The sequence below is a fragment of the Rhodopirellula bahusiensis genome, assembly GCF_002727185.1.
Taxonomy (GTDB): domain Bacteria; phylum Planctomycetota; class Planctomycetia; order Pirellulales; family Pirellulaceae; genus Rhodopirellula; species Rhodopirellula bahusiensis.
This window is the reverse complement of the sequence record NZ_NIZW01000014.1, coordinates 57,672-224,840: the sequence shown is the minus strand read 5'-3', so window position 1 is coordinate 224,840 and position 167,169 is coordinate 57,672. Positions and strand designations below refer to the sequence as shown.

140 protein-coding genes (1 of these 140 cut by a window edge) are annotated in these 167,169 nt (G+C 55.3%); 83 read left to right on the top strand and 57 right to left on the bottom strand.

The window, feature by feature from the left end:
- Window positions 1-125 precede the first annotated feature (125 nt).
- Window positions 126-1,292 carry a zinc-ribbon domain-containing protein gene (locus tag CEE69_RS33695; RefSeq protein ID WP_099262158.1) on the bottom strand — a complete coding sequence of 389 codons (1,167 nt, stop codon included), beginning with the start codon at window positions 1,290-1,292 and terminating at the stop codon, window positions 126-128.
- A gap of 653 nt (window positions 1,293-1,945) precedes the next feature.
- Between CEE69_RS33695 and CEE69_RS18895 the strand changes: the two genes are divergently transcribed.
- Entirely contained in the window at window positions 1,946-2,773 is an 828-nt protein-coding gene (locus CEE69_RS18895; RefSeq protein ID WP_233215386.1) for a Swt1 family HEPN domain-containing protein, read from the top strand.
- Between the two features lie 125 nt (window positions 2,774-2,898).
- Window positions 2,899-3,795, top strand: a complete 897-nt coding sequence (locus CEE69_RS18885) for an IS1096 element passenger TnpR family protein (RefSeq protein ID WP_099262155.1) — start codon at window positions 2,899-2,901, stop codon at window positions 3,793-3,795.
- A 6-nt stretch (window positions 3,796-3,801) separates the two neighbouring features.
- On the opposite strand, the gene CEE69_RS18880 is transcribed toward CEE69_RS18885, so the two are convergent.
- The 5 genes from CEE69_RS18880 to CEE69_RS18850 all read right to left on the bottom strand — a co-directional run bounded on the left by CEE69_RS18880 (window position 3,802) and on the right by CEE69_RS18850 (window position 10,274).
- Complete coding sequence (locus CEE69_RS18880) at window positions 3,802-4,968, bottom strand: hypothetical protein (protein ID WP_099262154.1); 1,167 nt, start codon at window positions 4,966-4,968, stop codon at window positions 3,802-3,804.
- A 99-nt stretch (window positions 4,969-5,067) separates the two neighbouring features.
- Entirely contained in the window at window positions 5,068-5,391 is a 324-nt protein-coding gene (locus CEE69_RS18875; RefSeq protein WP_233215385.1) for a hypothetical protein, read from the bottom strand.
- A 92-nt stretch (window positions 5,392-5,483) separates the two neighbouring features.
- Window positions 5,484-7,973, bottom strand: coding sequence for a hypothetical protein (locus CEE69_RS18870; RefSeq protein ID WP_099262191.1), 2,490 nt, complete (start codon window positions 7,971-7,973; stop codon window positions 5,484-5,486).
- Window positions 7,974-8,552: 579 nt separating this feature from the next.
- Window positions 8,553-8,957: a cupin domain-containing protein gene (locus CEE69_RS18860; protein WP_099262152.1), complete on the bottom strand. Its 405-nt coding sequence runs from the start codon at window positions 8,955-8,957 to the stop codon at window positions 8,553-8,555.
- Window positions 8,958-9,329: 372 nt separating this feature from the next.
- Window positions 9,330-10,274, bottom strand: a complete 945-nt coding sequence (locus CEE69_RS18850) for an alpha/beta fold hydrolase (protein WP_099262150.1) — start codon at window positions 10,272-10,274, stop codon at window positions 9,330-9,332.
- Between the two features lie 137 nt (window positions 10,275-10,411).
- On the opposite strand from CEE69_RS18850, the gene CEE69_RS18845 reads away from it, so the two are divergent.
- Window positions 10,412-11,131 carry a helix-turn-helix transcriptional regulator gene (locus tag CEE69_RS18845; protein ID WP_099262149.1) on the top strand — a complete coding sequence of 240 codons (720 nt, stop codon included), beginning with the start codon at window positions 10,412-10,414 and terminating at the stop codon, window positions 11,129-11,131.
- A gap of 162 nt (window positions 11,132-11,293) precedes the next feature.
- Here the strand turns inward: CEE69_RS18845 and CEE69_RS33525 are convergent, their stop codons facing one another.
- A complete protein-coding gene (locus tag CEE69_RS33525; protein WP_261341356.1) occupies window positions 11,294-11,425 on the bottom strand; it encodes a hypothetical protein in 132 nt (43 codons plus the stop codon).
- Between the two features lie 37 nt (window positions 11,426-11,462).
- Between CEE69_RS33525 and cls the strand changes: the two genes are divergently transcribed.
- Both cls and CEE69_RS18835 read left to right on the top strand, forming a co-directional pair.
- Window positions 11,463-12,824, top strand: coding sequence for a cardiolipin synthase (gene cls / locus CEE69_RS18840; RefSeq protein ID WP_233215384.1), 1,362 nt, complete (start codon window positions 11,463-11,465; stop codon window positions 12,822-12,824).
- Between the two features lie 3 nt (window positions 12,825-12,827).
- Window positions 12,828-13,268: a PGPGW domain-containing protein gene (locus CEE69_RS18835; RefSeq protein WP_099262147.1), complete on the top strand. Its 441-nt coding sequence runs from the start codon at window positions 12,828-12,830 to the stop codon at window positions 13,266-13,268.
- A gap of 113 nt (window positions 13,269-13,381) precedes the next feature.
- Here CEE69_RS18835 and CEE69_RS18830 read toward each other — a convergent pair whose 3' ends face one another.
- The 3 genes from CEE69_RS18830 to arsD form a co-directional block, all read right to left on the bottom strand.
- The gene (locus CEE69_RS18830; RefSeq protein ID WP_158231047.1) at window positions 13,382-13,678 is read right to left on the bottom strand and encodes a TMEM14 family protein; all 297 of its coding nucleotides are present in this window, start codon (window positions 13,676-13,678) and stop codon (window positions 13,382-13,384) included.
- A gap of 228 nt (window positions 13,679-13,906) precedes the next feature.
- Window positions 13,907-15,688, bottom strand: coding sequence for an arsenical pump-driving ATPase (arsA, locus tag CEE69_RS18825; RefSeq protein WP_099262145.1), 1,782 nt, complete (start codon window positions 15,686-15,688; stop codon window positions 13,907-13,909).
- Window positions 15,689-15,721: 33 nt separating this feature from the next.
- A complete protein-coding gene (gene arsD / locus CEE69_RS18820; RefSeq protein WP_099262189.1) occupies window positions 15,722-16,093 on the bottom strand; it encodes an arsenite efflux transporter metallochaperone ArsD in 372 nt (123 codons plus the stop codon).
- 464 nt (window positions 16,094-16,557) lie between these two features.
- On the opposite strand from arsD, the gene CEE69_RS18810 reads away from it, so the two are divergent.
- The 12 genes from CEE69_RS18810 to cydB all read left to right on the top strand — a co-directional run bounded on the left by CEE69_RS18810 (window position 16,558) and on the right by cydB (window position 26,766).
- Entirely contained in the window at window positions 16,558-16,905 is a 348-nt protein-coding gene (locus CEE69_RS18810) for an ArsR/SmtB family transcription factor (protein WP_099262143.1), read from the top strand.
- 104 nt (window positions 16,906-17,009) lie between these two features.
- Entirely contained in the window at window positions 17,010-17,555 is a 546-nt protein-coding gene (locus CEE69_RS18805) for a rhodanese-like domain-containing protein (protein ID WP_099262142.1), read from the top strand.
- Window positions 17,543-18,367 carry a sulfite exporter TauE/SafE family protein gene (locus tag CEE69_RS18800; RefSeq protein WP_099262141.1) on the top strand — a complete coding sequence of 275 codons (825 nt, stop codon included), beginning with the start codon at window positions 17,543-17,545 and terminating at the stop codon, window positions 18,365-18,367. The genes CEE69_RS18805 and CEE69_RS18800 overlap by 13 nt, the downstream gene beginning before the upstream one ends.
- 31 nt (window positions 18,368-18,398) lie before the next feature.
- The gene (locus CEE69_RS18795; protein ID WP_099262140.1) at window positions 18,399-19,829 is read left to right on the top strand and encodes an MBL fold metallo-hydrolase; all 1,431 of its coding nucleotides are present in this window, start codon (window positions 18,399-18,401) and stop codon (window positions 19,827-19,829) included.
- A gap of 212 nt (window positions 19,830-20,041) precedes the next feature.
- Window positions 20,042-20,200 carry a DUF1641 domain-containing protein gene (locus CEE69_RS33690; protein ID WP_099262188.1) on the top strand — a complete coding sequence of 53 codons (159 nt, stop codon included), beginning with the start codon at window positions 20,042-20,044 and terminating at the stop codon, window positions 20,198-20,200.
- Window positions 20,201-20,211: 11 nt separating this feature from the next.
- The gene (locus CEE69_RS18785) at window positions 20,212-20,829 is read left to right on the top strand and encodes an NAD(P)/FAD-dependent oxidoreductase (protein ID WP_233215383.1); all 618 of its coding nucleotides are present in this window, start codon (window positions 20,212-20,214) and stop codon (window positions 20,827-20,829) included.
- Window positions 20,830-20,925: 96 nt separating this feature from the next.
- Window positions 20,926-21,468 (top strand): rhodanese-like domain-containing protein, encoded by a 543-nt coding sequence (locus CEE69_RS18780; protein ID WP_099262139.1) that lies wholly within the window; start codon window positions 20,926-20,928, stop codon window positions 21,466-21,468.
- Window positions 21,468-22,643, top strand: coding sequence for an FAD-dependent oxidoreductase (locus CEE69_RS18775; protein ID WP_099262138.1), 1,176 nt, complete (start codon window positions 21,468-21,470; stop codon window positions 22,641-22,643). The genes CEE69_RS18780 and CEE69_RS18775 overlap by 1 nt, the downstream gene beginning before the upstream one ends.
- On the top strand, window positions 22,640-23,380 hold the full coding sequence (locus CEE69_RS18770) for a class I SAM-dependent methyltransferase (protein ID WP_233215382.1): 741 nt from the start codon (window positions 22,640-22,642) through the stop codon (window positions 23,378-23,380). The genes CEE69_RS18775 and CEE69_RS18770 overlap by 4 nt, the downstream gene beginning before the upstream one ends.
- A gap of 67 nt (window positions 23,381-23,447) precedes the next feature.
- On the top strand, window positions 23,448-24,269 hold the full coding sequence (locus CEE69_RS18765) for a c-type cytochrome (RefSeq protein WP_099262137.1): 822 nt from the start codon (window positions 23,448-23,450) through the stop codon (window positions 24,267-24,269).
- Entirely contained in the window at window positions 24,266-25,741 is a 1,476-nt protein-coding gene (locus tag CEE69_RS18760) for a cytochrome ubiquinol oxidase subunit I (RefSeq protein ID WP_099262136.1), read from the top strand. The genes CEE69_RS18765 and CEE69_RS18760 overlap by 4 nt, the downstream gene beginning before the upstream one ends.
- Window positions 25,738-26,766 carry a cytochrome d ubiquinol oxidase subunit II gene (gene cydB / locus CEE69_RS18755; protein ID WP_099262135.1) on the top strand — a complete coding sequence of 343 codons (1,029 nt, stop codon included), beginning with the start codon at window positions 25,738-25,740 and terminating at the stop codon, window positions 26,764-26,766. The genes CEE69_RS18760 and cydB overlap by 4 nt, the downstream gene beginning before the upstream one ends.
- 61 nt (window positions 26,767-26,827) lie before the next feature.
- On the opposite strand, the gene CEE69_RS18750 is transcribed toward cydB, so the two are convergent.
- Window positions 26,828-28,366, bottom strand: a complete 1,539-nt coding sequence (locus tag CEE69_RS18750; protein WP_099262134.1) for a cytochrome P450 — start codon at window positions 28,364-28,366, stop codon at window positions 26,828-26,830.
- A 193-nt stretch (window positions 28,367-28,559) separates the two neighbouring features.
- Between CEE69_RS18750 and CEE69_RS18745 the strand changes: the two genes are divergently transcribed.
- From CEE69_RS18745 to CEE69_RS18725, 5 genes are all read left to right on the top strand, one after another.
- Entirely contained in the window at window positions 28,560-29,834 is a 1,275-nt protein-coding gene (locus tag CEE69_RS18745; RefSeq protein WP_099262131.1) for an SGNH/GDSL hydrolase family protein, read from the top strand.
- A gap of 32 nt (window positions 29,835-29,866) precedes the next feature.
- Window positions 29,867-30,400 carry a sugar O-acetyltransferase gene (locus CEE69_RS18740; protein ID WP_315852532.1) on the top strand — a complete coding sequence of 178 codons (534 nt, stop codon included), beginning with the start codon at window positions 29,867-29,869 and terminating at the stop codon, window positions 30,398-30,400.
- Window positions 30,401-30,715: 315 nt separating this feature from the next.
- A complete protein-coding gene (locus tag CEE69_RS18735) occupies window positions 30,716-31,192 on the top strand; it encodes a hypothetical protein (RefSeq protein ID WP_099262129.1) in 477 nt (158 codons plus the stop codon).
- 130 nt (window positions 31,193-31,322) lie between these two features.
- Window positions 31,323-32,285: a methyltransferase family protein gene (locus tag CEE69_RS18730; RefSeq protein WP_099262128.1), complete on the top strand. Its 963-nt coding sequence runs from the start codon at window positions 31,323-31,325 to the stop codon at window positions 32,283-32,285.
- Window positions 32,282-33,445, top strand: a complete 1,164-nt coding sequence (locus CEE69_RS18725; protein ID WP_099262127.1) for an AAA family ATPase — start codon at window positions 32,282-32,284, stop codon at window positions 33,443-33,445. Before CEE69_RS18730 ends, CEE69_RS18725 begins: the two co-directional genes overlap by 4 nt.
- Window positions 33,446-33,616: 171 nt before the next feature.
- Here CEE69_RS18725 and CEE69_RS18720 read toward each other — a convergent pair whose 3' ends face one another.
- The 5 genes from CEE69_RS18720 to CEE69_RS18700 form a co-directional block, all read right to left on the bottom strand.
- The gene (locus CEE69_RS18720; RefSeq protein WP_099262126.1) at window positions 33,617-36,214 is read right to left on the bottom strand and encodes a serine/threonine-protein kinase; all 2,598 of its coding nucleotides are present in this window, start codon (window positions 36,212-36,214) and stop codon (window positions 33,617-33,619) included.
- Window positions 36,211-36,816: an RNA polymerase sigma factor gene (locus tag CEE69_RS18715; RefSeq protein WP_099262125.1), complete on the bottom strand. Its 606-nt coding sequence runs from the start codon at window positions 36,814-36,816 to the stop codon at window positions 36,211-36,213. Before CEE69_RS18715 ends, CEE69_RS18720 begins: the two co-directional genes overlap by 4 nt.
- A 72-nt stretch (window positions 36,817-36,888) precedes the next feature.
- A complete protein-coding gene (locus CEE69_RS18710; RefSeq protein ID WP_099262124.1) occupies window positions 36,889-40,047 on the bottom strand; it encodes an efflux RND transporter permease subunit in 3,159 nt (1,052 codons plus the stop codon).
- On the bottom strand, window positions 40,044-41,501 hold the full coding sequence (locus CEE69_RS18705) for an efflux RND transporter periplasmic adaptor subunit (protein ID WP_233215380.1): 1,458 nt from the start codon (window positions 41,499-41,501) through the stop codon (window positions 40,044-40,046). The genes CEE69_RS18710 and CEE69_RS18705 overlap by 4 nt, the downstream gene beginning before the upstream one ends.
- 98 nt (window positions 41,502-41,599) lie before the next feature.
- Window positions 41,600-42,007 carry a hypothetical protein gene (locus CEE69_RS18700; protein WP_233215379.1) on the bottom strand — a complete coding sequence of 136 codons (408 nt, stop codon included), beginning with the start codon at window positions 42,005-42,007 and terminating at the stop codon, window positions 41,600-41,602.
- Window positions 42,008-42,260: 253 nt separating this feature from the next.
- Between CEE69_RS18700 and CEE69_RS18695 the strand changes: the two genes are divergently transcribed.
- The gene (locus tag CEE69_RS18695; RefSeq protein ID WP_099262121.1) at window positions 42,261-43,139 is read left to right on the top strand and encodes a membrane or secreted protein; all 879 of its coding nucleotides are present in this window, start codon (window positions 42,261-42,263) and stop codon (window positions 43,137-43,139) included.
- A gap of 38 nt (window positions 43,140-43,177) precedes the next feature.
- Here CEE69_RS18695 and CEE69_RS18690 read toward each other — a convergent pair whose 3' ends face one another.
- The gene (locus tag CEE69_RS18690) at window positions 43,178-44,350 is read right to left on the bottom strand and encodes a DsrE family protein (RefSeq protein ID WP_099262120.1); all 1,173 of its coding nucleotides are present in this window, start codon (window positions 44,348-44,350) and stop codon (window positions 43,178-43,180) included.
- Window positions 44,351-44,412: 62 nt separating this feature from the next.
- Window positions 44,413-44,892: a bacterioferritin gene (locus CEE69_RS18685; protein ID WP_099262119.1), complete on the bottom strand. Its 480-nt coding sequence runs from the start codon at window positions 44,890-44,892 to the stop codon at window positions 44,413-44,415.
- Window positions 44,893-45,180: 288 nt separating this feature from the next.
- On the opposite strand from CEE69_RS18685, the gene CEE69_RS18680 reads away from it, so the two are divergent.
- From CEE69_RS18680 to CEE69_RS18645, 7 genes are all read left to right on the top strand, one after another.
- Window positions 45,181-45,552 (top strand): ADP-ribosylglycohydrolase, encoded by a 372-nt coding sequence (locus tag CEE69_RS18680; protein WP_099262118.1) that lies wholly within the window; start codon window positions 45,181-45,183, stop codon window positions 45,550-45,552.
- 16 nt (window positions 45,553-45,568) lie between these two features.
- Window positions 45,569-46,039 carry a hypothetical protein gene (locus CEE69_RS33255; protein WP_233215378.1) on the top strand — a complete coding sequence of 157 codons (471 nt, stop codon included), beginning with the start codon at window positions 45,569-45,571 and terminating at the stop codon, window positions 46,037-46,039.
- Between the two features lie 9 nt (window positions 46,040-46,048).
- Window positions 46,049-47,665 (top strand): VTT domain-containing protein, encoded by a 1,617-nt coding sequence (locus tag CEE69_RS18665; protein WP_099262117.1) that lies wholly within the window; start codon window positions 46,049-46,051, stop codon window positions 47,663-47,665.
- Window positions 47,666-47,727: 62 nt separating this feature from the next.
- The gene (locus CEE69_RS18660) at window positions 47,728-49,251 is read left to right on the top strand and encodes a mercuric reductase (RefSeq protein ID WP_099262116.1); all 1,524 of its coding nucleotides are present in this window, start codon (window positions 47,728-47,730) and stop codon (window positions 49,249-49,251) included.
- A gap of 490 nt (window positions 49,252-49,741) precedes the next feature.
- Window positions 49,742-51,421, top strand: a complete 1,680-nt coding sequence (locus CEE69_RS18655; RefSeq protein ID WP_099262115.1) for a sensor histidine kinase — start codon at window positions 49,742-49,744, stop codon at window positions 51,419-51,421.
- Window positions 51,375-51,815 carry a response regulator gene (locus tag CEE69_RS18650; RefSeq protein WP_099262114.1) on the top strand — a complete coding sequence of 147 codons (441 nt, stop codon included), beginning with the start codon at window positions 51,375-51,377 and terminating at the stop codon, window positions 51,813-51,815. Before CEE69_RS18655 ends, CEE69_RS18650 begins: the two co-directional genes overlap by 47 nt.
- 179 nt (window positions 51,816-51,994) lie before the next feature.
- Complete coding sequence (locus CEE69_RS18645; protein ID WP_143549285.1) at window positions 51,995-52,132, top strand: chemotaxis protein CheB; 138 nt, start codon at window positions 51,995-51,997, stop codon at window positions 52,130-52,132.
- Between the two features lie 228 nt (window positions 52,133-52,360).
- Here the strand turns inward: CEE69_RS18645 and CEE69_RS18640 are convergent, their stop codons facing one another.
- The gene (locus tag CEE69_RS18640; RefSeq protein WP_233215377.1) at window positions 52,361-53,506 is read right to left on the bottom strand and encodes a hypothetical protein; all 1,146 of its coding nucleotides are present in this window, start codon (window positions 53,504-53,506) and stop codon (window positions 52,361-52,363) included.
- Window positions 53,507-53,841: 335 nt separating this feature from the next.
- Here CEE69_RS18640 and CEE69_RS18635 point away from each other — a divergent pair, with 335 nt between their 5' ends.
- On the top strand, window positions 53,842-54,180 hold the full coding sequence (locus tag CEE69_RS18635) for a zinc ribbon domain-containing protein YjdM (protein WP_099262112.1): 339 nt from the start codon (window positions 53,842-53,844) through the stop codon (window positions 54,178-54,180).
- A 70-nt stretch (window positions 54,181-54,250) separates the two neighbouring features.
- Here the strand turns inward: CEE69_RS18635 and CEE69_RS18630 are convergent, their stop codons facing one another.
- Window positions 54,251-55,723: an ATP-binding protein gene (locus CEE69_RS18630; RefSeq protein WP_099262111.1), complete on the bottom strand. Its 1,473-nt coding sequence runs from the start codon at window positions 55,721-55,723 to the stop codon at window positions 54,251-54,253.
- A gap of 484 nt (window positions 55,724-56,207) precedes the next feature.
- Between CEE69_RS18630 and CEE69_RS18620 the strand changes: the two genes are divergently transcribed.
- From CEE69_RS18620 to CEE69_RS18605, 4 genes are all read left to right on the top strand, one after another.
- Window positions 56,208-57,665 carry a sigma-54-dependent transcriptional regulator gene (locus CEE69_RS18620; RefSeq protein ID WP_099262109.1) on the top strand — a complete coding sequence of 486 codons (1,458 nt, stop codon included), beginning with the start codon at window positions 56,208-56,210 and terminating at the stop codon, window positions 57,663-57,665.
- Window positions 57,662-58,615 carry a universal stress protein gene (locus tag CEE69_RS18615; protein WP_099262108.1) on the top strand — a complete coding sequence of 318 codons (954 nt, stop codon included), beginning with the start codon at window positions 57,662-57,664 and terminating at the stop codon, window positions 58,613-58,615. Before CEE69_RS18620 ends, CEE69_RS18615 begins: the two co-directional genes overlap by 4 nt.
- 175 nt (window positions 58,616-58,790) lie before the next feature.
- Window positions 58,791-59,738: a universal stress protein gene (locus tag CEE69_RS18610; protein WP_099262107.1), complete on the top strand. Its 948-nt coding sequence runs from the start codon at window positions 58,791-58,793 to the stop codon at window positions 59,736-59,738.
- Entirely contained in the window at window positions 59,735-60,529 is a 795-nt protein-coding gene (locus CEE69_RS18605; RefSeq protein WP_099262106.1) for a VIT1/CCC1 transporter family protein, read from the top strand. The genes CEE69_RS18610 and CEE69_RS18605 overlap by 4 nt, the downstream gene beginning before the upstream one ends.
- Before the next feature lie 33 nt (window positions 60,530-60,562).
- Here the strand turns inward: CEE69_RS18605 and CEE69_RS18600 are convergent, their stop codons facing one another.
- On the bottom strand, window positions 60,563-61,468 hold the full coding sequence (locus CEE69_RS18600) for a universal stress protein (protein ID WP_099262105.1): 906 nt from the start codon (window positions 61,466-61,468) through the stop codon (window positions 60,563-60,565).
- A 256-nt stretch (window positions 61,469-61,724) separates the two neighbouring features.
- On the opposite strand from CEE69_RS18600, the gene CEE69_RS18590 reads away from it, so the two are divergent.
- On the top strand, window positions 61,725-62,186 hold the full coding sequence (locus tag CEE69_RS18590) for a beta-lactamase hydrolase domain-containing protein (RefSeq protein WP_099262103.1): 462 nt from the start codon (window positions 61,725-61,727) through the stop codon (window positions 62,184-62,186).
- 126 nt (window positions 62,187-62,312) lie between these two features.
- Window positions 62,313-63,707 (top strand): MBL fold metallo-hydrolase, encoded by a 1,395-nt coding sequence (locus CEE69_RS18580; protein WP_099262101.1) that lies wholly within the window; start codon window positions 62,313-62,315, stop codon window positions 63,705-63,707.
- Between the two features lie 49 nt (window positions 63,708-63,756).
- Here the strand turns inward: CEE69_RS18580 and CEE69_RS18575 are convergent, their stop codons facing one another.
- The gene (locus CEE69_RS18575) at window positions 63,757-64,149 is read right to left on the bottom strand and encodes a CoA-binding protein (protein ID WP_099262100.1); all 393 of its coding nucleotides are present in this window, start codon (window positions 64,147-64,149) and stop codon (window positions 63,757-63,759) included.
- Between the two features lie 52 nt (window positions 64,150-64,201).
- A complete protein-coding gene (locus CEE69_RS18570) occupies window positions 64,202-65,020 on the bottom strand; it encodes a MerR family transcriptional regulator (protein ID WP_233215376.1) in 819 nt (272 codons plus the stop codon).
- Between the two features lie 147 nt (window positions 65,021-65,167).
- Between CEE69_RS18570 and CEE69_RS18565 the strand changes: the two genes are divergently transcribed.
- The 9 genes from CEE69_RS18565 to CEE69_RS18520 all read left to right on the top strand — a co-directional run bounded on the left by CEE69_RS18565 (window position 65,168) and on the right by CEE69_RS18520 (window position 76,489).
- A complete protein-coding gene (locus tag CEE69_RS18565; protein ID WP_099262099.1) occupies window positions 65,168-65,617 on the top strand; it encodes a rhodanese-like domain-containing protein in 450 nt (149 codons plus the stop codon).
- 208 nt (window positions 65,618-65,825) lie between these two features.
- Complete coding sequence (gene nrfH / locus CEE69_RS18560; RefSeq protein ID WP_037249878.1) at window positions 65,826-66,362, top strand: cytochrome c nitrite reductase small subunit; 537 nt, start codon at window positions 65,826-65,828, stop codon at window positions 66,360-66,362.
- Between the two features lie 82 nt (window positions 66,363-66,444).
- Window positions 66,445-68,010, top strand: coding sequence for an ammonia-forming cytochrome c nitrite reductase subunit c552 (locus CEE69_RS18555; protein WP_099262098.1), 1,566 nt, complete (start codon window positions 66,445-66,447; stop codon window positions 68,008-68,010).
- Between the two features lie 358 nt (window positions 68,011-68,368).
- A complete protein-coding gene (locus tag CEE69_RS18545) occupies window positions 68,369-69,100 on the top strand; it encodes an NAD(P)-dependent oxidoreductase (RefSeq protein WP_199169904.1) in 732 nt (243 codons plus the stop codon).
- 85 nt (window positions 69,101-69,185) lie between these two features.
- Complete coding sequence (gene arsC, locus CEE69_RS18540) at window positions 69,186-69,536, top strand: arsenate reductase (glutaredoxin) (RefSeq protein WP_099262096.1); 351 nt, start codon at window positions 69,186-69,188, stop codon at window positions 69,534-69,536.
- A gap of 70 nt (window positions 69,537-69,606) precedes the next feature.
- Window positions 69,607-70,641, top strand: coding sequence for a prenyltransferase/squalene oxidase repeat-containing protein (locus CEE69_RS18535; RefSeq protein ID WP_099262095.1), 1,035 nt, complete (start codon window positions 69,607-69,609; stop codon window positions 70,639-70,641).
- A 76-nt stretch (window positions 70,642-70,717) separates the two neighbouring features.
- Window positions 70,718-72,145: a TolC family protein gene (locus CEE69_RS18530; RefSeq protein WP_099262183.1), complete on the top strand. Its 1,428-nt coding sequence runs from the start codon at window positions 70,718-70,720 to the stop codon at window positions 72,143-72,145.
- Complete coding sequence (locus CEE69_RS18525; protein WP_099262094.1) at window positions 72,138-73,394, top strand: efflux RND transporter periplasmic adaptor subunit; 1,257 nt, start codon at window positions 72,138-72,140, stop codon at window positions 73,392-73,394. The genes CEE69_RS18530 and CEE69_RS18525 overlap by 8 nt, the downstream gene beginning before the upstream one ends.
- Window positions 73,391-76,489 carry an efflux RND transporter permease subunit gene (locus CEE69_RS18520; protein ID WP_099262093.1) on the top strand — a complete coding sequence of 1,033 codons (3,099 nt, stop codon included), beginning with the start codon at window positions 73,391-73,393 and terminating at the stop codon, window positions 76,487-76,489. The genes CEE69_RS18525 and CEE69_RS18520 overlap by 4 nt, the downstream gene beginning before the upstream one ends.
- A gap of 30 nt (window positions 76,490-76,519) precedes the next feature.
- Here CEE69_RS18520 and ahr read toward each other — a convergent pair whose 3' ends face one another.
- From ahr to CEE69_RS18470, 10 genes are all read right to left on the bottom strand, one after another.
- The gene (gene ahr / locus CEE69_RS18515; RefSeq protein WP_099262092.1) at window positions 76,520-77,530 is read right to left on the bottom strand and encodes an NADPH-dependent aldehyde reductase Ahr; all 1,011 of its coding nucleotides are present in this window, start codon (window positions 77,528-77,530) and stop codon (window positions 76,520-76,522) included.
- A gap of 116 nt (window positions 77,531-77,646) precedes the next feature.
- Complete coding sequence (locus CEE69_RS18510; protein ID WP_099262091.1) at window positions 77,647-78,789, bottom strand: alkene reductase; 1,143 nt, start codon at window positions 78,787-78,789, stop codon at window positions 77,647-77,649.
- Between the two features lie 312 nt (window positions 78,790-79,101).
- Complete coding sequence (locus CEE69_RS18505; RefSeq protein WP_099262182.1) at window positions 79,102-79,746, bottom strand: arsenate-mycothiol transferase ArsC; 645 nt, start codon at window positions 79,744-79,746, stop codon at window positions 79,102-79,104.
- 155 nt (window positions 79,747-79,901) lie between these two features.
- On the bottom strand, window positions 79,902-80,750 hold the full coding sequence (locus tag CEE69_RS18500; protein ID WP_099262090.1) for a dienelactone hydrolase family protein: 849 nt from the start codon (window positions 80,748-80,750) through the stop codon (window positions 79,902-79,904).
- A gap of 49 nt (window positions 80,751-80,799) precedes the next feature.
- Window positions 80,800-82,236 (bottom strand): outer membrane protein assembly factor BamB family protein, encoded by a 1,437-nt coding sequence (locus tag CEE69_RS18495; RefSeq protein ID WP_099262089.1) that lies wholly within the window; start codon window positions 82,234-82,236, stop codon window positions 80,800-80,802.
- A gap of 165 nt (window positions 82,237-82,401) precedes the next feature.
- Entirely contained in the window at window positions 82,402-83,874 is a 1,473-nt protein-coding gene (locus tag CEE69_RS18490; RefSeq protein ID WP_099262088.1) for a hypothetical protein, read from the bottom strand.
- 3 nt (window positions 83,875-83,877) lie between these two features.
- Window positions 83,878-86,538, bottom strand: a complete 2,661-nt coding sequence (locus CEE69_RS18485; RefSeq protein ID WP_099262087.1) for a serine/threonine-protein kinase — start codon at window positions 86,536-86,538, stop codon at window positions 83,878-83,880.
- Window positions 86,538-87,215, bottom strand: coding sequence for a sigma-70 family RNA polymerase sigma factor (locus CEE69_RS18480; RefSeq protein ID WP_099262181.1), 678 nt, complete (start codon window positions 87,213-87,215; stop codon window positions 86,538-86,540). Before CEE69_RS18480 ends, CEE69_RS18485 begins: the two co-directional genes overlap by 1 nt.
- Before the next feature lie 113 nt (window positions 87,216-87,328).
- Window positions 87,329-89,053, bottom strand: a complete 1,725-nt coding sequence (locus CEE69_RS18475) for a matrixin family metalloprotease (RefSeq protein ID WP_099262086.1) — start codon at window positions 89,051-89,053, stop codon at window positions 87,329-87,331.
- Between the two features lie 288 nt (window positions 89,054-89,341).
- Window positions 89,342-91,483 carry a peroxidase family protein gene (locus CEE69_RS18470; RefSeq protein ID WP_099262180.1) on the bottom strand — a complete coding sequence of 714 codons (2,142 nt, stop codon included), beginning with the start codon at window positions 91,481-91,483 and terminating at the stop codon, window positions 89,342-89,344.
- Window positions 91,484-92,030: 547 nt separating this feature from the next.
- Between CEE69_RS18470 and CEE69_RS18465 the strand changes: the two genes are divergently transcribed.
- Together CEE69_RS18465 and CEE69_RS18460 are read left to right on the top strand one after the other, a co-directional pair.
- A complete protein-coding gene (locus tag CEE69_RS18465) occupies window positions 92,031-93,542 on the top strand; it encodes a sulfatase (RefSeq protein ID WP_099262085.1) in 1,512 nt (503 codons plus the stop codon).
- Between the two features lie 156 nt (window positions 93,543-93,698).
- Window positions 93,699-95,174 carry an arylsulfatase gene (locus CEE69_RS18460; RefSeq protein ID WP_099262179.1) on the top strand — a complete coding sequence of 492 codons (1,476 nt, stop codon included), beginning with the start codon at window positions 93,699-93,701 and terminating at the stop codon, window positions 95,172-95,174.
- 161 nt (window positions 95,175-95,335) lie between these two features.
- Here CEE69_RS18460 and CEE69_RS18455 read toward each other — a convergent pair whose 3' ends face one another.
- On the bottom strand, window positions 95,336-95,797 hold the full coding sequence (locus CEE69_RS18455) for a DUF1569 domain-containing protein (protein WP_099262084.1): 462 nt from the start codon (window positions 95,795-95,797) through the stop codon (window positions 95,336-95,338).
- Between the two features lie 370 nt (window positions 95,798-96,167).
- Here CEE69_RS18455 and CEE69_RS18450 point away from each other — a divergent pair, with 370 nt between their 5' ends.
- Together CEE69_RS18450 and CEE69_RS18445 are read left to right on the top strand one after the other, a co-directional pair.
- A complete protein-coding gene (locus tag CEE69_RS18450) occupies window positions 96,168-97,283 on the top strand; it encodes a C40 family peptidase (protein WP_233215373.1) in 1,116 nt (371 codons plus the stop codon).
- A complete protein-coding gene (locus tag CEE69_RS18445; RefSeq protein WP_099262083.1) occupies window positions 97,280-98,437 on the top strand; it encodes a dipeptide epimerase in 1,158 nt (385 codons plus the stop codon). Before CEE69_RS18450 ends, CEE69_RS18445 begins: the two co-directional genes overlap by 4 nt.
- A 97-nt stretch (window positions 98,438-98,534) precedes the next feature.
- On the opposite strand, the gene CEE69_RS18440 is transcribed toward CEE69_RS18445, so the two are convergent.
- Window positions 98,535-100,109, bottom strand: coding sequence for an arylsulfatase (locus tag CEE69_RS18440; RefSeq protein ID WP_233215372.1), 1,575 nt, complete (start codon window positions 100,107-100,109; stop codon window positions 98,535-98,537).
- Window positions 100,110-100,420: 311 nt separating this feature from the next.
- On the opposite strand from CEE69_RS18440, the gene CEE69_RS18435 reads away from it, so the two are divergent.
- A complete protein-coding gene (locus CEE69_RS18435) occupies window positions 100,421-100,759 on the top strand; it encodes a tRNA-binding protein (protein ID WP_099262177.1) in 339 nt (112 codons plus the stop codon).
- A 118-nt stretch (window positions 100,760-100,877) separates the two neighbouring features.
- On the opposite strand, the gene CEE69_RS18430 is transcribed toward CEE69_RS18435, so the two are convergent.
- The gene (locus tag CEE69_RS18430) at window positions 100,878-101,555 is read right to left on the bottom strand and encodes a DUF4142 domain-containing protein (protein ID WP_099262176.1); all 678 of its coding nucleotides are present in this window, start codon (window positions 101,553-101,555) and stop codon (window positions 100,878-100,880) included.
- A gap of 382 nt (window positions 101,556-101,937) precedes the next feature.
- Here CEE69_RS18430 and CEE69_RS18420 point away from each other — a divergent pair, with 382 nt between their 5' ends.
- Entirely contained in the window at window positions 101,938-102,798 is an 861-nt protein-coding gene (locus CEE69_RS18420) for an endonuclease/exonuclease/phosphatase family protein (protein WP_099262080.1), read from the top strand.
- A 27-nt stretch (window positions 102,799-102,825) separates the two neighbouring features.
- Here the strand turns inward: CEE69_RS18420 and CEE69_RS18415 are convergent, their stop codons facing one another.
- Window positions 102,826-103,176, bottom strand: coding sequence for a hypothetical protein (locus CEE69_RS18415; RefSeq protein ID WP_099262079.1), 351 nt, complete (start codon window positions 103,174-103,176; stop codon window positions 102,826-102,828).
- Window positions 103,176-104,282, bottom strand: coding sequence for a DUF1559 family PulG-like putative transporter (locus CEE69_RS18410; protein ID WP_390179984.1), 1,107 nt, complete (start codon window positions 104,280-104,282; stop codon window positions 103,176-103,178). Before CEE69_RS18410 ends, CEE69_RS18415 begins: the two co-directional genes overlap by 1 nt.
- A gap of 287 nt (window positions 104,283-104,569) precedes the next feature.
- On the opposite strand from CEE69_RS18410, the gene mntR reads away from it, so the two are divergent.
- The gene (gene mntR, locus CEE69_RS18405) at window positions 104,570-104,983 is read left to right on the top strand and encodes a manganese-binding transcriptional regulator MntR (protein WP_099262174.1); all 414 of its coding nucleotides are present in this window, start codon (window positions 104,570-104,572) and stop codon (window positions 104,981-104,983) included.
- A gap of 22 nt (window positions 104,984-105,005) precedes the next feature.
- Here mntR and CEE69_RS18400 read toward each other — a convergent pair whose 3' ends face one another.
- A complete protein-coding gene (locus CEE69_RS18400; protein ID WP_099262175.1) occupies window positions 105,006-106,190 on the bottom strand; it encodes a threonine/serine exporter family protein in 1,185 nt (394 codons plus the stop codon).
- A 353-nt stretch (window positions 106,191-106,543) separates the two neighbouring features.
- On the opposite strand from CEE69_RS18400, the gene CEE69_RS18395 reads away from it, so the two are divergent.
- The 3 genes from CEE69_RS18395 to CEE69_RS18385 are packed head-to-tail and all read left to right on the top strand — an operon-like array spanning window position 106,544 to window position 110,715.
- The gene (locus CEE69_RS18395; RefSeq protein ID WP_099262077.1) at window positions 106,544-107,200 is read left to right on the top strand and encodes a thioredoxin domain-containing protein; all 657 of its coding nucleotides are present in this window, start codon (window positions 106,544-106,546) and stop codon (window positions 107,198-107,200) included.
- Window positions 107,201-107,218: 18 nt separating this feature from the next.
- Window positions 107,219-109,531 carry an ATP-binding protein gene (locus CEE69_RS18390; protein WP_099262076.1) on the top strand — a complete coding sequence of 771 codons (2,313 nt, stop codon included), beginning with the start codon at window positions 107,219-107,221 and terminating at the stop codon, window positions 109,529-109,531.
- A gap of 47 nt (window positions 109,532-109,578) precedes the next feature.
- A complete protein-coding gene (locus tag CEE69_RS18385) occupies window positions 109,579-110,715 on the top strand; it encodes a response regulator (protein ID WP_099262075.1) in 1,137 nt (378 codons plus the stop codon).
- A gap of 52 nt (window positions 110,716-110,767) precedes the next feature.
- Here CEE69_RS18385 and CEE69_RS18380 read toward each other — a convergent pair whose 3' ends face one another.
- The 3 genes from CEE69_RS18380 to CEE69_RS18370 form a co-directional block, all read right to left on the bottom strand.
- Window positions 110,768-112,615 carry a CRTAC1 family protein gene (locus CEE69_RS18380; RefSeq protein ID WP_099262074.1) on the bottom strand — a complete coding sequence of 616 codons (1,848 nt, stop codon included), beginning with the start codon at window positions 112,613-112,615 and terminating at the stop codon, window positions 110,768-110,770.
- Window positions 112,605-115,499 (bottom strand): multiheme c-type cytochrome, encoded by a 2,895-nt coding sequence (locus CEE69_RS18375; protein ID WP_099262173.1) that lies wholly within the window; start codon window positions 115,497-115,499, stop codon window positions 112,605-112,607. The genes CEE69_RS18380 and CEE69_RS18375 overlap by 11 nt, the downstream gene beginning before the upstream one ends.
- A gap of 291 nt (window positions 115,500-115,790) precedes the next feature.
- On the bottom strand, window positions 115,791-116,255 hold the full coding sequence (locus CEE69_RS18370; RefSeq protein WP_099262073.1) for a hypothetical protein: 465 nt from the start codon (window positions 116,253-116,255) through the stop codon (window positions 115,791-115,793).
- Window positions 116,256-116,553: 298 nt separating this feature from the next.
- On the opposite strand from CEE69_RS18370, the gene CEE69_RS18365 reads away from it, so the two are divergent.
- The 11 genes from CEE69_RS18365 to ppk2 all read left to right on the top strand — a co-directional run bounded on the left by CEE69_RS18365 (window position 116,554) and on the right by ppk2 (window position 131,586).
- Window positions 116,554-116,979 carry an RrF2 family transcriptional regulator gene (locus CEE69_RS18365; RefSeq protein WP_099262072.1) on the top strand — a complete coding sequence of 142 codons (426 nt, stop codon included), beginning with the start codon at window positions 116,554-116,556 and terminating at the stop codon, window positions 116,977-116,979.
- Between the two features lie 202 nt (window positions 116,980-117,181).
- Entirely contained in the window at window positions 117,182-117,655 is a 474-nt protein-coding gene (locus CEE69_RS18360; protein WP_099262071.1) for a MarR family winged helix-turn-helix transcriptional regulator, read from the top strand.
- A gap of 114 nt (window positions 117,656-117,769) precedes the next feature.
- The gene (locus tag CEE69_RS18355) at window positions 117,770-119,170 is read left to right on the top strand and encodes an efflux RND transporter periplasmic adaptor subunit (RefSeq protein ID WP_099262070.1); all 1,401 of its coding nucleotides are present in this window, start codon (window positions 117,770-117,772) and stop codon (window positions 119,168-119,170) included.
- Window positions 119,167-122,319 (top strand): efflux RND transporter permease subunit, encoded by a 3,153-nt coding sequence (locus CEE69_RS18350; RefSeq protein ID WP_099262069.1) that lies wholly within the window; start codon window positions 119,167-119,169, stop codon window positions 122,317-122,319. Before CEE69_RS18355 ends, CEE69_RS18350 begins: the two co-directional genes overlap by 4 nt.
- A gap of 67 nt (window positions 122,320-122,386) precedes the next feature.
- A complete protein-coding gene (locus CEE69_RS18345) occupies window positions 122,387-124,156 on the top strand; it encodes a potassium/proton antiporter (protein WP_099262068.1) in 1,770 nt (589 codons plus the stop codon).
- A 635-nt stretch (window positions 124,157-124,791) separates the two neighbouring features.
- On the top strand, window positions 124,792-127,098 hold the full coding sequence (locus tag CEE69_RS18335; protein ID WP_099262067.1) for a SulP family inorganic anion transporter: 2,307 nt from the start codon (window positions 124,792-124,794) through the stop codon (window positions 127,096-127,098).
- 96 nt (window positions 127,099-127,194) lie between these two features.
- Complete coding sequence (locus tag CEE69_RS18330; RefSeq protein WP_099262066.1) at window positions 127,195-127,839, top strand: DUF3124 domain-containing protein; 645 nt, start codon at window positions 127,195-127,197, stop codon at window positions 127,837-127,839.
- A 46-nt stretch (window positions 127,840-127,885) separates the two neighbouring features.
- Window positions 127,886-128,923 (top strand): nucleoside hydrolase, encoded by a 1,038-nt coding sequence (locus CEE69_RS18325; protein ID WP_233215369.1) that lies wholly within the window; start codon window positions 127,886-127,888, stop codon window positions 128,921-128,923.
- A gap of 326 nt (window positions 128,924-129,249) precedes the next feature.
- Window positions 129,250-130,434: a Na/Pi symporter gene (locus CEE69_RS18320; protein WP_199169903.1), complete on the top strand. Its 1,185-nt coding sequence runs from the start codon at window positions 129,250-129,252 to the stop codon at window positions 130,432-130,434.
- An 11-nt stretch (window positions 130,435-130,445) separates the two neighbouring features.
- A complete protein-coding gene (locus tag CEE69_RS18315; RefSeq protein WP_099262065.1) occupies window positions 130,446-130,670 on the top strand; it encodes a hypothetical protein in 225 nt (74 codons plus the stop codon).
- A 4-nt stretch (window positions 130,671-130,674) separates the two neighbouring features.
- Complete coding sequence (gene ppk2 / locus CEE69_RS18310) at window positions 130,675-131,586, top strand: polyphosphate kinase 2 (protein ID WP_099262064.1); 912 nt, start codon at window positions 130,675-130,677, stop codon at window positions 131,584-131,586.
- A 185-nt stretch (window positions 131,587-131,771) separates the two neighbouring features.
- Here ppk2 and CEE69_RS18305 read toward each other — a convergent pair whose 3' ends face one another.
- Both CEE69_RS18305 and CEE69_RS18300 read right to left on the bottom strand, forming a co-directional pair.
- Window positions 131,772-132,671 (bottom strand): EF-hand domain-containing protein, encoded by a 900-nt coding sequence (locus CEE69_RS18305; RefSeq protein ID WP_099262063.1) that lies wholly within the window; start codon window positions 132,669-132,671, stop codon window positions 131,772-131,774.
- 236 nt (window positions 132,672-132,907) lie between these two features.
- Window positions 132,908-133,927: a DUF1559 domain-containing protein gene (locus CEE69_RS18300; RefSeq protein WP_099262062.1), complete on the bottom strand. Its 1,020-nt coding sequence runs from the start codon at window positions 133,925-133,927 to the stop codon at window positions 132,908-132,910.
- A gap of 224 nt (window positions 133,928-134,151) precedes the next feature.
- On the opposite strand from CEE69_RS18300, the gene CEE69_RS18295 reads away from it, so the two are divergent.
- Both CEE69_RS18295 and CEE69_RS18290 read left to right on the top strand, forming a co-directional pair.
- Window positions 134,152-135,573 carry a sensor histidine kinase gene (locus tag CEE69_RS18295; RefSeq protein ID WP_233215368.1) on the top strand — a complete coding sequence of 474 codons (1,422 nt, stop codon included), beginning with the start codon at window positions 134,152-134,154 and terminating at the stop codon, window positions 135,571-135,573.
- Window positions 135,574-135,581: 8 nt separating this feature from the next.
- Window positions 135,582-136,994 carry a sigma-54-dependent transcriptional regulator gene (locus CEE69_RS18290; RefSeq protein ID WP_099262061.1) on the top strand — a complete coding sequence of 471 codons (1,413 nt, stop codon included), beginning with the start codon at window positions 135,582-135,584 and terminating at the stop codon, window positions 136,992-136,994.
- 40 nt (window positions 136,995-137,034) lie between these two features.
- Here the strand turns inward: CEE69_RS18290 and CEE69_RS18285 are convergent, their stop codons facing one another.
- Window positions 137,035-139,947, bottom strand: coding sequence for an ABC transporter permease (locus CEE69_RS18285; RefSeq protein ID WP_099262060.1), 2,913 nt, complete (start codon window positions 139,945-139,947; stop codon window positions 137,035-137,037).
- 77 nt (window positions 139,948-140,024) lie between these two features.
- Here CEE69_RS18285 and CEE69_RS32545 point away from each other — a divergent pair, with 77 nt between their 5' ends.
- The 3 genes from CEE69_RS32545 (at window position 140,025) to CEE69_RS18275 (ending at window position 143,787) form a co-directional block, all read left to right on the top strand.
- Window positions 140,025-140,168 (top strand): hypothetical protein, encoded by a 144-nt coding sequence (locus CEE69_RS32545; RefSeq protein WP_158231045.1) that lies wholly within the window; start codon window positions 140,025-140,027, stop codon window positions 140,166-140,168.
- Between the two features lie 68 nt (window positions 140,169-140,236).
- Window positions 140,237-140,995 (top strand): ABC transporter ATP-binding protein, encoded by a 759-nt coding sequence (locus CEE69_RS18280; protein WP_099262169.1) that lies wholly within the window; start codon window positions 140,237-140,239, stop codon window positions 140,993-140,995.
- On the top strand, window positions 140,992-143,787 hold the full coding sequence (locus tag CEE69_RS18275) for an ABC transporter permease (protein WP_099262059.1): 2,796 nt from the start codon (window positions 140,992-140,994) through the stop codon (window positions 143,785-143,787). Before CEE69_RS18280 ends, CEE69_RS18275 begins: the two co-directional genes overlap by 4 nt.
- A gap of 13 nt (window positions 143,788-143,800) precedes the next feature.
- Here CEE69_RS18275 and CEE69_RS18270 read toward each other — a convergent pair whose 3' ends face one another.
- Window positions 143,801-145,381: an enterochelin esterase domain-containing protein gene (locus tag CEE69_RS18270; protein WP_233215387.1), complete on the bottom strand. Its 1,581-nt coding sequence runs from the start codon at window positions 145,379-145,381 to the stop codon at window positions 143,801-143,803.
- On the bottom strand, window positions 145,362-145,679 hold the full coding sequence (locus tag CEE69_RS32540) for a hypothetical protein (protein WP_158231044.1): 318 nt from the start codon (window positions 145,677-145,679) through the stop codon (window positions 145,362-145,364). Before CEE69_RS32540 ends, CEE69_RS18270 begins: the two co-directional genes overlap by 20 nt.
- A 56-nt stretch (window positions 145,680-145,735) precedes the next feature.
- On the opposite strand from CEE69_RS32540, the gene CEE69_RS18260 reads away from it, so the two are divergent.
- The 7 genes from CEE69_RS18260 to CEE69_RS18230 all read left to right on the top strand — a co-directional run bounded on the left by CEE69_RS18260 (window position 145,736) and on the right by CEE69_RS18230 (window position 152,006).
- Entirely contained in the window at window positions 145,736-146,557 is an 822-nt protein-coding gene (locus tag CEE69_RS18260; protein WP_099262058.1) for an ABC transporter ATP-binding protein, read from the top strand.
- Window positions 146,558-146,845: 288 nt separating this feature from the next.
- Window positions 146,846-147,955, top strand: coding sequence for a DUF1559 family PulG-like putative transporter (locus CEE69_RS18255; RefSeq protein WP_099262057.1), 1,110 nt, complete (start codon window positions 146,846-146,848; stop codon window positions 147,953-147,955).
- A 175-nt stretch (window positions 147,956-148,130) separates the two neighbouring features.
- The gene (locus tag CEE69_RS18250; protein ID WP_099262056.1) at window positions 148,131-149,219 is read left to right on the top strand and encodes a DUF1559 domain-containing protein; all 1,089 of its coding nucleotides are present in this window, start codon (window positions 148,131-148,133) and stop codon (window positions 149,217-149,219) included.
- A 20-nt stretch (window positions 149,220-149,239) separates the two neighbouring features.
- Complete coding sequence (locus tag CEE69_RS18245) at window positions 149,240-149,896, top strand: PepSY-associated TM helix domain-containing protein (protein WP_099262055.1); 657 nt, start codon at window positions 149,240-149,242, stop codon at window positions 149,894-149,896.
- A 36-nt stretch (window positions 149,897-149,932) separates the two neighbouring features.
- The gene (locus CEE69_RS18240; RefSeq protein WP_099262054.1) at window positions 149,933-150,460 is read left to right on the top strand and encodes a DUF2271 domain-containing protein; all 528 of its coding nucleotides are present in this window, start codon (window positions 149,933-149,935) and stop codon (window positions 150,458-150,460) included.
- Window positions 150,461-150,486: 26 nt separating this feature from the next.
- Entirely contained in the window at window positions 150,487-151,293 is an 807-nt protein-coding gene (locus tag CEE69_RS18235) for a DUF4198 domain-containing protein (protein WP_099262053.1), read from the top strand.
- Window positions 151,290-152,006 (top strand): flavodoxin domain-containing protein, encoded by a 717-nt coding sequence (locus CEE69_RS18230; protein ID WP_099262052.1) that lies wholly within the window; start codon window positions 151,290-151,292, stop codon window positions 152,004-152,006. The genes CEE69_RS18235 and CEE69_RS18230 overlap by 4 nt, the downstream gene beginning before the upstream one ends.
- Window position 152,007: 1 nt before the next feature.
- On the opposite strand, the gene CEE69_RS18225 is transcribed toward CEE69_RS18230, so the two are convergent.
- Both CEE69_RS18225 and CEE69_RS18220 read right to left on the bottom strand, forming a co-directional pair.
- A complete protein-coding gene (locus tag CEE69_RS18225; RefSeq protein ID WP_233215367.1) occupies window positions 152,008-152,715 on the bottom strand; it encodes a hypothetical protein in 708 nt (235 codons plus the stop codon).
- 42 nt (window positions 152,716-152,757) lie between these two features.
- Window positions 152,758-153,942 carry a prenyltransferase/squalene oxidase repeat-containing protein gene (locus tag CEE69_RS18220; RefSeq protein WP_099262051.1) on the bottom strand — a complete coding sequence of 395 codons (1,185 nt, stop codon included), beginning with the start codon at window positions 153,940-153,942 and terminating at the stop codon, window positions 152,758-152,760.
- 190 nt (window positions 153,943-154,132) lie between these two features.
- On the opposite strand from CEE69_RS18220, the gene CEE69_RS18215 reads away from it, so the two are divergent.
- From CEE69_RS18215 to CEE69_RS18205, 3 genes are all read left to right on the top strand, one after another.
- Entirely contained in the window at window positions 154,133-155,992 is a 1,860-nt protein-coding gene (locus tag CEE69_RS18215) for a CotH kinase family protein (protein WP_099262050.1), read from the top strand.
- Window positions 155,993-156,088: 96 nt separating this feature from the next.
- Entirely contained in the window at window positions 156,089-156,883 is a 795-nt protein-coding gene (locus CEE69_RS18210) for a polyphosphate polymerase domain-containing protein (protein ID WP_099262049.1), read from the top strand.
- Complete coding sequence (locus CEE69_RS18205) at window positions 156,876-157,550, top strand: DUF4956 domain-containing protein (protein WP_099262048.1); 675 nt, start codon at window positions 156,876-156,878, stop codon at window positions 157,548-157,550. Before CEE69_RS18210 ends, CEE69_RS18205 begins: the two co-directional genes overlap by 8 nt.
- A 17-nt stretch (window positions 157,551-157,567) precedes the next feature.
- Here CEE69_RS18205 and CEE69_RS18200 read toward each other — a convergent pair whose 3' ends face one another.
- The 7 genes from CEE69_RS18200 to CEE69_RS18165 form a co-directional block, all read right to left on the bottom strand.
- Complete coding sequence (locus CEE69_RS18200) at window positions 157,568-159,541, bottom strand: LamG-like jellyroll fold domain-containing protein (protein WP_233215366.1); 1,974 nt, start codon at window positions 159,539-159,541, stop codon at window positions 157,568-157,570.
- 112 nt (window positions 159,542-159,653) lie between these two features.
- On the bottom strand, window positions 159,654-160,928 hold the full coding sequence (locus tag CEE69_RS18195) for a glycosyltransferase (protein WP_099262047.1): 1,275 nt from the start codon (window positions 160,926-160,928) through the stop codon (window positions 159,654-159,656).
- A gap of 69 nt (window positions 160,929-160,997) precedes the next feature.
- A complete protein-coding gene (locus CEE69_RS18190; RefSeq protein ID WP_099262165.1) occupies window positions 160,998-163,310 on the bottom strand; it encodes a serine/threonine protein kinase in 2,313 nt (770 codons plus the stop codon).
- A gap of 47 nt (window positions 163,311-163,357) precedes the next feature.
- Entirely contained in the window at window positions 163,358-163,981 is a 624-nt protein-coding gene (locus CEE69_RS18185; RefSeq protein WP_233215365.1) for a sigma-70 family RNA polymerase sigma factor, read from the bottom strand.
- Between the two features lie 170 nt (window positions 163,982-164,151).
- A complete protein-coding gene (locus tag CEE69_RS18180) occupies window positions 164,152-164,610 on the bottom strand; it encodes a MarR family winged helix-turn-helix transcriptional regulator (RefSeq protein ID WP_099262163.1) in 459 nt (152 codons plus the stop codon).
- Between the two features lie 256 nt (window positions 164,611-164,866).
- Window positions 164,867-165,349 carry a GNAT family N-acetyltransferase gene (locus CEE69_RS18170; protein WP_099262046.1) on the bottom strand — a complete coding sequence of 161 codons (483 nt, stop codon included), beginning with the start codon at window positions 165,347-165,349 and terminating at the stop codon, window positions 164,867-164,869.
- Window positions 165,346-166,197 (bottom strand): PhzF family phenazine biosynthesis protein, encoded by an 852-nt coding sequence (locus tag CEE69_RS18165; RefSeq protein ID WP_099262045.1) that lies wholly within the window; start codon window positions 166,195-166,197, stop codon window positions 165,346-165,348. Before CEE69_RS18165 ends, CEE69_RS18170 begins: the two co-directional genes overlap by 4 nt.
- 112 nt (window positions 166,198-166,309) lie before the next feature.
- Here CEE69_RS18165 and CEE69_RS18160 point away from each other — a divergent pair, with 112 nt between their 5' ends.
- Window positions 166,310-166,933: an HD domain-containing protein gene (locus CEE69_RS18160; protein ID WP_099262044.1), complete on the top strand. Its 624-nt coding sequence runs from the start codon at window positions 166,310-166,312 to the stop codon at window positions 166,931-166,933.
- A gap of 12 nt (window positions 166,934-166,945) precedes the next feature.
- On the opposite strand, the gene CEE69_RS18155 is transcribed toward CEE69_RS18160, so the two are convergent.
- A protein-coding gene (locus CEE69_RS18155) for an efflux RND transporter permease subunit (protein WP_099262043.1) crosses the window boundary here: on the bottom strand, window positions 166,946-167,169 show its end. Its footprint extends 3,124 nt past the window's final position; 224 of the gene's 3,348 nt are visible here — the last part of the coding sequence; the start codon falls outside the window, past its right edge; its stop codon occupies window positions 166,946-166,948.

Here is a 167,169-nt window from a genome sequence, read left to right as displayed (position 1 = left end):
ACGGTCCTTCTCGTTGAAAGACTCGTAGAGTTGCTGCATCTGATTTTCGATGTCCGGTCCGTAAACGTTGTTCATAATTGGCCTCCGTGGAGTCATGACCCTGCGATTTTACACGATTGCCGAAGTTATTTCCGAACGCTTCCTAAGCAAGTTTTTGAGTCAGCTCGTAACCCGCTGCAAAAAGGACAGCCCGCACCTTTCGTTCGACGAAAAACGTGAGCCTTCCAGACATGCTCGGGATCGTTTGAACATTGCCACATCACTTTTCTAGAGCTACCCGGCGACACGGTCATCGGATCAACGCCAGGATTGAGAGTTGGATGCCACTCGGCAAGAAGGGCAGGATAGGCGTGACCGATCGATTCCTCTGCCCGAACGACACCTTGCTTGATCGGGCTAACACACATCAGGCATTTGCGTTGCCGACCGTGAACCTTTTTGATCGGATCTTGCCACTCGTGAGTAGGATCTTTGGGACACTGCCACCAGACCTTCGCCTTGGAGCCATGTGAAACGGTTTCCGGTGTCGTTGCCCCGTTCTTCGTTGGATGCCAGTAGTCCAATAGCTCTGGGGCAGTTTCGTTCAATCCGCGCCGTGTAGCGACTTTTCCTGATGAAGCATTCGACCGATTCTTTGTTCCCGAGCGACACATCGGGCAGCTACCTTTACCGCGTTTTCGGGTTTCGATGGCAGCCCTCCATTCATGCTCTGGGTTTTCACTACATTGCCACCAAACTCTCTGAGGATTGGTGCTCGAAAACATCTCAGGCGTAAGCGAGCCATTTTTGGTTGGGTGCCATTCAGCTGCTAATTGTGGCGACTTGCGAGCTAACGAATTGTTGAGCTTCCGACACTGGGGACATTGGCTGCCTTCCGTCCGACTACGAACTTCAGACTCCCACTCATGAAATGAATCAATCCGGCATCGCCACCAAAGGCGTCTGTTCGACTTCGGCGCAAACTGCTCTGGCCGCGCGGCATCGTTCTTGGTCGGATGGAATTCAGCAGCAACTTCGGGAAACAACGCAACGATTGAATCCTCCGGAAGCACCTGCCGGCCCGAGCAGTAGGGACAACCTTGTTTCTCGATCGCTCGGGTTGCAACGCTAGCTTGCCACGCATGCCGGTGATCCTTCCTGCACCTCCACCAAGCCCGGTAGCTGCTATTGTACGGAACCTCATCCCGCTTGAATTTGACGTTCTTCGTTGGATGCCATTCTTCGGCGAGTTCGAGTGAGTACGCCACCAACAGTGGTACGCGGATACCGGTATGCTGCAGCGTTCTGCCCATATCTACTCCCTTGCTTTTTTAACAGTCACTTAACGCAGCGATAGGTTCGCTTTCTTTTTGCCAACAGTCTCTTCCTACTTATTAGGTCATTTCGGTTGCAGCAAAGCAAACTTTATCGTCCCCTCAATTTATCAAGAACCTGCTTAACCCAAGAGACCGAAAAAGGAACCGGAGTTCATTGTTGGGCTCGCGGAGGATACTCAGCCCTGCTTCGCTGTGGAATTGAACCGGAAACGGTTCAGACCAGGGCCGTTGGAGGCCGAGACAGATTGCCAAGACAGGCCTGTCGATTGTTGGTGTGGTTCCGGTTTCCCGAACTACTTCCTGCGGTGGGTTGAACGGTCGCTGGAACATCATGCACGCGTTTGCTTCGACGATGGAACGTTGGCAGAGTCTTTTCAGGACGACTGAGATTGAACTCCGCCGTACACACTGGAGAAGATATGGTTGCTTGCTAGGCTGGTCACTCTTTCTTCGGCAATTCGGGCCGCTCACGGTGACGAAACGGAAGACTCCACCTCTTCGCAGGAAACAGGAAAACTCATCTCGCACGGGTTCGAAGGGCTCGCCCAATAGTGCGAGTGCGGATGGCGAATGAATGGGGAATTGCCTATGGATGTTCCAACGCAATTGCCCGTGATACCTTGATTCGCATGACTGACACATCTTCGACCGTCCGTAGTTTACGTCGCGTGTTTCGAGAGAGCATTGTGGCTCGCGATCTCGCCGAGCCGCTTGCTTCTTTTGATGACACCGCCGCACTCGACACACTGCGTGAGTTCATGCTGGACCGGCCGTTGTCGGTACTGGGCATTCGTCACAAGGGCGTTGTCGCTGGTCTCTTGCATCAAGACCAAATTGATGACCGACCGATCAACGAGCAAATGTTACCGCTTGCCGAAGTGGCGGTGGTGGAAACGACGACACCGGTGCAACAAGTCGTTGGTCTTTTGGACGAGACGTCGTTTGTTTTGGTTTCGACGCTGGGCCAGCCAGTTGGTGTGATCATGCGAGGTGACTTAGAGAAGCCACCCATGCGCATGTGGTTGTTCGGCACGATCACTCTGTTTGAGATGAGCATCACACGCGTGCTCCAGCAAGCGTTGCCCAGCGATGCTTGGCGCGAACTTTTGTCGCCGACCAGGATCGAGAAAGCGGAACAACTGCAGGCCGAAAGAGTACGACGAAACCAGCAGGTGCAATTGGTCGACTGCTTGCAATTGTCAGACAAAGGTCAGTTGTTTGCGAAGTCAGACGAGCTAAGAAAACTGTTTTGGAATCGCTCACGAAATGAGATCCGCCGCATCGTCAAAGAGCTTGAAAGCCTTCGCAATAACCTGGCGCATTCCCAGCCCTACACCCAGGAGAACTGGAATGCGATCTTGCGACTCGCTGGATCATTGGATGGATTTCTCTCCAACCAGACTGAATACGTCGCGACCGATAGCTTGCAACCCTACGAGAGTGACGAGATTCGATAGCATCCTGTGATTGCGTGGAACACAGGCTGGAAGCCTATGCCACCATTTCGATCCGACACCTCTCCTTCGCCCGTTGCTAAACTGAGCCGGCAATGTTGTCGTCATTCTCTTGAAAAGACCATTCCATGGCCGATTTCACCCCAACCCAGGGCCGGTATCTTTCTTACATCCATGCCTACACCGCTGGTTTCGGTTTGCCGCCCGCGGAATCTGAAATTGCGGAGGCCATCGGTGTCTCACCACCGTCGGTCAACCAGATGATGAAGATGCTGCAAAAGAAAGGACTCATTCATCGCGAGCCTGGGGTTCCACGATCGATTCAGATTCTCATTGACGAATCGCTGATCCCCAAATGGTCTGGCGGCAAGATCACTCGGGTCGTCCGTGAGTGGGTGATGACGAATCCCGATACAAAGAAGCAAGCCCGGCCAACTCTCGCGAACAAGAAACACAAGCCACCCGCTGAAATCTACGTCATCAAGATCACGCTGTCGGGTTCCAAACCGCCGATTTGGCGACGCATCGAAACTGGTGACGTTTCCCTCGCCAAACTGCATGAGTTGATTCAGGCCGCAATGGGCTGGACGAACTCTCACCTGCATCAGTTTGTAATCGGGGAAGCCTGCTATGTGGATCCGCGTGGTCTCGAGCATGGGATGATGGAGTGGGCCCAATCCTACTCAGGAATCACGATTGCTAAGCTGGTTGCAATGCAAGGTGCCAAACTGAAGATGCAATACGACTATGATTTCGGCGATGGCTGGGAACACAAAATCGTGCTGGAGAAAATCGTTGTTCCCAAACCCGACGTCACCTATCCACGTTGCACCGCCGGTAAAAACGCGTGTCCGCCGGAGGACGTTGGCGGCATCTGGGGCTACTACGAATACCTCGAAGCGCTCAGCAATCCCAAGCATCCTGAGCATGAGGAGCACATGCAATGGAGCGGCCCATTCGACGCGACTGAATTTGACAATTTAGAAGCAACGCATCTCATGCAGACGGGAATGCCGTCCTGGTAGAGAGACTCAGTTCAATAGCCCACGTTTCCGCAACGACGACTTGAGCATGCTGAGCGTGGGGTGGGCTTTGGCCATCTTCTCGGCACAATTGTGAGCAAGCTTCTTTCCCTTCTCTCCTCCGATGGCTTCGCGAAGATCGGCGAGGATTTCGGCGGCGGCTTTGTAGTTTTCCGTGCCGCGAGCAGCCACGGTCTTCTCAGCTTTGGCGAGCCAGGTCTTGGGCGACGCTTTCATCTTTTCCATTCGCGTTTGGCGTTCTTTCTCTGCCTTCGCAGCTTCTCGCTTGGCCCTTGCGAGTTCTTTTTTCCTTTTCGCTGCGTTCGCCTTCTCTCGCAATTCATTCGCCGAAAGAAGCAGCTCATCAAGCGAGTGGCCTCGCACCGTCGTGGGCCAATCAGCGGCCGATCCAGAATCGCGAATCTCGGCAAGCAATTCGGCTTTGAGTGACGCAGGATCCTCTTTCAACAACCGGCGCAATAGAGCACGCGAACGCGCCTCGCTGATCGAACGGGACCATTCCTGAATCGGATCTTCTTCGTCGGTCTGCGGGACAAGCTTCGGCACGCCATCCGCTGCGGCTTTCAACGTCAACGGATCCAATCCAAAGAGCGGCAGCAAATCGCTGCTGCCTGATGGCATCGTGTCCAGACCGTGCGGCACAGGAGGTTCAATGGTCTGCTCCGGGTCTTCGTTGTCATCGTACGCAGCACACAACCACAACAGGTACAACGCTCGCAAATCCCCGCCGATCAGTTGCTCACGGACTTTCGCCAGCGAATCCAAGTAATCATCAAAATCCCAGACGTCCTCGATCTCACCAGGTTCAAGAAAAGGGCAAACTTTCAGTATCCCGGCTTTGCCTTTGGGATCTTTCTTCCAAGCAATCCCGTCGCAGTTGAGAAACGGTTTGAGCGTCGACTTTGAAAAGGGGAGGCCGCTGGGCAAGCGCAGTTTGATCTCACGACAACCGTAGTTCGCGTAGGCTAGATGCACATCAAAGCCACACCGCAGCAGGCCATCAACGTCACCACCAAACGAACTGTAGTGATACTCAACCGACATCTCCCACCGAGAAAGCTCTGAACGCGACGATTGCTGTGCAGCAAACTCAAGTTGTTTATCATCTAGTGCACGATCAACGGCACGAAAGGCCACGTATTGGTATTCGCTCATAGGATCTTGTTGTTGTGGACGTCCAAAAGGCGACGGGGCATTATTGCGTCGCGGATGGTCTTCGTCCCTGCTTCGTCTTGAAACGGAAGAGGAAACGGTTCAGCTCGGGTCCGCAGGTGGATGATACGGATTGTCAGAGGTGGGCAGATCCGTTGCAACATTGATTTCGTCTTCGGGCGTGGCTTCGAGTGGCGGAGCGACTGGTCGCTGGAACATCATGGCACGGATCACGAACAGAGCCACGGCGACAACGCAGAAAAGCGAAAAGGCCTGGAAGCCGTAGATCAGTGGACCAAAGGCTCGGTTGGCGCCATCAACAATCAATCCCATGTGGCCTTCTTGGGTCATCTCAGCCGGATAGCCCCAGGAAAAACCATTTGTCCGCGACGATTCCCAGATCTGCTCAAACGGGTCCATTGACATTGAATCCTTCACAAGACATATCGCAAACTGCGACGCATGCTCGCGACTGATCTCGACAAGCTTGCATAAACAAACCAATCGGCTCGACAGAATCAATCACGCCCAAGTAGCTTGGCAAGATCTCGAATCAACCCTACGGAGATCATGTAGATGGCAAACGCAACGCATGCGATCACGGCCCATAAAAACACCACGCCGCGCATCATTTCCAAGTAGGTAGCCCGCCCGGATGAATTCCATGCATGAACATAACACAACACGAAAAGCGAAACACAAAGAGCAGCCCCAACCATTGCAACGTTTGCGCGTATGATCCCCCCATGGTGTTGCAGTGACTCAGCGAGGGTGCGAAGAAAAAGCAGCATTGAAACGCAGGCCGAAACGAACAGGATCATGCTCGTCCATGCAAGCAAACGCATAAGGACGGACAACGCACTCGACTCAGTGGCCTGAAGACCAACGCTAAGAAATACCCCAATTACAAAACCGCCCAGCACAAGGACTGAGGCGATTCCCAAAACAAGCGTGCCGGTTGCATACAACCTGGAACCAAGAGATTCAGGACCAGTGATGCACAGCCCCGTTCCGGCAAGAATGCCCGCAACACAACAGCACGCAAAGATCACGAGCGGCCCCATCGGAATTCCGATCTCAGAGATCACCCCGACCGCTTCACACGCCGCTTCCATTAGCGGCAGCAACCCGACTACCAGTAGAGCAATCATGCTCCAGTGGATAGTGAGTAACCCTGCACGTAGCCCCTGGGAATCCGAAACAACAACACCAGAATCCGCCGATGCCATTTCTTGCAACAAAGCACGCCTCCATTGCCACAACTTCAAGACTAAAAAGGAAAAAGCGAGCATAGCAAGACTACCGTAAAAAGAACGAACGATGAAATTGAATCGGTCCTCTCGCCATTTCTCCAATGCTTTTTCGTTCGCTATCTCTTGCCTCCGCTTCTGATTCGCTGCTGCCTTGGCGAGGTTGGCTTTTTGCTCCGCCTGCTGCAATTTTGCCGTGATTTGATTTCGAACCGAATCTTTGTTTTGCTGAAGGCTCAGAAAGGTCGCCTCCGGGATTTCAACGATCATTGAATATCTGAGCGAATCGGCAACCTCTCTTCCCTCACTGGTAGCGACTGCTGTCACGTTCACCGGCTGCAGAAAACATCGCCCGGTCGGCGGTTTGCCAAATGCCTGTTTGAAGTACGTCACCGCCTTTTGTTCATGAGAATCCAGTCTCTCGGGAGAAAGCATGGCAATTTTATTCTGAATTGCTTCTTCCAACTGTTTCGCTGAAACCCGCGCCGTACCACTCGATGCATCTACGACAGCACGATCTTTCCCATAGATGCATGGCACCGAAACGGCAAATCTTACTTCGGGCAATGGTGCCCACAACTCATGTTTGAGAACGATCTCTTCGTCAACAAGCGAGATCGCCAAAAATGTCTGTTGCTTCTTCAAACGCGGTATTTTCTCAACCTGCTCTCGAATCGAATCGCCAAAGTCAATCACATGGAGAAAACCCTCTGACGCAATGACCACACGATGATGGGCGTTCGCCATTGCAAGCGGGATGTTGTTGTCGTCACCCAAATAGAACTGTGTCCTCAATGGCTTGTATCGTCCGAATAGTGCATATCCGAAAGCCTTCCCAGATGACGTTTCACGCCGTTTCCAAACGACCCTCTCCCCTTGCATCCTGAAGTACTTGCCATCAACTTTTCCGATGTCGTATTCTGCGAGAGGGGATGTCTGATGTTTGCAAAACACTTTCGCCACGAGATCCATCCCTACCTCTTCACTCGCGTAACCCTTCGGCGATACGACCACGGTCAATGGAAGATCACGACACGCCATGCTGGCAATCGGTCTCACGTCCTGTATTCCCATTCGCCAAAAACCAAACAGCTGCTCCCTTGCCATGCGTCCGTCCACGATCAACAAAGGGTTCATCGCTTCGCCAAACATCATACCGTCCAAATGCCAAGCTCCCTCAACTGCAAAAACCTCAGCATGCCGCCGCAATGGAGCATTTTTCGAAAGCGTTGCAGGATCAAGGCCGGCCCAACGCTTGGAATCGGTCAAGTCCTTTAAGTTGAGTCGCAGATGTCCTTCTGATGAGCAAACGAGTCGATTTGCCACGACCTCCAACTGCCCAAAGCAATCTTCGTGGCTTTGAGTGTCAAGAAGTTCATGAGTGCGTGCATCCAACGCACTGATTTCACCGGTATCCAAAGTTGCAATGTACAAGCGTTCTTGTCCGATTCCAAATCCGTATGCCTTGGCTGGCAAATCAGTTTGTTCAAGCAGCCTACGGGAATCAAGATCGACGGTTACTAACCGGACCACCGCTGTGCCGAGTTGTTTCTCTCCATCATCGAAACCGGCAGGAAGCAACTGAGCACATAGTGCCAGGTCACCCTCGGTGTTGACATGAACGATCGGCGTTGGCATCGAAAGCTTCAGCGAGAACGTTTCATTCGTTGTAGAAGTGTCCGATTCCTGGGCTCTCGCCAGAGACATCACTGGAACGATCGCCCATAACAGAAAGAAGATTCGGATCCAACGCAGCATCGTAGACACTCGAAAAAGATGAAGGGGGAACGGTTCAGTTCGGATCAACAGGGACAACATGGATTGTCGGAGGCAGGGGAATCCGATGCAACAATAGTTTCAATTTTCTGCATGGATGCGTCAGTTCGTGCAGCAAATTGTTTGTGGACTGCGAGTCGGTGTACGCTGACTCTTGTTATGGGCGGGGAAACCGGAACCTTGTGTAGACCACTGACTAAGATCGCGACATCGATCGTCGAAGTAATTCGGCGCGGTCAAGCCTACAAGTTCATTTCGCAACTTGGACCGAGATCGGACCTGGGTTTCCGATTCGATCCTCGTCATACATGTTTCGCAAGCACACCAGAAAACGCTGACTTGCCGGCGGACAAAATGGATGTGACGAGGGTGCGGTTGCCGCTAGGCGGATCGCCGTTTCCGATTCTCCCTCCATGTCGACCGCGAATTGTTTGACTTGGCCGCCTCCCTGGATTCGCGACGGGCACCGGCCTCGTCCCCTTACTTTGCAAGCTGAACGCGAAACCCTGGAGTGCTACCGGAAGAAGGTGACAACGTTTCATCGCTGCCTGGGACGATGCGTCAGTCAGCCATCAGCTCAGGGTCATCGAGATCGGTTTGGATCCAGCGGTCGGAGACGTGAATGTCGGTTGTCTCGAGCGTCCCAGGTCCGAGGTTGTGATATTTGTGGGGCACATTGGCTGGGCCGAGCAAGATGTCGCCCGCTTTGGCTTCGACCTTCTTCTCACCAATCGTGAAGAGAGCGTGACCGCTGCGAACGATGAACATTTCGTCGTAGGGATGAACGTGCCAGAGAGGCCCAACTCCAATCTCGTCGGTGCGATAGAACAACACCGTCACTCCCGTCCCGATATCCCCTCCCTGAACGACGCCCTTCCAATGTTGATCGTGCGACGCCCAGTCGGAACGGTGAAGAACAACCGGCTCACGATTTGGTGAGTCAGCAATTTGAGTGCCGTCGCCCATGACTAACCTCCAAGGAATTTGTGGTGGGTAGTGATCGAATGACAATCCCCTGATACGCGTGAGCACCGATAACGGCTAGCAACTAACCGCCGATGAAGCATTTGAAACAGGCCGTCGCTCTTTTCAGCAGATCGCTGCCGCGTACCATTTTCCAATGAGCATCCTTGCCAAAGATCCGCCGGCACGCCTCTGTTTGCCTATCGTGGTTTTGCGACGTTACTAGCTGAGACGACGAGAAACCGCGGCGGTGCAAAACAACCGATCAATTGCCACAAGTAATCGAGAATGGCAGGAAGCTCGTGATGTCGATCGCTGCTAGCGGTCGATTTCGCCAGTCCGAAGTGAACTGGGGTGCTTGGAGTTACCCAGCGTTCAGTTGCCATCTTGTTGACCCAACCATTGCAAAATGGCTTGATTGGTTTGCTCCGGTTTTTCTTGCTGGATCCAATGGCCGCAGTCCAGACTGACCACATCCGCGCTGGGAACGAACTCGGTCAATCTTTCAAACTTCGGGATCATGTCTTGTTCGCCATAGATCATCAGTGTGGGCTGCTGAATGATCGGGTTGACGTCCGCCAGCAACCGCCAGTTTCGGTCGAGGTTTCGATACCAGTTGATACTGCCAGTGAACCCCGTCGATTCAAAGGCGGAGACAAAGACAGCCAGATCGTTGTCACTCATCAGCGGTTCGCCCCGCGGCGTTTCAGCCTGGGCAAGATTGATCATCATCATGCCTGGCTCAGGAGGAGCGGGCGGCACGTTCTTGCGAAACAAGTTGCGAAGAAACTGGGAGGTGTTCTCCTCCATCACCGCATTCGCGACTCCAGGCTGGCGATTGAAGTGAACGAAGTAGTTGTCGCCGCCGAAAATCTCTTCCAAAAACTCAATCCAGGGCTTTTCGCCTCGTTCTTGGTAAGGCAAAGCAAGGTTGATCACTCGATTGACTCGTTCGGGATGAAGTAGCGTCAGCCCCCAAACCACCATCGCACCCCAGTCATGACCAACAAAGGTGGCGTCGTCGTATCCGAAGTGATCGAGAAGAGCGACGAGGTCGCTCGCCAAATGTTCGATGTCATAGTCCGTCACTTCGGTGGGACAGGATGAGTTTCCGTAGCCACGTTGGTTGGGGACGATAACATGGTATCCCGCCGCGGCAAGAACCGGCATCTGATGACGCCACGAAAATGCGTGTTCCGGCCAACCGTGACAAAGCACGATCGGATTCCCTGCGTTTTCTTGACCTGCCTCAAAGACTTCGAGTTCCACGCCGTTGACCGAAACGAGGGTGGGTTTGGGAAAGTCGGTTGTGTTGGACACTGCGATACCTTGTTGTTTCTTCGGGGCGAATCAGTTGGACTTGTGTTGCAATATCGAGTGCTGCTTGCAAACACGGACACGCATAGCGTAGAACCTAACGGTGCCAAAACCTGTCACCATTCACCGTGGTTTCTAAATTGAATGCTCGCCCCCGACAAGACGCGATCGTGCGTCTTCTCCGCCGCAAAGGAACTTCGACGGTCGCTGAGTTAGCGACTCAGGTTGGTGCGTCCCGACGAACGGTCTTGCGTGACATCGGCACTCTTCGCGCCCAAGGCTTTGTCATTCATTCGGAACCCGGGCGTGGGGGCGGCCTGCAACTCGATCCGCAATCGGTTTTGACCACCGCGAGGCTGTCGGTCTCGGAAGTCTTTGCACTGATCATCAGCGTTTCGGCAATGCGTGCCACGGGGAGCTTTCCCTTTTTCGGTCTCGCCGACGCTGGGCTCGCGAAGCTCGAGAAAGCTCTGCCGACGGACAAGATTCGCGACTTGCGCCGACTTCTGAATTGTCTGTACGTTGGGAAACTTTCACCACGGGTGAACATTTCGGACATGGGAACGATGACCCCGCAGCTTCTGCCCGCATTCGAGACCGCTTTCCTACGGCGGTTGCATCTACGGTTCCAATACCGAGATGCAAAAGGGGCAGAAACGCACCGGAACATTGAACCGCAAGCAGTCCTGATCTTGCCGCCTCTGTGGTACTTGGTGGCCTGGGATCCTGCCCGCGAAGATTTTCGCCACTTCCGAATGGATCGAATTAGCAAACCGGAATACGTCGACGGCGAAACGTTCCGGCGACGCCATGTCCCGTTTGAAGATCACGTTCGCCCAATCCGCAAGCAACCTCACTGACATCGAAACAGGCTTGATCTTGGATGAGTCCCGTTCGGCCCGGGAAATCAACCCGAGTCGCCTACGCATCATTCATCGAGATCTTGTTCGATACAATTTCTGATTCACGACCGAACCGCCTCCGGATTCCAGCGACGTTTGCCATCGCCACTCGAGCGGACGTCAACCCAAACACTTTGCCATCGCCATGTTCCGACGCAGCAAACCGACCTCCGATTCTGCGGACGCTTCTGCCGAGACCTCCGAGCCGAGGTCTAAGAAGAAGCGGATGCTCGCGGCGTTTGTGATGTTCATGCACGTGCTCGGAGCGTTGACGTCCATTCAAGCTGTGATGTCGACTCGCACATCGCAGGGAGCGGTGGCCTGGGCGGTCAGTCTCAACACGCTGCCATACGTTGCCGTTCCCGCTTACTGGGGACTCGGGCAATCCAAGTTCGATGGATACGACTTGCTGCGACGTAGCGAACAGCTTGCAAGCAGTGACTTTGCCAATCGAACTCGAATGGAACTTGAGGAAGACAACCTGTTGCTCGTGCCTCAAACGCCCTACGAGGAAAGCCAGTCGCGTCTCCTGAACAGCCTTTCGCGACTACCGATCACGACAGGCAACTCCGCCAAATTGTTGATCGATGGAAAAGAAACATTCGACGCGATTCTGGACGGCATCGATGAAGCGGAAGACTACGTGCTCTTTCAGTTCTACATTTTGCGGGACGACAACCTCGGACAAAAATGCAAAGCCGCGTTTCTCAAGAAAGCCGCCGAAGGCGTTCGAGTGTATGTGCTCTATGACGAACTCGGCAGCAAAGACCTTTCGCCGGAATACATCGATGAGCTACGCAGCGGCGGCGTCGAGATCTTTCCCTTCAATACAACCCAAGGGAAAGGCAATCGGTTCCGACTGAATTTCCGGAACCACCGAAAAATCGTGGTGGTGGATGGAAAGGTTGCATTTGTTGGTGGGCACAACGTCGGGGATGAGTACCTTGGCGATCACCCCGTGCTGACACCATGGCGTGACACTCACGTTGAACTTCGCGGCCCAGTGGTTCTCTGTATTCAAACGCCGTTCGTGGAAGATTGGAACTGGGCGACAGGGTCTCTGCCCGAACTGCAGTGGGATCCCAAACGAGAAGAAGGCGGCGAGGTTGTCGCTGCTTGCTTGCCCACCGGACCAGCCGACACGCTGGAAACAGGAACGCTGTTTTTCTTGCAAGCAATCAATTCCGCCAAAGATCGATTGTGGATCGTCAGTCCCTACTTCATTCCTGACGAGCAATTGATGTCGGCGTTGCAACTGGCAGCGCTCCGCGGAGTGGATGTCCGAATTCTGATCCCACAAAACCCGGATCATTTGCATGTGTATTGGTCCGGGATTTCCTACCTCGAAGAAGCCAAGGAGGCAGGCATTCAAATCTATCGCTACCAGCCAGGTTTCTTGCATCAAAAGGTTTGGTTGATCGACGACTCAATCTCATTGATCGGGACTGCGAATCTCGACAACCGTTCGATGAGGTTGAACTTCGAAATCACGATGCTGATGATCAACCAAGAATTCGCGAAGAAGGTCGAAACGATGCTGGAAGCGGATTTTGCCAAGAGCGAACTTGCATCGGCCGCGGAGTACACCGAAAGCTCGCTTCCGTATCGATTCTTGGTCCGAGTCTGCCGCCTTCTCGCCCCGATTCAATAAAACATGACCGACCTTTCCGCGTGGTTGACGCAGCACAAAGAAGGCATGCAGTGGGCGGCGGCCATTTCGGTGGTGGTCTTCTTCGGCAGCCTTCTTATCGTCCCCTGTTTGGTGATCCGTATTCCGGCTGACTATTTCGCGAAACCTCATCGACCACGAACGATGTTTGCGGATCGACATCCGTTGCTGCGTTGGTCCGGGCTGATCATCAAGAACTTACTGGGTGCATCCTTGGTGCTTGCCGGAATCGCCATGCTGGTTCTTCCTGGCCAGGGGCTGCTGACCGTGGTAATCGGGATTTTGCTATTGGACTTTCCCGGCAAGCATCGATTGGAAGCAAGAGTCATACGGATTCGCCCCGTACGGAAATCGATCAATTGGCTGCGTGAGAAAGCGAATGCACCACCGCTGGTGATCGAACGCATCGACGAAGATCGCCATTGATCAAGGACAATGGGATCTGACGCTGAAACGCGGACGCTACGAACCGATGAAGACGAGGCTTCTGCATGGTTGCATCAGACCAACCACGCTTCCTCCGCTTTGATTCTCAAAACCTAATTGAAGAAGCCGACGACGAGCGTGGCGACCGTGACGAGGCCGAGGATGACCACCAGCAGATTTGGCATGACTTTCATTTTCTTCTTCAGCGACGGGCCGAACTGACCGATCAGCAAGAGCGAAACGACGATTCCAAGAATCGCCCCGGCTGTCATGCCTCTCGCGATCAGAAACGCTGAGAGCAGCAGGAGCCCGCCAGTGATGCTGCCGGCAATCAAAGAAGCCTTGCTTTGAGCTTTGACGTAGCCCATCACTCCCCCAAAGACGACGAAAGCTCCGAAGATTGCCGTCACGATTACCGAAAAGTCCACGCAAGTCTCTTTTGTTTCAAATGCCAACTCATGGCAGAATCGTGTCCGTGGAATCGAACACCGATCCATTCGTGCAAGCTGCCTTTCGCCGAATTGTAAAGCAATCTCCGATTGGCACCATCCATCACCACAGCGATGAATGATTGCAGACACTCGCTCGTGACGCCGAAGGGCATGGGTTCCCAACTCGATTTCGCAACGATGAGATTTTCAAGATGCGGAGGTGCTCAGATCGGAATGGGTCAGGCGACTGAGCCCTTGTAGACCGGTTGGTGGTTCAATCTGCCACGGAATCACGGCGACTCGGTTGGCATGAACCTCGCTGACTTCACGCAAGTACGGTTGCTCATGCGATTGCCGTTGTTTCATCAGCGGATCGGTCAATGGCAGCGGGGACAACACTTGATTGACGACCCAAGCGTAAGGTTCGATCTCGGCTCGACGCAAATCACGTTGAAGCGAGGCCGCTTCATGCACCGGCGTCGATTCAGGAAGAGTCACAATCAACACGCGCGTGAAGTCTGGATCGCGAAGCCTTGGCAGCAGGTTCTCAACCGCCTCGGGCATTTCACTGGTTTGCCGTGTGACTTCGCGGTGGTAGGCCAACGCGGAATCCAGCAGCAACACCGTGTGACCCGTGGGAGCCGTGTCGAGCACCACAAATTTATTGGTGCCACTGGCAACGGCATCGGCGAACGCGCGGAAGACGGCAATCTCTTCCGTGCAAGGTGAACGCAGGTCTTCTTCCAGCAGTGCCTTGCCTTGTGCGTCGAGGTCTTTGCCAGCCTTGCCCAAGACCTCTGCCGAATACTTGGCCGTTTCAGCTTCGGGATCAATGCGGCTGACGGACAGATTCGGCAAGCGTTCGTCATTCATGGCTGCCGCAAGATGAGCCGCCGGATCAGTCGTGGATAGATGGACGTCGTAGCCGCGTTCCGCAATGGCAACCGCGACGGCGGCGGCAACGGTGGTCTTGCCAACGCCACCTTTCCCCATCGCCAAGATCACACCGTGCCCCGGAGCGACCAAGTCATCGATCAACTCAGATAGCATTGGCAGATCGCCCACCTGTTCCGAGCCATTCTCGGCGGCGTCCGCAATCGATACGGAGTCGACTGTCCCGAGCAAGCGCAAGGACTCGATCCCAAGCATTCCATTGGGACTGAGCGGAACGATCGTTTGCGGCAGAGCGTTCAGGCCATCGGGAATTGCGTCCAGCGCCGTGGAACCTCGCTGTTGCAGGGCGACGGCATAGCTGTCACTCGAGTCGATGGCTTGGAACACTCCGTTGACGACGAGATGTTGATTGTTCACTCCCAGTTCCGCCAGCTCAGTGCTGGTTCGATCAGCTTCACGCAGAGCACTTGGTTCAGCTCGCGCGACCAACACAAGCGTGGTCGCGGCGGAATCACCGAGCGCTTTCACCGATTCTTGGTAGAGCTTCTGCTGAGCCTGCAATCCAGCGAGTGGCCCAAGGCAGCTCGTCCCCGTTGTGTTCTGCTCCATGAAACCATCCCACGCCGATGGCAACGTGAGCAATCGCAACGTGTGTCCCGTTGGCGCGGTGTCAAAAACGACGTGGTCAAATTCAGCGGTGGCGGACGGATCACCGAGCAAGCGAGAGAACTCATCGAAGGCAGCGATCTCAAGCGTGCAAGACCCCGAGAATTGTTCTTCCATGCTCTTCACGGCCGCGTCAGGCAGCAACCCACGATACGGTCCGACCATCCGCTCGCGATATTCTGCCGCCGACTTTTCAGGGTCCAAGTTCATCGCAAACAGCGTTGGTGTTTCCGGAACCGCGGTCGGATGGTTTCCCAAAGAGACACCCAACACCTCATCAAGATTGGAGGCTGGGTCGGTGGAAACCAACAAGACTCTCTTGCCAGCATCCGCGAGCTTCACCGCGGTAGCACATGCCACTGAGGTTTTTCCGACGCCACCTTTACCGGTGAAGAACAAATTGCGGGTGGGATGATCTAAGAATTTCATGGTTCAGTTCCTTTGGGGTTTCACTTCATCTGCTTAGCAACAGCCACTTGTTCCGCAGCAGTCGTCACCTGGTTTTGCAACCGGCAACAATTGCTTGGGTGCAGTTCCTTCCATCCATCCGGCGAAATCTTCGCGGGTTGGATAGGTGGCTTGGCTGACGATTTCTCCGTCGACAAGAACAACCGGCAAGCAGTCCGTTCCGGTGGTGCTCAACAGTTGATGAACCAACTTGTTCTCAATGAAGGCCTGAGGCTGCTGCGCGAGGTTGAAACGATCCACTTGATGGCCTTGCCCTTTGATCCAATCGAGATCCGCCGCGAACTTTGGTAGCACGGGATCGACATCGGGACCGCAGACGCCGGTCGAGCAGCACATTGGCTTGTCATAAACTTGAACGTTCTTCATCGTTTTCATCTCCGAAAGAGTTGATCTATCAAAAAGGAACTTGGCTGGAACGACGTGGCCTCGGCTCCGCTCAGCAGTGTGCTTACTCACGAACCATCGCAAATCGCCGAAACACGATCAGTCGCTACAAAATTTTTCGAGTGTCCACGGCTCTCCATGGCGAGACACACCGAATTGGCGGTGGAGCCTGTCTTGCCAACCAAACACCCTATCGTCGATCAACGATACGCCGCTGCACTTTTTCTGTCAATTCGATTCTTCACGATCAAGTTCAAATGGGCGGCGCAACCCGGGCTTTCCGTTTGACCTGCGATCACCAAGCAAAACACGCAGGGCGACGAACGGTGGCCATCGAAGCTCGCATGAATCGGTCGATCCGAAGCAATGCTGCAGATTTCCAAGAAAACCTCCATTGACATGTCGCGATGTTCCGATATCTTGACATAACGTTCAATGGAGAAAACATGTCAACAAAAACAACTTTGAAAAAGGCTTCGAAATCGCCTGGCAAACCGCCCGGTCGCGTGGAGGACTTTGCCGACGCGGCGGAGTGCTTGAGAACGATCGCGCATCCCGTCCGTCTGCGGATCGTGCAGCTTTTGTTGCACGGCAGGTACACGGTCGGTGAATTAGCAGCCGATTGTGAAATTCAAGACAACGTGGGTTCGGAACACTTGCGACTGCTTCAGCGATGTGGCTTTCTCACCAGCGAACGAGACGGTCGGCGGGTTTACTACAGCGTCGCGGAGCCCCACCTAGAGAATCTGATGGATTGCATCGAAGGACGGTTCTTGCCAAACGTACAAAAGTGACGCAGCGGCCGGGCCCTTTTTTTGGATCGACACATCGTCGCATCGCGATATTTAGAACACTCGATACTTACGAACCTACTAAGCAACAGAAAACGGACAATTCAATGCAAACGATTGATGTGAAACAACTCGCCCAGAAGCAAGCCGCCGGTGGCGTCGACTTGATTGACGTCCGTATGCCGACCGAGTACCGCGAGGTCCACGCTGTTGGAGCGGTCAACGTGCCGCTCGATTCGCTGGATCCGAAATCCGTCGCAGCATCCATGGGCGGGGACTCGGCAAAGCCGATCCATGTGATCTGCAAAAGCGGCGGTCGGTCGAGCAAAGCGACGCAAAAGTTTCTCGACGCGGGAGTCACCCATGTAGTCAACGTCGATGGCGGAACAAACGCTTGGATCAACGCCGGTTTGCCAGTCGTGCGTGGCAAGAAGGCTATCTCGCTTGAACGACAAGTTCGAATCCTGGCTGGGTTCTTGGCACTGCTGGGTTCGGTGTTGGGTTACTTCGTTCACCCATACTTCTTCGCGCTATCTGGTTTCATTGGTGCGGGCCTGATGTTCGCTGGGATCACGGACACGTGCGGCATGGGCATGATGCTATCCAAAATGCCTTGGAATCAATGCGGAGATTCAGGGTCATGTTCGGTCTAGCAATCCTGTTTGGCGGCATCGTCGGATTTGCACTCGGCTTGACCGGTGGCGGCGGCGGTGTATTCGCGGTCCCGTTGTTGGTCTACGGACTGGCGGTGGCGCCACGCGAAGCCGTCGGAATTTCACTGGCATCCGTGGGCGGTACCGCTCTGTTCGGCGCGGTACCGCGACTGATCCGAGGGGAAGTTGAACTGCGAACAGGTTTGTTGTTTGCCGTCGCTGGAATGCTCGGTGCCCCTTTGGGTTCTTACCTGTCAACATTGGTTCCCGAACATGTGCTGCTGATGATGTTCGCGATCTTGATGCTGGTTGTTGCACAACGAATGTGGGCGAAGACAAAAAACCCAAAACTCCCCAGCGGTGTTTGCAACACCGAATCACAGTCGAGCCGCGATCGGAGTGCTTGCCAGCGTGATGAAGACGGAACGCTTCGCCTGACCTCCAAATGCGCTCGGTTATTGGTCTTGGTCGGACTGATGACCGGTGTGCTCTCGGGAATGTTCGGCGTCGGCGGCGGATTCGTCATTGTGCCCGCATTGGTTTTGTTCAGCGGCATGGCAATCCATCAAGCCGTCGCGACGTCGTTGTTCGTGATCGTGCTTGTCAGCATCAGCGGCGTGACGTCGCACTTGGTCAACGGCAACGAACTGTCGCTGGAGACAACGCTGCAATTCTTGCTGGGAGGTTTTGCAGGAATGTGGCTTGGTGGCATCGTTTCCAAGCGTCTGAAAGGCCCCACCCTTCAAAAGATATTTTCGGTCGCCGTCGTGATGGTGGCGGCTTTTGTAATCGTTCAATCGGTCGTTTCTTAGTCTCACCTTCGTTCCAAAGGGGAACCCAACCATGTTGCTCAAATACTTCTACGATCAAAAACTCGCCCACGCGTCATACCTGGTTGGATGCCAGCGTGCCAACGTCGCAGTGATTGTTGACCCGGGCCGAGACATCGACCAATACATCGAGATGGCTCAGCGTGAAGGAATGAAGATCACAGCAGTCGCGGAAACACATATTCACGCGGACTATGTTTCCGGAGCTCGCGAATTGGCTGACCGTGTGGGAGCCAAGCTTTATGTCTCTGACGAAGGGCCCGCGGAATGGAAATACCTGTATTTGGACGGATACGATCATCAGCTGGTCCATGACGGCGACCACTTCTTGATCGGCAACCTCAAATTCGATGTGCTCCATACCCCGGGACACACGCCTGAAAGCATTTCGTTTTTGCTGACGGACCAAGGTGGCGGAGCCGATGAGCCCATGGGGATTTTCACCGGCGACTTCGTCTTTGTCGGTTCCATCGGTCGCCCGGACTTGCTCGAAGAAGCCGCCGGTTTGCAAGGGACCGCGGAGCCGGGAGCTCGGGATTTGTTTCATTCCGCCGAACGATTCAAGTCGATGCCCGAGTACTTGCAGGTTTGGCCCGCCCACGGAGCAGGCAGTGCTTGTGGCAAAGGCCTGGGCGCGATTCCGTCCTCCACCGTCGGGTACGAAAAGCGGTTTAACCCAGCGTTGCAATTCAACGACGAAGAACAATTCGTCAAATACATCCTGGCTGATCAGCCGGAGGCTCCCAAGTACTTCGCGGTGATGAAACGCGTCAACAAAGAAGGCCCGAAGATTCTGGGGGCAGGCCACCATCATTCGATGCTGGATGTCGCGAAACTCTCAGCAGCGGTCGATTCGGGAACGGTCATCGACCTCACCCCGGCTCCTGAGTTCGCGAAAGGTCACGTTCCTGGATCCATCAACATTCCAATTGGCATGTTGGCGGCATGGGCGGGCTGGTTGGTCGACTATGACCGACCGACGCATTTGATTTGCAAGCCAGAACAACTGGAAGAAGCGGCTCGCGTTCTGCACAAGATCGGTGTCGAAGAAATCGTTGGCGCATTCGACACCGACGATGTGCGCAATTCTGGGTTGGCAAACGAAGTCTACCCGACCGGAACACCAGCGGACTTGTCGTACGCCATCGAATCAGAAGATGTCCAGCTGATCGATGTGCGATCGAGTGATGAATGGAACGAGGGCCACATCGAACAGGCAAAACACCTTTTTCTGGGTCGCCTGCCCAAAACCATCGAGCAACTGCCGAGTGACAAGAAAATCGTTGTTCAGTGCCGTAGCGGCGCCCGTTCGGCGATCGCGGCCAGTGTGTTGCAAGCGTGTGGGATCAAGGATGTCATCAACCTCACCGGTGGCTACACCGCTTGGAAGTCGGAAGGGCTGCCGAGTGTCAAACCAACGCCCGCGATGAGCGGCCACGCTTGAATGAGTTGATCTTTCTTTAGTTCCCTCTTGTTTGGCTGATCCATTCATGAACTCCACGGCAGAACGACCTCCACTCGCGGAACGTTTGAGTGACCCGCAAACGTCCGAGTCCCTTCACCGCTTGCTGGATAGGGCCGAGTCACTCGACCAGATATTGCAAACGGTCGGTGAGATCCCACATCTGATCGCGATCGCAACGGACTTTTTCGACGCTGCCCAAACGTGTCGGCCTGTTTGGTCTGCTCAGCGCAATCCGCGACCCGAATACACAGCGAGCTCTGTCATTCGGTCTTCAGTTCGCGAAGTGCTTTGGTGGCGAACTCGATCGCGAGCACGTGACTCCCTCCTCCAATCAAACTCCATCTTCCTGAGGTCAACCCAAATGACTCATCATCAAATTGTCATCGTTGGCGGCGGAACGGCAGGTATCACGGTCGCGGCCCGGTTGCGAAACGCCGATCCAAAGCTTGACATCGCCATCATCGAGCCGTCCGAGAAGCATTACTATCAACCACTTTGGACGTTGGTTGGCGGTGGCATGTTCTCCCCCGAAGATTCGGGCCGCGACGAAGCGGACTTGATTCCATATGGCGTCCAATGGATCAAAGATCGGGTCCAGACATTCGCCCCCACTGACAATCAGATCTCGACGCTGGGTGGAGAAACGATTGCGTATGACTACTTGATCGTTGCTCCGGGGATTCAGATCAATTGGGACCAAGTCAAAGGACTCAAGGAATCTGTTGGCACCGATGGAGTCTGCAGCAACTATTCGATCGACACCGTTGCCAGCACTTGGAAGTTCATTCGTGAACTCAAGCAGGGCGTCGCCTTGTTCACGCAACCCGCTGGTGCAGTGAAGTGTGGCGGCGCCCCCCCAAAAGATCTGCTACCTCGCCGAGGATCATTTTCGCCGCAGTGGCGTTCGCGACGACATCGAAGCCATCTTCATGGCATACTTCGCGGCCGCATTGAAGCGCAAGCACGAAACCTCCGCTGAAATCGATCATTGAGCTTTCGATCTACGACCAGACAACCACGGTTGCGATGATCTGCCACAGCTTTTTATTCACCAATCATCTTCTATAGTTTAAATATGCCTTCACCTAAAAAGTTCGGTCTCGTCGCCGTTGCTCTTTCGGTTGCAATGTTCTCTACATGCAACCACGCCTCCGCCCAGTTTGGCGGGCTGTTTTCTGGTGGCGCGGAAATCGAGACCATTGACACGAAAGCTCTCAATGAGCTGCTTACCAAGCAGAAGAAGCTGGTTGATCGAGCAGAACAAAACTCGTTGCCAGCCCCCAAGCCAAACTTCGTGTTGGTCGACGTGCGGTCAGAAAAGGAGGTCAACGTCTCGGTCATACCGGGGGCCATCACCAAATCAATGTACGAAAAAGACGACGCTCGCTATCAAGGAAAACTCGTGATCGCCTATTGCACCGTCGGCGGTCGCAGCGGTGCGTATGCAAAACAATTGACCAGGAAAGGTGTGAAGGTACAAAACTACAAGGGAAGTATCCTCAAGTGGGTCGATGCTGGCCTTCCGTTGGTCACGCTCGACGGACGACCGACCAACCGGGTTCATACCTACAGTGATCGATATCGGATCCCGGACAAGTACGAACAGGTGACCGAGTAGTGGCAAACAAGAGCATCGTTCTGTTGGGGATCGGCCACACGAATGCACACATCATTCACCAGTGGGAAAAACATCCCATTGAAGGTTGCGACTTGACATGCATCAGCAATTTCCCGACCGCAACCTATTCGGGGATGCTGCCAGGAACCCTCGGCGGACAATTTCACGATGACGAAATGCGAATCGAACTGTCGGCATTGTGTAACCGTGCTGGTGCAAAACTGATTCTGGCGGATACGAACGGGCTCGATCTAGAAACTGGAACGGTGAAGTTCCAAGACCATGACGACCTCGCGTTTGATGCTCTGTCGATCGGTGTCGGCTCCATGCCAGCGGGCTGGCAAACACATGCGAACTCTGGATCGCTCGTACCAATCAAACCGATGCAGACATTTCTCGCTCGGCTTGAGAAACGAATGGATCGCGTCATGGATTCAGCCAAACCGGCTGCTGCCCAAGGCTCGATTGATAAGCCTCCTGTCATCCGAGCCGTGATCGTCGGCGGAGGCGTTGCCAGTGTCGAGATTGCTTTGTGTCTGCAGCAACAACTTGCAAAGCAGGATCAACCTCGTGAGTTCTCCATCGAGATCATCACCAGCAGCGACAATGTGGCCGATGGCATGAAGTCGCAGAGCGTCCGTCGCATCGAACAGATACTTCGTTCACGGGGTATTCTTGTGACGACCGGGCAACGAGTGACGGTGGTCGGCAACCATTTTGTCGAAACAGAATCGGGCCAACGCCATGAAGCTGACATCGTGATTTGGGCGACGGGTGCATCGGCCCCTGAAGTGCTCAGCAAACTGGGGTTGCAGACGGACGACCGTGGTTTCATCGCCACTTCACCCACGCTGCAATCCCTCACGGACGCACGAATTTTCGCGGCTGGCGATTCGGGGACGGTCCTTGAGTCACCCGCCCCCAAAGCCGGTGTGTACGCCGTTCGACAAAGCCCCATCCTGTGGAACAACCTCAAGGCGTTTTTATCGGGCGGATTGATGGAGACGTTTCGACCACAATCCGATTTCCTCAAACTACTGAACACCGGAGATGGGAAGGCTTTCCTGGAGTACGGCCCTTTCTCATTTCATGCCAGATGGTGCTGGCGGCTGAAAACATGGATCGACAAACGATTCGTTTCTGAGTTCCAAACTGACTACGAGGCCATTCAATGACCAAACGGAAACCACTTCTCTTGCTTGCGATCGTGATCGCTGCTGCTATCTCGATGAACGAGAACGGCTGTGCCCAGGAACCGCAGCTGGCTGAACCGACAAAGCCTCAGGTGCCGGATGGCATCAATGACAAATTCAAAGATCCCAAGTTGAATGTCGATGAATGGCTGGAACGCTTCGAAGTGGAAAGCCGCGAGGTGTTTGGGGCTCGTGAAGAAGTCCTCAAAGCCTGCGCAATCCAACCTGGCGAACGCATCGCCGACGTGGGAGCCGGCACCGGTTTTTATAGCCGCCTGTTTGCGAAGAAGACCGGCTGGGACGGCTGGGTCTACAGCGTGGACATCGCTCCTAATTTCTTGCAACACATCGCAGCCAGAGCAACTGCGGACGGCATTGAAAATCTCACGACTGTTTTAGGAACAGATGTTTCCATTCGCTTGCCGCCTGAGTCGGTTGACATGGTTTTCATCTGTGACACCTATCACCACTTCGAAAGCCCACAACAGTCGCTCGCATCGATTTACCGTGCTCTCAAACCCGGTGGTCGACTGATCCTGATTGACTTTGAACGCATTCCCGGTGTGACTCGTGAATTCTTGCTCGGCCATGTTCGCGCGGGCAAAGACGTTTTCCAAAACGAGGTCATCGCATCGGGATTTCAGTTCACGGACGAAGTCGAGATTGAGTCCTTCGAGGAAAACTACTTGCTGCGGTTCAAGAAGCCCGGTGGCCATTGAGCAAGTAACGATCGATCAGTGGCAAACCTGATCTCGAAATGCCTGCTTCCTCACCAAAGTCAACTCAATGATCGACGCACTCAAAATCGATTTGGGCGACACAATGAACCGGACGGCCGCTGGTCGCTTTGCCATTCGCTGCATCGGTATTTTTCTGTTCACAACGCTTGCCGGACAACCGCTTGCCGTTGAAACCGCGTTTGCTCAACAAACCTATCCCCCTGGTGCACTCGGTGACGTCGTACGGTTGGGTGAGACATTGGTCAACGAGACGAACGAGCATCCATTGACGAAGCCGTTTGTTGGCAATTCATTGAAGTGCACGTCTTGCCACTTGGACGCTGGTCGTCATGAGAAGGCAGGATCGTTCATTGGCGTTGCTGCAGCTTACCCGGCTTACTCGCCGCGAGAACATAGCGTGATCACCCTGGAAGATCGCATTTTGAACTGCTTCATCCGCAGCCAAAATGGCACGCGTCCCACGAATGGTTCGAAAGTCCCTGTGGCCATCGCCGCCTACATCACTTGGTTGTCGCAGGGCACACCGCTGAGGATGAATCCCGCCAAGCCACTGGGTCCGAAGCACATGGCGATTCTGCAGTCGCCTCCCGCTGCACCGAGCGTCAAACGTGGTGAGCTGCTCTATCAAGAACGCTGTTCTTCGTGCCATGCCAACGATGGTATCGGAACCGATGACGGCCCACCGGTTTGGGGCGACCTGTCCTTCAACGATGGCGCGGGTCTGGCGGGTGTGCCCAAGATGGCGTCATGGTTGAAAGTCGCCATGCCGCTTGATGACACGGACCTTTCCGACCAGGAAGCGTTCGACATTGCTGCCTACGTCAATTCACATACCCGTCCCAAGTTTGTGGCAAAGCCAAACCCATGATGGATGTCGAGATACTGAGCCGGTTGCAGTTTGCTGGGACAATTATGTTCCACTACTTGTTCCCGCCGTTGTCGATCGGACTTGGTCTGCAGTTGTTCCTTTGCGAACTGTCCTACTATCGAACTCGCAACCCTGCTTGGGAAGCAGCCGCTAGGTTTTGGACCCGCGTCTTCGCGGTCAATTTTGCGATGGGGGTGGCGACCGGAATTGTGATGGAGTTCGAGTTCGGGACGAACTGGGCCGCCTACTCACGATTCGTAGGCGATGTGTTCGGATCGGCTTTGGCAGCGGAAGGCATCTTCGCATTCTTTCTGGAAAGCGGATTCTTGGCAGTGTTGGTGTTCGGCTGGGATCGAGTCGGCCCCAAAATGCACCTGTTCAGCACACTGATGGTGTTCCTAGGTTCGATGTTCAGTGCGGTATGGATCGTTGTTGCAAACAGTTGGCAACAAACTCCCGCTGGCTATCACATTGTCTGGCAGGACGTCCAAGGCGAAATGACGCCGCGAGCTGAAGTGACCAGTTTCTGGGGCATGGTTCTCAATCCCTCGTCGGTTGATCGATTGACGCATACGCTGATCGGTGCCCTTGTTCTGGGAGCCTTCTTTGTGGCCTCGGTTTGCTCCTACTATTTGTTGAAGAATCGACATCATGAGGTCGCACGTCGATGCTTGTCGATCGCGTTGCCTTCCGCTTTGCTCTTCACTGTCTTGGCTGCCGTAACGGGTCATGACTCAGCACAGAAACTGGTGGAAACCCAGCCCGCAAAGCTCGCCGCGATGGAAGCTCACTTTCACACCAGTGACGAACCCACTGGCCTGACCCTCTTTGGTTGGCCTGACACCGAAAACGAAACCATTCACTTCAGTATCAAGCTGCCTTACCTACTGAGTTTGATGGTCTACAACGACCCAACCGTGCCCGTTCCGGGGATGGATCAGATTCCGGAAGACGAGCGTCCACCCGTCTGGCTGCCGTTCCAAACATTTCATCTGATGGTTGGGCTTGGCACGATGATGATCGGAATCGCGGGGCTGGCGTGTTGGTCTTGGTATCGAAAAACCTATGAACAAAAACGCTGGTTGCTTTGGGCGGTCGTCTTCATGCCACTCGCGGCGATGACGGCCAATCAGGCCGGATGGATTACCGCGGAAGTTGGCAGGCAACCTTGGATCGTTTACCCATCAGTTCAAGATGGCGTGGAAATGATGGGGCTGAAGACGGCGGACGGCCTGAGTGAATCAGTGACCGCCCAGCAAGTGCTCAGCTCAATCATCTTGTTCGGCATCATCTATTCGCTGCTGTTCGCAGTTTGGGTGTTTGTCCTCAACAACAAGATCCAGCACGGCCCCGAAAGCGGTGAAGAACTCACCGAATACAAACGAAAACTCAAAGCCGACTCGATGTCTGAGAAATTTGGGCAGAGCGGTAAATCTCACGGCGGCGACATGTTGGAAGAAGGTGTGCGATGAACTACGAACTGCTCACCTTCATCTGGTTCGTATTGCTCGGCGTGCTGTTGACTGGGTATGCGATCCTGGACGGCTTTGATCTTGGCGTCGGTATTTTGCATCCTTTCATCGCGAAAGACGACCGTGAACGTCGCTTGGTGATGAACTCGATCGGTCCGTTGTGGGACGGCAACGAAGTTTGGTTGGTCACGTTCGGCGGTGCTTTGTTTGCGGCATTCCCGGTTGCCTACGCAACCGTGTTCAGCAGTTTCTACACCGCGTTCTTTCTTCTACTGACCTGTTTGATTGGCCGAGCCGTCAGTCTGGAATTCCGCTCCAAAGTTCACACCCCCGCCTGGCGAAAGTTTTGGGACATCGGGTTCTTTCTGTCATCGTTCACCGCAGCGTTCCTGCTTGGCGTGGCCGGAGGCAACGTGATGGCGGGAATGGAACTTGGACCCAAGTATCTGTACGAAGGCAACCTTCTCAGCCAAGTCTATTGGTACCCGCTGTTGGTTGGCTGTTTGACGGCGTCGCTGTTCGCGCTGCATGGAGCGATTTACCTGTATCTGAAAACAGAACATGAACTGCAGGCTCGAGCCCGCCGCTTCATCACAAAACTGTTCTATCTGTTTGCTGGCTTGTACGTCGTCGTCAGCTTCGCAACCTTCCTGCACGTTCCACACGCGACGGAGAACATCGCCAATTATCCAATTCTTTGGATTGTCCCCGTGCTGAACGCCCTGGCCGTGCTCAACATTCCACGGGCGATGCACCTCGGAAAACCTGGCTACGCGTTCTTCACGTCTTCCATGGTGATCGCAGCTTTCGCAACCCTCTTCAGCGTCGCGATCTTTCCCAACTTCATGCTGTCCACCCTCGATCCGGCTTACAGCGTCACTCTCGAAAACGCTCGCAGCAGCCGAGGAACGTTGCAAACGATGCTCATCATCGCTGTCATTGGCATGCCCTGCGTGCTCAGCTACACCGTGATCATCTACTGGATTTTCCGAGGCAAGACCAAACTCGATTCCAACAGCTACTGAGCCTCCCGTCCGACCTCACTGAAGATGCCAGAACAGGACATTGGAACTTCCCGAGACTGCATCAGCGGAGTGACATACTTACACGAGTCCCATCGGCGGGTTTGGTGGAGACGCCCGCACGAGCTGGATTTTCTTCTGCGTCGGCCCAGAAACGGAACGTTTTCACGAGCGCCCCGACAGTCAATCCCACCTCGAGTTCGCCGAGGTGTTTGCCAGGACAAACTCTCGGTCCGTGCCCGAACCCGAAGTGCAGCGTGTCCTTTGTTGCCCGACCCGACTCGGCAAGAATTCGCCAGCGATCGGGTTCAAACACGTTCGCCGGATAGCCGGACACCTCCACGCCCCAGTGGTCCTCATGACGATTGGCATGCCACACGTCCAGTAACAAATGGGTGCCCCAGGGAATGAACATTTTCCGACCGTCGGCCGACTTCACCCAGGTATCGGCGGTGGCTCGTCGCGGCAAAAAGTACAACGAAGGTGTCAACCGCAATGTCTCGTCCAGCACCGCTCGCAGGTATTTCGCCCCCGCCAAGATCTCCGGTGTGTAAACATCGATGTCCTTCACTTCTTCGAAGACTTTCTCTTGCGCGTCGGGATGACGCGCCAAATGAGAGATCGCCCAAGTCGCGTAGGACGTCGTCGCCTCCAAAGCACCCGCCAAGAAGACCTTGAGGTTGCTGATCAACTTCGCATCGGGTGCATCTGACTTGAATTGCTTCCACAAAGCTTTCTTCTCGCCGCGTGGAGCCAAAATTCTCTGCGTCAATTCCTCGAACGTGGCATCATCTGCTTTCGCTCGAACAATCCGATCGCTCAAGCTCGGAAACTTCCGCCATGGAACCCCGAGTCGGTTCTTCACCGTGTCTGAGACAATATGGTCGATCACACGCTCCAAAGCAGGAACATACTTTTCACGCAGCTCTTCATAGCTGATTTCGGCACCAAAAAAGTTGTTGGTCAGCATTTCCAGCATCACCACCTTGACCTCGGGTTCCAACGGAATGTCCACGGTCTCTTGACCACTGGCCGCTAGATGCTGTCGCAGCACATCGATCCGTCCGCGAACCGTTTCTCGAAAGGTGTCGGCGAACTCGCAAAACTGTTCCGGTTGAAACAAGGTCGTTTTGCCGAATGGACAGGCCGCGATTTTCCGCTGTTTTTTCCACTCCGCTCCGTTGGCGTATAGCAACGTATCGGTGCCGGTCGCTCGAGCAATGCCGACCGAGGGAAGCGTGTCTCGATCGAATTGCCCCTCTCGGTCTCCAGTCGCCGTCGCGATGGCTCGGATCATGCCCGGATCACGAGTCACCAAAACAGGTGCAAACCCGGGAACATCGAGGTACCGATTGTGGCGGCCCGGACCTTGTTCGTCGTCAGCTTTCCAAAAGTACGTTTCGAGAATTCGAACTGGATCTTCGAAATTCCAGCGGTGCGGAAACGGCTGGGTGGGCCGGCCCGATCTCGGATCAAACAAACGCACGCGTGACGGCATGCAATCCCCGTCAAACGGACTGATTGACAAGAACTGCTTTGGCAATCGCGAAAGACGTCGATAGCCAGGAAGGTGATCTTTCAAGTTGCTCGTTCCGTTCTGCATGAATTAGCTTCCTTCCTCAACCTATCGAAACCAAACTGCGGTCCGAACCGAAAACCCAAATCACCTCGCAATCGCAGTTACAATCGCGATTCCCACCGGCAAAGCTCGCTCACGCACCCCGCAGGATTGTAGCACCAGCGACGGCCATCAATCTCTCCCACCCCAAACGCCTCCCTCTCACCGATCTCCATTCATGCATCGACCCTCAAGCACGCTTTGCTGTCTGATCTTTTGTTTGTTCACCTCGCATCAAGCTCACGGCGAGTTTGAACTTCGAGATGCGGTGGAATGTCATCCTCGCGCCGGACTGCCTCGTTTCACCGCCAAGGTCGAATCAGGCGAAACCGTTCGCGTTGCCTATCTCGGCGGCAGCATCACTGCCGCACCGGGTTGGCGGATCCAGTCGCGCCAGTGGCTGCAACAGCAATACCCAGCGGCAACCATCGAAGAAATTCATGCGGCGATTGGTGGCACCGGGTCAGGCCTCGGTGTGTTTCGTCTTCAGCGTGATGCGTTGCAACACGATCCGGATTTGTTGTTTGTGGAATTCGCTGTCAACGATGGCGGAACCTCCCCCGAACGCATCCATCAATCCATGGAAGGGATCGTGCGTCAAACCTGGGCCGCGAATCCGAACACTGACATTTGCTTTGTCTACACACTGACGCAGCAGATGCTGTCTGATTTGCAATCCGGCAAGATGCCTCGTGCGGCCAGTGCCATGGAAATGTTGGCCGACCACTATTCGATTCCCTCCATCCACTTTGGCGTCGAAGTCGCACGCTTGGAAGCCGCTGGCAAACTTGTTTTCAAAGCACCCAAGCCTGCGGACATGAACGCGGAACCAATGGTCTTCTCAAGCGACGGGGTTCACCCACACGTCGAAACCGGACACCGCGTCTACACCGAAACGATTGCACGATCATGGCCGAAGATCATCGATGCAAACCAAACCACACAGCCGCATTCGCTTGGAAAGCCACTCCGAGATGACAACTGGGAACAAGCCAAGATGGTCGCCATTGAGCCCGAGATGTTAAGCGGGGACTGGACCAAACTCCCCTCGGATCATTCGTTGGCCAAGCGTTTTCAACGGAACATGCCCGAACTCTATCAAGCCAACGGCCCTGGTGCCAGCTTGGAGTTCACTTTCGAAGGAACCAACGCGGGAGTGTTCGACATCCTTGGCCCGGATGGTGGCGAAGTGCGTGTCCAAATCGACGGGAATGAATTCACTCGCAATCGAATTGATGGTTATTGCACCTACCACCGAATGGCAACACTGAAAGTTGGCGCGGAATTGGAACCGGGACAACACACCGTCAAAATTGAATTGACGCCCACACAACTGGACAAGCGAGAGATTCTCTTTGAACGAAACCAAGCGGATTTCGATGCGAAGCCCGAAAAGTACCAAGACCAAACATGGTACGCCTCATCACTAATGCTGATCGGCGACTTGAAGTGAGTGGTGCCCCGCTGAGATCCGAGAAGGAAAAGATGCTTGCCGGTGAGCTTTATGATGCGAGTGATCCGGAACTGGCGGAAGCACGCTTGGTCGCTCGCGAACGTTGTCACGAACTCAATCACAGTTCACCTCGTGATGAAGAACATCGACGACGTATTTTGAAAGGGCTGTTCGCCAGCGGCGGAGATACGGTTTGGTTGGAACCGCCATTTCGCTGCGACTATGGAACCAACATCCATCTCGGCGAGCACGTCTACTTCAACTTTGATTGCGTGGTCCTGGACGTTTGCGACGTGCGAATCGGAGACTCCGTCTTCATTGCCCCCGGCGTCCACATCTACACGGCAACGCATCCCTTGGAATCACATCTGCGCCGCACCCAGGAGTATGGAAAACCGGTCACCATCGGAAACGATACTTGGATCGGCGGCAAAGCGGTCATTTGCGCGGGCGTCACGATCGGTGACCGCAGCGTGATTGGTGCGGGCAGCGTGGTGACCAAGGATGTGCCTGCAGGATCTCTCGTCGTCGGAAATCCAGGCAAAGTGATCCGACAAATCGACTGACGACGGGTTTGTAGTGACAGCGACCTACGTTCGTGATTGCATTTGTTACAGACAAAAGCAGAGAAAAACATTTTCATTGTCGAAGCAACTCGATCCAGCGTCACACGTGACAAACACTCGTGAATGGTAGCTTTGCCGGCTCCGCCGGTGCGTGAGAAGACCACCTGACCGAGGAGTGTTGTCATCCCAAAAAAACACAAGAACTTCGACATCACGCGCGACTTCGTGGCGGATACAAATCCAGAATCCGCATCAGGTTGGATCACGGGACATGGAGCTGTGTCCCAATCGAACCTTTGTCGATGAGAAACCAAGATGAAATTTGGATGGAAGGACTCTGTAGTCGCGTTCGCCGCTGTATTGGTGGTTGCCATGAGCAGTGATGCCAGCGCACAAAGCGGTTCATGCGGAGCGGCTTGTGCGGCCGCTCAAGCGGTGTCGCCGCAGGTGACTTATTCCGCACCCCCGGTGCATTCCACGACCAGCCTGTACACGTCGACTCAAGCGGCACCGATTGCAGTTGGATCAGGTTGTGCATCCGGCAACTGCGGCGGAACCGTCGCCTCGCCCCAACCCATTGCCCAGCCAACGATCCGTTACTCGACACCCGTCTCGACTCCGACCAGCTCGAGCTACACCAGCTACGCTCCGAGTTATCAGTCCACCCAAGGTATGCCTGTCTCGTCCGCGCCCACCAGTTCATGGCAAGGCGCCCGATACCAGACGTACTCGGCTCCGACTTGCTCCGGTGGCACCTGCTCGGCAAATCGAGTTTATCGCCAGCGCCGCTAATCGCGATCTAGAAGAAACTGCCAAAGACACGTGCCTCGAAAAAGGACAACGTGTCTGCAGATCCGCTGGCAGACGACGACTGACCGATTCCGTCGTATCATGGAGTCTTTTCGCAGCAGTCGGATTCAGTGTGACCAACCGCCACGCGCAACAAACGCCAAGCAACGAGACCGCGACCAGCGACACTCCCGTTCGGATTGTCTCGGCCTATCTCGCGGTGCAAGCCTTTGGCACGCTGGCGTGGTGGGTGCTGCTGTTCGCTATTCCATCCAGCATCGATTGGTTTCAGCCGAAGGTTTGGCCCGACGGTGCACTGCTTTCGTTTTGGATGGCGGACTTCGTGTTGATCATCGCTGGCTCACTCTTGGCCGCGATTTGCGTGTGGCGTCGAGCGTCTTCGGCCGCCACGTTGGTCTGGGTCGTTGCCGCGGTCACTTGGTACCCGACCTTGGTGTGCATCGCGACCAGTCTTCAAACCGGAGAAGCTTGGATCGCATCGGCGATGATGGTTTGCATGGCGGGGTTGTCGCTGGCCATGGCAACGATCCATGGAAACACTTCACAATCTCCTGCCACGATTCGTGTTGCTTCGATGAGTCCTGCCGTTGCAACCGCGTTGACTCTGGGGCAAACCGTGATCTTCTGGGGGACGTTTCTGTGGGTGCTGCCGATGGGAATCGTTGAACTGCAACTTCGACTCGGATGGCAAGTGTTTCAACATCCACTGCAGTCACCATTGTCCGGTGGTTTGTTTCTTGTTGCATCGTCGCTTGGGCTATGGAGCGGTATCACGATGGCGATTCGTGGCGATGGCACGCCTCTGCCCACGGTCACCGCACCTCGTTTGGTGATCGCCGGGCCGTACCGCTACGTTCGCAACCCGATGGCACTCGCGGGCATCGTTCAGGGCATCGCAGTGGGATGGTTCCTCGGCAGCCTTTCTGTCATTGCTTACGCCCTGTGCGGGGCAGTGGTCTGGCACGTCTTTGTCCGCCCGGTCGAAGAACGCGATCTTCAGCTTCGGTTCGGGGCAGACTATCATCGTTACCAGAAACACGTCCGACTCTGGATCCCCACGGTGCCTTTCTCTTGATCCACCGCATTGCAATCGCCGGCTACCGTTCGATTCGCTCGCTGACCGTGCGACTGGGTGAGTTGACGGTGGTCACCGGTCCAAATGGCAGCGGTAAAACCAATCTGTATCGTTCGCTGCGTTTGATCGCCTCCGCAGCCAATGGCAACCTGAATCAATCGTTGGCGGAAGAAGGCGGATTTGAATCGGTCCTTTGGGCTGGCCCAGAGACGATCCCCAACGAAATGAAACGCGGTGAGGTTCCCGTGCAAGGAACCTTGCGTCGAAAACCAATCGCATTGAAGCTCGCCTTCTCCGCCGATCCGATGAGCTACTGCATCGACCTTGGTCGCCCCGTTCCATCCAACTCCATGTTCGATGGTGATCCGGAGATCAAACGCGAATGCATTTGGACCGGGCCGACGCCGGATGCGAGATCGCTGTGTGTTGATCGCAAAGGAGCGAACTTGCGATGCCGATCGGGGAAAGGCAAATGGCAAGACATCGACTTGCATTTGTCTCGCGGGACAAGCCTGATGACCGAGTACGCCGATCCTTTTGCGGCTCCCGAGATCATCGTGATGAAAGAGCAATTGCGGGGTTGGAGGTTCTACGACACGTTCCGATGTGACTCGCACGCACCCGCTCGATTGCCATCGCCTCAGACGTTCACTCCGGTGATGGCCAACGACGGATCCAACTTGGCCGCGGCACTGCAAACGATCCGTGAGATCGGCGACAGTCACATCGTCGAACAAGCGATTGAAGAAGCCTTCCCTGGTTCGCAACTCTACGTGCAATCCGGCGAGAGCGGCATGCAAGTCGTGCTGACTCAGCCCGGCATGCTGCGTGGTCTCACGGCGAGAGAATTGTCCGATGGGACGCTTCGGTATCTGCTGTTGCTGGCCGCATTGTTCTCACCGCGACCACCCGAGTTGTTGGTGTTGAACGAACCCGAAACCAGCTTGCACCCGGACCTGATCGGACCGCTGGCAAACATGATCTGCCGAGCCGCCGAGCGAAGCCAAGTCATTGTCGTCAGTCACAATCAACATCTCGTTGCCCAACTGGAACGGGACGACATCTGTGTGCCGGTGCGCCTGAACAAAGCGACGGGTGAAACCATCGTCGAAGGAACCGACTTGCTGAGCCAGCACGGATGGAAGTGGCCGGCGCGTTAGGGGTTGCTTACGTGGGTGGCTGGGGAAGAACGCTTTTTCGATTCGGTGAGTATCAAGTGGGATAGGCTTCCAGCCTGTCATCTTCTTCACGAAAGGCTGGAAGCCTATCCCACTGATTTCTCTACCTTGTTCTGGGCGACTCGCAGGTCCGACGCTCAACTGAACCCAACATCACATCGGTTCAAAACCTGCCCGAAAATCATCCTCTCCTGAAAAGACCTCCGACAATCGCTCGAAAACACTCTTCTTGCCAGGTCGAATGAGAACCAAACCAACCCCCAACTCAAAATCAAGATTCAGTGGGCTCTCAGACAGCCCCTCAGCGACTTGAATTTCCTGTTTCCTCCCCTGCATCGGTGGTCTTGTAGATTCAACATCCTGATCAACAACCGCGAGCGATAAGTCGTCCACCCAAAGGCGACCAGCCCCGGAGAGAATCGCACCAAACGTCAGCACCGAAGCATCCTTGGGAACGTCCAAAACGATTTGCACTTCCTGCCAGTCATTGGTTCCCTCGATTCGGCGAGACTGCATGTTGTCGAACGCGACTGTCCCACGCTCGGCAGAATCGACTCGCAACCACAAGCCGGCAGCCTCCGTCTTGTCTGTCTTGATGAAACCGCTGAAACGAATCCGCTTTCCGGTGTACTCGGTAGCTTGAATCGCTTGGACGATCGTCCCGAAACTTGGCTGCCACGATTGACTGGTGCTTTCCAACGACGCACTGAACTCACCAGAGTGTTTGACTGATCGATCAACCAGCACTTGGTACCCAGCAGGACCTCCTCCCCAGTGCATTGGGAACCGATTTTCGAGTGGGTCGGTTGACTCAACATCGCCGTCATTCTCCGGTTGATTGTGCTCGTTGTCCCGATACAGTTCGTTTCGATTTGCCTCGGTCATTTTCGCATCTTTGATTGTTCGGACCTCACCTGTCTTGAGATCCTTCAGGAGAAGATGCACTGTGTTTCCAGGAAAATGATTCATCCCCCAGAGCACCTCAACCAAGTCCTCACTCAATCGTTTTTTCCACTTGCGACCGTAGCGCGACCGGGTTTGCCGACCCAAATATTTGCACGGAAACCGATCCACTGCCAGCCACTCATAGTCCTTGGACTCATAACGCACCAGGACTTTTCCATCCTCAAAATCCATCCGAGTGAACGGCGAGATCTTGGGCGGTTCCTGGCCTTCCATTCGCCGTTCAATCACGCTGGGTCGATCAGACGCTTCTGATGCAAGCAACGCGACCCTTGCCACCTGTGTCTCACCACGTTGAATGACGACGGACTGGTCCAACACCTCGAACCCGTCCGCTTCTCCAGCGATCTCAATCACATACTCGCCCGCCTTCACTTCGACGGATGCACCGTCGCTGGTTACCGTCAATTCCTCGACGACCTCATCTCCTTTGCGAATCACAATCGGCACGTTTGCGTCTGCGGCGCTTTCAATCCGGAGTGTTCCCTGGTCGGTCTGCAGAATGATGACGGTCGTCGCCCAAGCGAAGAAACCAAACATCCCGGCGGCAAGAAACCAAGGCAGCTTGCCATTGAAACGCCCGCCGATGCCGGATCCACTTACCAGCGTCTTAGCTTGCGATGCGGACTCAGGTGCTTTGGCGTTGGCCGGATCCAGCAAATGAGCTTGCCAAGCTGTTAGCAACTCAGCGACCTCCGACGAACTTTGGTAACGAAGGTCGGGATCTTTGCTCAGCAATCTCGCCACAATCGCATCAAGCCACTCGGGAACATCCGGGTTGATCTGTCGAAGCGATCTTGGTTGGTCGTTGCCAATTCGGTTGAGAACTCCCATCGTCGTTTCCGCTCGAAACGGGCTGCGACCGGACAACATGAAGTGGATCACGCTGCCCAGCGAAAACAGATCGCTGCGATGATCGATCGAATCCCCATGGGCTTGTTCGGGAGACATGTACTGCGGCGTTCCGGCGATCACGCCACTGCGAGTCATGCTGGCGTCGTCCACCGCTCGAGCCAAACCAAAGTCCGTGATTTGAACTCGCTCGACGCCGTTTTCGAGCAGCACGTTGGCGGGTTTGATATCGCGATGCACCAAACCTTGCTCGTGTGCAGCCGCCAAACCATCGGCGATCTGGGATGCGATGCGTACCGTTTCGATCAAGGACAACGGCCCGTCGCGATCGACTCGTTGTTGCAGGCTCGGGCCATCCACAACCGGCATGACTAAATAAGGCAGTCCCTCGTGTTCGTCGACCGTTTGAATCGGAACCACATGCGGATGAACCACCGCCGCGGCACTTTTGGCTTCCCGCGAAAAACGTTTGCGGGCGGCGGCGGACGTGGCCAACTCAGGTGCGAGAACCTTTACCGCGCAGCGACGGCCGAGTGATGTATCCGTCGCTTCCATCACGATTCCCATCCCGCCGCGGCCAAGGATTTGATGAATCTCATAGCGTGCAAAACGGCCGATGGATCCGGGGGCTTCGGAAGGCTGAAGGAACTGGATCCAACTCGAGCGATCCTTGGCTTCGGATTCGAATTCAAAGTCGTCCGAGCGGTGTTCGCCGCCGTTCGCGATCGGCTCCCGAAGCAACTCGCCGACTTCCTCCCACGTCACGTGATCGGTGACCAAACGCTCCACGTGAGCTTGACATTGCTCGCAGACCTCGATGTGCTGCGTGACTTCGTGCGTGTCCGCGTCCAAGCGATCGTGCAGGTAGTCGTTGAGCGTTTCTCGATCGTAGTGAAGTCCACCGTCGTGCTTCTCATCTCGAATGCGTGCGATCATGCTTCCGTCTCCCACTGACCAGAAATTGCTTGAGCTTCTTGTTGCAAACGAGCCAACACGCGGCACTTTGCCATTCGCACGGATCCCTCGGACTTCCCGAGCGATTCCGCGACGCAGGAGATGGATTTGCCCTCGACGGCCGTCATCCAAAAGGATTGCCACGTCGCGGGTTCCACATGCGGTTGCACACGATCGGCGGCGAGTTGGAATTGCTGACGACGCAGTTCGTGGTCGAACAAGGTGGCCGTTTCGTTGTCTCGTTCGGGTTGCTGCATCAACCACTGTTGAACCTGACTGTCACCCGATCCGACCGGTCCCTTGGAACGCGTCAGATGATTGACGACCAAGTTGCGAGTAATTTGGAACAACCAAGCACGAAACGAACCGCTGCCACGCGATTCAAACTTGGTCAGCGACCGTCGCACCGCCGCGAATACGTCTTGCGTCAAATCTTCCGCGTCCGCGTGCTGCAATCCTTTCGCCAAGGCAACCCGAACCACCAGCGGCCGATAGATCGTGACAAACTCCGTCCAAACTTCTTCCGAAGCCTGTTCATTCAGCTTGCCAATCAGCGACGCTTGTGTTTCCGGACCTTGCGACATTCTTTTCTCCTACCAGCCAAACACAGCGTTTCGAGATTTGTCACACAGGAAAACGGAAAATCGATCGAAAGATCAATCATCAATCGACGCCGGCGGCGGTCCCGATGAAAACCAAGGGTAAATCGCGGGGATTACAACGCAAGTTAGCAGTGTGCTGGTGATCAGGCCACCAATGACGACCGTTGCGAGTGGGCGTTGCAATTCCGCACCGTCGCTGGTGGACAGGGCCATCGGCAGGAATCCCAAACTGGCAACCATCGCGGTCATCAGCACCGGACGCAATCGATCGGCGGCTGCCCTTCGCGCCGCTTCCCGAGCCCCCGTGCCAGCGACGCGGTGATGCTCGGCATCACTCACCCATACCAATCCGTTCAAGACCGCCACACCAAACAGTGCGATGAACCCCACTCCCGCGGCAATGCTGAATGGCATGTCACGAAGCATCAACGCGAACACGCCACCACTGGCGGCGATGGGCACACACAAAAAGATCAGCGAGGCCAACGAAGCGGAATTGAAGGAGGTCAAGAGCAGTAAGAAGATCACAATCAAGATGATTGGTGTGATGATGGCCAAACGACGACTGGCGGATTGAAGGTTCTCAAAATCGCCTCCCCACCGCAGTTCGTATCCTGGCGGCAAAGTCACATCGCGAGCCACCATGGATTGTGCTTCGGTAACAAACGAAGCGACATCGCGTCCCCGCACGTTCGCTGAAACAAACGTGCGTCGGCGGCCGTCCTCATGCTCCACCGTGGGTGGCGTTTGTTCCAACTGAATGCCGGCAACCTCATACATCGGTACCGGCTTTCCTCCTGCCAAAGCAACGGGCAACTGCTTGAGCAACTCAACATCGCTCCGCCAATTTTCCGGAAGACGCACCTGGATCGGGAATCTCGCTCGGCCGTCAATCACTTCGCCCACCGGACGGCCGCCCAATGCATCCACCACATCCATGACTTGCTGAGCGTCGATGCCATACCTGGCCAACGCTTCTCGGTCAGGTTCGATCGTCAACGTCGCGAGTGTCGATTGAATGTCGGCCTTCACATCGGCTGATCCTGGGACACTGCGAAGCGTACGTTCGATCTGCTTGGCTTTCGTTGAAAGAGTCTCCAGGTCGTCTCCATACAAAAGCACCGCCACATCCGCCTTCACTCCAGCAACCAACTCGTCAACACGCATCTCAATGGGCTGCGTGAATCCAAAGGCGACGCCAGGAACGCTCTCGGAAAGCATCGCTTCCATCTCCGTGATCAGCTCTTCCCGCGATTTAGCCGTCGGCCATGTATCCGGCGGATTCAACATCACCCACACATCGCTTTGGTGAACCCCCATGACATCATTGGCTATTTCAGGTCGGCCGGTTTTTGTGAACACCGTTTTGACTTCCGGCAACTTCAACAATTCTGTTTCGACTTGCCGTGCCATGATCTCGGCACCTTCCAACGATGCACTGGGCAACCGGACCGCTTCGACCAACAGATCGCCTTCGTTGAGTCGCGGCATGAACTCGGCCCCCAAGTTCAGAGCCACGGGAATACTGACCGCGAAAACAAATGCGGCGACCAATGCGGTGACTGCGGGCGACTCGATCGCACGACCGACCAACGGCAAGTAGACCTTCTTCAACATCCGAATCGGCCACAGATCGTGATCATGCGGATTCTTTGGAAGTGCCAATGACGCGAGTGCGGGCATCAACGTCATCGACAAAATGAAGGAGCCGAAAAGAGCCAAGAGGACCGTCATCGCCATCGGACGAAACATTTTTCCTTCGGTTCCTTCGAGCAACAGCACGGGGACATAGACCACCGCGATGATCAGTTCACCAAACATTGTTGGCCCGCGAACTTCCATGCAGGCATCTCGGATCGTCGCCATTCGCGTCTTGGCTTTTCCTATCAATTGCGAATGCCTCGGCAAGCTGCCAGCCTCCGCTTCGCCGGATGCCTCCTCATCACCGGATTCTCTTTGTGATAGTCGACGAACACAGTTTTCGACCATAATGACGGAGGAATCCACGATCAATCCAAAGTCAATCGCCCCCAAACTCATCAAACTCGCGGAGATCCCCATAGCCAACATCATGTTGGACGCAAACAACATCGACAGCGGAATGGCCAACGCAACGATGATTCCAGCTCGGAGACTGCCCAAGGTGATCAGCAAAACGATGGCAACCAACGCCCCGCCTTCGAGCAAGTTCTTCATCACCGTGTGAAGCGTCCGATTGATTAAATCTTCCCGGTCATAAATCACGTCCAAGGTCACATCATCGGGAAGCGTCGCCTGCACCTCTGCAATCCGTTCTTTGATGCGTCCAACGACTTCGCGAGAGTTCTTGCCGATGCGCATCATCACCATTCCCGTCACCGCTTCGCCCCTGCCGTCTCGACTGACCGCCCCCTGGCGCGACATTGGTTCGATGATGACGTCGGCGACGTCAGACAACAGCAACGGCGACCCGTTTTCTCCCCGCCGCAAAACGATGCTCTTCAGATCATCCACGCTGGTGAGCAATGCCTGCCCGCGAATGAATCGCTGCTCGTCATGGTGAATGACATAGCCACCACCGGCGTTCGCATTGGCCGCTTCGATTCGCGAATAAAGTTCCTCCAGAGTCAAACCTTGATCCATCAAGCCATCTGGGTCAGGCCGAACCTCGAACGTTTTGTAGAAACCTCCCATCACGTTGATCTCGGTCACACCGCTGACTTCCTTCAACTTCGGTGCGATTTCCCAATCGAGCAACGTCCGCAGCTCCATCGGCGTTTTTAATTCGCTACGAACTTCGAACTGCAGGATCTCTCCCAACGCGGTGGTCATCGGCCCAACTTCAGGCGGGCCATAGCCTTCCGGCAAACTTGCCGCGGCTGCCGACAACCTCGAACCAACTTGTTGGTTGGCGAAGTACACATCGGTTCCTTCGTTGAAGACGATCGTGATGACCGACAATCCAAATTTAGAAACGCTGCGAACTTCGTCGACGTCAGGCAGTCCGCCCATCGACCATTCGATTGGATAGGTCACTTGACGTTCGACCTCGACCGGCGGCAACGATCCGGCCGACGTGATGACCGTGACCTGCGTGTTGGTCAAATCGGGAACCGCGTCAATCGGCAGCAACAGTGCGCTGCGGATCCCCAAACCTGCCATCAACAGAGTGCCGACGATGACCAAAAAACGATTCTGGAGCGAAAACTCAATCAGTCTTTGAAGCATGATCACTCCTCTCCTTCCAGCAGCAGTTCGCTCTTGAGAGCAAATGCACCGGAGACAACGACCAACTGCCCCTCCGTCAAACCTTCTCGGATTTCGACCATGCCGCCGCTCTGCGACCCAACCTCGACGGAAACCGATTCAAATCCGTCTCCACTGACCACGAATACACTCGTCTGGCCATCCAGATCCACCACGGCGGACCCAGCAACAAGAATCACGTCGTGCAGCGTTTCCGTTGGCACCGCCATGCGAGCGAACAAGCCCGGTCGAAAGTGCCACTTGGAGTTATCAATCTTTGCCACCAAAGGAATCGCCCCCGACGCCGGATCCACTTGTCGACCGATGGTGTATACCGTGGCAGGCTGCGGAGGCATGTTCATGGCGGGAGTGCTCACCCTCACAACGTCCCCCTCGCTGACATGAATGGACTGCCAATCCCGTCCGCGAATGTCCGCTTCGACCCACAAGCTCGATGTGTCGGCGATCACGAACAACTCGTCCTGGGCCGCCACTCGCTCCGAAGCCGAGAACGTCTTGCTTTCGATGGTTCCTGTCAGTGGAGACTGAATCGTCAACCGAGAAACATCGAGTTCATTGGGTGAGACATCCAATCCACCCATCGAATCCGCCAGTGTCCCCAGCAAGGTACCAAGCGTTTGTTTCGCGATCCGCAGTCGACGTTCCGCGTCGTTCCGCTTGGCTTCGGCTTGAATCATCGATTGCCGAGTTTGGAACAGCGATTGTTCGATGGCCGCTTCGAGCGCCGCTTCGCTTTGCTGCCGATCACTTTGCCGTTCCTGAATGACTCGACCACTGATCGCGCCGCTGTCACCAAGATCGCCAACCGAACGCGAAAGCTGGTTGGCAAGGTTTGATTTGCTGTACATCGTCAGCAATTGCCCGCCAAATTCGCCGATCGTTTTGTCTTTCAATGATTGCTTGATCGCATCAATCGCTTCCCCGGCACGAATCCGTTTGGCCAGATCCGAGACTCCAGCATGGCTGTCGGCTTCCCAGCGATAGGTTTCTTGGGCGAGGTCCAACTTCGCCTTTTCGCTCAAAATTTGGTTTCGAGCCGTTCCGATGGACGGACTGCGAAGCACCGCGACGGGTTGCCCACGATCAACCGAATCTCCAGGTTTGACCAAGATGGATTCCAACACACCGTCTGTTGGCGTCCGCAATGAAACGTGACGCGTGTCGTCGTAAGCGAATCGAGCCGGCAAAGTCCGTGTGACGACGAGCGTCCCACGCTGAACTTCTACCCAACGAATTCCTGCAACGTTGATCTTTCGATCGCTCAGACAAATTCGTTGTGCGTCGTCGAAGTCAATCGTCGGCGATGCCTCGCGGTCAGCTTCGTCACTTGCGGAAGCATCGACCTGATTTGTGCCCAATTCGCGGTTCTTCAAATTCCAGGCAGCAGCGACCACGACAAGTAGCGCAACGAGCGCGCTCAACCAATATTTTGATTTCATGTTGATGTTAATATAGAAAGGTTCTCGGGTTGCTCACGAACAACAAGGATCGTGAGCAAACAATCAAACGAGAACCAAAATCAACAACGCATCACGCAAGAAAGCGTGCAACGGTCGCGCTGCCATGACGCGGATGCAATCGGGATCCTTGGGTCGCAAACTGACCGCGTCGACGCCAACGTCGATTCATGATCAATGGAGACCAGCAACCACGAAAGGCTGGTCAATTGCTCCACCACCGAAACCAAACTTACCCCCGACTCACCAGCCGAACCGACATAGTCCCGGGGCGGAATCGGTAAACCATCGTGGGTTCCATCGTCATCGCAACGATGTGAAGGAAGCACCAAATGCCAATGGGCTTCGTCCGGCTCGAGACACTGAAGTTGCGACTCGGAATGCAACTGGCCCAAGTGGTTTTCCAAAGCCTGAGGAGCTTCGATGCAATCATGGCGGTGCATCATCGGCACCGGCAACGGAAGCAACATCACGCATCCCAACCACGCCAAACAAACACGCGCGTTCAAGCGGTTTTGAAATTTCGGGTGTGGTAAACTGGCAAACATAGCGATTAATTTTAGTCCAACCCAAAATGAACGAACAGTCCGATGTCCAGCAATTGGCAAATTTGAGCTGGTCAATTCGCTCCTCGCCATTGGCACGCCCACCATCGACAATTGCGAGCTTGCACCAACAACGAGATGACGCGGCAGCAGCCTCCTTTGCACCGAAAGCAATTTCATGAGCCGACTGGTCTATCTGGGTTTTGCGATTTGCTGCGTTGTTGTGGCATCCGCTTTATGGACGAAGATGCCATCCAAGACGACGGTTTCCGACATCGACATCCTGGAACAAACCTCGAACTTTGTCTTAGTCCGACACCAAGAAGAAACGGGCAAAATGTACCGTTCCTTTTTCGACGACTTCTCGGAACCTCAGTTCCGAAACTGGTTTGGCGAAGACCGCTGGACAACAATCGATACTCTCTCGCCCGCCTCACCGTCGCTGGAAGCCTACGTCACTCTGCGTCGAAAGATCTTTTCGGGCGAAAGCGATTTTTTGGACAACCGGATCGAGTCAGCGAACGGGATCGCAAAATTCACAGCGGTCGCGCCAACCGAATCGATGGTGACATCGAAGTCCATGTTGGAAAACAATCAACTCTGGTTCGTTGAAGGCGACGACCTTTGGTTCCGAGGCAGATACAAACTTCAATCCGGTGTTCCATTCACGATCGCCGACTTCCAAGAACGTGGACGGTACAACAGCCCCGGTCCAAGGATCACGATTTGGGATCAAAAGTATCTTGGCTATGAACTTAAATCAGGTTGGAAACCCAAACTGCGTCAGTCCAATGTGGAAGTACCAATCGGTGAGTGGTTCTTCTTAACAGTGCACCTCGTTTTGGATCACAAAAATGGACAAGTGCAAATCTGGCAGAACGATCAACTTTTGATCGATGAAGAGATTGCAACTTTGCCCGCATCGGACTCCTTGCTCAATGCCTTGGAAGTTGGAATCACCGCCACCGATCATGCGGCGGAAGTTTGGATTGACGAAGTTCAGATTTCTCACGAGCCCATCGAAATCAAAGCGATTCCCACCACGCAAACGGATTGAAGCGTCCTAAACGCTAGACTTGTCAAACACCACGTCCCTCATCGGCTGACGGGAACGTAGGCGAAGCCATCCGACTGCAAGTTGACGACGGCAGTCAAAGCTGAAACCGCCGTGTCGACAAACACGACCACTTCATCCGGTTTTGCTCCGGATGCAGTCAACGATTGGCCGCACACATACAAATCCACTCCGGCCTCGTGCAATTGATGCATCAGTTCCAGGTTCGGGTTGGTCTCTGTGCCAAACTTCGCCACGTAGGCATCGGAGTTCAGTACCGTCAACGTCGCTCCACCATGGAGGACCACCGCAATTTGAACTTCCGTCGGAAGTTCACCCGCACCCGCGTAGATGTTCAGATACTTCGCAACTTTCTCCAGCCCGGGATTGAGTTTGCCGGGTTCGGCACCGCTGGTTAAATCCACCAGCAACTTCGCCCCAACCTTCGGTTGTTGAACCGCGTTTGGCAGTCTCACGACCTTTCCGACACCTTCGATCACCGGTGTGGTTGCTTCAAACGTTTGCTTTTCATCACCCGCTGCGTCGCTGGACCTCTTGGGAACCGGATGATTCTTCATGGCTTCGGCGAATCCCCGCTCGACAAAACCAGAAACAGCTTTCGCGTGAGCTTGAATCAACTTCACCACGTAGGCGTCGTCGGAGGTTTCTGTCACACGAACACCTTTGTCGGTGTTCTCGTGAACCATTTTGATCTTGTCAGTGTGACGAAAGATCTCCGCAAACAACGGATCTCGCATGCGAATCGGATTGGTCTCTTCGATCCGATATTCCATCCACTCGACGTGCTCCTGAATCGCCTCGGCAATCTTCGGATCATCCGATTCGGTCACCGTTTCGACGCCGGCAGGCAACTCTTTGACCGTTCGCCGAATCGCATCATGGTTTTGAAGCAGGAACTGAAACACTTCATGGTCAGCATCGTGCCGGTCATCATGGCCAACCTGTTCGGCCGTCGGCCCGTTTCCTCCCGCTCCATTTTCTTCCACCCCATGTCGCTGGCCGTTCCTCATCCCACGGCCTCGACCAAAGCCCCGACCACTTTCCGGTCCACGTCCGGCTCGCGGCCCACGGCCAAAGCCTGACCCTCGCTGGACTTCTGACTGAGCATCGCTGGAATTCTCTTGCGTGAACCCTGGCAGGCTCACTAGGAACGACAAACACCCAAACGTCATCAAGCCAATCATTCGGTTCATTGAATCGTTCCTATTTCAAAGTTCGTGCTGGAAAAACATCTCAGTCAAAAGCCAACAGCAGCCTATTCGTCTGAATTCGCGGGCATGTGCTTCGCGATGTAGGCGGGTTCGCCCATTCGTTCCAGCAGATCCAGTTGCAATTCCAACCAACCAGCGTGACCTTCTTCGTCCACGGCAATGCGTTCGAACAACTGGCGAGTCCCGATGTCTCGGTCTTCGCTCGCTTGAATCGATGCGGTGGTGTAGAAGTCGATGGCTTCTTGCTCATCCGCCAAGTCAGATTCGAACATCTCTTTGAGAGTCTTTGCCTGAACAGGCGTTTTCTGCATCGTCAAGTTGGGATTCCCTTTCAAGAACAAGATTCGGTTCAAGAAGTCTTCCGAATGCCCCAATTCCTCATGCAATTCTTCACGCATCTTGGAAGCCAACAGCCCCATTCCCCAGTCGTCCAGCACACAGGCGTGCAACTGGTACTGGTGCGTCGCGGTCAGTTCCATGCCCAATGCTTTTTGCAAGTTCTCAATCGTTTGTGTCTTACTCATCACTCTTCTCCAAAGGTCACAGGAAAACTAATTTTGATGCGTGTTGGACGCGATGCTCGCTGAGTTAACATGGCCAAACGGCCCTCTGATCAACCAACATCAGTCAGTGATGTCATTTTCATTGCCGGCCAGTTTCCTCGATGGCTCAACAAATCATTGTATCGCCATGTCACGATATGTCAACCAGTCTTTCTTGCGTAAATGATCCCAAAGCAACTAGCTGATCTGCAATCATTCGGATCGCCGACGCCTCCACATTTTGAATCGCCAATTTAGAGAAATCGTGACATGAAATCAGAGCTGCCCGCGAAAGAACTGCCCGACCACCATTGCCCTGTTTGTGGTTCCAAACAACGCGTCTTTCTTCGCTACCCTTGGTACATCTGCAAAGAATGCGTGGCTCTGGCCGAGGACGGCGATGGTCGACGCCTGAACTTCGGGAACGTGAGCTTCTCGGGTGGCTTTTGCTTTGGCTACGTGGACGAACCGGACACCGAGTCCCGAGTATGCGGCTCCGTGTTTTGCCTGATCCATGGACGCCCCGTGTATGTGACCGAAGCTCGGTTTGGCGGCACCGTGGCTCAACCTCTGACTTCATCACACGCGGTCGGCATGCAGCTTTACGACAACGTTGATTTGCGACGTCGCACCACATCATAGGTTTTCTGCACTGGTTGTGAATCGCATCTACACGACGTTCCTGGATCGCATTCGTGTGCAGCGATCACGCAAAGCGATCTTGCCGACCAAAGGCATCGCAATAGACCAGCCGGCCATCCGAGAAACGTTTCAGAAAACTGGCTTGGAGACTCCGCAAGAAAAACACATCGTCGGGCATGCCCTCAAAGCAATGTTGAACGCCGAAGTCCGAGCTCAGTTGGAAATCAAATGGCGGATGCGACGGCGGGTTCACTATTCCAACAAGCCTCCGCCGAAGCTTATCACCGGCCGCCGAACCGACTCGCGAAATTGGGTCCTTCTCAACTGCATTGTCGGCGTGAATCGGATCGCGATCAACCGAGGCGATGTGATTTGGAACGGCAACTTCGATGCCCTCCACGATGTTAAAATCGCTCGGACGTTCATGGTGCGGTACATCGTCTTGACTGCTTCTAGCTCGGGAGCCCTTCGCAACGTCCACCATTGAGACAACACCATGCCCACCGAGACCTCCATCGCGAAACTCAACCAGTTCATCCGGTGGGGATCCGTCGCGGCAATCCTGATCGCGGTGCTGGTGATCTTCCGCACGCTTCCGATCAACCTTGTCACATCGGCAATGAACGAATGGATCGGAGGCCTGGGTTGGTGGGGCCCAATCGTTCTCGTGCTGCTGTACATCGTGGCGACAATTCTGTTTGTGCCTGGCACCATCTTGACGCTTGCCGCGGGAGCCATTTTTGGATTGGCTGTCGGAACCATCGTGGTTTCAATTGGTTCCACCGTGGGAGCCGCATTGGCGTTTTTGATCTCTCGGTATGTGGCCCGAGAGAAAGTTGCCAAGCTCGCCGAAGACAACCGTCGCTTCGCCGCCATTGATCGAGCGATCGAAGAAGGCGGGTGGAAGATCGTTGGGCTGCTTCGATTGTCACCGGCTTTGCCTTTCAACTTACAAAACTACTTGTACGGCCTGACTCCGATTCGTTTCTGGCCATACGTTTTCACCAGTTGGCTGGCGATGCTGCCTGCCACGTTTCTGTACGTCTACTTGGGGCACATCACGGGAGCAGCGGTCAGTGCTGACCGCGAACGCACACCTGCGGAATGGGCGATGCTCGCCGTCGGATTGTTGGCAACCATTGCGGTCACCATTTATGTCACTCGCTTGGCCAGTCGCAAACTGAACGAACAAGTCGACCAGGATCAGCGCGACGATACAGAGACACTGAACGAGCCCAAACCAACTGAAGATCCTAACACCCGCCGTACGTTCGCTCTGGCGGGTCTCGCCTTGGCATCGGTCTTGTTCGCCACCTACGTGTCGATGAACTCCGAACGAATCAAACAAACAGTGACGGGCTGGTTCGGTCCACCGGCGGTCGAGTCAACCGAATCTCATGACGTCAATCCCGCCGGACCCTCAATCGATCATTCGTTGCTAAGCGAGCTACTGGCGTCGCACGTTCAAGAAGGCGGCTGGGTGAACTACGAAGCCTTGCGAGACGACACCGGAAAGCTTGACCGGTACTTGAGCGTCGTTGCTTCCGCACCTTGGGACAAGCTCGGCCGCGACGAAAAGCTTGCCTTGCTCCTCAATGGCTACAACGCATCGACATTGAAATTGATCTTGGATCACTACCCCGTCCAGTCCATCAAAGACATTCCCGCCGCCGATCGCTGGGACGCCGTTCGATGGAACATCGGCGGCAACACATGGAGCCTCAACCAGATCGAACATGAACAAATCCGACCACACTTCAAAGAACCACGCATTCACTTCGCATTGGTGTGTGCCGCGGTCGGATGCCCGCCGCTCAGACGCGAAGCCTACGACGCAGATCGCCTGGACGAACAACTGGAGGATCAAACCCAGATTGTCCATGACCATGCCACTTGGTTTGAGTATCTCAATGGCGACAACGAACTCCGCTTGACCAAACTCTATGACTGGTACGGCGACGACTTCACGCAGGCGGCTGAATCCATCCCGCGTTTCGCGGCCTCTTATTCACAACCGTTGCAGCGTTCCATCGATTCCGATCAAACGCCGACCATCACCTGGTTGCCATACGACTGGTCACTCAACTCGAACCTGAATCGACAACCTCGATAGATCGACTCGATCAAACGACCACGCTCCTACTCCGAAGCTCTTCTCTCCGATCTGGCTCCCCCATGAACGCTCTGCTTCCCCGTGATGAACACAACCAACAACTGGAAGCCAACGTCCACCCAACCAACTGGAAAAACCCAACTCCCGACCAACCATATCATTTGGTCGTCATCGGAGCCGGAACAGCTGGCTTGGTCACCGCAGCGGGAGCGGCCGGGTTGGGCGCCCGGGTCGCGATCATTGAACGAGACTTAATGGGAGGCGATTGCCTGAACGTCGGATGTGTTCCATCCAAGGGCGTCATCAGCGCCGCGCGCGTCGCAGCGACCGTCAAAAACGCGTCGGACTTTTCGGTCAACGTGCCCGATGGTGTTGAAGTCGATTTCGATGGCGTGATGAGTCGCATGCGAGAGCTACGTGCGAAGATCAGTCACAATGACTCTGCCAAACGCTTCCAAGATCTCGGCGTCGACGTCTACTTCGGACAGGCCAGCTTTCTGGACTCGCAAACAATCGATGTCGCGGGAACACGCCTTCCATTCAAAAGAGCGGTGATCGCAACGGGAGCCCGCGCCGCCGCTCCACCGATCAAGGGTCTGGACCAAGTCGACTACCTAACCAACGAATCCTTTTTCTCGCTGACCGAACTTCCAAAACGAATTGGAATCATTGGGGCCGGACCGATTGGCTGTGAGATGGCTCAATCGTTTGCCCAGCTAGGATCGGAAGTCTTCCTGATTGAGTCCCAGCATGGAATTCTCCCCAAAGAAGATCGCGAAGCCGCTGACATCGTTCAAAAAGCGATGCTGGCGGATGGTGTTCAGTTGCTTTGTTGTGGGCACGATCTCGAAATCAAAAACGATGGTGGAATCCGTTTGACGGTCGACTCACATGGCCAGCACTACGACCAACCGGTCGATCAGTTGCTCGTCGCCGTGGGACGGGCACCGAACGTGGAGAAGCTCAACCTCGATGCCGTTGGAGTCAAATTTGACAAGAACGGTGTGGATGTCAACGACAACCTTCAAACCACCAACCCCAACATTTTCGCGGCGGGCGACGTTGCATCCAAGTATCAATTCACTCACGTGGCGGACTTCTTGGCTCGGATTGTGATTCAGAATTCGCTTTTCGCGATCGGGCCATTTGGGAAGAAGAAAGCAAGCGACCTGATCATCCCTTGGGCAACCTACACCAGCCCTGAGATTGCTCATGTCGGCATGTACGAACAAGACGCCAAGGACGCGGGCATCGATATCGACACGTACATCCAACACTTCGACGAAGTTGATCGGGCCATCCTCGAGGGCGACGAAGAGGGATTCGTCAGGATTCACACGAAAAAGGGCACTGACAAAATCATTGGCGCGACGATCGTCGCCAAAAACGCCGGCGACATGATCTCGGAAATCACCATTGCAATGAACAACAACGTGGGGCTGGGTGCGATCGCCAACGCGATCCATCCTTATCCGACACAAGCCGAGGCGATCCGCAAGCTTGGCGATCAATACAACCGCACTCGCCTGACTTCTTTCAACAAGACCATGTTGAACGCATTGATGCGATGGAACGTCGGTCGCTGACCAGCCCCACTGCGATTTTCCCAAACGAGATGACCAACTCCCTGCACCTGGCCCCAAGCTGCAGCCAACCGCAACTGCAAGGGTCGCCAAACATACGTAATCCGCATAGACTCCTGACGCAAAGCCAACCATCAACAGCCCATTTGGCGACATTCTCGTTGGAATTTCCTTGCCCCCAAGCCCAGGTGGATATCGGAACGGCCGAAACAAGTCGGCACGCTGGACGTTGCCAGCTTTAGCATTGCGCGAAATTTGCGCATCTGTATCAGGAATCGCGTGCAGGTGAATCATGCCCCGGCATGAAAGCAACCAAGTACACGAACGATGTCCGCTGTCGCGTCTGCAACAATCCCTTGCGTTTCCCCGCAATTAGCAGCAAAATGCCACTGTTCGGCACAAACAACACGCAAAAGAAATCTCAATGCGTACTTCCACGCTCGTTCTATGCATTGGCTTATGCATTGCTGCCGTAACCGTCATCAGTTGGTTCATGATTTCGGCCGATCAACAACGCCAGCACGTCAACGAGAATGCAGCACGAGCGATTGACACGACCGAACGGCTGGAACGTGAAATTGGATACGGCGGGCTCATTCACAACTTCAAAAACTATGTCCTTCGTCCGACCGAGTCCCAGTACTACGAAGACGCGATCCAGAACGCTGAAACTGCGTTTGGGCTGATTCTCGAATTGGAGCAGATTGACCAGGGCCCCATCCAAGGCAGGCCACTACCGGAAACTCGGCGCATGGTCGCGGAGTATTCCGATCAACTGCAAATTGTTCATGAAATGGCCAGCAATAACGCGTCCGCGCGTGAAATCGACGATGCAGTTCGCTTTGATGATGCGCCCACTTTGAACGAACTGCAAACAGCTGTCGATTCGCTCAATGGAGCCTATCGAGCTGAAGCTGGCCGCCTAGAACGACTCACTCGGATGCTGATGATCCTCAACGTCGTCCTCGGTCTGGGCACTGCGATCACGCTGGCGACCTTGAACGTCCGCCAACACATTAAGAACCTACAAAACCAAGTTGTTTACATCGAACTGCTCGGTCAAAGCGGCGGAATTTGGAACTGGAATCGCCAAACCGATGAGGTCCAGTACGCACCGAAATTCAGAGAAATGCTGGGGTTCGCGGGGAATGACACGGATTCGTTCCCCGAAAACATAAAAGCCAGCCGTGATCGAATTCACGCCGATGACATGGCGGTTTTCGAAGAAAGGCTGGCGAACCAGCAGCAAACGCGCAAACCTTTTAGCGTGGAATTTCGCATGCTCGACAACAAAGATCGCTATAGATGGTTTCGAACGCATGCCCACACGCTGTTTGATCACGACGGAACCCCGATCCGAACAGCAGGAACCATCTTCAACATTGAAGACAGCAAGAAATATGAACACGAGCTTCAAGAAAGCAATCAGGAACTCCAACGCTTCGCCTTCGCAGCATCGCACGACCTTCAAGAACCCCTGCGAGCGATCACTGGATTCAGTCAACTTCTCCAGCAACGGCACACCAACTCGCTCGACGAAAAAGGACAAGGCTACCTGAGGCACATCGTGGAGGGCGTTGGTCGAATGAAAACGCTCATCGACGATATTTTGACGCTTTCGCGAGTGGGTCAATCCGAACTGGAATTTGCAGAGATTGATCTCAACGACTGCGTGCGAACCGCACTTCAGAATCTTTCGCAAACGATCCAAGAAACCGAACCCGAGATCCAGATCGGAGAGCTCGGTACTGTCCACGGTCACGAAGGTTTCTTAGTCGAACTGTTTCAGAACCTAATCAGCAACGCCATCAAGTTCCGCAAAGCAGGGCAAACAGCCAAGATCAACATTGACTCCCGATCCGATGGATCTCGACTCAACATCACTGTCGCAGATCAAGGAATCGGAATTTCGAAAAGTCACCACGCTCAAGTCTTTGAGTTGTTCAAACGTTTGCATCGTCGAGAACAAATCCCGGGCACTGGCATTGGCCTGGCCCTTTGCAAACGAATCGTGGAGCGTCACCACGGAACCATCTCGCTTCTTTCAGAACAAGGCGAGGGCGCAACCTTCCGTGTCTCCCTCCCTATCGCTACCAAAACCGAATCATCCGCTCAGGAAGCTCAACATGCCAAACCAAGAGAAACCCATCGACATCCTGCTGGCCGAAGATAGCGAAACCGATGCAGAACTAACCATTGATGCATTGCAACAAGGTAAGATCCACAACAACATCTATCATGTTTGGGACGGTGAAGAGGTGCTACGATTCCTTCGCAAGGAGGGCGAGTACAAAGATGCAGTTCGCCCCGATTTGATCCTTCTCGATCTCAACATGCCTCGAATGGACGGTCGAACGGTTCTCAAAGAAATCCGATCCGACGATCTGATCAAGGCGATTCCGGTGGTCGTTTTAACTACGTCCAGTCAAGAACGTGACATCCACGAATCATACGGGCTGGCCGCCAACAATTACATCGTCAAACCAGTCGACATTGTCCAATTCTTTGAGGTGATTCAAAGCGTCCAGGAATTCTGGGTCAACGTAGTCAAGCTACCGAAGAAATAGATCAACGTCAGCAGAAATCGCCAACAACACACGAATGCCGGAGCATTCCGTTGGTCGCACTCCTAATTGAACACGTCTACTGAGACACATCACGGGCACCCCCAGCAACAATCCAGTGCTTGTGATCGACATTGGAGCTTCCGCCGGCGTCGGGCCCCATTGAAGAATTCTTCGATCACATGCCTCCCGATACGGGAATGTCATTTGTCGTCATCCAACTCTTGTCGCCTCACTTCAAATGCCTGATGGACGAACGGTTGGCTCGTCACACCAAGATGGCGATCCACAAGGTGAGGATCGCAAAAGTGCGATCGTGATCATTTTTGGTCTTCGCGTTCTCCGCGATGATACCAATTCCCACGATCAACGTTAGAAATGCGACTGCGTCTCGTTCGAATTGGATTGCGGGCTCCTGGGGTGCGCCATCGACATGGCGCACACGCAACTCTCCACCGCGATGTAGATCAGCTTGCGTTCAGCGGTCGCTCCATACAATTCGTCTGCCAAACGCTTTCAATGTCTGAGAAGTCGGACACACAATTTCCTCAAGATGCTTTCCGAACGCGGAACGATCGGTCAGATTCAGATGAGTCCAATATTTCGATCTGTTCGATGCTTTCCATTGCATCTTGCACCTCTTCGAAAGACTGAGTCGTCCGAATCCAAACGACGAGCTCGCCATCGAATGCACGTACCCTCCATTGCCGACCCTTCAGTGCGGAAACGATTTTGAACCGCATGGATTCCGCGTCCCGGCCTTCTGAGAATTCGATCAAAACTCGAACCGCTTCCTCCGCCGGCACCCCGAAGGGATTGACCGAACGAAACACATCTGGTGTAGATAAATTCCCCGGGTGACCATAGGGAAGCGGATGAGCATGCCCGCGCGGTCCAACAGGACTGGGGAACTCATTGGAGACGTCCTGCTCGTGCCAACTGGCATTGGGAATGGGAGGTGCCGATAGAACAGTGGCAAAAACAATCACTGCCATGAAAGCGGCTTGAGCGACGTAGGTCACGGCCAAGGCTCGCGCGATTCCGATCCAGTACCACAGTGAGATCATGACGATCCCAACCAGGAAAATGAATGCCACCTGCATGAGCACCGCGGTGCCACCACCCTGCAATCCACTGAAGTCCAAATTCGCGGCCGCACCGCTGCGATTGAGTCGCATGCCTACTTTAAGCAGCACGACCCCGGCAATGCAGAGCACTCCTGTCGTTCCCAAACCGGCGGCCGCACTGACGAAGGTACTGCCCAATTCGCCAAAAACCCGTTTCAGAACATGCAACCGAGGCAGGAACAACAGCCCAATCGCGATTGCTCCCAATACGACCTCAAAGATCCCGACGATGAACATCGGCCACGGTGCAAGCAAACTGAGGCAGAGATTCAGAATGGCGAATGAAGCGACCACGACATGAAACTTATGCGTCTTCACCCAGGCCAACACGCCGTTTTGGCTCTTCTTCCCGTGTCGATTGATTGGGCGAGCGACCCCGGAACCTCCCGCGCCATTCGTCCCCGCGAAGGATCGCACCGTGGCGGGTTGCTGAGGTAGCGTTCGAGTCACCGCCCGCGACGAGGATGCACCGGCGGGCCGCGTGGGCTTTCGGGTGGATGCCGCCGGACGAACGGCCGCTTTTGCCGCTACAGGTTGGCTCGCAACAACAGGCTTCGGGGAAGGCAAGCGAAATTGCGTTTGGCAATGAGGGCACCTCAGACGCTTTCCTGCTGCCTGATCCGAGACTTTGAGGGTGCGCTGACAACCGGGACACGAAACATTCATGAATTGCGAGGCCAATCATAAAGCGGACTTTTCAACGACATCCTCCATGCAGAGTCGTCTTCTTCTGACACCACTGGGTCCCGGGAAGTTCCATCGGGCTATTGGTGCTCCCTCATAAGAAATGGAGAGGGTAGACGATAGAATGCATTCAAAAGGCAACGTCCACTACGCGCATCCGCTCAACCTGCGATAATGGCGTTTCATCCTATCCGATCCCATCAAACTAACTTTTTCGAATGAGTGACCTGCCAAATTGCCCCGAGTGTGCCGGCGAATTCACCTATGAAGATGGCATCCTTTTGGTTTGTCCCAGCTGCGGGCATGAATGGTCGCCAGCTGAGGCCGAGGCCGCGGCGGAAGCAAACGTCATTCGCGACGCCAACGGGAACGCACTCGAAAATGGCGACACGGTGGTTGTCATCAAGGACTTGAAAGTCAAAGGTGCCGGGCAGACGGTCAAAGTGGGCACCAAAGTCAAGAACATCCGCTTGGTCGATGGCGACCACGACATCGATTGCAAGATCGACGGCATCGGTGCGATGGGCCTGAAGTCGGAATTCGTCCGAAAAGCGTGAACCGGCGTTTCGCGTTGTCAATCGAAGCTTGATTGAGGCAGCAGCCGTTCCTGCGATACTCGCGGAAAAATCAGGCCAGCGAAACTTCAGGAAGCCCCATCAGCGACGCCGTCTTTTCTCGCGGAACGCAGATCGAAACTTTCGTTCCGGTCTCAAATGATTCTGCCATGATCGTGCCTCCATGAGCTTCAATGATTCGTTGGCAGATCGGCATCCCCAGCCCCGTCCCGGTGGGCTTCGTGGTGTAGAACGGCTCAAACATGTGGTTCGCTTGCTCTTCGGTCAAACCGGGACCGTTGTCCTTGATGCGAACATGAACTTGTCTTTCGTCACAACTGCAATCCATTTCGATTCGAACGGATCCATCCGTTGCCTCCAAAGCGTTGGTGAACAAATTGCGGAAGACTTGTTCCATCCGGCAGACATCGACTTCGACCTCATGCTCGCACGTGGACGCCATTTCGATCAACTTTGCATCGCGGAGTCGCCATTTGGATTCCAAGTCATTCCATGCTCGCTGCCAGATGTACTCCAAGTCGACACGTTCGAGCTTGGTATGAATTGGCGCCGCAAAGGCCCGAACACTTTCCAGCAATGTCGCTAGATCAGAGGCGGCTCGCTGAATGGCAGACAATTCTTCTTCTGAATCCGAGTCGTTGCGAATGTCCATTGCCAGGACCTCGGACGCCGCCTTGATTCGCTGAATCGCATTCCGGCTTTCATGTGCTAGTGCAGCGACGGTTTCCCCAATTGCTGCCAAACGCTCGGCGCGAACAGCACGTTGTGTGGCTTCCGCTAGGTCCGACACATCAATGCCGATCGACAAAACAAACTGCGGGCAACCTTCGTCATCATTCAACTTGGAATTGGACCAACGGAATTCGCGAGCCTCGCCGTTTTTACAGCGAATCCGGTTGGTGACACCTCGCGAAGATTCCAGTCTCGCGGTGGTCTCGAAGATCTGACTGAGCCGATCAAGATCATCGGTGAAGATACATTTTTCAAACCAGTTCTCTCCTATGAGGTCATCTTGTGTCCAACCAGTCAACTCCGTCAAGAACCGGTTGAAATGAACGACTTGGCCATTGAAATCCAAAACCAGGATAATGGCTTCGGCGGTGGACTGAAGTCGCTCAGCAAAGGCGTGCTCCTTAACCAGCTCCTGCTTTAGGACACGACGATCAAGGATCCGACGCACGGTTTGGATCAGATCTTCAGGAATGATTGGCTTGATAACATAGTCCGAAATCCCCTGCCGAAAGGCTTTGATGGCCGCCTGCAGATCGCTGTAACCCGTCACCACAATCACCGGAGTTTTCGCGCTCGCGGCAAGCAGATCTTGCACTCGATCCTCGATCAATCCGTCTGGAAGACGCCGGTCGGTCAGAATCAACCCGAATCGTTTTTTCCCGAGAACTTCCAACGCCTCATGAACGCTCGCCACGATCGTGACTTCGAATCCTTCGATTGATAACACGTCGGACAAAGACTCGGCCGCATCGAGGTCGTCCTCAATGACAAGGATGTGGTTAAAAAATTGCATGAGAGTCTTGAAGGACGAGAGAGGAGAAAAAGCGAACGTCAGTGTCGCGTCTTGCAAACACGAACAAACTTTTGATCAAAGCAGTCAAACGTTTTTGAAACATGCAGCGAGTTGATTGACTCGCAATTGATTTGCCGACCGTGACATCCGGAAACCCCGACGTTTCGCGAATGATGTGCCACGTTGAGAACGTGACAATCTCACGTCATAGAATCTGGGTCAGCACGCAGTTAGTTATCGCAAGCTTGGTGAAATCGACCGGAACTTCAGCGAAACCCCGCCTCAAGACAATTCCGGCTTCATTTTGCTCCATCGATACGATGCCACCTCCGACTGTGCGATAATGCACGCACGGTGATCCAATTCGCACGCCAAAAAGCAGTTTTGCCTAGATTTCCCGTCCATCAAACGATGGAACGAAGATCGCAGAAGACACCATCGGCAACTCAATCCCGAATCCACCTCCAGACGACCAGCAGCCATCATGAGTCAGACCATTAAATTGCTACTTGTCGATGACGAAGATGACTACCGACGCAGCTGTGGGAAGTTCATGGAGCGATTGGGGCACACGGTGAGATCATCCGCGAGTGGAGCCGAGGCGATGACTTTCCTTGACCGGGAAGATTTCGATGTGGCTGTGTTCGACATCGACATGCCAGGGATGAATGGCCTCGAATTGATGCAACGAGTTCAGGAAGAAGCGTTTGATGTGGAGGTTGTTTTCTTGACCGGGAAAGGAACCATCGAAGCCTGCGTTCAGGCAATGCAGATGGGAGCTTGCGATTTCCTGACCAAGCCTTGCTCCTTGGTCGATCTCGAACATCGCGTGCAATTGGCTAGTCAAAGAGGGAAACTCAAAAAGGAAAACCAACAGCTCAAAGCAATCGTGACTCGAAATCGTCCTGCCCCCAAATTGGTCGGCAATTCCGTGGCCATGAAAGACCTTTCTCGAATGATTTCAAAGGTCGCTCCCACTCGCAAGCCGGTCCTGATTGAAGGTGAGAGCGGAACTGGCAAAGAGGTGGTGGCACGCTCGGTTCAACAACAAAGCGATCTATCGGACCGGCCATTTGTGACGATCAACTGCGCGGCGCTTCCTCAGCAATTGGTCGAAAGCGAACTGTTCGGGCATCAAAAAGGTTCGTTCACGGGTGCGACGGCCGATAAACCCGGACTGTTCGAAGTGGCTGATGGTGGAACCTTGTTCATCGACGAAGTCGGAGAACTGCCGCCGGAGCTGCAACCGAAATTGCTGCGAGTCCTAGAAGACGGCTCGCTCCGCAGGATCGGGTGCCATCGAGAACGCAAAGTCAAAGTCAGACTGATCGCTGCAACCAATCGTGATCTGACCGAAGAAGTCAAAGCGGGACGGTTTCGAGAAGATCTCTTCTACCGGATCAACGTGCTGACACTCAATCTGCCTCCGCTTCGAGAACGCAAAGGCGATATCGAACTGCTGCTTCAACACTTCTTGCCTCGTGGATGGTCGTTGGATGATGAAACACTCGAGACCATGGTTCACTACCACTGGCCCGGCAACGTTCGGCAGTTGATCAACGTCATCGAGCGTGCCACGATCCTGGCCGATCAGCAGGTGATCACGATGGATGATTTGCCACGTGAGCTTGTTCACGCGAACGACTCGCTTTCATCGATGCGATTGCCCCCTGAATTTTCCGAATCCTCGCATCTCAATGGCGAATCCGTCGCAATCGATCATTGCGAGAATGGAACGTCGATCGACGCCGAGCAAGACCCGGCGTTGGGCGACAGCAATTTGAAAGTCGACGACCTCGTCAAAGCACACGTGCTCAAGGTTCTGGAGCAGCTTGGAGGAAACAAAGCCAAGACAGCTCGGCATTTGGGAATCCATCGCCGAAAGCTCTATCGCCTGCTGGAACGTTTCGAGCAGAACTTGCCATCGGAAGAAGTGTTATGAGCGAACAACAATCTCGCAACTTAACAACACTGGTTGGCGTGGATCCATCACCGCCGGCTCGCAATGCGTTGGAAGCATTGGCGATGTCATCCATTGCTCCATCTTGCAATGTCTCACTGGCAACAGTCGTCTCGGAACCGCCGCTCTACCGTGTCGATGACACAGATTTGCCGTGGATTCCGCAGGAAGTCTTCGATTCACGAATGGAAGCGGAACAAAGACGCCTGCAAGCACTGGCCGATGAACTTGGCTCCCGTTTTTCGGCTTGCGAAACGGTCGTCGCCCAAGGACATCCTGGGCGAGAGTTACTGCAACTGGCCGAGACTCAAGGTGCCGACTGGATCGTCCTTGGTTCAGTTGGCCACTCTGCGATCGCGAGGATCATGCTGGGCAGCACTTCGGACTACGTCGCCAATCGTGCTTCATGCACTTGCTTGATTCATCGTTCACCCGAGACCCCACCGGACGCGACCGAGAGTGTTTTCACACGGGTGGTCGTCGCGATCAGCAATGCTGCTTCGGATGCCTCATTGCCGGAATGGATTGAAACGCTGCGGTTGCAGCCTGGTTGTGAAGTCCACCTGCTGCATGTGATGGAAACTCATCCGGAATACGAACTGCATCTGTTGAAGAAAATTTCGGCCTACATGGAAGAGGTCCGCTCAGCGGCTTGGAAGCTGATGGAATCGACGCGGCCGAAACTGGAGTCTCTCGGCATTCATGTGCGGCCGATGCTCGTCGAGTCGGCTCACATCGGTCAAACCATTGTCGACTATGCCGATTCGCACGACTGCGACTTGATCATCGTTGGCGATCAGGACGACACGATGATCGAACGGGTCATGCTGGGGAGTGTCAGCCGCTTCGTCGTCCGGCATGCATCCCAATCCGTGCTGATTGCACGCTCGATCACTCGATCGTCCACCGCAAATAAAAACTTGCATTCGTGACGTGCAGTTCGTCACAACCTGTCCGACACCCGTGCCGCATTGGCACACATCCCATCCAATTCCGATGAAATTTGACTTGGCCTGAAGGTTGCAAACCTGTGCATTTCAGTGCGGGATGGATCATCCGGCCCGCACAACATCTTTGACCCAAACCTCCATTGATGGGAACTGTCCGATGCGAATTTTACTGGCCGTCGATTCTTCTCCCCATGCACATCAGGCCGTGGAGTTTGCATCGCATCTGCCGCTGAGAAAGCCCGTCGACTTTGACCTCGTCTCGGTCGTGGCTCCACCAATGATGGTCGACACGGGATCGATGTCCATGCCACTGGACTTCGGATCGTTTCTGGAGATTGAAACGGACCGCAACCGGGAGGCCATCTCGCATCTGGCGAACGATTTAGAATCTCAAGATCACGTTCATTCGGTGCACACTCATGTCCCGATCGGTCCGCCTACATCGGCTTTGCTGGACGTCGCGGAACAATCCAGCGCCGACCTGATTGTGCTGGGGGCCATCGGCCACTCCGCCATCGAACGAGTTCTCTTGGGGAGCGTTTCCGACTATGTCGCAACTCATGCCGATTCTAGCGCCCTGGTGGTTCGCGCCCCCAAAGAAGCGAGCGTTCAACTCGACTTGCAAAAGATCATGGTGGCATTGTCAGGCCGCCCAGAGGACGAACGCATGTTGTCGTGGTTGAAAGAGTTGAAGTTGCGTCCCAACGTGGAAATTCACCTGGTTCGCATTCTTGATCGCTTCACCTTCTATCGCCAAGACCTGCGTGAGCAAGCCTCCGACATTTGGAATTCGCAGCATGAACAAGCTCAAGCTCAGATTCTGGACTTCGAAACCAAACTGCAAGACTTAGGGCTCAATACCGAAACGCACTTGGTCGAAGCCGATCACGTTGGCGAGGCCTTGGTCGAATATTCGCGACGCCATGGCTGTGACTTGGCTGTGACCGGTGACAGTGACAGCGGACTGCTCACTCGCGTATTTCTGGGCAGCACCTCTCGGTATGTTCTTCGCCATGCGGACTGCAGCGTGCTGATCATTCGCGACAAAGAAGATCGAGCCAAGGCGCATCGTCAGATCGCAGAACAATCGATGGCAGGAACATGATCTTTGACACGCGGGCCAAAAAGGAAGACGCTCCCGACTCGAAAACGTTGGCAGCCGAACACACCCGAGAAGCGATCGGCCGACGTCTTGATGAGGGACTGAGGCCCGACTACCTGCCGGACTTTGTTTACGGTGCCATCGATGGGACGGTCACAACGTTCGCCGTTGTGTCCGGTGTGGCGGGGGCGAGCTTGTCACCTTCGATCGTGATCGTCCTGGGTTTGGCGAACTTGGTGGGCGACGGCTTCAGCATGGCGGCCAGCAACTTCTCGGGCACGCGAGTCGAACGTCAACAATTTGAAAAGATGCGAGCTCGCGAAGAACACGAGATCGACACCTATCCATCCGGGGAAAGAGAAGAGATTCGCCAGATCATGAATCGCAAGGGATTCGAAGGCGATGATCTGGAACGAGCGGTCACGATCATTACCCAAGACAAAGAGCGTTGGGTACGCGTGATGTTGACCGACGAACTTGGACTGAGTCTGTCCGCGAAATCGCCGTTGGTGGCTGCCGCAACGACGTTTGTCGCGTTTCTGATCCTTGGATTCCTACCCTTGTTCCCGTTCGTTTTCGCCGCGATCACGGGCGGCGTTGGCGACACGTTGGATCACGGCACCTATCTGCAAAGCACGATCCTGACTGCCGCGGCATTCTTTCTTGTGGGAGCAGTCAAGTCGCGATTCATCGCCCAGTCATGGCTGTTCTCAGGCCTAGAAACGTTGGCCCTGGGAGGCTCGGCTGCCGCAATCGCGTACTTCATTGGCAAAGCGATCAGCAACTGGGTTTGACCAACGTTCCTTCAACAGTCTGCTGGCTTCCTTTCACTGCCGTTGCACCGCCGACGTTGTTTCCGAACGCTTCAGGCCTTCAATCATGCGATTGCGAGTGATCCAGACGCTGCATGGCACATGACGCAGCACGTACTGCGAAGTACTTCCCAACAAGAACCTGCTGAACTGCGAACGAGGTGTTTCACCAAGCACGACCAGATTGATGTCGTGCGACTCGACGAATCGGGTGATGCCTTCACCGTAGTGAACATCTTCCAAGAAGTGAGTGGTCACGTGATCGGACACTTCTTCCAGCTGCTCTTTCGCATGGGACAGCTCGTCCTTGTAGTACTGCACGCATTTCGAATCGGCGTACATTTCGTTCAAGCAGTTCGCCACCAGAACCACATTCAATTCCGTCTGCCCACGCCAAGGACTTTCCATCAGTTCCTCCAGGGCAGCTTGGCAGGGACCAGTGCCCTCGTAGCCCAAGCACACTTTCAGCGGAGCCGATTTCTGAGGCAACATTTGTGACCGAACCACCAAGACGCTGCAGGGAGCATGCGTGGCAACAAAATCGCTTGTACTGCCCAGTAGCATTCGACTGATCTGCGAATGCCCGGTTGCACCCACCACCACCAAATCTGCTTTGATGTCCTTGGCTTTTTGCACAATGGATTCACCGACCGCTCCTTCAATCAGTTCCGTCTTCACGTGAACGTTCGCACCATCAAATATGCCTGCGATACGCTGAAGACTGGCCTGTGTAGTCAAGCAATCCTGCTCATACGCTTTTTCGACCAGTTCGTTGGTCGAATAGCTTGCGTGAACAAATCTTCGATGCACGACCGAAACCAAAGTCAGCTCGACGGGATCGAAATGGGGTAAGCGTGCGAGAAACTTGGCAGCTTCCTCGGATGGTCTCGAACCATCAACTGCTAGCAAAACATTGCGCATGACATCAACTCCTCGTTTTCAAAAGCGATCCCAACTGACGGATAGCAACGCTTGATCGCTCGCAGCGGTGATCCAGCTTCAGAATTGCAATCTTGATGCCAAAGCGAACAACCCGGTTTTTCACCAATCAATGGTTCAGATGTGAGCGACTTGTCACACCACTGTCCGGCTCTGTCACAGATCTGGAACGTCAATTGCTCGTTGATGGGGACGTCCATTTTTAAAACGAATCACATCACCAGAAGCGGAGTCCCCCATGTCAAACCGAATGAAATTCAACGATCAACTCACCGTCGGCCCACAACCAAGCCAGGACGAACTGAAGTCATTGCCTGACGAAGGTTTTCGCTCCGTCATCAACTTCCGGACCGAAGGAGAAGACGAGCAGCCAATGTCTCCGGATGCGGAAGGCGAACTCGTCCAATCCACCGGATTGAAGTACTTGCATGTCCCGGTCTCGATGGACGGAATGGATGAAAACAAGGTTGATCAGTTTCGAGAGCAATACGAGTCTCTGCCGAAACCGACCTTTGCTCACTGCAAAAGCGGCAAGCGGGCCGGAGCGATGATGATGATGCACACCGCGGTGGAACAAGGCATCTCGGGCGAACAAGCACTCGAGAAAGCCAAAGAGATGGGCTTCGAATGCGACAAACCCGAGCTGGAACAATTCGTGAAGCAATACGTCAACAACCGCACCCAAGCTGCCGCGAATTAATCCCTTGGGAACTCGAACCGCGGTCGCTCATTTGCGGCAACGGAACCCAGCGAGGTTCCACGACGAACCTCGCTGGACCGATTCCACTGACACTTTTTTCCAGACATCCAGGTGAGTCCGATGACCATGATTTTTGAGAGCATTCAAACGGGAGGAATCTCGCAACTGTCCTACTTGATCGGCGATGACAGCACCGGAACCGCGGCGGTCATCGACCCACAACCCAACGTCGAGACTTACGTCCGTCTCAGCCGTCAACACGGCGTCGCAATCACGCACATCTTTGAGACCCACATCCACGCGGACTTCATGAGCGGTTCGCGCGAACTGCAGTCCAGAGTCGGCAACGCAAAGATTTTCGCGAGCGGCGAAGGCGATGCCAGCTACGGATTCGACGTTCAAAAAATCAAGGACGGAGATTCGTTTGAATTCGGATCCACAAAGATCACCGCCCGACACACGCCTGGTCACACCCCCGAACATTTGTCGTACGAGCTGGCTGATTCCGATTCGCCAAACGAACCATGGGGTGTGCTCAGTGGTGACTCGCTCTTCGTCGGATCCGCTGGCCGTCCGGATTTGCTGTGGGAAGAGGAAACCGAAGAACTCACCAAGCAACTGTTCTCAACGCTTCGTGATTATTACTTAAAACTCGCCGATGACGTCATCGTTTACCCATGTCATGGTGCCGGTTCGGCGTGTGGAGCCAGCATCGGTGAACGACCGATGACGACCATTGGCCAGGAACGGAAAAGCAATGCGTTCTTGCAGCACGAAGACTTCGACGAGTTCGCAAAGTTCGTCACCGAGGGTGCCCCGCCGGTGCCCCAGCACTATCCGATTCTGAAGAAGATCAATGCCGAGGGTCCCGATCTGATTGGTCACGCCCCCGTCGTTCCGGGCCTGCCTCCGAAGCCATTCCAAGAAGCCATTCAGACTGGCCAAGCACAACTCGTCGACACACGTCAAATGCTCGCGTTTGGTGGAGGCCACATCGAGGGTGCAATCAACTTGGGTGACCGACCTGAACTATCGGTCTGGGCCGGCGACATGCTCGACTACGATCGGCCAATCCTGCTCGTCGTGGATGACGAAACCCAATTGGACTGGGTCGCGTGGCATTTTGCGGTCGTCGGATTGCATCGCTTCGAAGGCTATCTCGTCGGTGGTATGAAAGCCTGGGACAATGCTGGACTGCCGTTGTCGACCACGCCACAACTCACCGTTCACGATCTGAACGAACACCAGAGTGAGTTTCAGATCCTCGACGTTCGTGCGTCTTCCGAGTTCGAATCCAATCGAATTTCAGGAGCGAAACACCACTACGTTGCTGACATGAGAGATGGCGTCAACGGCGAGTTGGACCTGAACCGAGACGAGCCCGTCGCGGTTTATTGCGGCAGTGGGTACAGAGCGAGCATCGCTGCGAGCGTGTTGCAACGAAACGGTTTCCAGCGAGTTCACAATGTGCCCGGCAGCATGAGTGCCTGGAAAAACGCGGGCTACTCTGTCGAGAAATAGCCAGCGACGTTCCGTTTCCATCTCCCAGACGTCAACCGGCCGTTGCATCTCATTCGCGAGCGAGCAGCACCAAGATGCAACTGCCGTCGTCGATCACGGTTAGCCCCGCCTCCCGTGCTGCCTGGCTGGCTTCCTCATGCTCCGCACCGGGTTGCATCCACAGGTGCTTCACGCCCGCTTCGATCGCGTCCGCGACCACTTTGCGAGTCACCTCGGGCGGGGTGATGATCGAAACCGCCTCGGGCACCGTCGGCAAATCCTGAATCCGCGGGTACGCCTGATGCCCCTCGATTTCTTCCGTGATCGGATTGAGAGGGTACGCGTTTCGTCCAGATCCGATCAGGGCCCGGAAGACCTTGTTGCCATACTTGTGCTGGCGAGCAGAAGCCCCCGCGACGGCGTAGGTCGGAGCGGAAAGGAACATGGAAATGGCATCGCTCATGATGAGACCTCAGATGGTGTTTAAAACAGTCTGGATGATGGACCAGCGAACTTCAGGAAACGTCATCCGAAATTAGAAAAACGATTTCGGTGAGGTACTTCTTCGGGTTGCCTTTGAAAATCATGCCGGGTCCTTTGTGGTAAATCTCCCGCGTCGGCACGTCATAGTTCAATGACTGTGCTTTCGCGTGCTTCATGATCTTTTCGTAGGACCGACCGATCTCCTCGTAGGGTCCTAAATGCATCAACGACAGGACTCGTCCGCCAGGCAATTCTTTGACGGTGATTTCGTCGTTCGACTCGCCTCCTTTGACCGGCATGCACGCCTCGAAATCAGCGTCCCCTTCTTTGTATTCGGTGTCGTGGTGCAACAACATGGGTTTGCCATTGATGAATCGCCCCAGTCGCCGGCCAATTTTCGCGAATCCTTTGCCGCATTCGCTGTAGGCTCCTTTCATGCGAATGCTTGCGATCAAACAAGGGTCGACGTTCTTTTCCTCGACGGCATAGTTGGTCTGGCTCATCGTTTTGGTTGCCTCGGTTTCATGGACAATGATTTGATCGAGCAACCCGGCAATGCCACGATCTTTTTTCATCCGCTCTTTGATCACAGCCCGTTGGGACTTCAAGCGTTCGACGATGTCGGCGTCGTCACTGTGGTTGCTCAATATCTCTCGAACATCAGCCACGGAGAAATCCAACTCACGAAGCTGTGCAATCACCCGCGCGGTGTCGATCTGTGATTCCGAGTAGTAACGGTACCCGCTCCCAGCTTCGACACGACTTGGCGTCAAAACACCTTGCTCGTGATAAAACCGGAGTGACTTGATCGTCAGCCCGGTCACCTTGGAAAATTCGCCTATGCTGAACATGTCCGCCATCCTACGGCCTCCTCCAACGGGAGAGTCAAACGCCAAATCTGGACTTTTTTCAGGTTCATCCAGTTCGTCGATCCGCCAACAATGTATCCCCTCGCTCACGACCGTTTGGTTGGCACTTCGCCTCGTTAGGAAACACGCATGGTTTGGCTGTCCAAACAATTTGTTCGCTGGCTCAATTGGATCGCTCCATTCGTCAGGCGAAGCCGAGTCGAAGATATCTCGACCAAGGAACTGCGAGGCTTGCTAGAACGGGATGACGAGTCATTCGTCCTGGTGGATGTCCGTTCACAATCCGAGCGAGATGTTTCTCAAATCCCCGGTGCCATTTCGATGGACGAATTTTGGTCGCAGCGGGACGAACTCAAAAACCGAACGGTGATTGCGTCCTGCACCGTCGGAGGTCGAAGCTTGCTTTTCGCTCAACGATGCCTCCACAACGGAATTCAAGCTCGCAACTATCGACCGGGGATACTGGGATGGTGCGAGGCCGGCGGCGAGCTCGTCGATCCGCAGGGGCAGACCACGCGACGAGTCCATACGCATAATAAGCTCCTCCGCGCACCGGATGGTTACGAGAGCGTGCCGTAGAGTCACACATCAACATAGAAACTGAGCAGATAAGCACACCCGCATCGCAAGTGTCCGATCACATCGTATAGAGACCAATGAAGTTCTGACAACAAAGCACAATTTGGTCATCCAAAAGGTGCACACGCACGTGCAAGTTGTTACATTCCACCCCACCAAGCGAGTCATCTCTGACCTGGCTTGGGTCACGCGAAAGGAATGGATCATCATGCGATCTGCCACCGGCGATCCATCGGAACCGATGCCGATCAAGAACTCCGCGAAAACCCGGAATTCAAAAGCAACGTTTGCCTTTTGTTTGGTACTGGGACTGCTCGCCGGTATCGGCACGTTCACTTTCGGTTACGGCAAAGGTGCCAGCTACCTGAGCAACAAACCCGAGACGTGCGTCAATTGTCACGTGATGCAATCGCACTTTGATTCTTGGCAGCAGAGTTCTCACCACCATGTTGCCGTTTGCAACGATTGCCACCTGCCGCACGACAAAATCGGCAAGTGGGTCGTCAAAGGCGACAATGGATTCTTCCACTCCTTGGCATTCACCTTGGGTGGCTATTCCGATCCGATCGAAATCAAACCACGCAACCGCCGAGTCACTCAGAGCACTTGCGTGGACTGCCATCGTGATTTTGTGCATGCGTTGTTGCCGGCGACCTCGCAAGGTGACATGCAGAACTGCGTCCATTGCCATGCCGACGTTGGCCATGCGGGCCACGGCAAAGTGGACTGGATGCATCCGCGTTGACACCGTTCTTGGTGTCGACCTCGTTCTTTGACGTTCTTCCTATTCGACCTCTTCTTTCAATCTTCGTTCGCAAAGGTTTGTCATGTCCGATCAGCAACCACGCAGCTTCGGATGGCTGATTCTATTGACCGCACTGACCGCTTTCGCAACGTTCGGCGTTGTCGCGTTGCTGGTCAACATCTTTGAACGCAAGCAAGAGGCCAGGGCTCCGTTCACCAAGGTGGTCGACGTCACTGAAATCAGCACCGACCCAGAACCCTGGGGCCTGAACTTCCCGCAGCAATACGAGGACTACCTGAAAACGGTCAACGACGATTACACCGACTTCGGCGGCAACCACGCTCTGCCACCCAGCAAGCTGGAAGAATCGCCTTGGCTGAAACGATTGTTTGCTGGCTATGCCTTCAGCATCGATTATCGCGAAGCACGCGGTCACGCTCACATGTTGGCTGACCAAGAAGTCACCAAGCGAGTGACCGACGTTCAACAATCCGGTGCTTGCTTGCATTGCCACGCGTCCATCGCCGCCACGTACCGACGAATCGGATTGGAAGAACAAGGCAAACCGGCCGACGCGAAATCACTGGCCGATGGCTTTCAACAGGAGGCGGTCTTGGCCGGCTTCCGATCGGTCAGCACCAAGAAGTACGAAGAAATTCATGCGGAAATCGAAAAGACTCCCGATGGATTTGACGCCGCCAGCGGCGATCCCCATGTCGGTGGTGCCCATCCGGTTTCATGCGTGGATTGCCACGACCCCGAGACGATGTCGATTCGAGTCACTCGCCCCGGATTCATCTTGGGCATCGACAAACTTGCCAAGAGCGACGCTGAAGTTCCACACCTGCCCAGCATCCAGTCCTGGCGTGATAGCGGCAAGAAAGGCGACTACGACCCGAACACAATGGCGACTCGCCAGGAAATGCGATCGTTTGTCTGCGGCCAGTGCCATGTCGAGTACTACTGTGCGAACAAGATGACGTTGACTTACCCCTGGAGCAACGGGCTGAAGATGGAAAACCTCGAGGCCGAATGGGACGCTACCACGTTCCCCGATGGCGGAGAGTTCTACGACTACGTTCACAAAACCACCGGCACCAAAGTCTACAAAGCTCAACACCCTGAGTTCGAACTTTGGAGCCAAGGCATTCACGCTCGAGCCGGCGTCAGTTGCAGCGATTGCCACATGCCGTTCGAAAAGGTCGGTGCGACCAAGGTCAGCAGTCACTGGGTTCGCAGCCCGATGATGAACATCAACAAGGCCTGCCAAACCTGCCACAAGGTTCCCGAGGCCGAAATCAAAGCTCGCGTCGATGTGATCCAAGACCGAACGCGAGCCCTGATCGATCGCGCTGCCAACGCGATGACCGAAATGCTGGACGCGATCATCGAAGTCCAAGAAGCCGGTGCAACCGAAGAACAACTCAAACCGATTCGTGACTTGCAACGCAAAGCGATGTGGCGTCTGGACTACATTGCCAGCGAAAACAGCAAGGGATTCCATGCCAGCCAAGAGTCCGCACGAATTCTGGGCGAATCAATCGACTACAGCCGACAAGCGATCGCGAAGGCGTACCGGATTGATGTGAAACCAGCGGCTTCCGAAGACGCGAGTCCAGAAGACTCCGAATCGCCGACGGACGAATAGTCCGCAGTAGAGTGCTTGGAAGACGGCTGGCCTTCGCGCCGGTCCTTTCCCCTTGATGAGTCTGCACCGCATGGCCGATCATGAGCATCCAAGATGCCCACAGCCATGCACGTTTCCTTTTGACGCAGACGATTCGCCCACCGATGAAATCATTCTCGATGCTTGCCGTTCTGGCGATTTCGTTGGTGTTCGCTCCAAGCACCAGGACTTGTCTCGCCGACGGGCCCCCTGCCGTTCGAATGCAGGCATCTGCCTCGTCCGTTGCCATGGCTCGCAAGCGAATCGCTAACGCAATAGTTTCCATCCGCCGATTCGCATTGGAACTTTGCTTGGCCAACATGTCTTTTTGGAAATTGTGATGTCGAAGGTTTTCGTGGCCGGAGGAACCGGTCAAACAGGTCATTTATTGATTCAGCAACTGCTCAAACGCGGGCACCACGTGGTGACTGTGGTTCGATCTATCTCGCGCCTTCGTGAAATGCTGGGCGATTTCGACGAAGCCGCCTGCACGGTCACCGAGGGAAATCTGCTCGATCTTACCGACCAGCAACTGATCGCTCAGGTCGACGGTTGCCATGCCATCGCATCGTGCTTGGGTCACAACCTGACAATGAAAGGCATGTACGGCCAACCGCGCCGGTTGGTCACGAATGCGGCCGAACGGTTGTGCAAGGCGGCTCAGAAATCCTCCGCCCCCAAGCCGGTTCGCTTCGTGCTGATGAGCTCGTCGGGAGTCAAAAATCATCGTTTGAACGAAACACATTCGATTGCAGAACGATGCGCGTTCGCATTGCTGCGAACGTTGGTTCCACCTCACGTCGACAACGAACGAGCGACTGAGTTTCTGCAAACTCAAATCGAAGAAGGTGACCCCGACATTGAATGGTCCATCATTCGTCCGGACTCGCTGCACGATGCGGACGAAGTCACCGAATACGACCTTGAACCTTCGCCGGTTCGCAGCCCGCTTTTCAACTCTGGAAAATCAAGCCGTATCAATGTCGCTCACCTAATGGCCGAGTTGATCTCCGACGACGAAACATGGAACCGCTGGAAAGGCAAAACACCGGTGCTCTACAACCGGGATTGAATGATCCCGCCCGGGCGTCTCAGATATTCACACAGCTTGCTCCAACTCGACCGCCCTCGTACTCCATTCTCAACTCGACCGCAACATGACCAAGATCTATCACAACCCAAGATGCACGAAGTCACGTCAGGCTTTGCAACTGCTGGAGGAACGTGGTGTCGAACCAGAAGTCATCAAGTACTTGGACACGCCGCCGACGAAGAAAGAACTCGCCGAGATCGTGAAGTTACTGGGCATCCCCGCGAAAGACTTGGTCCGCAAGAAAGAAGCGTTGTTCAAAGAACTGAACTTGGGTGAGCAAACGCTGACCGACCAACAGTGGATCGCCACGATGGTGGAGAACCCCAAGTTGATCGAACGTCCGATCGTGATCCACAACGGAAAAGCCGCGATTGGCCGTCCAACGGAAAAGATCACTGAGATTCTCGAAGCCTGATCGAGATCGACTGATGCGATCAGGATAGGATAGCGGTATCCGCGATCGTTTCTCCCCGAAGGCACTTTCCATGACTTTCCGATCTCGCGTTGCCGCGACGAGTGCTTTGATTTGGATCGGCGGAGTGGCGTTGGCTGGCCAACCTGCGTGGTCGCAGGACGCCGCGCGTTCGATCCAACGTGGATTGCAATATGTTCAGCAGGCCGGTGAACGGTGGATTGAAAAGCGTGGGTGTGTTTCATGCCATCAAATCCCGACGCTGATTTGGAGTCACGAAGCCGCTCGGCGAACCGATTCGATCGCCGTTTCCGACCAGCTCGATGACTGGGAACGCTGGTCCACCGATGTCGTCAACTTTGTCAAACCGGAGCAAAAGGCGAATCTGGACCAGTCGGCGACGATGGCAGCGAACATCGACACGATGACGCAACTATTGCTGGCGATCCCTCGAACGAATGCATCCTCTGCTCCGGGCGGCACCGATTGGCGATTGCGTTTTGCAGAGAAGCTTCTTGAAGAACAATCCGCCGACGGATCGTGGCGTGCGTGCGGACAACTTCCTGCTCAGCGCCGACCGACGAAAGAGACCACGGCGACAACGACGGCTTGGACGGCGCTCGCCTTGATGAGAGAGCCCGTTGAGTTTGAACCCTCCACCGCGATTCAGTTCGTCGACTCCATCGATCGGCCCGAATCAACGGAATTCTTGGCCACTCGATTGTTACTAGCTCATGAGATGAATCGCCGCTTGTCGAAACAATCACTGCCTCCGTCATCCAGTCAACGATGGCGATCCGCTTTGTTGGATCACCAAAATGATGATGGTGGATGGGGATGGAAATTGGCGGACACCAGCGACGCGCTGGGCACCGGATACGCCCTGCACGCTCTGGCAATGACAGGCGCGGATTCAAATGTTTTGGATCGTGCGGTGAAGTACCTCGTCGCAACTCAAGAACCCAGTGGGCGTTGGAAAGTGCCCGGCACGAAAGCATCGGCGAAAGGCAAAGCGACGCCAACCGCGAATGACTGGGGCAGTGCGTGGGCGGTCATCGCTTTGTCGACAAACGCAAAACAGTCAACGAGCGTGAAACACGGCCAATAGCCACCAAGATATGTAACAAGTCCTGGATTGGTCTGGCTTTCGGGTCGCCGAATCTCGTAGCTCGGACCTCATGTTCATGGTTCGACTAGCGAGGTTTCTCCCCGCCCGGTGGCTCATTGCGTTGCTGCTGATCGGTGTCGGCTGCGCCAACCCAGACAACACATGGACGTTTCGTTCACAAACGCCGCCACCGTTCTCTGCTCCCGGTGAAGTGATTCCTCCAGATCGCTGGTGGACAACATTCAACGACCCCACGCTCAACGCAGAAATCGAGGTCGCCCTACAAGGCAACTTCACTCTCGCCGCTGCCCTGCAACGTTTGTATGCGGCCCGGGCTGTCACACGGCGTGAAGCCTCGGATCTTTGGCCCGACCTGAATGGCGTTGCAGATTATGGCAGCACCATGGGTCCCGGAAACGACCGCTCCAGTTTCATATGGGGATTGGATGCGGGATACCAAGTCGACTTGTGGGGCGAAATCGAATCTCGCGTCGATGCGGAACGATTGAGAACTTCCGCCACGCGAGAAGACTACCACGCGATCGCATTGACGCTGTCGGCCGAGATTGCTCGAACTTGGTTTTCGCTGATCGAAGGTCACGCCCAGATCGAATTGCTCAACGAACAGCTCGATAACAATGAAATGGGTTTGGCGTTGCAAGAGGCTCGCTTTGCCTCGGGGTTGATCCGCAGCCCCGACGTGCTTCGTCAACGACAATTGGTCGAAGCCACCCTGGAACAAATGGTGGTCGAAAAGGCCCGCATCGAAGTGTTGGAACACCAGCTCGCAGTGTTGCTCGGCGAAATGCCCCAGATTGCGGAGTACGATCCCGGATCGGAACTACCACCCCTGCCGGCACTGCCATCCACCGGCCTCCCGTCGGAATTGCTCAAACGCCGTCCCGACGTTCGCCGCGATTATCTGGCTTTCCGAGCTGCGGACCGAGACTTGGCCTCCGCCATCAGCGCTCAGTACCCGCGCATCAACCTCACCGGGTCGCTGTTGAACGTGTCGGAATCGCCCGAAACGTTATTCCGAGATTGGTTTGTTTCGATCGGTGCACAGATGATCGCCCCTCTGTTTGACGGTGGGCAACGTCGAGCCGAAGTCGATCGAAACGCCGCCGTCAAACGCGAATTGTTCAATGTTTATGGGCAAACCATGCTGAATGCTTTCAGCGAAGTCGAAGACGCGTTGGCCCAAGAACGCTACCAGCTCGAACGGATCGAGCACTTGGAAAACCAAGTCGAGCTGGCACGCCAATCGTCCGAGCAGTTGCGAGAGCAATATCTGATCAGCGATGCGACCTACTTGGACGTGCTCAGTGCAATCACCGCTCAGCAAAGATTGCAGCGCGAACTGCTTTCCGCTCAATTAGACTTGGTGCTCATTCGCATCTCGCTGTACTTGGCGTTGGCTGGCGATTTTGACACCCGTCCACAAGACTTTGAACTATTGGAATCCACCGTGGAAATCATCCCGGAGACAGTTGTCGATGAATGATGCGTCGAAACAGCGGCCCAAATGGCGCTGGCTTCGCATCCTCGGTACGATCATCACTTGCTTGGCAATTTTGGGAGCATCCGCCGCCGCGGTGGTTGTGATCAACCAAACCGAACCCACCGCCCAGCAGGTCAACGCCACGCGAAAATCGTCGGCTTTGGTGAACACCATCACCGCGGAACGTGGCAGCTTTTCGCCTCAATTGGTGGTGCTCGGAACCGTCGAACCAGCCCAAGACATCACGCTCGGCCCCCGTATCAGCGGCCAAGTGGTTGAGCTCTCGCCTGAATTCATTCCCGGTGGCATGGTTCGCAAAGGCGATATGCTGCTGCGAATCGACCCGGCCGACTTCGAAAACGCGATCTCGATCAGTAACAGTGAATTGCTGCAGAAAGAAGCGTTGTGGGAAATCGAACAGGCACGCCAGCGATTGGCAGTGAAAGAGCTGGAAATGCTGGAGGGAACGATCGACGACACCAACCGAGGCCTGGTGCTGAGAGAACCTCAGATCGCTTCGATCAAAGCCGAAATGGCGGCCGCGAAGGCATCGCTCGAACGAGCCGAACTGGACCTCAACCGAACCGAAGTGACCTCGCCCTTTGACGCCCAAATCCTGACGCAATCGGTCAACATCGGATCACAGGTGGGACCGGGCGAAGAGCTCGCGCGTCTGATCGGCGTGGATGAGTACTGGATCATGGCCGCTGTTCCCGTTCGTACACTGCGATGGGTTCAGTTCCCCGAGACGCAAGACGATGGCTCATCAACCGAAGGATCCAAAGTCATTCTGCGAAACCCGGACGCTTGGGGACCAGACGCTGAACGAGAAGGCCGGGTCGCTCGCTTGATTGGAACACTTGATCAACAAACACGGTTGGCACGCGTTCTGATCACCGTTGCGGATCCACTTGGCCGCGAATCGGATGCACCCCCGTTGATTCTGGACACGCTCATCGAAACGCAAATCGAAGGCATCGAGATCCAAGACGTGATTCGCCTTCCCCGTGAATACGTTCGCGATCAAGAAACCGTGTGGGTGATGGCTGACGAACAATTGGAAATTCGCGAAACGCAAGTCGTTTTTCGCGACGCCGAGTACGCCTACATTCGCGAAGGACTCGAAGAAGGCGAAGACATCGTGACCACGACGCTGGCGACCGTGGCCAATGGCGTTGGACTGCGGAAGATCACGGCCGACGAGGCCACGTCGGAAGTTGACGCTGACGAAACCGAGGAGACAACCGAGTGACATCGTTGTCGAAGATGGTTCCCGAGGGTGGCCCCATCGCATGGATGGCTCGCAATGCGATTGCGGCCAACCTGCTGATGTTGCTGCTGCTTGGTGGTGGCATCTGGTCAGCGTTTGCAATTCAAAAAGAAGTCTTCCCGCAGTTCCAACTCGACATCATCGAAGTCACGATTGGATACCCGGGTGCCGCGCCGGAAGAAGTTGAACAAGGCATCCTGCGTCCGATCGAGGAAGCCGTTCGTGGCGTCGAAGGGATCCGTGAACTCACCAGTGAGGCTCGAGAGGGACGCGGCGAAGTCCTGATCGAATTGGTCGGCGGCGAAAACCGCATGAAAGTCCTGCAGGATGTCGACCAAGCGGTCAACCGGATCCGCACGTTCCCGGACCAAATCGAACAACCCGAGGTTCGACTGCAATCTCGCCAGCAAGAAGTCATGCAGGTTGCGATCTATGGCCCAATTGATATTTGGGCCCTCCGAAAGCTTGCCGAACAACTTCGTGACCAACTGCAATCCAAAGAGCAAATCACACAAGTCGAACTACGCCGTGTTCCGGCATACGTGACGCATGTTGAAATCCCACGTCAACGACTGCGTGAATACGGTCTGACTCTTCCCGACGTGGCCCAAATCATTCGCACGTCCAGCCAAGATGTGGCGGCGGGGTCAGTCCAAACAACGGCCGGCGAAATTTTGCTTCGCGTCAAAGCTCGCAAGCAGTGGGCTGAAGAGTTCGCCGGCATCGAGATCGTGGCGGGGCGTGATGGTCCCATGGTGACTCTCGGCGACATCGCCACACTTCGAGACGGGTTCGAAGACGTTGGATTTCACTCGCAATTCAGCCAGACGCCGTCGGTCGAACTGGACATCTATCGCGTCGGTTCTCAGTCACCGATGGATGTGGCCGAAGCGGTCCACGAAACGATGGAAGAGTTCGAAACCGCTCTGCCGCCGGGGGTGAAGTGGCGAATCGACAGCAACAACGCGGAAGAGTTTCGCCGACGACTCATGCTGGTCGCTGAGAACGCTGCGATGGCGGTTGTCATTGTCCTGGTGATCCTGTCGTTGTTCCTCGAATTCCGACTGGCGTTTTGGGTGATGATGGGAATGGCGGTTTCTTTCATCGGCGGCGTGCTGCTGTTGCCCGCCGCCGGCGTCAGCATCAACATGATTTCGTTGTTTGGCTTTCTCGTCGTGCTTGGAATCGTGGTCGATGACGCGGTGGTTGTTGGCGAAAACGTTTACGAAAAACGACAAAGTCTCCAAGATCACGAAAACGCCGCTGTGGAGGGTACGAAAGAGGTTTCCGGCCCGGTCACATTCAGCATCCTGACGAACATCGTCGCGTTTGTTCCGCTGCTATTTATTCCAGGCGAAACGGGCAAATTCTGGGGTCCATTGCCGGTCGTCGTGATCATCGTGCTCGCGCTGTCGCTGGTTGAGTCCCTGTTCATTCTTCCGGCTCACTTGGCCCACGCTCGTGAGGCGGGTCGCAATCCCAAGAGCATTGGGGCTCGACTGCATCGTGGTCAACAACGATTCAGCCAAAGTTTCAACCGAGTGGTTGAGTTCTTCTATCGCCCCGTCCTGATCGTCAGTCTTCGTCATCGATATATCACGGCTTCCTTGGCGTTCGCCTTGTTCGTTGTGATCGGCGGCTACGCGACGAGTGCTCACATGGGGCTGATTCTGATGCCCGAAGTGTCGGCCGATGAGATTGAAGCCGGGGTTCGAATGCCCGTCGGCACGACCCAGGATCAAGCGGCGAAAATTGCTGACACGGTGACGCAGGCCAGCATCAAGATGTTCGAAGAACACAACCTGTACGAGGTCGCCGAGGGCATCAAGACAAACGTTCGCGGGCAAAGTTTCATCGACGTGGAGATCGTGATGAAACCGCCGGACCAGCGAGATATGACCGCCAACGAAGTCATCGATTTGTGGCGAGAACACATCGGTGATTTGCCGGGTGTCAATCAAGTCACGTTCGAAGCCGAACGAGGCCCGGGTGGCCATCGTCGCGACATCAGCATTGATCTCAGCCACAGCGACATCACGGTGTTGGAACAAGCAGCCACCTCATTCGTTGAGCGTGTTCAGCTGTATTCCAATGCTCGCGATGTCAACGACAATTACAACAAAGGCAAGACGCAATACGACTTCCGTCTTCGTCCCGAGGGCCGATCGCTTGGTCTGACTGATGAGGAACTTGGCGAACAACTGCGAGGTGCTTTCTTCGGCTCGTTGGCATTGCGTTTGATTCGCGGAACGAACGAAACCGAGGTCCGTGTCAAACTCCCGGAGGAACAACGGGAGGACATTCACAACCTTGAGGACTTGATCATTCGAACACCCAGCGGTGCCGAGGTGCCACTGTTGGATGTCGCCGATGTGGAAGAGACACTCGCCTTTCGATCCATCAATCGTCGTGACGGTCGGCGTGCGATCAATGTCTCAATGGATGTTGAACCCAAACGTGCCGCGACACAGGTCATTGAGGCACTGAAAAACTCGGAACTCCCCAAACTTCGCGAAGACTTCCCAGGAATCACCTGGAGCTTTGAGGGCAGCGACGCTGAGATGCGGCAGGCAACCCAGTCCCTTTGGGGATCCTTTGGCCTGGCTCTTGCCGTGATTTATTCACTGCTCGCGATCGCGTTCCGGGACTATGTGCAACCGCTGATCGTTCTGGTGGCGATCCCGTTCGGCGTGGTCGGTGCCATCATCGGTCACATCATGCTCGGCTACGATTTGTCGTTGGTCAGCTTGATGGGAGTAATCGCCCTGTCGGGTGTCGTGATCAATGACTCGTTGATCATGATCGACTACGCCAACCGTCATCGAGAAAAACAATCTGCGTTTGACGCCATTTCACAAGCCGGCCTGCGACGCTTTCGACCGATCTTGCTGACAACGCTGACAACGTTCGGCGGATTGATGCCGCTGATTTTTGAGGACTCGCTGCAAGCTCAGTACATCATCCCGATGGCGATCTCACTCGGATTTGGAATCCTGTTCGCGACCGCGATCATTTTGGTACTGGTGCCGTGCCTCTATCTGATCCTCGAGGACATCCAAAAGACGTTCATCGCGTAAACAGAGTGACGGCAACGAACGCCACCTCACTCAATCGCGATCCAAGATGATTCGGTAACGTGCGTCGCCACTGCGAAGGCGATCGAATGCGTCGTTGACTTTGCTCATCGGATAGTGCTCGGTCACGGGAGCAATCTGGTGGCGAGCTGCGAAGTCAAGCATTGTTCGAATGACAGCCGGCGGCCCCACTGGTGACGCCCCGAGTGACAGCTGGTTGAACAGCATATGTGGCAACAAACCAATCTCCATCGGCTCGGTCAACGCACCGACCATGTGCAAACGCCCATGCGTTTTAAGCGTCCCCAACACGGCGTTCCAGTCCAGCGGAACGTTGATGGTGGAAATCACCAAATCGAAACGCAGATCGGTGTTCTTGATAGCGTCCACATCACGAGAATTGATCGTGTGGTGAGCGCCCATCTCCAACGCTTCTTCCTGCTTTGATTCGGAAGTGAACGCGGTGACTTCGCATCCCCAAGCGTTCGCGAATTTGAGAGCGAGGTGACCGAGTCCACCGATTCCGATCACACCGACCGATGACGTGGGAGAGAGACCAAGTTGCATGAACGGATTGAAAACCGTGACGCCACCGCATAGCAGAGGTCCCGCTTCTTTCGCGTTCAACGGATCAGGAATCTTCACCACACTGGCCGATTGGGCTCGCACGGTGTCAGCGAATCCGCCGTGGCGTCCACCGATCGTTGCTTGAGCATCGTTGCAGAGGTTGTGATCGCCGCTCATGCATTGATCACACGCCATGCAATAGCCGGCGTGCCATCCCAACCCGACACGATCGCCAACGGACAAGTGAGACACGTGATCGCCGATGGAGGAAACCTTGCCGATCACCTCATGTCCGGGGACCAGCGGATACTCGCTCATCTCCCAGTCGTTGTCGACCATGCTGATGTCACTATGACAAATGCCGCATGATTCGACATCGATGTCGACCTCGTCGGAACCGATGTCATCGAGTTCATACTCGAACTCTTCAAAAGTTCCTTTGGATTCTTTGACGGCGTAGGCATGGACGGTTTTCATGAGAAGCTCATTTAGATTTGGATTGAATTGCTGAACGAGGCAGCGTTGCTCGAACGAGGAACTCTCGCCCGCTTAATTGAAGAAGCGGCGCTGCTCGACGAAGCCTTGTGCAACCTCTATTCAGCGGTGCAAGACTCAGGCTGTTTGGATTCAGCTTGATAGGTTGGGAAGTCGGTGTAGCCTTCGGCATCGTGCGAATACCAAACGGACATGTCCGCGGTGTCCGCCAAGGGCCATCCGTTTTTGAAACGCTGCACCAGGTCGGGATTGCTGATGTAAGGCCTGCCGAACGCAATCAAGTCAGCCGAACCATCGACCAAAGCTTCTTCCGCCGACTCTCGCGAATAGCCAACGTTGCCCATCAACGGACCGCTAAACACCTTTCGGAAATCCGCGAGCGTCATCGCGGGTCCGAGTTCATGGAAACCAAACCCGGTTCCATCCATGACGTGCAAGTACGCGAGGCCATATGCATCAAGTTGACGTGCGACATAGGTGAACTGCTCGACGTATTCAGGTGATCCCATGTCGTTGAACGAACCGTTGGGCGCCAGTCGCAAGCCAACACGATCGTTGGACCAAACGCTTGTGACTGCATCAACAACCTCACCTAATAAACGGTAGCGATTCTCAATGCTGCCGCCGTACTGATCTTCTCGATGGTTGGATTTGGACTGCAAGAATTCGTCCAACAGATAGCCGTTTGCCGAATGAACTTCCACACCATCGAAGCCAGCCGACTTCGCGCGTTCGGCCGCCTTGCGATAGTCCTCTACGATCGCGGGCAGTTCATTGGTTTCGAGAGCACGCGGGACTTCGTACGGTTTCTTTCCGGAGGGTGTGTGCACTCCATCGCCTTCAATCGCAATCGCCGAGGGAGCGACCGGCAAATCGCCATCATGAAAGTCACTGTGCGAAGCCCGACCGGTGTGCCACAACTGCAAGAAGATTCGTCCGCCGGCTTCGTGAACCGAATCCACCACGATCTTCCATCGTTCTGCCATCTCGTCGTTGTAGATCCCCGGTGATTGAGGCCACCCGATGCCTTGTCCGGACACCACGGTCGCTTCGCTGATGATCAAACCAGCTGAGGCTCTTTGAGTGTAGTACTCAGCCATCATCTCATTGGCCAGGCGTTCCACCCCGGCGCGTGCCCTCGTCAAGGGAGCCATCACGACTCGGTTGGGCAACGTAAGACCGCCAACCTTGAGCGGCTGAAACAAAGTGGATTGAGAAGATTGGGATTCGGGATTGTTCATCGTATGGGAGCCGTTTGCGGTTGATTTCATTCTGTAGTCGCGGTTCACCTGAGTTGGTCGCCGCTCTTCAAAGCGTCGAACTGTAGATGACCGGCTACACCATCGCTCCGCAAAGCATGCGCCCTAAACGCACGCAACTCCCGTTGCAGCAATGATTTCAGATACCAACGCTATCCGTCCACCGATCACAACGCCGACCGAAGTCGGTGCGAAGGAGGCACGTTTAATGGACAGAGGGTCCCGGATGAGGCGGTAAGCACCGCAAGCATTCGGACTTCCGCAGCGATCATGAAGAATGAACGCGGTTGAGACTCAGACCAACGACATTGCGTAGAGCATTTCTCTGGCGACCTGTTGGCAGCGCTGGTCGTAGACTTCCGCTTCCCGTGGTGTGTCATCGGACACCTTTGGGTCCTCGTATCGGATTGGCAACCGCAGGTCACACCCCGGCACGAACGGGCAAGCTTCGTCTGCACTGGAGCAGGTCATCACAGCCGCAAACTTCGCGGTCGGATTGGGTGAGTCGCTGTAGATTTTTGAAAAGCAAACCAGCGGCTCAGATCGCTCGGCATAGCGGACCGCGTAAGTTGGATTGGTCTCGTCTGCCGTCTTCACGTCAACCTGAAGTCCGGTTCGGGTCAACGCCGAAACGATGCGGCGATTCATCGCCGTCTTCTCGGTCCCACCTGAAAAAGTCCGAACGCGATCCAATCCAAACAAATCAGCCGCCACCTTGGCCCAAATTTGTGCGAGGTGACTGCGACGTGAGTTGTGAGTGCAAATGAAGGTCAACTGAACCGGATCCGACTTCTGCAATTCGTCGCGAACGTACCCCGCCAATTGCTTCAGTTCGTCTTTGCGATCCTCGGAAATCTGGTCCGCCTCGCCCCGACGATTCTGAACAAACGTTTCCAAAGTCGGAAACAGTCGAATGGTTTGCAACTCACTCATGAACACTCTCGTGGATTGGCGAAGGACCGACGTGCATTCAAGTGTTGGTCGCAAGCGAAAGAAACCAGCACCGAAAACCACACGTCGACCGTCAACGATATTCAGACGTCATCCTGGCGTAAACCAGACGCTCGCGAATCCACGGGTGTTGGACAACAAAATCAAGCCAAAGCTTTTTCGAACAGCGAGAGCATACGGCCCCAAGCCTTCTCTGCTTGCTCCGGATTGTGGACACGCGTGTCGGGCGGGCACCAACCGTGCCCGGCGGGATACACCTCGATTTCGGCATCCAATTTGGCTTCGTCGAAGGACTCCTTCAAAACCGTCTTGGCATCCGGGTCTCGCTGATCATCGTTCTCTGCGATCGCGATCAGGAGATCTGCTTCCATCTTCGGAATCAATCGATGCGGGCTGTCATCCCCATCCGATACCAATCCTCCGCCATGAAACGTCGCTGCTGCTCCGATTCGATTCGGAACGGCCGCCGCAGTCCGGAAGACGATCGGTCCGCCCATGCAGTAACCCGTCGTGCCAATTTGCTTGTCCGTATCGACCTGAGATTGCTGGTCCAACCAAGCCACAAACGCTTTCGCATCGGTGGTGTGAGTCTCAGGAGTCAGCGAACGAGCCAACGGTCGCACGTCGGAAATGGATGTGTTGGCACCATCAGCGGCGGTGGGAGCTTTTTGTTGACGATAGAACGGATTGACCACCAACACGCTGTATCCCGATTCGGCCAAACGTTTCCCCATCTGCCGAAACGCGGGACGCAAACCAAAGATATCCGGCCAAATCAGGACAGCCGCATGCGTTCCGGAGGAAGGCGTGACAAAGTACGCGTCGCATTTGCCATCGGGTGTTTCGATGACCACGTCTTGTTCACTGACTTCCGCGGCGTTGGCAACTCGCGGGAGCATCATCGCGGCGCCGATTCCCGCTGCGGCCAAGGTGCCAATGTCACGCCGCGAGTACTTCTTCAGATCTTCTTCGAAATGATCCTGATCACACATATTCAGTTCAACCGTTTGGTGGGGCAATAGAAAGACAGTCGTAAGAAATTCACTTGTTGCCAATGCAGTACAAGTGCGACTTGCTGCGTAGGAAGATCTGGTCACCGACAATGGCGGCGGAAGCATCGATTTCATCGTCCAGTTTGTTGGTCGCAATCGCTTCCAGTTCATCGCCGTGACGCAGAACCAATGTGGTTCCATCACGACCGGTGAAGTAGACATGATCGGCCGCTGCAACGGGCGAAGCGTAGACCGAAGAGATATCCGGCAAACGAGTTTGATCGATCACCAATTCTCCTGACTTCGCTTGCCGCGAAACCAAGACGCCATTGTTGGACTTCACGAAATACAGTTGACCTTTGTAAAGAACCGGCGATGGCACATAGGGCGCCGCGTCTTCCTCGACCCAAGTGATCACGTCGCTGTCGGTGACGTCACCTTTCGCAATCAGCGGAATGGAATAGATCGCATAGCCTCGATAGCCGGTCATCACGATGACGTTGTCTTCGAATCGAACCGGAGAAGGGATTGGGTTGCCAGCCTGTCCACCACATTCCCAAATCAACTCACCCGTCGCCAAGTCATAACTGCGAACTCGTTTGGAACCGTTGGTGATGACTTGGGTTCGTCCTTCGTACTCGGTGATCAGTGGCGTCGACCAAGTGGTTTGCTCGTCGCGACTCTGACGCCATTTCTCTTCACCAGTCGCGGCGTCCAAAGCGACGATGAAAGACTCGCCCTCGTGATCCCATGGAACAACCAGCGTGCCTTGATGGACGGCAGGCGAACTGCCTTCGCCAAACTGGGCACGAGTCTGCATCTGTCCCAGGTCAACGCTCCACAGTTGCTTTCCGTTCAGGTCCAAGCAGAAAACGCCACGCGACCCGAACGACATGTACAGCTTCTCTCCATCCGTGACCGGGGAAGAGGATGCGAAAGTGTTCGTATTGTGCCCCGCTTCGTGAGGCACCTCTTGGGTCACTGAGGTTCGCCAAACCTCTTCGCCGTTGGCACGGTCATATGCGATCACCAAAAAGTCGTAGAAGTTTGTCGGTTTGGCCCCGCCTCCTCGACCGCCACGCCCGCGACCTCGCCCCCCGCGTTCAGGTCCGCCTCGTCCACCTTCCGGACGACCTCGCTCCGCACGTCGTTCACCACGCGGAGGAGCAGTTTCTTGTGGCGTTTGCTCTTTGGCGTCCTGGTTCTCTGCAACCCGCTCGGTTTTCACCGCGGTGCTGACATACACTCGATCACCCAAAATGATCGGCGTGCTGCTTCCGATGCCGGGGACGTCAATCTTCCAAAGAATGTTTTCCGACTCACTCCATGTCGTCGGCGGGTTGGATTCCAGCGCACTGCCGGACGCATCAGGACCGCGCCACTGAGGCCAATCCCGACTGACATCATTGCCCACGGCGGACGAGACGGCAAATTGCGAGCTGCACGCCAACAATGCCAAACCAAAGAAAAGGATCGTGTGTCGCAAGATTCCAGCTCCAAAATGCCGGTGGGGAGTGAAAGGGAGCGTCCAGAACGCGCCCGATGAAGCATTGAACCCGCATAGTCTACCTAGGTTCCGCTGCGCGGATGGATCCCGCGCCGCTCGCATTCCTACGGCGTCAGCCAGAGAAACCAAAGTCGAATCACACCCTCAGCGGCTGGTCAGCAGAACTGCCGACCGACGTCGACGTGCGTTCAGTGCCAATGTTCCGGCAACGAGCGCGGCGCCGGGATAAGTCAGGCCCGACAATCGCAGCGGTCGAGTGTCCAACGCCGGCTGGGCCAGCGCGTCGGTTTCATACGCCATCGCTGCCAAGACGGCATCGCGGACATCGTTCAACGCAACTGGACCGGGCATCGCATCTGCCGAAGCCATCAACCCAACCGTTCGGTGAACCCCAACAGTCGCATCCAATGCGATGTCAACCATCCCAGGCGACAGCGTTGGAATGACGGTTGGCAATGCGTCCTGGAATTGGATCCCATCGATCAAACCGGTCGGCGAACCAAACCACGTTGCCATGGCATCATCGACGGAATGATCTTCGAGAAGCGATGCTTCCCTGGAATCATGAGGACTTGCTGCCTCAACGTCGTCCGCGTCCCCATTCGAAGCAGCCCGCGCCACTTCGCGAAGGTGTTCGAGGGTCCGTTCATCCAACTCCCATGGATCATCTGCGCCAGAAGAATCCAGCGTCACATCGTTGTTGGACACACGCGGCAACCAATCGATGATTCCGCCATCCACTTCGCTGGCAGCACTCGTCGAAGATGTATCGACAACATCAATTCGCGAATTTTCGTTCGTGGAGTTCGTTCGTTCATTCGCCGTCGTCGCCGCGGCGATGGCCGACACGTCATCCGTTGCGTCGACGGTCGTTTGATTTCGCTGAACCGGTCCAACGTCCGCCGTGACGTTGTCTGATGCAGAAGCCTTTGATGCGTTGCTTCCGTCGGCGACGCCTTGCTCCGATGGTGCCGCACTGGAGTTTGCCCGGACCAACACCGTCCCTTCACCCACCGGTGCCCGACCGCCTCCTCCGCTGAAGCCGTTGAGCACGCTGCCGACACTCACACTGTTGTCGGTTCGTGGTTGGGTGACCACGAATTGAACCACCCATACAACAGTGTTGGACTCGACCGACTGAACACTATCACCGACGGGAGAACGATCAACGGAGGTTTGAACACTCGACTGCAACGAACCGTTCCGGCTCGCATCATTCTGCAAAAGGCCCCTTCGCGAATCGATTCCCGGGCGTTGACGACCGAGATCATTCTGCCCGGCATCGCGTTTTTCAGGATTGCGTTCTGCAGAATTGCCCCGTTGCTGAAACGATTGGTCCGGACGCGAGATCGAAGTGAAGTCTCGCATCGGTCGGTCTGAGCCGGAACCTTGCGAACGTGCGGAGAGAGTCTGAATTCCGGAACCACCGCGTGAGCCATTCGCTTCGATGGACGAAACCGTTCGCTGCAATGCCGGAATGGCCCGGTCAATTTGCGCTCGATCCAGCTCCTGCGATCCGATCCCCGCATCTGAATGATTGAAGATCCCAGCCGCCAGCAAAGAACGTGATTCCAGTTGCTCAAGCAATAAGATTCGAGAGTCGTCGGTGGGCTTCATGGTTCAATCCTTAGGACTCTTCTTGACGCCGTGACCCCGCGAAATTTCGGTGGATGCCATCACATTTTGACGGTTCGCCTCGTGTTTTCGCAGGAAGTCATTGTAACGCACAACTTCGGGTGCAACCGAAACTGCGACAGATTGCAGTTCGATTGCTTGGGAATAAGCGTGGGCGGCGGACTCGGTATCCCCCAGCTGTTGTTGCAGGAAACCGTAGTTGTTCCAAACCCCGCCAAGCATGCTCTGAGTCTCAGCGTCCTCCGGAAACTGAACCGCCAGCGACTGGCCGGTTTCCAACGCCTTTTCAAATGCTTTGCGGGCCTCTTGAAGAGCCCCCATCTTCGAGCGAGTCAAACCCAGGTGATTGAAGCTCAACGCGAGATCCCTTCGGTAATTGGGATGATTGGGCCAACGAACCACCACTTGGTCGCCGATCTCAATCGCTTGTTCAAACGTCTCAATCGCTTTGGCATTTCTTCCCATCGCGGACTGCGCCACGCCGAGTGTGTTCAGCGTCACCATGGTCTGACCAGCAACCTTCGCATCGCCCGGATTCGACTGCAAAAGGTTCAATTGCGATTCGAGTGCTTGGCCCGCATGCTGAATTGCTCTTTCAGGTTCTGATTCCGTCAATAAGCCCGCCAAGTTCGACTGAACCGCAGCAAGCTTCAGTGGAACCGGATCGGTCTTCGAGTTCGTCAGTCGCTTGGCATCCAAAACCGGTTCGATCAACAGCGGCTGAAGTCGCTCAATCGCTTTCAAAAAATACGACTCCGCCTCGGAGGTTGCCTCCGTTCGCATCAACAACAAACCCATGTTGTTCAGCGTGGTCGCGAGCGACACTTCTGCTTCTCGATGCTGAGTGAATGACTCACCCAGATCAGCCAATGACTGTGCGGTTGTCATCGCTCGCACAAAGTATCGGGCAGCGTCTTCCAATTCCCCCGCCCGCACCAAGGCTTGTGCCAAGTTGTTCTGGCACGTCGCCCAGTGCAATCGAACCGGGTCGTTGGCGGCAACGCTGCCAGCCAATTCCGCATAAATCGATTCGCTCCGCTTGAGCGCCGCGATTGCTTGCTCACTGTCTCCAAGCTCCGACTGCAACGCCCCCGCTTTCGCGAGTGTCATCGCAAAATCCTCTCGAAGCGTTGGATCGTCTTTGACTTCCGCGGCGAACCGTTCGTAGTAGTCCAACATTTCCAACAACAACAAACGGCGTACCGAGTCCGCTGCGGGAATATCAACCAGCAACTCGGCGATGCGCGTCCCCATCCGATCCAAGGCCCCTCGCGCCAGCAACTCGCCCCGAGTGGCCCGCAATGCATTTTCGTCCGACGCCTTCTTTGCAGTCGCCAACTTGGCATTGGCAATGGCGGAACCGACCAAACCCAGCGTCACAATCAAAGCGGCTGCCAACGCAACACGACGATGTTTGGAGGCCAGCCGAACCAACCGATCCGCGATGGACGGTGGTCGCGCGATCGTGGGTTCGCTTCGCAGCACCCGCTTCATGTCATCGGCAAACTCATTCGCGGTTTCATATCGATCTTCGCGATTCTTCGACATGGCTTTCGCGATGACCGTCCCCAAATCACGAGGCAAATCGGGCCGCAACAGATGCAGCGGGATCACTTCCTCATTGTCGATTCGCTTCAGAATCGTTGCCGCGTCGTCTCCTTCATGGGCGTACCGCAGCGTCAGGCATTCGTACAACGTCGCAGCCAAAGAATACTCGTCGGCTCGTCCATCAATCAAAGCCGACTGCCCACGAGCCTGTTCCGGACTCATGTACCGCATCGTCCCAATCACATCACCGGATCGGGTCAGCGACATCTCCGTCTGGCAACGGGCCAAACCAAAGTCCGTCACCCAAATCTTGCCAGATCGATCGAGCATCAAATTGGAAGGCTTCACGTCGCGATGCACCACGCCGTTCTCATGTGCAACATGCAACGCATCGGCGATGTCGATCCCCCACTGGATCACTTGTTTCCAAGCGTCTCGCTTCTGCTCCGCTGACTCAGTGCGAGTTTCACCGGACGACGCTACCGATCCATTGTCGATCTCTTCAGCCATCTTCTCTTCGCGACGCTCTTGCACCCAAGCATCCAAAGCAATCCCGTCAACGAATTGCATCGCGTAGTAGTGGACACCTTGATGACTGCCGACGCTGTGGATGGGCACAATGTTCGGATGCTGCAACAAACCTGCCGCGTGAGCTTCGTTCTTGAAACGCGCAATCTGGTGTGAGTCCAACATGGAAGCCAGCGGCAGCAACTTGATCGCGACGCGTCGATCAAGCGACTGCTGGCTGGCTTCGTAGACAACTCCCATTCCACCGCGACCAATTTCGCGATGCAAAAGGAAGTCGCCAAGTTGCTTGTCCGCTGGAAGTGGAACCGAAGGCGCATCGAGCGTGGGCTGCATCCCGGCGGCCACGCCATAGAGTGCTCTCAGTTTTTCCAGGTAAGCGTGAAAGACGGAACCCAAATCAGGATTCTGGCTGACGATCTCATCCGCATCCAAGCACTCGCCGTTTTCCAGGCCGACCAAATACTCATCCAGCAACTTCGTCAAACGCGATTGTTGCTCTTCGTTCAGGCCGCGCAGCAGCGATGGGTCCTCCGATTGAGATTCCGCCGTTGACAACTCAAAGGCCACCATCAGCGTTGGTCCTCGGACGCTTTGAAGCTCTCGAGCGCTCGCAACCAAAGCATCCGCACGGCGCCGCACTTGCGATCCATTCGCTCGGCGATCTCATCAAACGAAAGCCCTTTCAATACCCGTAAAACGATCACCTCGCGGTAGTGTGGTTTGAGCTTGCTGAGTAAATTCGACAACTCAACCGCACCTTCTTGAGCACGCATTGGAGCACTCGGCGACGGCTCATGGCCTGCTAAAAGATTGGCCCAATTGCAGGCAGATTCTTCCAAGCGATTGCTGACCGCTTCCAAGGAAACTTCGCGACGGATGTCTCGTTTCTGAACCTTGACGTGTCGCTTGAAACTGCGATGCAACGTGTGAATCAAAATCGTTCGCAACCAGCACAACAACTCACCTTGGCTGGTCCCACGGAAGTCACCAAAGTCCTGGTGAGCTTCCAACATTGCCTCCTGAACAATGTCCGATGGATTGACCCGTTTGCGAAGTCGGCGATCCAACTGGGTGCTTGCCAAAATCGTTAGGTAATTGGTGTACCACTGGAGCAATCGACCGAGTGCTTCTCGGTCGCCACCTCGCGCTTGGTCCAACAACTCAACAAACCCAAGGTCGTTGCCCCAGGAATCTCGGTCATTCGAATCGTTTTTGCGTGTGGTCCAAGAGGAGTCTGTGGCGACCATCGCATTGGCTTTCGAGGAGTTGTCTGACACCGCACTATCATTCGCAAGGATCTAGTTGCGGGTCAAACAGAAAACCGTCACCTCGTTTTCCAATTTTGTGAAAAAAGGACGATTCAGCGACGAAAACCTGAGAATCGCCCTCGAGAAGCCGCTCGCCCAACGGCGCTGAACGCTGCATCGAGGCGATCGAATCGCGATAGAGCCGGCAATTCAGTTTCCGTCTCAGTCGTCTCTGATTCCGCTCGGAATGCCTCCCATTCCTCGAACGAAACCCCGCCATCCGCGTCCGAATCGGCCTCCGACAGTTTGGCCCAAAGTCGGTCACGAACTTCGGTCTCCGTGATCAGCCCATCCTCATCCGCGTCGTTCGAAAGGAACCGTTCTTCGCGAAATGCCAGGAACGCGGCTTCCAGTTCATCCGCGGTCAACAACCCGTCCGCGTCGCCGTCCGCCCCGAGGCCCGAAAGCTTTTCCCACAACCGCTCGGGAATCTCTTCTTCCGAAAGAGACAGATCGCCGTCCGAGTCCAAGCGTTCGATCAAGGTGGTCGCGTCCCCTTCGAACAACCCAGCCCGAAACAGTCCATGATTCCGACGATGAAATCCGTGAGGACCGTGGTCGCAGTCTTCCTCGATGGTTGTTTCGTCGTCCCCGTCTTCCTCGTCGTCAATCACCTCATCATCGGTGTCTGATTCTTCGCCATCCGTCTCGCCACCTTCGGACTCTTCATCGGAGTCAGATTCGCCCGAGTCAGGTTCATCGTCGATCGTTTCTTCATCCGTCGATGTCGGATCATCGATCAATCCACCGTCGTCAATGTTTGAATCGTTCATCGCATTGATGACCATCAGTGCATCCAGCGAGGTCACCGTTCCATCCCCGTTCACATCACACAAGCCATCCAGATCAGCATTCTCCGATTCACTCTCGGAAGCTTGATTGAGCTGGTTGATCACCATCAGCGCGTCCAAAGCCGTGGTGCTGTTATCTTCGTTGACATCGGTTGGGTTGACGTAGTTGTACGAGATCAGTTCCGCCTCCAGACGCCCACTGAATCGTTGCCGGAAACTGTTTCGGAACCAACGATTCCAAAAGAAGCGATGGTTCCGAAATTCGTTGGTGTCTGTTTCATCAGCGTCAACATCATCAGTATCCTCCGATGTTGGTTCCTCCGCGACAGGATCATCTTCTGCATCCCCCGAGTCAGCTGGCACTTCGGTTTCATCCGTTGTTTCGGTCTCGTCATTTGGCTCGTCAACCGAGACATCTGCCGCCGCGTACAATTGGGTAATCGCGATCGCGTCGTCATCATCCAGTTCAGTAAAAAACTGACCGGCTGAAACAAACGGATCCAAAACACTGCCCTCCGCGTCGGTGTGATCCAGCCCCAATGAATGGCCAATTTCGTGCACGGCCACCCAGATTAAATCGAAGGCGGCATTGCCGAGTTCGTTGCCAACTTCCCACGCCTCGGATAGATCGAACTGAATGTCACCCGCCACGCGGTCTGGATTCACATCATCGGGGAAATAGGCCTGCGCAAGCGTGCCGCCTTGTCCATCCAAATTTTCGAAAGAGATGTCGATGGAATCATTCAGTCCAACTTGGTCGACTTCCGTGAACTCAATGTCCGCCACGCTAGCCCATGCATCCAGCGCCGTTTCGATCGCCTCGTCGGTCTCTTCCTGCGTCAGCGAACTTGGTGACCCAGTGATTGTGTAGGTCAGAGCGGCACTGCCCAATCCGGGCCCATCCCAGCCCAAACTGGCGGCGAGCACTCGGCGTGTTTCGAGGGACTGGATCGCAAGACGACGCGTTCGTTTCTTCCGCTGGATCATATCGGGCAAACACTGCAAATTGAAAAGGGGGAGAGGAGGCATCCGCGACTGCATCAATCGCCAGCCCATCCCATCACGAACCGGGCTCCGACCACGTGTTCATCTGATGGGCCACAAAGAAAGGGCACCTCTCAGCCCGTCACGTCACGCACGCTCGCCATTTTCATGCGAGCACCCGTGTATTCATGCGAGCACCCGTGTTTTGCAGTGTTCCGGCCGCAAACCAGCCTCTGCGACGCGTCGTACGATGGACTTCCAAGTCCGTCGTTGCCAACGACTTTGGACGCACTAACCGAAGACGAGAAAATCCAGCCCGCGAATTCTTTCGCCACCGTGAGCGACCAGGACATCAATCGTTTCATCGGATTCCGACAGTCGAACTTGGTAGTCGCCGGTCTCGCTCATCGATCGGAAACGGTAATTCCCATGCCCATCCGAAGTCGTGGAATCAACCAACTTCCCGCTCCCGTCGATCAACTCGATCACAACGCCAGCCACACCTCGCATCTCGTCTTCACGCAATTCACCGGGAATGGTGGAGGGCGGAAGAGAGCTAGCCAAAATGACTCGGCCGCGAATCTCGGCTTGCATCAAGAAAACGTTCTCTTGCAGCCCCTCCACGCTGGTGTTGCGTTCAATCAAGTCCGCCAAGGTGGATCGCTCAATCGATTCAATTTCGGAATCGGTCAGCACATTTTTGTAGAAGAACCGATCACCATCGCGAGTCCGTTGGAATTGATCGGCGATGATCAAACCTGCCAGCTCGCCGACGGATGCTTCACGCTGGTGATCTTCCGCCATCAAGCCAACCCACAAATCAATGTTGTCAACGCTCCCGTACAGCGACGCCAATTTCTGCTGCAAATCCACCTCACCGGTGATTTGGTCAAAGGTTTCCACTCGAGGCAGACCGTACGCTTCCCGAGCTGCGTTGTAGTCACTCACGCCATGATCGCGACCGCGTTGGATGTTCATCGCGACCAGATCCAACCCGCCCGCTCCCGGAGGCCCGAACAAAAAGTTCCGCAGCGAATCGACCACACCTAAATCCACTTCCTGACACTGCACCGACGCGTCGTACTTCAACAGTGAATCAATCCCCGTCTCTTCCAACATCGAAGCGTGAAAGAATGCATCTTTCAGCTCCATCTCATCTTGGCTCTCACGCCCGTCGTTGGACATGAACCCGACTTCGTCGCGAAGCGTGCTGTGACCGAACCGGAACGCGGCGGTTGAAAACTCATTGGCGATCCCAGGATTCACCGACGCGTCATAGCCGCTGTATGAATCAATCGCTTGCTCACCCAAGATCGCAGGCAAGAACTCGTTGTAGGTGATCGACTGAATCAAGCTCGTCACAACCAACCGCGATCGCTGGTAGATTTCTTCGTCGGTTGCTTCGGGATCGGAAGCGGCAATGTCGCCCGCCAAGCGATTGTGTTCTCGGACAAACAACGTCTGAATCGCAGTCAAGCCAACGTTTTCGCTCGCTCGAACATCACCGGCGATCACCATGCCACTCGCGTCCATCGGAATCAGTCCCTCGTCGGACATCGCCATCCGACCACCCTCGAACGTTCGCAGTGCTTCCGCGGTGCCAATGTCGCTGCCGTAAACCATCGATCCATCGATGTAGGCCGTGATCTGGTTGAACTGCTCAGCAGGATTGTCGACCGAAGTTCCCGTTCCCTCCACGATTGGCGTTCGCGTCATGGGAATCACGGCTTCACCGGTCCCCGCCGGATCGAACCATGGGTCACCCGTCGGCACAACGATGTCGATGGCCTTCCCGTGCTCTTCACTTTCGCTCAAACCCAAATCGTGATCGATGAATTGTCCCCAGACATAGACAAACGCAGAGAGCCCACGATCGCTGAGAGACTCGCTCGTATTCATCTCGGACAACACATTGCTGACTTCACGGGCACTCGGTCGATCCGCACCGGCAGGCATCGAAATTCCGTCGCCGTACGCCGCTGGTGCTGAACGGATCAAGGTCTGACCAACGCTTCCCCAAGCATCGTTCTGGATGTTGTTGCCAGTGCCATCGATCGACCGAATTTCCGATGGCATCTCCGGTATCTGAATTGAGGGTTCGTCATCAAGATCGCGATCAAGTGGAAACACATCGCCACGTTCAATTCGATTGATAACACGTAGCGCATCCAGTGCACTCCGCCGCCCATCATCGTTGACGTCGGTGAACATGATTTCATCATGCGTGGTCTCACTCGTCATCGCGTTGATGATCAACAACGCATCCATGGCCGACACGCGACCATCGTCGTTGACGTCTTCTGAGTCGTAGACGTTGTGCCGGTACCCGCCAAAGTCCGCCGCCAACAGCTGTCGATGCTCAAGGCTTTCACAGCGGAGAAGACGTCGCTCGCGTGCGGAACGTTTCTTCCTTCGTTTCGACCGGAACAACATAGGATGTGCAATAACGGTGACGGTGACGGTCAAGACAAACATTCCATCGGCGAAACGAAAGCCGAAGATGAACGTTGCCGTGAGGAAAATCAGAGCATCGGTTTAGTAGCAAATATCTAGCGTTTAACTGAGATCCTTTTCTGGACCATTAGGCCAGTTCCCACCAATGGTAGTCGAACCAAGACGCGAACCACCCATCTGGTGATCGAATTGAAAAGGATTGGTAGCTTGCACGCAAACCAACGCGACAATATTTCTAAACACCTAAACTTCCTTTGTTGTTCTCTATACCGCAACAGGTTGGATCCTTACCGACCGAAAAACTTGCTTCAAACATCTCTTTCGTGCAAAATGCCTGGACGCAAAGCAATTCCTCATTTCAGCATCTCATGAACAGATGTTTCGAGATGCGGCCAGCGACGAGCACTCACCTCACTGACAACCAATCGAAACACAACTCATCTCTCCGCACTTCCCACCGTCACCCTTCGATTCACGAAACCAAACGGATCGACGGCCCCATCCCCACGAAGATCCCACCATCTCCATGCTCTCAAGACTCCCGGCAATCGCCACTTCGCTGGCGTTCATTTTCTGTTTCTTCCTTGCGTCGAATCGAGCTGTTCAAGCAAAAGAACGGCCCAATGTGCTGTTGATCTTGGTCGACGATTTGAAACCCGCTTTGGGATGCTATGGGGACTCGCACGCGAAGACACCCAACATCGATTCCCTCGCCAATCGAGGCATGCGGTTCGACATGGCGTACTGCAACCAAGCCGTGTGTGCTCCCTCGCGATTCACACTCATGTTGGGATCTCACTCAACTTCGACTGGTCTGTACGGACTCGGCAGCCAGCTCCGTCAGATCATCCCTGATGCGGTCACCATGCCGCAGCACTTCGCTGAGCACGGTGGCTACCGAACGGAATCGTTGGGAAAAATCTTTCACATCGGTCACGGCAACCACGGCGACCCAGAATCGTTCTCCGTTCCGCACTTCAAAGAGAAGGTGATCGAGTACTTGGACCCCGACAGCACCGACGGTGGCCAACTGACTCGCGAAGAAGCCTTCTTCACCAACCAAATGCTCGGGCAAATCAAATCGCTCCCACGTGGTGCCGCGTTTGAATCGCCCGAAGCTGCCGACGAAGACTACGCCGATGGCCGCGTCGCCGCCGAAACCATGAAGCGACTTCAATCAGCAAAGCAACGCCGGCAAACCGATGGCACACCATTCTTCATCGCCGCCGGGTTCGCGCGTCCTCACTTACCGTTCAGTGCACCTCAGAAATATTGGGATCTCTACGACCGCAATTCTCTTCCGATGCCCGAGCACGAAACCTTGCCAGTGGACGCACCAAAAGTCGCCGGCAAACGAGGCGGTGAAATCTCGAACTACAAACCCGTGCCCACCAAACCAAACGCCGAATTTGGCGGCGATCTCAAACGCGATTTGATTCATGGTTACTACGCCAGCACCAGTTTCGTCGACGCTCAAATTGGCAAGGTGATAAACGAACTCGATCGGCTGGAACTATCCGACAACACGATCGTTGTGCTCTGGGGCGATCATGGTTTTCACCTCGGTGACCTTGGGATTTGGACGAAGCACACCAACTACGAACAAGCCAATCGGATTCCAATTTTGATCACCGCGCCGGGCGTCACTCAGCCGGGCACCTCCACGAAGCAATTGGCCGAGAGCGTCGACATTTTTCCAACGCTGACGGAACTGGCCGGGCTGCCATCACCAACGGGACCGCAACCAATCGATGGAGTCAGCTTGGTTCCAGTTCTCAAAGATGCATCGGCACGAGTTCGCGACCATGCCTATCACGCTTACCCCAAACGCAAGCTGGGCCGAGCGATTCGAACAGAACGCTATCGCTTGGTGCAGTGGAAGCAGATCGATGGCGATGAAGCTCCCATCTACGAACTCTACGACTACCAAACCGATCCGCTGGAAACCAAGAACCTGGCCGAAGACCGTCCAGATGTCGTCGAACGTCTGTCAAAAACCTTGGCCAGTTACCCCGATCCCGTTCGGCGGAATCGCTGATTCGGGACCGCAGGATCATTCCAAAGCAAAGACGCATTCCGCAGATCGCTGACGCAGATCACTCTCACCAAGTTCACTTGGGCGAGTAAAATGCGAGCGGCTGATCCTCACGATCGCCGCTGCCACCACCTCCACAACCTTGATCGAGAAACCTTCATGCGATTGGCTTCTGTCTTCCCATCTTGCTTCGCACTCCTGACGTCACTCTTCCTGATTGGATTCGCAACATCACCATCCAGTTCTGCAGCGGATGCTAAACGGCCCAACATCGTGTTCATTCTGGCCGATGACCTCGGCTACGGTGACCTGGGTTGCTATGGACAAGAACTGATCCAAACTCCACGCCTGGATCAAATGGCCGCCGAAGGCATGCGGTTCACAGATTTCTACGCCGGCAGCACCGTGTGCGCTCCTTCACGCAGCGTGTTGATGACCGGAATGCACATGGGACACACTCACGTTCGCGGAAACGCGGGCGGACCGGACATGTCGATTCAATCGCTCCGCGACGAAGACGTGACCGTCGCCGAGGTGCTCCAGACCGCAGGGTACTCCACCGCCTTGTGCGGCAAGTGGGGACTGGGAGACGAAGCCACGGGCGGCCGACAAGGCCTGCCTCGCAAACAAGGGTTCGACCACTTCTACGGTTACCTCAATCAAGTGCACGCCCACAACTATTACCCCGAATTCCTGTGGCGAAACGAAACCAAGGTCGCACTGCGGAACGAAGTCAAACGACGCGATCGTTCCTACGGCGGCTTCACCGGTGGTTGGGCGACCAAGCGAATCGATTACTCTCACGATTTGATTGCGGACGAAGCCATCACATTCATTCGCGAAGAAGCCAAGGACTCCGCCAACGATCCGTTCTTCCTGTACTTGTCGCTCACGATCCCGCATGCGAACAACGAGGGATCGGGCATGACTGGCAACGGACAAGAAGTTCCCGACCTCGGAATCTACGCCGACAAAGATTGGAGCGATCAAGACAAAGGCCAAGCCGCGATGATCACGCGGATGGATTCGGACGTCGGACGCATTCTCGATCTGCTCAAAGAACTGCAGATCGATGAACAAACCGTCGTGATGTTCTCCAGCGACAACGGCCCACACAACGAAGGCGGCCACAATCCTAAAAAGTTCGATCCAGCCGGACCGCTCCGCGGCATGAAACGAGCCCTGACTGAAGGCGGAATTCGCGTTCCATTGATTGTTCGCTGGCCCGGTACCACTCCGCCCAGAACAGTCTCCGATCATGTCGGCTACTTCGGCGACCTGATGGCGACCACCGCGGAACTCGCTGGGACAGATTTCCCTGAAGACACGGATTCCATCAGCTTCGCACCAACGATCGTTGGCAAACCGGAAGCCCAACAAACGCACGATTACCTGTACTGGGAATTCTACGAACAAGGTGGCCGACAAGCGGTTCGACGTGGCGACTGGAAAGCCATCCGCCAACCTTGGATGACTGGCCCAACTCAGTTGTATGATTTGAAAGCCGACATCGGCGAAACGACCAACTTGGCCAGCGACCATCCCGAGATCGTGAAGGAACTTGAGACGCTGATGGAAAAGGCTCACGTGCCCCATCCCAACTGGCAAGTTCGGGTCCCAGCATCCAAACGCTAAGCCACTTCGCGGAAAAACAAGTGGCATAGGCTTCCAGCCTGTGATTGCGAGGAACTCAAGCTGGAAGCCTATGCCGCATTTTCAATCCGACACTCATTCTTCGCTCGTTGCTCAGCCACATCGCGCGTCTTAGCGAAGTAACTCGAGCGATCCACACAGGTTCACCTGGGTGCCAAAAACCCAAGGTGATGGGCCGCGTGCACCCACATGAACTGACGCCACATCTCCGGCGTCATGTCGTCGATGAACGGATAGTCTTTCATGGACCCGTCAAAGGCTTTCGCCCGATGAATCGTCTCGATGCAGTGATCGATGACACCGGGATCGTCGGGTCCATCCGGTGACTTTGGTTTCAATCGATCCAATGTTGGTGCGCTCGACATTTTTCGCTGTCGCAACATTCGAGCGATCATCCATTTCATCACCGTCGCGCGAAGAATTCGCGGCAACCGAAACCCAAACCCTTCCATGCCACCGGTCATGATGACATCGAGATGCTCGCAGATCTGTGTCAGATTCCAATTCTTGTTCTGAACATAGCCTCCCTCCTGCAATCGCTTGATCTCGGCGATGACTTCATCGCCAGAATGAAAACCGAGGGATCGTTTGGAGATCTTGGTCATGGTGTCGCCAGCGAGAGAAAAGAGAAACGGCGAATTGGATTGACTCTCTCCAATCTATCGTTGCGTTCCATCTCGTCCGCGCCGAACCACCACAAAAACCGCTCCACGCGACACTGGGCCGCAGCCATACCCTTGAGCCAGGCTGAGCGAATAATCGCGTCCCTTGCTGCCCGTCGGGATCACCTCCTTTCGCTTACAATCGGTCGGTCGACCTCTGTCTTGCGAATCCACACGTTGGAATTGCAATCCAATACGACGTGAAGAACAGCGTCACTCAGCTCGCGAAAAAACATCGATGATCCTGATTCCATCGCTCTTGCTTGCCTTTGCCGTCCAGCAAGCGCCCACGCATTCCGAATTGAATGAGCTCGTGGAATCCCTCCGCGTGACGCATGCACCCGATCAGCGAATTCAGTGGTGGGATGTTCACGTCGAGAAAGGTGAATCCGGCTGGCGTATTCACGGGAGTCTCTCCAGCGAAGAAACATATGCCGCTGTGAAGCAAGCCTTCGAGCAGCACCCGGAGGTGGACAACCAACTCGTCCTCCTCCCGGAAGACGGAACAGGAACGCTGGTCAATGCGTTGGTCAACAATTCCGTCATCCACCTGCGCAGAGAACCCAGCAGCAAAACCGAACTGGTCACCCAAGCTCTTCTTGGAACTCCAATCCGCGTTCTCAAAACCGAGCGTGGAAAGTGTCTTATCCAAGTTCCTGACGGATACATCGGTTGGGTCAATTCGGCCGAAGTCCATCGTGTCGATCAAGAGCAACTCAAATCTTACCGCGACGCAGAAAAAGTCATCTTCACTGCCCAATCGGGGCTGGCCTACAGTGCTCCAGACGCGACGTCGATGCCGATGTCGGATCTGGTGATCGGGAACATGGTCTGCAAAGTCTCCGAACAGTCCGGCTACACTCAGATTCAATACCCCGATGGACGAATTGGCTGGGTCGATAGCGGCCAACTCTGCCCGGCCGACGCGATCTTCTTCCAGAAAGCCCTGCGAAACAACCTTGTTGCAACCGCTCGAAAGTTTCACGGCATCCCTTACCTGTGGGGAGGTATGTCGTCCAAGAACATCGACTGCAGTGGACTGATTTGCAACGTGTACTTCATGAACGGAATCCAACTGCCCAGAGACTCCAACATGCAGTCCCAAATTGGCCGAGAAGTGACAACGGAGTTTGTTTCCGACGACTTGGAACCGGGCGACCTTCTGTTCTTCGGCAGAAAAGCAACGTCCGAATCGAAAGAGCGTGTCACTCACGTCGCAATGTACATCGGGAATGATGAATTCATCCATTCGGCGGGCTACCGAGAGCGGGTGAGCATCAACAGCATGGACAGCAGCCAACCCAACTTCATCGACAGCTATCCCACGATCTTCGTCAGAGCGGTCAGAATCATCGGCGAAGATCCCAATGGCTTCCGTCCCATCCCCGAGAACGACTTTTACAACGCAATCATCAGGAGCACGGAATGAATCGAGGAAGAAGAGTCCTTCTCCAAGGCTTGGGAGCAGGTGCTTTGGCGACCGCACTACCAACAACCATCGGCACGGCACAAGAAGCCGCCCCGGTCCCCAACTCAACGACCGATCTGATTCGAAACGGCAAAATGAAGCTGAGCTTCCGTCCGTACGAACTGCAACTCAAACACACTTTCACCGTCGCCGGAAACTCACGCGATACCACGCCAGTCGTTTTGACTGAGATTCAGTACGAAGGGCTCACTGGCTACGGAGAAGCCTCCCTGCCGCCGTATTTGGGCGAGTCGCAACAGTCAGTGATGCAGTTTCTGAGCAAGGTCAAACTGGAGCAGTTTGACGATCCGTTTCTGCTCGATGAGATCCTCGCCTACGTCGACTCGATCGAAGAAGGCAACCGTGCGGCGAAAGCCTGCGTCGACATCGCGCTGCACGATCTGATCGGAAAGCTGGTCGATCAGCCGCTTCACAAGCTGTGGGGAATCAATCCAGCAAACACGCCTGTTACCTCGTTCACGATTGGCATCGACACACCCGAAGTGGTGAAGATGAAGACCGAGGAGGCGGCTCGCTTCAAAGTCCTGAAAGTCAAACTGGGCGGAGGCAACGATCGCGAAATGATCGAGACAGTGCGGTCGGTGACCGATGTGCCGATCTATGTCGACGTCAATCAAGGCTGGACCGACAAGCACCAGGCGTTGGACGTGACGCACTGGCTGGCCGAACAGCGCGTCGAATTTGTAGAACAACCACTTCCGAAAACGGCCGTCGATGATTTGGCTTGGTTGACCTCCAAAAGCCCGCTCCCGATCATCGCCGACGAAGCGTTTCAACGCCTCGGCGACGTAGCCGATTTCCAAGGCGTGTACTCCGGGATCAACATCAAACTGATGAAGAGCACCGGACTGAGAGAAGCACAAAAGATGATCACCGTGGCCCGAGCGTTGGACATGAAGGTGATGATGGGATGCATGACCGAAACCTCCTGCGCCGTCTCTGCCGCCGCCCAACTATCGCCACTCGTCGACTGGGCCGACCTCGATGGCAACCTCCTGATCAGCAACGATCTCTACGAAGGAGTCCAAGTCATCGACGGCAAACTGACCCTTAACAACCTCCCCGGAATCGGTATTCGAAAACGAACGGTGTGACTCATCAGATCTTCCGGTCACTAACGAAGACCGCTACCAGAACGTGGTCAACCGTCTGACGCGAGTGGCAACAACATTCGCAGGAGTGCTTGCCAAACTACTTCTTCTTTTTCTTCTTCGTCGGCTTCGGGAGCACTTGGTGACTCTTCGCCCATTGCCGCCATTGCTTTTGCAGGTTCGAAACTTCGTCAGGGTTTGCAGTGGCAAGATCGACTTGCTCGGTTCGATCGGCACCTAGATCGAACAACTCCCATTCTCCTCGCGCGCCTTGCCGAACCAACTTGCGGTTGCCGGCTCGGACTGCGGCATTTCCTTCGTGTTCCCAGTACAACGCTCGCTCCGCGAATTCGCCCACGCCAGTCAGCAATGGCTGAAGACTTTGACCTTCAAGCGGGTGAATTTCGTTTCCATTGAAACGTGTCGGATACTCCGCCTTCGCCAAATCGACACACGTCGCCATCAGATCAATGACATGGGTGGGCGTTTTGATCCAAGTCTTCTGGTCAGTTGCAGGCTGAATTTTGGCTGGCCAATGCGCAATCAACGGCGTCGCGATGCCGCCTTCGTGGTTGTAGTGCTTGTACTTGCGAAAGGGAGTATTGTTCAAGTGAGCCCAGCAACGGCCGATGAAGACGTCCGAATGCGGGTCTCCTGGGGCGTGGCCTTCGTATCGGCCGCTAACGCCAGCCTCCGCGTTGCCGCCGTTGTCAGACAAGAACAGAATCAATGTGTTGTCAAGTTTTCCTCGGCTCTCCAACGCAGCCACCAGCTTCCCAATGTTCCTGTCGATCTCTTCGATCATCGCCGCATAGATCGCCATCATGTCGTCGTAGCGTTCTTTCTCTTCTTGCGATAATGAATCCCACGCGGGAATTTGTTCCGGCCGAGGTTCCAAGCTCCAGATCTCGTCAACCAACCCGGATTCAACCTGACGAGCGTATCGTTCCTCTCGCAATTTGTCCCAACCATGCATGTACTTGCCGCGATACTTCGCGATCGTTGCTTCCGGTGCCATGCAAGGGAAATGGGGAGCGACATGGGCGAGGTACCAGAAAAACGGTTTGTCTTCCGCGATCGCTTCGTCAATGAACTCGATTCCTTGTTCCGTCCACAGGTCGGATCCGTACCACGGTGGATCGAATTGCGGATCATCCTTGGCAACCTCTTGCCCATTGAGAAAGAGCTTGGTTCCTCCCTTGGATCCGGTTTGATTGGAAAAGTGCAATCCACCGGCAGGCAAGTTCAAACTCCGATCAAAGCCTCTCCCCCAAGGAGTCACACCCTGCTTGAAACCAACATGCCACTTTCCCGTCATCGCGGTGAAGTAGCCGGCTTGCCCAAGAACTTCGCCAATCGTAACGCATTGATCATTGAGCCGACCTCGATAGCCCTCGAGCTTTTGGTCCGTTGTCATCCAACCAATTCCGGTTTGGTGAGAGTACAGCCCAGTGAGCAAAGCGGCTCGCGTCGGACAACAACGCCCAGTGTTGTAGAACTGAGAGAACTTGGCACCATTTGCAGCCAACGCATCCAAGTGCGGCGTTGGAATCTCGCTGCCATACGGACCAATATCCGAAAAGCCCATGTCATCCACCATGATCACCACGATGTTCGGACGATCGTCCGCAATGGACCATCCAGGCAGCCCCAACGCCACAAGCGCGAAAGCCATCCACGGTGCCGCTCTGAAACGAATTTGGCAGACCGACCGATAGAATGATGTCGAAGCGAAGAGAACGCGATGCATGATTGGCCTGAAAACGTTGCGAAGCTGGACGCGGCGGAATGACAGGCTCGCGATTCAAAGGGAGACTTCCCATCCAACCACCCGCCTCAATGGGCACAATCCTAGCGGGCGGGAGTCAAGGAACCTTGAGATACCACGTCATTCAGATAACTTATTTTGCCAACGCTCAACCACCATCGGACCAGAGCAACATTCCGATTGGCGACTCCCGACAAAACCATTCTAACGAACGATCCATGTCTCTCATCACTTGGCAAGAATTCGAAAACGTTGACGTGCGCGTTGGTACGATCACGCTCGTGGAGGATTTTCCAGAAGCCCGCAAGCCCGCGTACAAAATCACAGTCGACTTCGGCGAAGAATTGGGCCTGAAGCGAACCAGTGCGCAAATCACGGTGCACTACACGAAAGAAGAATTGATCGGTCGTCAGATACTCGGCGTGGTCAATTTTCCGCCCAAGCAGATCGGACCGATCATGTCTGAGTTTCTGCTCACGGGTCTGTACCGTGAAGATGGATCGGTGATTCTCGCGGTCCCAGACAAAGCGATGCCAAACGGCGCCAAACTCGGCTGAGCGCTCAACCCAGCACGCTCACCGAGTCCTCTGGCAAACGAACTTCTCACCAACGCCGTGATTTCATTCGGCGTTGATGAGAACGTATCCTCGAAAGACGAGCTTTCCATCAAGACAACTATGACCGTTGCTTTTCGTCGTCCTCCAGTTCCTTCGCCAGTTGCTTGGCTTTTTCAAGATGCTTTTCGACTTTCGAAATGGCCTCTTGAGCAATCGGCTGCAATTCCTGCGGTCCGGTGCTTTCGATCGCCTTCAGTTCCGCCAACATCATCGTATGAGCCACGCATTGCTGGCCGAGGAAAGCCATCTGAAAGTCCTGACCCTCGTACTTGGTCAGCATGTCCTTGGTCATCTTCATCGCGTTGTCACAGGCTTGGTCCGCGATTTGGCAGAGTTGGGTGGGCACCCGCTGGCCTTGTGAATTCGCTTGGTTCTGGTTGCTGAATTGCTGCAGCTTTTGATTCAGTGCTTCGTGATCGCGGACGATCGTTTGAGTCAACTGCTTCAGTTCGCTGTGATCCGTTTTCTGCATCGCCATTTTTGCCAACTCGATCTCATTCTCGTTGGCCTTTTGCAGCTTCTGCACAATCGCTTGCGTGACTGTTGGTTGCTGCTGACGACTGTCGGTGGACGTTCGTCGTGCTTCGTAGCGGCCCGAGTCGGTTTGATCCTGGGAAGTTGGAAGTTGACCATTCAGAATCAAATTGTCATTGGCTCCTTGCTGGGCGGTGGCGACCGGCAGACCGGTCAACACGGTGAGGGCAGCGGCAGCAACAGTGAATCGCAATTTCAACATTTGGATCTCCATGCAAGTTTCGTGGGAATGTCCTGGGCACAAAGGGGGCTCAGGCGATCGAAGATGTCTGCATGTCGTGTTCCAGTTCACGTCGCTGCGTCATTTCTTCTGCTCCATTTCACGTGTCGTTCATGCGCAAGAATCATTTCGTCGTTCATCACGCAGGATGATGCCTCTTTCGACTCTCGCGTCTTGCTCCAAGATCGAGGAGGGCGGTAGGAAATCGGTCAGCTACGAGTCCATCAAATGGACGCTCAACGACCATCCTTCGTACAAAATCAGATGCCGTGGCAAGCTCGTGCAAGGATCCACCCATCGCTTATGATTGATGTCATTCCGCCTGCTGTCCCGGACTTTCATTTCACACGACAAGACCCGCACCATGACTTTCCTTCGCCACCGCTTCGCCACATCGAGCTTTGCTTGCAATCGTATTTCTCTCGTGCTAGCTATTCGCTTCATGACTTGTTCGCTCATCGCGATATCCATATCGATCGCGATGCCCGGCGAATCATCGGCGGAGGAATCAAACTCGTCGCATCGTGTGCTGTCTTACAACATCAAACGTGGCTACGGAAACGACGGAAAAACGGACCTTTCAAGAACCGCGGATGTGATCTCGAAACTCAATCCGGACTTTGTTGGCTTGCAAGAAGTTGATGAACGGTGCAACCGCAGCGGCAACGTCGACCAAGCCAAATGGTTGGGTGAACAACTCGATATGCACGCCGCGTTCGCCCCATTCATGGACTACGACGGAGGCCGATACGGGATGGCCATTCTCTCGCGATACCCGATCGAAAAAACCGAGGCGGTCGAACTGGCCCGCGGTCGCGAACCTCGCGTCGCGTTGGCCGTTCACGTCGCCTTGCCCGACGGCAACAAACTGACGCTGGTCAACGTGCACTTCGATTACATCCGCGACGACGCAGTTCGATTCGAACAAGCAACCAAGGTCCGCGAATACATTGAGTCGCTTCCGAACCCAGCCGTCTTATTGGGCGATTTCAATGACACCCCGGATTCACGCACGCTCAAGCTCTTCCAAGAAGGCTTTTTGGAAGCCGACAAACCAGCAGACGATCCTTTCACGTTCTCAGCCGACAAACCCGATCGCGAAATTGACTTCTTGTTTGCCGCCCCCGCTGCCAAATGGTCGATCAAAGAAGTGGATGTGATCGACGAACCGATCGCTTCGGACCACCGGCCAGTTCTCGCGATTCTTCAGCTGCAATCGAAATGACCTGAGAGCGTTCGAGGCGGAACAGAGTCAGCGTTGCACTTGATCTTCCATCATGCGCCGACATTCCCGGCTGGCTTGGTTCCAATCGCCCTCATCGGCCAAATCAATGACTCGCTGGAGCGATGCGTGGGATTGCTCCGAGAGCTTTCCTTCGGTTTGCCACTGAGCGACTTGCTCGGCAACCGTTTGCAAAGACTCCGTGTCTTTCTGATTGCAAATCCGATACAGCGCCACCGAAGCATCGTAGCCCTGATCGTCCAGCTCGACTCTGCTACGAGGGTAGAAGTAGAACGCCAAGCCGACCACGGCGATCGCGATGCAAGCCCATTTGATCCAAGGGTTTCCTTCGTTGCCAGGAGCCGCTTTGGAATTCGCCATCAGAGCTTCTCCCAGTCGATGACTTCGCTCTCGTTCATGCTGGACATTTCCGCCCAGAGAAACAGATCCACAAAGTCGCTGACAAAGCGAACTGATCCGTCACCAAAAGCGACCATGCCTCCGCCCGGATGGTCCGACACCATTTGACCAACGTGATAGGTTGGAAAGTTCACCGGGTGGATAATTGGAAAACCGGTGATATCCAGCTCACCACCGGACGGTCCCGCGTGAACCAGCGTCAGCGTTGCAGCAGCGTCGGGCCCGTTTTCAGGTGAAGCAAATCGAGGATGCGTGAACGCCCCCGGGACGACACCCACCCAAGTCTTTTCGCTCAGCGACGAAGTGTGCTCGCCAAAGAAGATCGTGTTGCTGGTCCCATCCAACACGTCTCGAAATCGCGTTCTCGAGTTTCGATAAAACGGACCATCGGCAACGCGCCCCGCGTCTCCATCGATTACGATCGTTTTCGTTTCCGAGGTGTAGATGTTGGTGAAGACAATCCCCGTCGCCGCAGAGCCACATTCACCCCAGCAACTTTCTTGCCCATGACTTGCGACGTAATGGCTGCGTCCGAGTTCGATACTCCGACCATTGAACTGCAACGCATTGCCCGCTTCGTCCAACACTTCAAACGCATCGTCCCCTCCCGCTGCACTCGGGCACAGAAAGGTGGGAACCCGTGATGCGATGGCGGATTCATTGGCCAATGACCAAATCGGCTCCTCCATCCGAAGTTGATCGTTCAGCGCCGTGGCTTCCAGAAACGGCAACAATCCGGTCCCCCAGCCCCAACCGGGCCCGGCGTCCCAGGTCACCGGATCCATCGCAACGGAAGCGGGTGCCACGCCAGTACTGGTCTCGAACGACACATAACCGGCTGGGAATCGCTGATAGGCAGAGTGGTAGTTCTGGGCGGCCAAACCAACCTGACGAAGGTTGTTGCTGCACGACATTCGCCGAGCCGCTTCGCGAGCCGCCTGAACCGCGGGCAACAACAACCCCACGAGCACACCAATGATCGCAATCACGACCAACAGCTCCACCAGGGTGAAACCACCTCGATGTTGTTGATCGCCGGCGCTCCTGCGGGCTTCACCAGCCTCCATCGAAACCAACTGCGATTCGTCCCGTCTCATCAGAATTCTCCAACGCAACAACTTAGCCGCAGCTAAGTTTTGAGGCAAATAAAAACAAAGGCATCGGGGCAAAATTCCAACGACACCTCGCCAGAAATTTGACAATCCCACACACCCTTTGTTAGCACCCGCTAACTTGTTTAGCAGAGGCTACATTTCCTTCAGAGACAAAACAAGAGGGTTTCTCCTTCAAATTTCGCTGCTAGAATGTTCACCCTCACCATTTGTTGCGTTCGCACGGTTCCAAAGGCCCCAAATTGCCCTCCCAATCGCATCACCGCACTCGATCGGATCACGCCAGTGAAGTGGCAGAGGACTATGTCGAGGCCATCGCGGAGGCCATCGCGGAAAACGGGATCTGTCGCGCGGTCGATTTGGTGCGTCACTTCGATGTCACGCATGCGACGGTGAACAACACGATCAGCCGCCTGCAACGAGACGGACTGGTCATGACCGAGCCCTATCAACCGATCACGCTGACGCCGCAAGGCAAGCGAATGGCCACCAAGGCTCGGAACCGACACAAGGTCGTTCAATCATTCCTGCTGCGTCTAGGCGTCAGCGAAACTACCGCGGCGGTGGACAGCGAAGGAATGGAGCACCACGTCAGCGATGAGACACTCCGGGTGATGAAACGCATTTTGAAAGAAGGCCTGCCAGCACCGAAGTAGGCACCCTCCGCATCTGAGACGCTCAACCCTCTTCAGACGATTGCTTTTCAGACCGCGAAACCACGACGTCGGTCAGCAACAACCCCGCGACGATGGAAACCGCCGTCAACATCATCGTCGCCGTCAGTCGGATGCCACTGGGCAAATCTTCTTGCACCATGATCTGCGAGAAACCCGAAAAGCCCAAACTGCCGGGAACCAAAAGCAGCAACGCGGGCAGCAACATCACCGCCGTCGGAATCCCCAATCGATTGGATGCGAAGTGACTGGTCACGCTCGCGACAAACGATGCGATTCCAACCGAAGCGAACGGCCCAAACGTGGTCCCCGCCAATCGCAATGCTCCGTAGCCCACCAAGGTCGACATCAGCAACCAAGGGATGTCGCGGTAGCGCGTGCGAAACGTCACGGCGACGCATAATCCGATCGGCACCAGCACCAAAGCGGACGCAAAGAGATCCGGCGAATTCAGTGGCAAGGATGCGGGTACCGGACGAATCGCGTTGACCAAGCCGTAGCCCATCGAAACTCCAAACACGATGGTCAGCAACGTTGTCATCGCCCCGGCGAAACGAGCCGAGCCCGACGCCAAATTCTGTGTTGCCAATTCATTGATGCTGATCGTCAGGTGCAGCCCAGGAACCAACAGGATCAACGCTGCCAACGAGGTGAGCTCGAAGTTGCCCGATCCCACAAAGGCCTGAATCACACAAGCGATTGAACTTGCGACAAAACCGGCAACCACATTGATCAAATGAACTTGATGACGAAGGTGGTTCAACCAAACCACCAGCACGCCAACGATCAATCCAATCACGCCGGCCGAGAACACCACCATTCCATCGCCTCCCACCAGAACACTGATGCAGGCCGCAACTCCACCGTGAGAAGCAATTTGGATCGCCGGTCCGTAGCCGTCTCGCATCTCATTGATCTCAGTCAGTCGATCCCACGCTTGCGGGACATCCAACTGCTCTTCCTGAATCGAACGCTGCAGTTCAAACAGAGCTGCATAGCGTCCCAAATTGGTATCGCTGGGGTAGACCCGCAACAGTCGAGTCTCGTCACGACCAAAGGTGACAAACAACGCCGTCGGTGTTGAAAAGAAGGTCGCTTCCCGGCCCAGCGAAGCAGCGACCTGTTCCATCTCCAGGTCCAACTCATACGCCGGAGACCCGCATGCGTGCAAGCTTCTCGCGAGTTCCATGATGAGCTCGACGGAGGAAACAGTGGACACGCGATGAACCTTCACCTGGAGACGGAGTCACGAAGCGCATTGGACTGACAAACGATGCCCACCATTCTCGCAACACATCAGATCCTCGGCAGTGTAGACAGAACGTGGCTTGTTCCGCAGCCCGCCCCCCATCCGATTCCGAGCGACCCACATATCCGGCTTAACCGCCAAGGTCACTTCACCCCCAGTCTAGGCGTCGCGTTTCTCCTCCCCAAATCTTTCTAATCGAGGCTCAAAGCGATTTTCCAATGTAGCGTTCTACAGCCTCGACCTATCGAGGTGCTAGTCAACACTTATTCAACATCGATCGCGGGGCACGTGACATGTTACATCAAGAAAACGCTTCTGGATTCATCCAGAATGCGGACCTGCTAGAGGTCCGTCCAATAACAAAAAAGATACCGCCGTACCTAGTACGCGTCGCGGTCTTATGGGGCTGCGTTTTGGTAGGCCTGTTCTTCGCGTTGATTGCCTACGGCACCACACCTGGAGAATCCGACCTGCCTCCGGGCGTTGCACCGTTTCGAAACGTCTCGGGCTTCCTCAACGCATCATCTACAACTGAATGGGAAATCGTGATGGCCGTCCATCCGAAATGCCCTTGCACAGTCGCTTCGGTCAACGAACTGAACAGACTGCTCGACAAAGTCGACGACAACGTGAGATGCCGCTTCCTGGTTTTCCACCCGGTCAACAGCACGCCCGATTGGATGAACGGAAAAATCTCATCTCGTCTCGCGTGTATTCCTCGCTCCGTCATCCAAGCTGACGAGGGCGGCGAGACAGCGTTCGAATTGGGGATGAAAACATCTGGCGCAGTCATTGTATTTGATCCTCGCGGCAAATCTCGTTTTCACGGTGGCATCACCGTTTCTCGCAACCATGAAGGTGACAACCTTGGGGTGCGTTCCATTTCCATGTTGATTCAAGGCAAAACACCGCCTCTCACTACCACACCGGTTTACGGTTGTAGCCTGTAGTCATAGAGACGGATTGACATGTCGGACAACGAACTCGAAACGATCTCGCCACACAAGAGTGCAGACACACTCTTCGCCGAGCATTTGCAATCACGCCAGATCAATGCGGACCGCGCATTATCAATCGTGCTTGCCCTGCAATGGATGTTTGCAATCGGTTGCGCCCTTTGGATTTCGCCATATACATGGATTGGATCTCAGAAGCTCGTCCATTTGCATGTCTGGAGTGCGATCATTGGGGGAGGCTTGCTCACCGTTTTCCCGGTGTTCTTGGCAATGAACTTCCCCGGCCAACGCCTGACGCGGATGATCATGGCGATGGCTCAAATGCAGTTCTCAGCCTTGCTGATTCACCTGATGGGCGGCCGGATCGAATCTCACTTTCACATCTTCGGTTCACTCGCGTTCCTGGCATTCTACAAAGACCCCTGGGTCTTTTTACCCGCCGTGTCCGTTGTCAGTCTCGATCACTTTATCCGCAGTCTTTTTTGGCCCGAATCGGTATTCGGCATCTTCTCGCCGTCACCCCTTCGCGCGCTCGAACATGCAGGATGGATCGCCTTCGAAACGACCTTTCTTGTCCTGGGCGTGCGTCAGAACCGGCAGTCACTTTGGGAACTTGCCAAACTCCAGTCCTCACTGACTCAGCAACGAGACTTACTGGAGCAGCGCGTCCACAGTCGCACCTCTGAAATTGAGCAACAACGCCGCATTCTCGACACGATTTTGCAGCGAATTCCTGCCGCAGTCTTCTGGCGTGACAAGGAAGGAACCTTCATGGGTTGCAACGAGATGTTCAGCGACTTCTTCGGATTGAAGTCACCCGACGAAATCATTGGCAAACGGATGAACGATATCATCCCATCCAATGACCAAACCATGAATCGACTCTCCAGTTTCTGCGACTCCCCCGATGAAAATGTAGAACTCGTCAACATCGAAGAGACTCTGCACAACATCGCTGGTGAGTACCGCACCGTACTTGCTGGTGCGACCTCCCTTCATGATCACGAAGACAATTGCTTCGGGACCTTGGGAAGCTTTTTGGACATCACCACGCTCAAGAATGCGGAATCGCGAGCGAAGTCGTTGGCAAACTTGATTCAGGATTCTCCCAACGAACTGTATATCTTTGATTTCGAATCCTATCGCTTGGTGGAGGCCAACCAAGGCTTCGCACGCAGCCTCGGACTGGAAATGGAAGACCTAGCGAACATGTCCCCTGAAGACTTCCTTCAAGACATGTCCAACCAGGAACTCCGCGACCGGATCACCGTGGCGATGTCAGATCCGCGAGGACGTTGCGCCTTTGATTCCAACCACGTTCGCAAGGACGGCACTGTCTTCCCAGTGCACGTGGACATTCACCGATCGACGTTCGAAGCGCGTCCTGTGTTTGTCGCCTTCTGCACCGACCTGAGCGATTCCCAAGCGATGGAACGCCAACTGGCACAAGCTCAAAAGCTTGAATCCATGGGGCAACTCGCCGCGGGCATCGCTCACGAGATCAACACTCCGATGCAGTGCGTCAGCGGGAACGTCGAATTCTTGACGATGAGCTATGAACGACTCTTCCAGTTCACCGACGGGCTACTTGAGCTATTGAAGAAAAGTCCTTCGTTGAGCGCGGACGATGCTCAATCACAACTCGACTCACTGACAAAACGACACAAGTACGACGTGCTGCGGGAACAAACACCTGATGCCGTGGAAGAAGCCTCCCAGGCCGTGATCCGGGTGATCGAAATTGTGAGAGCAATGAAGGCGATGTCACATCCCGGTCGCCAAGAGATGAACGAAACGGACGTGAACATGTTGATTCACCAGGCGTCGATCATCAGCCGCAACCGATACAAGTATGTGTCCGAATTGGAACTCGATCTTTCGCCCGATTTACCTTTGATCCCTGCCTACGGAGCCGAACTCAGTCAGGTCATCATCAATCTGATTGTCAACGCGGCGGACGCAATTACGGAACGCAAAGAAAGCGATCCCGATTTGGACGGAAAGATCACAATCTCAACCGTTCAAAATGGCGATCACATCGAAATGTGTGTTCGAGACAACGGAACCGGAATGACGGAAGACATTCGGTCCAAAGTCTTCAACCAGTTCTTCACAACCAAAGACGTTGGCAAAGGCACAGGAATGGGACTTTCGTTGACCTACAACATTGTCTCTTCCAAACACAACGGAACCATCCGTGTGGAGTCTGAGCCAAACGCTGGAAGCAGTTTCATCGTGATCCTGCCATTAAAATCTCATCAGTCAACCGCCGATGAGTCTGATGCACACCAATCGGACACTTGTCGTGTCCCGATTCTCACCTAACTTTTTGAAACCCGCGATCTCACGCAACAGTCCATTTGGGGCGTCCAATGAACGAACGCATATTACTGGTCGACGACGACTACAGCTTGCTGAACACGCTGAAACGCAACTTGTCTTTTGACTTCGAGGTCACGACCTGCGAATCGGGGCCCGAGGCGTTGGCTTGCATCAAGAAGTCCGAGCCTTTCTCGGTCATCATGGTCGACATGCGGATGCCTGGGATGGAAGGCATTGAGGTCATTCAAAAAGCACGCCAGATCGCGCCGAACAGCGTGTATCTGATGCTAACCGGCAACCAAGACTTGACCACCGCGATGGAGGCGGTCAACGAGGGGCAGGTTTTCCGGTTCCTTAACAAGCCTTGCCAGATGAGCGACATCAAAGCCGCCATCAACGCGGGGATCAAGCAGCATGACTTGATCACCAGCAAGGAAGAATTGCTCAAGAAAACCTTCGCCGGAGCCATCAGCGTTCTGGTTGAGATCATTGAATACGTCGATGACCCGTTGGTGAACACGGACGACATTTTGCAGTCCGCCGAAGCGATGCTTGTCGAATCGAAGGTTGCGTCTGACTGGAGGATTCCGTTGACCTCACGGTTGATGGTCGCCGGTGTTCCATTGCTCGATTTGGGTCAACGGGAAACTTTGGCCAGCGCGGCGATCACTTCGGATGAACACCGCCAGGTCGTGAAAGAGGTCTTCTCGATCTCGAGCCAGTTGATCAAGCAAATCCCACGTCTGGAACCCATTGCTGAACTCTTGGACCGAATGGGGACCACGGATGTCACCAACGCGAAATGCAACAACGATGACGACAAGATCGCTCAAGTGATCTTACTCAGTTACTACCAAAGCCTGCTGAAACGCCGCGGGGATGAAGGCGACGTTGCTCAGTCCGAAATTGAAGATCGATTTCCTGACCTCGACAATCAACTGACCGAGCATGTCCGCCTCTCCAACGATGCTCAACCACAGCCAACGATCGAAAGCATCCCGACTTCGGAACTGCTAACGGGAATGACCGTTGCCGAAGATGTTCGAATGCCAAATGGACTCTTGCTGATCGCATCGGGCCGTAAGCTATCACCCCCGATGGTCACGCGGCTTCGCAACCTGGTCGGACTGGAATCCGTCGCGGTTGAAATTCCGGCCAAACATTCGAAGCAAGTCGCAGCGGTCTAGTTCATAGGATCGCCTCGTTCAAATTGTCGAAACGAAGACACGGCTTGGCAGATCAACGAGTGATCTTGTGCGACCGGTCGATTTCCATTGGCCCTAGTTCAACCACCTCACCGTCGGGCCATTGAACGGTCACGTTCTCAATGGAATCGTGTTCGCCCAGACCGAATGTCAGCGGCAACTCCACCTGAGTCAAATAGCTTCGTGTGGGCATCACCTGCTTGGAAATCACTTCTTCGCCAACGGTGACCTCGACCCACGCACCAATCGCATCGCGATTGCACTTCTCGCCGTCGCCCACCAACTTCAAACGCAACCAGTGGTGACCGGTGTCTTGGTCGTTCCGCAACAATCGCGGGGCCCGGCCAACAGATGTGATCAAGAGATCCAAATCGCCATCCAGATCGATGTCCGCGTACGAAGCACCGCGGCCCACCATGGGCTGAACAAACTCATCGCCTAGCTGCTCGGCACCAACGGGCAGGAACTCGGTTTCATACTCCGGTCCCGCGTTCCAAAACATCTGCGGTGGCTGCTCGTAGTGCTGGCTTGGCTGCACCCGGTTGATGTCCTCTTCCAGGTGCCCGTTCGCACAAAACAGATCCAAACGGCCATCCAAATCATAGTCGACATACGCCAAACCAAACGTCAGCAACAATCGCGTGCTGGGGCCGAGCCCGGTTGAAACCGCTTCATCGTAAAACTGCATTCGGCCGGCTTTGGTCACATACAAAGCGGTCATCTCATTGGAGAAGTTTCCGATCGCGACCGCCATGCTGGAACGCTCGCGAAACGTTGTCACGTCGATCCCCATGGCCCCGCGAGCGTTGCCCGTCGCATCGAAGGCGATCCCACAGATCGCTCCCATCTCCGTGAATTTGCCATCGCCACCGTTTCTCAACAGGCAATTCTGTACGGTGTCGTTGGCCACCACGACATCCACGAACCCATTGCGATCAAAGTCACACAGGGCCAATCCGAGCGACTTTGACTGCGGCACATTGGTGGACACGTTGCGAATTTGAATGCCAGCTTCTTCGGAAACGTCGGTGAACTTGCCATCTCCTTCATTGCGGTAAAGATAAGGAAACGTGCCTTCGAAGTTTTGCGGCCTGCCATAAGCTCGACCGCCACCAACAAGCTGAAACCCCTGCGACTGATCGTATTCGCGGCTCCAACCGACATAGTTGCAGACAAACAAATCCAGATCACCGTCGTTGTCGTAGTCAAACCAACCGGAACTGGTGCTCCATCGATCTGCCTCGCCTCCCACGCCAGCATCCTCCGTCATGTCGTCGAACTTGCCTTCACCCAAGTTACGAAACAGCCGGTTGGCCCCGACCGCGGAAATAAAAACGTCGACCAAGCCATCTTGATCGTAGTCGCCAACCGCGACACCCATTCCATACAACTCGACGTCCAGCCCAGAGTCCTCGGTGACGTCAACGAACTTGCCGCCTTCGTTTTGATAAAGCGCCGATGTGTTTCGCCGACCGCTTGGTTCGTCCCAAGACCAGTCCATCGAATTGATCAGCAGCAAGTCTTGATCTCCATCGTTGTCGAAATCAAAGAACGCGCTGCCGCCGCCCATCGTTTCCGGCAGCAGTTTGTCACCGGTCGCACCATTGTTGTGCACGAACGAGATCCCAGCTTCTTCCGTGATGTCCTTGAACGGTGTCGTCGGAACCTGCACCTTCGGCTGCTCTCGCACAGCGACATTCGCGAGCTTGGACTCGCGCACCGGTGGCGCCGGTTTGGGACGCGTCAGAATGTACGCGGCAACACCACCGAGCAACGCCAGAACGACCAATGCGATCAACGATCCTCGCATCGCACGACCGATGTCGGCATCGTCTCGCAACTCACTTTCGTCGACTTCGTTCGATTGCGGATCACTGGTCATTGGAATTCTCCTGCGGGTTATCAGCGGTGACCTCAGTGGCCTCATCCGCAGCGGTTTGGGTTGGTAATTCGCGATGCAACGAGTACTTCACGACAGCTTCGGCGGCATGATCCGCAGCGGGATATTTTTCACGCGCCAGCCGAATGGCTCGCCCTTGAGCGTTGTCATCGGGCTTGTAGATCTGATGCAGCTTTCGATGTTTCTCGGCTGATTCTTGGTCATCGAGTCGTTCGTAGAGCAGTTGCAGGTTGTGATGAGCTGAAACGTTTTCAGGATCAATCATCAACGTCTTCCGATACTGCGAAACCGCTTCTTCCAAGTACGCCAGGCTCTCGTCGGATCGACGTTGCCGATCGCGAATGTTGCCGAGATCAAACAGCGTTCGGCCAAGCTGGTTGATGACTTCGATGTCCAGACTGAAATCAAAACCTCGACGTTGCATGTCTTCTGTGCTGTCTTCCAACACGCTGCGAAGATTCTGCTCGGCTTCTTCGAGGCGTCCCTGTTGCGAGTTGATGACGCCCGACAACCAGGCCCACGTCCAACGTGGGAATCCTTCCGTGTCGCGGAATTCATCGGCACGCTGCAGCGCCTCGACCGCTTCGTCCAAACGGCCTTCGGTGTTCAACACACGAGCTAGGTTCATTGGACCGTCGTAGCGATCAAGTTCCTCCACGGCGCGGAAGGCATTTTCTGCCTGACGAAGTTCAGCTTTTCCCTTGAGCAGCAATCCAATGCCGTAATCGTTCCACCGTTGCCAGGTCGGAATGTCACGCGGCGGATTCTCGACGGACTGATCAAGTCCCTCCACCGGAAAGACAACTGTGTCGACTGCCATCGTGGTGATGGGCAACTCATTCGTGTAGTCCTGGCCGGGCACGTGACCACGAATCAGGTTGCCGAATTTCTCGTTCTGCTTCGCAACGAAATCCATGTACTCCGTGTCAAACTTCCGATACAGCAACTTGATCTCGACTTGAACCGGCTCCGAGACATCGTCCGGAACATTCAGTTCGTAGTGAACCGTTTGGCCGGCGCCCGGTGGAATTTGATGGTTGTAAAGCGGAGTGAAGATATCTTCCGCATTGCGTCGGTTGATGCGATTGCCGTCCTTGTCCAGCATGAAAACGTTGATGAAGTGCGACCATGGGTCAACTTCATTGTGTTTGCCTTCGTCGATCAAACCACTGTGACCGATCAGGCGATCACCGCTGGTGACTTTGACTTCCAACCAAATTTCGTTGCTGTCGACAGTGCCTTGTGAAAACAGGTGTCCCATCTTCATCGTTCGAATCACCGTCTCGAGCAGATACTTTTCACCGCGTTTCAGCGACGGCACCTGTGGACGCAGCGGAGCGATCAATTCGCCATCGATCTCGCCGCCTTCACGGACGCCAAAAATGTCAACACGCATCACGTCCTGCAGATACTCTTGATGCGCCGCGATCACATCGTCTCGGTCGCGAAGCCATGCGATGCCGGTGTTCGCGGATGGGAACATGTGGTCATGGACACTCAGTTCCTCCGCGTCATCAAACATTTTCGCGCCGAAGTCGTTGGAAGCCACCAACGGCATGTGACATTTGCTGCAATTGTCGACGGCTTTGGGCGGGTAGTAAAAACTTCTCGCTCCGTGACCCGACACGCCGCTGAACAGGTACGGGTCATAGTGGTTCTGGCCACGCAAGAATTCCTTGTAGCCGGTCAACGCCTCGGGCAAGTGCACCTTGTGACAGGTCGAACAAAACTCTGCCGTCTTGTGAAATGGCTTCAGGAAAGTCTTCTTATGGAAAGACGGTTTCGCTTTGACCAATTGATTGTTGATCCATTGCAACGCCGCGTTTTCGCTGCTGGCAAACGGGTAATGCAGTGGTTCTTCGATCGTGTAGTCCGCGTTGCCACGAACGCTGTTGACGTTGGTGATCGCGTGACAGACCGTGCAAGTGATCCCCGCTTTCGCGGTTGGGTGATCCAACATGTCAAAGTTTGGATCATCAAACGCTCCGGAGAAAAACGGCACGGGGTCGTGACACCCTGCGCACCAGCGTGAAGCTTGAACCGAGCCATCACGCTCGAGCGACTTCGCACGCGTTTCACTAACGCTGGCAAAATACGGTGCGTTGTTGAAGGAACTGAATCGATGAACGCTGTCCTGCCAATCCTTGTGAATGTCGGCATGGCACTTCAAGCAGTATTCATCGTTCATCAACGCATTCGACGGAATGAAGTTGCCACTAGACGTTCGTGCGAGCGACGGTTCGAAGTACTGCGTTCCTGAATCGGGACCAATCGCGTTCCACTGGCGAGGGTCCTGCATCTGCAAGATCACCATGGCAGCGATCGACGCCGCCGCGACACCGCCAAAGCTCATTCCAATTCGCCACTTGATCCGAGGCCCGGCCAAACGGTGCAGCCAGTAGAGCCAAATCGAAGCCAGCGGAAACGCGACGTGCAACCAATACACCGTGCTGCGTGCCAAAGGTTGCTTCAGGTCAAAACCTCCGATCCGAACCAACAAGATTCCCGTCGTGAGAATGCCCAAACTGACCGCGAAAAGAGCGTAGCCGATTCGGACCGCTCGCCGGTTGCGACGATCTTTGGTGTTCCACATATGGATGAAACCAAAGATGACGACCGGCAAGATCAACAGCAGTCCCATCACCAAGTGAGCGAAGAACATGTACTGATAGAAATAGTCCTGGTACGTCTGATCACGAAACCATTCCAGGAACGTGAACGTTGCTAGATACCCAGAATTGGCAAGCAGCAACGCGAAAAGAACAAAGATGGCGTAAAGCAACTTCTTCAGACGCGGCCCGACCGCGCGAACATACTTTTTTCGCGGCTTCGGCACGGCCGCACCGGATTGTGCAACAGATGACATAAAATGAGTCCAATGAATGATCAGCTTGCAGACTGGATGTGCACCCGCGACCGACGTCTTCGGATGGAGTGCATCAAGCGGAAGGAAGCGAATCGCTTCCGACCGTGATCCTGTGTTGACCGGCCGACAGAACGTGGCACAGGCATCAACATCGAGCAAGATTTCATCCGCAACTGTGACCCAACGCCCAAACGGCGATATTGGACATTGCTACGCCGACACATCCATCATCGCGAGAGACGACGACGGAGGGATCAGCACGTGCAAACTAGCCAGTGGAGAACGACCTGCTCAAGTCAGAGACAAAGTCGCCTGCGGCGGTCGATCGATTCCCATCAAGAATCCTTGTTGGACATCAGCTGCTTCTTCCTGCGATCGACGAACGAACTGCCCCACGCGAACTCGCAGCGATGCCTCTTTCCAGACCGCGTCGTGTTGCGGACGTTCGGCCGACGGAAGCATTGGTGCGGGAATCGGAAGCGTTGGCAACTGGCCACACAACGGCCCATCACAGGGCTTCGCAGGGACCGGTTGTCCGGCAACCCCCTGGCTTCCTTCGGTCAACTCGTGACTCGACGGGGCACCGGGTTCGCCGGTCTGCCTTTCGCTGAATCGGACCGATGACTGATTCGAGGTGACCATCGAAGTGCCACCGGAATGCTGCAACCAATCCCCGCAACTCGCTTCGGCTGAACGTGGTGTCAAAACACCCGCCAGCAACACAGCGACGACGATGAGGATAAGAACACGCGGCATATTTTTTTCAGTCGATCCAACTGAGTGTTGGCCACCTTGAGAGAAGCAATGCTCGACCAAGAGCGAAGCGGCCTGACAACGAGCCTAGGCAGACACAACCCCCAAGTCAATTGTGCAAGGGGAGTTTCCACCCCGAAGCGAGTTCGGGCTCTCATTCTAAACAGGAACCGAAAACCGAATCCGGAACCAACACCGCTCACATTGCACTATCGCAAAACATCGTTTTTGCCAGTGGAATACTCAAGAAATGCAAGTTTGAGTACGATAAGCCGGCCCGTTAGGTTTACGCTGGATCGACATGAAACTGACAACCCAAACCGACTACGCACTGCGCACGTTGATGTATTTGGCGACGAGAGAATCTCGTGCCAACGTCGCCGGGGTTGCTTCTCTGTTCAACATCTCTGTCAATCATGTGGCCAAGGTCGTCAATCTGCTGGCTCGTGAAGGCTACGTGCGAAGCATCCGCGGCGTCGGCGGCGGCATCGAATTGGCGGTCCGTCCGGAAGACGTCACGGTCGGTCAGGTCATTTCGACAATCGAAAACGACACGCATTTATTGCCTTGTGTGGCCAGCGATCACGGTTGCGTGATTCACTCGTTCTGCAAGCTCAGCGGTGTGCTCGCAAAAGCGGAACGCGTTCAGATGGACTATCTCAACAGCGTCACGCTCGCGGACGTCATCCCCACTCGCGGGCAACTGGACCGAATCGAGTCCAACTGATCGGCGCTTGCTGATCCTCTATCGACGGCGATCTGTACATACGATCGCCTACCGGCATCCTTTGCGGACCGGCACACGCCGCAATCGACTCGCATCGTGAACCAGGAATCCCTTGTGTTTTATCGGCGGAAACAATTCGACAAAAGATATTTCACTAATAACCTATTCAGCAGTGAAACGAAGTCCGTTTTGGGAAATCGCAATGAATCTGCAACAAGAACTGAACCGCCCCCAGCCATTTCGATGCTTGGACCAAGAAGTGTTGCTGAATTTCCTCCGCATCGGTGACCAGCTCGACAATCGTTTCTCGCGTCTCTTTCGCGAACACGGTTTGACGCTATCTCGATTCAACATTCTCCGCAGTTTGGCGCTTGCTGAACGGCCGCTGACCTGTGGCGAGATTGGCGAGCAGATGATTCAGGTTGTTCCTGCGGTCACATCGCTGGTCGACCATCTTTGCTCGCAAGAATTGGTGGAGCGAAATCGCAGCACCGAGGACCGCCGCGTTGTGCACGTGGCAATCACTGAAAAGGGCAAACAACTTGTGAAAGACACCATGCAACCGCTCCGAGAGATGGAAGATCGGATGCTTCTGCAACTCAGTCAGGCGGACAAGCAGAGTCTTTTGCAATTGCTCAATCGAACTCGTGAGTCGATTTCTCATTGCGACGACTGATTTCACGCCCACCCACCAGACCCCGAACCCAATTCACCTCGGCCCTGTCCGCCCATCAAGCCGACACGCCGCAGGTCCCACCCGAACTCTATCGTCTTTGAATCGAACCCGATCATGAATCCTCCTCACGTGAATCTTTCTGCTCTCGGCAAGTTTGCCCTCGGGGTCGGCATCAGTGGGATACTGCTCGCTGTCGCTGGATGCAATCAAGGCCCAAGTGGGCCGCCGGCGATGCCCAAACCCACCGTGACCGTCGCCCAACCCGTTTCCAAAAAGATCGTTGAGTGGGACGCCTTCACCGGACGCTTGGAAGCGGTCGATTTGGTGGAGGTCCGTGGTCGCGTGGGCGGTTACTTGCAGTCGGTCCACTTTGACGAAGGACAAATCGTCGAAGAGAACGACCTGTTGTTCATCATCGATCCGCGTCCGTACGAAGCTGAACTGTCGGCAGCCCAAGCCAAACTCCAGCAATCGAAATCACAACTCAACCAAGCCAAAGCGATGACGGAGGTCGCCCGCGCAAACCTCTTGCAATCCGAGGCCCAACTGAACCTCGCTGATGTCCGTTACAAACGAACTCAGAACTTGGTCGAGCGAAATGCATCGTCGCAAGATGAACTGGATGATCGTGAGGCGGAGTTCCTCAAAGCCAAGGCCGACATCGAAGGTGTTCGTGCCAGCCTGAATTCATCCGAAGCCGCGATCGCAACGGCTCAAGCCGAAATCGAACTGGCCAAGGCCGGTGTAGAAACCGCCGAACTCAACTTGCAATACACACGCATCCGTGCGCCCATCACCGGTCGAATCAGTCGCAAGTTCGTCACGGAAGGCAACTTGATTGCCGGCGGCAGTGCGACCTCGTCCTTGTTGACCACCATCGCTTCGGTGCAGCCGATCTACTGCGTGTTTGACGCAACCGAACAAGACGTCTTGAAATATTCTCGCTTGGCCAAATCCGGCGAACGCGAAAGTTCGCGGGTCGCAAAGAACCCCGTGTACCTTGGCTTGGTTGATGAAGACGGTTTCCCTCACCAGGGACACATGGACTTCGTCGACAACCGCTTTGATGTCAACACGGCCAGCCTACGTGCCCGAAGCGTCTTTGCGAACGAAGATGAACTGTTGCTTCCCGGCATGTTCGCTCGCATTCGACTTCCAGGCAGTGCACCGCATCAAGCGGTTTTGATTCCAGACTCGGCAATCGGCACCGACCAATCGACGCAATACGTCTACATCGTGGTGGACGGTGTGATCCGGCGTCGGCCCATCACCAGCGGTCCAATCATCGATGGCTTGCGAGTCATTCGCGAGGGGCTCGATGGAACCGAACTTTTGGTCACCGAAGGTTTGATGCAGGCTCGGCCCGATGCGGAAGTGAACACGATCGACGGAACAATTGAAATCGTCGAAGACGGATTGCCGGACGAGTATCAGCCGGTTCCGAAAGACAAATGGATTTCGCCCGCTCCCACCGCCGTTCCAGTTGCGGATCGCATGACGGAGGTGAAACGATGAAGTTTCCCCACTTCTTTATCGAGCGTCCGATCTTCGCGTCGGTGCTGTCGTTTGTGATCGTGCTGGTGGGCGGCATCGTGTATTTCACGCTGCCGGTTTCGCAGTATCCCAGCGTCGCACCACCGACGGTTTTGGTTCGCGCCAGTTATCCCGGTGCAACGCCGGAAGTCATCGCCGACACGGTGGCGACGCCCATCGAACAGGAAATGAACGGCGTCGACGACATGCTGTACATGGAATCGTCGTCCAGTTCGGACGGCACCATGCAGCTGACCGTGACGTTCAAACTGGGCACGGACCTGGACGACGCTCAGGTGTTGGTCCAAAACCGCGTCGCGATTGCCGAATCACGTTTGCCAGAACAAGTCCGCCAAATTGGTGTGACCACGACCAAGCAAATCCCCGACATGCTGATGGTGGTTCACTTGAACTCGCCCGATGGCAGTCGTGATCAGCTCTACATCAGTAACTACGCATTCCTTCGAGTTCGCGATGCATTGATGCGTTTGGATGGCGTGGGCGAGATTCGTATCGCGGGCGGCAACGAATACGCCATGCGAATCTGGCTGGACATCGAAAAGATGACCCACGTCGACCTAACGGCGGGAGAAGTCGTTGATGCGATTCGAGCTCAAAACATCCAGGTCGCTGCCGGTGTGATCGGGCAACCACCGACGGACGAGACCGGTGACTTTCAGTTGAACGTCACCACTCAAGGTCGCTTGATTCGCGAAGACGAGTTCAGTGACATCATCGTCAAACGTGGCGAAGACGGAAGGATCACGCGGCTTCGCGATGTGGCTCGGATTGAACTTGGAGCACAGGATTATTCCCGTTTGAGTTACCTCGACGGCAAATCCGCGATCGCGGTGTTGGTCTACCAACGTCCTGGTACCAACGCGGTTGATACGGCGGCCGAAGTCAAACGTGTCATGAGCGAGATGAGCGAGGAGTTCCCCCAAGGGCTCGGCTACGAGATCGCTTACAACCCAACCGACTATGTCGAGGAATCGATCGCCGAAGTGTTTGAGACACTCTTCATCACAACGATCTTTGTGGTGCTGACCGTGTTCCTTTTCCTTCACGGATGGCGTCCGACAATCATTCCCGTGATTGCAATTCCAATTTCGTTGGTCGGAACTTTCGCGGTGATGCAGTTCCTCGGCGTCACACTGAACACGCTATCTCTGTTTGGTTTGGTGCTCGCCATCGGGATCGTGGTCGATGATGCGATTGTGGTGGTGGAAAACGTGGAACGTTTGATCGCCGAAGGCATGACGGCCCGAGAAGCGACTCACAAGGCGATGGACGAAGTCGGTTCTGCATTGATTGCGACAACCCTCGTTTTGATTGCCGTGTTTGTGCCAACCGTCTTCGTCCCCGGGATCAGTGGGCAGTTCTATCAACAGTTTGCACTGACGATCTCGATCTCAACCGCGATTTCAACCTTTGTCTCGCTGACACTCAGCCCCGCGTTGTGTGCATTGTTGTTGCGTCCGAAAGATGCTCCTAAGAATCGCATCGGGAAGTTCATCGACTTCCTGTTTGGCTGGTTCTTCCGACTGTTCAATCGAACGTTTGATGCGACGAGTAACATCTACGCATCGATCATTGGTCGTTTGATCAAGAAGACCGGTTTCGCGATGGTGCTCTACGTGGGTTTGCTGGTCCTCACCGGATTCAGTTTCAGCATGGTGCCGACTGGGTTCATTCCTGATCAAGATCAGGGCTACGTGATCGTCGCAATCAACTTGCCCGACGGTGCATCGCTCGCACGAACCGACCGTGTGACTCGGCGAGTCGCGGAGATCGGAAAAGAGATCGACGGTGTCGCCCACGCGGTTGGAATCGCGGGACTGTCCGGAGCAACGTTCTCGATCAAACCCAACGCGGCGGTCACGTTCCTGCCGTTGGAAGATGCCAAGGAACGAGCCAAACGAGGTCGCGGGGTCGAAGCAATCGTCGCGGACATGCGACGAGAAGTGGCCGCGATCAACGAAGCTCAAATCTTAATCATTCCTCCGCCACCAATTCGCGGGATCGGTCGTGGGGGCGGTTTCAAGATGTATGTCCAAGACCGCAGTGGCGCGGGTCTGGACGCGTTGAACCAGGTCGCTCAAACGATGTTGGGCCAAGCCAACCAGCAGCCCGGCGTCACGCAAGTGTTCTCGAACCTGCGGATGGATGTGCCTCAAGTCTACGCGGACGTGGATCGAACCAAAGCACAAATGCTTGACGTTCCGGTCAACCGTGTCTTCGAAGCTTTGCAGGTTTACTTGGGATCGGTTTACATCAACGACTTCAACTTCCTCGGCCGCACCTACCGTGTGACCGCTCAAGCCGAACCAAAATTCCGCGACGAAGCAACTGACATCACGAAGATTCGAACTCGCAGCGATCGAGGTGCGTCGATCGCGCTGGGATCAGTCGTCAACATCACTCAAACCGCCGGCCCTGACCGCTTGGTGCGATTCAACTTGTTCCCGGCGGCCGACCTGAACGGGACAACCGTCCCTGGTTTCAGTACCGGACAATCGCTGGCGACAATGGAACAATTGGCCGACCAGAACCTGCCGCCCGGATTCGGATACGAATGGACCGAAATCGCGTTCCAGGAAAAACAAGCTGGCAACACGATCGTGTTCCTGTTCCCTTTGGCCGTCTTGTTCGTGTTCTTGGCTCTTTCGGCCCAGTACGAAAGCTGGTTGCTGCCGTTGGCAATCATTTTGATTGTGCCTCTGTGTTTGCTGTTCGCTCTCTCGGGAGTTTGGTTCCGTGGGATGGACAACAATGTGCTGACGCAAATCGGGTTCATCGTCTTGATTGGCTTGGCCTGCAAGAACGCGATTTTGATCGTTGAATTTGCAAAAGCAGAAGAAGACGCGGGCAAGAACCGATTTGAGGCTGCCATCGCAGCCTGCCGCTTGCGATTGCGTCCGATCCTGATGACCGCGTTCTCGTTCATCCTCGGCGTGGTGCCACTGTTGGTGGCCACCGGTGCCGGGTTTGAAATGCGACGCGTGCTTGGCACCGCGGTGTTCGCCGGAATGTTGGGAGTGACCGTCTTTGGTTTGTTCCTGACGCCCGTCTTCTATGTGATGCTGCGACGTTTCGCGAAACAAAAGAAAGTGGAGACCGATGCCACTTGATCAGATAGCTTGGAGGAGCGAGATTTCTCCTCCAAGCGTCTGCCCTTCATCGAAGTGAAATCCAGCCATGTTCAGCATCGAAACTCTCATCCTGATCGCCGGGAGTTTGCTGTTACTAGGAATCGCGTCGAACAAGTTTTCGGCTCGAATGGGCGTTCCCGTATTGGTGGTCTTCTTGGCCATCGGGATGCTAGCCGGGTCCGAGGGCATTGGCGGGATCGAGTTTGAGAACTACACGCTCGCACATGGTTTCGCGACCACAGCCTTGTGTTTGATCCTGTTCAACGGCGGGATCGGCACACCATACGCCGCATTTCAATCGGCATGGAAACCGGCATCGTTGTTAGCGACCGTGGGCGTCATCGTGACCGCCGTGATCACCGGGTTAGCAGCTTCCTGGATCCTGGGGCTGTCATGGATGCAAGGATTGCTGCTGGGCAGCATCGTGGGATCAACCGATGCTTCGGTTGTGTTTTCTGTGCTGCGCGGCGGCGGCGTTCACATTCGCCCCCGGTTGGCCAACGCGCTGGAAGTCGAAAGCGGCTCCAACGACCCGATGGCGATTTTCCTGACCGTCGGTTTGATCGAAGTATTGACCGGCCAAACGCCCTTTGGCTTTGGGTTGGTCACGTTGTTCCTCAACCAAGCCGTCGTGGGCACCGCCATGGGCATGGCGGTCGGCTGGGCCGGTGCTTGGGTGTTGCAGCACATACGTTTGGAAGCGGCCGGCTTGTATCCCGTGATGGCCACCGCGCTGGGACTGTTTTCGTTTGGGATGGCGTCCGAGTTGGGCGGCAGCGGGTTTTTGGCCGTCTATTTGACCGGAGTCGTGATTGGCAATCGACGTCCCGTTTTTCATCGAGGCATTGTGCTCTTCCACGATGCTCTCGCGTGGATGTGCCAAATCCTGATGTTCACGGCCCTGGGCATCCTTTCATTTCCCAGTCGACTGTGGGACGTCGCCGTTCCAGCAATCCTAATCGCATCGGTGTTGATCTTTGTTGCACGCCCGATCGCTGTGTTCTTGTGTGGGATTCCGTTTCGGTACACGACTCGTGAATTGACGTTTTTGTCGTGGGTGGGTCTGAAAGGAGCTGTGCCGATCACGTTGGCCACGTTCCCAATGATGGCGGGACTTCCGGCCGCCTCGATCATCTTCGACACCGTCTTCTTTGTCGTCGTGATCTCTGCACTCGTGCAAGGATGGACGCTACCGGCGGTGGCACGATTCTTAAAACTCGAAGTGCCAAAGAACCAAACCACGCCAGTGACTCTGGAGATCAGTTCGCTGCAAAACGTCGATGGCGACATTGTCGACTACTACATTGACCAAGATTCTCGAGCATCCGGGTGCATGATCAAGGATTTGGCGTTACCCGATGGAGTCGTCATCGCACTGATCGTTCGTGATGAACAAACGGTGTTGCCGCAGGGGCGATCGCAGTTGCTGCAGGGCGATCATGTGGTCGTGGTGTTGCGACCGAGCATTCGATCGATGGTCGACCGAGTTTTCGCCCCCACTCGACCTCATGCGGAAGAGCTGCCTCAAGAGCTTGAGTTTCCGCTGCGGGGCTCGATCAAAGTCCGTGATTTAGAGCAGTTTTACGAGCTCAAACTGGCCGATGATGGCGACCTGACGCTGGACAATTTGGTCCGGCAACATTTGGGCGAAGACCAGATGAAGATCGGTGCTGTGGTCCAAATCGATCAAATTGCGCTTCATTTACGGGAAATATCGTCCGATGGAACTGTTCTGTACGTAGGGATGTCGATCCTTGCGGAACCGGCACAGACCCCTGATTCGTCCTTGTCGGCAACCAGCTTGCCATTAGAATAAGCCCTCCACGTGAGAGTCCTTTGGCTCGCCCAAGCTTTCCATTCTCATCTGTCAAAACTGTTGTTTTGAACACATCCCCAAGCCTTTTTGATGTTGGTCGCAGCAGCCGCATGATGTCATTCATCATGTTGTTTTTGCTTGCATTTCCGACGTTGGGGATATCAACCACCGTTTCCCGCTCGCTGCTGGGAAACAGTCGACAAACCGAAGCGGAAGAAATTGAAGAACGCGTTCCTTGCTCCGCACATCGACGTGTCCAACAGACTCGCTCGACACAGGGCGGTTTTGTTCTTCATCGCGAAATCAAGTTGGACCGAACGTTGGTTCTTCAAACTCGCCCAATTCTTTCAGTCGCAAACGGTCATCGAATCGCAAACGGATTGCTCGCACCGATGCGGTGCTAGGCCACCGGTCCGTCCACCCGTTTCGTCATTGAATTCCCGCGAAGCATTCGCCATTGGAAAATAGGTTTCCGTGGCAAATCGACATCATGATTGCAATTCTGCTTTCAAAGATGGTGTGCCGCACGAACTGATAGTTCAGTCGCTGCGCAGATTGCTGCACGAGAGTTCGACCGTTTTGATTCGCCGTTTCCGCTTGCACAACGACGTCTTCGTTCTGCCAAGGATACCTTTATGTCGACTTCCGAAGCTCAAACACCGACCAGCATTTTCTCTCCCAGTACAATCTTACAAGACCTCATTTCGGGTTTGGTTGTCTTCCTCGTCGCGTTACCTCTTTGCTTGGGCATCGCGCTGGCATCCGGTGCCGATCTCTTTTCCGGGTTGCTCGCCGGAATCGTCGGCGGCCTGGTGGTCGCCGCGATCAGTGGATCGCACACCAGTGTCAGTGGTCCCGCCGCAGGTTTGACCGCGATCGTCGCGGCGCAAATCGCGACCCTTGGTTCTTTCGAAGCTTTCTTGTTGGCCGTGCTGATTGCGGGTGTCATCCAGATCGTTTTCGGGATCGCTCGAGGCGGTGCTCTGTCCGCCTTCTTCCCATCCAGCGTGATCAAAGGGTTGTTGGTCGCGATCGGTGTGATCCTGATCCTGAAACAGATCCCTCACATCTTTGGCCACGACACCGACCCTGAGGGTGAGATGTCATTCATTCAGCCCGACCAGGAAAACACGTTCTCCGAGTTGCTGACCATTTTCGCCGGGGAGATCCACACCGGAGCGATGGTGATCGGACTGCTGTCGATTGCCATCCTGCTTGTCTGGGAACGCATCCCCGCACTAAAGAATTCCTTGGTTCCCGCGCCTTTGATCGTGGTGGTCGGCGGCGTGTTGCTGAACCTGGGCTTCACCAACATGGGTCAGGACTGGTTGGTCAGCGGATCTCACTTGGTTCAGATCCCCATCGCACAAAGCTTCTCGGAGTTCTTCGGTTTCCTTCGTTTGCCCGACTTCAGCCGCACGTTTGATCCAGCGATTTACATTGCCGCGGTCACGATTGCTGTCGTCGCGTCCTTGGAAACGCTTCTGAACTTGGAAGCCGTCGACAAGCTCGACAAAGCCAAACGAAACTCACCACCCAGTCGCGAATTGATCGCACAAGGTTGCGGCAACATGGTCTGCGGTTTGATTGGTGGACTTCCCGTCACATCGGTCGTCGTTCGTGGTTCGGTCAACGTCGCCTCCGGTTCGAAAACCAAGATGTCGGCGATCTTCCACGGTGCATTGCTGCTGATCAGCGTTGCATTCTTACCGACTTTGATGAACAAAATTCCTTTGTCGGCTCTGGCTGCCATCCTGCTTGTCACCGGGTTCAAACTTGCCAGCCCGAAGATCTTCAAGCAGATGTGGAAAGAAGGCCGCTATCAATTCACGCCGTTCATCATCACCGTCATCGCGATTGTCGTGACGGACTTGCTGATCGGGATTCTGATCGGCTTGGCAATCAGCGTTCTGTTCATCCTCAACAGCAATCTGCGTCGACCGATTCGCCGGATCGTGGAAACTCAAGTTGACGGTGATGTCACTCACATCGAACTTTCCAACCAAGTCAGCTTCCTCAACCGAGCTGCTTTGGACCGCGTGCTCAACGAAGCTCAATCGGGTGGCAAGTTGGTGATTGACGCGTCTGGTTCGGACTACATCGACCCTGATGTTTTGAGTTTGATTCGGGACTACAAGCAGAACATCGCTCCTGCCCGGAACATCTCCGTCAATCTCAAGGGCTTTCGCCAAAAGTACCAACTCAGCGACGCCAAGCAATTCGCAGACTTCACTTCACGCGAATTGCAAGAGAAGGTCACGTCGGATCAGGTCATCAAGATCCTGCACGATGGGAACCAGCGTTTCACCAGCGGCACGCGTTTGAACCGTGACCTGGGGCAGCAGGTCAACGCGACCGCAGCGGGACAAAATCCGCTGGCCGCGATCCTGAGCTGCATCGATTCGCGGGTGCCAACCGAGTTGGTGTTTGACCTCGGCGTCGGCGATATTTTCAGCGTTCGCGTAGCGGGCAACATCGTTGGCACGAAGTCCTTGGGCAGCCTCGAATACGCCGTCGGTGTTGCTGGGGTGAAGTTGGTTGCCGTTTTGGGTCACACCCGATGTGGAGCGGTCACCTCATCCGTCAATTTGGTTGCGGCGAATCAAGGGGCAGAAGCCGCGACCGGTTGCCAACACTTGCAACCGATCGTTGACGAAATTGCACCTTGCATTCCAAGCGATGTCACTCGAGCAATTGAAAACTTGAGCGAAGAAGCGATGGAACAGTACGTCGACAAAGTGGCTGAAGACAACGTGATGCACACGGTCGATGAGATCGTCAAACGAAGCCGAATCATCCGCGAAGCCGTGGAAGCGGGTCGTGTGAAGGTGATCGGCGCGTTGTATGATGTGAAGTCTGGCCACACGAAGTTCCTCGGGGACAGCGTTTCGGGTGCCATTCCTGATTCATCGCCGGATCAACCGGCGGAAGTGGCTGGGTAACGTCTCGGGCGAGCGTCGTCAGACGACCGATTCGTCCGAAGATTCTGGGCGTGAACGCACCGTTCACGCCCATTCATCCAACCCACTTGCCCACCCATGCCGACTCCCTTCAGTGAAGAACGTGCGGAACAGATTTCGCGGCATCTCAAGCTGCTGACGTTTCTGTTCGTGATTGTTCCGATTGTGTTGCTGGTCGTTTTCATCGAATTTCGATTTCGATCGATCGAAGAAAGCTTGCCCAACCGCGCCCCCAGCGTTCGCGACGAAGCTCGGCAGGAACTGGACAAGATGCCGTGGCATCCTGTCACGGGACAACGTTTGTACGTCCCCGCGTATTCGCACGTTTATCATCAAAAGGGCGAACCGTATTTGCTGACGGTCACGCTGAACGTCCGCAATACGGACATGGACAACGAGATCGTCGTCACATCAGTTCGGTACTTCGACACGAGTGGAAAAGAGCTGCGTTCGTTACTTCAGAAACCGTTGCAACTCGCCCCTCTCGCCGCCACTGAGTTCGTGATTCAAAGGGACGACAAATTCGGCGGCAGTGGAGCCAGCTTCATCGTCGAATGGCAGGCTGGTACCGAAGTCAATCAACCGATTGTCGAAACGGTGATGGTCGACACGAGCAACACGCAAGGCATCTCGTTCACCGCCTCAGCCGTCCCGATTCGCGAAACGTTGCCGGCCTCGGAATCGTCTTCTGATCCTGAAGGCGAAGAACCTTCGGCCAATTAAGAAGCATCGAGACTAACCCACCCAAGATTCCCTCATGAAGTTCGCGATGCTTCGCTACCTATTCGTTTGCCTTTTGACGATCACATATGTTCCCTCCAGGGTGATGGCTCAGGTCGGCCAGCCTCCGGCAAGTTGCGAGCCGGTGAAGCTGATCCTGGACACGGACATGTCGGGGGATTGCGACGACGCGGGTGCTCTCGCTCTTTTGCATGCGTTGGCCGATCGAGGCGAATGCGAAATCCTGGCGGTGGTTACGAATCGCCGCGACCTCACCGATGCATCTGCCGCTGCCGTCGATGCGATCAACACCTACTACGGTCGTGGCGACATCCCGATTGGAACGGACAAGACCGGGCCGACTGCATTGCAGCGTGCCAGTCCCTACACGATCGCGCTGCGAGACGAATTTGACAACGATGCACCGGCGGATTCAGAAGCCCTCGATGCGATCGAGGTACTCCGAAACGCGCTGAAGAAGGAAGCTGACCAAAGCGTCACGATTTGCAGCGTGGGTGCCTTTTCGAATCTTGCGGAGCTGATCCGAACCGAACCTGAATTGGTGCGCACGAAGGTTCAACGCTTGGTTGTGATGGGCGGCCACTTCCCGAAATCCAACCGCCCCGAAACCAACATTGCGACTCACATCGAAGCCGCTCGAAGCGTGGCCGATCATTGGCCCGGCGAGATCGTTTGGCATGGCTTCGAAGTCGGCAAGCAATTGGTGACCGGCGCAGGACTCAAAGCGACTTCCAACGACAATCCAGTCCGTCGTGCGTATGAGTTGCGTCCGATGCCGGGCAACAAGATGTCGATTGACAATGGAAAACCAAGCTACGACCAAGCGGCGGCGTTGTTTGCGGTTCGTGGTGCACAACCGAAAATCTGGCAGGTCCAGAATGACGGCCGAGTCGACGTTGACGAAGCGGGAATCACATCTTGGTCACAGGATCCGCCTCGCACAAAGTCCGCGAAACACGCCTACGTCAAAATCGCGAGCCCACCCAAACAACTGGCTCGAGAGATCGAGGACCTGATGGTCGCCCCACCGCGAAAATCGGCGGGCGACGCCGTCTCCGTCGAATAACGCGAGATTTGGGAACAGGAACTCGAGCGGTGTCGGGACGGTCGCTCGATCCTGACCTGGGCTGGCTCGTGAAGTTTCGATGAACTTCTGTTCTGAGTTTGATACCTCAGATCGGAGCAGCTTCATAAACACCCGCAAAAAGCAGGCTTGTCCGCTCTCGCCAGCGATTCGCGTCATTTCCGACACCATTGCGAGTGACGGTTGATTGATTTCAATGAGGTTCTCATAACCTATCCAGCCAATGGCAATCGTCTTGCTCCGAGACTGTTTCCAAACCGAACGGGCTCTCATCCACCGAGCTTTCGCTCTCCAACCACGGTCTTCCCATGAATCCAGCCAGCGAAAGCGTTGCGGACGCCGTCTTAGAAGAGGCGGTGTCAGAAGAGATGGCCTCTGCAAGTAGCCGAAAACCGGTTCTGCAATGGATCGCGGTCGCCGTGTTGGTCTACTTCCTCATCTGCGCGGTGGGACTGATCGGATCTGGTTTCAAGACCGCGACGGGTGACGAAGCCAAGGAAATGTTCTCGTTCGCGACCAATCCATTCGCGGGTTTGGTCGTCGGAACCGTCGCCACCGCCTTGATTCAATCCTCTTCGACCGTAACGTCCATCATCGTCGGACTGGTTGCCGGCGGTTTGCCGGTGTCCGTAGCAGTCCCAATGGTCATGGGCGCCAACATTGGCACCTCGATCACCAACACGATCGTGTCACTCGGTCACGTCCGCGAGAAGAAAGAATTTGCCCGCGCGTTTGCCGCTGCGACGGTGCATGACTTCTTCAACCTGTTGTCGGTGGTGATCTTTCTGCCGCTGGAAATGATGTTCGGGATACTCGAGCGGATGGGCAGCGCCCTCGCGAGTCTCTTCGTTGTCGAAAACGCTTCGATGAAAGGATTGAACTTTGTCAAAGCTTCCACGGCTCCGATCGTGGACGGTGCCAAGCATTCGGTGGAAAGCCTGTCGGCTGGATTGGGTGGATTGATCCTGATCGTGGTCGGCATCGTGATCATTTTCTTCACCATTCACTACGTGGGCAAATTGCTGAAACATCTGATGGTAGGGCGAGCCAAAGACATCATGCACGCAGCGATCGGCAAGGGTCCTCTCTCCGGAATCGCATCGGGCACGTTTGTGACAATTTTGGTTCAGTCATCGTCAACGACCACCTCGCTGATGGTGCCGTTGGCTGGATCGGGGGCGTTTGGCTTGAAACAGATCTATCCTTTCACTTTGGGTGCCAACATTGGAACATGCATCACCGCGTTGCTCGCCGCGACGGCGGTCGATGGCAACCAAGCCGCGGCCTTGCAAATCGCCTTCATTCACCTGACCTACAACGTGCTCGGGGTCCTGGTGATCTACGGAATTCCGTTCCTTCGATACACACCAGTGCGTGCTGCTGAATGGTTGGGTGCGACCGCGTCCGAGAACAAACTGATCGCGTTGGCTTACATCGTCGGCGTGTTCTTTCTCATCCCCGGGCTGTGCCTGGGCATCTCCAGCATTCTTTAGAAGGCATCTCTGTGAGTGAATTCAAACACTATTCGACGCAAACGGTCCGCAACCTGATCGAGGACACTGAATCGACGTTGAGTCAGTTGAAAGCGGAGATGCAGCGCCGCGAAGAGGCCGAGCAAGAGATCCAAATTGAGGGTCTGGAAAACCACATGAAGAGTGCCGAGTTCTCGTTGCGATCGATTCGCGAATTCTTGGCGTTCCTAGTCGAAGAATACCGCAAGGAAAAATAGCACCGTGTCAGACAACAACCTTCCCACTGACTACGACCGAATCCGCGACGACATCCTGGATTCCATCGACGAAGAAATCGAAGCCGAGATCGGCGATGCGTTGATGGAACGTTCCGCGAAACGCACCACTGATGACGGCGGCAAGATTGGCCGCAAAGAGTACTTTGCCAGTTTGCTGAAACTGCAGCTGGAACTGGTGAAGCTTCAAGAATGGGTGGTCGCGAATCGTGTCAAAGTCGCGGTGTTGTTTGAAGGTCGCGATGCCGCGGGCAAGGGCGGTGCGATCAAACGCATTACCCAGCGACTGAATCCACGTGTTTGCCGCGTTGTCGCATTGCCGGCACCCAACGAACGCGAAAAGACGCAGTGGTATTTCCAACGCTACACACCGCACCTTCCTGCCGGCGGAGAGATCGTGCTGTTTGACCGCAGTTGGTACAACCGCGCCGGGGTCGAGCGTGTGATGGGATTTTGCACCGATCAGGAATACGAACAATTCTTTCGAACCGTCCCCGACTTTGAACGGATGATCGTTGACTCGGGAACAATCCTGCTGAAGTATTGGTTCTCCATCACGGATGACGAACAAGAGTTTCGGTTTCAATGCCGTATCAACGACCCGTTGAAGCAATGGAAACTCAGTCCCATGGATTTGGAATCTCGTCGACGATGGGAGCAATACACCAAAGCCAAGGAAATCATGCTGGAACGTTCACACATTCCCGAGGCACCTTGGTGGGTTGTCGAAGGCAACGACAAGAAAAGAGCACGACTGAATTGCATCCATCACTTGCTCTCGCAAATCCCTTACGGCGAAGTCCCGCAGGATACGGTGGAGTTGCCGGATCGCCTGCACAGCGATGAGTACAAACGCAATGAGCTCCCTCAAGAAGTCTTCGTCCCAATGGTCTACTGAATCGGGACCGCCTCGGATGTTGAACCGTTTGTGTATCGGTTTTGATGCAGTCGATTCACAAAAAAAGCTCGGATCGAATTCCGAAGAAATCGACCCGAGCAATGCGAGCTTATTGGCTGTGTCGTCTGCTTGCTTGGGCAGTCTGCTTGGTTAGCAGACCTTGCCGTTCGTGAATCCTGCGACGACTAGCGTTCGGGCCGATCAGCACGTTCGGGGCGGTCACCGCCTTCTGGGCGATCTGGACGCGAGGGGCGATCAGCACCTTCCGAATGATCGCCGTGATGATGCTCGTGTCCTTCGGCCGAGTGAGGTCCCTGGCCAGGACCACGACGCATCGCTTGCAGCTGCTCTTCGCTCAAGATCTCTTTGAGCTCCGCATCCACCTTGGCCTGCAGCTTTGCAATCGCTTCGCGTTGTTCGTCGCTCAGACTCATGTGCTCTTGCACGAACGCTGGCAATACCTGGCCCACTTGTGGAGGCCCGCCGGGACCACGACGACCTTGCATGTCGCCATCGCGTGGTGGTCCACCGAAACCTGGTCCAGGGCCGCGTCCGCGGTCACCTTCGCCATGAGGTCCACGGCCTTCTTCGCCTCGAGGACCACGGTCGCCATCAGCACGGGGACCACGGTCACCATCACCATCTCGCGGGCCGCGTCGAGCACCATCTTCGGGCCCGCGACCTTCACCGCGAGGACCTCGATCACCTTCACCGCGTGGGCCACGATCGCCGTCGCCACGTGGACCGCGGTCACCGTTGCCGCGAGGACCGCGTGCGCCATCGCCAAGTTCGCGGCTTCCGACCATCGCTTCGAGCTCTTCACGAGTCACGACGCCGTCTTTGTCTTTGTCCGCTCGGGTGATCAACGATTTGAGCCGGGAATCGCCCACTTCTTCTTCGGTCAGCTTGCCGTCTTCGTCCTTGTCCAAACGCATCAAACGCTCGACGGGCGAACGTTGGCCACGATCGGCTCCAGGCCGGCCGCCCCGTCCTTCGCGGTCTCCGCGTTCAGGCGGCTGAGCCACCGCGGAACACATGCCAGCAACAGTCAGTACAACGAACGAAAATTGAGTCAGTGCCTTCATCGCGGAGGCCTCCAGTGGTGTGGGAATGATTGCAAGCCCGCGATCAAACCCTTGATCACATGCTGCTAATGAGTCAGTTGCGACTCATCCCAACAACCGCCAAACATATTTCCTTTTTTGCGACGAGAAACTTTTTCGGGTCTTCGCTCACCACCGCCGCGGGACGAGGAATCACATTCAGGGGCAACGTACTTCCCCAAAAGCCGACCTCATCCGCGGTGCGTCTCAACACAAAATCAGTATTCGCCCTGAATGACCTCGCGACCGGCTCGCGTTCCGAGTGCGTGCCATATCGAAAGATCCACCGACTCCGTGACCGAAGCCACACTCCCATCGACCCTCGCGACTTGCACCAATCCAACGTGGTGACTGCGGGACGTGATCATGGCGTAGGTCGGGTTACCGCTTTGACCGTCTTTTCCTTCTTGCCATGAACTAAAATCCATCTGTTCGTACAGTTGCCCACCCGTCTCGAATTCCACGTCACTGTTGGGCGGTAACGTCACGGTGAATCCCGTGTGGTGGCAGCGACCATCCGGCCATTCGGTGTGGCCCGTGTTCTTGAACTGAGCACCGCTGGCGACGATCAACTCGGCCTGATTTTGATTGGCTGGGATCGCCGTGTCTGACGGGCCACCGTTGCGTTGGTAGGGCGTCCAAGCTTTCACTTCGCCGGTCAGCAACGTGTGACTGCTTCCGTCCAAGCAATCCCGAAAACTGTAGAACTGGTTGGGAGCGAACATTCCATCGCCAGCTTTTTGGGTCGCGGGGTCGAACACAAACCAACGACCAAAGTTGAAACCGTAAGTGGTTGGATACAGCGTGGGCCGTCCGTCGCTGAACGTTCGCTCTTGGTCCGTTCCCGGATCACTCGGGCAGGCGTAGGTCGGAATCTTCAGACCGTCGATCGCAACTTGGTTGTCCCAAGCCAACGACAGATCAATGTTCTCGTACACATTGCCTTGTTCTAGAAAAGGCAAGATCCGGCCGTGAACTCCCCAAGACCCGTTGTTGCCGGTGGAGGTCACGCTCAAATCAACGAGTGCAGAGGGTGGGAACTTTTTGTAGGCACTTTGGTAGTTGTGGACGGACAACGCGATCTGCTTCAGATTGTTGCTGCACTGCATCCGACGAGCCGCTTCTCGAGCGGATTGCACGGCGGGCAGCAGCAGCCCAACCAAGACACCGATGATGGCGATGACCACCAACAGTTCGACCAAAGTGAAAGCGGAGCGGGCGGCAGAACAATTTTTCATCAAGCGATTCCTTCGTGAGGAGGACCTCGTTCCAGAGGCCCCCAATTGGGCAATGCAAGCAAGTCATCTGGTTGCGACGCGAATAAACCATTGCACTCGCTGTGCCACCCACGCAATTTGTGTGAAAACATCACCATGATGATCCGAATGCTTCAATTCGGCCAATGGCGCGGCGGGTCTTTCGCCATCGGCGGCGAAATTTCCGGCGCGGACATCCAGATAGAATGAGCCCCGTGACATCTCCTCCTCTCCGTTCGCTGCGACTTCGCCTGCTCACGCCCATCATCGCCACCGCGTTGTTGGCCGCGGTGCTGGTCGCGATCGCCTCCTATTGGCTGGGCAGCCAGCGGGCGATAAAGGACCTCGAGCAACGGTTCTCAGCGATCGAATCCACGCTGTCGGATTCCAACTTCCCGCTCAATTCGATGGTCCTGGAATCGCTGGCGGATCTGACCCGGACTCAACTGATCGGGCTGAACGCGAGCGGCCAGGTCACGTCCTCCACCCTGAGCCTGGACGAAACCGCCCGAGCATCGTTCCGCGAATATCTGGCGGACCAGCGTCCTCTACCGGAGTCAATCGTTCCCAACGACGACCAAGCTCGCTTTCGAGTTTTCGTTTTCCAAACCATTGGCAGTCAACTCCGCCAAGACCAAGTCGCCGCCGTCGTGGTTTTGTTCGAGGACGAGCAATTCAACGCCAGCCGCCGCCAAGCCGCAATCCTTCCCCTGGCAACGGGATTGTCGACGATCGTCGCCCTCAGTTCGTTGACGTTTTGGCTGACGTCTCGATTGATTCGTCGAATCAGCAAGCTGCAACGACGCGTGGAAGCCGTCGCCAATGGCGACTTCGATTCGGCGGTTTCCGATGAAATGCCCGAGGCAGAAGTGCCCGACGAAATTGGACGCCTTGGCGGTGCAGTGGATTCCATGGCACTCCAACTCAAACAACTTTGGAATCAAATCAACCGCCAGCAAAGCGAAAAGCTCTTGCACCAAATCGCCGGCGGCATGGCTCACCAATTGAGAAACAGTTTGACGGGCGCTCGGATGGCTGTCGAACTGCATGCGCAAGAATGCCAAGCGACCGACGACGAAGGCATCCGGGTTGCAATCCATCAAATTGAACTGTCCGAAGATTATGTCCGCCGGCTGTTGCTGGTCGCCTCCGGTCGCCAAGATGAGGATCGACCAACCGATGTGCAAACCTGTTTCGACGACGTTCGCACCAGCCTTTCTCCCATCGCGAAACATTTGCGAGTGAACATGCGTTGGGATTTGGACGATGACCTTCGTCAACGCCGAATCAAAGATGGCCCGACGTGGGTCGCCGCCGTGACCAACTTGATCCACAACGCCATTCAGGCGGGTGACGAAGTCGACGTTTCGCTGAAACAACTGGACGAGAATTTTCTTCGAGTCACCGTGACCGACAATGGCGACGGAGTTCCGGATGAGGTTGCTGGGAATCTCTTCGAACCATTTGTGACCTCCAAGCCCGAGGGCATGGGATTGGGGCTCCCCGTCGTTCAACGTTCTGCCGAATACTTGGGCGGGTCGGTGCGATGGCGACGTGAGAACGAACGAACCATTTTCGAGTTGGACACGCAATTGCTTGGCTCGCGAGATCAACAGGACGAACCATAGTTTTTGAAATGACCACAGCACACACCATCCTCGTTGTCGACGACGAACCATCCATTTGCTGGGCACTGGAAAAGATGCTCACCAGCGAAGGGCACGAGGTCATCACGGGATCCAGCGCAGAAGAAGGGTTGCGACTAGCGGGGCAGAACGATGTTTCCATGGTGATTCTGGACGTGCGTCTCCCCAAAGAAGATGGCATCACGGCGTTGCCCAAGTTTTTGGAAGCAACTGACAACGCTCCGGTCATCATCATCACCGCCTTTGGTGACTTGGAAACCGCTGTCGCAGCAGTCAAAAACGGAGCAACCGACTACCTGACCAAACCATTCAAACTCGAAGACGCTCTGCGCACCTGCCGAACGGCACTCCAAAAATCTTCGCGTCGAACGGCTCCCACCGCGACTCAGCCAATGAACGTCGATCCGTCGGTCTTGGTCGGCACGTCACCGGCGATGCAACAAGTCTTCCGGCAAATCGCCTTGGTCGCCGACAGCGATCTGTCAGTGCTGATCACCGGTGAAACGGGCACCGGCAAAGAACTGGTCGCCGCCGCGATTCATCGACACAGTCGCCGCGCCGATGGACCTTACATTCCCATCGCCCCAGTCGCACTGAATCCGGATTTGATCGAAAGCGAACTGTTTGGCCACGTCAAAGGAGCTTTCACGGGGGCCAGTGACGACCGCGCCGGATTGTTCGAACGCGCCGAAGGCGGAACCGTGTTGCTCGACGAAATTGGCGACCTGCCGCTGGGCACGCAAGTCAAACTGCTGCGGGTGCTGGAACAAGGCGAGTACTGCCGTGTTGGCGACGTCAAACCACGGACCGCCAACGTTCGCATTCTCGCCGCGACAAACAGCGACCTGCACGAAGACGTTGCCACCAACGCTTTTCGCGAGGATTTGTTCCATCGCCTGACCGGAGTGCAAATCCATCTTCCGCCGCTACGAGATCGCTTGGAAGACATCGGTCCGCTTTGCCGTCACTTCCTTAGCGCGATGAAGTACGCCGACATCGATTCCGCAGTGGATGACAAACTGCTCGAGCAACTGCATGCGCGACCTTGGCACGGCAACATTCGTGAACTGAAGAACGCGGTGGGGCACGCTGCCGTGGTTGCCCGAGGTCGCAAACTCACGATCGATGATTTCCCCGAACCCAAACCCGGACGCGACACACAAACGACCTCACCGGTTCTCGCGATGGAAAAATCCATTCGAGTCTGGTCAGAGAACGCGATCGAAGCCAACCCCGAATCGGTGACGCTGCACAGTGATTTCCTGGCTGCCACGGAACCGACACTCCTGCGAACCGTGATCAAACATACCGGAGGCAACCGAGCGAAGGCGTCCGAAATGCTGGGCATCCACCGCGGCACCCTTCGCGATCGCATGAAGGCCTACGGCATCGACGACCAGTGAATGAAAACGACGCGAAGCAACGACAAAGCGACGTGTCTCGTCACCCTTGACCACCACGTCCGGCTTGCAGCAACCCCAGTGGCTCGGCCCGACCGATTCGCACGACGGGCCATAAACCGGCTAGCAAACACAACCCGATCGTCATCGCGAATCCGATCGACAGGTGGGACCAGGGAACGATGAAGTTCGGCGGTCCGGCAAACCAACCGACGTACTGAGCCATCCCGACGCCGCACCAGCCCGCGATCAATCCAAAGATCAGACTCAGCACGCAGGCACCAACCGCGATCAAGATCGTTTCGGCAACGACCAACCGCACAAGCTGCCCGCGAGTCACACCGATCGAACGCATGATGCCAAACTCCCACGTCCGTGATCGCACCGACGCGATGACCGTGTTGGCAATCGCCAACGACATGATTGCCAGCGTGATCAATGGCAGATAGCTCATTCCCCAAATCATGTCGTCGGCCCGAATCTTGATTGCTTTGCGAACATTTTCCGAGGCGGTCATTCGAGCAAACGGACGGTAGGCTTTCACGCTTCCCAAACCGCTTGCCACAAAGGTCTCACCTGACTTTTGTTCGGCGATCGATTGCAAATCAGCTTCCATCGACGACAAGTCCGCATCGTCTTCGAAGTCCATCCAAACGAATTCCGTCCGGTGAAGATGAAAGTCTCGCTGCACGTCTTCGCGACCTGCGAACACCACCGTGGCAGTCCGGACAAAGTGTCGCCTCACGCCCGAGAACTTCGTCACCCAGTGCCAACCGGGCAGCGACACAACACCAGCGATTCGATACGTCACTCGCTCACTTTCGGCGGTCGGCGGAGTGAAGCTCAACTCGTCACCGACGCTCAATCCCGTGCTCATTTGAAAGTCTTCGGAGATCAAACACGAGCCACCGGATTGCAAGGCTTCAATGGCAGAAACTCGATCACCCTCCACAAACCCAAAGGTTAAAAACGGATTCTCATCGGCGAACGCCATCGCCGGATCGATCCCAAACAAGACCGCATTGTCGCGCTGCACACGGGAAGGTTGCTCGGCATCGCCCCAATCGAAACGAGCCTGCTCAACCGCCAGCGGCATCACGCGATCCGCCCGAACGCCCGACACATCTCGAACATCGTCGATCCCTTCGTCATCCAATCCAACCGGATGGAACGCGACCAAAGCATCGGGCAACCATGTCCCCGGGGTGAACGGCTTCAACATGGAATATCCCCAGGTTTGAGTCGAGGCATACAGACCCAAGCCAATTGACAACGCCAACGTCGCCCCGACAGTCCGCCACAAATTGGTCGACAACTGCGTCTTCATCATTCGAGTGTCCAACCCCAACGCGCGAGTCACCCAGGGGCCGATCACTGTTTCACAAAACACGACGATGGCGGGTGCCAGACAAATCATGCCCACCAACAAAGTCGGGTAAGTCAGGAATCCATACGCCCAGGCTCGCCATGCGTCTGGCATGGGGATCGCAAACACGAGCAGGGGAGTCAGAGCAGAGAGCAGGGCACCGATGACGCCGAAAACCACCCAGGAATGCATTCCGGGTGTGGAGATTTTGGACGTCATCGCTTCCAGTGGCTCGATCCGAGTCGCTCGCCAAGCCGGAACAATCGCGGCCCCGAGTGCACCGACCAACACCGTCACACCAGACAACACGATGCATCCCCAACCCAACACCGCGCTCGTGCCAAACCAACCTGGCACCAACCAACTGCCCACGGCCAACATCGCGTAACCCGCCAACAATCCGCCTCCCCAACCAATCAGGGCGAGCAACAGGCTTTCCATTGCAACGATGGTTGCGATCTGACCTCGCGTCAGCGCGACCGCTCGCAACATCGCGAATTCTCGTGTGCGTTCACTGACGCCCATGCTGAGGGTTGAGAAGATGATGAAGATCGCCGCCAGCGTCGCCATGCCCGTCGCCGCCCACGCCTGAGCTTGCTGGCCCGACACGGTTCGAGTTTGCTCCATCCCCGCCCGCACAGTGTCAAAGTCAACCAACAACATCGCGGGCCGACCACGGGTCAGTCGTTCTTCCCAAACTTCGCGAAACTGCTGCACCGTGACCGTGTCACGAATCGCAATCTGCAATACCTGAGGTTTGGAGGCATATCCATTGATCCACTCCGCCAGTTCAGGGCGAACATAAATCGCATTGGCGGCGATGCCCTGTGAAAAATTCTTGGGCATTCCCAACACGGTTTGATTCGTTTCACTCGGCGATTCATCTACCTTCGGTTGGGGACGCTGCGGTCTGTCTGGTCGTTTGCCGGATGGCGGTCCCCCGCGGCCTCGCGGTGTCAACGAAGGTGCCTGCGGGGCTTGTTCGACAATGCCGACGACCTTCAGTTGCACTTCATTGGCCACCGAGATCAGCTTCAAATCATCGCCCACCGACAACTTCTTTTCTTTCGCGACCAACTCACCAATCACGATCTCCTTTGCCTCGCCGTCTTCGCTCAACCAACGACCGTCCAGCAATTCATAGGGCGGCTCGATCGCGGGCGTGCTGACCAAAGTCGGATCCAGCGGCGGTGCACCGTTCACCGGCGGACGTGCTCCCACGACGAAATCCAGCGATGACTTCTCATCCTCTGAAACAGTCCGGATCGGATTGACAGTGACGCGAGACTGGCTGACAGGATTGACCTCCAACACGCCCGCGTCGCTCTTCAGCTCATCCACCAAGGAAGCCTGAATGGGTGGTGTCTCCGTACCGGGGGGACCGGGCTTGGGCATGATCAGCAGATCGTAGCGTCCCAAGTACTTCTCACTGTCCTCATCAAACTGAGACACCAGTGCGTCGTAGCCGCTGACAACCCAAACGACAGCACAAGTCGACGCGATGATCCCCAAGGTGGTGATGACCGAACGTCCAGGATTCAAACGCATTTGGGCGCCGACGAACTGGATCAAAAAGCGAAATGGGTTCATGAAGGTTGCAGAGTCAGAGTGGGAGATCGAGGTCGAGGGTCCGGCAGTTGCAACCCGCAATTGCAATCACTGGACCAATGCCGCTTCCATCGCGAAACACAAACACTCGAGACGTCTTGCCGCTGAATGTCGGTGAAATTTTCGCCGACAGCGATGATTCCGCCGTCGCCATCTTGAGCTCAAACGGAACGTCCATTCGCTTGGTTGATCTGCACCACTGAATCAAGCGATTGTGCCACTTCCGCGTGCGTTGAGCTTTGAAAAACACAACTCAAAGGGTCATCCTTCCGTGCCTTCGATCAACATGACGCCGCCGCTTCAAATTGACCAAGTTTGCAAGAGCTATCACCAAGGCGATTCGACCATTCACGCGTTGGATGGAGTCAACTTGACCGTCCGTCCAGGCGAATTTGTGGCGATCATGGGTGCATCCGGATCGGGGAAAAGCACGCTGCTGCATGCGATGGCGGGCCTGATCCAAGTCGACTCGGGACAAGTGTTCGTGTCCGGGCAAGATCTCTCGCAGTTGGGCGACGTCGCGCTCACCAAGTTCCGACAAAAGAACTTGGGGATCGTCTTCCAAGCCTACAACTTGATCCCAGCTTTGACCGCGGAAGAGAACGTTCGCCTCCCCGCAACCGACGCTGGTAACTTGGACGATCGCGTCGAACGCCTGCTCGATCGGCTGGGGATGAACGAGCGACGTTCGCATCGCCCCATGGCTCTTTCCGGCGGCGAGCAACAACGCATCGCGATTGCGAGAGCCCTGATTTGCGACCCAGCCATCCTGCTAGCCGATGAACCCACCGGCAGCTTGGATTCGGTCACCGGGACTCAGATTTGCCAGCTTCTTCGTGGCCTCGTCGATGAAGATCAACGCAGCGTCGTGGTCGTGACCCACGAACCCCACGTTGCGATGTGGGCCGACCGCGTGGTGGTCATGAAGGACGGAACCAACCTGGCCGAGTTTGAAACGTTGGGCACACGAGACCCGCAGATCATCGCGAATCGCTATCAAGAATCACTCGGTGCGGAGGCGGTGCATTGAAAGTCATTCGGCTCGCCTTGGCGTTTCTTCGCGAACGCACCACTCGCACAGCCCTGACCACGGTCGCCATCGCCGCGGCCGTTTGCATGGTGATCTGGGTTTCCAGCAGCTACGAAGCGCTGCACAAAACGTATGACGAGTTCAGCAACCTGGCCCTGGGCCGCTACGAACTGGCCATCGCTCCCATCAGCGGAGACGAACACGATTTCGTGACGCCTGACGCCTTGCAACCGCTACGCGAAGACCCCGCCGTCGCAGCAGTCGATCCGATGTGGGCCAAACACATCGCCATTGAAAATTCAAACCTGCCGCCCGCGGTTCAATCGACCTCCCCGGGTCCCGGAGACGGGCCACGCGGATTGCTGCCCAGCCTGATGTTCATGGCCACGGATGCGCCAGAAGCTCCCTTCGATCTGTCGGAAGGAAATTGGATCGTTTCTGACGCCACCTCACCACAAGTCGTCTTGCGAGCAGACGTGGCGGAACGTCGTCAGTTGCATCTCGGCGACTGGCTGACGGTCGAACGACCACGTCCCGGAGCCGACGGGCAAGACACGTTGGCGCTCAAGATCGTCGGCCTGCTCGATGCACCTCCCACTCCCAAGTTAGGCGTGGGATCGATCCCCATGCTGACGCCAAGCTTTGGGGAAGCGTTCATCAACGTCGAATTGGCGGAAGACATTCTCGGCGAGCCGTTTCAAATCAGCTTGCTCGGTGTCTCCGTCCAAGACCAAGCCGACATCACGAAGTTTCGATTTGGATGGGCGACGCGATTGAACCGCTATGAAACGCCCCTTCAGTTTCAAGAAGCCTACGAAATCGAAGAAGCACTCGACCAAGCGTCCGAGGCCGAGAACGTCAAACTGCAATCCTACGCCGCCACCGGCGTGGCCATGTTGGTTGCGATGCTGGTGACGTTTTGCTCGCTCAGCATGGGTGTGACCGAACGAACCCGACAATACGCCGTCCTGCGAGCGATCGCTTTCACCAAATGGCAAATCCTTTCCCTGATCGTGGTCGAAGGGTTGGTGCTCGGTGTGTTGGGATTGGTCGCTGGCATCGTTGTCGGGTGGGGACTACTGCAAATCGTGGAAGGTTTGTTTGGCGAATTGCTGCACCATGGCATCCTACTGGGCAGCCGAAACCTGGGCCTCGCGGTGCTCGCGTCCTTGGGCGGGGCCTTCCTCGCGTCGCTGCTGCCGGCCTATCGAAGCACTCGCGTCAAACCGCTCGATGCCGTCGCACCGCTTCATCAAACTCCGATCTCGCAACGTCCCGGTTGGCTGCGATTGCTGGTGGGAATCACGCTGATTGCAATCAATCCTCTGCTGACATTTGTCTTCCCGCCCAGCGAAAGCAGTGTGGGTCTGGCGATGGGAATTGGGTTCCTCTGTTCCAGCATTGGCTTCTTCGTGATCGCTCCCTCGATCGTTGCTTGGGTCGATCGTCACGTCGGCCCGACCTTTGCCCGATGGTTTCGGATCGATCCCAAGCTGCTGGCCAGCCAGATCACCAGCCACCTGTGGCGAACCGTCGGCGCCGCGATCGCGATGGCATTTGGGCTGGGGCTGTTTGTCGGGATCCAGGTTTGGGGATTCACCATGTTGGAATCCTTCATCCCAGGAAAATGGACGCCCGACGCCGTCGTGATGTTGAATCCCGGACTGGTTCCGGAGGAAGCACGAAAGCTTGCCAACCATCCCGATGTGGATCCCCAGCGTTGCCTGCCGATGGTGGTGGAACAGCCTCGGTTGGTCGAAGATCTCACCGGGAGCGCCGAACGTCCGTCCGTCATTCGCCAGGACAACGTGGTGATGATTGGACTGGATCCCGAACCAGCCCTGATTGGAGAGCATCCGCTGCTGCAACTGGAATGGGTCGCGGGCAACCCTCGCCACGCTGTGAAGCAAATGCAAGAAGGCGGTGCCTGCATTGTCCCCGATCATTTCATCAAAGAAACAGGACTCCAACTAGGCGATTCGATCTCCGTCTCTCCGCCGCGAAACGCTGACAATCAGGTCAGCTATGTGATCGCCGGCGTCGTCCAACTTCCTGGATGGCATTGGCAGACGAAGTTCACCGGCCTGCGAACTCGAACGCACCGCGCCGCCGCTCTGGTCATCGCGGATTACGATTCCGTCGCATCGGACTTTGACTTGCCGACTGCTTCCCACGTGTGGTTCTCGTACGCGAGCGACGATGCCGACGTCGATAGCATCCAAGCCTTCGCCAGCAATCTGGTCGAACAATCCCTCGCCGATGAACCGGCCGATTCGGAAACGCCATCAAGCGATGCCACCGAGGACGAACTTGCCAAAGTCGTTCCCGTGCAGGGAATTCGCCATCGCCTGGACGTCACCGCGCGTCGATGGATTTGGGTCATCAGCTACATCCCATTGGTTTCGCTGCTGATTTCCTGCCTGGGCGTGCTGAACGTGATGCTGGCGTCCGTTCGATCTCGGCGTTGGGAATTTGGCGTGTTGCGATCAATCGGCTTCACCAGCTCGGACCTCACCCGCGCGATCTTGGTCGAAGGGTTGCTGATCGCATTTGTGGCCGGCGTGCTCAGCCTTGGCTTTGGCATCTTGAGCGGATGGTGCGGCAGCGGGATGGCTCAATACATGAGCTTCTTTGGCGGACTGCACCCACCGCTCGTGATCCCGTGGCTGCCGATCATGGGTGGCTTTCTGTTGGTGCTGCTACTCGGCGTTGGCATTGCCGCTTGGCCCGCCATCTCGATCGGCAGATCGCGACCGATGGACCTGCTTCAATCCGGAAACGAATTCAGTTGAGTAGCTTGCCTCGCTAGTTTCCAAGCAATTCGATCAAACCATCGGCAATCGCGTAACGCCAATGAAAGTAGCCGTGGCCGCCAACGAATTCGCTGTAGTGAACGTCATAACCCTTCGCTCGCAAACAGTCTCGAAAATGTCGGTTGCCGGACAAGATCTCGCTGGCCGTTTCGAAAGTCCCCGCCTGCAATGCAAACCGAACAGGCTTTCGATCCGCACGAACAAATTCACGAATCAGCCAATTGGGTTCGCCTGATTCGACCGAACCAAACTCACCTCCCGGCGACCACCAGTACGATCCCGATTGGCTCAGCACATTGCCGAACACCTCGGAAGCCTTCAGCCCTGCGTATGACGAGGCCAATCCACCATAGCTGGCACCAACCAACACGGTGTTCTCTCGAGTTGCGTCCATCGAATGCTCATGAACGAACGGCATCAGCTCTTCGGTCAAGAAACGAACGAAGTCGTCGTTGCAAGGAAGTTCCACGGCCCGAGACTTCGGACTTGGGTTGCTGATCAAAACGGCGGCAGTGGACGGAATCCGTTTCGCGGCGATCAAATTATCCAATATCGTCGGCAGGTTCACCTCGTCGATGTACTGATCTCCATCAAAGACGACCAACAACGCGTTGCCGGAAGCAGCGGGATCGTATCCGGCAGGACGATACAAATGAACATCGCGTGTGTTCGCCAGAATTTTGCTTTTGAGTTCCAGCGTCGTCATCGAGCCAGCGAGTGACTCTGAAGACGAATCGAGCCAAGGAACAACCGGCGCATCCGGCAACTCAACCACGGAACTGCCATCGAACTGATCGACCGGCTTGGCCGGTTCGAACAACGGATTGAATGGGTCTCGCTGAGCCGTCGCAAGAATCGCACGCCGACGGTCTCGATAACTTCCATCGAACACAGGCACGTCCGGCGCCAAGCGATAGTTGATGCGAGCTTTTCGAGACACCGGATAACTGCGATACCAAATATCGCTGTCACCAAGACGTTGCATCTCATCGTGATCGCCCGATGGGGCACCAAAGATGCGAACGTTGTGCTCGGCGCCCCGCCACAAAAACGTGACCAAAGCTTGATCTTCGCGAAGCGATTCATCGGCGTTGTTGTCTTCTACCAGCGGCGAACCATCACGAGCAACGGCCTGCCAGAACTCCGTTGTGTTGCCACCGTTGTGAAGCTTCCGCTGCAAAGCCGACAGGATAGGGCTCTCAATTCGATCGAAACTTTGGAACTGTTCCGCCGCGGGGATGACCGAATCAATCCGCAACTCATAATTCTGATTTTCGGGACCGGACACCATCAACGCAGCTCGCGATGGCTCGTCGACCACAAACAGGAAGGTCGCCATCGCACCGTCGCCATTGGTCAGACGTCGAATGCGTTCACCATGCTGATCGACCAACCAAAGCTGAATGCCTTTCCCTCGAATCGAACCACGGACGAAGTCACCGCGTTTCGCATCTAACCTAAGCAACGACGTGGTCTTCGCGGTGTCATCACCGTTCTCGCGTGAATCCAACACTCCGCGGTGAACAGCCCCAACATGCAACATCGGTGAATCATCAGCAGACAACGACCGCATCGACACAAGGGATGCCCATACCAGCAGGATCGCGGTTGTGGCAAAAGCCAAAGTCTTCCTTTGTTGAATCATGCTGGTCTCTTCGATGTTGCTCGCTGGAATCAATGGTGCCGATTGTGGATTCCCCACCACCACCGTCAAGCTCGATGGAATTTCGGTCGCGGGCGATGGCTATTTCGCCGGCGGTTCCTGCAAAGTCGTTCACTCGAATCAGACCGAAACCGACAACAAAATTCGCTGCACCCCGCAAATCGTTGGCTTCGACGCCGTCTGTGTTGCGATCGATCGATGTATGCATTGCCCCTGGCACGGCTCGTGCTTAATCAAAGCACCATCCTTCGCTCAACCACCATTGTGACCGACTCGATGCCACCAATCACGCCACCCATGTCTGTGCCCGAACGTTCTCAACCAACAACCGCAACGGTTCAGTCCATTTCCAAAACTTATCGGCAAGGCATTCGCCAGGTCGATGCGTTGCGTGATGTCAGCCTCGACGTCGAAGCAGGATCTTTTGTCGCGGTTATGGGAGCCAGTGGGTCAGGCAAAAGCACGTTGCTGCACTTGATGAGCGGATTGACTCGTCCGACATCGGGGTCCGTTCTGATTGAAGGTCAGAACATCGCTGATCTGTCGGACTATGAACTCACCTGCTTTCGACGCAGGCGCATCGGCTTGGTGTTTCAGGCGTTCAACTTGGTGCCGTCTCTATCAGCACGAGACAACATTCTGTTCCCGCTCTATGCCGCGGGAGAAAGCTTGACCGACGAATCCGAGCTAACCGAACTTGCTCAGCAATTGGGTATCGAAGATCGCTTGCACCATCGCCCCGACGCACTCAGTGGTGGTGAGCAGCAACGCGTTGCGATCGCACGTTCACTGATCACCAATCCGGCCATCGTCTTCGCTGACGAACCCACCGGGAGTCTGGATTCCGTAACGGGTGATTCGATCTGCAAACTGCTGCGAAATCTGTGCGATCAACAACAACGGACCATCGTGATGGTCACTCACGAACCCAGTGTGGCGGTTTGGGCGGACAGCGTCGTCGTTCTCAAGGACGGCCGAATCGTCAGCCAATTCCTCACGAAAGAGTGCACAGATGCTCAGTCGCTAGCAGCTCGGTACCAACAAATCGTCTCGACTGGTGCCCCTGAAATGGCCCATTCGCCCTGATTCAAATTGCCGCAGAACCGCTTGTTTCCCGTAAGAAAACAGCGTTTTGCCTTGAAATAGCTCAAATATCACCCGTACGCCTCGTTTTCCCCCTTGTAACCGTTCGGATCAACCAGCACCATATTGCGACTGACTCGCAATAACAGATTCGTCGACGCAGCCAGCAACGGGTTCACACCCTCCAGCCAGCCACGTTCGTTTCGCTTCTTGATCGATCTCACCACCGCGGTGAGGCCCGATCCGCTGAAGTAGATCCGTACCCAGTGTGCCTTCCGGCTGGAGTTTTTAATGCCCCGTTCGCCTCTCGATTCTTCGTCGACGCCCCCTGAACCGGTCTCAACCGAGACGAAGCAAGCTGGCTCTGCTCGCCCCGCCGCGCGTCACAAAGGTTTCACTTTGGTGGAGTTGTTGGTGGTCATCGCGATCATCGGCGTCCTGGTTGGCTTGCTCTTGCCAGCGGTCCAAGCCGCTCGCGAAGCCGCCCGCTCGATGCAGTGCAGCAACAACCTCAAACAACTTGGGCTTGGGCTTCACAACTACGCATCGACCTACAACGGTGCCTTCCCCAACAACGGCTACAGTTGGCCAGCCGGATACCCGAGTGACTACTCGCCGTTTGCCAAGATCTTGCCATTCCTTGAGCAAGCTCAACTGCAAGATCTGATTGATTTCGACATCTACATGGGTCATCCCGCGCTTGCGGATTTGCCCGAAGGCTTGCATGAAGCCGCTGGCACTCGAGTCCCAACCTATGAATGCCCAAGCGATGTCAACGCAGACGTGCACATGTTGACGATGCCATCGGGAGCCACCATTCCGATCGCTGGCACCAGCTACGCAATGAACCAAGGCAGTGGACTGGACGGTGTTTTTCACCCCAGCATCGGCGAACCCGACGGACTGTGTTGGACCAACGCGAAGGTCAAGTTCCGCGACATTCTCGACGGCACCAGCCACACCATCGTGTTTGCAGAAACACTGATCGGTGGCGGGCTGAACTCGGACACACCGACGCCCACGATGGATCCACAGTTCTTTCGTGCGGGAGTCTCTGAAGCGAGCACCGCGGTCGCCAACCTCGCAGACTCAGGTGACATCGCCGACGTTCAGTCGTACATCACCAGTTGGAACGGCGACCGCAATCATTATTGGTTGAGAGGCACCGTTCCCAACGGCCCAATCATCAACGGCCGCTTGTCACCCAATAGCAACATTCCCGACTTGGTTCGCGGCTCGTCCAAGATCACCGCCGCTCGCAGCAATCACACAGGATTGGTCAAAGTCGCTTTAGCCGATGGCAGTGTGCAAGCCGTGACCGACTCAATCGATTTGCAGATCTGGCACGCGAGCTGGACGCGAATGGGTCGCGAAGTGGAAACGATTTCACAGAATCGTTGATGCGATTCCTACAACTCGACTCAACTCAATCACACATCGCTGAGTCGCACAACGCTCACTGCAATTGTCGCTCAGCATTTTTTCAATTCACTGTTACGAAGCCAGCCATGAACCTCGGTTCAATAGCCAGCCACGTTCGCCTCGCACAAACATGTGCCCTCCTAGGAGAACCGGAATGACTCACCAAGACGAAGCTGGCTCAACGCCAATCAACTCTCAATCGACGGAACCGTTCGCAATTCCAAAACTGCATCGCGGATTCACATTGGTCGAACTGTTGGTCGTCATCGCGATCATCGGCGTGTTGGTTGGCTTATTGTTGCCCGCCGTTCAAGCCGCACGTGAGGCCGCCCGGTCGATGCAGTGCAGCAACAACCTCAAGCAAATCGGACTGGCCACACACAACTACGCATCGACTTACGCCGGTGCGTTCCCCAACAATGGGTTCAGTGGTCCGACCTATCCAAACGACTTCTCGCCCCACGCGAAAATTTTGCCGTTCTTGGAGCAATCTCAACTGCAAGATCTGATCGACTTCAGCATCCCGATGGGACACCCCGCACGCGAAGATCTTCCTGTCGAATTGCGTGAAGCTGCTCAGACACGAGTACCAGCGTTCGAATGCCCCAGCGATGTCAATGCTGTTCTACACGGATTGACGATGCCATCGGGTGATTCCATTCAGATCGCGGGAACCAGCTACAGCATGAACCAGGGCAGCGGCCAAGATGGTGTTTTCCACCCTGGCAACGGCACTCCATCAGACGGTATGTGCTGGGTCAACGCCAAGCTGAAATTCCGTGACATCCTCGACGGAACTTCCCACACCATCCTGTTCGCTGAAACGGGCATTGGGTCCGGACTCGACGTGGCCAATGTCTCGCCCAAGATGGATCTTCGATCCAATCGCGCGTCGGTCAGCTCCATCGCCACGACAGTTTTGGATGCGGCAGCTCAGAATCAGTACCCGCCTGTTGAAGCGGTCACGAACAGTTGGGATGGAAGCCGCAACCACTACTGGCTTCGCGGGTCGGTGCCTGATGGAGCCGTCATGAACGGCTACTTGCCACCGAACAGCCAAATTCCCGATCTCAGTTATCGTTCGGCGAAAATCACCGGACCACGTAGCTATCATACCGGGCTCGTGAAAATTCTGATGGCTGATGGCAGCGTTCAAAACGTGACCGATTCGGTCGAACAAGAAGTCTGGCACGCTAGCTGGACTCGAATGGGACGCGAGGTCGAGACCATTTCGTCCAACTAATTCCTCGCTGACCTTCCTTGATGAGCAACCCAACCGCCGAAACGACTGCGACGCCCACCATTCGAAAGACCGGATTCTCATCCGCTGCTTTGCGGATGGTGGTGTTATGGCACTGGACCAGCTCGGCAGTTTGCTTGATCGGGATGTTGGGGTTTGCGATCACCGGCATCACGCTGAACCACGCTTCCCAAATTGAAACCGAACCGCAACGCAATTCGGTCATTGATGATTTGCCGCCGGAGTTCGTGAGCTTGCTTGCGAATTCGACGGAAGAAGAATCAGCCGCCTTGCCGCCTGAACTGGCCGTGTGGCTGACTGAGCAAACCGGCAAATCAATTGGAAGCCGAGAAGCGGATTGGTCGGAAGACGAAGTTTACCTCTCGATGCCCGGGCCCGGCTCCGACGCTTGGTTGGCGATCGATCGCGAGACCGGTGAGTTCGAATTTGAATCGACCCAGCGAGGTTGGATCTCCTACTTCAACGATTTGCACAAAGGACGCAACACAGGAGCGGCATGGAAATGGTTCCTCGATCTTTTCGCGATTGCCACATTGGTATTTTGTTTCACTGGTCTGCTGTTGTTGGTTGAACACGCTCGACGTCGAAAAACGACTTGGCCACTGGTCGGACTCGGACTCTTCCTGCCGTTCCTATTGGCCCTGTTGCTCATTCACTAATCACTTTCCTTCCTCTTGATAACTCGACTTCCTTCCATGATGAATCGAATTGCGTTGATGCTTGGCATCGCTCTGCTCGGCGTCAGCCAGACGACCGCCGAAGACTGGAAAGCCACCGTTGAAATCCCACGGTTGAATGTCTCGGAATACCACCGTCCCTATGTGGCAATCTGGATCCAAGACGAAAACCGAAAGTGCGTTGCGAACTTGGCCGTTTGGTACCAACTGACCAAATCCGGCGAAGGCGAAGGAACCAAGTGGTTGCCCGACCTGCGTCAGTGGTGGCGGCGTTCTGGACGTTCGCTGGAAATGCCCGTGGATGGTGTGTCCAGCGCCACCCGCCCCGCCGGCAAACATGAACTGACGTTCGACGACCACAAGCAACGATTTTCAAAATTGCCGGCTGGCAAATACAGCCTGATGGTCGAGGCTTCGCGAGAAGTCGGCGGCCGCGAAATTGTGGAACTGCCATTTGTATGGCCATCCAAGACGACTCAAAAACTGAATGCCGCTGGCAAAGAAGAACTCGGCGAAGTCACCTTCGTCATTCCATCCACCAAGTGAACCTCCTTTCCCACAAGAGATCGATCATGAATCGCTTGCTCCTATCGTTTGTCTTTCTGTTGACCGCCATCCCCAGCACTTCGTACGCGCACAAGGTTTGGTTGCTGCCATCGCAAACTGTGTTCTCGGGTCCCGAACCCTGGTTGACTGTCGATGCAGCCGTTTCAAATGACTTGTTCTACTTCAATCACTTTCCACTGGGGTTGGACAACTTGGTCATCACGGTTCCTGATGGAACCCATGTCGATGCTGAAAACAAGGCCAAGGGAAAGTATCGCAGTGTCTTTGACCTTCCGCTGACTCAACGTGGTACCTATCGCGTTGCGGTCGTCAACGATGGTGCCTTTGCAAGCTGGGAAGAGAACGGCAAACGACGTCGTTGGCGTGGAAGCGCCGCTGCGATTGAATCGGAAATCCCTGCCGACGCGACTAACCTTCGCATTACCGAAAGCTTTGGCCGGATTGAAACGTTCGTCACCAACGGTGCACCTTCGCTCGACGCGCTGCAGCCAGTTGGCAAAGGAATTGAACTCATTCCTGTGACCCATCCCAACGACCTGTACGCAGGCGAAACCGCCACCTTCCGCTTCCTGGTCAATGGCCAACCTCAGAAGGATTTGGAAATCGTTGTGATTCAAGGTGGCACGCGTTATCGCAACTCGCAGGAAGAAATCAACGTCACCACGAACGAAGAAGGCGAGTTCCAAGTCACTTGGGATGAACCCGGCATGTACTGGATCGAAACCAGCCACCAAGACGACGAGACCAAGATCAAGAACGCAGTCGGCCGGCGAATGAGCTACGCGGGCACTTTCGAAGTTCTGCCTCAATGATCTCAAAGGTCAACGCCATTTGCCTCGCGGTGCTGATGATCGCCGCTTGGTTCCTGGCACAATGGACCGAGGGCGTTTGGTGGGTCGCACCACCGAGTGCCGCACGTTGGTGGATGGCGGCGGGTTCTCTCGTCGCCTACGGCTTGCTGTGTGCCTGGTCATTGCGAAATGACTCGGTGACAAAAACATCAACGACGAATTTCACCTCGGTCGCTTCCGAACAAGTGACAGAGAACCGCCCGGCGACTTCTGCCAACGACGATTCGGTGCTGGTCGTCTACGCCAGCGAAACAGGATTCGCTGAAGAACTGGCACAACAAACATTGGAACTGCTACGTGCGGCTGGCAAAGTTGTCGAACTGCTACCTCTGGATGAATTGTCCGTCGAGCAATTGCAGACCGTTCCACACGCATTCTTTCTGGCCAGCACAGCGGGAGATGGTGAACCGCCCGTTCACGCATTTGAGTTTGCCGAGGAAGTGATGTCTTCCAAGCATGATTTGTCATCTCTGACCTACGTGGTGTTGGCACTCGGCGACAGCAGTTACGACGAGTACTGTGCGTTCGGCCGACAAATCGACGCTTGGTTGCAACGGTGCGATGCGAAGGCCGCCGACGAGAGAATCGAAGTCGATGACGCCGATCCGTTGGCATTGTCAGCTTGGCAAGCACTCGTCGAAGAGTTTGCCGGCAACGCTCAACCGAGTCTGTGACTCAGCTTTGGTAGCGAACCAAGTACCAACCGCGACCAATCGGTGTGGCGGTTTCCATTTCGTGCGGGTCAGACAAACCGCCCACGAATGAACTCGGTCGACTCTTGGGTGGATGCCATTCCGCCCAGTCGCCTCCATCGGTTCCGGTCAATTGCAACTTGATCGCGCCGTCCTGCAATTCAATCGCACTGACATAGACCGATTGCTGCGCCACTGACGGAGCCTGCAACAACACCAACGTGGTCGGGCGTCCAAACGGATAAGCCATGAAGGGCCCGATGGCAGGAAGCTCACCATCACGCTCCGGCCACTCTTCGCGAAGTGGGGCAACGATGCGTTCCAGCCCCTCCACACGCAAGGCAAACCGAGCCCGTTTGCCTTGCCATGCGATCGAGTCAACGTGGGTCGCAAACGCAAACCAAAACCCCGCCAAAGTGACCACCGCCAACAACTGCGCCAACGATCGGTGCTGAGTCGTTGGCGATGATCTGGCAAAGAACTGAACCAGCAAACCAAGCAGACTTCCCACGGCCAAGATCGCGGTCAAACCGATCCCAACACTGCGAACTGGATTGGCTGACATCCATTCACGTGAAAGAAAACCGCCTTTCGCCAAGTCCGCAAAGGATGGGTCTGCGGCCGCCCAAATCGCAAGCATGCAAAATGCCGCGACTTGGGTTCCCCATAACCACTTGGATTGTTTCCACATTTGGTTGCCTCATTCGTCCGACGGTGAAATGTCAAGCAACACTCACTGACAGTGTCCCAAGGCCATCAAAGCAAAGCTGGTGGCGAGGTTTTTATCGTTTTCAAACCATCGCTGATTGTCGTTGCTCCACGAGCCATCTTCGTTTTGGCGTTCGGCCAATTCCGCGACCAGGTCGGCTTTCCAGTCGTGCTGCGTGCCTTCGGAATCAGCAACCGTTTTCAGGCCCGCTGCATCCAGTGCGGCTGCGAAGGTGTGGTAGTAGTAATACAGCCCAGCGGACCCCATGCCGGGATTCTTCTCAACGCTGTAGTGATCTTGGATCCAGGCTTGAGCGGCTTTGACACGAGGGTCTTCCTTAGTCAGACCGGCAAAGATCATGCTCTTCAAACCCGTGTACCCCATTGATCCATAACTGCGAAGTCCGCCGTTGGGAGTGAAGCGTTCTTCCGAGGTGCTTGGATCAATCTTGGTGGTCGGAATTTCGTAGTAGAACCCTCCGTCATCGACTTTGTCCGCGAACTGCGTGTCATTGAATTCGCTGTCTAAATTTTGGCATCGCGAAATGAACACGAGCGCGCGTTGAATCGCTGGGTCGCTCGCCGGAGTCTCCACGGCTCGCAAGGCTTCGATCATGTACGCCGTGTTGGACAAATCAGGTCGTCCTGCACCGCCGTAGCCGACGCCGCCATACCAGGGATCGGACGGGTCCTTGGTTCCTTCGCCGTACTGAATCCCCGTCACGAATTCTTTGGCTCGCTTCAGAGTTTGGTTGTACTTCCCGGTCTTGTTGGCTTCGGCGAAGCACACCATCGCGACACAGGTTTCATAGTTCTTCAGCCGACCGTTGCCGTAGATGCCACCGTCAGGTTTGACGTAGCCTTCGAGCGCTTTCAGGCCCTCGGCGACCATCGGATCATCGGTGGCTTGACCGTTACGGAGTGCCGAAGTGATGGCCAGGGCGGTCACGCCAGGTCCGACTTTGTCCGAGAAGGTTCCTTGCTCCGACTGCCCCTCTTTGGCGAGAAAGGCGAGCCCTTTGTCGACGATCTGCCGGCGAAGTTGTTCCATTTTGCCAGCTGGTTCGGTTTCAGACGTTGAACCGGCGTCTTGACCGAATGCCGGCAAACTGATGACCGCCAACGCACAGGTTGTGACAAAAATCCGGCGACCGTGGCGTAATTTCCGGCGAGCCGATGTCAGCCCAGAAGTGTTGAAATCCCAATGCATCTGTGTTTCTCAAGGAAGAAGGGAAAGAGAAGCGTTCTGTCTTCACGCGTTGGTCATTCAAGCAAGCAATGTGCCAGCAAACCGTCCAAAACTATTCACAGTTTTTCCTGGCGGTTACGAATTGGAATCGCAACTGATCATGAGAAGGCTTTTCGCCCGCCGTCTCGCGTCTTGTTTGTCAGGTAATTGAATGCTTCGTTTCTCGCACGTCCGCCCCGCAGTTTTGTTGTTTGCTGGAGCCGCTCTGATCGGCGGCCCCGGCTGTTCACCCAACATTCAGGCTCAACCGCCCGGCTTTGGTCCCGGTGGCCCAGGTGGTCCCAACCAACAAGACCAAGAACTCGTCGAAAAATTCGACACCGACGACAACGCTTGGCTGAACGATGCCGAACGCAAGGAAGCTCGCGAGTTCCTCGCTGAGAATCCTGTCCAACGAGGTTTCGGTGGTCCCGGCGGAGGGCGTGGTCCTGGCCAAGGTCGTGGCCCCGAAGGTGGACGCGATCGAGGCGAAGGTCGCGGGGGTGATTTCGGACCTCCTCCCGGTTTCGGTCCGCCTGAAGGGTTTGGGCCTCCACCTGGATTCGGCCCTCCTTCCGACTTTGGACCACCTCAAGGTGACGAAGCACGACGTGGCGGCGGCCGACGCGGTGGCGGCCCCCCCGGAATGAATCGTGATCGTCCCGATCCCACGCCCGGCCAAACGATCACGAAAGAATCCGTCACTCCGGTCGACGGTGACTTGTACGACACCCAGATCGTCCGCACCGTGTTCCTGGACTTCAGCAATGATGACTGGGAAGAAGAGATGGAAACCTTTCACAGCACCGACGTGGAAGTCCCGGCCACCATCACCATCGATGGAAAATCCTATCCCAATTGCGGCATCAGTTTTCGTGGTGCGTCGTCGTACGGCATGGTCCCGAGTGGCTACAAACGGTCGCTCAATATTTCAGTCGACATGGCCAACGAAGACCAACGAATTGGAGGCTACAAAACGCTCAACCTGCTCAACGGTGCCAGCGATGATTCGATGATGAGCACCGTGCTGTACTCACACATCGCCAACCAACACATTCCTGCACCACGAGCCAACTTCGTCCGCGTCGTCATCAACGGTGAAGACTGGGGCGTGTACACCAACGTGGAACAATTCAACAAAGACTTCGTCAAGCGAAACTTTGACAGTGGCAAAGGTGCTCGCTGGAAAGTCAGTGGCTCACCACGTGGCGGCGGCGGTCTGGAGTACCACGGCGAAAACTTAGAAGACTACCGTCACCCATTCGAACAAAAGTCCGGCAACGACAAAGACCTCCAGCGACTGGTCGATTTGTGCCGCGTGCTGGAAAAAACCCCAGCCGCTGAACTTCCCGCCGCCCTGGAGCCAATGGTCAACGTCGACGGACTGCTCTGGTTCTTGGCACTGGACAACGCCTTGATCAACTCGGACGGCTACTGGATCCGAGCCAGCGACTACAGCATCGTTCTGGACAAGGAGGACGTGTTCCACTTCATCCCGCACGATATGAACGAAGCCTTCCGCGCCGCGGGCGGACCAGGTGGTCCGGGAGGCCGTGGTGGCCCCGGCGGACGAGGTGGTCGTGGACGCGGCGGACCAGGTGGCTTTGGTGGTCCCGGAGGACTTGGCGGCCCTGACCAAAATGAACCTCGCGACGCGAACCGTGCGGGAACGGAATCAACCGCACCGCCGCTCGGTTTGGATCCGTTGATCGGAATGGAAGATCCAACCAAACCGCTTCGCAGCAAAGTCCTGGCGGTTCCAAAATACCGTGACGCTTACCTTGCGAACATTCGTCACATCGCGGAGCACTCGCTGAAATGGGAAACGATCGGACCGTTTGTTCAATCGCAAGCCAAAATGATCGAACCGCTTGTGAAAGTGGACACACGAAAACTGGGAACGTTTGAATCATTCCAATCGATGACCAGTGCCACAGGTGCGTCCGATCACACAGAGACGCCGCAACGCGGTCATGGTGCGATGAACTTAAAGGCATTCGCCGAAGGTCGTCGCGAATTTCTGCTGAAGTAGCACCTCGTGTCACTTGCCATCAACGCCTCGCGCGAGTCACCACTGTGACCGCGAGGCGTTGCGTTCACCAATCGCAATTTAGTATTCCATCACGTCATGAACGACAAACGAATCGAACTGAAGTACCAACTGGATTCATCGCTGACATTGGAAGTCAAGCAATGGGCCCGTGAGCATCTAACAGCGGATCCGAACTGCGAATCTGGCGACAGCTACGACGTCAACAGCTTGTACCTCGACACGCCCCAATTGGACCTGTTCCATCAAACTGGAAGTATCGGGCGTCGCAAGTATCGGGTTCGCCGCTATGGCTGTGAGTCGAAACTTTGGTTGGAAAGCAAATCAAAGAAAAAGAACGAAGTTCAAAAGACACGCTGCGTTGGGTCCGAAGACGAAGTGATGAACACACTGCTGGAACTCGAACGAGCTTCCACCCGGTCGGACTCAGCAGATCCGACAACACCTGCACTGGGTGACTGGTTTCTCAAACAAGCCAACAAGAAACAACTCCGCCCGACCACGCAAATTCACTATCGTCGTTTCGCTCGAATGGGTTCGGAACTGGGTCAGAACATGCGTCTGACCATCGACAGTCAACTGCACGCCAGCCCGGCGTCGGGTTGGGATGTTGCATCCGAGGAGGCTGGTTCCGACCGGACTCAACGCGTGAAAGCGACGGGTTTGGAAATCCTGGAACTAAAGTTTCACCGGTTCATGCCCCATCGTTTCAAAGAACTGCTTCGTGAGTTTCCCATTCCAGTGACCGGGTTCTCAAAATACCGAGCCGCCGTTCGTTGTTGGAACCTGCATCAACCTGTTCCCGTGTTCGATTCTGCGATCGAATTGCCGCCGGAATGGAACTGGAACACGGAGATCGTGTCGTATGCCTGAGTGGCTCAATCAAGTTTCCACCGAAGTCGATGCCAACCTGCCGACACTTGCCACGCGACTCGCATTGGCGTGGCTGTGCGGCTGGGCCGTGGCCCTGATCGCTCGCATCAAATCGCCGTCCAATACCGCGGACCAGCTTACGTTGACGTTGGTGTTGATGAGCGTCTTGATCGCAATGGCGACTCAAATCATCGGCGACAACATCGCTCGAGCATTCAGCTTGGTCGGCGCACTTTCAATCGTCCGCTTCCGAGCCGCGGTGTCGTCCACTCGAGATGTCGCATTCGTCTTGGCTGCGGTGGTCGTCGGCATGGCGATCGGAGCCGGCCAATACTGGGTGTCCTTCCTCGGTTTGATCACGCTGGCTTGGGCGACACAGTTCAACGGCGGACGCCCCTCGTCAAAGGCTGAGAAACCCTCGCTGCTGACCGGAAAGACATGGCGTTTGACCATGAAAGTCGGGCTGCATTCAGTCGGTGGCTGGGAGTCCGAACTGAAGCGGCTCACCAAAAGCTACGAGATCGTCTCTGCGGAAACCGCTCGCCGAGGCGGCTCGTTGGAACTTGTCTATCGCTATCAGCCCAAAGACGACACCGATGCCAGCCAGCTGATCGCTGCTTTGAATGCGATCCCAACGGTTGAATCGATCGCCACCAAACCCATCTGATCAACATCGAGCAACCTTCAGGGGATCTGAAGTGACTCGATGGGGAACACCGCCAACTCAGCACTGTTCTGGTTGGCGCGGCGACCGCCATTGTTCGAGTACCCAACATAGAGTTTGCCGTCGTGCTCCATGGCACATGGGTACGACAAACTCAACCGTTCTGCTGACTCACCGGGCGCGTCACCATTCATCGATCGCCGGATGACAAACACCTTGGAGAACATATTTTTGCCGGGACGCGAAACGGCAATCGTCAGCGGCGAGCGTTTGCCTCCGTTCTCCGCCGCCGTCGTGCAAATCAAATACCTTTGGCCATTGCTCAAAACACCCGCCGCCGGCTTCGAGGTCGCCATCGGAAGGTTGGTGATCTCCGAGGGAGACCAAGTTCGACCATAGTCGCCACTTTTCGCGATCAATGCTTTCGCGTCGCCACCATAGCGAGCGACGTTGAAAACACTGGAGCCATCCACCCACAAACTCGATTCGCCCCACATCCGGTGAATGGAAGCGTCAACGGGAATCTTCACCAGATCCCATTGAGTGAAATCATTCGCGTGGCTGATCGCAACCGCAGCCGGAAAAGCGTCGTCGCCCGAATACCTTCGGCCAAGAAATCCCGGCATGATCCAGTTGCCATCATCCATTCGAACAGGTTGATTCATCGGCCAGAATCCATTTTCGATGATCACGCCAAGCGGTTTCCATTCCCCAGTGGAATCATCCAACCGGTAGGCTCGCGTGTGAATGTCATCCATCTTTCCGTAGTAAGCACCTTGGAATGCCCACAAGGTTTCGCCGTGCGACAAGAACACGCCGTGGCTGATGGCCAAGTTGTCTTCCTCGCCAGCATCAATGACCTCCAACGGCCCCCAAGTCTTTCCCTCATCGTCGCTGACGCGAAACTGAGCTTCTTCGGTCACCGTGTTCTCCTCCCCTTTGTTGTGACCGATCGAGGCAAACAACTTCCCCTTGTGCCACGCCAGCGAGACGCCATGCAAGAAGGTGTATCCATCACGAGGCTTGTCCCACTTTTTGATCACGTGGAAATCGACGTTAGCGACCTCGGGCAGACCATCGGCTCGGCCCAGTGATACGTTCTCATCCCACAGCGGGAACGGCTGAGGAGGAACCGGAACATCATGAACTGAATCGACCGGACGATAGGACGCGGCCACTTCTTCAGGCGTCAATGCACTTGGAAGAAGCTGAACTTCGTCGATCGCGCCATTCCAGGGTTGTCGAATGTTTCCATCTTCGTTCACTCCACCCAAAGTCAGCGGCGCGTCGGTGGATTGCACGGGTCGATCCAGCTTCAATGATCCCGCCCGTTCACCGTTGACGTACAACTCCGCAGACTCAGGTTTCATGACCATGCAGAGTTGATACCAGCGGCCGAGTTCAGGTTCCGGCCCAGAGATGGTTCGCCATCCATTTCGGTACACATAAAGGCTGAATTGGCGATTGCCATCCAGCATCAGCGACCATTCGCGTTCGCCCAAGGAATAGCGATTCTTGGCCGCGATGATTTGTTGACCTGCATTCAAACGGTAGGGATTCACCCAAACAACGAGCGAATACTCCCCCGACTTCAAAACGTCGCGCGCGTCTTGTGGCTCCAGCACCGTTTGCCCGTTGAACAACCAGCTCTCACCCTCGATCCCGGCACACAACTCCGCTTTGCCGTGCGTTGCAACAACGTTCGCTCGCGCCGAATCAGCCGACCAGCGGACGGGTTCGCTCGCGATTGCCAGGACAGGAACCGAGACAAACAGACTCAACAAAATGGTTCGGATCATCAAAAGGGGATGCAGCAACGAGAGACTGAAATGATCAACCGCGAAAGCTCCAAAATGGACCGCGACAACGAGCGCACAATCATAACCCGATGCGTCAGCGAGGAAGGGAGCAACGTCCATTCCCTCGCTCACCGGCGTCTTGGTTTTGTTGTAGGTTGGCCACTCTTGGCCGACACCCACAACTCTGACGGGCAAGAGTGCCCATCCTACATGCGTTGAGAACCCCTTACGATAACCGAAACCGATGGCTGTTTCTGACGCATTGAAGCGATCGAGCGATCCATGTCACGCAAGCGCTGCAAGCTGATCAAACATTCAATTCATCGATGAATCGTACGGCGTTCTGCACGCCCGATTCCGATCGAATTTGTTTGCCAAGTTGGTCCGCCCTGACTTCCATCTCACGATCATCCATCGTTTGAGAGATGGCCTGGGCAAGCCGTTGGGACGTGAGCTTTCTTTGCGGGATCGGTTGGGGGCCAACGCCGAGCTCATGAACCACTCGGCCCCAAAAGGGTTGGTCACCAAAGAAAGGACAGATGATCGTGCGTCGACCAGCACGAAGTCCGGCCGCGGTGGTGCCGCAACCTCCATGATGAACCACCGCGGAGACTTGTGGAAACAACCAATCATGCGGAACCGCATCGATGGAAAGCATCGTCTTGGGCAAATCGAATTCTCGAAGGTCCATTCCTCCCCAACCTGCCGCCAACAGCGCGCGTTGCCCAGACAAGCGAACCGCCTCAATGACACGTTCGGCAGTCGCTCGTGGATCGCGACCAAAGATGCTTCCGAAACCAACGTAGATTGGCGGAGGGCCTTGCCGAAGAAACTCCACCAGCGTCGGATCCGGATCGAACTCATTTGGAGCATCCAGGAACCAATACCCAGTCACCGTCGCGTGCTCAGGCCAATCGCTTGGTCTCGGAATCACCGCGGGACTGTAGGCATGCAACGCGGCGACGGGTCTGCCATCGGCATGACGAAAATACGGCGGACGCCTCTTTGACATTCCTAGCGACCGCCGCCACTTGCCCACAAACCGACCTCCACTCCGCCGAGTGATGAATTCGATGACACGATAAGTCGCGAGATTGTACCAACGGCCCAACGGCAACCTTGGAAACCCAAACGCAGGCGACTCCCCCGTGGGCACATACAGCGGCAAATAAAACGCCAGGGCACAGCGACAACCAAGCCGCTCGGCAAAGTCTTCTGCACCGATGGCCTTCTTATGAAACAGAATCAGATCCGGTTGAAACGACTCGGCCGCGTCCCACATCTCATTGACTTGGCGATGCATCATGCCCGTGAGCTTCGGCATCAGTCGAACACCCGTCCGAACGGCCTGAAACAAATTGGTGGTTGTTTCCATCGCCACCCGACCATCCTCCGATTCCATGAAATCGCGAATGTCGTTGTTCAGCGGAGCGTAGTCGATCCCATGCGAACGGATGAAGTCTTCGAAGATCTGGCAGGTGCAAATTTGCACTTCGTGCCCCGCCGCCTTCAGTCCAACGGCCAAAGCAACGTACGGCTGCACGTCACCTCGAGTCCCCACCGTCAACACCAGAATCCTCATTCAAAATTCCAACAAGGTGTCACGTAACTGCTTCGTCAAAACAGGCAACTTCAGATCGCGTTCACTCGATCACTGAACGAACGCTTCGCCGATCAATTCGTTCCATTTCTCTCGTTGCTCAGGTGTCAATATCTCCAGGATCTTCTCGACGGTATAGTGGGTCCCTTCCGAATTCCACATGTCGTGCGGCGGCCCATTGAATCCGGAGGGTCCTTTCATACCGGGCGGGCCACCAAATTCAGGTGGACCATTCATCTCAGGAGGACGGCCGAATTCAGGCGGCCGCCCGCCACGGGAACCATTCCCGTCAGGTGACCGGTCACCATCAAATCGCCCTCGCATTCCAAACTCGAGTCCCCCTGGTCCTGGACCACGTCGGCCATTTTCGCGATCGCGGGGACCTCGATCGCCATCGCCTCCACCGCGGCGTGATGGACGCGTTTCTTCGATGATCTGATCGATCCTCGCTCGTTGCTCGCGAGTCAGTTCGAGAGCCGCGACGACTTCGGAGGACTTGAACGTGAACGGCAATCGACGCTGACGAGCGATCTGTTGCAACCGTTCGATTTGCTCAGGGCTCAGTTGCTGCTTCAAAAACGAATCGAACGATTCCAGCAACGCTGTCATGTCTGCGTTTTCAATGGACAGGTTGCCTGGGTTTTCGTTCGCCAAGGAATGTCGTTCGGACTGAAGCATTTTGACGGCATCGGTGATCGCGTCCGCCTTTTCACGATCGATCTGCAATTCTTTCTGAACGCTATCTTCCAAGAGCTGCAACAACGGTCCAATGTTCTCGAGCAACTGCAGTTCCTCGACCATGGCTTCCACACGAGCGGAGGTCTTCGCCAATTCGCTTTTCAAAGCCGGATCGTCAGCACGCAGCTCCAAGAAGTCACGATAAAACGACAAAGACGTCTCGAGGAAAGTCCGACGTAGGTCCTGAAGCCCCGCTCGATAGGCCAATTCGCTTTCACTCAGCTCACTGAAAGCGTCGACCGCCGCACGAGCTTGCCGAAAGCTTTCCTCAGCCAATTCCCGTTGCTGTGTTTCGCGATCGAGAGCCAATTGGGTTTGCCGTTGTTCTCCCCAAACGAGCAACGCAGTCACCAACAAAGCGACCGAAGCGATCAACAACATTCCAAAGGCAGCCGCCACCAAACCACTGTTGCGGCGACGCCATTTGGCCAACCGTTCGAGTGCCGTCGGCGGTTTGGCCTGGATCGGTTTGTCATCCAACCAACATTGCAAATCATCCGCGAGAGCCTTCATCGTCGCGTAGCGTTCAGACGGTTGCTTCGCGATGGCTTTGCGAACGATCGTATCCAACTCAGTGGGTAAATCCGGTGCGATTGACATCGGCGATGGCGGGTCGACCTCAATCACCGCGTTGAGCAATTCGCGAAAACCTTCGCCTTGGATGGCGGGTTGCAACGTCAATAACTCATAGAGTGTCACTCCAAACGAATAGACGTCGGTACGGTGATCCAAGATCATCCGATTGCCGGAAGCCTGTTCTGGCGAGGCGTACCGCAACGTCCCCATCGGGTCGCCGGTCCGAGTCAGATTGTTTGTGTCCGATTCGATATGAGCCAGACCAAAATCGGTGACCCACACCTTGCCGGCGCCATCGATCAACAAGTTGCCTGGCTTGATGTCACGGTGGATCACACCGTATTGGTGAGCATGCTCGATCGCGATCGCGGCTTCGTGGGCCATTCGAACAGCGGACTCGTAGTGCCGCCGTCGTCCCATCGATGTGCCCATCGCGGTCGTGTTGTTCAACCGAGTTGGAGCAGCCTCGATCTTTCCACGCGATGGTTCCGTGTCGTCCGACGTCCCATTTTTATCCGCCTGCCGCAGCTCATCGATCACGTCGGCCAGCGTGCGACCATCAATCATTTGCATCGCGTAGTAGTGCACACCACGATCGCTACCGACCGCGTACACCGGAACAATGTTGGTGTGATGCAGGGCCGCCGCCGCATGAGCTTCATTGCGAAACCGCTGCAGTCGAACTTCGTCCAAACCGCTCGCGAACGGCAGCACTTTAAGTGCCACCTTGCGACCGAGCGAGAGCTGGATGGCTTCGTAGACGACCCCCATTCCTCCGCGTCCCAATTCACCCACGATTTGAAAATCGCCAATGGGTTTCGCGGTGAATTCGGCATCGGGACCGACCGCGGTCGCGGATGGCTCCGACGGTGCACCCACGCCGTGCAACATTGCGAGACCTTCCAAAGCCGGTCGCAGCTCCGTTTCGATGGGAGCGTGCTCGGCTAGAAACGCATCGATCGAAGGAGCTTTTCCGCTGTCGAGCAACCGCATGTAATCCTTGACCGCAGCGACCACGCCGTTGTCATTGGTTTCATCGAAAGTGGCCATGTTTCCCTCTTCGTTGCGTTGATCGTCAGTGGCCCATCTCAATCCACTCAGGTCATGATGGTTCGCAATTTCGCGAGTCCACGAACCCAAAGTTTTTCGACACTGTCCACACTCTTCCCCATCGTCTTGGCGACATCCGCGAAAGACATCCCTTCGACGTGACGCAGAACAATCACCTCGCGATAGTGTTCCGGCAACGACTCAAGTGCTTCCGCCAATTGCAAAAACGCTTCGTTGCGAGCGAAATGCTGGCTCGGCGATGTCACATCCGCGGCAATCTTCGACTGCAAGAACCCCGATGCGTTCACCAAGCTCGCATTCAAATTTTGCTCCAGTCGTGGATCTCGTTTCTGTGTTCCCAAATACTTTCGCAAGTGCATCGCCAAGATGTTCTGCAGGATGCCTCGCAACCAACCCGCGAATTCCTCCGGGGTTTGACCTCGAAAATCGGCCATGTTCCCGTGCGCGGCGATGCAAACCTCTTGAGCCAAATCCGACGGATCGGCTTTGCCTCGCAAGTGATGATGCAAACCCGAACGAGCCAAAAACTTGACGAATTTGCGGTAACTGTCCAGCAATTCCCCCAACGCGTTCTGGTCGCCCGAACGCGCATCGGCAATCAGCTTGGCAATCCGAGTCTGCGTTTCGTCAGGATCGAGTCGTTCAGTCATGTTGTTCAAAATCAGCGGCACGATTGCATGGATGCCACATCGTGACACAACCCACCGCACCTTGGAAACAGTTGCGACTCCAACAGAGAACCGCCACTCATTCCTGAAACTTTATCAGAGGTGGCTGCGTTCGGGCGTTTCCAACACACCCGCCGCACATCGAAGCAAGACTACTCAGACGCTTGGTCTCGTGCGATTTGCAGAATTCGATTGAGCGACTGAAGGTCTTCGACGCTGACGTGCCCCAACAATTCACGATGCAAATCCTGAATTGGCTCGTCCAATTTACAGACCAGAGCAAGGCCTTCCTCGGTCAAACCAACCAAATACACTCGGCGGTCTTCGCTGGATTGTTGCTTGTGGATCAATTCGCGGTTCAACAATTGGTCGACCACACGCGTGATCGCCGGCGACACCTGGATCATCCGATCCGCAACTTCCAGACACGGCATCGGAACGCCTTCGCCTCGCATGATGCGCATCGCATTGTATTGCGACGGCGTGAGCCCATACTTTCGAAGAAGTCGGGCGAGGCGATTTTCGAGCAAATCGCTGGTACGGAGAATACCCAGCATGGCTTCTTGTTCGAGGGATTCGAACGGCCCCGTTTTCTTGAGCTCTTCACGCAGAGAGGACGGCGTCATCAATGGTTCCTTGGGGCAATCGTCGGCCACTGCGCGCACCTTCACGGTTCGTGCAGTTGTTGTTGTTTCGGTGCCCCAATTGCTTTGATCGAAAAATACCAAAGCAACCTCAACAACATTGGTCATGAATCGGCGGCATGCATTCGAAATGCCAAAAATTCCGCCGAGCCTCTGGCAGAAACGCTTTCCCAAACGAGGGCGGGTTCCAAAGATGCCGACATTGCGGGAACCACGGTTCAGTTCACACTGATTCAACCAATCCGCCTCGACGCCACTCCATTCGATAGTTCGTCAACGTGACCCCACGGCACTCCACTTCTTGTCTTGCGATCACAACAAACCCGACCGACTCAAAGAACGGTTTTGCCGTGATGCTGGCTTCGGTGCAAACGGTTTGGCATTCCAATCGTACAGCATGCTCAACTAACTCTCGCCAAATCAGTTTGGCAACACCGCGTCGTTGGTGATCAGCGGATACGAACAACCGATCCAAGTGCCCCGCGTGACTCATGTCCGCAAACCCAATGATCCGCGAATCGGATTCCACGACCACGGCAACATGCCCGTCGAACCGTTGAGCCCAATGATCCAGGTCGATCGATTCCGGAGCCCATGCGTTCAATTGCTCCTGCGAATAGTCTCGGGCATTCACCCGATGAACCGTATCACGAAACATTCGCCAACAATCGATCGCGTCGTCGGAACGAAACGGACGCAGCTTCATTTCGTATCCCTTTGCTCGTCCACTGTCGGAACCGAGATCTTCAAACACCCTTCAAAGACGGTGACCGCATCGCCAGTCAATCGCACGCGGTCGCCGACAACCCCGCATCGAACCATGCCGCCACGACGAGAAGCTTGATGACCAACCAACATTCTGGCGTTCAGTCGCTTGGACCAGTACGGTGCCAAACAACAGTGTGCCGATCCTGTCACTGGGTCTTCGTCGATCCCGCACCGCGGTGCAAAAAAGCGTGAGACGAAGTCAACTTCGTCGCGGTCGTCCTCCGCGGTCACGATGACACCTCGAGTCGGGATGTCATTCAACAGGTGGAAGTTCGGCTGCAGCTCCATCACAATCTCCCGCGATTCCACCACCATCAAAAGATCAAACGGAGATTCAAAGACTGTCGCGTGGTCGATTCCCATCGCCAATTTCAGATCCGAAACGAGCTGTGCATCATCGACCGGTGAACAATCGGAAGCGGGGAAGTCGAGCGTGATGCCAAACTCGCCCCTTGTACACGCCAGTTCACCACTCCGCGTTTGAAAGCGGACCGTGGCGTCTTCTTCGACCAGACCTTGCTCCCACAACACGTGAGCTGCCGCCAGCGTCGCGTGACCACACAAATCGACTTCGACATTGGGGGTGAACCATCGCAATTGATAACTCGATGGATCACCGAGAGGAACCAAAAACGCCGTTTCGGACAAGTTCATCTCACTGGCCAGCTGCTGCATCCATTCGTCGCTGGAATATTCGGGCAACACACAGATCGCAGCCGGGTTCCCGCCGAACGGCTCATCGGTGAACGCGTCCACCTGCCAAATCAAGACATCTGATTTCGACATGCAATTCACTCTCTGAAGTGGAGGTTGATTGAACACTTCCCACGAGGCATCTGAGACACCAAAGGTTCACCGCCACCTCCGATTGGACTCTCTTTCCGGTTACGATTCTGCGATGAACACCCCAGAAACAATTATCCGCCGCGTCTCGGACATTGTGGACCAACGAATGTCCGATCAACAGGCCGGACACGGAACCGATCATGTTCGCCGCGTCCACCGCACCGCGTGTGAAATTCAGACGCAAGTTGGGGGCGATCGTTTGATCGTCGAATTGGCAGCGTTGCTTCACGACATCGGCGACGCAAAATTCCATGATGGAATCGAACGTAGCGCCGAGTTCTCCCGCGAAATCCTGGGCGATCTGGGAGTCGAGCAACCAACGATTGATCACGTCGCTCACATCGTCGACAATCTTTCGTTTCGAAAGCACGAAACGGCGGAAGAACTTTCGACCGAAGGCAAAATCGTGCAAGATGCCGACCGACTCGATGCTCTCGGTGCCATTGGAATTGTTCGAACGATCGAATATGGAGCCACCGTCGGTCAGCCATTTCACATTGCCGGAAATGACCCCAGCGTGCTGGATGGCCCGAAGACCGGCGCCGGTCACTTTTATCAAAAATTGTTCCGGCTTCGTGAGATGCTGCACACGGAACCGGCTCGCCAAATCGCGAAGGACCGAGAACGCTTCATGAAAACGTTCTTGGATCAGTTCCTGAGCGAAATGGCCGACTGAAACGGCAGCGTCTCACGGTTGATTGACCGGGGCGACCCGGAACGTTTCCACCAAAATGGCATAGAAGGCGGGAACAATGAACAACGTCAACGTGGTGGTCAGCAGCAACCCCACGATCATGCACCACGCCAAACCTTCCCACAGTGGCCCGCCGCTCAATGCCAAGGGCACCAAACCACCGACCGTCGTCGCGGTGGTGAGAAAAATTGGCAGCATTCGTTGCTTGCCCGACTCGA

Excerpts from the sequence above, each read along its gene's own strand:
- CEE69_RS33695 (WP_099262158.1), bottom strand. The coding sequence starts at position 1,292 with ATGGGCAGAACGCTGCAGCATACCGGTATCCGCGTACCACTGTTGGTG.
- CEE69_RS18895 (WP_233215386.1), top strand. The coding sequence starts at position 1,946 with ATGACTGACACATCTTCGACCGTCCGTAGTTTACGTCGCGTGTTTCGA.
- CEE69_RS18885 (WP_099262155.1), top strand. The coding sequence starts at position 2,899 with ATGGCCGATTTCACCCCAACCCAGGGCCGGTATCTTTCTTACATCCAT.
- CEE69_RS18880 (WP_099262154.1), bottom strand. The coding sequence starts at position 4,968 with ATGAGCGAATACCAATACGTGGCCTTTCGTGCCGTTGATCGTGCACTA.
- CEE69_RS18875 (WP_233215385.1), bottom strand. The coding sequence starts at position 5,391 with ATGTCAATGGACCCGTTTGAGCAGATCTGGGAATCGTCGCGGACAAAT.
- CEE69_RS18870 (WP_099262191.1), bottom strand. The coding sequence starts at position 7,973 with ATGCTGCGTTGGATCCGAATCTTCTTTCTGTTATGGGCGATCGTTCCA.
- CEE69_RS18860 (WP_099262152.1), bottom strand. The coding sequence starts at position 8,957 with ATGGGCGACGGCACTCAAATTGCTGACTCACCAAATCGTGAGCCGGTT.
- CEE69_RS33525 (WP_261341356.1), bottom strand. The coding sequence starts at position 11,425 with ATGAACATCACAAACGCCGCGAGCATCCGCTTCTTCTTAGACCTCGGC.
- cls (WP_233215384.1), top strand. The coding sequence starts at position 11,463 with ATGTCGACTCGCACATCGCAGGGAGCGGTGGCCTGGGCGGTCAGTCTC.
- CEE69_RS18835 (WP_099262147.1), top strand. The coding sequence starts at position 12,828 with ATGACCGACCTTTCCGCGTGGTTGACGCAGCACAAAGAAGGCATGCAG.
- arsA (WP_099262145.1), bottom strand. The coding sequence starts at position 15,688 with ATGAAATTCTTAGATCATCCCACCCGCAATTTGTTCTTCACCGGTAAA.
- arsD (WP_099262189.1), bottom strand. The coding sequence starts at position 16,093 with ATGAAGAACGTTCAAGTTTATGACAAGCCAATGTGCTGCTCGACCGGC.
- CEE69_RS18810 (WP_099262143.1), top strand. The coding sequence starts at position 16,558 with ATGTCAACAAAAACAACTTTGAAAAAGGCTTCGAAATCGCCTGGCAAA.
- CEE69_RS18805 (WP_099262142.1), top strand. The coding sequence starts at position 17,010 with ATGCAAACGATTGATGTGAAACAACTCGCCCAGAAGCAAGCCGCCGGT.
- CEE69_RS18800 (WP_099262141.1), top strand. The coding sequence starts at position 17,543 with ATGTTCGGTCTAGCAATCCTGTTTGGCGGCATCGTCGGATTTGCACTC.
- CEE69_RS18795 (WP_099262140.1), top strand. The coding sequence starts at position 18,399 with ATGTTGCTCAAATACTTCTACGATCAAAAACTCGCCCACGCGTCATAC.
- CEE69_RS18785 (WP_233215383.1), top strand. The coding sequence starts at position 20,212 with ATGACTCATCATCAAATTGTCATCGTTGGCGGCGGAACGGCAGGTATC.
- CEE69_RS18780 (WP_099262139.1), top strand. The coding sequence starts at position 20,926 with ATGCCTTCACCTAAAAAGTTCGGTCTCGTCGCCGTTGCTCTTTCGGTT.
- CEE69_RS18770 (WP_233215382.1), top strand. The coding sequence starts at position 22,640 with ATGACCAAACGGAAACCACTTCTCTTGCTTGCGATCGTGATCGCTGCT.
- CEE69_RS18765 (WP_099262137.1), top strand. The coding sequence starts at position 23,448 with ATGATCGACGCACTCAAAATCGATTTGGGCGACACAATGAACCGGACG.
- CEE69_RS18760 (WP_099262136.1), top strand. The coding sequence starts at position 24,266 with ATGATGGATGTCGAGATACTGAGCCGGTTGCAGTTTGCTGGGACAATT.
- cydB (WP_099262135.1), top strand. The coding sequence starts at position 25,738 with ATGAACTACGAACTGCTCACCTTCATCTGGTTCGTATTGCTCGGCGTG.
- CEE69_RS18750 (WP_099262134.1), bottom strand. The coding sequence starts at position 28,366 with ATGCAGAACGGAACGAGCAACTTGAAAGATCACCTTCCTGGCTATCGA.
- CEE69_RS18745 (WP_099262131.1), top strand. The coding sequence starts at position 28,560 with ATGCATCGACCCTCAAGCACGCTTTGCTGTCTGATCTTTTGTTTGTTC.
- CEE69_RS18740 (WP_315852532.1), top strand. The coding sequence starts at position 29,867 with ATGCTTGCCGGTGAGCTTTATGATGCGAGTGATCCGGAACTGGCGGAA.
- CEE69_RS18735 (WP_099262129.1), top strand. The coding sequence starts at position 30,716 with ATGAAATTTGGATGGAAGGACTCTGTAGTCGCGTTCGCCGCTGTATTG.
- CEE69_RS18720 (WP_099262126.1), bottom strand. The coding sequence starts at position 36,214 with ATGATCGCACGCATTCGAGATGAGAAGCACGACGGTGGACTTCACTAC.
- CEE69_RS18715 (WP_099262125.1), bottom strand. The coding sequence starts at position 36,816 with ATGTCGCAAGGTCCGGAAACACAAGCGTCGCTGATTGGCAAGCTGAAT.
- CEE69_RS18700 (WP_233215379.1), bottom strand. The coding sequence starts at position 42,007 with ATGTTGCTTCCGTTGCCGGTGCCGATGATGCACCGCCATGATTGCATC.
- CEE69_RS18695 (WP_099262121.1), top strand. The coding sequence starts at position 42,261 with ATGAGCCGACTGGTCTATCTGGGTTTTGCGATTTGCTGCGTTGTTGTG.
- CEE69_RS18690 (WP_099262120.1), bottom strand. The coding sequence starts at position 44,350 with ATGAACCGAATGATTGGCTTGATGACGTTTGGGTGTTTGTCGTTCCTA.
- CEE69_RS18685 (WP_099262119.1), bottom strand. The coding sequence starts at position 44,892 with ATGAGTAAGACACAAACGATTGAGAACTTGCAAAAAGCATTGGGCATG.
- CEE69_RS18680 (WP_099262118.1), top strand. The coding sequence starts at position 45,181 with ATGAAATCAGAGCTGCCCGCGAAAGAACTGCCCGACCACCATTGCCCT.
- CEE69_RS18665 (WP_099262117.1), top strand. The coding sequence starts at position 46,049 with ATGCCCACCGAGACCTCCATCGCGAAACTCAACCAGTTCATCCGGTGG.
- CEE69_RS18660 (WP_099262116.1), top strand. The coding sequence starts at position 47,728 with ATGAACGCTCTGCTTCCCCGTGATGAACACAACCAACAACTGGAAGCC.
- CEE69_RS18655 (WP_099262115.1), top strand. The coding sequence starts at position 49,742 with ATGATTTCGGCCGATCAACAACGCCAGCACGTCAACGAGAATGCAGCA.
- CEE69_RS18650 (WP_099262114.1), top strand. The coding sequence starts at position 51,375 with ATGCCAAACCAAGAGAAACCCATCGACATCCTGCTGGCCGAAGATAGC.
- CEE69_RS18645 (WP_143549285.1), top strand. The coding sequence starts at position 51,995 with ATGCCTCCCGATACGGGAATGTCATTTGTCGTCATCCAACTCTTGTCG.
- CEE69_RS18635 (WP_099262112.1), top strand. The coding sequence starts at position 53,842 with ATGAGTGACCTGCCAAATTGCCCCGAGTGTGCCGGCGAATTCACCTAT.
- CEE69_RS18630 (WP_099262111.1), bottom strand. The coding sequence starts at position 55,723 with ATGCAATTTTTTAACCACATCCTTGTCATTGAGGACGACCTCGATGCG.
- CEE69_RS18620 (WP_099262109.1), top strand. The coding sequence starts at position 56,208 with ATGAGTCAGACCATTAAATTGCTACTTGTCGATGACGAAGATGACTAC.
- CEE69_RS18615 (WP_099262108.1), top strand. The coding sequence starts at position 57,662 with ATGAGCGAACAACAATCTCGCAACTTAACAACACTGGTTGGCGTGGAT.
- CEE69_RS18610 (WP_099262107.1), top strand. The coding sequence starts at position 58,791 with ATGCGAATTTTACTGGCCGTCGATTCTTCTCCCCATGCACATCAGGCC.
- CEE69_RS18605 (WP_099262106.1), top strand. The coding sequence starts at position 59,735 with ATGATCTTTGACACGCGGGCCAAAAAGGAAGACGCTCCCGACTCGAAA.
- CEE69_RS18600 (WP_099262105.1), bottom strand. The coding sequence starts at position 61,468 with ATGCGCAATGTTTTGCTAGCAGTTGATGGTTCGAGACCATCCGAGGAA.
- CEE69_RS18590 (WP_099262103.1), top strand. The coding sequence starts at position 61,725 with ATGTCAAACCGAATGAAATTCAACGATCAACTCACCGTCGGCCCACAA.
- CEE69_RS18580 (WP_099262101.1), top strand. The coding sequence starts at position 62,313 with ATGATTTTTGAGAGCATTCAAACGGGAGGAATCTCGCAACTGTCCTAC.
- CEE69_RS18575 (WP_099262100.1), bottom strand. The coding sequence starts at position 64,149 with ATGAGCGATGCCATTTCCATGTTCCTTTCCGCTCCGACCTACGCCGTC.
- CEE69_RS18570 (WP_233215376.1), bottom strand. The coding sequence starts at position 65,020 with ATGTTCAGCATAGGCGAATTTTCCAAGGTGACCGGGCTGACGATCAAG.
- CEE69_RS18565 (WP_099262099.1), top strand. The coding sequence starts at position 65,168 with ATGGTTTGGCTGTCCAAACAATTTGTTCGCTGGCTCAATTGGATCGCT.
- nrfH (WP_037249878.1), top strand. The coding sequence starts at position 65,826 with ATGCGATCTGCCACCGGCGATCCATCGGAACCGATGCCGATCAAGAAC.
- CEE69_RS18555 (WP_099262098.1), top strand. The coding sequence starts at position 66,445 with ATGTCCGATCAGCAACCACGCAGCTTCGGATGGCTGATTCTATTGACC.
- CEE69_RS18545 (WP_199169904.1), top strand. The coding sequence starts at position 68,369 with ATGTCGAAGGTTTTCGTGGCCGGAGGAACCGGTCAAACAGGTCATTTA.
- arsC (WP_099262096.1), top strand. The coding sequence starts at position 69,186 with ATGACCAAGATCTATCACAACCCAAGATGCACGAAGTCACGTCAGGCT.
- CEE69_RS18535 (WP_099262095.1), top strand. The coding sequence starts at position 69,607 with ATGACTTTCCGATCTCGCGTTGCCGCGACGAGTGCTTTGATTTGGATC.
- CEE69_RS18530 (WP_099262183.1), top strand. The coding sequence starts at position 70,718 with ATGGTTCGACTAGCGAGGTTTCTCCCCGCCCGGTGGCTCATTGCGTTG.
- CEE69_RS18525 (WP_099262094.1), top strand. The coding sequence starts at position 72,138 with ATGAATGATGCGTCGAAACAGCGGCCCAAATGGCGCTGGCTTCGCATC.
- ahr (WP_099262092.1), bottom strand. The coding sequence starts at position 77,530 with ATGAAAACCGTCCATGCCTACGCCGTCAAAGAATCCAAAGGAACTTTT.
- CEE69_RS18510 (WP_099262091.1), bottom strand. The coding sequence starts at position 78,789 with ATGAACAATCCCGAATCCCAATCTTCTCAATCCACTTTGTTTCAGCCG.
- CEE69_RS18500 (WP_099262090.1), bottom strand. The coding sequence starts at position 80,750 with ATGTGTGATCAGGATCATTTCGAAGAAGATCTGAAGAAGTACTCGCGG.
- CEE69_RS18490 (WP_099262088.1), bottom strand. The coding sequence starts at position 83,874 with ATGAAGCCCACCGACGACTCTCGAATCTTATTGCTTGAGCAACTGGAA.
- CEE69_RS18485 (WP_099262087.1), bottom strand. The coding sequence starts at position 86,538 with ATGGTGGCCTTTGAGTTGTCAACGGCGGAATCTCAATCGGAGGACCCA.
- CEE69_RS18480 (WP_099262181.1), bottom strand. The coding sequence starts at position 87,215 with ATGGTCGCCACAGACTCCTCTTGGACCACACGCAAAAACGATTCGAAT.
- CEE69_RS18475 (WP_099262086.1), bottom strand. The coding sequence starts at position 89,053 with ATGATCCAGCGGAAGAAACGAACGCGTCGTCTTGCGATCCAGTCCCTC.
- CEE69_RS18470 (WP_099262180.1), bottom strand. The coding sequence starts at position 91,483 with ATGTTGTTCCGGTCGAAACGAAGGAAGAAACGTTCCGCACGCGAGCGA.
- CEE69_RS18465 (WP_099262085.1), top strand. The coding sequence starts at position 92,031 with ATGCTCTCAAGACTCCCGGCAATCGCCACTTCGCTGGCGTTCATTTTC.
- CEE69_RS18460 (WP_099262179.1), top strand. The coding sequence starts at position 93,699 with ATGCGATTGGCTTCTGTCTTCCCATCTTGCTTCGCACTCCTGACGTCA.
- CEE69_RS18455 (WP_099262084.1), bottom strand. The coding sequence starts at position 95,797 with ATGACCAAGATCTCCAAACGATCCCTCGGTTTTCATTCTGGCGATGAA.
- CEE69_RS18445 (WP_099262083.1), top strand. The coding sequence starts at position 97,280 with ATGAATCGAGGAAGAAGAGTCCTTCTCCAAGGCTTGGGAGCAGGTGCT.
- CEE69_RS18440 (WP_233215372.1), bottom strand. The coding sequence starts at position 100,109 with ATGGCTTTCGCGCTTGTGGCGTTGGGGCTGCCTGGATGGTCCATTGCG.
- CEE69_RS18435 (WP_099262177.1), top strand. The coding sequence starts at position 100,421 with ATGTCTCTCATCACTTGGCAAGAATTCGAAAACGTTGACGTGCGCGTT.
- CEE69_RS18430 (WP_099262176.1), bottom strand. The coding sequence starts at position 101,555 with ATGTTGAAATTGCGATTCACTGTTGCTGCCGCTGCCCTCACCGTGTTG.
- CEE69_RS18420 (WP_099262080.1), top strand. The coding sequence starts at position 101,938 with ATGACTTTCCTTCGCCACCGCTTCGCCACATCGAGCTTTGCTTGCAAT.
- CEE69_RS18415 (WP_099262079.1), bottom strand. The coding sequence starts at position 103,176 with ATGGCGAATTCCAAAGCGGCTCCTGGCAACGAAGGAAACCCTTGGATC.
- CEE69_RS18410 (WP_390179984.1), bottom strand. The coding sequence starts at position 104,282 with ATGGAGGCTGGTGAAGCCCGCAGGAGCGCCGGCGATCAACAACATCGA.
- CEE69_RS18400 (WP_099262175.1), bottom strand. The coding sequence starts at position 106,190 with ATGGAACTCGCGAGAAGCTTGCACGCATGCGGGTCTCCGGCGTATGAG.
- CEE69_RS18395 (WP_099262077.1), top strand. The coding sequence starts at position 106,544 with ATGTTACATCAAGAAAACGCTTCTGGATTCATCCAGAATGCGGACCTG.
- CEE69_RS18390 (WP_099262076.1), top strand. The coding sequence starts at position 107,219 with ATGTCGGACAACGAACTCGAAACGATCTCGCCACACAAGAGTGCAGAC.
- CEE69_RS18385 (WP_099262075.1), top strand. The coding sequence starts at position 109,579 with ATGAACGAACGCATATTACTGGTCGACGACGACTACAGCTTGCTGAAC.
- CEE69_RS18380 (WP_099262074.1), bottom strand. The coding sequence starts at position 112,615 with ATGACCAGTGATCCGCAATCGAACGAAGTCGACGAAAGTGAGTTGCGA.
- CEE69_RS18375 (WP_099262173.1), bottom strand. The coding sequence starts at position 115,499 with ATGTCATCTGTTGCACAATCCGGTGCGGCCGTGCCGAAGCCGCGAAAA.
- CEE69_RS18370 (WP_099262073.1), bottom strand. The coding sequence starts at position 116,255 with ATGCCGCGTGTTCTTATCCTCATCGTCGTCGCTGTGTTGCTGGCGGGT.
- CEE69_RS18365 (WP_099262072.1), top strand. The coding sequence starts at position 116,554 with ATGAAACTGACAACCCAAACCGACTACGCACTGCGCACGTTGATGTAT.
- CEE69_RS18360 (WP_099262071.1), top strand. The coding sequence starts at position 117,182 with ATGAATCTGCAACAAGAACTGAACCGCCCCCAGCCATTTCGATGCTTG.
- CEE69_RS18355 (WP_099262070.1), top strand. The coding sequence starts at position 117,770 with ATGAATCCTCCTCACGTGAATCTTTCTGCTCTCGGCAAGTTTGCCCTC.
- CEE69_RS18350 (WP_099262069.1), top strand. The coding sequence starts at position 119,167 with ATGAAGTTTCCCCACTTCTTTATCGAGCGTCCGATCTTCGCGTCGGTG.
- CEE69_RS18345 (WP_099262068.1), top strand. The coding sequence starts at position 122,387 with ATGTTCAGCATCGAAACTCTCATCCTGATCGCCGGGAGTTTGCTGTTA.
- CEE69_RS18335 (WP_099262067.1), top strand. The coding sequence starts at position 124,792 with ATGTCGACTTCCGAAGCTCAAACACCGACCAGCATTTTCTCTCCCAGT.
- CEE69_RS18330 (WP_099262066.1), top strand. The coding sequence starts at position 127,195 with ATGCCGACTCCCTTCAGTGAAGAACGTGCGGAACAGATTTCGCGGCAT.
- CEE69_RS18325 (WP_233215369.1), top strand. The coding sequence starts at position 127,886 with ATGCTTCGCTACCTATTCGTTTGCCTTTTGACGATCACATATGTTCCC.
- CEE69_RS18320 (WP_199169903.1), top strand. The coding sequence starts at position 129,250 with ATGAATCCAGCCAGCGAAAGCGTTGCGGACGCCGTCTTAGAAGAGGCG.
- CEE69_RS18305 (WP_099262063.1), bottom strand. The coding sequence starts at position 132,671 with ATGAAGGCACTGACTCAATTTTCGTTCGTTGTACTGACTGTTGCTGGC.
- CEE69_RS18300 (WP_099262062.1), bottom strand. The coding sequence starts at position 133,927 with ATGAAAAATTGTTCTGCCGCCCGCTCCGCTTTCACTTTGGTCGAACTG.
- CEE69_RS18295 (WP_233215368.1), top strand. The coding sequence starts at position 134,152 with ATGAGCCCCGTGACATCTCCTCCTCTCCGTTCGCTGCGACTTCGCCTG.
- CEE69_RS18290 (WP_099262061.1), top strand. The coding sequence starts at position 135,582 with ATGACCACAGCACACACCATCCTCGTTGTCGACGACGAACCATCCATT.
- CEE69_RS18285 (WP_099262060.1), bottom strand. The coding sequence starts at position 139,947 with ATGAACCCATTTCGCTTTTTGATCCAGTTCGTCGGCGCCCAAATGCGT.
- CEE69_RS32545 (WP_158231045.1), top strand. The coding sequence starts at position 140,025 with ATGCCGCTTCCATCGCGAAACACAAACACTCGAGACGTCTTGCCGCTG.
- CEE69_RS18270 (WP_233215387.1), bottom strand. The coding sequence starts at position 145,381 with ATGCGGTCGTTGTCTGCTGATGATTCACCGATGTTGCATGTTGGGGCT.
- CEE69_RS32540 (WP_158231044.1), bottom strand. The coding sequence starts at position 145,679 with ATGCATACATCGATCGATCGCAACACAGACGGCGTCGAAGCCAACGAT.
- CEE69_RS18255 (WP_099262057.1), top strand. The coding sequence starts at position 146,846 with ATGCCCCGTTCGCCTCTCGATTCTTCGTCGACGCCCCCTGAACCGGTC.
- CEE69_RS18250 (WP_099262056.1), top strand. The coding sequence starts at position 148,131 with ATGACTCACCAAGACGAAGCTGGCTCAACGCCAATCAACTCTCAATCG.
- CEE69_RS18245 (WP_099262055.1), top strand. The coding sequence starts at position 149,240 with ATGAGCAACCCAACCGCCGAAACGACTGCGACGCCCACCATTCGAAAG.
- CEE69_RS18240 (WP_099262054.1), top strand. The coding sequence starts at position 149,933 with ATGATGAATCGAATTGCGTTGATGCTTGGCATCGCTCTGCTCGGCGTC.
- CEE69_RS18235 (WP_099262053.1), top strand. The coding sequence starts at position 150,487 with ATGAATCGCTTGCTCCTATCGTTTGTCTTTCTGTTGACCGCCATCCCC.
- CEE69_RS18230 (WP_099262052.1), top strand. The coding sequence starts at position 151,290 with ATGATCTCAAAGGTCAACGCCATTTGCCTCGCGGTGCTGATGATCGCC.
- CEE69_RS18225 (WP_233215367.1), bottom strand. The coding sequence starts at position 152,715 with ATGTGGAAACAATCCAAGTGGTTATGGGGAACCCAAGTCGCGGCATTT.
- CEE69_RS18220 (WP_099262051.1), bottom strand. The coding sequence starts at position 153,942 with ATGCATTGGGATTTCAACACTTCTGGGCTGACATCGGCTCGCCGGAAA.
- CEE69_RS18215 (WP_099262050.1), top strand. The coding sequence starts at position 154,133 with ATGCTTCGTTTCTCGCACGTCCGCCCCGCAGTTTTGTTGTTTGCTGGA.
- CEE69_RS18210 (WP_099262049.1), top strand. The coding sequence starts at position 156,089 with ATGAACGACAAACGAATCGAACTGAAGTACCAACTGGATTCATCGCTG.
- CEE69_RS18205 (WP_099262048.1), top strand. The coding sequence starts at position 156,876 with ATGCCTGAGTGGCTCAATCAAGTTTCCACCGAAGTCGATGCCAACCTG.
- CEE69_RS18195 (WP_099262047.1), bottom strand. The coding sequence starts at position 160,928 with ATGAGGATTCTGGTGTTGACGGTGGGGACTCGAGGTGACGTGCAGCCG.
- CEE69_RS18190 (WP_099262165.1), bottom strand. The coding sequence starts at position 163,310 with ATGGCCACTTTCGATGAAACCAATGACAACGGCGTGGTCGCTGCGGTC.
- CEE69_RS18185 (WP_233215365.1), bottom strand. The coding sequence starts at position 163,981 with ATGACTGAACGACTCGATCCTGACGAAACGCAGACTCGGATTGCCAAG.
- CEE69_RS18170 (WP_099262046.1), bottom strand. The coding sequence starts at position 165,349 with ATGAAGCTGCGTCCGTTTCGTTCCGACGACGCGATCGATTGTTGGCGA.
- CEE69_RS18165 (WP_099262045.1), bottom strand. The coding sequence starts at position 166,197 with ATGTCGAAATCAGATGTCTTGATTTGGCAGGTGGACGCGTTCACCGAT.
- CEE69_RS18160 (WP_099262044.1), top strand. The coding sequence starts at position 166,310 with ATGAACACCCCAGAAACAATTATCCGCCGCGTCTCGGACATTGTGGAC.